Origin of the sequence: Sulfurisphaera javensis, assembly GCF_041154675.1 — an archaeon.
Lineage (GTDB): Archaea > Thermoproteota > Thermoprotei_A > Sulfolobales > Sulfolobaceae > Sulfurisphaera > Sulfurisphaera javensis.
The window spans coordinates 2,181,427-2,412,112 of sequence record NZ_AP031322.1; the positions used below are offsets into that span (position 1 = coordinate 2,181,427).

The 230,686-nt window shown below is 31.7% G+C and carries 239 protein-coding genes, 7 pseudogenes and 1 CRISPR repeat array (2 of these 247 running past the window's edge); of the genes and pseudogenes, 137 read left to right on the forward strand and 109 right to left on the reverse strand.

The genetic code is table 11. From position 1 onward, the window contains the following. A protein-coding gene (locus ACAM25_RS12090; RefSeq protein WP_369609957.1) for a DNA-directed DNA polymerase I crosses the window boundary here: on the forward strand, positions 1–1,770 show its 3' portion. 858 nt of this gene lie to the left of the window's left edge; 1,770 of the gene's 2,628 nt are visible here — the last part of the coding sequence; the start codon falls outside the window, past its left edge; its stop codon occupies positions 1,768–1,770. Here the strand turns inward: ACAM25_RS12090 and ACAM25_RS12095 are convergent, their stop codons facing one another. The 3 genes from ACAM25_RS12095 to ACAM25_RS12105 are packed head-to-tail and all read right to left on the reverse strand — an operon-like array spanning position 1,771 to position 3,017. After that, positions 1,771–2,196, reverse strand: coding sequence for a DUF2286 domain-containing protein (locus ACAM25_RS12095; RefSeq protein WP_369609958.1), 426 nt, complete (start codon positions 2,194–2,196; stop codon positions 1,771–1,773). It abuts the gene before it with no gap. Beyond that, positions 2,193–2,678 (reverse strand): protein-lysine N-methyltransferase, encoded by a 486-nt coding sequence (locus ACAM25_RS12100; RefSeq protein WP_369609959.1) that lies wholly within the window; start codon positions 2,676–2,678, stop codon positions 2,193–2,195. Before ACAM25_RS12100 ends, ACAM25_RS12095 begins: the two co-directional genes overlap by 4 nt. Before the next feature lie 18 nt (positions 2,679–2,696). Next, positions 2,697–3,017, reverse strand: a complete 321-nt coding sequence (locus tag ACAM25_RS12105) for a hypothetical protein (RefSeq protein ID WP_369609960.1) — start codon at positions 3,015–3,017, stop codon at positions 2,697–2,699. A gap of 35 nt (positions 3,018–3,052) precedes the next feature. Between ACAM25_RS12105 and pgsA the strand changes: the two genes are divergently transcribed. Beyond that, positions 3,053–3,637: an archaetidylinositol phosphate synthase gene (gene pgsA, locus ACAM25_RS12110; RefSeq protein WP_369609961.1), complete on the forward strand. Its 585-nt coding sequence runs from the start codon at positions 3,053–3,055 to the stop codon at positions 3,635–3,637. Here the strand turns inward: pgsA and priL are convergent. Beyond that, a complete protein-coding gene (gene priL, locus ACAM25_RS12115) occupies positions 3,619–4,545 on the reverse strand; it encodes a DNA primase regulatory subunit PriL (protein ID WP_369609962.1) in 927 nt (308 codons plus the stop codon). The genes pgsA and priL overlap by 19 nt on opposite strands. A gap of 60 nt (positions 4,546–4,605) precedes the next feature. On the opposite strand from priL, the gene metG (ACAM25_RS12120) reads away from it, so the two are divergent. Next, the gene (gene metG, locus ACAM25_RS12120; protein WP_369609963.1) at positions 4,606–6,321 is read left to right on the forward strand and encodes a methionine--tRNA ligase; all 1,716 of its coding nucleotides are present in this window, start codon (positions 4,606–4,608) and stop codon (positions 6,319–6,321) included. Here the strand turns inward: metG (ACAM25_RS12120) and ACAM25_RS12125 are convergent. Beyond that, positions 6,310–8,412, reverse strand: a complete 2,103-nt coding sequence (locus ACAM25_RS12125; protein ID WP_369609964.1) for a V-type ATP synthase subunit I — start codon at positions 8,410–8,412, stop codon at positions 6,310–6,312. The two genes, metG (ACAM25_RS12120) and ACAM25_RS12125, sit on opposite strands and share 12 nt — an antisense overlap. A 69-nt stretch (positions 8,413–8,481) precedes the next feature. Between ACAM25_RS12125 and ACAM25_RS12130 the strand changes: the two genes are divergently transcribed. From ACAM25_RS12130 to ACAM25_RS12185, 12 genes are all read left to right on the forward strand, one after another. Next, complete coding sequence (locus ACAM25_RS12130) at positions 8,482–8,784, forward strand: V-type ATP synthase subunit F (protein ID WP_369609965.1); 303 nt, start codon at positions 8,482–8,484, stop codon at positions 8,782–8,784. Then, entirely contained in the window at positions 8,781–9,365 is a 585-nt protein-coding gene (locus tag ACAM25_RS12135; RefSeq protein ID WP_369609966.1) for a V-type ATP synthase subunit E, read from the forward strand. The genes ACAM25_RS12130 and ACAM25_RS12135 overlap by 4 nt, the downstream gene beginning before the upstream one ends. A gap of 1 nt (position 9,366) precedes the next feature. Continuing rightward, a complete protein-coding gene (locus tag ACAM25_RS12140) occupies positions 9,367–11,145 on the forward strand; it encodes an ATP synthase subunit A (RefSeq protein WP_369609967.1) in 1,779 nt (592 codons plus the stop codon). A gap of 6 nt (positions 11,146–11,151) precedes the next feature. Then, positions 11,152–12,543: an ATP synthase subunit B gene (locus ACAM25_RS12145; protein ID WP_369611683.1), complete on the forward strand. Its 1,392-nt coding sequence runs from the start codon at positions 11,152–11,154 to the stop codon at positions 12,541–12,543. Then, on the forward strand, positions 12,540–13,190 hold the full coding sequence (locus ACAM25_RS12150; protein WP_369609968.1) for a V-type ATP synthase subunit D: 651 nt from the start codon (positions 12,540–12,542) through the stop codon (positions 13,188–13,190). Before ACAM25_RS12145 ends, ACAM25_RS12150 begins: the two co-directional genes overlap by 4 nt. Beyond that, the gene (locus ACAM25_RS12155; RefSeq protein ID WP_369609969.1) at positions 13,174–13,338 is read left to right on the forward strand and encodes an ATPase; all 165 of its coding nucleotides are present in this window, start codon (positions 13,174–13,176) and stop codon (positions 13,336–13,338) included. Before ACAM25_RS12150 ends, ACAM25_RS12155 begins: the two co-directional genes overlap by 17 nt. A gap of 17 nt (positions 13,339–13,355) precedes the next feature. Next, on the forward strand, positions 13,356–13,661 hold the full coding sequence (locus ACAM25_RS12160) for a V-type ATP synthase subunit K (protein WP_369609970.1): 306 nt from the start codon (positions 13,356–13,358) through the stop codon (positions 13,659–13,661). A 45-nt stretch (positions 13,662–13,706) separates the two neighbouring features. Next, positions 13,707–15,158, forward strand: coding sequence for a proline--tRNA ligase (proS, locus tag ACAM25_RS12165; protein WP_369609971.1), 1,452 nt, complete (start codon positions 13,707–13,709; stop codon positions 15,156–15,158). Positions 15,159–15,191: 33 nt separating this feature from the next. Next, complete coding sequence (locus ACAM25_RS12170) at positions 15,192–15,479, forward strand: 30S ribosomal protein S26e (protein ID WP_369609972.1); 288 nt, start codon at positions 15,192–15,194, stop codon at positions 15,477–15,479. A 145-nt stretch (positions 15,480–15,624) separates the two neighbouring features. Further along, positions 15,625–16,635, forward strand: a complete 1,011-nt coding sequence (pdxS, locus tag ACAM25_RS12175; protein WP_369609973.1) for a pyridoxal 5'-phosphate synthase lyase subunit PdxS — start codon at positions 15,625–15,627, stop codon at positions 16,633–16,635. Further along, entirely contained in the window at positions 16,632–17,234 is a 603-nt protein-coding gene (gene pdxT / locus ACAM25_RS12180; RefSeq protein WP_369609974.1) for a pyridoxal 5'-phosphate synthase glutaminase subunit PdxT, read from the forward strand. The genes pdxS and pdxT overlap by 4 nt, the downstream gene beginning before the upstream one ends. A 45-nt stretch (positions 17,235–17,279) precedes the next feature. Then, positions 17,280–18,812 carry a PINc/VapC family ATPase gene (locus ACAM25_RS12185; RefSeq protein ID WP_369609975.1) on the forward strand — a complete coding sequence of 511 codons (1,533 nt, stop codon included), beginning with the start codon at positions 17,280–17,282 and terminating at the stop codon, positions 18,810–18,812. Here the strand turns inward: ACAM25_RS12185 and hjc are convergent. The 6 genes from hjc to ACAM25_RS12215 form a co-directional block, all read right to left on the reverse strand. After that, positions 18,807–19,241 carry a Holliday junction resolvase Hjc gene (gene hjc / locus ACAM25_RS12190; RefSeq protein WP_369609976.1) on the reverse strand — a complete coding sequence of 145 codons (435 nt, stop codon included), beginning with the start codon at positions 19,239–19,241 and terminating at the stop codon, positions 18,807–18,809. The two genes, ACAM25_RS12185 and hjc, sit on opposite strands and share 6 nt — an antisense overlap. Before the next feature lie 17 nt (positions 19,242–19,258). Continuing rightward, the gene (gene ilvC / locus ACAM25_RS12195) at positions 19,259–20,257 is read right to left on the reverse strand and encodes a ketol-acid reductoisomerase (protein ID WP_369609977.1); all 999 of its coding nucleotides are present in this window, start codon (positions 20,255–20,257) and stop codon (positions 19,259–19,261) included. Continuing rightward, entirely contained in the window at positions 20,238–20,633 is a 396-nt protein-coding gene (locus tag ACAM25_RS12200) for a hypothetical protein (protein ID WP_369609978.1), read from the reverse strand. Before ACAM25_RS12200 ends, ilvC begins: the two co-directional genes overlap by 20 nt. Then, positions 20,611–22,329 (reverse strand): acetolactate synthase large subunit, encoded by a 1,719-nt coding sequence (locus ACAM25_RS12205; protein ID WP_369609979.1) that lies wholly within the window; start codon positions 22,327–22,329, stop codon positions 20,611–20,613. Before ACAM25_RS12205 ends, ACAM25_RS12200 begins: the two co-directional genes overlap by 23 nt. A 189-nt stretch (positions 22,330–22,518) precedes the next feature. Beyond that, positions 22,519–23,007 (reverse strand): magnesium-dependent phosphatase-1, encoded by a 489-nt coding sequence (locus ACAM25_RS12210; RefSeq protein ID WP_369609980.1) that lies wholly within the window; start codon positions 23,005–23,007, stop codon positions 22,519–22,521. Then, positions 22,985–23,782, reverse strand: a complete 798-nt coding sequence (locus tag ACAM25_RS12215; RefSeq protein WP_369609981.1) for a GTPase — start codon at positions 23,780–23,782, stop codon at positions 22,985–22,987. The genes ACAM25_RS12210 and ACAM25_RS12215 overlap by 23 nt, the downstream gene beginning before the upstream one ends. A 33-nt stretch (positions 23,783–23,815) precedes the next feature. Here ACAM25_RS12215 and ACAM25_RS12220 point away from each other — a divergent pair, with 33 nt between their 5' ends. Further along, the gene (locus tag ACAM25_RS12220; RefSeq protein WP_369609982.1) at positions 23,816–24,766 is read left to right on the forward strand and encodes a hypothetical protein; all 951 of its coding nucleotides are present in this window, start codon (positions 23,816–23,818) and stop codon (positions 24,764–24,766) included. On the opposite strand, the gene ACAM25_RS12225 is transcribed toward ACAM25_RS12220, so the two are convergent. After that, complete coding sequence (locus ACAM25_RS12225) at positions 24,755–25,591, reverse strand: UbiA family prenyltransferase (RefSeq protein ID WP_369609983.1); 837 nt, start codon at positions 25,589–25,591, stop codon at positions 24,755–24,757. The two genes, ACAM25_RS12220 and ACAM25_RS12225, sit on opposite strands and share 12 nt — an antisense overlap. A 41-nt stretch (positions 25,592–25,632) precedes the next feature. Between ACAM25_RS12225 and ACAM25_RS12230 the strand changes: the two genes are divergently transcribed. Beyond that, positions 25,633–25,830, forward strand: a complete 198-nt coding sequence (locus tag ACAM25_RS12230; RefSeq protein WP_369609984.1) for a hypothetical protein — start codon at positions 25,633–25,635, stop codon at positions 25,828–25,830. Here the strand turns inward: ACAM25_RS12230 and ACAM25_RS12235 are convergent. Together ACAM25_RS12235 and speD are read right to left on the reverse strand one after the other, a co-directional pair. Then, a complete protein-coding gene (locus ACAM25_RS12235; protein WP_369611684.1) occupies positions 25,800–26,720 on the reverse strand; it encodes an FAD-dependent oxidoreductase in 921 nt (306 codons plus the stop codon). The genes ACAM25_RS12230 and ACAM25_RS12235 overlap by 31 nt on opposite strands. Next, entirely contained in the window at positions 26,705–27,073 is a 369-nt protein-coding gene (gene speD, locus ACAM25_RS12240; protein ID WP_369609985.1) for an adenosylmethionine decarboxylase, read from the reverse strand. The genes ACAM25_RS12235 and speD overlap by 16 nt, the downstream gene beginning before the upstream one ends. A gap of 126 nt (positions 27,074–27,199) precedes the next feature. Between speD and ACAM25_RS12245 the strand changes: the two genes are divergently transcribed. Then, positions 27,200–27,481, forward strand: coding sequence for a DUF211 domain-containing protein (locus ACAM25_RS12245; RefSeq protein WP_369609986.1), 282 nt, complete (start codon positions 27,200–27,202; stop codon positions 27,479–27,481). Then, positions 27,478–28,446 carry a TIGR00269 family protein gene (locus tag ACAM25_RS12250; RefSeq protein WP_369609987.1) on the forward strand — a complete coding sequence of 323 codons (969 nt, stop codon included), beginning with the start codon at positions 27,478–27,480 and terminating at the stop codon, positions 28,444–28,446. The genes ACAM25_RS12245 and ACAM25_RS12250 overlap by 4 nt, the downstream gene beginning before the upstream one ends. Here ACAM25_RS12250 and ACAM25_RS12255 read toward each other — a convergent pair. Then, positions 28,422–28,955 (reverse strand): cob(I)yrinic acid a,c-diamide adenosyltransferase, encoded by a 534-nt coding sequence (locus ACAM25_RS12255; RefSeq protein WP_369609988.1) that lies wholly within the window; start codon positions 28,953–28,955, stop codon positions 28,422–28,424. The genes ACAM25_RS12250 and ACAM25_RS12255 overlap by 25 nt on opposite strands. A gap of 30 nt (positions 28,956–28,985) precedes the next feature. On the opposite strand from ACAM25_RS12255, the gene leuS reads away from it, so the two are divergent. Continuing rightward, positions 28,986–31,862 (forward strand): leucine--tRNA ligase, encoded by a 2,877-nt coding sequence (leuS, locus tag ACAM25_RS12260; RefSeq protein ID WP_369609989.1) that lies wholly within the window; start codon positions 28,986–28,988, stop codon positions 31,860–31,862. On the opposite strand, the gene ACAM25_RS12265 is transcribed toward leuS, so the two are convergent. After that, entirely contained in the window at positions 31,830–32,357 is a 528-nt protein-coding gene (locus tag ACAM25_RS12265) for a hypothetical protein (protein ID WP_369609990.1), read from the reverse strand. The genes leuS and ACAM25_RS12265 overlap by 33 nt on opposite strands. A gap of 129 nt (positions 32,358–32,486) precedes the next feature. On the opposite strand from ACAM25_RS12265, the gene hisC reads away from it, so the two are divergent. Genes hisC through serS form a run of 11 tightly spaced genes read left to right on the forward strand, consistent with a single transcriptional unit; the run spans position 32,487 to position 40,649 of the window. Then, positions 32,487–33,560: a histidinol-phosphate transaminase gene (gene hisC, locus ACAM25_RS12270; protein ID WP_369611685.1), complete on the forward strand. Its 1,074-nt coding sequence runs from the start codon at positions 32,487–32,489 to the stop codon at positions 33,558–33,560. Further along, the gene (gene hisG, locus ACAM25_RS12275; protein WP_369609991.1) at positions 33,538–34,395 is read left to right on the forward strand and encodes an ATP phosphoribosyltransferase; all 858 of its coding nucleotides are present in this window, start codon (positions 33,538–33,540) and stop codon (positions 34,393–34,395) included. Before hisC ends, hisG begins: the two co-directional genes overlap by 23 nt. Next, entirely contained in the window at positions 34,395–35,087 is a 693-nt protein-coding gene (gene hisA, locus ACAM25_RS12280; RefSeq protein ID WP_369609992.1) for a 1-(5-phosphoribosyl)-5-((5-phosphoribosylamino)methylideneamino)imidazole-4-carboxamide isomerase, read from the forward strand. Before hisG ends, hisA begins: the two co-directional genes overlap by 1 nt. After that, positions 35,077–35,661 (forward strand): imidazoleglycerol-phosphate dehydratase, encoded by a 585-nt coding sequence (gene hisBd, locus ACAM25_RS12285; protein WP_369609993.1) that lies wholly within the window; start codon positions 35,077–35,079, stop codon positions 35,659–35,661. Before hisA ends, hisBd begins: the two co-directional genes overlap by 11 nt. Beyond that, on the forward strand, positions 35,658–36,407 hold the full coding sequence (gene hisF, locus ACAM25_RS12290; protein WP_369609994.1) for an imidazole glycerol phosphate synthase subunit HisF: 750 nt from the start codon (positions 35,658–35,660) through the stop codon (positions 36,405–36,407). The genes hisBd and hisF overlap by 4 nt, the downstream gene beginning before the upstream one ends. Further along, positions 36,404–37,588 carry a histidinol dehydrogenase gene (gene hisD, locus ACAM25_RS12295; RefSeq protein WP_369609995.1) on the forward strand — a complete coding sequence of 395 codons (1,185 nt, stop codon included), beginning with the start codon at positions 36,404–36,406 and terminating at the stop codon, positions 37,586–37,588. The genes hisF and hisD overlap by 4 nt, the downstream gene beginning before the upstream one ends. Then, positions 37,581–37,865 (forward strand): phosphoribosyl-ATP diphosphatase, encoded by a 285-nt coding sequence (hisE, locus tag ACAM25_RS12300; RefSeq protein WP_369609996.1) that lies wholly within the window; start codon positions 37,581–37,583, stop codon positions 37,863–37,865. The genes hisD and hisE overlap by 8 nt, the downstream gene beginning before the upstream one ends. Beyond that, entirely contained in the window at positions 37,865–38,455 is a 591-nt protein-coding gene (hisH, locus tag ACAM25_RS12305) for an imidazole glycerol phosphate synthase subunit HisH (protein ID WP_369609997.1), read from the forward strand. Before hisE ends, hisH begins: the two co-directional genes overlap by 1 nt. Next, positions 38,452–38,814, forward strand: coding sequence for a phosphoribosyl-AMP cyclohydrolase (gene hisI, locus ACAM25_RS12310; protein ID WP_369609998.1), 363 nt, complete (start codon positions 38,452–38,454; stop codon positions 38,812–38,814). The genes hisH and hisI overlap by 4 nt, the downstream gene beginning before the upstream one ends. A gap of 41 nt (positions 38,815–38,855) precedes the next feature. Then, on the forward strand, positions 38,856–39,263 hold the full coding sequence (locus tag ACAM25_RS12315) for a metal-sulfur cluster assembly factor (RefSeq protein WP_369611686.1): 408 nt from the start codon (positions 38,856–38,858) through the stop codon (positions 39,261–39,263). Between the two features lie 24 nt (positions 39,264–39,287). After that, a complete protein-coding gene (gene serS, locus ACAM25_RS12320; protein WP_369609999.1) occupies positions 39,288–40,649 on the forward strand; it encodes a serine--tRNA ligase in 1,362 nt (453 codons plus the stop codon). A 3-nt stretch (positions 40,650–40,652) separates the two neighbouring features. On the opposite strand, the gene ACAM25_RS12325 is transcribed toward serS, so the two are convergent. After that, positions 40,653–42,122, reverse strand: coding sequence for a radical SAM protein (locus ACAM25_RS12325; RefSeq protein ID WP_369611687.1), 1,470 nt, complete (start codon positions 42,120–42,122; stop codon positions 40,653–40,655). Between the two features lie 91 nt (positions 42,123–42,213). Then, positions 42,214–42,456: a hypothetical protein gene (locus ACAM25_RS12330; protein ID WP_369610000.1), complete on the reverse strand. Its 243-nt coding sequence runs from the start codon at positions 42,454–42,456 to the stop codon at positions 42,214–42,216. Positions 42,457–42,509: 53 nt separating this feature from the next. Here ACAM25_RS12330 and ACAM25_RS12335 point away from each other — a divergent pair, with 53 nt between their 5' ends. Next, positions 42,510–42,935 carry an HIT family protein gene (locus ACAM25_RS12335; protein WP_369610001.1) on the forward strand — a complete coding sequence of 142 codons (426 nt, stop codon included), beginning with the start codon at positions 42,510–42,512 and terminating at the stop codon, positions 42,933–42,935. On the opposite strand, the gene ACAM25_RS12340 is transcribed toward ACAM25_RS12335, so the two are convergent. From ACAM25_RS12340 to pyrB, 10 genes are all read right to left on the reverse strand, one after another. Beyond that, a complete protein-coding gene (locus ACAM25_RS12340) occupies positions 42,921–43,226 on the reverse strand; it encodes a zf-TFIIB domain-containing protein (protein ID WP_369610002.1) in 306 nt (101 codons plus the stop codon). The two genes, ACAM25_RS12335 and ACAM25_RS12340, sit on opposite strands and share 15 nt — an antisense overlap. A gap of 71 nt (positions 43,227–43,297) precedes the next feature. Beyond that, a complete protein-coding gene (locus tag ACAM25_RS12345; RefSeq protein WP_369610003.1) occupies positions 43,298–43,765 on the reverse strand; it encodes an Lrp/AsnC family transcriptional regulator in 468 nt (155 codons plus the stop codon). Positions 43,766–43,824: 59 nt separating this feature from the next. Beyond that, positions 43,825–44,421, reverse strand: coding sequence for a MarC family protein (locus tag ACAM25_RS12350; protein WP_369610004.1), 597 nt, complete (start codon positions 44,419–44,421; stop codon positions 43,825–43,827). Continuing rightward, positions 44,418–44,729 carry a hypothetical protein gene (locus ACAM25_RS12355; RefSeq protein ID WP_369610005.1) on the reverse strand — a complete coding sequence of 104 codons (312 nt, stop codon included), beginning with the start codon at positions 44,727–44,729 and terminating at the stop codon, positions 44,418–44,420. The genes ACAM25_RS12350 and ACAM25_RS12355 overlap by 4 nt, the downstream gene beginning before the upstream one ends. Further along, positions 44,701–45,012: a hypothetical protein gene (locus ACAM25_RS12360; protein WP_369610006.1), complete on the reverse strand. Its 312-nt coding sequence runs from the start codon at positions 45,010–45,012 to the stop codon at positions 44,701–44,703. Before ACAM25_RS12360 ends, ACAM25_RS12355 begins: the two co-directional genes overlap by 29 nt. After that, a complete protein-coding gene (gene pyrD / locus ACAM25_RS12365; RefSeq protein ID WP_369610007.1) occupies positions 45,009–45,875 on the reverse strand; it encodes a dihydroorotate dehydrogenase PyrD in 867 nt (288 codons plus the stop codon). Before pyrD ends, ACAM25_RS12360 begins: the two co-directional genes overlap by 4 nt. After that, positions 45,853–47,016, reverse strand: a complete 1,164-nt coding sequence (gene pyrC / locus ACAM25_RS12370) for a dihydroorotase (RefSeq protein ID WP_369611688.1) — start codon at positions 47,014–47,016, stop codon at positions 45,853–45,855. Before pyrC ends, pyrD begins: the two co-directional genes overlap by 23 nt. Further along, complete coding sequence (locus ACAM25_RS12375) at positions 46,985–47,551, reverse strand: 2-polyprenylphenol hydroxylase (RefSeq protein WP_369610008.1); 567 nt, start codon at positions 47,549–47,551, stop codon at positions 46,985–46,987. The genes pyrC and ACAM25_RS12375 overlap by 32 nt, the downstream gene beginning before the upstream one ends. Before the next feature lie 41 nt (positions 47,552–47,592). Next, positions 47,593–48,075 carry an aspartate carbamoyltransferase regulatory subunit gene (gene pyrI / locus ACAM25_RS12380; RefSeq protein WP_369610009.1) on the reverse strand — a complete coding sequence of 161 codons (483 nt, stop codon included), beginning with the start codon at positions 48,073–48,075 and terminating at the stop codon, positions 47,593–47,595. 1 nt (position 48,076) lies between these two features. Further along, positions 48,077–48,970, reverse strand: coding sequence for an aspartate carbamoyltransferase (gene pyrB, locus ACAM25_RS12385; protein ID WP_369610010.1), 894 nt, complete (start codon positions 48,968–48,970; stop codon positions 48,077–48,079). A 62-nt stretch (positions 48,971–49,032) separates the two neighbouring features. Here pyrB and pyrE point away from each other — a divergent pair, with 62 nt between their 5' ends. The 3 genes from pyrE to ACAM25_RS12400 are packed head-to-tail and all read left to right on the forward strand — an operon-like array spanning position 49,033 to position 50,888. Then, positions 49,033–49,620: an orotate phosphoribosyltransferase gene (pyrE, locus tag ACAM25_RS12390; protein ID WP_369610011.1), complete on the forward strand. Its 588-nt coding sequence runs from the start codon at positions 49,033–49,035 to the stop codon at positions 49,618–49,620. Beyond that, positions 49,613–50,263 (forward strand): orotidine-5'-phosphate decarboxylase, encoded by a 651-nt coding sequence (gene pyrF, locus ACAM25_RS12395; protein WP_369610012.1) that lies wholly within the window; start codon positions 49,613–49,615, stop codon positions 50,261–50,263. The genes pyrE and pyrF overlap by 8 nt, the downstream gene beginning before the upstream one ends. After that, on the forward strand, positions 50,238–50,888 hold the full coding sequence (locus ACAM25_RS12400; protein WP_369610013.1) for a hypothetical protein: 651 nt from the start codon (positions 50,238–50,240) through the stop codon (positions 50,886–50,888). The genes pyrF and ACAM25_RS12400 overlap by 26 nt, the downstream gene beginning before the upstream one ends. On the opposite strand, the gene ACAM25_RS12405 is transcribed toward ACAM25_RS12400, so the two are convergent. The 5 genes from ACAM25_RS12405 to ACAM25_RS12425 are packed head-to-tail and all read right to left on the reverse strand — an operon-like array spanning position 50,845 to position 54,502. Continuing rightward, on the reverse strand, positions 50,845–51,882 hold the full coding sequence (locus ACAM25_RS12405) for a PhoU domain-containing protein (protein ID WP_369610014.1): 1,038 nt from the start codon (positions 51,880–51,882) through the stop codon (positions 50,845–50,847). The two genes, ACAM25_RS12400 and ACAM25_RS12405, sit on opposite strands and share 44 nt — an antisense overlap. A gap of 21 nt (positions 51,883–51,903) precedes the next feature. Further along, on the reverse strand, positions 51,904–52,401 hold the full coding sequence (cdvB3, locus tag ACAM25_RS12410; protein WP_369610015.1) for a cell division protein CdvB3: 498 nt from the start codon (positions 52,399–52,401) through the stop codon (positions 51,904–51,906). 24 nt (positions 52,402–52,425) lie between these two features. Beyond that, on the reverse strand, positions 52,426–52,734 hold the full coding sequence (locus ACAM25_RS12415) for a winged helix-turn-helix domain-containing protein (RefSeq protein WP_369610016.1): 309 nt from the start codon (positions 52,732–52,734) through the stop codon (positions 52,426–52,428). A gap of 26 nt (positions 52,735–52,760) precedes the next feature. Then, positions 52,761–54,119, reverse strand: coding sequence for a dihydrolipoyl dehydrogenase (lpdA, locus tag ACAM25_RS12420; RefSeq protein ID WP_369610017.1), 1,359 nt, complete (start codon positions 54,117–54,119; stop codon positions 52,761–52,763). A gap of 2 nt (positions 54,120–54,121) precedes the next feature. Continuing rightward, on the reverse strand, positions 54,122–54,502 hold the full coding sequence (locus ACAM25_RS12425; protein ID WP_369610018.1) for a hypothetical protein: 381 nt from the start codon (positions 54,500–54,502) through the stop codon (positions 54,122–54,124). Positions 54,503–54,537: 35 nt separating this feature from the next. Between ACAM25_RS12425 and ACAM25_RS12430 the strand changes: the two genes are divergently transcribed. Beyond that, a complete protein-coding gene (locus ACAM25_RS12430) occupies positions 54,538–55,173 on the forward strand; it encodes a hypothetical protein (RefSeq protein WP_369610019.1) in 636 nt (211 codons plus the stop codon). Here ACAM25_RS12430 and ACAM25_RS12435 read toward each other — a convergent pair. Genes ACAM25_RS12435 through metG (ACAM25_RS12445) form a run of 3 tightly spaced genes read right to left on the reverse strand, consistent with a single transcriptional unit; the run spans position 55,096 to position 57,027 of the window. Beyond that, positions 55,096–55,734 (reverse strand): 7-carboxy-7-deazaguanine synthase QueE, encoded by a 639-nt coding sequence (locus ACAM25_RS12435; RefSeq protein WP_369610020.1) that lies wholly within the window; start codon positions 55,732–55,734, stop codon positions 55,096–55,098. The genes ACAM25_RS12430 and ACAM25_RS12435 overlap by 78 nt on opposite strands. Then, entirely contained in the window at positions 55,712–56,692 is a 981-nt protein-coding gene (locus ACAM25_RS12440; protein ID WP_369610021.1) for an NOG1 family protein, read from the reverse strand. Before ACAM25_RS12440 ends, ACAM25_RS12435 begins: the two co-directional genes overlap by 23 nt. Further along, positions 56,686–57,027 carry a methionine--tRNA ligase subunit beta gene (gene metG / locus ACAM25_RS12445; protein ID WP_369610022.1) on the reverse strand — a complete coding sequence of 114 codons (342 nt, stop codon included), beginning with the start codon at positions 57,025–57,027 and terminating at the stop codon, positions 56,686–56,688. Before metG (ACAM25_RS12445) ends, ACAM25_RS12440 begins: the two co-directional genes overlap by 7 nt. 107 nt (positions 57,028–57,134) lie before the next feature. Here metG (ACAM25_RS12445) and purC point away from each other — a divergent pair, with 107 nt between their 5' ends. From purC to lysX, 15 genes are all read left to right on the forward strand, one after another. Beyond that, positions 57,135–57,839 carry a phosphoribosylaminoimidazolesuccinocarboxamide synthase gene (gene purC / locus ACAM25_RS12450; protein WP_369610023.1) on the forward strand — a complete coding sequence of 235 codons (705 nt, stop codon included), beginning with the start codon at positions 57,135–57,137 and terminating at the stop codon, positions 57,837–57,839. A gap of 1 nt (position 57,840) precedes the next feature. Then, positions 57,841–58,110, forward strand: coding sequence for a phosphoribosylformylglycinamidine synthase subunit PurS (gene purS / locus ACAM25_RS12455; protein WP_369610024.1), 270 nt, complete (start codon positions 57,841–57,843; stop codon positions 58,108–58,110). Further along, complete coding sequence (purQ, locus tag ACAM25_RS12460; protein ID WP_369610025.1) at positions 58,091–58,759, forward strand: phosphoribosylformylglycinamidine synthase I; 669 nt, start codon at positions 58,091–58,093, stop codon at positions 58,757–58,759. Before purS ends, purQ begins: the two co-directional genes overlap by 20 nt. Further along, a complete protein-coding gene (gene purL, locus ACAM25_RS12465) occupies positions 58,756–60,870 on the forward strand; it encodes a phosphoribosylformylglycinamidine synthase subunit PurL (protein ID WP_369610026.1) in 2,115 nt (704 codons plus the stop codon). The genes purQ and purL overlap by 4 nt, the downstream gene beginning before the upstream one ends. Next, complete coding sequence (gene purF, locus ACAM25_RS12470) at positions 60,867–62,198, forward strand: amidophosphoribosyltransferase (RefSeq protein WP_369610027.1); 1,332 nt, start codon at positions 60,867–60,869, stop codon at positions 62,196–62,198. Before purL ends, purF begins: the two co-directional genes overlap by 4 nt. Beyond that, a complete protein-coding gene (locus ACAM25_RS12475; protein ID WP_369610028.1) occupies positions 62,199–63,410 on the forward strand; it encodes an amidophosphoribosyltransferase in 1,212 nt (403 codons plus the stop codon). It abuts the gene before it with no gap. A 1-nt stretch (position 63,411) separates the two neighbouring features. Further along, positions 63,412–64,845: a phosphoribosylamine--glycine ligase gene (purD, locus tag ACAM25_RS12480; protein ID WP_369610029.1), complete on the forward strand. Its 1,434-nt coding sequence runs from the start codon at positions 63,412–63,414 to the stop codon at positions 64,843–64,845. Next, on the forward strand, positions 64,839–65,798 hold the full coding sequence (gene purM, locus ACAM25_RS12485; protein WP_369611689.1) for a phosphoribosylformylglycinamidine cyclo-ligase: 960 nt from the start codon (positions 64,839–64,841) through the stop codon (positions 65,796–65,798). The genes purD and purM overlap by 7 nt, the downstream gene beginning before the upstream one ends. A gap of 56 nt (positions 65,799–65,854) precedes the next feature. Continuing rightward, on the forward strand, positions 65,855–66,301 hold the full coding sequence (locus tag ACAM25_RS12490) for a hypothetical protein (RefSeq protein WP_369610030.1): 447 nt from the start codon (positions 65,855–65,857) through the stop codon (positions 66,299–66,301). Between the two features lie 98 nt (positions 66,302–66,399). Continuing rightward, positions 66,400–66,546 (forward strand): ribbon-helix-helix domain-containing protein, encoded by a 147-nt coding sequence (locus ACAM25_RS12495; RefSeq protein ID WP_369610031.1) that lies wholly within the window; start codon positions 66,400–66,402, stop codon positions 66,544–66,546. 90 nt (positions 66,547–66,636) lie between these two features. After that, positions 66,637–67,809 carry an argininosuccinate synthase gene (locus ACAM25_RS12500; protein WP_369610032.1) on the forward strand — a complete coding sequence of 391 codons (1,173 nt, stop codon included), beginning with the start codon at positions 66,637–66,639 and terminating at the stop codon, positions 67,807–67,809. Then, entirely contained in the window at positions 67,809–69,146 is a 1,338-nt protein-coding gene (gene argH / locus ACAM25_RS12505) for an argininosuccinate lyase (RefSeq protein WP_369610033.1), read from the forward strand. Before ACAM25_RS12500 ends, argH begins: the two co-directional genes overlap by 1 nt. Next, complete coding sequence (gene carA / locus ACAM25_RS12510) at positions 69,133–70,248, forward strand: glutamine-hydrolyzing carbamoyl-phosphate synthase small subunit (RefSeq protein ID WP_369610034.1); 1,116 nt, start codon at positions 69,133–69,135, stop codon at positions 70,246–70,248. The genes argH and carA overlap by 14 nt, the downstream gene beginning before the upstream one ends. Further along, positions 70,241–73,390 carry a carbamoyl-phosphate synthase (glutamine-hydrolyzing) large subunit gene (carB, locus tag ACAM25_RS12515; RefSeq protein WP_369610035.1) on the forward strand — a complete coding sequence of 1,050 codons (3,150 nt, stop codon included), beginning with the start codon at positions 70,241–70,243 and terminating at the stop codon, positions 73,388–73,390. Before carA ends, carB begins: the two co-directional genes overlap by 8 nt. Continuing rightward, a complete protein-coding gene (lysX, locus tag ACAM25_RS12520; RefSeq protein WP_369610036.1) occupies positions 73,387–74,235 on the forward strand; it encodes a lysine biosynthesis protein LysX in 849 nt (282 codons plus the stop codon). Before carB ends, lysX begins: the two co-directional genes overlap by 4 nt. On the opposite strand, the gene ACAM25_RS12525 is transcribed toward lysX, so the two are convergent. Continuing rightward, positions 74,223–74,810 carry a haloacid dehalogenase gene (locus ACAM25_RS12525; RefSeq protein WP_369610037.1) on the reverse strand — a complete coding sequence of 196 codons (588 nt, stop codon included), beginning with the start codon at positions 74,808–74,810 and terminating at the stop codon, positions 74,223–74,225. The two genes, lysX and ACAM25_RS12525, sit on opposite strands and share 13 nt — an antisense overlap. 89 nt (positions 74,811–74,899) lie before the next feature. Between ACAM25_RS12525 and ACAM25_RS12530 the strand changes: the two genes are divergently transcribed. Then, positions 74,900–75,856 (forward strand): 3-hydroxyacyl-CoA dehydrogenase family protein, encoded by a 957-nt coding sequence (locus ACAM25_RS12530; protein WP_369610038.1) that lies wholly within the window; start codon positions 74,900–74,902, stop codon positions 75,854–75,856. Positions 75,857–75,859: 3 nt separating this feature from the next. Here ACAM25_RS12530 and ACAM25_RS12535 read toward each other — a convergent pair whose 3' ends face one another. Further along, entirely contained in the window at positions 75,860–76,417 is a 558-nt protein-coding gene (locus ACAM25_RS12535; protein WP_369610039.1) for a cupin domain-containing protein, read from the reverse strand. Between the two features lie 33 nt (positions 76,418–76,450). On the opposite strand from ACAM25_RS12535, the gene ACAM25_RS12540 reads away from it, so the two are divergent. Further along, positions 76,451–76,645: a hypothetical protein gene (locus ACAM25_RS12540; RefSeq protein ID WP_369610040.1), complete on the forward strand. Its 195-nt coding sequence runs from the start codon at positions 76,451–76,453 to the stop codon at positions 76,643–76,645. On the opposite strand, the gene ACAM25_RS12545 is transcribed toward ACAM25_RS12540, so the two are convergent. Beyond that, entirely contained in the window at positions 76,626–77,180 is a 555-nt protein-coding gene (locus ACAM25_RS12545; protein WP_369610041.1) for a hypothetical protein, read from the reverse strand. The genes ACAM25_RS12540 and ACAM25_RS12545 overlap by 20 nt on opposite strands. Before the next feature lie 50 nt (positions 77,181–77,230). Between ACAM25_RS12545 and ACAM25_RS12550 the strand changes: the two genes are divergently transcribed. Together ACAM25_RS12550 and ACAM25_RS12555 are read left to right on the forward strand one after the other, a co-directional pair. Continuing rightward, positions 77,231–77,620: a hypothetical protein gene (locus ACAM25_RS12550; RefSeq protein ID WP_369610042.1), complete on the forward strand. Its 390-nt coding sequence runs from the start codon at positions 77,231–77,233 to the stop codon at positions 77,618–77,620. Positions 77,621–77,699: 79 nt separating this feature from the next. Continuing rightward, entirely contained in the window at positions 77,700–78,188 is a 489-nt protein-coding gene (locus ACAM25_RS12555) for an adenosine-specific kinase (protein ID WP_369610043.1), read from the forward strand. On the opposite strand, the gene ACAM25_RS12560 is transcribed toward ACAM25_RS12555, so the two are convergent. Further along, complete coding sequence (locus ACAM25_RS12560; RefSeq protein WP_369610044.1) at positions 78,117–78,557, reverse strand: DUF309 domain-containing protein; 441 nt, start codon at positions 78,555–78,557, stop codon at positions 78,117–78,119. The genes ACAM25_RS12555 and ACAM25_RS12560 overlap by 72 nt on opposite strands. Before the next feature lie 44 nt (positions 78,558–78,601). Here ACAM25_RS12560 and ACAM25_RS12565 point away from each other — a divergent pair, with 44 nt between their 5' ends. Next, positions 78,602–78,952, forward strand: coding sequence for a hypothetical protein (locus ACAM25_RS12565; protein ID WP_369610045.1), 351 nt, complete (start codon positions 78,602–78,604; stop codon positions 78,950–78,952). Between the two features lie 30 nt (positions 78,953–78,982). Next, positions 78,983–80,038, forward strand: a complete 1,056-nt coding sequence (gene amrS / locus ACAM25_RS12570) for an AmmeMemoRadiSam system radical SAM enzyme (RefSeq protein WP_369610046.1) — start codon at positions 78,983–78,985, stop codon at positions 80,036–80,038. 3 nt (positions 80,039–80,041) lie between these two features. Here amrS and ACAM25_RS12575 read toward each other — a convergent pair whose 3' ends face one another. After that, complete coding sequence (locus ACAM25_RS12575; RefSeq protein WP_369610047.1) at positions 80,042–80,815, reverse strand: enoyl-CoA hydratase/isomerase family protein; 774 nt, start codon at positions 80,813–80,815, stop codon at positions 80,042–80,044. Positions 80,816–80,907: 92 nt separating this feature from the next. On the opposite strand from ACAM25_RS12575, the gene ACAM25_RS12580 reads away from it, so the two are divergent. Next, positions 80,908–81,465, forward strand: a complete 558-nt coding sequence (locus tag ACAM25_RS12580) for a hypothetical protein (protein WP_369610048.1) — start codon at positions 80,908–80,910, stop codon at positions 81,463–81,465. Between the two features lie 230 nt (positions 81,466–81,695). Here ACAM25_RS12580 and cyoE read toward each other — a convergent pair whose 3' ends face one another. The 4 genes from cyoE to ACAM25_RS12600 all read right to left on the reverse strand — a co-directional run bounded on the left by cyoE (position 81,696) and on the right by ACAM25_RS12600 (position 84,615). After that, on the reverse strand, positions 81,696–82,571 hold the full coding sequence (gene cyoE / locus ACAM25_RS12585) for a heme o synthase (RefSeq protein ID WP_369611690.1): 876 nt from the start codon (positions 82,569–82,571) through the stop codon (positions 81,696–81,698). Positions 82,572–82,639: 68 nt separating this feature from the next. Then, positions 82,640–83,560 (reverse strand): homoserine dehydrogenase, encoded by a 921-nt coding sequence (locus ACAM25_RS12590; protein WP_369610049.1) that lies wholly within the window; start codon positions 83,558–83,560, stop codon positions 82,640–82,642. Beyond that, positions 83,557–84,228: a B3/4 domain-containing protein gene (locus ACAM25_RS12595; protein WP_369610050.1), complete on the reverse strand. Its 672-nt coding sequence runs from the start codon at positions 84,226–84,228 to the stop codon at positions 83,557–83,559. Before ACAM25_RS12595 ends, ACAM25_RS12590 begins: the two co-directional genes overlap by 4 nt. Before the next feature lie 3 nt (positions 84,229–84,231). Then, complete coding sequence (locus ACAM25_RS12600; RefSeq protein WP_369610051.1) at positions 84,232–84,615, reverse strand: CopG family ribbon-helix-helix protein; 384 nt, start codon at positions 84,613–84,615, stop codon at positions 84,232–84,234. A gap of 30 nt (positions 84,616–84,645) precedes the next feature. Between ACAM25_RS12600 and tldD the strand changes: the two genes are divergently transcribed. The 3 genes from tldD to ACAM25_RS12615 are packed head-to-tail and all read left to right on the forward strand — an operon-like array spanning position 84,646 to position 87,699. Continuing rightward, a complete protein-coding gene (gene tldD / locus ACAM25_RS12605) occupies positions 84,646–85,992 on the forward strand; it encodes a zinc metalloprotease TldD (RefSeq protein WP_369610052.1) in 1,347 nt (448 codons plus the stop codon). Continuing rightward, on the forward strand, positions 85,985–87,229 hold the full coding sequence (locus ACAM25_RS12610; protein ID WP_369610053.1) for a TldD/PmbA family protein: 1,245 nt from the start codon (positions 85,985–85,987) through the stop codon (positions 87,227–87,229). The genes tldD and ACAM25_RS12610 overlap by 8 nt, the downstream gene beginning before the upstream one ends. Positions 87,230–87,270: 41 nt before the next feature. After that, the gene (locus tag ACAM25_RS12615) at positions 87,271–87,699 is read left to right on the forward strand and encodes a universal stress protein (RefSeq protein WP_369610054.1); all 429 of its coding nucleotides are present in this window, start codon (positions 87,271–87,273) and stop codon (positions 87,697–87,699) included. A gap of 8 nt (positions 87,700–87,707) precedes the next feature. On the opposite strand, the gene ACAM25_RS12620 is transcribed toward ACAM25_RS12615, so the two are convergent. Both ACAM25_RS12620 and ACAM25_RS12625 read right to left on the reverse strand, forming a co-directional pair. After that, positions 87,708–88,394: a biotin--[acetyl-CoA-carboxylase] ligase gene (locus tag ACAM25_RS12620; protein WP_369610055.1), complete on the reverse strand. Its 687-nt coding sequence runs from the start codon at positions 88,392–88,394 to the stop codon at positions 87,708–87,710. Further along, positions 88,381–89,439 carry an L-threonylcarbamoyladenylate synthase gene (locus tag ACAM25_RS12625; RefSeq protein WP_369610056.1) on the reverse strand — a complete coding sequence of 353 codons (1,059 nt, stop codon included), beginning with the start codon at positions 89,437–89,439 and terminating at the stop codon, positions 88,381–88,383. Before ACAM25_RS12625 ends, ACAM25_RS12620 begins: the two co-directional genes overlap by 14 nt. A gap of 277 nt (positions 89,440–89,716) precedes the next feature. Between ACAM25_RS12625 and ACAM25_RS12630 the strand changes: the two genes are divergently transcribed. Continuing rightward, entirely contained in the window at positions 89,717–90,241 is a 525-nt protein-coding gene (locus ACAM25_RS12630) for an NADH-quinone oxidoreductase subunit B (protein ID WP_369610057.1), read from the forward strand. Here ACAM25_RS12630 and ACAM25_RS12635 read toward each other — a convergent pair. Continuing rightward, the gene (locus tag ACAM25_RS12635; RefSeq protein WP_369610058.1) at positions 90,214–90,741 is read right to left on the reverse strand and encodes a hypothetical protein; all 528 of its coding nucleotides are present in this window, start codon (positions 90,739–90,741) and stop codon (positions 90,214–90,216) included. The genes ACAM25_RS12630 and ACAM25_RS12635 overlap by 28 nt on opposite strands. Positions 90,742–91,032: 291 nt before the next feature. On the opposite strand from ACAM25_RS12635, the gene ACAM25_RS12640 reads away from it, so the two are divergent. Continuing rightward, positions 91,033–92,181 (forward strand): M20 family metallopeptidase, encoded by a 1,149-nt coding sequence (locus ACAM25_RS12640; protein WP_369610059.1) that lies wholly within the window; start codon positions 91,033–91,035, stop codon positions 92,179–92,181. On the opposite strand, the gene ACAM25_RS12645 is transcribed toward ACAM25_RS12640, so the two are convergent. After that, the gene (locus ACAM25_RS12645) at positions 92,167–93,417 is read right to left on the reverse strand and encodes an MFS transporter (protein WP_369610060.1); all 1,251 of its coding nucleotides are present in this window, start codon (positions 93,415–93,417) and stop codon (positions 92,167–92,169) included. The genes ACAM25_RS12640 and ACAM25_RS12645 overlap by 15 nt on opposite strands. Positions 93,418–93,570: 153 nt before the next feature. Here ACAM25_RS12645 and ACAM25_RS12650 point away from each other — a divergent pair, with 153 nt between their 5' ends. From ACAM25_RS12650 to ACAM25_RS12665, 4 genes are read left to right on the forward strand one after another with little or no spacing between them, the layout of a single operon-like run. Then, positions 93,571–94,116, forward strand: a complete 546-nt coding sequence (locus ACAM25_RS12650; protein ID WP_369610061.1) for a 2-oxoacid:acceptor oxidoreductase family protein — start codon at positions 93,571–93,573, stop codon at positions 94,114–94,116. After that, positions 94,109–94,375 carry a 4Fe-4S binding protein gene (locus ACAM25_RS12655; protein WP_369610062.1) on the forward strand — a complete coding sequence of 89 codons (267 nt, stop codon included), beginning with the start codon at positions 94,109–94,111 and terminating at the stop codon, positions 94,373–94,375. The genes ACAM25_RS12650 and ACAM25_RS12655 overlap by 8 nt, the downstream gene beginning before the upstream one ends. Position 94,376: 1 nt before the next feature. Next, a complete protein-coding gene (locus ACAM25_RS12660) occupies positions 94,377–95,537 on the forward strand; it encodes a transketolase C-terminal domain-containing protein (RefSeq protein WP_369610063.1) in 1,161 nt (386 codons plus the stop codon). After that, the gene (locus tag ACAM25_RS12665; protein ID WP_369610064.1) at positions 95,534–96,427 is read left to right on the forward strand and encodes a 3-methyl-2-oxobutanoate dehydrogenase subunit beta; all 894 of its coding nucleotides are present in this window, start codon (positions 95,534–95,536) and stop codon (positions 96,425–96,427) included. The genes ACAM25_RS12660 and ACAM25_RS12665 overlap by 4 nt, the downstream gene beginning before the upstream one ends. A gap of 9 nt (positions 96,428–96,436) precedes the next feature. Here the strand turns inward: ACAM25_RS12665 and ACAM25_RS12670 are convergent, their stop codons facing one another. Continuing rightward, positions 96,437–97,480: a VIT1/CCC1 transporter family protein gene (locus ACAM25_RS12670; RefSeq protein ID WP_369610065.1), complete on the reverse strand. Its 1,044-nt coding sequence runs from the start codon at positions 97,478–97,480 to the stop codon at positions 96,437–96,439. Positions 97,481–97,595: 115 nt separating this feature from the next. Here ACAM25_RS12670 and ACAM25_RS12675 point away from each other — a divergent pair, with 115 nt between their 5' ends. Continuing rightward, entirely contained in the window at positions 97,596–97,976 is a 381-nt protein-coding gene (locus tag ACAM25_RS12675; RefSeq protein ID WP_369610066.1) for an OsmC family protein, read from the forward strand. On the opposite strand, the gene ACAM25_RS12680 is transcribed toward ACAM25_RS12675, so the two are convergent. Next, positions 97,973–99,952, reverse strand: a complete 1,980-nt coding sequence (locus tag ACAM25_RS12680; RefSeq protein ID WP_369610067.1) for an acetate--CoA ligase family protein — start codon at positions 99,950–99,952, stop codon at positions 97,973–97,975. The two genes, ACAM25_RS12675 and ACAM25_RS12680, sit on opposite strands and share 4 nt — an antisense overlap. A gap of 307 nt (positions 99,953–100,259) precedes the next feature. On the opposite strand from ACAM25_RS12680, the gene ACAM25_RS12685 reads away from it, so the two are divergent. From ACAM25_RS12685 to ACAM25_RS12695, 3 genes are read left to right on the forward strand one after another with little or no spacing between them, the layout of a single operon-like run. After that, positions 100,260–101,687: an ABC transporter substrate-binding protein gene (locus tag ACAM25_RS12685; protein WP_369610068.1), complete on the forward strand. Its 1,428-nt coding sequence runs from the start codon at positions 100,260–100,262 to the stop codon at positions 101,685–101,687. Between the two features lie 5 nt (positions 101,688–101,692). After that, positions 101,693–102,640, forward strand: coding sequence for an ABC transporter ATP-binding protein (locus ACAM25_RS12690; RefSeq protein WP_369610069.1), 948 nt, complete (start codon positions 101,693–101,695; stop codon positions 102,638–102,640). A 1-nt stretch (position 102,641) separates the two neighbouring features. Beyond that, complete coding sequence (locus tag ACAM25_RS12695; protein WP_369610070.1) at positions 102,642–104,288, forward strand: ABC transporter permease subunit; 1,647 nt, start codon at positions 102,642–102,644, stop codon at positions 104,286–104,288. Between the two features lie 401 nt (positions 104,289–104,689). Here ACAM25_RS12695 and ACAM25_RS12700 read toward each other — a convergent pair. From ACAM25_RS12700 to sixA, 6 genes and pseudogenes are all read right to left on the reverse strand, one after another. Beyond that, positions 104,690–105,041: pseudogene (locus ACAM25_RS12700) on the reverse strand (PaREP1 family protein). 116 nt (positions 105,042–105,157) lie between these two features. After that, positions 105,158–105,781, reverse strand: a complete 624-nt coding sequence (locus ACAM25_RS12705; RefSeq protein WP_369610071.1) for a CHAD domain-containing protein — start codon at positions 105,779–105,781, stop codon at positions 105,158–105,160. Next, complete coding sequence (locus ACAM25_RS12710; protein ID WP_369610072.1) at positions 105,762–106,379, reverse strand: dTMP kinase; 618 nt, start codon at positions 106,377–106,379, stop codon at positions 105,762–105,764. Before ACAM25_RS12710 ends, ACAM25_RS12705 begins: the two co-directional genes overlap by 20 nt. Next, on the reverse strand, positions 106,363–107,004 hold the full coding sequence (gene tmk, locus ACAM25_RS12715) for a dTMP kinase (RefSeq protein WP_369610073.1): 642 nt from the start codon (positions 107,002–107,004) through the stop codon (positions 106,363–106,365). Before tmk ends, ACAM25_RS12710 begins: the two co-directional genes overlap by 17 nt. Continuing rightward, on the reverse strand, positions 107,001–108,257 hold the full coding sequence (locus tag ACAM25_RS12720; protein ID WP_369610074.1) for a Ppx/GppA family phosphatase: 1,257 nt from the start codon (positions 108,255–108,257) through the stop codon (positions 107,001–107,003). Before ACAM25_RS12720 ends, tmk begins: the two co-directional genes overlap by 4 nt. Continuing rightward, a complete protein-coding gene (sixA, locus tag ACAM25_RS12725) occupies positions 108,258–108,737 on the reverse strand; it encodes a phosphohistidine phosphatase SixA (RefSeq protein ID WP_369610075.1) in 480 nt (159 codons plus the stop codon). A gap of 103 nt (positions 108,738–108,840) precedes the next feature. Here sixA and ACAM25_RS12730 point away from each other — a divergent pair, with 103 nt between their 5' ends. Further along, on the forward strand, positions 108,841–109,887 hold the full coding sequence (locus ACAM25_RS12730; protein WP_369610076.1) for an MFS transporter: 1,047 nt from the start codon (positions 108,841–108,843) through the stop codon (positions 109,885–109,887). Between the two features lie 481 nt (positions 109,888–110,368). Here ACAM25_RS12730 and ACAM25_RS12735 read toward each other — a convergent pair whose 3' ends face one another. The 6 genes from ACAM25_RS12735 to ACAM25_RS12760 form a co-directional block, all read right to left on the reverse strand. Continuing rightward, positions 110,369–111,094, reverse strand: coding sequence for a hypothetical protein (locus ACAM25_RS12735; RefSeq protein WP_369610077.1), 726 nt, complete (start codon positions 111,092–111,094; stop codon positions 110,369–110,371). Further along, positions 111,091–112,137: a nitric oxide response protein gene (locus ACAM25_RS12740; RefSeq protein WP_369610078.1), complete on the reverse strand. Its 1,047-nt coding sequence runs from the start codon at positions 112,135–112,137 to the stop codon at positions 111,091–111,093. The genes ACAM25_RS12735 and ACAM25_RS12740 overlap by 4 nt, the downstream gene beginning before the upstream one ends. A gap of 158 nt (positions 112,138–112,295) precedes the next feature. Next, a complete protein-coding gene (locus ACAM25_RS12745) occupies positions 112,296–112,838 on the reverse strand; it encodes a methyltransferase domain-containing protein (protein ID WP_369610079.1) in 543 nt (180 codons plus the stop codon). 198 nt (positions 112,839–113,036) lie between these two features. Then, positions 113,037–115,127 (reverse strand): xanthine dehydrogenase family protein molybdopterin-binding subunit, encoded by a 2,091-nt coding sequence (locus ACAM25_RS12750; RefSeq protein ID WP_369610080.1) that lies wholly within the window; start codon positions 115,125–115,127, stop codon positions 113,037–113,039. 209 nt (positions 115,128–115,336) lie between these two features. After that, positions 115,337–117,556 carry a hypothetical protein gene (locus ACAM25_RS12755; RefSeq protein ID WP_369610081.1) on the reverse strand — a complete coding sequence of 740 codons (2,220 nt, stop codon included), beginning with the start codon at positions 117,554–117,556 and terminating at the stop codon, positions 115,337–115,339. A 1,027-nt stretch (positions 117,557–118,583) separates the two neighbouring features. Then, complete coding sequence (locus ACAM25_RS12760) at positions 118,584–119,171, reverse strand: hypothetical protein (RefSeq protein WP_369610082.1); 588 nt, start codon at positions 119,169–119,171, stop codon at positions 118,584–118,586. Positions 119,172–119,830: 659 nt separating this feature from the next. On the opposite strand from ACAM25_RS12760, the gene ACAM25_RS12765 reads away from it, so the two are divergent. The 8 genes from ACAM25_RS12765 (at position 119,831) to ACAM25_RS12800 (ending at position 127,369) form a co-directional block, all read left to right on the forward strand. Next, positions 119,831–119,971, forward strand: a complete 141-nt coding sequence (locus ACAM25_RS12765; protein WP_369610083.1) for a hypothetical protein — start codon at positions 119,831–119,833, stop codon at positions 119,969–119,971. 743 nt (positions 119,972–120,714) lie between these two features. After that, a complete protein-coding gene (locus tag ACAM25_RS12770) occupies positions 120,715–121,152 on the forward strand; it encodes a hypothetical protein (protein WP_369610084.1) in 438 nt (145 codons plus the stop codon). A 1-nt stretch (position 121,153) separates the two neighbouring features. After that, on the forward strand, positions 121,154–121,972 hold the full coding sequence (locus tag ACAM25_RS12775; protein ID WP_369610085.1) for a hypothetical protein: 819 nt from the start codon (positions 121,154–121,156) through the stop codon (positions 121,970–121,972). A gap of 25 nt (positions 121,973–121,997) precedes the next feature. Further along, positions 121,998–123,794: a protease pro-enzyme activation domain-containing protein gene (locus ACAM25_RS12780; protein ID WP_369610086.1), complete on the forward strand. Its 1,797-nt coding sequence runs from the start codon at positions 121,998–122,000 to the stop codon at positions 123,792–123,794. 34 nt (positions 123,795–123,828) lie between these two features. After that, entirely contained in the window at positions 123,829–124,749 is a 921-nt protein-coding gene (locus ACAM25_RS12785; protein WP_369610087.1) for an ABC transporter ATP-binding protein, read from the forward strand. Next, positions 124,742–125,545 (forward strand): ABC transporter permease subunit, encoded by an 804-nt coding sequence (locus tag ACAM25_RS12790; RefSeq protein ID WP_369610088.1) that lies wholly within the window; start codon positions 124,742–124,744, stop codon positions 125,543–125,545. The genes ACAM25_RS12785 and ACAM25_RS12790 overlap by 8 nt, the downstream gene beginning before the upstream one ends. Before the next feature lie 192 nt (positions 125,546–125,737). Beyond that, positions 125,738–126,199, forward strand: coding sequence for a hypothetical protein (locus tag ACAM25_RS12795; protein WP_369610089.1), 462 nt, complete (start codon positions 125,738–125,740; stop codon positions 126,197–126,199). Positions 126,200–126,922: 723 nt separating this feature from the next. Continuing rightward, entirely contained in the window at positions 126,923–127,369 is a 447-nt protein-coding gene (locus tag ACAM25_RS12800; RefSeq protein ID WP_369610090.1) for a hypothetical protein, read from the forward strand. A gap of 326 nt (positions 127,370–127,695) precedes the next feature. Here the strand turns inward: ACAM25_RS12800 and ACAM25_RS12805 are convergent, their stop codons facing one another. From ACAM25_RS12805 to ACAM25_RS12845, 9 genes are all read right to left on the reverse strand, one after another. Beyond that, positions 127,696–128,478: a M56 family metallopeptidase gene (locus tag ACAM25_RS12805; protein ID WP_369610091.1), complete on the reverse strand. Its 783-nt coding sequence runs from the start codon at positions 128,476–128,478 to the stop codon at positions 127,696–127,698. A 639-nt stretch (positions 128,479–129,117) separates the two neighbouring features. After that, positions 129,118–129,795 carry an MBL fold metallo-hydrolase gene (locus ACAM25_RS12810; protein WP_369610092.1) on the reverse strand — a complete coding sequence of 226 codons (678 nt, stop codon included), beginning with the start codon at positions 129,793–129,795 and terminating at the stop codon, positions 129,118–129,120. Further along, positions 129,776–130,909, reverse strand: coding sequence for a U32 family peptidase (locus ACAM25_RS12815; protein ID WP_369610093.1), 1,134 nt, complete (start codon positions 130,907–130,909; stop codon positions 129,776–129,778). The genes ACAM25_RS12810 and ACAM25_RS12815 overlap by 20 nt, the downstream gene beginning before the upstream one ends. Positions 130,910–131,116: 207 nt before the next feature. Beyond that, positions 131,117–131,746 (reverse strand): hypothetical protein, encoded by a 630-nt coding sequence (locus ACAM25_RS12820; RefSeq protein ID WP_369610094.1) that lies wholly within the window; start codon positions 131,744–131,746, stop codon positions 131,117–131,119. Then, on the reverse strand, positions 131,743–132,294 hold the full coding sequence (locus ACAM25_RS12825; RefSeq protein WP_369610095.1) for a molecular chaperone: 552 nt from the start codon (positions 132,292–132,294) through the stop codon (positions 131,743–131,745). The genes ACAM25_RS12820 and ACAM25_RS12825 overlap by 4 nt, the downstream gene beginning before the upstream one ends. After that, a complete protein-coding gene (locus ACAM25_RS12830; protein ID WP_369610096.1) occupies positions 132,295–133,677 on the reverse strand; it encodes a 4Fe-4S binding protein in 1,383 nt (460 codons plus the stop codon). Positions 133,678–133,682: 5 nt separating this feature from the next. Further along, the gene (gene nrfD, locus ACAM25_RS12835; RefSeq protein WP_369610097.1) at positions 133,683–135,053 is read right to left on the reverse strand and encodes an NrfD/PsrC family molybdoenzyme membrane anchor subunit; all 1,371 of its coding nucleotides are present in this window, start codon (positions 135,051–135,053) and stop codon (positions 133,683–133,685) included. Next, entirely contained in the window at positions 135,050–135,760 is a 711-nt protein-coding gene (locus ACAM25_RS12840; RefSeq protein WP_369610098.1) for a 4Fe-4S dicluster domain-containing protein, read from the reverse strand. Before ACAM25_RS12840 ends, nrfD (ACAM25_RS12835) begins: the two co-directional genes overlap by 4 nt. A 17-nt stretch (positions 135,761–135,777) precedes the next feature. Continuing rightward, entirely contained in the window at positions 135,778–138,903 is a 3,126-nt protein-coding gene (locus ACAM25_RS12845; protein WP_369610099.1) for a molybdopterin-dependent oxidoreductase, read from the reverse strand. 161 nt (positions 138,904–139,064) lie between these two features. Here ACAM25_RS12845 and ACAM25_RS12850 point away from each other — a divergent pair, with 161 nt between their 5' ends. Beyond that, positions 139,065–139,568, forward strand: a complete 504-nt coding sequence (locus tag ACAM25_RS12850) for a hypothetical protein (protein WP_369610100.1) — start codon at positions 139,065–139,067, stop codon at positions 139,566–139,568. Here ACAM25_RS12850 and ACAM25_RS12855 read toward each other — a convergent pair. Next, positions 139,557–139,874, reverse strand: a complete 318-nt coding sequence (locus ACAM25_RS12855) for a hypothetical protein (RefSeq protein WP_369610101.1) — start codon at positions 139,872–139,874, stop codon at positions 139,557–139,559. The genes ACAM25_RS12850 and ACAM25_RS12855 overlap by 12 nt on opposite strands. Next, complete coding sequence (locus ACAM25_RS12860) at positions 139,864–140,379, reverse strand: hypothetical protein (protein ID WP_369610102.1); 516 nt, start codon at positions 140,377–140,379, stop codon at positions 139,864–139,866. Before ACAM25_RS12860 ends, ACAM25_RS12855 begins: the two co-directional genes overlap by 11 nt. A gap of 184 nt (positions 140,380–140,563) precedes the next feature. Here ACAM25_RS12860 and ACAM25_RS12865 point away from each other — a divergent pair, with 184 nt between their 5' ends. From ACAM25_RS12865 to ACAM25_RS12880, 4 genes are all read left to right on the forward strand, one after another. Further along, a complete protein-coding gene (locus ACAM25_RS12865; protein ID WP_369610103.1) occupies positions 140,564–142,057 on the forward strand; it encodes a cytochrome ubiquinol oxidase subunit I in 1,494 nt (497 codons plus the stop codon). A 33-nt stretch (positions 142,058–142,090) separates the two neighbouring features. Further along, positions 142,091–143,176 (forward strand): hypothetical protein, encoded by a 1,086-nt coding sequence (locus ACAM25_RS12870; RefSeq protein WP_369610104.1) that lies wholly within the window; start codon positions 142,091–142,093, stop codon positions 143,174–143,176. 561 nt (positions 143,177–143,737) lie between these two features. Beyond that, a complete protein-coding gene (locus tag ACAM25_RS12875; protein ID WP_369610105.1) occupies positions 143,738–144,274 on the forward strand; it encodes a hypothetical protein in 537 nt (178 codons plus the stop codon). A gap of 118 nt (positions 144,275–144,392) precedes the next feature. Continuing rightward, positions 144,393–145,085 carry an SRPBCC family protein gene (locus tag ACAM25_RS12880; RefSeq protein WP_369610106.1) on the forward strand — a complete coding sequence of 231 codons (693 nt, stop codon included), beginning with the start codon at positions 144,393–144,395 and terminating at the stop codon, positions 145,083–145,085. A gap of 1 nt (position 145,086) precedes the next feature. Here ACAM25_RS12880 and ACAM25_RS12885 read toward each other — a convergent pair whose 3' ends face one another. The 4 genes from ACAM25_RS12885 to ACAM25_RS12900 form a co-directional block, all read right to left on the reverse strand. After that, positions 145,087–145,407, reverse strand: a complete 321-nt coding sequence (locus ACAM25_RS12885) for a hypothetical protein (protein WP_369610107.1) — start codon at positions 145,405–145,407, stop codon at positions 145,087–145,089. Then, a complete protein-coding gene (locus ACAM25_RS12890; RefSeq protein ID WP_369610108.1) occupies positions 145,404–145,766 on the reverse strand; it encodes a hypothetical protein in 363 nt (120 codons plus the stop codon). The genes ACAM25_RS12885 and ACAM25_RS12890 overlap by 4 nt, the downstream gene beginning before the upstream one ends. Beyond that, positions 145,767–146,468, reverse strand: a complete 702-nt coding sequence (locus ACAM25_RS12895) for a succinate dehydrogenase/fumarate reductase iron-sulfur subunit (RefSeq protein WP_369610109.1) — start codon at positions 146,466–146,468, stop codon at positions 145,767–145,769. A 92-nt stretch (positions 146,469–146,560) separates the two neighbouring features. Further along, a complete protein-coding gene (locus ACAM25_RS12900) occupies positions 146,561–147,241 on the reverse strand; it encodes a class I SAM-dependent methyltransferase (protein WP_369610110.1) in 681 nt (226 codons plus the stop codon). A 243-nt stretch (positions 147,242–147,484) separates the two neighbouring features. On the opposite strand from ACAM25_RS12900, the gene ACAM25_RS12905 reads away from it, so the two are divergent. Further along, positions 147,485–148,237 carry a DUF364 domain-containing protein gene (locus ACAM25_RS12905; protein WP_369610111.1) on the forward strand — a complete coding sequence of 251 codons (753 nt, stop codon included), beginning with the start codon at positions 147,485–147,487 and terminating at the stop codon, positions 148,235–148,237. On the opposite strand, the gene ACAM25_RS12910 is transcribed toward ACAM25_RS12905, so the two are convergent. Then, positions 148,230–149,168 (reverse strand): NAD-dependent epimerase/dehydratase family protein, encoded by a 939-nt coding sequence (locus ACAM25_RS12910; RefSeq protein WP_369610112.1) that lies wholly within the window; start codon positions 149,166–149,168, stop codon positions 148,230–148,232. The two genes, ACAM25_RS12905 and ACAM25_RS12910, sit on opposite strands and share 8 nt — an antisense overlap. A 146-nt stretch (positions 149,169–149,314) precedes the next feature. Here ACAM25_RS12910 and ACAM25_RS12915 point away from each other — a divergent pair, with 146 nt between their 5' ends. Beyond that, on the forward strand, positions 149,315–149,590 hold the full coding sequence (locus ACAM25_RS12915; RefSeq protein ID WP_369610113.1) for a hypothetical protein: 276 nt from the start codon (positions 149,315–149,317) through the stop codon (positions 149,588–149,590). Here ACAM25_RS12915 and ACAM25_RS12920 read toward each other — a convergent pair. Beyond that, the gene (locus ACAM25_RS12920; protein ID WP_369610114.1) at positions 149,581–150,543 is read right to left on the reverse strand and encodes a glycosyltransferase family 2 protein; all 963 of its coding nucleotides are present in this window, start codon (positions 150,541–150,543) and stop codon (positions 149,581–149,583) included. The two genes, ACAM25_RS12915 and ACAM25_RS12920, sit on opposite strands and share 10 nt — an antisense overlap. A 380-nt stretch (positions 150,544–150,923) precedes the next feature. Between ACAM25_RS12920 and ACAM25_RS12925 the strand changes: the two genes are divergently transcribed. From ACAM25_RS12925 to ACAM25_RS12955, 7 genes are all read left to right on the forward strand, one after another. Continuing rightward, entirely contained in the window at positions 150,924–151,391 is a 468-nt protein-coding gene (locus tag ACAM25_RS12925; RefSeq protein WP_369610115.1) for a hypothetical protein, read from the forward strand. After that, a complete protein-coding gene (locus tag ACAM25_RS12930; RefSeq protein ID WP_369610116.1) occupies positions 151,388–152,023 on the forward strand; it encodes an SAM-dependent methyltransferase in 636 nt (211 codons plus the stop codon). The genes ACAM25_RS12925 and ACAM25_RS12930 overlap by 4 nt, the downstream gene beginning before the upstream one ends. 350 nt (positions 152,024–152,373) lie before the next feature. Further along, a complete protein-coding gene (locus tag ACAM25_RS12935) occupies positions 152,374–153,384 on the forward strand; it encodes a molybdopterin-binding protein (protein ID WP_369610117.1) in 1,011 nt (336 codons plus the stop codon). 98 nt (positions 153,385–153,482) lie between these two features. After that, positions 153,483–154,397: a radical SAM protein gene (locus tag ACAM25_RS12940; protein WP_369610118.1), complete on the forward strand. Its 915-nt coding sequence runs from the start codon at positions 153,483–153,485 to the stop codon at positions 154,395–154,397. Further along, entirely contained in the window at positions 154,387–155,262 is an 876-nt protein-coding gene (locus tag ACAM25_RS12945) for an aminotransferase class I/II-fold pyridoxal phosphate-dependent enzyme (protein WP_369610119.1), read from the forward strand. The genes ACAM25_RS12940 and ACAM25_RS12945 overlap by 11 nt, the downstream gene beginning before the upstream one ends. 542 nt (positions 155,263–155,804) lie before the next feature. After that, positions 155,805–156,776: a hypothetical protein gene (locus tag ACAM25_RS12950; RefSeq protein WP_369610120.1), complete on the forward strand. Its 972-nt coding sequence runs from the start codon at positions 155,805–155,807 to the stop codon at positions 156,774–156,776. 578 nt (positions 156,777–157,354) lie between these two features. Further along, on the forward strand, positions 157,355–158,428 hold the full coding sequence (locus tag ACAM25_RS12955; RefSeq protein ID WP_369611691.1) for a HoxN/HupN/NixA family nickel/cobalt transporter: 1,074 nt from the start codon (positions 157,355–157,357) through the stop codon (positions 158,426–158,428). Positions 158,429–158,490: 62 nt separating this feature from the next. On the opposite strand, the gene ACAM25_RS12960 is transcribed toward ACAM25_RS12955, so the two are convergent. Then, positions 158,491–159,030 carry a tetratricopeptide repeat protein gene (locus tag ACAM25_RS12960; protein ID WP_369610121.1) on the reverse strand — a complete coding sequence of 180 codons (540 nt, stop codon included), beginning with the start codon at positions 159,028–159,030 and terminating at the stop codon, positions 158,491–158,493. A 123-nt stretch (positions 159,031–159,153) separates the two neighbouring features. Between ACAM25_RS12960 and ACAM25_RS12965 the strand changes: the two genes are divergently transcribed. From ACAM25_RS12965 to ACAM25_RS13020, 12 genes are all read left to right on the forward strand, one after another. After that, complete coding sequence (locus ACAM25_RS12965) at positions 159,154–160,416, forward strand: hyaluronate lyase (RefSeq protein ID WP_369610122.1); 1,263 nt, start codon at positions 159,154–159,156, stop codon at positions 160,414–160,416. A 5-nt stretch (positions 160,417–160,421) separates the two neighbouring features. Continuing rightward, a complete protein-coding gene (locus tag ACAM25_RS12970; protein ID WP_369610123.1) occupies positions 160,422–161,240 on the forward strand; it encodes a hypothetical protein in 819 nt (272 codons plus the stop codon). Between the two features lies 1 nt (position 161,241). Beyond that, positions 161,242–162,606 (forward strand): (Fe-S)-binding protein, encoded by a 1,365-nt coding sequence (locus ACAM25_RS12975; protein ID WP_369610124.1) that lies wholly within the window; start codon positions 161,242–161,244, stop codon positions 162,604–162,606. A gap of 82 nt (positions 162,607–162,688) precedes the next feature. Continuing rightward, positions 162,689–164,581, forward strand: a complete 1,893-nt coding sequence (locus ACAM25_RS12980) for a nickel-dependent hydrogenase large subunit (RefSeq protein ID WP_369610125.1) — start codon at positions 162,689–162,691, stop codon at positions 164,579–164,581. Further along, positions 164,578–164,898: a Rieske (2Fe-2S) protein gene (locus tag ACAM25_RS12985; protein WP_369610126.1), complete on the forward strand. Its 321-nt coding sequence runs from the start codon at positions 164,578–164,580 to the stop codon at positions 164,896–164,898. The genes ACAM25_RS12980 and ACAM25_RS12985 overlap by 4 nt, the downstream gene beginning before the upstream one ends. Beyond that, positions 164,891–165,508, forward strand: coding sequence for a hypothetical protein (locus ACAM25_RS12990; protein WP_369610127.1), 618 nt, complete (start codon positions 164,891–164,893; stop codon positions 165,506–165,508). Before ACAM25_RS12985 ends, ACAM25_RS12990 begins: the two co-directional genes overlap by 8 nt. A 6-nt stretch (positions 165,509–165,514) precedes the next feature. Continuing rightward, on the forward strand, positions 165,515–166,696 hold the full coding sequence (gene hypD / locus ACAM25_RS12995) for a hydrogenase formation protein HypD (RefSeq protein WP_369610128.1): 1,182 nt from the start codon (positions 165,515–165,517) through the stop codon (positions 166,694–166,696). Position 166,697: 1 nt separating this feature from the next. Beyond that, a complete protein-coding gene (locus ACAM25_RS13000) occupies positions 166,698–167,000 on the forward strand; it encodes a HypC/HybG/HupF family hydrogenase formation chaperone (protein ID WP_369610129.1) in 303 nt (100 codons plus the stop codon). Beyond that, positions 166,997–168,007, forward strand: a complete 1,011-nt coding sequence (hypE, locus tag ACAM25_RS13005) for a hydrogenase expression/formation protein HypE (protein WP_369610130.1) — start codon at positions 166,997–166,999, stop codon at positions 168,005–168,007. Before ACAM25_RS13000 ends, hypE begins: the two co-directional genes overlap by 4 nt. Before the next feature lie 12 nt (positions 168,008–168,019). Beyond that, on the forward strand, positions 168,020–168,253 hold the full coding sequence (locus ACAM25_RS13010) for a hypothetical protein (RefSeq protein ID WP_369610131.1): 234 nt from the start codon (positions 168,020–168,022) through the stop codon (positions 168,251–168,253). Continuing rightward, a complete protein-coding gene (locus ACAM25_RS13015) occupies positions 168,240–168,680 on the forward strand; it encodes a hypothetical protein (protein ID WP_369610132.1) in 441 nt (146 codons plus the stop codon). Before ACAM25_RS13010 ends, ACAM25_RS13015 begins: the two co-directional genes overlap by 14 nt. Beyond that, complete coding sequence (locus ACAM25_RS13020; RefSeq protein WP_369610133.1) at positions 168,662–169,141, forward strand: hydrogenase maturation protease; 480 nt, start codon at positions 168,662–168,664, stop codon at positions 169,139–169,141. Before ACAM25_RS13015 ends, ACAM25_RS13020 begins: the two co-directional genes overlap by 19 nt. Here ACAM25_RS13020 and ACAM25_RS13025 read toward each other — a convergent pair. The 4 genes and pseudogenes from ACAM25_RS13025 to ACAM25_RS13040 all read right to left on the reverse strand — a co-directional run bounded on the left by ACAM25_RS13025 (position 169,138) and on the right by ACAM25_RS13040 (position 170,358). Beyond that, the gene (locus ACAM25_RS13025) at positions 169,138–169,389 is read right to left on the reverse strand and encodes a hypothetical protein (protein ID WP_369610134.1); all 252 of its coding nucleotides are present in this window, start codon (positions 169,387–169,389) and stop codon (positions 169,138–169,140) included. The genes ACAM25_RS13020 and ACAM25_RS13025 overlap by 4 nt on opposite strands. Positions 169,390–169,398: 9 nt before the next feature. Beyond that, a pseudogene (locus ACAM25_RS13030) lies at positions 169,399–169,824 on the reverse strand (indolepyruvate ferredoxin oxidoreductase subunit alpha); the annotation flags it as partial. Positions 169,825–169,887: 63 nt separating this feature from the next. Then, positions 169,888–170,178, reverse strand: a complete 291-nt coding sequence (nrfD, locus tag ACAM25_RS13035) for an NrfD/PsrC family molybdoenzyme membrane anchor subunit (RefSeq protein WP_369611692.1) — start codon at positions 170,176–170,178, stop codon at positions 169,888–169,890. Then, positions 170,179–170,358 (reverse strand): hypothetical protein, encoded by a 180-nt coding sequence (locus ACAM25_RS13040; protein ID WP_369610135.1) that lies wholly within the window; start codon positions 170,356–170,358, stop codon positions 170,179–170,181. 243 nt (positions 170,359–170,601) lie between these two features. Between ACAM25_RS13040 and ACAM25_RS13045 the strand changes: the two genes are divergently transcribed. From ACAM25_RS13045 to ACAM25_RS13070, 6 genes and pseudogenes are all read left to right on the forward strand, one after another. Continuing rightward, positions 170,602–171,267, forward strand: a complete 666-nt coding sequence (locus tag ACAM25_RS13045) for a hypothetical protein (protein WP_369610136.1) — start codon at positions 170,602–170,604, stop codon at positions 171,265–171,267. Positions 171,268–171,322: 55 nt separating this feature from the next. After that, positions 171,323–171,845: pseudogene (locus ACAM25_RS13050) on the forward strand (TQO small subunit DoxD). Between the two features lie 6 nt (positions 171,846–171,851). Further along, positions 171,852–172,379, forward strand: a complete 528-nt coding sequence (locus tag ACAM25_RS13055; protein ID WP_369610137.1) for a TQO small subunit DoxA domain-containing protein — start codon at positions 171,852–171,854, stop codon at positions 172,377–172,379. A gap of 21 nt (positions 172,380–172,400) precedes the next feature. Beyond that, on the forward strand, positions 172,401–173,141 hold the full coding sequence (locus ACAM25_RS13060; RefSeq protein WP_369611693.1) for a class I SAM-dependent methyltransferase: 741 nt from the start codon (positions 172,401–172,403) through the stop codon (positions 173,139–173,141). Positions 173,142–173,623: 482 nt separating this feature from the next. Continuing rightward, on the forward strand, positions 173,624–173,944 hold the full coding sequence (locus ACAM25_RS13065; protein ID WP_369610138.1) for a winged helix-turn-helix domain-containing protein: 321 nt from the start codon (positions 173,624–173,626) through the stop codon (positions 173,942–173,944). 41 nt (positions 173,945–173,985) lie between these two features. Continuing rightward, complete coding sequence (locus ACAM25_RS13070) at positions 173,986–174,543, forward strand: hypothetical protein (protein WP_369610139.1); 558 nt, start codon at positions 173,986–173,988, stop codon at positions 174,541–174,543. Here the strand turns inward: ACAM25_RS13070 and ACAM25_RS13075 are convergent. After that, on the reverse strand, positions 174,540–175,814 hold the full coding sequence (locus ACAM25_RS13075) for a protein kinase (RefSeq protein ID WP_369610140.1): 1,275 nt from the start codon (positions 175,812–175,814) through the stop codon (positions 174,540–174,542). The two genes, ACAM25_RS13070 and ACAM25_RS13075, sit on opposite strands and share 4 nt — an antisense overlap. 11 nt (positions 175,815–175,825) lie before the next feature. Continuing rightward, the gene (locus ACAM25_RS13080) at positions 175,826–176,647 is read right to left on the reverse strand and encodes a DUF973 family protein (RefSeq protein ID WP_369610141.1); all 822 of its coding nucleotides are present in this window, start codon (positions 176,645–176,647) and stop codon (positions 175,826–175,828) included. A 464-nt stretch (positions 176,648–177,111) separates the two neighbouring features. Here ACAM25_RS13080 and ACAM25_RS13085 point away from each other — a divergent pair, with 464 nt between their 5' ends. The 10 genes from ACAM25_RS13085 to ACAM25_RS13130 all read left to right on the forward strand — a co-directional run bounded on the left by ACAM25_RS13085 (position 177,112) and on the right by ACAM25_RS13130 (position 186,039). Continuing rightward, on the forward strand, positions 177,112–178,434 hold the full coding sequence (locus ACAM25_RS13085) for a circularly permuted type 2 ATP-grasp protein (RefSeq protein WP_369610142.1): 1,323 nt from the start codon (positions 177,112–177,114) through the stop codon (positions 178,432–178,434). Beyond that, positions 178,419–179,219, forward strand: a complete 801-nt coding sequence (locus tag ACAM25_RS13090; RefSeq protein WP_369610143.1) for a transglutaminase domain-containing protein — start codon at positions 178,419–178,421, stop codon at positions 179,217–179,219. Before ACAM25_RS13085 ends, ACAM25_RS13090 begins: the two co-directional genes overlap by 16 nt. Then, positions 179,209–179,613, forward strand: coding sequence for a hypothetical protein (locus ACAM25_RS13095; protein ID WP_369610144.1), 405 nt, complete (start codon positions 179,209–179,211; stop codon positions 179,611–179,613). Before ACAM25_RS13090 ends, ACAM25_RS13095 begins: the two co-directional genes overlap by 11 nt. Positions 179,614–180,217: 604 nt before the next feature. Next, entirely contained in the window at positions 180,218–180,508 is a 291-nt protein-coding gene (locus tag ACAM25_RS13100) for a DUF4898 domain-containing protein (RefSeq protein WP_369610145.1), read from the forward strand. Positions 180,509–180,573: 65 nt separating this feature from the next. Beyond that, entirely contained in the window at positions 180,574–181,545 is a 972-nt protein-coding gene (locus tag ACAM25_RS13105; protein WP_369610146.1) for a hypothetical protein, read from the forward strand. Between the two features lie 249 nt (positions 181,546–181,794). Beyond that, entirely contained in the window at positions 181,795–182,457 is a 663-nt protein-coding gene (locus ACAM25_RS13110; RefSeq protein ID WP_369610147.1) for a hypothetical protein, read from the forward strand. A gap of 134 nt (positions 182,458–182,591) precedes the next feature. Then, a complete protein-coding gene (locus ACAM25_RS13115; protein WP_369610148.1) occupies positions 182,592–182,975 on the forward strand; it encodes a hypothetical protein in 384 nt (127 codons plus the stop codon). Between the two features lie 587 nt (positions 182,976–183,562). Beyond that, positions 183,563–184,774 (forward strand): ATP-binding protein, encoded by a 1,212-nt coding sequence (locus ACAM25_RS13120; RefSeq protein ID WP_369610149.1) that lies wholly within the window; start codon positions 183,563–183,565, stop codon positions 184,772–184,774. 349 nt (positions 184,775–185,123) lie between these two features. Continuing rightward, positions 185,124–185,597, forward strand: coding sequence for a nucleotidyltransferase domain-containing protein (locus ACAM25_RS13125; RefSeq protein ID WP_369610150.1), 474 nt, complete (start codon positions 185,124–185,126; stop codon positions 185,595–185,597). Further along, on the forward strand, positions 185,590–186,039 hold the full coding sequence (locus ACAM25_RS13130; RefSeq protein ID WP_369610151.1) for a HEPN domain-containing protein: 450 nt from the start codon (positions 185,590–185,592) through the stop codon (positions 186,037–186,039). The genes ACAM25_RS13125 and ACAM25_RS13130 overlap by 8 nt, the downstream gene beginning before the upstream one ends. Before the next feature lie 362 nt (positions 186,040–186,401). On the opposite strand, the gene ACAM25_RS13135 is transcribed toward ACAM25_RS13130, so the two are convergent. Then, positions 186,402–187,418, reverse strand: coding sequence for a pyridoxal-phosphate dependent enzyme (locus ACAM25_RS13135; protein ID WP_369611694.1), 1,017 nt, complete (start codon positions 187,416–187,418; stop codon positions 186,402–186,404). 369 nt (positions 187,419–187,787) lie between these two features. Here ACAM25_RS13135 and ACAM25_RS13140 point away from each other — a divergent pair, with 369 nt between their 5' ends. Then, a complete protein-coding gene (locus ACAM25_RS13140) occupies positions 187,788–188,858 on the forward strand; it encodes an ATP-binding protein (RefSeq protein ID WP_369610152.1) in 1,071 nt (356 codons plus the stop codon). A 162-nt stretch (positions 188,859–189,020) separates the two neighbouring features. Here the strand turns inward: ACAM25_RS13140 and ACAM25_RS13145 are convergent, their stop codons facing one another. The 5 genes and pseudogenes from ACAM25_RS13145 to ACAM25_RS13165 all read right to left on the reverse strand — a co-directional run bounded on the left by ACAM25_RS13145 (position 189,021) and on the right by ACAM25_RS13165 (position 195,113). Next, positions 189,021–189,173 carry a hypothetical protein gene (locus ACAM25_RS13145; RefSeq protein ID WP_369610153.1) on the reverse strand — a complete coding sequence of 51 codons (153 nt, stop codon included), beginning with the start codon at positions 189,171–189,173 and terminating at the stop codon, positions 189,021–189,023. Between the two features lie 170 nt (positions 189,174–189,343). Beyond that, positions 189,344–190,333, reverse strand: coding sequence for a DUF973 family protein (locus tag ACAM25_RS13150; protein WP_369610154.1), 990 nt, complete (start codon positions 190,331–190,333; stop codon positions 189,344–189,346). A gap of 571 nt (positions 190,334–190,904) precedes the next feature. After that, positions 190,905–192,006: pseudogene (locus tag ACAM25_RS13155) on the reverse strand (ATP-binding protein); the annotation flags it as partial. 283 nt (positions 192,007–192,289) lie between these two features. Beyond that, the gene (locus ACAM25_RS13160; RefSeq protein WP_369610155.1) at positions 192,290–192,430 is read right to left on the reverse strand and encodes an ATP-binding protein; all 141 of its coding nucleotides are present in this window, start codon (positions 192,428–192,430) and stop codon (positions 192,290–192,292) included. An 850-nt stretch (positions 192,431–193,280) separates the two neighbouring features. Then, positions 193,281–195,113 (reverse strand): annotated as a pseudogene (locus ACAM25_RS13165) (thermopsin family protease). Between the two features lie 458 nt (positions 195,114–195,571). On the opposite strand from ACAM25_RS13165, the gene ACAM25_RS13170 reads away from it, so the two are divergent. Further along, the gene (locus tag ACAM25_RS13170; protein WP_369610156.1) at positions 195,572–196,573 is read left to right on the forward strand and encodes a zinc ribbon domain-containing protein; all 1,002 of its coding nucleotides are present in this window, start codon (positions 195,572–195,574) and stop codon (positions 196,571–196,573) included. Positions 196,574–196,738: 165 nt separating this feature from the next. Continuing rightward, on the forward strand, positions 196,739–197,392 hold the full coding sequence (gene csa3 / locus ACAM25_RS13175; RefSeq protein WP_369610157.1) for a CRISPR-associated CARF protein Csa3: 654 nt from the start codon (positions 196,739–196,741) through the stop codon (positions 197,390–197,392). Positions 197,393–197,584: 192 nt separating this feature from the next. Here csa3 and ACAM25_RS13180 read toward each other — a convergent pair whose 3' ends face one another. Continuing rightward, positions 197,585–197,833 (reverse strand): VapB-type antitoxin, encoded by a 249-nt coding sequence (locus ACAM25_RS13180; RefSeq protein ID WP_369610158.1) that lies wholly within the window; start codon positions 197,831–197,833, stop codon positions 197,585–197,587. Between the two features lie 566 nt (positions 197,834–198,399). On the opposite strand from ACAM25_RS13180, the pseudogene ACAM25_RS13185 reads away from it, so the two are divergent. After that, positions 198,400–198,999: pseudogene (locus ACAM25_RS13185) on the forward strand (DEAD/DEAH box helicase); the annotation flags it as partial. A gap of 303 nt (positions 199,000–199,302) precedes the next feature. Continuing rightward, complete coding sequence (locus tag ACAM25_RS13190) at positions 199,303–201,051, forward strand: helicase-related protein (RefSeq protein ID WP_369610159.1); 1,749 nt, start codon at positions 199,303–199,305, stop codon at positions 201,049–201,051. Between the two features lie 135 nt (positions 201,052–201,186). On the opposite strand, the gene ACAM25_RS13195 is transcribed toward ACAM25_RS13190, so the two are convergent. Beyond that, the gene (locus tag ACAM25_RS13195) at positions 201,187–201,516 is read right to left on the reverse strand and encodes a hypothetical protein (RefSeq protein ID WP_369610160.1); all 330 of its coding nucleotides are present in this window, start codon (positions 201,514–201,516) and stop codon (positions 201,187–201,189) included. A gap of 2,002 nt (positions 201,517–203,518) precedes the next feature. Beyond that, a CRISPR array of direct repeats spans positions 203,519–204,774; the repeat unit is 24 nt; unit sequence CTTTCAATTCCATAGTGGATTAGC. Between the two features lie 641 nt (positions 204,775–205,415). After that, a complete protein-coding gene (locus ACAM25_RS13200) occupies positions 205,416–206,300 on the reverse strand; it encodes a hypothetical protein (RefSeq protein WP_369610161.1) in 885 nt (294 codons plus the stop codon). 37 nt (positions 206,301–206,337) lie between these two features. On the opposite strand from ACAM25_RS13200, the gene cmr1 (ACAM25_RS13205) reads away from it, so the two are divergent. Next, positions 206,338–207,585, forward strand: coding sequence for a type III-B CRISPR module RAMP protein Cmr1 (gene cmr1, locus ACAM25_RS13205; protein ID WP_369610162.1), 1,248 nt, complete (start codon positions 206,338–206,340; stop codon positions 207,583–207,585). On the opposite strand, the gene ACAM25_RS13210 is transcribed toward cmr1 (ACAM25_RS13205), so the two are convergent. The 7 genes from ACAM25_RS13210 to cmr1 (ACAM25_RS13240) form a co-directional block, all read right to left on the reverse strand. Continuing rightward, positions 207,566–208,501 carry a type III-B CRISPR module-associated Cmr3 family protein gene (locus ACAM25_RS13210; RefSeq protein WP_369610163.1) on the reverse strand — a complete coding sequence of 312 codons (936 nt, stop codon included), beginning with the start codon at positions 208,499–208,501 and terminating at the stop codon, positions 207,566–207,568. The two genes, cmr1 (ACAM25_RS13205) and ACAM25_RS13210, sit on opposite strands and share 20 nt — an antisense overlap. 2 nt (positions 208,502–208,503) lie before the next feature. Then, on the reverse strand, positions 208,504–211,551 hold the full coding sequence (gene cas10, locus ACAM25_RS13215; protein ID WP_369610164.1) for a type III-B CRISPR-associated protein Cas10/Cmr2: 3,048 nt from the start codon (positions 211,549–211,551) through the stop codon (positions 208,504–208,506). Then, entirely contained in the window at positions 211,544–212,329 is a 786-nt protein-coding gene (cmr6, locus tag ACAM25_RS13220) for a type III-B CRISPR module RAMP protein Cmr6 (protein WP_369610165.1), read from the reverse strand. Before cmr6 ends, cas10 begins: the two co-directional genes overlap by 8 nt. Before the next feature lies 1 nt (position 212,330). Further along, positions 212,331–212,837 carry a type III-B CRISPR module-associated protein Cmr5 gene (cmr5, locus tag ACAM25_RS13225; protein ID WP_369610166.1) on the reverse strand — a complete coding sequence of 169 codons (507 nt, stop codon included), beginning with the start codon at positions 212,835–212,837 and terminating at the stop codon, positions 212,331–212,333. Next, entirely contained in the window at positions 212,813–213,670 is an 858-nt protein-coding gene (gene cmr4, locus ACAM25_RS13230) for a type III-B CRISPR module RAMP protein Cmr4 (RefSeq protein WP_369610167.1), read from the reverse strand. Before cmr4 ends, cmr5 begins: the two co-directional genes overlap by 25 nt. Positions 213,671–213,681: 11 nt before the next feature. Next, positions 213,682–214,320, reverse strand: a complete 639-nt coding sequence (locus ACAM25_RS13235; protein WP_369610168.1) for a type III-B CRISPR system CMR subunit Cmr7 — start codon at positions 214,318–214,320, stop codon at positions 213,682–213,684. 294 nt (positions 214,321–214,614) lie between these two features. Next, positions 214,615–216,135, reverse strand: a complete 1,521-nt coding sequence (gene cmr1, locus ACAM25_RS13240) for a type III-B CRISPR module RAMP protein Cmr1 (RefSeq protein WP_369610169.1) — start codon at positions 216,133–216,135, stop codon at positions 214,615–214,617. Between the two features lie 747 nt (positions 216,136–216,882). On the opposite strand from cmr1 (ACAM25_RS13240), the pseudogene ACAM25_RS13245 reads away from it, so the two are divergent. Together ACAM25_RS13245 and cas6 are read left to right on the forward strand one after the other, a co-directional pair. Beyond that, a pseudogene (locus ACAM25_RS13245) lies at positions 216,883–217,167 on the forward strand (CRISPR-associated transcriptional regulator Csa3); the annotation flags it as partial. Between the two features lie 97 nt (positions 217,168–217,264). Continuing rightward, the gene (cas6, locus tag ACAM25_RS13250; protein ID WP_369610170.1) at positions 217,265–218,140 is read left to right on the forward strand and encodes a CRISPR system precrRNA processing endoribonuclease RAMP protein Cas6; all 876 of its coding nucleotides are present in this window, start codon (positions 217,265–217,267) and stop codon (positions 218,138–218,140) included. A 325-nt stretch (positions 218,141–218,465) separates the two neighbouring features. Here the strand turns inward: cas6 and ACAM25_RS13255 are convergent, their stop codons facing one another. From ACAM25_RS13255 to ACAM25_RS13275, 5 genes are all read right to left on the reverse strand, one after another. Beyond that, positions 218,466–220,358: a DEAD/DEAH box helicase gene (locus ACAM25_RS13255; RefSeq protein ID WP_369610171.1), complete on the reverse strand. Its 1,893-nt coding sequence runs from the start codon at positions 220,356–220,358 to the stop codon at positions 218,466–218,468. A 49-nt stretch (positions 220,359–220,407) separates the two neighbouring features. Then, positions 220,408–221,181 (reverse strand): type I-D CRISPR-associated protein Csc1, encoded by a 774-nt coding sequence (locus tag ACAM25_RS13260; RefSeq protein WP_369610172.1) that lies wholly within the window; start codon positions 221,179–221,181, stop codon positions 220,408–220,410. Between the two features lie 13 nt (positions 221,182–221,194). Beyond that, positions 221,195–222,226, reverse strand: a complete 1,032-nt coding sequence (gene cas7d, locus ACAM25_RS13265) for a type I-D CRISPR-associated protein Cas7/Csc2 (protein ID WP_369610173.1) — start codon at positions 222,224–222,226, stop codon at positions 221,195–221,197. Further along, positions 222,219–224,285, reverse strand: a complete 2,067-nt coding sequence (locus ACAM25_RS13270; protein ID WP_369610174.1) for a CRISPR-associated protein — start codon at positions 224,283–224,285, stop codon at positions 222,219–222,221. Before ACAM25_RS13270 ends, cas7d begins: the two co-directional genes overlap by 8 nt. Positions 224,286–224,427: 142 nt before the next feature. Beyond that, on the reverse strand, positions 224,428–224,727 hold the full coding sequence (locus ACAM25_RS13275) for a hypothetical protein (RefSeq protein WP_369610175.1): 300 nt from the start codon (positions 224,725–224,727) through the stop codon (positions 224,428–224,430). Between the two features lie 543 nt (positions 224,728–225,270). On the opposite strand from ACAM25_RS13275, the gene ACAM25_RS13280 reads away from it, so the two are divergent. After that, the gene (locus ACAM25_RS13280; RefSeq protein WP_369610176.1) at positions 225,271–225,828 is read left to right on the forward strand and encodes a hypothetical protein; all 558 of its coding nucleotides are present in this window, start codon (positions 225,271–225,273) and stop codon (positions 225,826–225,828) included. After that, positions 225,822–226,127, forward strand: a complete 306-nt coding sequence (locus ACAM25_RS13285; RefSeq protein ID WP_369610177.1) for a hypothetical protein — start codon at positions 225,822–225,824, stop codon at positions 226,125–226,127. The genes ACAM25_RS13280 and ACAM25_RS13285 overlap by 7 nt, the downstream gene beginning before the upstream one ends. A 42-nt stretch (positions 226,128–226,169) precedes the next feature. On the opposite strand, the gene ACAM25_RS13290 is transcribed toward ACAM25_RS13285, so the two are convergent. Beyond that, on the reverse strand, positions 226,170–226,307 hold the full coding sequence (locus tag ACAM25_RS13290; RefSeq protein WP_369610178.1) for a hypothetical protein: 138 nt from the start codon (positions 226,305–226,307) through the stop codon (positions 226,170–226,172). Between the two features lie 201 nt (positions 226,308–226,508). Here ACAM25_RS13290 and ACAM25_RS13295 point away from each other — a divergent pair, with 201 nt between their 5' ends. From ACAM25_RS13295 to ACAM25_RS13315, 5 genes are all read left to right on the forward strand, one after another. Beyond that, complete coding sequence (locus ACAM25_RS13295; RefSeq protein ID WP_369610179.1) at positions 226,509–226,901, forward strand: hypothetical protein; 393 nt, start codon at positions 226,509–226,511, stop codon at positions 226,899–226,901. A 12-nt stretch (positions 226,902–226,913) separates the two neighbouring features. Further along, positions 226,914–227,954 (forward strand): type I-A CRISPR-associated protein Cas7/Csa2, encoded by a 1,041-nt coding sequence (gene cas7a / locus ACAM25_RS13300; RefSeq protein ID WP_369610180.1) that lies wholly within the window; start codon positions 226,914–226,916, stop codon positions 227,952–227,954. Beyond that, complete coding sequence (cas5a, locus tag ACAM25_RS13305; RefSeq protein ID WP_369610181.1) at positions 227,929–228,654, forward strand: type I-A CRISPR-associated protein Cas5a; 726 nt, start codon at positions 227,929–227,931, stop codon at positions 228,652–228,654. Before cas7a ends, cas5a begins: the two co-directional genes overlap by 26 nt. Positions 228,655–228,764: 110 nt before the next feature. Then, positions 228,765–230,369, forward strand: a complete 1,605-nt coding sequence (gene cas3, locus ACAM25_RS13310) for a CRISPR-associated helicase Cas3' (RefSeq protein ID WP_369611695.1) — start codon at positions 228,765–228,767, stop codon at positions 230,367–230,369. Positions 230,370–230,371: 2 nt separating this feature from the next. Next, positions 230,372–230,686, forward strand: partial view of an HD domain-containing protein gene (locus ACAM25_RS13315; protein WP_369610182.1) — the 5' end (the start) only. It continues 441 nt past the right edge of the window; only the first 315 of its 756 coding nucleotides appear in the window; the start codon lies at positions 230,372–230,374; its stop codon lies beyond the right edge, outside the window.

The window sequence follows — 230,686 nt, forward strand, 5'->3', positions numbered from 1 at the left end:
GAAGTATTTAAGACAGAGAAAGAATTACTTCAGAGATTCTTTGAGATAATTGTTGATTATCCTTTAGTTCTTACATTTAATGGTGATGATTTTGATATTCCATATATATACTTTAGATCTTTGAAACTCAATTTTAAACCAGAAGATATTCCTTTTGATGTAGTAAACGATGAAGGTAAATACTTAGCCGGAATACATATAGATTTATATAAATTTTTCTTCAATAGAGCAGTAAGAAATTATGCATTTGAAGGTAAATATAGTGAATATAATCTAGATGCTGTAGCTACAGCTTTACTTGGAATGTCGAAAGTAAAACTTGATACTTTAATTAGTTTCTTAGATCTAGATAAATTAATCGAATATAATGCCAGAGACGCTGAAATTACATTAAAATTAACTACTTTTAATAATAACTTAGTATGGAAATTAATTATATTATTAGCTAGAATATCAAAGATGGGTTTGGAAGAGTTAACGAGAACTGAAGTTTCTACATGGATAAAGAATTTGTATTATTGGGAGCATAGGAGAAGAAACTGGTTGATCCCATTAAAGGAGGAAATTTTAGCTAGATCTAGTCAGATAAAGACTGCTGCTGTAATAAAAGGGAAAAGATATAAGGGTGCTGTAGTAATAGATCCTCCTGCTGGAATATTCTTTAATGTTGTTGTTCTAGATTTTGCTTCTCTGTATCCTTCAATTATAAGAAATTGGAACATAAGTTATGAGACAGTAGACGTTGAAAGCTGTAAAAATAAAGAGTATGTAAGGGATGAAACTGGCGAAGTTCTTCATTATATATGTAAAGATAAACCGGGAATAACAGCTGTGATTACTGGTTTACTAAGGGATTTCAGAGTAAAAGTGTATAAGAAAAAAGCAAAATCCCCTAATGTCTCTGAGGAGCAAAGATCAGTATACGATGTTGTTCAAAGAGCTATGAAAGTGTTTATAAATGCAACATATGGAGTATTTGGTGCTGAGAACTTCCCATTGTACGCTCCGGCTGTAGCTGAAAGTGTAACTGCACTAGGTAGATTTGTAATTACCACCACTGTTGGATATTGTAGATCCTTGGGATTACAAGTACTTTATGGAGATACTGACTCAATGTTTTTGTGGAATCCTTCTAAAGAAAAACTTGAAGATATAATAAAATTTGTAAAAAGCAAATTTGGGCTAGATCTAGAAGTAGACAAGGTATATAAATTCGTCGCATTTTCTGGTTTAAAGAAGAATTATTTAGGTGTCTATCCTGATGGTAAAACAGATATTAAAGGCATGCTAGCAAAGAAAAGAAATACACCAGAATTTATTAAGAAAGAATTTAATGAAATAAAGCAATTAGTTACTACAATAAATTCCCCAAATGATATTCCAAAAATTAAAGATGAATTAGAGGCTAAGATTAAGGATATCTATGAAAAATTAAGGCATAAGGGTTATAATCTTGACGAATTAGCATTTAGGGTCATGTTATCTAAACCTTTAGAAAGTTACACTAAAAACACTCCACAGCATGTGAAAGCTGCCTTACAGCTAAAGTCTTATGGAGTAATGGTTTTACCAAGAGATATCATAATGTTCGTCAAAGTAAAAAGTAAAGATGGAGTTAAACCAGTTCAGCTTGCAAAACTAAGTGAAATAGACGTAGACAAGTATGTAGAAGCTGTGAGAACAACTTTTGAACAGTTATTGAAAGCATTCGGAATAAATTGGAGTCAATTCAGTACTACATCTATTGACTCATTCTTTAATAAAAAGTAATTATTCTTCTTCTTCCTCTTCTTCAACTTCTTGAACTGGCGAAGTTACTTGTTTTGCATATTCTGTTATTTCTTTTTCGCTGTTTTCATCGATATAAGGAGAAACTACATATACTCTTTTATCTTTGAAATCTGACTCTACCCATTCATTATCGAAACTTATTACAAATACTGGAATTTCAGCAATAGCTTCTGTCTTAGTTCTTGATTTCAAAAAATTCTTTAAAGCTTCATAAGTTTGCGGTTTAAGTGGTAATGGAATGTGTACCTCATGCATGTCTTTCATGATTATAAAATCTGAAGCATTCTCATTCCACTCAGCTAGTGCTTCTGTAGCTGCTTTTCTTAAAACACTGCCCAAGTCTCCTTCAATAATGTCTTTCTTTGAAACGTTCCCATTCTCACTTTTTATAATTATTACCTTCACTTGTGTTCACCAATAACGTATAAATAGACTTGGTGAGTCATTCCTTTATCTTCAACTTTTATAACTTCTTTTGGAATCCATCCTCTCATTTCAAATTCATGAGACACTACTCTAGTTCCAGGCTTAAGTTCTTTCTCTAATTTTGGTTTAAGCATCTCATTAACATTAGTTAATAAGAACATTGTCACAATTGTAGCTTCTGAAAGGTCGACTTCGAAGAAGTTTCCTTTTATTACCAAAGCCTTATTTTCTACTCCATTATTCTTAATGTTCTCAAGTGCTTCTTTTATTCTTTCATCATTAATTTCTATTCCTACTGCTTTTTTAACGTTAAACTCTTTAGCAGCTGTTATTATTATTCTCCCATCACCACAACCTAAATCATAAACAATGTCCTCTGGTCCAGCCTTAGCAATTTCTAACATTTTTCTTACAACTTTTTCTGGTGTTGGTACATATGGTACATGAGGTATGTAGCTCACATTACTCACTAAACTAATTTATTGGGACAAGATATTTTTAATTTTTTCAAGTGCTTGTTTTTTGCCTTCCTCTGGATCTGGTTCTAATTTTTGTGGATTGAAAGGCATTTGAGTTAATATCGGCGTAATTTTTCCATCATCAGTCTCTAGGAACAGCTGAGGCAAAAAAGTTGTGCCAAATTCGTCTTTTTCTCCGTAATCAGCTAAAAACGCATAATCTTCCATTTTTATCTCTTTTTCTATATTAAGTTCTTTACTTAAATCTTCTATAACTTTCATAAATGGCTTATGAGATGGATGACTTTCGGATGTTACCAGAATCAGTTTTTTAGCCTTCATATTCCCATTAAAAGTAAAAGCAATGGTTTAAAACGGTGTTGGTTTTGCTTACAAGGATTAGAAAGCAATCTAAAAAGATATTAAAGCCAGTAGCTAAGGCATTTATAAAGCTTCATATATCCGCAAATGTTGCAACAATTATAGGCCTTATCTTGTCTTTCATATATTTAGCTATAATCATTTTATTGAAGGATGTCATTTTAGGGATTGTTTTGCTTGGATTATCTGCGTTTATGGATGCTGTTGACGGAGAAATAGCTAGGCTTAGTAATAAGGCAGGAGCTAAAGGCAGTTTTCTTGATAGTAGTCTTGATAGAATAGAAGATATAAATTATATTTCTAGTCTCTTTTCCTTAGGTTTTACGCCTATACTTGTAGGCTTTCTTATTGGTTCGTCTTTAGTTATTTCTTATTTAAGAGCAAAAGCAGAGTCTTTAGGCCTAAAAATGGAGGGAAGGGGAATAATAGAAAGGGGAGAGAGAATTATCTTCCTATTTGTGTTGCTAATACTTTATCTCTTTTCACAAACAATCTCCTTTTACTTTTTCTTAGTTTTTCTTATCCTCTCAATAGTTACCGTTATACAGAGGTTTATTGCAGTTTATTCCAATCTTCCATAATATAACTGTAACGGATTTATAACGTTACAGGAAGCCACACAATAACCGAGATCTTTCATTTTTTTACAAGAATAAACGATGTATTTCGTCTTCTTATCTCCCTTTAATCTTTTAATAGCATTTTCATCTTTAACTAGGTTTAATGCGCTTCTTTCATCTCCAATATCTATATAGTAAGTAGTAAGTATCTTTAGATCTTCCTCATTAAAGTTTCCTTTCTTTAAAAGTTCTGATATACATGGAGGAGTTTTCCGACCTCTCATTTCATCAGCGAATTTTTTAATTTGCTCTGGAAGTGTCACATCGGTAATGTTCATCATTTCATAAAGTCTGTCTTTAATTTGAAACACTAAAATTTTTACTATTTCTTCTTTGTTCAAGTACACTTTACCGCTTTTTAGTATATGGGTTGATAACGAGAAATTATTATCTTTTTTTCTAAGTTCTTTAGAATATTTTAGATAATTGAGGAAATCAACAGAAAAATTAAGATATTTAGTTAGTGTTTTTTTATTTTCTTTATATTTTAATTCTAATTTATCTTTTTCAATTTTAAGTCCAATTAACTTAGAAATTTCTAATAAAGTATCTTCGTCTTCGTCTAATAAATTTTTTTCTATTATTTCAGTCTCTTTATCTAAGAATTTTCTTTTTAAAATTTCACTATCTAAAGCAGCGACTAGAAATAATGTCGTGTAAAAAACTAATACGGAATCTTTTAGTTTATCATAAGGTTCTAGGTCTTGATCCTTTAAAATCTTATCGATTCTTTGTTTAGCTTGTTCTAGGTAATAATTTTCAGATGATAATAAATCATTAAGTGTAACTCCTCCAGCATATTTTTTTAATTCGTCTTCTAAAGGTTTCAAAAACGGATATTTTCTAAAGTCTAATATGGGCAATTCCATTAATAATTTGTAACAAAGTTTTTATAAGCTTATTACCTTTACGAAGGAATTAAGAGCAATATGAAGATATTTGTTGCTTCAGCTTGGCCTTATGTTAATGCAGTACCACACTTAGGAAATCTAATAGGCTCTATACTTTCTGCTGATGTATTTGCAAGATATGCTAGGTTAAAATATGGAAACGAAAACGTTGTTTTTGTAAGTGGTAGTGATGAACATGGTACTCCAATTGAGGTAGAAGCTAAAAAGAGAAAAGTTAATCCTAAAGAATTAACAGATCAGGCACACGAATATGATAGTAAGTTATTTTTAAAAACATGGGAGATCAGTTTTAATAATTACACAAGAACTGAATCTGAAATTCATAAAGAATTTGTTAGAGAATTTATGTTAAAACTTCAAAAGTATATTAAAGTTGAAGAGGATGAGATTCCTTATTGTGAGTATGATAAAATATACTTGCCAGATAGATTTATTAAAGGAACTTGCCCTTATTGTGGCTTTGAAGATGCTAGAGGCGATCAATGTGACAATTGTGGTAGATTGTTAACACCTAAAATGTTAATTAATCCTAAGTGTGTATTATGTGGAAGGCCACCTATATTTAAGAAAACTAAGCACTGGTTTTTCGATCTATCTGTCTTTAATGATAAAATAGAAGAATGGATTAAAAACTCGCCAACAATGCCAGATAATGTTAAAGCTGTTGCCTTAAGCTGGGTAAAAGAAGGATTAAAACCAAGGAGTATTACTAGAGATAATTCATGGGGTATTCCAGCTCCTTTTGAGGGGGCTGATGGTAAAACAATATATGTTTGGTTTGAAGCATTATTGGGTTATATTTCAGCTACAATAGAGTATTTTAAGAAAATAGGAAAAGAAGAAGAATGGAAAAAATTCTGGTTTGGTAATGAAGTAAAAAGTTATTACTTTATTGGGAAGGATAATATTCCGTTCCATGCAGTTATTCTTCCAGCAATGTTAATGGCATCTGGAGAAAATTATGTCTTACCTACAGTTATCGCTGCAACAGAATACTTACTTTACGAGGGCCAAAAATTCAGTAAAAGCAGAAAAATAGGTGTTTGGATTGATGAAGCACCAGAACTATTAGATGTAGAATACTGGAGATTTATCCTTATCAGATTAAGACCAGAAGAAAGAGATACTAATTTCACGTGGAGAGAAGCCCTAAGGATAGTAAACACAGAGTTAAACGATGATATTGGTAATTATGCTAACAGAGTATTAAGTATGGTAAAAAGGTACTTTAATACTGAAGTTCCTCCGTTAATTACGGAGAAAATTAAGGATGAAGATAAGAAAATGATAGAGGAAATTATGTCTTCTCCAAAAAGAATGGGTGAACTTTTTGAATTAGGAAAATTAAAAGCAGGGAGTGAGGAAATATTAAAACTAGCTAGAGAGGGGAATGCTTACTTGAATTCAAGAGCTCCATGGAATTTAATAAAAGTTGATAGAGAGGAAGCAGGGAATGTGCTTAATATTGCAGTAAATTCACTAAGAACAATTTCGATAATGCTCTATCCTATAATGCCTTTATATGCTGAAAAGTTGTATGAGATGTTAGGGTTATCCAATATAGAAAATGAAAGCTGGGATAGTGCTAGCGAAATGAAAATTAAAGGTGGTCATAAATTAGGAGAAATTAGTATATTGTTCAAAAAAGTAGAAATTACTCCAGAGGAAATAAATAAAAAACTTGATGAAATAAGAAAGAACTTAGAAAAAATAAGGCCTACCTTATTGCGTTAATTCTATGTAACTCATAACTGGTTCAAATTTTCTTCCTCTTCCTTCGTAGAATTTACTGAACATTTCGTAGAAGTGTAATCTCATATCTTGTATAAATACAATTAGTCCTTCTAATGCAATTGCTAGTAAGTTTCCTATAATAAGTATCACTATACCAGCAGGATTAATGAATACTGAAAGTAATGAAGTTGGATTTCCCGCTGCTAAATATGCCATGTAAGAAAATGCATAAAGGATATAGTAGTGAGCTATAGCAAATACTAATACACGTATGAATGATATTGTGTTTGAAAGTAATAATAATGCTGCTTCAAATCCTCCTTCTATAAACCCAAATACTATAGCTGAACCTATAGAGGCATGCTCATGTTTCTTTAATAAATATGCTTTAGCTGCCCAGTTATATATTAAACCAATTTCTACCCATACTACTAGGATATCAGCTAATATTTGCACATTTAGAGGTGCAGGTGAGCCAGAATGGAATAAGAAATAAGATATTCCTCCTAGTAATGTGGCTTCTTGTCCTTGATAGTTACTAATATTTGTAAAACCATATGTGAATACGATTAATGGAACTATGTAAATAATGAATAATGGTAATCTATCTAACAGCAGATATTCTTTATCCTTTTTCTTTATTGCGTTGATTACTCCTAGTAATGTACTAACAAATAACAATACTGAACCTAATAGTAACGACAAAAGTATAGTGTTAATTATTGCATTTGCACCAGTAGGAATTATGTCACTTATTTGTTGATAGACTGATTCAGGAATGGGCCAAATATAATATAAAGGTCCTACTGGAGCTGATGGATTGTTAAGCAGTTCTCGTAATCCTCCTACTGGTAAAGGACCGAAAAATTCCCTAGCTAAAAGACCAGTAACCATGGCTACAATACTAGAATAAACTAAGACTAGTGAAAGTTTTATAGTATTCTCACTACCTCTCTTCTTACCATAATTATAAAACCATATAGAGAAAAGTAGAAGTATTAATGCGTTCCCGAAATCAGGGAACATAAGACCAAAAAGGAATGGAAATGTTATTATTAAGAAAACTGTAGGAGAAATCTCCCAATATGATGGTGTTCCATAAAACTCAATAACTGATTCTAGTGGTGCAATTGATTTAGGGAGTTTCACATATGTCGGTGGTTCCTCTTCTTCACCATATCTCTTTGGATACTCGTATGTTAGAAAGGCAATATTATCTAAACTTTTTGACAGTTTTTTAAGGGATTTTTCTGGTACATATCCTTCAACTTGTACATAATAATCTGAGCTTCTAGCTTTAGATAGTATATTCATTGCATCTCTTATAGTTAGTAACTTTCCATAGATTTCCTTTATATTTTTCTCGTCTTCTTTAATTTTCTTAGATAGTTCTTCTCTTTTTTGCGTTAATATAACTAGAATCTCATCAATTCTCTGCTTTAAATTATTATAATAAATCTGTGGTGCAATTAGATCTGGCGTTTCAAATTTCCTTATTCCTAATTCTTTCATTAATTCATCTAATTTGCTGTTTTTCTTACCAATAAGTAGACAAGCATATTTATTATTTTCTAGAGGTTCAGAAACTACTAATATTTCTTTATTTTCAATTTCCTTTTTCTGATTTGAATCTAAAATAGCTAACGCTACTTCAAAAGTGGAAGAACTGTAAAGTATCTTCAAATCTATGCCAATATCTTTAAATGGTTCAACTTCCTTAATCTGTGAGTTTAAAGTATCGAGTTCCCCTCTTAATTTTCCTATCTCCTCTAAAAGATCCTTGTATTTATTTTCAATCGTAGAAGACTCTTCAAACACTAGATTTGATGCATCAAACCAGTCATTTATTTTCATTTTGCCTTGAGGTTCTATAATTAATCCTCCTAACTCCATAAGAATTTTCAGTTTATTAATATGTTCATTTACTTCTCCCAGATTTCTTCTTGCATCTTCAAACCTGATATTTGATATTGGCATTCTTGGCTCTTCTGGTTCAAACTCTTTAAATAATAAAATCTTTGTAATTAGTTCATTAATTTTTTGTTTAGGCGATAGTATCTCAACTCTTGCCATGGTCTCAGGAAGAATCACTGTGATTCATTATGTTAAATTACGCATAGGTTAAAAATATTTAATCTTAATTTAAAATGATAGTTCAAGATGGGGAAAGTATTAGTTATTGGAGATAAATACACAGTAGATCTTTTTAGATTAATAGGGGTAGAAAGTGTAATTCTTAATGATCCACTACAATTGGAAGATACAATACAAAAGCTAAAAAAGCGTGAAGATATAGATCTTATACTTATATCTAATGACTTGTACGCTCCAGTAAAAGAAAAAATAGATTCTTTATTACTTGAGCAGAAAAAACCACTTATAACAATTATTCCTTCACCATTTAGTGAATCTAAACCTATTGATGTAAAAGGTTTAATACTTAAAGCATTAGGATTTGGGTGATAAAGTTGGTTTCGTTTGAGGATTTATTGAATTATTCTTTAAATGAAGAAAAAAACAAAATATCGAATGAATTCAAGAAAATCTTAGATGAGATGAATCAAATAGTAGAGGAATCATATACAGAAGTTTTAAGAGAGTATACAGCTAAAATAGATAATTTAGTAAACAAAAGTAATGATAGGATTAGAGGCGAAATTGCGAAAATGGAGATAGAAAATAAAAGGATTATTAGCAGGGAAATGGATTATTGGATTGAGAATGTTAAAGAAAATGCTAAGAAAATGCTATATGAATTTGTGAAGACTGAACAGTATAGAAAAGGATTAGAATCAATAATATCTAGAGAAATATCAGAAGGTTCAGTTGTATATTGCTCTTCGGCTGACCAAAAAATTATCAGTGATATAACCAAAAAGAGAAAAATTAGTTGCAAAATTGTTATAGATGAAAAAATAGTGGGTGGTATTAAAATTTACTATCCAGATAAAAGTTTATTAAAAGATTTTACTCTTGAAACAATTTTAAACCAAGTTTTTGATGATATAAGGGATAAAGTAGCAGAAATTTTGTTTGGTGAGTAAAATGGTGTCAGAGGGTAGGGTTGTTAGAGTAAATGGTCCACTAGTTATAGCTGATGGAATGAGAGAAGCACAAATGTTTGAAGTTGTCTATGTTAGTGATTTAAGGTTAGTAGGAGAAATAACTAGAATTGAAGGTGATAGAGCATTTATTCAAGTTTATGAAAGCACTGATGGAGTCAAACCCGGAGATAAGGTATACAGATCTGGTGCACCACTATCAGTAGAATTAGGTCCGGGATTACTAGGAAGAATTTATGATGGTCTGCAAAGGCCTCTAGATGCTATTGCTAAAATAACTTCTTCTCCTTTTGTTGCCAGAGGCATTTCTGTGCCAGCATTAGATAGACAGAAGAAATGGCATTTTGTTCCTAAAGTTAAACCTGGAGATAAGGTAGGTCCTGGTGACGTTTTAGGTGTAGTTCAGGAAACAGATCTGATAGAGCATAGGATTTTAGTTCCACCTACGGTCCATGGAACTTTAAAGGAAATAGCAAGAGAAGGAGATTACACAGTTGAAGAGAATATTGCTACAGTTGATATGAATGGGGATGAAGTACCAGTAAAAATGTATCAAAAATGGCCTGTGAGAGTACCAAGACCCTATAAAGAAAAACTTGAACCAGTTGAACCATTACTAACTGGTATTAGGGTGTTAGATACTGTATTCCCTATAGCAAAAGGAGGAACAGCAGCTATTCCAGGTCCGTTTGGAAGTGGTAAAACAGTAACTTTGCAAAGCTTAGCAAAATGGTCAGCGGCTAGAGTAGTTATATATGTAGGTTGTGGAGAAAGAGGAAATGAAATGACAGACGAGTTACGAGCATTTCCAAAATTGAAAGATCCATGGACTGGAAAACCGTTACTATTAAGAACAATTTTAGTAGCAAATACAAGTAACATGCCAGTTGCTGCTAGGGAATCAAGCATTTATGTGGGTGTCACAATGGCTGAATATTTCAGAGATCAAGGGTATGATGTATTGCTAGTTGCCGACTCTACAAGCAGATGGGCTGAAGCCTTAAGAGACTTAGGAGGTAGAATGGAGGAAATGCCAGCTGAAGAAGGATTTCCGAGTTATCTTCCTTCAAGATTAGCTGAATATTATGAAAGGGCTGGAAGAGTTATAGCATTAGGTAATCCAGAGAGATATGGTTCAGTTACAATTGCTTCAGCTGTTTCTCCACCAGGTGGTGATTTTACAGAACCAGTTACTAGTAATACTTTAAGATTCGTGAGAGTTTTTTGGCCTTTAGATGTCTCTTTAGCTCAAGCTAGACATTACCCTGCAATAAATTGGATTCAAGGGTTCTCTGCTTACGTTGATCTAGTAGCTCAATGGTGGCATAAAAATGTTGATCCTAATTGGAAAGAAATGCGTGATACTATGATGAGAGTTCTCATTAGAGAGGATGAGTTAAGGCAAATAGTTAGATTAGTTGGTCCAGAGTCATTGGCAGAAAAGGATAAGTTGGTTTTAGAGACAGCTAAATTAATAAAAGATGCGTTCTTAAAACAAAACGCTTATGACGATATTGATGCATTCTCTTCCCCACAAAAACAAGTAAGAATTATGAGGTTGATTTATATATTCTATAATCAGTCTCAAGATCTAATAAGTAAAGGCTTACCACTGAAGAAAATTTTGGAAAAAGTGGGTCCAATAGAGCCAGAAATTATAAGGATTAAGTATACCATAAAAAATGATGAACTTAATAAGATTGACGAAATAGAGAATAAGTTAAAAGGAGCATTCGACTCATTATTAAAAGAGGTGAGTTAAATGAGCTTGCTCAATGTTAGGGAATATTCAAACATTTCAATGATTAAAGGTCCTTTAATTGCTGTACAAGGAGTTACTGATGCTTCCTATAACGAGTTAGTGGAAATAGAGATGCCAGATGGAAGTAAAAGAAGAGGTCTAGTTGTAGATTCTCAGCTTGGAGTTACATTTGTTCAAATATTTGAAGGAACAACTGGTATATCTCCTACTGGTTCAAAAGTTAGATTTCTAGGCAGAGGTCTAGAAGTAAAGATTTCTGAAGAAATGCTAGGAAGGATCTTTAATCCTTTAGGAGAACCGTTAGATAATGGACCACCAGTTATCAGTGGAGAAAAGAGAAACATCAATGGTGACCCAATAAATCCGGCTACTAGGGAATATCCTGAGGAATTTATACAAACTGGTATTTCTGCAATTGACGGGTTAAATTCTCTATTGAGAGGTCAAAAATTGCCAATATTTAGTGGAAGCGGACTTCCTGCAAATACTCTAGCAGCACAAATAGCTAAACAAGCTACAGTTAGAGGTGAAGAAAGTAACTTTGCTGTTGTTTTCGCTGCAATTGGTGTAAGATATGATGAAGCATTATTCTTTAGAAAATTCTTTGAGGAAACAGGAGCAATAAATAGAGTGGCTATGTTTGTAACATTAGCCAATGATCCTCCATCTTTAAAGATTTTAACACCTAGGACGGCTTTAACTTTAGCTGAGTATCTTGCTTTTGAAAAAGATATGCATGTATTGGCAATATTAATTGATATGACAAACTACTGTGAAGCTTTAAGAGAATTAAGTGCATCAAGAGAAGAAGTTCCAGGAAGAGGAGGATATCCAGGTTACATGTATACAGATTTGGCTACTATTTATGAAAGAGCTGGGAAAGTTATAGGTAAGAAAGGATCGATAACACAAATGCCAATTCTTACCATGCCTAATGATGATATGACTCATCCTATTCCAGATTTAACGGGATATATAACTGAAGGGCAAATAGTATTAGATAGATCACTATTCAATAAGGGTATTTATCCACCAATTAACGTTTTAATGAGCCTTTCAAGGCTTATGAAAGATGGTATTGGAGAGGGCAAAACTAGAGATGATCATAAAGACTTATCAAACCAATTGTTTGCCGCTTATGCTAGAGCACAAGATATAAGAGGTTTAGCTGCTATTATTGGTGAGGATAGTTTATCTGAGGTAGATAGAAAATATTTACTCTTTGCTGAAGCTTTTGAGAGAAGATTTGTTGCTCAAGGTGTTAATGAAAACAGAAGTATAGAAACAACTTTAGACATTGGTTGGGAGATTTTATCAATATTGCCTGAATCTGAACTTTCATTAATAAGGTCAGAATATATAAAGAAGTATCATCCTAACTATCGTGGTAAGAAATGAGCTCACGCAAAATTTTACCTACTAAACTCAATCTTATAAACTTAAGAAAGCAGATTAGGTTAACTAGAAATATTAAAAGACTATTAGAGAATAAAAGAGAAGTTCTCTTAATATATCTTAGAGAATATGCAGCAGAATATGAAAGATTATATGCTGAGGTTAGTCAAGTTCTAAAGGATACTTATACCACCTATTTAATGGGTGTAAGTGCTGAGGGAATTTCTACAATAGATACTTACGCTAATTCTATTCCTACATCTTTACAAGTTAAAAGTGATTTAAAAGTTCTTTTTGGTGTTAGAATACCTATAGTCAAATTGGATGAAAACTCTATTCAACCACAACCTTTTGGAGATGTTGAAGTTTCTCCATATATAATAAAATCCAGAGAACAAATAGCAGAAGCCTTTAAGAAAATTTTAGAGCTTGTTGAAATGGAGTCAGCAATAAGATCATTATCAGCTGAGTTAAGAAAGACTCAGAGATTAATTAACTCCATTGATTCTTATATTTTACCTTATTATACTTCTTCTGCTAAATATATTAAAGGAGTTTTAGATGATAGAACAAGAGAAGAGTTTGTTAGGCTTAAGATGATTAGAAAAGTACTACAAAGAAAGAGGGGAGAAGATGTCAGAGGCAGATAAATATAAAAATATTTTAAAAGCTAAACTTGATCAAAAGAAAAGTGAAATATTATCAAAAATAAATCAAGAATACGAAAAAACTCTTAAACAAAGGCTTGATGAGGTAGAGAAACTTAAAGGAAATATTTTAAAGGAAGTTCAGAAATAATATCACGGTGTCTTGATATGAAGAAAGTGTGGCTAGCACTTCTCTTATTGCCGGTTCTAGCTTCTACAGCTATTTTTTCGGCCCAAGCACCTGCTGATACAGCCCAAGGTTTTGAAGGACTTAATATAGGTGCCGGATTAGCAATAGGATTAGCAGCTATTGGTGCTGGTGTTGCCGTAGGTATGGCTGCTGCTGCTGGTATTGGTGTATTGACTGAAAGAAGAGATATGTTTGGTACTATATTAATTTTCGTAGCTATTGGTGAAGGAATAGCCGTATATGGTATATTATTTGCGGTATTAATGTTGTTCGGTAAGTTCTAAAAGGCAAAAATATTTTTTATCTTCTTCTTATTTTCCTTTTCCTAAATGAAGCTTTCAAGAGAAAAGTGGGAGAAGAACTTCAGTGAATGGTTAGATTGGGTACTAAAGGAAGCTGAAATTTATGATTATGGAAGATATCCGGTAAAGGGTATGGGAGTATGGATGCCATATGGATTTAAAATAAGGCAAAACATGCTAGAACTTATAAGAAAATTATTAGATTCTACTGGCCATGAGGAAGTTTTATTTCCTTTACTTATACCAGAAGATTTGCTAAAGAGAGAAAGTGAGCATATTAGAGGATTTGAAAATGAAGTATATTGGGTTACTAAGGGTGGCTCTGAAGATCTAGACGTAAAATTAGCTTTAAGACCTACTAGTGAAACCTCTATAACATTTATGGAAAGTTTATGGATAAAAAGTTATAAACAACTACCTAAAAAATACTATCAAGTTGTTAGTGTATTTAGATACGAAACTAAAGCCACAAGACCCTTAATTAGATTAAGAGAAGTCACTTCATTTAAGGAGGCTCATACTCTTCATGAAACCTATGAGGATGCTGCAAAACAAGTTGAAGAAGCAATAGGAATATATAAGAAATTCTTTGATGAATTAGGAATACCGTACATGTTATCTAAAAGGCCAGATTGGGACAAGTTCGCCGGTGCTGAATACACTATAGCGTTTGATACTATTATGCCAGATTCAAGAGTATTACAAATAGGTACTGTTCATCATCTAGGTCAGCATTTTACAAAAGCTTTTGATTTTAAAATACAACGGAAAGATGGAAGTTTAGACTATCCTCATCAAACTAGCTATGGTATCTCGGATAGGGTTGTTGCTGTTTTGATTGCAATTAATGGTGATGATCATGGTCCAATTATTCATCCTTCTATTGCTCCAATAAAAGTAGTAATTATACCTATTCCTGCAAAGGACGAGCAAATTGCACAAAAAGTTATTAATTATGCTAGAGAAATTGCTGAGTTATTAAAGAGCCATGATATTACAGTAATTATTGATGACGATATGGAGACAACTCCGGGTGAGAAGTTTTACATATGGGAATTGAAAGGGGTTCCATTAAGAATTGAAATAGGACCAAGGGAGATGAATAATAACACTGTATTTATAAAAAGAAGGGATACTTTAGAAGGAAAATCAGTACCTAAGGAAAAAGTAGTTGAAGAAGTTAGGAACTTATTAGACATCATGAAGAAGGATCTCAGAGAGAGAGCTTATCAATTTATGAGAGAGAGAATTAGGTATACTGAGGATCTGAATGAGGCAAAGAAGATATTAGATGAAAAAGCTGGTGTGGTTGAAGTTCCTTGGTGTGGAGAAAATAGTTGTGGGTTAAGACTCGAAGAAGTAACTAATGCTAGAGTGTTAGGTATACCATTAGATGAAAATAAAGATATTAGTAATAGCAAATGTATTGTATGTAAAAAACCAGCAATGTCAATGCTTAGGCTAGCAAAAACTTATTAATAATGTTAGAAAGGAATTTAATAGGGTGCTAATTTGCCAAAGAAAAGAGAAAACAGAGGAAGAAGAAAAGGAGATAAAGGTCATGTAGGTTACATTTATTGTGATCAATGCGGTGCGAGAGTACCTGAAGATAAGGCGATATGTGTAACTAAAATGTATAGTCCCGTTGATCCAGCTTTAGCTTCAGAGTTAGAAAAGAAAGGTGCAATAATTATGAGATATCCAGTTACTAAGTGTTATTGTATAAATTGTGCCGTATTCTTAGGTATAGTTAAGATCAGGCCAGAAGATGAAAGAAAACAAAAAGCAAAATTGTATTAGTTATCTTTTTTATAATATGATGTAATACTTCTTTGATTAGAATTTAACGCATTAAAGGCTAATATTTTATTCAAAGTTGATTTATATATAAATCATACAAAAAAGATAACAAACCTTTATATTTAGTTTGATCTATTCTTATCTGATGAGACTATACGAAATCTCGTTTTATGAGGTAGAACAATTCTTTTATAAGTTAGCTGAACTAAGAGACATAATCAAGGATCAAGGTTTACTGACATTTCTACCAGAAAAGCAAAGTTATGACATAATACAAGGTTCTGCTATGGTAAAGCATGCATTTCCAATATTTCAAAAGGGGGGTGTCGTTATGGATGTGACTAATGTAACTCAAGCTGAAATTGCTGAGGATGCTGGCGCTACTGCAGTGATGGTATTAGATAAACTACCTTATGATGTTAGGAAAAGTGGTGGAGTTGCAAGAATGGCAGACCCTAAGATTATTGAAGAAGTTATGAACTCAATAACAATTCCAGTAATGGCAAAGGTAAGAATAGGTCACTATTACGAAGCGAAAGTATTAGAAGCATTAGGAGTTGATATGATTGATGAAAGTGAAGTATTAACACCAGCGGATGAAGAACATCATATAAATAAATGGGAATTTAAAGTTCCTTTTGTTAATGGAGCCAGAAATTTGGGTGAAGCATTAAGAAGGATTACAGAAGGTGCATCTATGATAAGAACAAAGGGAGAAGCTGGTACTGGAAACGTAAGTGAAGCAGTAAAACACATGAAGATAATTAATAGTGAAATAAGATCTTTAATTTCAATGTCAGAAGAAGACAGAATGAAAAAAGCTAGAGAATATCAAGTTCCATATCAAATTGTGGAATTAACAGTCAAATTGGGCAGGCTTCCTGTAGTAAACTTTGCTGCTGGTGGAATTGCAACCCCAGCAGATGCTGCTTTGATGATGTGGTTAGGAGCTGACGGTATATTTGTTGGTTCTGGTATATTTAAGAGCCAAGACCCAGATGTAAGGGCTAAAGCAATAGTGTTAGCTACTGCAAATTGGGAAGACCCAGAAATAGTTTTAGAGGCTCAGAAAATGATAAGTGAAAGTAAAAGTATGATGGGAATTGATATAAAGTCCCTAAAACCAGAAGAATTATTACAAGTGAGAGGGCAATGAGAATAGGTATAATTGCTTATCAAGGAAGTTTTGAAGAACATGCACTACAAACCAAAAGAGCTCTTGATAATCTTAAGATTCAGGGTGAAATAGTAGCTGTGAAGAAGCCTAAAGATTTACAAGATGTCGATGGCATTATCATACCAGGCGGAGAAAGTACAACTATTGGAATTGTCGCACAAAAATTAGGGTTACTTGATGAACTTAAGGAGAAAATTAATTCTGGTTTGCCAACTTTAGGTACTTGTGCTGGAGCAATAATGTTAGCAAAAGATGTTTCGGACGCAAAAGTTGGTAAAAAATCTCAACCGTTAATAGGCTTAATGGATATCTCTGTTATAAGGAACTATTATGGTAGGCAAAGAGAAAGCTTTGAGGCAACTGTAGATTTGAGCGAAATAGGAGGAGGGAAAGCAAGAGTTGTTTTCATAAGAGCACCTGCAATTATAAAAACTTGGGGAGATACAAAAGCTATAACTAAACTTAATGATGTTATTACTATGGCAGTAGAGAATAACATGATTGCTACTACTTTTCATCCTGAATTATCATCTACTACGGCTGTCCATGAGTTCTTCCTTAAGATAGTAAAGAAATAGGTTTATTAGTTTTTATATTAGATTAATTTTTAAGGGTTCAAACTATTGCCTCCGAAAGATCTTTTGATAGATAAATCAGCCCTAATACATGGTGTATCTAAGTATTTAGAACGTAAGATTATATACGGAAATATTTTAATTCATAAACAGTTATTGAGTGAAATTGAAAAGGATGCAAGAGATGGTTTAGTTACAGCCGAAATAGCATTAGATGAGATTAAGAAGTTAAGAGACATTTCTGAAACCTTGCTGGTTAGTTTTGAGATCGTAGGAGAGCTAAGCAGTAAACAAGAAATAAATGATGAGTTGAGAGAATATTGTCTAAAAAGAGGATGCACGATAGTTACGGCTGATGAGATTCAGAAACAAATAGCAGAAAACTTAGGAATAGACGTATTTTATTTAAGTCCTTTAGAAAACCAACTTGAAATCGAAAAATACTTTGATGAAAACACGATGAGCGTGCATCTAAAAGAAGGAACAACTCCAAAAGCAAAGAAAGGTAAACCTGGTTATTGGCAATTTATTGAATTATCTCCAGAAGTGTCTTCAAGTTTTGAAATTAAAAAGATCGTTAGCGAGATATTAGCCTCGGTAAAATATGTAAAGGATTCATTTATAGAGATAGAAAGAAAAGGTTCTACTATTGTTCAACTAGGCAATTATAGAGTGGTAATAACTCATCCACCCTTAAGTGATGGTTGGGAAGTCACTATAACTAGGCCAGTTACTAGAAAGAAATTAGAAGATTACAATTTGCCAGATAAACTTATGAGCAGATTAAAGGAGCATGCTGAAGGGATATTAATTGCTGGTTCTCCAGGAATGGGGAAAACCACATTTGCTCAAGCTTTAGCAGAATTTTATAATAGGATGGGTAAGGTAGTGAAAACAATTGAGTCTCCTAGAGATATGCATTTACCTCCGGAAATAACACAATATTCAAAGAATTATGCTGAAGTGGGAGAACTTCATGATATATTGTTACTTAGTAGGCCAGATTATACAGTTTATGACGAAATGAGAAATGATGAAGACTTCAAATTGTATATTGATTTGCGTCTAGCTGGAATCGGAATGATTGGAGTTGTTCATGCTACTTCTCCTATAGATGCGATTCATAGGTTTATCAATAGAGTAGATATTGGTACAATTCCAAACATTTTAGATACTGTTATTTTTATTCATGCTGGCAACGTTGCGAAGGTTTATAGTCTAGATATGACCGTTAAAGTTCCTACTGGTTTAAGGGAAGCTGATTTAGCGAGGCCGGTTGTTGAAGTAAAAGATCTATTAGAAGATAAAGTTGAGTATGAAATCTATGTATTTGGAGAGCAAACAATGTTAGTCCCAGTAAGTAAAATAACCGGTGCAAAACAAAACTCGATGCAAAGCAGATTAGAAAGAGTTATATTAAATATTATACCTAATGCTTCTGTAACTTATGAGAACGGGGAATATGTAATAACTATACCTAAAGAAGAAATAGGGAAATTTAATAAGAAATTAGTTAGCAAATTAAAGAAATATGAAAAGAAGCACAATATAAGGATAAGAGTTAAGTTTGATACTTCATAAGAAAGAATCTAAAGTTTTGCTTATTTTACTTTCAACATAACGTACAAGATCATCTAAATCCATTCCTTTTTCTGCTATTTCTAAATCAATTGCATAATTTCCTCCTTCTGTCTGTCTTAGCATTTCAAACTTAACAAATCTGAGCATTTTTGATAATTTGATGCCAAGAAAAAGCTCTCCTCCACTTTTCTTTGCAAAATCCTTTATTCCTTCTGCTTGTTCTTTTTCAATATAAATTTTGGAACCATTTTTCCTACTTTTTACTTCTATTAGAATAATAACTCCAGCTTTTAATGCAACAATATCTGGTACGTGATCTTTTCTCTTTGAACCACTTGCTGGAGCTCTTATTACTGCAAAACCTTTATCTCTCAATCTAGAAACTATATATCTTTCAACTGATGAGCCTCTAGCTTTATTACTATTCACATGATATATATAAAAAATTAGGATTTAGGTTTTCCTCTAAGTGAAATCTCTCTAATTTGTCTACCAACTTGTTCCTCTAAACTATTTTCAACTTCTTTTAAGCCATTAACTAATGTAGGTGCACCTTTATTGTATTCTTCAATCCATTCTTCAGCAAACTTTCCGCTTCTTATCCTTTCCAAAACCTCTTTCATTCTCTTTTTAACATCCTCATTTATTACATATTTACCTGCAGTAAACCCACCATATTTTGCTGTTTCGGAAACAGCCTTTAGCATTCCAGTAAATCCTTTTTCATAAATTAAATCAACTATCATCTTCATTTCGTTTATAGTTTCATAATATGCTATTTCAGGTTGATAACCAGCTTCAACTAATACTTGGAATGCTGTTCTCATTAATTGTGTAATTCCTCCAACTAAATCAACTTGTTCTCCAAATAGATCTGTTTCAGTCTCTTCCTTAAATGTAGTCTCAATAACTCCAGCTCTAGTAGCTCCAAGAGCTTTAGCAATTGCTAGTGCTTTTTCAAAAGCTTTGCCAGAATAATTTTGATGTACTGCGACTAATGCAGGTACTCCTCCACCTTTTACAAAGTATTCTCTAACTATCGGTCCAGGACCTTTAGGAGCGATCATGTATACATCTACAGTTTTTGGTGGTTCAATTAGTCTATAATGTATATTAAATCCGTGAGCGAAAACGAGATCCATACTATCTCTTAAATATGGTTGGACCCTTTCCCTGTAAACGTACCTTTGTACCATATCTGGAACTAGAAAAATGACTATATCGGCATTTTTTACAGCATCTTCAGTATATAATGGCCTAAATCCGTCATTTTCTGCTACTTTCCATGAATTTCCTTCTCTTTCTAATCCTACTAAGACTTTAAGCCCAGAATCTCTTAGGTTTAATGCCCATGCCCTACCTTGACTTCCATAACCTAGTACAGCTATTGTTTTATCTTTTATTGGATCTAGACTTGCATCTTTATCAGTATACACTTTTGCCACTTATAACACCCCAACTAATTGTTGTTACTTTTGAAAAAACGGGTTTATAAACAACTATATCATACTCTTTAGCTTGCGAGGGTTCTCCTTCAATTATTGTTCCATTATTTCTTATAATATAAGTAACAATTTTGGCATCTTCTAGAATCTCTACTTTCTCTACATCTACTGTTTTACTTAAATTTTGTATAGCAATATCAAAATTATTTGTATAAGGAATCCCCATGTAAACTTCATATAATCCATCTTCAGATACTTTTCTAGCTTGGATCCAGTTTATATCCATCAGCAATTTTCTAAAAGCACCTACTATTCTTTCAAAGAATCCTGGATCTCTATAATATCCTACTACTCTAACTACCTTTTCTTGGGTCACGTACAATCACCTGTTTTAATCTTCCTCCTGGTGGTAAAGTTGGTAAAGCTAATTCTTCCTTGTCTACTGGTATTCTTATAACAGCTGGAATATTTTCCTTCATTGCAGTTTTTAGAGATTTTTCGATTTCTTCATAGGAAGTTGCATTAAAGCCTAATGCACCAAACGCTTCAGCTAGTTTAACGAAGTCTGGTGAAGGTCCGTAATCTACTCCAACTATTCTATTCCCGAAGAATAGGTCTTGTACTTGTCTAACTAGTCCTAACGTTCTATTATCAAATACTACTGAAATTATTGGGATATGTTCATCAACAGCTGTTGCCAGATTATTACCAGTCATAAGGAACGAACCATCACCATCTAAATCTACTACAACTTTATCTGGCTTAGCAAGTTTAGCTCCCATAGCAGCTGGCAAACCAAATCCCATAGTTCCCATTCCGGTTGAGGATAGGAATGTTCTAGGTTCTAATACTTCCCAGAAAACTTCAGCCCACATTTGATGTTGTCCTACACCAGTTGTTACAATAGCGTCTCTAGGAATAGTATTTCTTATAGTCTTTAATATCTTCCATGGCTTTAATTTATTTGGTTCATCATAGTAATAGAACTGAGAATAATATTCTTTATATTCTTTTACTCTCTTTATCCAAGCACTATGATCATTCTTTTTACCAACTTCGTATATTGCTTTCATTAATTCTCTTAATAGTATTTTAGCGTTACCAATTAGGTTAACATCAACTTTAATTGCTCTTTCTCCATCTGAGGGGTCTATATTAATCATTATGAATTTCTTTCTTGTTTCAATCATTTCATCATATGATGTAAATGTTCTGTCACTAAATCTTGCTCCTATTACTAACATCGCATCGGATTCTAAAGCTGCCATGGAGGCTTCTGCTCTACCATAGTATCCCATAGGTCCGAAATATAGTGGATGATCATGTGGTATTGCTGACTTACCTGGGAATGTTGATATAATTGGGACGTGTAGATATTCAGCTAATTCTAATACTTCTTGGGTTGCATTTGACCATACTACTCCTGTACCTACTAAAATTATTGGTCTTTCAGCGTTTACTAATATTTCAGCCGCTTTCTTTAGCTTTTGTCTATCAATTATTGTGGGAAGTTCTTTATAGCCTTTGACCATTGGTTTCTCGGGCCATTTAACTTCTTCTACTTTTTCATAGAATATATCTCTAGGAATATCAACTACTACTGGCCCAGGTCTTCCAGTTGTCGCTATATAGAACGCATTTTTTATCCATATAGGTATTTCTTCTAGTTTCTTTATCTCTACAACATATTTAGTTATATGTTCAAACACTCCCATTGCATCTGCTTCTTGGAATGCCATTTTTCCTATAGATCCTCTAGGCACTTGTCCAGTGATTGCAATAACTGGTGAGGAGTCCCAATATGCCGTAATTAATCCGGTTACTAAGTTAGTTGCTCCAGGCCCAGAGGTGGCTGTACATACTCCAGGCACACCAGATGCTCTAGCATAACCATCAGCTGCATGAGCTGCAGCTTGTTCATGTCTCATTAGTACATGTCTTAATTCTCCGTTTTGCAAATCTTCAAGGAACGCATCGTATAATTGCATATTCGATAATCTTGGTATACCAAAGATAACTTTTACTCCTTCTCTTTTTAGAGCATCAATAGTTATTCTAGCCCCAGTCGGCATTACGGCACCACCTCTTTAGAAGTAGTATTTGAATTTGTATTACCTTTTTCTTCAAAGTTATACTTATTTTTGGGAAAAGAATTAGACTTGGAGGGTACAGTCACCTATCATCTTTTTCACAGACTCTACATAAGAAGTTAAACTTTTTAAACATTACTATTTTTCTTTTCACAAAGTTAATTGAGGAATTTAAAAACTTTTTATTTTTTCAAGTATCTGTTTATGATGAAATATATCTGACCAGATCTCTACGCATTTCACGTTTCCTAAGTATAACCAAGTATTTCCAAAATGCACTCTTCTATCATCTATAAACATTATTTCATCTGGTTTTATTGATATTCCTTTTTCTCTTATTTTATTTATAATTTCTATTAGAAAAATAAACTTGAAAGGAAAATCTTTTGAAACGATTATATCAAAATACTCCTTTAATCCAAGTAACGAAAGGATCTCATCAGTTTTCTCTGGCAAATTCCATGTGGCTAAACCTAAGAGTAATCCCATGTCCTTAATGTTTTTTAATGTTTCTCTAACTTCCGGAAATAGAGTTAGTTTATTTCCTTCTGAATCTTCAATTGAATTTTCATTTATTAATTTATATGGTTTTTTAAAGATAGAAATATTATAGTGATCCCATAGAGTTTTATCAGCATCAAAGACTACTATTTTTATCATCAATCATAGATAAAGGAGGGACATAATAAATAATTTTGCCCTTATGGTAATCTCTTATAAACGCTTTTGCAGCCTCATCTATATTAGGCTCTTTAGTAGATTTATAAATCCATCCTCTTCTTAAGGCTAATTTTTCAAAGAACTCATAAGGTGTGTTGAATTCTATACCATATGTCTCCGAAATAGCATTAGGATTATATTTCCTTATCCTTTCAAAAAGCATTATTGCTGCTTTTACTGAATCTTCTAGTTTATCTACGTTTACTCCTCTAATGACTTTTTCAAGTTCATTTCCATCTGGTGGTATTATGCCAGGGGAATCCCAAGCATAAATTTTAGAATCAATTTTGAATTTCTGAATAGCTTTTGTATACCCATGTGCCATAGGTATTTTAGATGTTGAAGCTGAATGACTTCCTTTTAATGCGTTGATAATTGAAGATTTTCCAGTTTTTGGGTAGCCTACAAAAATTACTGTTCCTTCATTTCCTCTAAGTACTTCTTTTATCTTATCACGTAATATCTTAGTTCCTAAATGCATAGTTGCTGAAATGTAAACGGTTGGAAATCCTTCTCTTTCAAATATTTTTTTCCATCCTTCTAATATGTCTCTTGGAACTAAATCGGCTTTATTTAATACAATTAATACCTTTTTATTTCTGTTTAAAGCAAATTTTTCTATCATTTTTGATCTAGTTAAATCTGGTTCCCTTGCATCAATTACCTCAATTACTAAGTTCGATTTTATGATAAATCTGAGTACTTCCCTAATCATTCACTTTATTTTTTTAATAGCTGAATTATATATATGCCAATTGGAAGTATTGCGGTCTTTGACGAGGGTTCTTTCAAGGGTACGATTGAGTATGACACTATGGCAGAAGGAATAAAATTAACGTCAACAAGCAGAGAAATGGAATACAATTTTAGCATAGAACAACAACCTACAAAAGTATATGTAATTTTAAACATAGAGAGGAAAAAAGGATTGGAACCTAAATGGAGGTTATGGTTAAATGAATTTTCATTAACAAAAGAATTTAGACCAAATATAGAAGTTGACTCTGGAACGACTATAATATCGTCCATTATATATGATATAACCCCAATAGTAAGACAAGGAAAGAATATTTTTTCTATAATATACAAGGGATTAGAAAGTATTACTGTTGATAGTGTAGGTCACATAATATTTTACCCAGCAGAGGAATTTGAGACAAAATATGAATTATATGCGGGTGCTTTATTATTAAAACCTAAAGAAAAGTACGAATTCAGTTGTTCTGGCGAGTGTTATATTATAGCAAAAAATCCGAGTAAAGAGACAAAACTAGAAATAGGGAATAATGTAATAAATGGCGATAATGAAATAGTTGATTTAAAAATAGAAAAAGAAGGGAAGATTAATGTGTATTTTGATGCTATAGATAATTTTAAGAGTTTCGGTAGAATTTATTCCCTCTATTCTTTTAAGTATAAAGTTCCTAATATCAACATAGAAGTAGAAGGTTTACAAAGAGATGGTTACGTAGAGATAAAGTTAATTAACAAAAGTGAAGTTGGCCTTGATAAGATTTTAGCTAATTTGTTTCTTAACAGTTTATCTATTAATTTTAAGGTTTTTAATGATGTAAAAGTAGGACAAGTTATCGAGTATAAAGTACCAATCAGCAATCAAAAGGGGAACGTTTCGTTGAGAGTAGTAGGAGTAAAAGCCGGTTATAGGAAAATTTTCGATAAATCTTTTTCAAATGTGTAGAGAGCCAATTGCAAACAGTATTAGTGTGCCTAGAGCATATACCTTCATGTAAGCTCTAGCTTTTGATGCACTCTCTATTGTATGTTTTTGCAACAGAACTAAAATTATTATAATATCTAATATAAGAATTCCAATCAGATAAATTAAATTAAATCCAAAGAAATAAGGCAAAGGAGAGGTTATAAATAACGCTAATAAAATGGCCTTAGAAATATTCCAGGTTTTATCCACACCTATTCTTACAGCAAGAGTCTTTACACCATTAGCCATATCACCCTTCACATCTTCTATTCCTTTAATAAACTCTCTAGAAAGAGTAAAAAACAAAATATACAAAGTAGGAATTAAAGTTCTAACGAGCCAATTTCCTTCAAAATAAGCTAAACCTCCATAAAAAGCTGACAAAGCTGACGTTATTGCTACGATAAAGTTACCCAACAAGCCTTCCTTCTTTAAGTTTTTAGCATAATAGTAAAGAGCCATAATAGTTAGAAAAGCTACGATAACTGCATATATGTTAAGTAGGAGAGATAAGATTACGCCTAAAGCGAAAAACACGATAGTTAAACTCTTTGCTGTTGAAATTTTTACTCTTCCAGAAGGCAAGGGTCTATAAGGTTTATTTATTTTGTCAATGTTAACATCATAAACATCATTTATTACGTACCCGCCAGCTGCTATTATTGCAACAACTATCATTGCTATAAACATTTTTAATGGTAAAATTTTCCATTCAGATGCTACTACAAATCCCATAAATGCTGATATAGCAGAGCCTATAACGTTATGTATCCTAACAAGTTCAAAATAAGCTTTTACTGACATTCTCACATAATAATTTAAAAAGAAATTAAAAAGGTGATTTTATGGCATCACAAGAAGAGCTTGAAAAAGCAGAAAAGTACTTTAAGAATGTAATATCAGTAGGAGAGATTATAGCACTGAGAGAATTAAAGGCTTTAGGTATTAAAGATCCGGAAGAAGTTATAAGCAAGTTAATCGAGATGGGAATAATAGAGAAGGGAGAGGGATGTTATAACCTAGTACGAAAAAGAAGTGAATGAAAATCAAACTCTTCATTAATATTTATAGTTTTATCCTTTAATATTCTGAAAGCAATAGGTAAAATTATTCCCCACGATTTCTCTAATACAGTAGTTATAATATTTTGCTTATTAATTTCTCTTTTAAGTTTTTCAAATTTGATTTTATGTAAAGTTAAATCATTCTCATAAATTACTTTAGGTATCGTATCCAGCATTTCACCTATTGAAAATATTCCTCCTCCGGTAAACGTTTTAATTAACCCGAGAGAATCTCCAATACCAATTTTATAAACTGGTTTAGTTCTTGGTATAGCTCCACCATGAATCTCTAAAATTTTCTTGTCAATTTTAGGAATAAATGGCTTAGGATCAGTATAAGATAAAGCTCCTACTAGAGTTCCATAATCTAGTGGAACTATCCAACTAAATCCTGCTGGGTTTTTGATATCAAAAAATACATGAATTTTATCACAATTTATAGGTTCGGTTAAATACTCAATAGCCTTAACCCATTTAGCTTTTCCTTTCCATCCGGAAGCGTCTATCACTCTCCCTTCGTATTTTTCTACTCCTACTACCACTTTATTTTCTATAGCTTTTACATTAACACTCTTTTTTACATTAAGGTTTTCTCCAAGGTATTTTTCCAATTTAACTCTATTTAATCGTAATACATTAGTTTTAACTTCGAAAGAGAACTTAGAAAAATGAAAAACAATATACTTGAATTCGGAATCTACAAACTCCTTTGAAATTCCCAACTTTGAAAAAGTATTATGGCTTATTATGCCAGTGCATCTTTTCCCTAGTTCTCTTTTTCTATCAAAAACTAAAACACTCTCGTTTTTTAATTTCCATGCTGTTAATAATCCAGCTATTCCTCCTCCTATAATTAAAATTCTGATGATCTATCAGCCTCGTTTATAGTATACCTTTTAGCTTTTAATTCATTAACTATGTACATGAAGGCTTTATAAGGATCAGTATGAGCGCCACAAGAGTAAACATCAACAGTTGCAAAACTGTACTCTGGCCAAGTGTGAATCGTAATGTGGCTCTCTAACACTATAGCTACTACGCTGACTCCTTCTCCTATTTTCCATGATTTAATATCAAGCAAAGTCATATTGCCTATTTTTGCTGCCTCTCTTGCAATTTCTTCTAATTTTTCTCTGTCCTTTAAAATTTCGTTGTCGCATTCGTATAAGCTACCGTATACTTGCCTTCCGACAACCTTTGGTGTGCTCATAACCCCCATCATACCCCAACCCCCCACTCTATATGCGTGATATCTTCATTTTTAAATTTTAACCCCCTGTTTTCCCTTTCTATCTCAAGTAATTTTTTATTGATGTTTTGAAAATAGTATTGTAAACAGTGAGTTGCTTTGCCTATTAGAAGGCTTGTCTTAGATGTTTTAAAACCTATAAGAGGTACTTCAATAGTAGACTTAGCTGAGAAAATCTCAGCTCTAGAAGGGGTTGACGGAGTTAATATAAGTGTGACTGATATGGATGTAGAAACAATGGGGTTAATGATAGTTATTGAAGGAAGTAATTTAAACTTCGAGGAAATTAAGAAACTATTGGAAGAAGAGGGATGTGCAATTCACAGTATTGATGAGGTAGCAAGCGGAAACAAAATAGTGGAGGGTAGAAGAGAGTCATGATATGTGATGTTTGTAAAATTAGAGAAGCTGAAATTTATCAACCGCATTCTGGTAGAAAACTTTGCAGGAATTGCTTCATTGAAGATATTAGAAAAAGAGTTGAAAAAGAAGCAGATAAAATAGGTTTGAAAAATGCTAGCAAAATCCTCTTAGCAGTTTCTGGGGGGAAAGACAGTTTCGTGCTAGCAGATACTTTGGCTTCGTTTATTGATAGTAAAAGATTAGTAGCATATAACATTACTGAAGGAATTCATGGCTATAACAGAAAGGAACAGGTAGAACAGTTAAGGAAATTTTTAACAGAATTGGGAATTGATTTAATAGAAGATAGTTTCAAGGAAAGTGTAGGCTTTACATTAGATGAAATGGTTAAGTCGTCTAGGGAAAAAGGGCTAAATGTATCAGCCTGTACTTTTTGTGGTGGGTTTAGGAGAAAACTCATTAACAATGCTGGTAGATTAGTTAATGCAGATTATGTTGCTACTGGGCATAATCTCGACGACGAGGTACAAGCAATAGTTATAAATTTGATCAGAGGTGATTTACTAAGGCTAATTAGGTTTGGAGATAAACCACTAAAATTAAGCTCAAAATTTGTTCTTAGAGTAAAGCCATTAAGGAAAATATATGAATGGGAAACTACTATGTATGCTTATTACAAAGGGTATAACTTCCAAGAAGTTGAATGTCCTTACATTATTTCTAGGCCAACTTTAAGGGCTAAAGTTAGGGAACTACTCTACATACTTGAGGAAAATAAGCCTGGTGCATTGTTAAACATAATTGAGGAATTTGATAGAATTTCAGAAAATGTTAGAAAAGAATATTCTACTAAAGAGGAGTTGAAAGAACTACCGAGATGTAAAATATGTGGCGAGCCTACTAGTTATGGAAGAGAAATATGTAAAAATTGTGAACTTTTAATAAAGTCTGGTTTGCTTCACCAGAATTTATCAATATCATAAATTTTCTCATTAATGTTTTTTCTTTTATTTGCTACTAAAGCCATTGCAAACAAAAGTGAAGAAAGCCTATTAAGGTATACAATAATCATTCTGTTTATTTCTGGGAGTTCTTTAATGTATTTTACTGCATTTCTTTCAACTCTTCTAGCCACTGCTCTTGTTATATGTAATACTGAAGCTTCTTCAGAACCACCTGGTATTACAAAAAGTTTTACTGGCCCACTTTCTTTACGATAGGCAACAGTCCTTTCTTCTATCCATTTAACATAACTTTCATCAATCTTTCTTTTTGTTCCATTAGTTGAAAGATCTTCTCCTATTTGAAACAGTTCTATCTGAACTCTTTCCAAATCTTTTTTCATATCTTCCCACGGAATTTTAGATATAGCATATCCAATGAAAGAGTTTAATTCGTCAAGATCTCCAAGAAAATTAACTAATGGTGAATCTTTTCCGACTCTTTTATTTACTACATTAGTATTTCCATCATCTCCAGATTTTGTAAACACAACATAATTTAAATATTCGAGGATATAAAGGTGTTTTGGTGGTTAGGGATTTCAGCTAAGGAATTCGTTGACTTCTTAGTATCAATAGCTGAAAAATGGCAAAAAGAGTGGGAAAAAGCTAAAATCTTTGAAGCTAACCCAGATAAAAATAGAAAAAAATTCTTTACTACAGTAGCTTTTCCTTATCCTAATTCCCCTTTCCATTTAGGGCACGGAAGAACGTATGTGACATGTGATATTTATGCTAGATACATGAGAATGAAAGGGTATAATGTTCTTTTCCCTATGGGTTTTCATTATACTGGAACACCAATTATTGCTATGGCGGATGATGTTGCAAAAGGTGATAAAGAATTAATAGATATTTTCAAGAATATTTATGAAATACCAGATAATGTGATTTCTAAATTAGCTGATCCATTATTCATGGCAAACTACTTTAAGGATGAAATTAAAAAAGCAATGAAGGAGATAGGATTAAGTATTGATTGGAGAAGGGAATTTACCACAATAGACCCAGAATTTTCGTCATTTATTGTATGGCAATTCTCAAAATTACAAGAGAAAGGTTTCATAGTGAGAGACACTCATCCAGTTGGATGGTGTCCAGTTCATCATATTCCAGTAGGAATGCATGATACAAAAGGAGATATGGAACCAGAAATCGGAGAATTTGTTTTGATATACTTTACTACTGATCTTGGAATTTTACCAGCTGCCACATTAAGACCAGAAACCGTTTTTGGAGCTGTAGCTGTTTGGGTAAATCCAGATGTCACTTATTCCATTATTGAGATTGATGGAAAGAAAATGATAGTAAGTGAAAGATCAGCATTCAAATTAACATTTCAAATTGATAATATAAAAAATATTGGAAATATAAAGGGTTCGGAACTGACTAAATACAAAGCTATAAATCCAATAACTGGAAAAGAAATTCCTATATTACCGGCCGACTTCGTAGATCCTAATGTAGCTACTGGAGTTGTTATGAGTGTTCCAGCTCATGCCCCATTTGACTATTTCTATCTAAAGAAAATTAAGCAAGATATTCCTATAGTATCAGTTATTCAAGTTGAAGGCCAAGGTGACACTTTAGCTAGGGATTTCGTAGAGAAAAATAATCCAAAAAACAAGGATGATTTGCAAAAACTTACAGAACAAGTTTACAGAATAGAATATAATAGAGGAAAGATGAAAGATGTGAGTCAGCTAGTGAAACCGGATTATGTAGTGTTTTTTAAATCTTTCACAGGCTTATCTGTGCCAGAGGCTAGACAGAAAATTACAGAGTTCTTAATAAATAATGGCTTAGGAAGAAAAATATTTGAAATAATGAATAGGCCAGTTTATTGCAGATGTGGTAACGAGGTAGTTGTAAAAATTTTAAAAGATCAATGGTTCCTTGATTATGGAAACCCAGAGTGGAAAGCTTTAGCAAAGAAGTTAATTGCAAATATGAAGTTTATTCCACCGGAGGTAAGGAAAGATTTTGAGTTTGTAGCCGATTGGTTACAGAAAAGAGCTTGTGCAAGAACAAGAGGATTAGGTACTCCTTTACCATGGGATAAGAAGTGGATAATTGAGAGTTTAAGCGATTCCACAATTTACATGGCTTATTATACAATAGCTCATAAGATTAAACAATATCAACTAAGACCTTCTCAGTTAACCTATGATTTTTGGAACTATGTAATGCTTGGAATAGGTAACATTGACGAGATTTCTAGTAAAACTGGAATATCAAAAGAAATAATTAAAGAAATTAGAGACGAATTCCTATACTGGTATCCATTAGATATTAGACATAGCGGTAAAGATTTAATTCCTAATCATCTATCCTTCTTTATATTTAATCATGCTGCTATATTCCCAGAGGAGTTATGGCCAAAAGCTATTGCTGTTAATGGTTTCGTTCTTTACGAAGGAAAGAAAATGAGTAAATCGTTAAGAAACATAATACCTTTAAGAAAGGCTTTAAGAATTTATAGTCCAGACGTTGTCAGAATTACTTTAACTTCAACTGCTGATATGGGTTCTGATGTTAACTTTAGTGACTCTTATGCAAAATCTGTTGGTGAAATATTAAGGAAATATTATGAGTTCATTAAAGACTTACCAAAATATAATGGCGAAGGGACAGACTTTGCTGATAGATGGTTAAGAGCTCAAGTGAATAGAATGGTTTTAGAGTCAACTAAATATATGGACAATATTGATTTTAGAAGCACTGTAAATGACATACTATATAATTTCGATTCTTACTTAAAGGAATATATGGAAATGTGTAAAGCTGAAGGTAAAGAACCTAATGGTAAGTTGATGAGAGATATTATTGAAATTTGGATCAAACTATTAGCACCATTTGCTCCTCACTTTGCTGAAGAAATTTGGCATGAGCTTGGCCATAATACATATATTTCATTAGAAAAATGGCCTACTGCTGAGGAATCTTCAGAGGACTTATACTTTATTTTAATTCATGAATATCATAAAAGAATAATAGAAGATGCTAGTAAGATAATCAATTATTATTTTAAGAATACACCAAAAGTTGTTAAGATTTATGTTGCTGAAGAAGAGTTAATGAAAGTACTCAAAGATGCTGTACAAATTTTATCTTCTGGTGGTACCTTAAAACAACTTATGGAAAAAGAGAAACCCTCTGATAAGAGAATGGCTAATCTATATAAGAAAATCTATGAGCTAGCCGTAGAGTTAGACGATACAATGAAGAAGTTAATTTTAGGTTACGATGTAAATGAGTTAGAGGTCTTAAAACAAGGTGCTAAATACATTTCATACAAACTCAATGTACCAGTAGAGGTTCACAATATATCAGAATTAGATAGGAGTAAGTATAATAAAGAAGCATTACCTATGAAGCCTGCTATAATTGTTGAGTAACACTTTCCCTTCTTTTATTTGAATTATTCCTAAATCTTTTAGGAAATATATTTCTTTTCTTATATTATCTCTACTATTTCTTGTTTTATGAGATAATATATCAATTATTTCCTTTAGTGACAACTCTCCATACTCCTTAAGTAATTGTATTATTTCTTCGCTTAATCCTTTGATTTTTTCTTCTATTATTTTACCTTCTATTATTCTAAATAAATAAATTTTATCACTTATGTTCATCTTGTAAAGATTTTGATCTATTTTCTCGATCTCTATAACTGGTATTCCTAGGTTTAATCTTTTAATTGAAGTGACTATTAAGAAATTTGGAGGTATTTCTGATTCATCATCTGCTTCAAAAACAATATTTTCTGATTTTTCATTACATTTCATGGTAAAGTTAATGTCATAAGGATAAAATTCCCATTTAATTTTGTCAAAATTAAATATACATATATCTTTGCCTTTTTTAAAAAGGTAATCTGCAATGTTTAACACTAAGACCAACTTTGGAAGATAATAATAACTTTTTATTAATCGTTTCGCAGTTGTAAGCTCCTCAAACACTCATTATAATTTGACAGTAAAGTTTATTTACTTTTCCTCATCAAATAAGTAGGGTTTCTTATTGCACCAACCGCTGATGTCAAAAGCCTCATATATCCATGGTTAATTGAAGCAGAAGAGTATAGTTTTGATGATATAAATGAAGGTATAAGACTTCATTTAAATGAATCTCCTTATCCACCACCAGATTTTATAATTGAGGAAGTTAAGAAATATCTTCACTTAGGTAATAGATATCAACATCCTTCTTTAACTGAAAGACTAAGAGAATTAATGGCAGAATATAATAAAGTAGAGCCTAAGAACGTATATCCTACACCAGGTGGGGATGGGGCACTAAGGGCTATTTTTTATAATCTTGCACAAGTAGGAGATAAGGTTGTGTTGAATAATCCTTCGTATAGTATGTATAAAGTCTATACTTCAGTTAGAGGTTTAAAGGCTATAAAAGTGAATCTCAAAGAGGATGGAAACTGGTGGAAAATGGATTTTGATAAATTTTTGGAAGAAGCAAAAGATGCTAGGCTAGTAGTTATAGATGATCCTAACAACCCTACTGGATCACCAATGTTAAAAGCCGAAGAAGAAAAGATAAAGGCATTAGCTGAGACTGTTAAGGGGTTTGTCCTTATAGATGAAGCTTATTATGAATTTTCTGGTTATTCCGCAGTCAAACTTATTGAAAAATATCCTAACCTTATGATAGTTAGGACTTTAAGTAAGGCTTTCTCTTTAGCTTCCTTTAGAGTAGGATATTTAATTGCGAATGAAGAAATAGTAAAAAATCTTATGAAAGGTTCAACACCATTTGATATTTCTTTACCTGGATTAATTGCTGGAATAACTGCCTTAGAAAATCCCTCATATGTAAAGGATGTAGTAAAAGAAATTACTAAGAATCGTGAATATTTATTCAAAGGATTAACTAAACTAGGTCTTAAAGTTTATAATTCCCTTACGAATTTCCTATTTGTTAAAGATGAAAGGGAGTTATTGACTCCATTACTAAATAAAGGTATAGCAATTAGGAAGCCATTATCTGGATATTATAGAATAAGTGTTGGAACAAAGGAACAGATAGATACCCTATTAAACTATTTGGGTGAGATTATTGAAAATCGCAATTCCAAATAAAGGTAGACTAAAAGATCCAGTATTACAGTTTTTATACTCAGTTGGTGTAAAAGGCAACTTCTCAGATGATAGAGCACTAATCATTCCTACAAATTGGGAAGGAGTTCAATTAGTTATGGTGAGGACAGAAGATATCCCTAGCATTGTAGAATCTGGTGCTTCAGAAATCGGAATTACGGGACACGATTATGTTTTAGAATCAAATGCCGATGTTGAAGAATTAATCAAATTAGACTTTGGCAAATCTAAGATAGTTCTGGCAGTTCCAGTAAGCTGGAATATTGATAGAGTTGAAGAAATAAAACATGAAATTAGAATAGCTACAAAATATTATAACATTGCGAAACAATACCTAGAAAAGAAAAACCTCAAGGCTAAAATTGTGAAAATAAGCGGTGCTGCTGAAGTAATGCCATCGTTAGGTGCTGCCGATGCAATTATTGATGTGATGAGTACTGGAACAACGCTAAAGTTACATGGATTAAAACCTATTGATGTTATTCTCGAAAGCAGTGCAGTTGTAATAGCAAATAGAAACTGGGTTAAGAGTGAAGAGGCAGACAAAATTAATCTTCTGTTAACAATGATGAAAGGCGCACTAATGGCAAGAAACAAGAAAATGGTGTTTATGAACGTACCAGATGACAAACTAGATAAAGTGATTTCTTCCTTACCAGCTATGCTTTCTCCTACGCTTTCGAAATTAGCTAGAAGTGATGCATGGGAAGTTATAACTGTGGTAGATGAAGATTTATTACCAGAAGTTATTGCTAAAGTTAAGGCTAATGGAGCTATGGATATTGTTGTTGTTGATATTGAAAAAGTGGTGAAGTGATGATAAAAATTATTCCGAGTATAGATATTAGTGAAGGGAAGGCAGTAAAAAGAATTAAAGGAATAAGAGGAACTGGTTTGATATTGGGAAACCCTATCCAAATAGCTTACAAAATCTATGAAGAGGGATATAATTATTTACACGTTGTGGATTTAGATTCTGCTGAAGAATTAGGAAATAATGAGGAGATAATAAAAGAAATTTGTAATATAGGGTTTAGATGGGTCCAAGTTGGCGGTGGCATAAGAGACGTTAATAAAGCTGAAAGGCTAATTAGTTATGATTGCTCAGCTTTAGTAATTTCAACTCTTCCAGTTAAAAAACCAAAGGAATACAAAAATCTGGAGGAAAAGATTGGCAAAGATAAAATCTTACTTTCAGTTGATTACAATTCTTCTGGATATATTTTAATTAGAGGATGGAGAGAGAAATCTATTAGAGTAATTGATTTTATACTCTCTTTTGATGCATTAGGTTATATTTTCACTTACGTAGAGAATGAAGGTACTAGAAGAGGAATTGACCCTAATGTAAAAAATTATATTCTAAAAATCAATAATATCAAAGAGTATGCTGGGGGAATTGGTTCAATAGAGGATTTATATAAGTTAAAAGAGTATGGTTTTAACTATGCAATAATTGGTATGAGCTTTTATAAAGGTCCTCTAAGGGGAGTTAAATATGTCTACTAGAAGTGTGAGAAAAATAAGAGAAACCAAAGAAACTAAGGTTGAACTTCATCTTGATATAGATAAAAAAGGAGAGGTCAAAGTGTCAACTCCCGTTAATTTCTTTAATCACATGCTTTCAACACTTTTCTATTACATGAACTCCACTGCAATGCTATTGGCTGAGGACAAACAAGGATATGATGATCATCATATAGTAGAAGATGTTGCAATAACTTTGGGAGAGGCTTTTAAAGAAGTTTTAGGAGATAAGAAAGGGATTAGACGTTTCTCCCATCAAATAATTCCAATGGATGAAGCTTTAGTCTTAGTTGCTGTTGATATCTCCGGAAGAGGTGTAAGTAATATTGAATTAAACTTAAACAGAGAAGATATAGGAGGATTAGCTACTGAAAATATATTTCACTTCTTCCAGTCATTTTCATACAACTCTGGTGTAAATCTTCACATTCTTCAACTTAGAGGTTATAATACTCATCACATTATTGAAGCTTCTTTCAAAGGTTTAGGTTTTGCGTTATATGAGGCTACTAGAATAGTTTATGAAGAGACGTTTAGTTTGAAGGGATCTTTATGACTACAAAGAGAATTATAGCTTGTTTGGATGTAAAGAACGGAAGGGTAGTAAAGGGAGTCAATTTTCTTAATCTTAAGGATAAAGGAGATCCTGTAGAATTAGCCTCAAGATATGAAGACGAAGGGGCAGATGAAATAGTATTTTTAGATATCGCTGCAACAGTTGAGGGTAGAAGAACATTATTAGAAGTGATTAAAAATACAGCAAGCGTATTGTCAATACCCTTAACTGTTGGTGGTGGTATAAGGACAATAGATGATGTCTCAAGGATTTTAGGAAATGGTGCTGATAAAGTTAGCATAAATACTGCCGCGGTGGAAAACAAAAGAATAATTTCAGAAGCTTCAGAGCAGTTCGGTGCTCAAGCTGTAGTTGTTGCTATTGATGCTAAAAGAGTAAATAATGACTTCATTGTATTCACAAGATCTGGAACTTATAATACTGGACTAAATGCGATAAGTTGGGCTAAGGAAGTTGAACAGTTGGGTGCTGGAGAAATTCTATTAACTAGTATTGACAAAGATGGAACAAGGGAAGGATATGATATTGAATTAACAGAAAAAGTAAGCAAATCCGTTAATATACCAGTAATAGCAAGTGGCGGAGCTGGAAAGATGGAGCATTTTTATGAGGTTTTAAAAGTAGCAGATGCAGCTTTAGCTGCTGGAATTTTTCATGATGGTATAATTCGTATACCCGATTTAAAGAAATATTTGTTAAGTAAGGGTGTTGAGGTGAGAATATGATAAAGAGAGAATTACCCAAAGATAGACCTAATGATTTTTCAAAAATTATTCCAGACGTAGAAAAAATAATAAATTATGTTAAGACAAAAGGAGATGAAGCAATCTTTGAATTGGAAGAGAAATTTGACAAAGTTAAGCTTACTTCATTAAAATTAAACAATATAGAAGAATTAGCTTCTCAAGTTTCTGAAGATTTGAAAAAGTCCATAGATATAATTTATTCTCAAATTTATGAATTTAATAATACAATTAAACCTCCAAACATGATTGGAGGCAGTTTTAATGGTGTAGAATATGGGGTACTATGGAGAAGTATTGAAAAGGTTGGCATTTACGTACCTGGCGGAGATAAAGCTTATCCATCAACATTGTTAATGGCTGGTGTTCCAGCTATAGTTGCTGGAGTCAAAGAAATATACGTTTCATCTCCTCCTAATAAGATAAACCCAGTTATTGCTTATATTTCTCTTAAATTAAACGTAAAAGAGGTTTATACTATTGGTGGTGCACAAGCGATAGCTGCAATGGCGTATGGAACTCAAACAGTAAAAAAAGTTGATAAAATAGTTGGTCCAGGTAATATATACGTTCAAGCGGCAAAGTACTTAGTTAGTAGTGATGTTGGAATTGATGGAATTGAAGGTCCTACAGAACTAGTAATTATAGCAGATGAATCAGCAAATCCGAACAATATAATTCTAGATTTAAGAGCACAAGCAGAACATGGCAGATTAACATTCTTAGTTTTATTAACAACTTCAGATAAGTTAATTGAAATAGTAACAAGAGAACTTGATAAAGATGAAAATACTTACTTTGTATTGAAAGTTAATAGTATTGATGAAGCGATTGATATTGCTAATGAAGTTGCACCAGAGCATCTTTCACTTCAAGTTGAAAATGCTAATGAATATTTAATGAAAGTTAAAAATGCTGGTGCAATAACTTTAGGAAGTACTCCACCAGCATTAATTGATTATTCTGCTGGTCCAAATCATATTTTACCAACAAATTCATGGGCAAAAATAAGAGGTGGAGTATCTGTTTATGATTATTTAAAGATGATTATGTACGCTTCAGCTAAAACTCCAGATAAAAAAGTTATTGAAGCGTCTAAAATACTAGCTAAATATGAAGGTTTTAATTATCACGCAGATAGCATAGGTGTTAGGTATGAGTAGTGATGTTCTTGATACTTTATATTCAATAATTATGGATAGAATAAATACTAGAAAAGAAGGTAGTTATACTGTTAAATTATTAGAAAAAGGAAAACCGTATGTAGCTAGAAAAGTAGGGGAAGAAGCAACAGAAGTAATAGTAGCTTCCTTAAGTGAAGGGAGAGAAAGATTTATAAGCGAAGTTGCAGATTTGATTTATCATCTTTTTGTACTAATGGCTATAGAAGGAGTAAAACCAGAGGAAGTTTACGAAGAATTAAAGAGGAGGATGAAGTAATGAAAGCGACTGTCATAAATTATGGCGTGGGGAATTTATTTAGTATAAAAGCAGGATTAGAAAGAGAAGGATTCAATGTTATTATATCCTTCTTTCCTCAAGGAGATGAAGATGTAATAGTCTTACCTGGAGTAGGAGCATTCTCTGCAGTTGCTTCTTATTTAAACTCTTTGAAAGGCAAGTTTGAAGAGTTAAGAGAAAGAGGAACAAAGTTTCTTGGGGTATGTTTAGGTATGCAAGTCATGTTTGAGGAAGGCACAGAAGGAGGAATAAGTAAAGGATTAGGATGGTTTAAAGGAAAAGTTGATAGAATAAATGCAAATGTTAAACTACCTCATATAGGTTGGGATAAAATATATGTTAAAAATGACCCTTGTGGATTAACTGAAGGAATTGATGGAAAATATGTTTATTATGTTCATAGTTACGTTGCTTATACAGATAATTATATTGCCTACAGTGATTATGGCGTTAGATATCCAGCAATAGTTTGTAATGATTTCGCTGTAGGAACACAATTTCACCCAGAGAAAAGTAGTAATACTGGAAAAATATTTTTAAGGAATTTCTATCAGTGGGTTAAAAGATGAAAAAATTAAAAGAAGAAGAAGCGCAAAAAATCATAGAACAATTATGGTTTAGACATACTGATAATACTATTATAGCTGTACTTCAAGACTATATGACAAAAGATGTGTTAATGGTTGGACACATGAATAAAGAAGCTGTTTTTAGAACACTTACTTCTGGATATGTTCATTTTTGGTCTTTAAGTAGAAAAAAATTATGGTTAAAAGGAGAAACTAGTGGTCATTATCAGTTAGTTAAGGATTTTAAGATAGACTGTGACGGGGATGCAATGGTATTTTTAGTTGAATCTGTAGGACCAGTTTGTCACACTGGAAATAGAACATGTTTCTATAGGAGTTCTACTGATTTAATTAAATAGAGAGTTTAAAATGTATGAAGTAGTAATTAAATATGGTTAAAATGTCAACCCAGCAAAATATCAATAAGGAGGAATGGAAAAAGAAAATAATGGAAGCTCTAACTCAAGTTTATGATCCTGAGATTCCGGTAGATATAGTAAATTTGGGTTTAATTTATGAATTGAAAATTAGTGATGAAGGAGACGTATATGTTCGTATGGGGTTAACTGCACCTGGTTGCCCAGTTGTTGATGATTTAATTTATACTGTAGAACAAGTCATTAGAGAAACTGTGCCAGCCAAGTCTGTTGATGTGGATATTGATTTAGATACTCCGTGGAATCCGTTAAAAATGACACCAGAAGGAAGGGAAAAGTTCAAGCAACTTTATGGTTATGATATTGTGGAAATGTGGATTCAAACTTATGGGTTACCAGAAGAGCAGAGCCAACAAGATCAGAAGGCATAAATTCTTTTGCGTTTTTTGATTATTGTGTCTTGGAGTATATTAGACTTAATTAGAAATAATCCGGGAAAACTTAAAGAATATATGAAAAGAAGATATATTGATGTTTCTATAGTAGATAGAGCTGTTGAACTTGATAAAAAATGGAGACAAACTTTACAGGAAGTTGATAGAATAAGACATGAGCATAATGTTATCAGTTCTTCTATACCTAGAGCTAAACCAGAAGAGAGACAAGAATTAATAAAGAAGGCAAAAGAGTTATTAAAAATTCTCGAAGAAAAAGAGAAAGAACTTAATCAAATAGAAGAAGAAAGAGACAATTTATTGATGCAATTACCAAATATAGTTGATGATACTGCTCCTTTAGGGCCAGATGAAAATTATAGTGTTCCTATCAGATTTTGGGGGAAATTCAAAGTTTATGAAAAAGACGAACAAGAATTTCTTAATCAGCTTAAGGGCAATAAAGTAGATTATGAGATAATTCATTGGAAACCCGTTGGACACGCTGATATGTTAGAAAACGTTCTTAAATTAGGTGATACCAAAAAGGCTGCCGAAGTAGCTGGTGCAAGATTTTACTATTTATTTGATGACATAGTATGGCTAGATATTGCGTTACTTAATTATGCTATTGATGTAATGACGAGTAAAGGTTATACTTTAGTTTTGCCCCCTTACATGTTAAGAGGAGAGGTTATAAAGAGTGTAATTGATCTTGATACATTTAAAGACGCTATATATAAAATTGAAAATGAAGATTTATATTTAATCGCTACAGCAGAGCATCCTTTAGCTGCTATGTACTTTAAGGAAGAGATACCCAAAGAGAAACTTCCATTAAAATTTGTTGGAGTAAGTCCAGCATTTAGGAAAGAGGCTGGTGCAGCTAATAAGGATTTGAAAGGAATATTCAGAGTTCATCAATTTCATAAGGTAGAGCAATTTATATACTCTGCTCCGGAGGAAAGTTGGAAATTACATGAGGAACTTATTAAAAATGCAGAAGAAATATTTCAAGGTCTTGGTTTACCATATAGGGTTATAAACATAGCTACTGGTGATTTAGGAGCATGTGCTGCAAAGAAATACGATTTAGAAGTTTGGATGCCTGCTCAGGCTAAGTTTAGAGAAATGGTAAGTTGCAGTAATTGCTTAGATTGGCAAGCATATAGAATGAAAATACGTTATGTTGATAAGAATAATAAAAAAGGATATGTTCATACGCTAAATAGTACGGCAATAGCTAGCACAAGGACAATAACAGCTATATTAGAAAACAATCAAAAAGAAGATGGAGTGGTAGAAATACCTAAGATTTTAAGAAAATATTTAGAACCATTTAGCAAAGCTCCTAAAGATTATATTTATCCTAGAAAAATATGAAAATTATTTCTTTAAATATGACTCTAAATTAGCTTCTACTTTTTTCATCATTCTTTTAGCAACTCTAAGGAATATTTTTAAAGTCATTCTTACTGGATAGTATAACGGTCCTTTCATATAGAAATTATTTATGATATCTTCAGCCCAATATACGTCATGCCAAAATACTTTTCTATATAACTCAATGTGCGCCTCTGTTAATTTAATTCTAGTAAACCAATCTTTATTTTTGAAATATCCCATGGGAACGAAGAACATAGGAACTAAGATGCTTCTATAAGGTCTTAAATTATCAACCAACTCTATTGTTTTATAAACATCATCTTCTGTTTCTTCTGGTAAACCAACAATCATTGTACCAGCTGGTATTATTCTATTCTCATGCATTATTTTGAATGCTTGTTCAACAGTTTCTGGGTATTCATCCACTTTGTAAGGAGCTGATTTAGCTGGCATTATTTCTTTAGCTAATCTAACTGATCCAGTTTCAATACCAACTTCTACACCTAAATATCTTTGATTCTCATCTTCGTATACTATTTCCATTAGCTTTGAAATCAAACCATATTTCTCCTCCGAATACCTTATTGCAGCTAGACTTGCATGACTCCATGCTATAGTCTTATAGTATTTCTTTACCAATTTATGTAATTTTATTAAAGGTTCTGGTCTCGGGTAAATTCCAACTGCCCCATAAAATAGAACATCATCGCTATGAATCACTCCATGTCTAACTCCATTCTTAACATTAACCATTAACTCTTTTTCAATTTTCTCTAATGGATAGTATCTGGTTGGTCTAAGAGTTACTGAACAAAATCTACACGATCTAGCACATCCTCTCATTACTTCAATTAATCCGTTAACGCTAGCTCCTTTGATTTCTGGTATTTCGTCAACTGAAGGAGCTTCATCAGCTCCTATGTATACATATTTAGGCAATGGATCATTATCAATTATCATCTGAGCCAACTTAACTACAGCTTTTTCCCCTTCACCATCAATTAAAGCATCTACACCTACTTTTTCAATCATATCCTCTCTCCATAGCCATTGCCACACTGATGGTCCTCCAGCAATGATTTTCATTCCTCTTTCTTTTTCTTTCTTTATTTCTGGTCTATTTACTAACTGCATAAAACTCTTGTAATTCACAGGCTCTCTTCTAGTTATTCCCCACCAAGTAGATGATGGAGGACCAAAAGCAAAATAATCATGATGAGAGAACATTAAGGCTTTTGCATAAGGTAAATGTTTATTTAAATGGTCGGGATCTATGATTGCTGCTTTAAAACCAGCATCAATTAATGCTGCTTCTATTTTTCTCATTCCGTAAGGTGCTTGATGAGGTCTTCCTAATTCATCTGTTTTCATTTTAGGACAAGCTAACCATTTCCACACACTCTCTGGTATTCCAATAGCTGGTCCAGTACCTAAGAAGCCTAAAAACTCTTTTCCATGGTGATTAGTCATCAAACATCTGTCAGTTGTTAAAATAAAATCAAAATGTTCTTCCAAACAATCACCTCTCTTTATATGGTATATTTATATTTATAAAGACAATTTATAAACTCCTTAAAACATTTCTTAATAGCTTTCTAAGATTCTCGGGTAGATCCTCTCTTTTTTCAATAGTCTTAGCATTTGTTAAATCTTCATTCCATTCTTCTCCGTTTGGGAGCTTGGCGTTAGTTAAAATGTAAAAAGAGACTATCTTTTCACCTTTCTCATTCCTAGCCTCTTCTATAACTAATTTCTTGTTGTTTACGTTTACAACATACTTTGATTCAACGTTTGATATTTTCATCAGCTTATACTTAATGTAGTAAAACATTAAAGTTTTTACTCTATTTATATTCGATGCAAGTAGATAATTGTATATTTTGTAAAATTGTTAAAGGTGAAATAAAATCACAAAAAGTTTATGAAGATCAAGATATCGTAGCATTTTTAGACATAAATCCAGTTAATAAAGGTCATGTTTTAGTTATTCCTAAAGATCATTTCGAAAATATTTTTGATATTCCAAAGGATAAATTATCAAAAGTAATGGAGGTAGTTCAAAAAGTAGCGATTGCATTAAAAAAGATGGGTGCTGACGGAGTTAATATAGTATCTAACAATGGAAAAGCTGCTGAACAACATGTATTTCATTTACATATTCATGTTATACCAAGATATTATAATGATGGCAAAGAATTAGATTCTATGGAAAAGAGAACTAAATACGAAAATGATAAGGAGATGAATGAGTATGCAGAAAGGATCAGATTATTCCTCATCTGATTCTGATTCTTCACTCAACTCTTCTCTTAGTAATTCTAATCCTACTTCTTTGTAATATTCTTCTCTTTCTTGCTCTAGTTGTTCTTCTTCCAACTTTCTCTCTCCTTTATCACTTACCAATGAAGTAGTTAATACTCTACTATTCTTATCTTTTTGCTCTTTTACGCTATATTCTTTTTTAGCCTTAGCAGTAAGTTCCATCTCATAGCCACACTTTGTACACTTTAGGATCTCTTTACCATCCTTCTTTGTTGGTATCATTACGCCTCCACATTTTGGACAGAACTTCATAATTTCACCATATAAAAGAGTAAAGCCATAATACTATATTTAAGGCTTTTGGTAATGATTAACATTAAAAATCATATAACTCTGATTCTCGGATCCTCTTTGACTACGTTTAGCACTATGCTCGTATGAGTTCTTTCAACTTTAGGATTTTTCAAAAGATTTTTCAAAAAAGTATCTAAATCTTCAACACTTCTAAACTTAGCTACTATTGCAACATCATATTCTCCAACAATATCGTACACTGCAATTACATTATCATAATTTGATATTTCTTTTTCAAATTCAACTAAATGTTTTCCATCAACTTTTGCCATAATTATGCTAGTTAAAGAATAACCTAATTTAGTATAATCTAATAGTGTTATAAATCCTTTAATTACACCTTCTTGCATTAATCTTAAAAGTCTATTATGAAGTGTTGCAGGGGATACATTCATTTCTTCTGCTAATCTTCTCAAACTAACTCTAGAATCTCTTAAAAGTTCCATAAGTAGTCTCTTATCTACTGTATCTATCTCAACCCTTTTTTTATCAGACATAAACTTCATAATATGATTCTCAATCAGATTAAAAAATTTTCATCTTAAATAGGTATTTATCATGCAAACTTTAGTTGAGATATACCCTCTAGTATTAGTTGAACTCCAAAGGCCGCTATGATTATAGCTGTAAATCTTCCTGCTGCAACAGTACCAGTTTCTCCTAAGGCTTTAACAATTAAAGGACCACTTAATAGAGACAAGTATACTAAAAGGCTAACCACTAAACTACTAATTATTAAAATCAAAGGATTATAGGTTACTGATAAAGTGATAAGTGCTGTCATTGTTCCTGGACCTACTAAAAGTGGTGTGGCTATTGGTGTAATTATTGCTTCTTCAAGTTTTCTTACGAATCTTAATTGTTGAAATCCACCCATTGTATCTACTCCAAGATATACTAATAAAATGCCTCCAGCTATTTCAAGTGCTTGCGGCGAAATTCCTAGGAAATCGAGTAAAGGTCTTCCCAATATAGAAAAAATTATTAATAAAATAATTATTGCAATAGTTATTTTATTTACTATAAAGTTCCAACTTATTTTTTCTTCTTTTGCAGCTTCTTCATAAACAGCTAATAGGTATGGAAGTACTGAAAAAGGGTCAATTATAGCAAATAACTTTACTGTTATAACTAATATTGCTTCTAAGTTCATTCTAGTAGGCTTATAATCTCTTTAAGATTTTTAATTCTCTCATCTTTGTTTTCACTCATTGTTACAATAACTAGTTTACTTAATATCTTATATAATCTAGAGATTTCTTTCTTACAATCGTCATTACTCTTTTCCAGTTCTGTAACTCTTCCCTCTAGCCCTTGGAGTGACATATATAGTTCTGTAAGAATTTCTTCTTCATTATGTTCATGATGATGGTGATGTTCATGCTCTTCCTCTTCTACTTCTCTTTGAATTTCATTAAGATCTTCCTCATTTTTAGGTATCTTGTCTATCCTGAATTTCATTCTCATCTACCTCTGTATCCACATTTTTAACATTACTCATATCTGTATTCTGAATAATTAGTTTGTCTACACCCATTCTTAAATAATGCTTTACCACCACTGATATTTTACCAGCTGCCCTAGTTGCTATACATTCTGTTTCTACTGTGTCCCCATCAATAGTTTCTACTATAACTTTTGCCGTCTTTTTACTTTCATCGCAATATTCAACGTTAACTGATTTTATTTTTCCCATGAATAGAAGCGATTCTATATCTCTCCCTTTCATTACTATTCTTGTCATCTTTTCACTGCTAAACCTATTATATCTGAATATTTTAATCCTTTTTCATTTAAATATTCCTCTAATTCTTTTCTAATTCTTAATATACTATTATATCCTTCATCAATAATAACACTCCCTAAGCCAACAAGCTTAGCACCTACAGACATTAATTCTATTACATCTCTCCCATCAAAAACGCCACCCATTCCAATTATATCGACATTATATTCTCTATATATGTCATGAATTATTCTAACTGCTAAAGGATGTATACATTTTCCAGAAATTCCACCAGTACCATAATGTAATATCTTCTCGAAGTTTTCAGTGTCTATAATCATTCCTTTAATAGTATTAATTAGCGTTAATCCATCTGCTCCAGCTGATAACGCTTTTCCAGCTAGTTCTAATACGTTGTCCCAAGGACCTAATTTTACAAAGACTGGTTTATCAGTTACACCCTTTACATTTTTAACTATCTCGTGTACATAATTGGATAGACTTTCCCCGTAACCTTTTCTATTTGGACTACTTACGTTCAATTCTAAAATTATTCCTCTATCAACTTTCCTAGCAGATTCGACTATTTCATCTAGATTATTTCCACCTATACTAACAATTAATGGACAATTAATTTCTTCTAGTTTTTTTAATTCTTGAATTCCTGGATTACCTAGACCAATTGCGTTAAGATAGCATTTATCATGAAACTTCACAAGAGTTGGAGGATTATGTGGTGAAAGAGGATAAAGGGTTAATGTTTTTGTGGTTATTCCGGAAGGATTATATTTCTCGCATACTTCTTTAATTTTATTTAAAGGGACTATTCCAGATGCAATAATTAATGGATCTTTAAAATTAATATTTGCCAGTTTTATCAAAGGGATTCACACCTCTTATTGGTAATACGTTTTCTCCATCAAAAGCTGGTTTACCTTGTATAATAGTGAAATCAACTTTTACTTCAAGAGGATAATAATCAAGGGGAGTTTCAGTAACCTTAGAGAATTTAGTCTTATATTTCCATTGTTTTTTGCTTATAACAGTGAAATTAGCAACGTTACCAATTTTTATTTCACCGTAGGGTATATTAAGAATTTTTGCGGGATTTTTAGAAAGAAGATTTACGGCTCTTTCTAAGCTAATTAAATCTTTAAAAGCTAAAGAATAAATGAAAGGAGTTGTAAATGAAACTGCTGCTATACCGGGTGGGCATAATTCATATTCAAGGTTTTTCTCTTCTCTCGTGTGAGGGGCGTGGTCACTAACTATCGTATCCGCTTCATATAAAGCTCTCAATAGTTGTAATCTTATAATGTATTCCCTAATAGGCGGATTTACTTTACTCAAGCAATCTCTTTCGCCATTGACTAAAAGATGATGAGGTGTAATATCGGTTGTAAAACCTAATTCTTTAGCTAATTTTAAGGTTTCATAATTTGTTATATGTGTAATATGAACATTACCATAAACTAAATATAATGAAGCTACTTCCATCCAAAGTTCTCTTAATTTTCTAGGTACTCTTAAGGCTAAAGGTATTTCAGGGTGAAGGACCTTTAGTTTCTTACTTTTCATGAGCACTTCTTTAGTTTCTTCTTTCTCTAAATCTTCGGGGTAAATCTTGTATCCTGCTATAGGCAAAGAATCAACTTTTTCTATTTCTTTTGATACACCAGAATATATTCCGAAATCAGACCTAGAATAATTTTCAAATTCTCTAATTCTTTCTATCACTCTCTGATAAGTGTTAACTGGTGGAACCGTATTAGGCATATCTACTATAAGTCCTACGCCTCCATACACAGCTTCGCTAGTAGCTGTAGCAACAGTTTCTTTATATGAAAGTTGTGCACCCCTAACGTGAACATGCATATCTATTGAAGCCGGGAAAATTATCTGGTGGCTTTCAAACTGGATATCTGGCTTACATTCCTTCTTTATATTTTTAATAAATCTATCAATTTGTATGCAAACTTCTTCTATATTATTATTTACCCAAGCTTTGCCTCTGATCCACAAGATCACTCACCTTAATTAAGGGTCCATCTATACATACAAGTTTGCTTCCTATTTCGCAAACTCCACAAACTCCTAACATACAATTCATTTTAATCCATCTTACATAAACGTAAGCATCTTTAGGTAATGAATTAATAAAATTCTGAGGAACAGAGGCTATAATTAAATCGAATTTCTCAGTCTCATTCCCTATTTGAAATTCATTAGTTTCGCATTCAATGCACTTTACCTTAACTTTTATACCATTCCTTTTAGCTTCCCTAAGGATATAAAGAATATCAAAGAAGAGATCTTGATAAGCTATGCCTAGGACAGAAGAGACAGATAAATCAACGGGCCTTCCAATTGGTCCTTTTAAAAGAATCCTTTCTTTACCTTTTAGTGTATCATATATTTTTTCTGACAAGTGCAAGAATAATATTCCATTATAATAATCTGATATGCTGAGTGGGATTTCTCTCTTTCCAGAGTCTATTAGACTAACAAATTGCCCTGGTTTAGGTTTAATTGGAAAAAGTACGGCTACTTCATACATATTTTCTTTTAATTTTTTCTCATATAGAATTTTAGAGTAAATCAACTTTTACTACCTAAGATCTGCTTTAGAATTTCATTTTCATCTATTACAGTATCACAATAGACACATTTCATTTTTAATGGTTTTTCACTGATTTTTCTAAATTCAGAAACAGCTTCAATGTCATTATTAGTTATGCATGTTAAATTAGTGCATTTAAGCAATCCTTTTACTACTTCTGGTACTTTAAGCTTTTTCTTTTCTACTACTTCATAGTCTCTTATAATATTGATTGTTGCTGTTGGTGCTATTAAAGTAATTAGATTAGCTTCTTTTTCATCAACTTCTTTATTTTCAATTTTCACTATATCCTTCTTTCCCATTTTCTTACTTTCGACATTCATCACAAGGGCTATTCTATATCCTTCAGTGATCTTTAAAATCCTCAACACTGCTAACGCTCTACCAGCTGGAATATGATCTATTACTGTTCCATTTTTTATTTTACTTACTATTAATTCTCTTTTATTAACGGCCTCCATTTTACTCACCTATAACCTTATGAAAGATTGCCATTCTTATTGGAACAGCATAAGAAGCTTGTTCAAAATATTTAGCTTGAGGAGTTTTATCAACTTCTCTACTTATCTCATTCACTCTTGGTAACGCATGTAAAACTATTGAATCCTTTTTCATTTTCGATACCAAAGTAGAGTCAACAATGTAGCTTTCTTTCACTTTTTCATATTCACTTTCATCTGGAAATCTTTCTTTTTGAATTCTAGTTACATAAAGTACATCTACTTCTTCTATGACTTCATTATAGTCATTGACCTCTTTATATGGGTAGTTTAACTCCTCGAGTATTTCTTTTCTTGCTGAAAGTTGAGGAGGAGAGATTAAGTACACTAATTTAGGTTTAAATCTTGTTAATCCTCTTAAAAGGCTGTTAACTACTCTTGCATATCTTAAGTCCCCCATAATGCCAAAAGTTAAGTTGTCTATATCACCAAAGTTCTTATAAACTGTATATAAATCAATTACAGTTTGTGTTGGATGTTCATGTTTTCCATCTCCTGCATTTATTATTGGTTTTTCAGATACTTCTGAGGCAAATTTAGCTGCTCCATCAAACTTATGCCTTATAACTATAATATCCGCATAATTATTTAACATTCTTATTGTATCGGCTAAGTTTTCTCCTTTAGCGACTGAAATTCCTTCTTCTCCGGAAAATCCAATAACTGATGCTCCTAAGTTTATAGAAGCTTTATTGAAACTTAAGTATGTCCTTGTGCTAGGTTCAAAAAATGCTAACGCTACTGTCTTTTCTTTTAATATTTTAGGGGGCGAAATATTTCTAAACTTATCTGCTAGTTCAAAAATTTCTTCAAAATCACTCTTTGAAAAATCATATGAGGAAATTATATCTCTCACAAATGCCCTTCATTTATCTTCGTTCAATGATTATTTAAACTCTTTCTTTCATAAACTAATTAATGGATTTCGTTAAAGCTCTAATCGACAATAAGCTTCTATTAACTGGAAGCTTTGTACTGACATCAGGCAAAATAAGTCCTTATTATCTTGACTTAAGAAGACTTTCTAATTATTATGATGTTTTTTCAGACACAGTTAATAAAGCAATAGATAAGATAAAAAAGATAGAATTTGATATGGTAATAGGTATTGCAACTGGTGGAGTTCCTTTTGCTTCCTTTATTGCTTGCCGAATAGGAAAGCCCTTAGGATATATAAGGATGGAAAGGAAAGGATATGGGACCGATAAAATATTAGAAGCTGATGTAAAAGGTAAAAGGATAGTTTTAGTTGATGATGTAGCGACTACTGGAGGATCATTAAGTAAAGCAGTTGAAGCAATTACATCCGAAGGTGGAAGAGTAGTAGCAAGTTTAGTTATTGTAGATAGAGAAGAGGGGGCTGAAAAGAAATTAGCTGAACAAGGAGTTCAATTAATCTCTGTTTATAAAATTAGAGAAATTCTAGAGTATTTATTAAATTCCAACTTAATATCTGAAAATGATAAAAATAATATCAGAGAGTACTTGGTGAAAAATATTGGGTAACTTAATTTTAGCCTTAGATAAACAATTATCTCTATCAACTTTATCTGAGTTAAGCAAATACATATCTAAAATAAAGATAGGTTATCCGTTAATCCTTGAAAATCCCTCATATTTAGATAATATAACTAAGATTCAATGGGATGAAGTTATTTTTGATTTAAAATTAGCTGACATTGATAACACGATGATGCTTATTGCATCTAAATTGCTAAATTATGCTGACTCATTTATTGCTCATTCCTTTATAGGGGTAGAAGGAGCCTTAGACAATCTTTCCTCCTATCTTAAAAAGCATGAAAAATCATTATATTTAGTTTTATCTATGTCTCATAAAGGATGGAATGACGGTTTTTACTCATATCTAAAAGAGGTAGCGATAAAGGTTAATCCAGACGGATTTGTAGTAGGGGCTACTAAGCCAAACATGATAAGAACTGTTAGGAATGACTTTAAAGATAAAGTAATTATTTCACCTGGTGTTGGGGTACAAGGGGCTAACATTGGTGATGCTATCTGTAATGGTGCCGATTACGAGATAGTTGGCAGAAGTATATATGAAGCTAAAGATCCCGTAACTGAAGCAAAAAGAATCTTAGAAATCCAAGAGGGAAGAATACGTGAGTGTAAAGGATCAGAAAATTGATAAAAGCAAAGAGAGTGAGAAATTAGCTGAAATTGCTAAATTAATTTTTAAGGCTGAGGAAATACATGAAGAGTATGATGAAATAGCAACTACTGATTTAGAGAAATTATATACTGTCAATGGTATAAATGATACAGAAAAAGGTAAGGCAAAATACACGTACTTTCAATTGTATGATTATTTTGCTGAGTTGTATTCAAGATTTATTTTGTCTACAATGGCTAATTATTCAACGAGAACACAAGAATCAGAAATAGAATATATTAATATTTTATTAGAAGACGGTTCCTTTATTATCTTAGAGGGAGAAGAAGATAGAGTAGTCATCCCTCATCCGAAAGCTTTAGCATCAACTCACACTCATCCTAACATTTGCTTGTTTTCTCATAAAGATTTAGAGACAGCTGATCAACTATTTATAAAAGACTACATAGCTGTAGGCGTTTTAACTACTAAATGTTTACTTTTATTATATAGGAGAGGTGTCTATACTTTGGAAGATAGAGAAATCTTACTGAAGCTTGTTAAAAATATCAAAAAGAGTAAGACTGCAGAAGAAGTTATAAAATCTTATAACGAGACTAAATTTGCTCAGTTGAGTTTTCGTCTTGTTCAGTTTGCTTAGCTAAAAGATCTATTGTTGCTTCGGCTATATCAATTGAGTATCTTATCACTCTCCTTACCGAGTCTAAAACTATTAACATTGAACTAATTTTCTTGGAATCGTAATTAAAATTAATAACTTTTTCAGCTAAAGATCTATTTTTATATAATAACTCAAACTCTTTGTTAATAATCTGATGAGAGATATCCTTATCTTTTGCATTAAAAGCATTCATCGAACTTTTATAGAACTCAGCCACTTCGTATCCATGATCATGTAACTCTTTTTCATTAAGTTTTTCTATTATGGGTAATTGATCCACTATTCTTATACTATGGTCAGATACTCTCTCAATAGATTTTGCAACTGAATAAAGATTTACTAATTGTGTTAAATTGTATTTTTCATCTTCTATGATTTCAGGATATTCTACTGATAAGGATAATTGCCTAACTATATAGAAATAGAATCTATCTACATCATCATCTCTGCTCATTATTTCTTTTGATAAATCTAAGTTTCCATCATAAAGAGCCTTAAATGAATCTTTTAGCATATTATAAGAAATATTTGCCGCTCTCATTATCGATTTAGTGAGAGAAAGTTCTTTTTCACTTACAAGAAATTGAATAGTCAATGAGTTTGAATCTTCATCTATTATTTCTGCACCCAAAAGTCTATTTCTTATTGTCTCCTTTATCCTTTCTCTATCATCTGATGAAAATTTACTACATGATACTGTTAGAAGAGTGTAGCCAGCCATATAATATGCAATTATTTCTCTAATTACGAAGCTGATATCCGGTTTATCACAGTTTAATGCTATTCTTTTCTCTTTTCTTTCACTATCTTCACTTTTCTTAGGAACTAGTATTAGTCTAGCTTGTTTATCTTGGATTATTTCTACTTCGTCGCCAGGCCTAAGAAAATGTTCTTTTACCCATGTCTTTGGCAAAGATATAATGTATGTTGACCCTCCCGTAAGTTGTATTTTTCTCACTATAGGTTTTGACATAACTATATTCGCTATATATTTCTAAGTGGGAACTTTATATTTTTCTCTTAACTCCTCAGTGGCTACCTTTTCAGCTTCTTCAATTATTTTTCTTACTTCTTCACTCTCGTTTAATATAGGCTTTGCATCGGAAGTTACTATGGGTTTTAAATTAAGTAGAATGTCATCAATAAGTGGTCCAAACTCTATAGAGTTACCTAAATTCCCCTTTATACTCTCTAAAGCTTTAACAACTGGGTAAATATATTCTCTCAACGAATTTAACATCATAAGAGTTTCAAGTCTAATTTCTAAGATCTCTAGAATAATTTTGACCCTAAGTAGATTAATCATTAAATTTTTATTAATTTCTATTTCTTTGTAATATGCTTTTGATAAATAATTGAATCTACCAATATTATAAAGAGATAAATCTTCAAGGGTTTTAATTCTATTATCAATTCTAGCTAAGAACATATCTATACGATAAATAGTAAGCTTGATATCAGCAATAATCTCTGGTAATCCTTTCTTTTTCACATAAAAGCTCTTATTTTATAACATTTAAGAGTTTTTAGACTCTTCTAACATTAAACTATCTAACGCACTTTTATACATTTTAAAAAAGGTTGTTAATTTATAAGGCGCGCCATATCCTTCTCCATCCCTATATACAATTTGATTTTCCATTAAAACTTCTAAGTGATGTGTCACAGTTTTATAATCTAATCCTAATAAATTAGCTATTTGGTTTGCATTAAGTGGTTTCTCCTCTAAAAGTCTAATTATCTTAAGCCTCGTGGCTCCACCTCTAGAAGTTAAAAAGAGAAATTTGAAAAGTTTCTTAATTTGTCGTAATTCTTTGTCATTCACTATGTGTTTAAATTAAAGCCACACTTTTAATAAATTTCTCCAACTATAGCTCTTTGTACTGCTTCTATTATTATTTCAGATATTGTTGGATGCGAGAATTGGACCTTGTAAAGATCTTGGACTTTTAGTGATAACTCCATTGCTAAAGCAATAGTGTTTATCACTTCCGTAGCTCCTTCACCAACCATATTAGCTCCTAAGATTTTTCCATCTTCTCCTATTATAACTTTTAAGAATCCTTCAATTTCATTAACAGTCCATGCTCTAGGTATATCTTTCATATTTACTTTAATTTCTCTAGCATTTATATTAGCTTTCTTTAGTTCTTCTAAAGTACTTCCTACAACTCCAATTTCTAGATCAGCAAATATAGAGGATGGTATATATTTAGGCATCTCTGAGGTTTTTCCACCTATGTTGTCTCCAGCTACAATACCTTGTCTCCATGCCTTTGTTGCAGAAAGAGGGACTCCAGCTACATCTCCTACAGCATAAATTTTTGGATTACTTGTCCTAGCTCTATTATCTACTTTAATATAACCTCTTTGATCTGTTTCAACTTTAATGTTTTTTAAATCAATTCCATCTGTAACTGGCTTTCTTCCTATAGTTATTACCGCTAGATCACCAGAAATTTCTTCCGTTGAAGAAGGTGTTTGAGCCGTAAAAACTACTTTATCATCTGTCTTCACAATTTTAGACTTTGTATTTACATAAATTTTTACTCCTTTTTCTTCTAGTCTTTTCTTTACTTCATTAGCAATTTCTATATCTATACCTGGAACTGGAAGTAATCTAGGCATAAGTTCGATTATAGTAATATTCTTGTTTAATGCTCGAAATAAAGTAGCTAATTCTACTCCAGCTACTCCTCCACCAACTATTATTATGTTATCTGGTAAATTTGGCATATTCATTGCAGTCCATGGATCTACTACGTTTTTCCCATTTAATGGGAAATCGGGTAAAGATAAAGGTTCAGAACCAGTAGCAATGACTATGTTATCAGTAGTATAAGTCTTTCCACTAACTATTACTTCTCCTTCATTCTTTATTTCACCTTTACCTCTAATAATATCAACGTTATATTTCTTTAGAACTTGCAATAAATTATCTTTAATTCCATTAATTATTTGGTTCTTGAATTTATTCATCTCAGCATAATCAATTTTTGCTGTACTTGCTATCCATGATGATTTCATAATCTTATTTACTATTTTTGCCGAATCAATTAGTGTCTTTGAGGGGATACAAGCTCTATTTATACATTCTCCTCCTATCTCACTTTTTTCTATTATTGCTACTTTTTTTCCTAGTTCTGCACTTCTTATGGCTGTTGCTAAACCTCCTACTCCTCCACCTACAACAATCACATTATAATCCATTATTATCTCTTGTTTTTACTTATTAGATAAGATTTAAGCTTATTTAAAGTGTAAAGTAAATCCTTATGCAGATTATTCTTTTCTTTACTTTCACATAAGGACAAAAATTCTAATTCAGTGTACACTCTATACTTAAAATAAATATCCTCTAATGATATAGAAAGATTAATATAATCTTTAGCAAATTCTTTTCCTTTTTCACAATACTTATATATAAAGCTTAAAATTCCTAGATCAATTAATCTTTTTCTATCTTTTCCTACTAGTATAATTCTAACCCCTATAGGTATATTATTATCTAAATATTCTATGTTTATCTCATTTTCATTAATTTTTATTACAGCTTCCTCTTCTTTTAAGAACCTTTGTACAATATCATCCACAATATTTTAAAGTTTTGATGAACTAAAAAAGTAAGATGAATGAGTGGTACACTTATAAGCAAAAAGCTTGGGAAAGGATATTGAGAGACAAAGAGATTGGTTATCTTGATCCAGATATCTTTGATACTCTAGAAGTATTCTTTAAGAGAAAAGACACATTTACTCAGAGCAGTTGTAGTGGAAGAATAACTATTGTAGATGCAGAGATGCCATGGGAAAGGAAAAATTCTACTATAGTTTTCAAAAATCATTTAGGCATAAATGTAAACGATCTTCTAGAGACTATAATTAAGGGTAAAGTTCACAACTTATGGTTAATTGTTCAAGGACCTATATTTCATGTTTATACAAGAACAAATGAGGAGGCATGGGAAATATTAAAAATAGCGAGGCAAGTAGGATATAAACACAGTGGAATTTTAACTACTAACGAAAAGGGAATTTTAGTAGAACTCAGAACCGGAGTGAAAATGGTTCATTTGCTTAAAGAAAAATATGATGATAATGAGGCATACGAATTAGTCAATATTGCAAATAAGGTTTTACAAAAAGGTAAAGAGAAGCTTAGAAAGCTAAAAGAAAGCTTAGAAGATTCATTGAACCCCAATAATTCTATGCAATTGAGGCAAGACTCTGAAAGGAAGTCCGAGTTGCAATACAATATCAGTTAAGTCTCTTAAAGATTTAATATATTCTCTATTTCTACCGTCAGGTTGTAAAATCACCTTTCTAGGATTTATGTTATTCTCTTCAACAAATTTAACAACCTCCCCTAGATCTTTTATAGGATTGACAATAACAAACTTATAATATGTAGCCCAATCATCGTCCTTGAAGTTATACTTAAATTTATATCCAGAATTTGATAATTTTGGTGAAACTGAGAAAATGTCTACTAATTCTCTTAATTTTGCTGGTGGTTTTATCGTTCCACTAGTTTCAATTAATACCGTGTGGTTATAAGACTTTAAAGTCTCAACTAGAGGTAAAATATCTTGAAGTAAAGGTTCTCCTCCAGTAATTGTTGTGAAATGGATGTTTACGTTTATTTTACTTAAGATTTCCTCGATAGTTAATAATTTTCCCTCGTATTTATGCCAAGAGTATTTAGTATCACACCAAATGCATCTTAAATGGCATCCAGCAAGCCTAATGAAATTAGAAGGAGTACCTATTACCTCTCCTTCACCTTGTATTGATGTAAAAATTTCACTTATCCAATATTTGTTCATTTTGTATTAGGGTAATAACATAATTTAAAAGTGTATCTAAACCAATACCTTTCTCAGCACTTATTTCAAAGGCTTTTTCCTTTATTTGCCCTTTGATTTCTTCATATAATTTTTCATTTTTGTCATCTATTTTATTAAGTACAGGAATTACTTCTTTATTCAGTTGCTTTATTTCATTATATAAATCTAGTTGTTCTTTTGACGAATACAAAGAAGAATTAGAAACATCGAAAAGGAAAATGATTATTCCATTTAAGTTCTTTATAGCATTAATAGCCTTAAGTTCAATCTTATTTCTCTCACTCATTGGTCTGTCAAGTATACCGGGGGTATCAATAACTTGAATTTTTAGTAATCCAGTATCTATATGTCCGACGTGAATTTCTTTAGTAGTAAATGGGTATGAAGCCACTTCTGGCTTTGCTGATGATATCTTACTAACTATCGTGCTTTTCCCAACGTTAGGTGGTCCAGCAACTATAATAGTTGGAAGCGTAGGGTCTATAGATTTTAATTTCTTTAATTGTGTCGCTAAATCTATTACCCAATCAATGCATTGTTTTCTAGCCCTTAGAATTGAACTAACCCTTCCAATGCATTGTCTCATTAATCTGTTTGCTTCCTTTTCATCTGACGTTTTAATTAACTTCTTATATCTTTCAATTACTCTTAATGATAACATAACTCCCCTATTCATTGCCCCTAAGCATATTTTTACCTTATTAATATCTGCTAAAATTTCAATACTCTCTCTATAAAAAGGATGTAAATTTTCTATTCTAGGAAATTGTGAAATAAACTCTTGATATTTCTTGAGTTGTTCAGCATAAAATGAGATTCTTTTTATTTCCCTTTCTTTTACAGTACTCTCACCTATTTTAGGTATTCTATCTATAACTATCTTTATTAAGTTCTCTGTTTTCGGTGGTATTTTTATGTTTTCAAATGGATTTAACATACCTTAGTTCCTGCGGGTACTTCCCCATCTACTGTTAGAATTCTGGGCTTTATTCCTTTCTCTTCATCTTCTTTACATCCAGCAGCTAAAATCATTCCTTGGCTATCAAAGCCTCTTATTTTTCTAGGTTTTAGATTAGCTATAACTATTACTCTTTTTCCTATTAATTCCTCTGGTGTGTAATATTCTGCTATTCCAGAAATAATTTGTTTAGTCTCACTCCCAAGATCTATCATTAATTTTAGTAGCCTAGTTCCTTCAATTCTTTCAGCTGATTTTACAATTCCTACTCTTAAATCAAGTTTTGCGAAATCATCTATTGTAATTTCACTCATAGGGGTAAAGTTAAACAGCTAAATAATGAGTGTTCGTTTACTTAGTTAAGTAAAAATACTATGAAATAATGCACAAGTTTTTTATACCGCCTATGTAAAGTTGACATATGGAATTTTCAAAGCTTTCTGAAGGAAAGACAAAAGAGGTTTATGATTACGATAGTTCTCACGTCCTTCTAAGGTTTAAGGATTCTATTACGGCTGGCGATGGTGCAAAGAAAGATGAGCTTCCAACGAAAGGTATTCTTAATGCCCAGACATCTGCGCTTTTATTCAGACTTTTAGAGTCAAAAGGAATAGAAACTCATTACGTAGGAATGTTTGATGAAAGAACAATGATTGCTAAAAAACTAAAAATGATACCAGTTGAAGTGGTACTAAGAAACATAGCTACTGGAAGCATAGTGAAAAGATTACCTATCAAAGAAGGGGAAGTATTTGAACCACCGATAATTGAGTTCTTTCTAAAGGATGATGAGAGACATGATCCCATGTTAAATTATTACCACATGGAGCACTTGAAATTAATGAATAGAAAAGAGGCGCAACAAATAGAAGAAATTATGATGAAAGTAAATGACATACTTTATCCCTTCTTTAAGAGTAAGAGACTTATCCTTTATGACTTTAAATTAGAGTTTGGTAGGCTAAGTGATAAGCTAATAGTTGGAGATGAGATAACCTTAGATTCTATGAGAATTAGAGAAGAAGGAACAGGAAGAATTCTAGATAAAGACCTATATAGAAAAGGAGCTGACTTAGAAACAGTTAGGAAAGCTTACGAAGAATTCTTTAAAAGGATAAGTGAGTAACATGATATATTACGTTGAGCTTATAATAACTAATAAAGAAGGAGTAAGAGATCCAGAAGGAGAGACAATTCAGCGTTATGTAGTAAGTAGATTTAGTGACAAGATTACAGAGACAAGATCCGGAAAATATCTTCTCTTCAAAGTAGTTTCAAACAACAAAGATGAGGCCATAGAATTAGTAAAAAAATTGGCCGACGAATTGAGATTATATAATCCAATAGTACATAAAATAGAAGTAAAGGTGAATAGAATTGAAGACGGCAGTAATTAAATACCCTGGTACTACTTGTGAGATTGATGTGTATAAAGCGTTATTAGAAGCTGGAGTTAATGCTGAAATAGTTAGATATAAAGATTTTGATCCAGATAAATTTGACGCTGTAATCTTGCCAGGAGGTTTTAGTTTTGGGGATTATTTGAGGGCTGGAAGTATAGCTGCTAGTACTGAAACTATGAAAAAGGTTAAAGAAATGGCATTGGAAGGAAAAACTGTTATTGGAATATGTAATGGTTTCCAAATATTAGTAGAAAGCGGACTGTTAAAAGGGGCATTATTACCTAACTTAAGCTTACGTTTTATTAGTAAGTGGGTTTACTTAAAAGTTGTAAGGTTTGATACTCCATTAACTCGTGGTTTGAATAAAAATGTTATTAGAATGCCAATTGCTCATGCCGAAGGTAGGTTCTATATGGATGACATTGAAGAAGCAAAAAGACTAGCAGTATTATTATATTCAGATGAAAATGGAAATGTTGATGAGAAAGTTAATCCTAATGGTTCTATCCTTAACGTTGCATCAATTGCAAATGAGGAAGGAAATGTAATAGGCATGATGCCTCATCCAGAAAGAGCCTCATTTAAGTTAACTTCACCTTTTGGAGATACTGATGGACTTCTTCTTTTCAGGGGGTTAAAATGAAAATAACTCTTTCACCTTATGAGATGGAGCTTGTTAGAAAACAATTAGGTAGAGAACCAAATGAAGCTGAATGGCTTACCATAGATGCCTTATGGAGTGAACATTGCTCATATAAATCATCAAAAGTGTTTCTAAAGAGTTTTCCAAGTGAGGGAGAAAGGGTAGTAATGGGGATTGAAGATTGGCAAGATGCTGGAGCACTAGATATAGGTGATGGATGGGCAATAGTTCTAAAACTTGAAAGTCATAATCATCCTTCAGCTATTGATCCTTTTAATGGAGCAGCTACGGGTGTAGGAGGAATTATAAGGGATATTATAAGTAAAGGAGCTAGGCCTATTGCTTTACTTGACATGATAAGAGTAGGCCCTCTTAACAATTCAAGAAATAGGTGGCTCTTAAAGAACATAATAGCCGGAATAGGGTTTTACGGCAATAGTATTGGAGTACCAGTCGTTGGTGGCGAATTAGATTTTGATGAGTCCTATACAGATAATCCTTTAGTAGATGTTGCCGGTGTCGGAGTGGTTAGAAAAGATAAAATAATTCCTAGCGTCATTAAGGAACCTGGATTAAAGATTATAATAGTGGGTTTAACTGGTTTAGATGGACTTGGGGGAGCTTCTTTTGCCTCCAGAAAGCTTAGTGGGGAAGATGAAATAGGTGCTGTTCAAATAGCTGATCCATTTGCTGGTAAAATTGTGCTTGATGTTACTCTCGAGGTTGCTGATAAAGTTGAGGCAATTAAGGATTTAGGTGGTGGGGGATTAGTTGTTGGAATAACTGAGATGGCGAACGGTTTTGGCGCAATAGTAAATCTAGATAAGGTTCCATTAAGAGTTAAGGATTTAAGACCAGAGGAAATATTAGTATCTGAAACACAAGAAAGAATGCTCTTTGCGGTAAAAGATGAAAATGTTGAAAAGGTATGTAAAGCATTTGAGTATTATGAATATCCTTGTGCTGTAATAGGAGAGTTTACTAAAGAACCTTATATTAAGTTCCTCTATAACGGGAGAGAAGTAGTTTCACTACCCTCTGATTTACTATTGTCACCCCCAAGGTTTGTATGGGGGGCAAAGAAGGTCAGGGAAAAGAGATTGAATGAGACTAAACCAGAAGTTGGTTTAGAGGAAAGTGTTAAAGCTGTTGTGTCAAGAATTCTAAGTAAGGAGTGGGCGTATTCTCAGTTTGATTATGAAGTTGGAACTTCAACAGTTTTAAAGCCCGGAGAAGCTGATTCAGCATTAATTTCTCTTCCAAATGGTAAACTTCTTGCTATAAAAGGAGATGCTAACCCAGATTTATGTGCTGAAGATCCTTATGAGTGTGGAAAATCTATCGTTGCAGAAGCTTATCGTAATTTAGCATCAGTAGGGGCTATAGGAATAGGAGTTGTTGATCACTTACAATTTGGTGACCCGAGAAAACCTGATGTGTATTATTCATTTGTCGAAGCAATAAGGGGTATTGCTGAAGCTTCAAAGTTTTTCCAAACACCAATCGTAGGAGGAAAAGTTTCATTTTATAATGAAAATAAAGAGGGAAAACCAATAAAGCCAACCCCTCTTATAGTAATGGCTGGTTTAGTTAAAGATAAGTTTCTAAGAAATAGTGTGGTTGAGGATAGTTACATAGTTCAAGTAGGCTTTACTAGAGATGAAATGAGAGGTTCTCTCTTTACAAAGTTATTTGGAGTTTATGGTGATGTTCCAAAGACCAGGCTAAATGAAGATTATTTAGCCAGTCAATTGATTGTGGATGCTATTAATGATGAAAAAGTAATTTTTGCTAAGGATATTAATAAAGGTGGATTAATAGGGGCTATATTTTCCATCCTAGTTAAAGGAAAGGGAGTAGAGTTAACACTATCTTCTATTCCGTCTGACACGGATGATTGGGTTCCTAAGCTTTTCTCAGAAAATAGTGGAAGGTTTATTGTTTTAACAAATGACCCGGATTACTTAATGAGAAAAGCTAAGGGAATATACATTTCTGTAGTGGGAAAAGTTACAAAGAATTATGGAATTCTAGAGATCGATGATAAGAAGATAAATCTAGATAAAGAGATTGAGAATTACTATAATTACCTTAATGAGGTGATGTCATGAAAATAAAAGAACATTGCGGTATTGTAGGTGTTTATGCTGATAATTCAACTTTTATAACTTATGAGAGTTTAAAATTATTACAACATAGAGGGCAGGAATCAGCTGGTATTACTTATTTAAAAGACAATAGACTTGTTACAGTTAAAGGTTTAGGATTAGTAGAAGAGGCACTAGATTCAAGGCTTTTAGTTAATGCTAAATTATCGATTGGTCATGTAAGATACTCTACCACTGGTAAAGGTTCATTAGATGAGGCTCAGCCCTTAAGTAATGGTGATATAGCAATAGCGTTCAATGGTACAATAACAAACTATTACAAATTTGGTACAAACACAGATACGGAGTTTATTATGAAAGTGATTTCAGAGGCAAGCAATATTAAGGAAGGAATAAGGAGACTAGTTGATTTAGCGGACGGGGCTTATTCATTAGTTATAATGACTAAAAAAGGAGAGTTGGTCGGGTTTAGAGATCCTAAAGGTTTTAGACCTTTAGTTTTAGGCAAGATAAATGATGGATATATAATTGCTTCTGAGGATTCTGCAATAAGACAATTAGGAGGTAAGCCTTTAAGAGACGTAAAGCCTGGAGAGATGATTTACATTAAGGATGGTGTAATAGAAAGTGAAATAATCTCCAGAGATAAAGTAAGCTTTTGCTCTTTTGAGTATATCTATTTTGCTAGATCAGATTCTATAATAGATAATGTTCCAGTCTACAATGCTAGAGTTAGATTGGGAGAAATATTAGCTGAGAATCATGGGGTAGATGCTGATGTAGTTATTCCAGTTCCAGAGTCCTCAATTCCCATAGCTATAGGTTTTTCAAGGAAATCAAAGATTCCCCTAGAGTACGGTTTAGTAAGGACTTTAGTAGCTAAAAGATCATTTATAATGCCTACTCAAGATAAAAGGAATGCAATAATAGAAGAGAAGTTTGGAGTTGTAAGAAGCGTGATTGAAGGGAAAAGGGTTGTTATAATTGATGATTCAATAGTAAGGGGAAACACCATGAAAAAGATTGTTAAAATGGTTAAAGATAATGGAGCTAAAGAGGTTCACGTAAGAGTTGGTTCACCAAAGGTAAAGTACCCTTGTTATATGGGTATTGATTTCCCACTAACGAAGGAGCTAATTGCAAATGACAAAGATGAAAAACAAATTGCTGAATATATTGGTGCAGATTCAGTAGAATACTTAACAGTAGAAGAAATGGTTAAAGCTATAGGAAGGGAGGATTTATGTCATGCCTGTTTTTCTGGTATATATCCTCTTAAATTTTCATATGATTTTCGTCACCTAGAATCTGTGTTTAAAAAGGTGAGTTAAATGGCGGGAATAATTGGTGTTTATGCATTCGATAAGATTTGGAATGTAAGTAAATTTTTATATTATGGTCTAATAGGTTTACAAAATAGAGGCTATAGCTATTCTGGATTAGTTGTTTTGAAAGATAATTTTAAAGCTATTACGAATGAGGGGGCACCAGAAGATATCACTTTGCCTTCAGATATTGATGGATGGGCTGGAGTTGGGTATACTGGTAGTAAGATTAGTTATCCGATTATTACTGATTATGGTACGTTAGTTGTTGACGGCATAATTAAGGGAGACATACAAGAGATAGCAAAAGGATTATATAAAGAACCAGAAAAAACCTTAAGAGATATACAAGGAGTTTTTTCTTTAATATTTTTAAGTAAAGATGGTAGACTGATAGGTTACAGAGATTCATACGGGATTAAACCTCTAGAAATAGGAGGCTTTGGATTTGACTTAGCAATATTGTCCTCAGAAACTTCTGGGATAACAGTAATAGGTGGAGAATTCAGAAGGGAGATAAAGCCTGGTGAGGCGGTATTTATTGATACTTATCAAATTTCTTATACTCAAGTTGAGGAAAGTAAGCATAATTATTGTGCTATAGACTTAATATATCAATCGAGGATTGATGGGTTTGTATTCAACAGATACATATATGAAACTAGAGTTAAGATAGGAGAACAACTAGCTGAGGAGAAAAGAATTGATGCAGATGTCGTAATAGGAGTACCAGACACTGCCTTACCTTTTGCAATAGGCTATTCAAAAAGGACTGGAATTCCCTATGATTTAGGATTTACAAGAACAGGAAGTCCAATAAGAACTATGTTAGCCTCAGACGATTTCTTAAAAGTAATTGGAGTTCAGCTTAAGTTAAATCCAATTAAATCCGTGGTTAAAGGGAAAAGGGTAATATTAATTGATGACTCCATGGTTACCGGAAGAACATTAAAGAATACAGTATTTAGCCTTAGAAGCCTTGGGGCAAAAGAAGTTCATGTACTTATAGGAAGTCCAAAATTGATCTCAAGATGTCCTTATGGTATGGAAGTCCCAGAAGAAAAGGATTTAATAGCAGCTAACTTAACTGATGAAGAGATAGCAAAAGTAATTGGTGCTGATTCTATTTACTGGTTAAGTCTTGAAGGGTTGTATAAAGTTCTTGGTAAGAGTTTATGTGTAGGTTGTATGACTAAAAAGTATCCTAGGGTGATTTAAAATGAAAGTTCTATTAGTTGGGGATGGGGCAAGAGAAAACGCGTTAGCTGATGCGTTAGCTAGCTCTCCAAAAGGATATAAGGTCTATGCGATCTCTTCTTACATAAATCCGGGTATAAAAGAGGCAGTAGATAAAACTGGTGGAAAATATTTCAAAGGAGATATAAATTCTCCAATTTTTGTGAAAGAAATAATAAAGGAAGTTAATCCAGACTTTGGAGTAATTGGGCCAGAGGATCCTTTATTCCATGGAGTTGCTAATGCCTTTAGAGAAGAAGGTATTCCAGTTGTTGGACCAGATAAAGAGTGTGCAATGATAGAGAAATCGAAGGTTTGGATGAGGGAATTAATGTGGAAATATAATATCCCGGGTAGATTAAGGTTTAAAGCATTTGAAGATATACGAGATGCAATAAATTTTATCCTAGAGTATGGTGGATCAATTGCTGTTAAACCTTCTGAACAAATAGGAGGAAAGGGAGTAAAAGTAGTTGCAGATCTACAAGCTTACTTATCAAACGAAAAAAGGAATGCTATTACAAAAGGAATTGATGGAATTGCGAGTTATGTTAATGATAAAGTAAAGGTAATAATAGAGGAAAAGGTAGACGGTCCGGAATATACTCTTCATGTTCTAACTGACGGATATACTCAATTACCATTACCATTAGCTCAAGATTATAAGCACGCCTATGAGGATGGAATTGGTCCAGAGACCGGGGGTATGGGTTCTATATCTGGTCCAAATAATGGTCTTCCATTTATAAATGAGGAAGAGTATGAGAAATCCTTTGAAATTGTAAAGCTAACAGCTGAGGCAATAAAGAAAGAGGTGGAAAAGGATTATATAGGAATTTTATCTGGACAAATGATGCTTACCGGAGTGTGGGGTCCTACAATAATTGAGTATTATTCCAGATTAGGAGATCCAGAGGCTTCTGCTATAATTCCGAGGATACAAAGTGATTTCGGGGAAGTTTTAGAACTTTTAGCTACGAGAAGATTAAGTAAGGCTAAAATAGAAGTTAATCCAACGCCTTCAGTAGTAAGAGCCGTTGCACCATTAGGCTATCCACTAAATAAAACGATGGCTTCGAATCATGTTATTAACGTTGACATGCAAAAACTTAAAGAATTAGGTTGTAAAGTTTATTTTGGTTCAGTTTCTTTAGAAGGTATGCAATTAATTACTAAAGGTTCAAGAGCTCTAGAATTAGTTGTAATTGATAATTTTGATAAGGCTTCTGAGATTCTCGATAAATGTTTTAATTATGTTAGCTCGAATACTAAATTAATATTTAGACATGATATAGGAAGAACTATTCAAGATCAAGTCGAGAAAGCAGAGATTGTAAGATATACTTACAAATCGAGAGAGAGAAAAGGCATTCTAGGAGCCTCCGCGGATTGGTCACCAAATGGTGGTCTATGGTGAGTGAGTATAAAAAGGCTGGAATTGATTTAAATAAACTAAAGGATTATCATAATCTTGCTTCAAACATTTTTTCTAACTCTGGTGTTTTAAAAATTGGACATTATGCTGGGGCAATAAAAATTGGCGACAAGTATTTAGCCATACATGTTGATGGAGTAGGCACAAAGACTATTTTAGCGTTAAAAACGGGAATAATTGAACCTACTGGGATTGATTGTATTGCTATGAACGTTAATGATCTAGTTTGTGTTGGTGCAAAACCATTAGCTGGTGTTGATTATTTAGCATTAGAAAAGCCAATGGATGATGTAGTAGAAAAAGTGATGAAGGGTCTAAAGTTTGGAGCCGATGAAGCTCAAATAGAGATAGTTGGTGGTGAAACTGCCATAATGCCTGGAGTAATAACTGGATATGATCTTTCTTGCTCAGTTATAGGCATAGCTGAAAAATTGAAAACTGGTGAAGATGTGGAGCCTGGGGATGTTGTTTTAGGATTGAAAAGCAATGGCGTTCACTCTAACGGATATTCTCTAATACGGAAATTGATAGATGAAGGGAAGCTTTCGCTTAAAGATTGGGGAGAAGAACTAATGAAACCTACTAGAATATATTCGTCTTCTGTAATACCGATCTTAGATAAAATAAAAGCTTTAGCTCATATTACTGGTGGTTCATTTTCTAAGCTAAAAAGAATAACAAACTATAGGATTAATCTAAAAATGCCAGATCCACCCGAAATTTTTAAAGCAATTGAGAATTCTGGTGTACCTCATTTTGAAATGTATAAAGTTTTCAATATGGGTATAGGCATGATTATATTTGTTTCAAAGGATCTTAAAGATGATATAATTGAATTTTTGAGTAAAAAAGAGACTGTGTATGAACTAGGTTATGTGGAAAAAGGCGAAGGGATTAAAATAACGACGTATAAGAACGAAATTCTCTATATATAGCATTTAATGAAGTCCTTTTAAACTCTGGCGATAATATAGCCTTCTAGTGATTAAATATGAAACAAATGGATACAAAATCTTTGGTAAATTATATAGCATTAAAGATACTAGGTGGTAGCGACTATATATTAGATGCACTAGAAGAATATCTAGTCAAGGGAGAAGGGCCGGCCTCAGTTGCATATAAGTATCAGATATCAAAACATCAGCTTAGGGGTTATGCTCAAAGGATTATTGAGAAGAGTGGTAGCGAGGGCAGAGCAAGAAAAATTATTCCAATTATTAAACAAATTGCTAGTGATATTAAACCAATAATTAAGAAAAACGAAAAAGATCTTTATGTTTGTGAAATATGTAAAGTTACAGTTCCGAAAGAAGATACAGAAGAACATGTGAGAAAATACCATAAAGACATACTTACAGCTACTATGAAGACAATGCTTGAAAGACTAGAACAGTATAAGAAGGATAAACAAACCGTAATACTTACTTCAGTAAGTTAATGGATTTTTATTTTATCCTCGCATTTTTTAAAGTTGTTTAGTTTTCCTACATCAATTTTATACTTTTAAACAACATTTGGTATTACTATATTGAGAATATGAAAAAGGTTGTTAGTGTTAGGCTTAGGGAAGAAATTGTTGCAACTATTGATGAATATAGTAAAAAAATGAGTTTTCAAAATAGAACTGATTTTCTTAAAAAAGCTCTAGAATTTTATATGAAGAAAAGAATGAGCGAGGGCTAAAGGACTCCTTTAACATTCTATTTTTAGAGAAGACGTTTTTTTCATTATCCTCATAGTTTTTAAGTTATTCCATATATCAACAAAGCCGATATGAAAATAGTTCTTGCATACTCTGGTGGGTTAGACACAACGGTAGCAATAAGATGGCTAAAGGAAACCTTTAACGCTAACGTTATCACAGTTACTGTAGATGTAGGGCAAAAAGATAATTTTGAAGATATAGAAAAAAGAGCATATATTGCTGGTGCATTAAAACATTATACAATTGATGCAAAAAAGGAATTTGCTGAGAATTTCATTTCGTATGCAATTAAAATGAATGCATTATATGAAGATGTATATCCGTTGTCAACAGCATTAGCAAGACCATTAATAGCCCAAAAAGTAGTAGAAATAGCAAAGAAGGAGAACGCTGAGTACATAGCTCATGGTTCAACATCTAAGGGAAATGATCAAGTAAGATTTGACTTAGCTGTTAAAGCTCTATATCCAGAAGCAAAAATAATTGCGCCAGCAAGAATATGGAATATGACTAGAGAAAAAGAGATAGAATTTGCTAAAGAAAGAGGTATTCCGATAAAAACAGAAAGCAGTAAATATAGTATAGATGAAAACTTATGGGGAAGAAGCATTGAAGGAGACGATATATCAGATCCTTCAAAAGAAGTTCCTGAAGATGCTTTTGAGTGGACTAAAAAGAGAAATTCCGGTAAATTAACATTAAGCATAGAATTTAATCAAGGAATTCCTGTTTCAGTAAATAATGAAAAAGTAGACTTAGTTAAACTTATTCAATTATTGAATGATTTAGTTGGTTCGTATGGTTTTGGTAGGGTAGAACATTTAGAAAATAGAGTTGTTGGATTTAAATCGAGAGAAGTATATGAAGTTCCTGCAGCTTTAGTCTTGATAAATTCACATAAAGACTTAGAGAAGACTGTGTATTCCCCGTTAGAATTAAGGTTTAAGAAAATGATTGATGCGCAATGGTCAGATTTGGTTTATCAAGGCTTATGGTTTGAGCCATTGAGAGAGACGTTGCAATTAGCTGGAGATAATTTAAACAAATGGGTAAGTGGCGAAGTTAAAGTTGAGATTGAAGGAAATGGAATGAGAATACTAGGAAGAAGTTCAAAGTACTCTCCATTCTCAGAAAAAGTAGCAAGTTATAATAAGGGTTGGTATCCTACAGACGAAATGGCAAGAGGATTTATTGAAATTTATGGTATGCATTCATTGCTTACAAGACAGGTGAGAGAGTAGTGGTTCTTTACAGAAAATGGGGTTCAGAAAAAGATTACGTTTCAACTTATACTTCTTCTATTGAAAGTGACAAGGAAATACTAGAGGAAGTAAAACTTGTCATGAAAGCTCATGTTATTGAATTGTATCTTTCTGGTTATTTAAATAAAGAAATAGCAGGAAAAATAATTAGTGCAATTAATTCTTTTCATGAAATTAAAGAGGGATATGAGGATGTTCATGAAGCTTTAGAAGATTATATCATAAAAACTGTTGGAGAAGAAGGAGGGTGGGTAGGATTTGGAAGAAGTAGAAATGATCACGTTGCTACGGCATTAAGACTTAGAGTGAGAAAGTATTTGATTGATATTCTTTATAGTTTATTAGATTTAAGAAAAACTTGCATTGAAAAAAGCAAAGTAAGTAAGGAAATTCTTTTCCCAACTTATACTCATTTTCAGCCAGCACAACCTTCAACTTTAGCTCATTACTTACTTTATATAGAGGATGAATTGTATTCTATTTGGAATTATCTTTTCTCTTCTCTTTTAATGGTAAATAGATCTCCCTTAGGTAGTGGTGCTATTGTAGGTACAAATGCAAAGTTAGATAGAAAAAGAGAAGCAGAATTGCTAGGTTTTGATGACATTATATATAATACTATTTCTGCGACTTCCTCTAGACTTGATTTAATTCAATCGATTTCTAATTTATCCTTACTTATGCTGTTTTTAAGTAGAATTTCTGAAGATTTAATTTTACTCTCCTCCATGTTCATTAATTTAGTAAAAATTCCAGATTCACATGTTAGTACCAGTAGTTTAATGCCACAAAAGAGAAATGCCGTAACTTTAGAGGTTTTAAGAAGTAAGGCTGGGGAATGCTTTGGAGATCTATCTTCCCTTTACGTTATTTACAAAGGTTTACCGTCTGGTTATAATTTAGATTTACAAGAAATGAATAAGCATTATTGGAATTGCATAAAAATGGTAATTCCTTCACTAGAAGTAATAAATTCAATAATAAATGGTATTGAAGTCCAAGAGTTTAAAGTTGATGAAAAAATAACTGCTACAGATGTTGCTGAAGACTTGGCTATTACTGGAATACCGTACAGAAAAGCTTATATGGAAGTGGCTAACAAGATTAGAGCGGGCACTTTTATATCTGAAATTTCACCAAAAATTTCTATATATAAAAAAGCAGTTATAGGCTCACCTAATCCAGAATTATTAGCAGAAGAAATTAAAAATAAAGAAAACAGGCTAATAGAGGATGAGAATAAGCTTAAAAGTTATGAAGAAAAAATCTTGGGAAAATTAAATGAACTTAAGGTGATAGAAGATGATATATTGTAAGAGAGGTTACAAAGGTTACTTATACCTTGAGGACGGTACACTAATTGAAGGTTGTGGTTTTGGTGCTAGGACAATTAGGGCTGGAGAAGTGGTATTCACAACGTCAATGAATGGTTATCCAGAGAGCTTAACTGATCCTTCATATAGAGGGCAAATTTTAGTAATAACCCATCCATTAGTAGGAAACTATGGAGTACCAGAGAAACAAAGAGTAGAAGGAATATTAACTAACTTTGAATCTGAAGAAATTCAAGTGGAGGGACTAGTTGTTGCTGAAGAAACTGATCCATTTAAATGGAACTCATCTAAGAGCCTGCATGAATGGTTAGCTAGTGAAGGAATTCCTGGAATTTCTGATGTAGATACAAGAAGTATTGTAAAAAAAGTAAGAAGCCATGGAGTTATGATGGGAGTTATTGCTTCCGGATATGAGTTAGAAGATCCTAGAAAATATCTAGAGAAGAAATATGACGAAATAGATTTTACACAATTTACCTCACCTAAAGCTCCGATTGTACATTTAGGAAATAGCGGAGAAACGATAGTTTTAGTAGATTGTGGTATAAAGCATGGTATACTTTACCAGCTACACTTAAGAGGATTTACAATAGTTAGAGTACCTTGTAAGTTTACTGCTGACAAGATTATGGATTATTATCCAAAGGGGATCGTATTTGGTAATGGTCCAGGCAATCCTAATTTATTACAAGATGTCATAAAGAATTTCAAGGACTTAACTGAATATAAAATCCCTATACTTGGTATTTGTTTAGGTCATCAAGTTGCAACGTTAGCTTTAGGAGGTAAAGTAAAGAAGATGAAATTCGGGCATAGAGCTATAAACAAACCAGTGATAGATGTAACAACAAACAAGTGTTACATTACAACACATAATCACGGTTATGGAATACTTTCTAAGGAAGATTTACCTCAAAATACAAAGCTTTGGTTTTATAATCCAGATGATAGCACAATAGAGGGCTGGATGCACGAGAAATTACCTATAATTACCACTCAATTCCATCCAGAAGCAAGACCTGGACCTTGGGATGTTACTTGGGTATTCGATAAATTTAAGAAAATGGTGAGTCGAAATGCGTGAATCTGTAAAGAAAGTACTAGTTGTAGGTTCTGGTCCAATAAAAATAGCTGAGGCAGCTGAGTTTGACTATTCTGGAAGTCAGGCATTAAAGGCATTAAAAGAGGAAGGAATAGAAACAGTATTAGTAAACTCTAATGTAGCTACTGTACAAACTAGTAAAAAATTTGCTGATAGGTTATATATGATCCCCGTAACGTGGTGGGCCGTTGAAAAGGTTATAGAAAAAGAAAGACCGGATGGGATAATGGTAGGATTTGGAGGCCAGACAGCATTAAACGTTGGTGTAGACTTGTATAAGAGAGGTGTTCTTCAGAAGTATGGTGTAAAAGTCTTAGGAACTCCTATTGAAGGTATTGAAAGAGCTTTAAGTAGAGAAAAATTCAGGGAGACAATGATTAAAGTTGGTTTACCAGTTCCACCAAGTCTTTCTGCCAGAAGTGAAGAGGAAGCATTACAAAAAGCCAGACAAATAGGATATCCAGTAATGGTAAGAGTCAGCTTTAATTTAGGTGGTAGAGGTTCTATAGTTGCGTGGAATGAAGAAGAATTAAAAAGAGATATAGGTAGAGCTTTGAGCCAAAGTTATATTCATGAGGTTCTTATTGAAAAATATCTCCATCACTGGATCGAATTAGAATATGAGGTAATGAGGGATAGATACGGGAATTCTGCTGTAATTGCATGTATTGAAAACTTAGATCCAATGGGTGTTCATACTGGCGAATCTACAGTTATTTCACCTTGTCAGACTTTAGACAATAAGGAATTTCAGGATATGAGATTTATGTCAATGGATGTAGCGAAGTCAATAGATTTAATCGGTGAATGTAATGTACAATTTGCACTAGATCCTAAAGGTTACAATTACTACGTGATTGAAACAAATCCGAGAATGTCAAGATCTAGTGCCTTAGCAAGTAAGGCAACTGGTTATCCTTTAGCTTATGTCTCAGCAAAGTTGGCTTTAGGCTATAGTCTATATGAAGTATTAAATAAGGTGTCTGGATCAACTTGCGCTTGCTTTGAGCCTAGCTTAGATTATGTAGTAATAAAAATACCAAGGTGGGATTTAGCAAAGTTCGAAAACGTCGAAATAAGTCTAGCTTCAGAAATGAAGAGTGTAGGAGAAGTTATGAGCATTGGAAGATCATTCGAAGAAGCTATACAAAAGGCTATAAGAATGCTTGATATTGGTGAGCCTGGAATAGTTGGAGGAAAAATATACTTCTCTAGGATGACTAAAGAGGAAGCATTAAAACATCTTAAAGAGAGAAGACCATACTGGTTTCTCTATGCTGCTAAAGCGTTTAAAGAAGGTGCAAGTATAGATGAAGTTTACAATGTTACTGGAGTAAATAAGTTCTTCCTTAACAAGATAAAGAATTTAGTTGAGTTCTATGAAGGTTTGATTAAACAAAAAGAGATAGATAAAGATACATTACTAAAGGCTAAAAGACTTGGGTTTAGTGATTTACAAATAGCTAAAGCAGTTGGTAAGAAAGAAAATGAAATTAGGGAAATGAGAGAACAATTTGGAATAGAACCAAGAGTAAAACAAATAGACACTCTAGCTGGAGAATGGCCTGCAGTCACTAACTATCTTTATGTAACTTATAACGGGAGCGAAGATGATATAGAGTTTTCTAGTACTGGAAATAAATTACTTATAATAGGTGCTGGTGGATTTAGAATCGGAGTATCTGTTGAATTTGATTGGGGTGTCGTATCTTTACTTGACAGTTCCTTAAAGTACTTTAATGACGTTGCTATTCTTAACTATAATCCAGAAACTGTATCTACAGATTGGGATGTTGCCAGAAAATTATATTTTGATGAAATTTCTGTAGAGAGAGTATTAGATCTAATTAAAAAGGAAAAGTTTACTTATGTTGCGACATTTACTGGAGGTCAAATAGGTAACAATATATCTAAAAAACTAGAGGAAGAAGGAGTAAGATTATTAGGTACTTCTGGAAAAAGTGTTGATACAGCAGAAGATAGAGAGAAATTCTCTAAGTTACTCGATAAATTAGGTATAAAACAACCAGAGTGGATATCAGCTAGATCATTAGAGGAAGTAAAGGAGTTTGTTAATAGGGTCGGATATCCTGTTCTCATTAGACCAAGTTACGTATTGAGTGGAGCCGCAATGAAGATCGTGAATAATGACCTTGAGTTAATGGAATATCTAAAGAGAGCTACTGAGGTATCCCCAGAACATCCTGTAGTGATTTCAAAATATTTAAATGATGCAATAGAGGCTGAAATAGATGCGGCTGCGGATGGTAAAGGAGTTTATGGTGTAATATTAGAACATGTGGAAGAGGCTGGTGTACATAGTGGAGACGCTACTATGTCTATACCTTATAGAAAAATGTCAGTAGCTACAGTGGAAAAAATGAAAGAAAATGTTCACTCAATAGTTAGAGAATTAGAAATAAAAGGGCCATTTAACGTTCAATTCGTAGTTAAAAACAATGAGCCTTATATTATAGAACTAAATCTAAGAGCAAGCAGATCTATGCCATTTAGTAGCAAAGTAGTTGGTAAAAACATAATCTCGTTAGCCCTTGATGGAATATTAAACGGATTTAATACAGATGAATTTGTTGAGTTAAAATCTAAGGTATGGGGTGTAAAATCACCTCAATTCTCATGGGCACAATTAAAGGGGGCATACCCATTCCTAGGACCAGAGATGAGAAGTACTGGAGAAGCTGCATCATTAGGTATAGATTTTTATGATGCTTTGTTAAAGAGTTGGTTATCATCTAGTCCAAATAGATTACCAAACAAAGGCGGAATTGCCTTAGTTTATGGGAAAACAAACATAGACTATCTTAAAATAGCTGCAAAGAACTTAATGGAATATGGTTTAACAGTATATACTTTATCAGATGCAAGTATAGGAATTGAAGAGAAGAGTGTTAAAGAAACAATAGATCTAATCAGAGACAGAAAAGTTGAAATTCTAGTAACCGATGGTTATCTTAAACATATAGATTATGAGGTGAGGCGTATTGCCGTGGATTATAATATACCAATCATCTTAAACGGTAGATTAGGAGCTGAAGTTACAAGAGCTTTTTCTTATCCAAACATTACGTACTATGAAATAAGTGAGTATGGTGCTGGAATATGAGAGTAGCATTAATTGTTGATATTGTAAGGCAAGAGGAGAAATTAATAGCAAAAGCATTAGAAGAGAGCAAAATACAATACGATATAATAAACGTAGCCCAAGAACCATTACCATTTAACAAGGCATTAGGAAGATACGATGTAGCTATAATAAGACCAGTAAGTATGTATAGGGCTTTATATGCCTCAGCAGTGTTAGAAGCTGCTGGCGTTCATACAATAAACTCAAGTGATGTTATCAATGTATGTGGGGATAAGATCCTTACGTATTCTAAATTATATAGAGAAGGAATACCAATCCCAGACTCAATAATAGCGCTTTCTGCTGAAGCTGCTTTAAAAGCTTATGAGCAGAAAGGATTCCCACTTATTGACAAACCACCAATAGGAAGTTGGGGAAGATTAGTTTCTTTAGTTAGAGACATTTTTGAAGGAAAGACTATAATTGAGCACAGAGAACTAATGGGCAATTCAGCGTTAAAGGCACATATAGTACAAGAGTATATACAATATAAAGGGAGAGACATAAGATGTATAGCAATAGGTGAAGAATTAGTTGGATGCTACGCAAGGAATATACCACCAAATGAATGGAGAGCAAATGTGGCTTTAGGAGGAACTCCATCAAAAATAGAAATTGAAGATAAGTTAAGGGAGACTGTAGTAAAAGCTGTCAGTATCGTTCACGGAGAGTTCGTATCCATAGATATCCTAGAACACCCTACTAAAGGATATGTAGTAAATGAGCTGAATGATGTACCAGAATTTAAAGGATTTATGGTTGCTACTAATATAAACGTTGCTCAGAGGTTAGTGGATTATATAAAGGAAACTTATTCTAAATGAGCTAAGAATAGATCGTGATTTGTTTCCTCTAATAATCTTCTAAGATTGTCTATTTTTTGTCTCAAACCAGGTACCACGGCTTTTGGATATTCTAACGTCCATAGAAGTTCATATAGTTCCTCCATCATCTTATAAGTCTCTTCAGCTTCTCTTTTTTGGTCTTTTCTTAATAATTCTAACACTCTTCTTCTCATTTCACCTATTGCATCAGCTATGCCTAAAATGTAATAAATTTCTGGTATTCCTAAATCTTCAGCCGTCTTAAGTTTCTCATTAAAATACATTGAAAGAACTATTGTAGCTTCAGAAATCTCTTGAAATGCTGTTCCAACGTCACCGTAAAGCAACTCTGGGTATTCATCAATTATTTTTCTCAACTCATCAAGCCTTTGTAAAGCTAAATTGTATTTCTTTAATGCCTCTTCCTTGTTTAATCTATGTGAAAGAGATATTGTTTCACCAGAGTATCTTATAACTTCTCTAGCTATAAGCAATACTTTTTCCCTTTTATCAAATCTTTCTTGTAGCTTGGGAGATATTTTATCGATATAACTTTTTAATTCATCTGTGAGCATAAGTTAGAATTCGGTTTAAGTAATTAAAATTATGAGCCATAATTAGTAGGAAAGAAAAATACTTATACTGCTTATACTTTTTAAAAACTATGAGAGAGATAAAGACGGTTTCCGTAATAGGAGCTGGAGTTATAGGTGCTGGATGGAGTACACTATTAGCTTTAAAAGGGTACGAAAACTGGTTTTATACTGAAAAAAAAGAAACGTTAGATAAAGGATTAGCTAAAATTAAAGGCTATTTACAAGTTTTATATGATTATAAATTAGTAGATAAAGAGCCAGATTATTATTTACAAAAAGTTCATCCTACGACTAACCTCAATGAGGCTATAAACAATACGGACTTTGTACTTGAGGCCATAATTGAAGAATACGGCCCCAAAAAAGCATTATTTAGGCAGTTAGATGAAAAATTAGATAAAGACGTGGTACTAGCAAGTAGCACATCTGGATTATTAATGACTGAAATTCAAAAAGCTATGACTAGATATCCAGAAAGAGGTGTTATTGCTCACCCATGGAATCCTCCACATTTATTACCTTTAGTTGAGATAGTACCGGGAGAAAAAACTTCGCAAGAAACAATAAATGCTACAAAGGACTTTATGGAGAACAAACTTGAAAGAGTAGTTGTAGTACTAAAGAAAGAAATTCCAGGATTTATAGGAAATAGATTAGCCTTTGCATTATTTAGAGAAGCTGTTTATCTAGTTGATGAAGGAGTTGCAACAGTAGAAGATATAGATAAAGTAATGACTGCTGCAATTGGATTAAGATGGGCTTTCATGGGGCCATTCTTAACTTACCACTTAGGAGGAGGAGAAGGAGGACTTGAATATTTCTTTAGCAGAGGGTTTGGTTATGGTGCGAACGAATGGATGTATACTTTAGCAAAATATGATAAATTCCCATATACTGGAGTAGTAAAATCTGTACAACAAATGAAAGAGTATGAATTCTTAAAGAACAAGAGCTTCCAAGAATTATCTAGATGGAGAGACGAAAAATTGATTTCACTTATTAAGCTATTAAGAGGAAAGATTTGATTTTTATTCTTCTTCTTTAAATTCTAGTATTCCTAAATTCTCTAATAAACCAGAGTCTGTAACGTCAAATAGTATTGCTTCTTCTGTTTCAGAAGTGTTTACATGATAGTGTACTATGTTAGCCGGTACCACGAATACATCACCTTCTTCCCATTCTAGCTTTTTTCCCCCAACTACAGAGTAACCTTTTCCTTTTACTACTAAGTAAATAGATGCCATATTATGAGAATGAGGTTTTGTTGTGGCTTTAGGTGATAAATATTGGAAGCCAGGCATCATGGTTGGTGTAAGACCTCTAGATCTACCAGTGCTTGGGGAGTAGAGCATTACTTTAGCTACTCCCTTTTCTATTGGATTATCTTGAGCTAAAAGTTTGAGTAATTCCAAAATTTTATTAAACTTTATAACTTTAGGACTTATTTGAGGCGGTGGATTAGTATGTTCCATAAAGGCTACTATTTTAAGATCTTCAGTTTCATTTTCTATTTCAGAAATTATTTCTTTAGCTTTTTCCCTTATAATTTCAGATTGTTTATCGATTCGTTGGAGAGTTTTAGACATAAGTATAAATTGTATAAGTAGTTTAAAAAGATGATGGATATGATTAAATGTTACGTTATTATGGAAGGAAAGAAATGTGTTGAAATATGTGGAAGAGTCATTTGTGATGAAGAAACTGTAAAAAGTTATGGAGAAATGTGTGAAAAATGTGCAAGGGGAGATAAGAAATCGTGTGTGGAGCTTTATGAAAGATATGGTTGTTGGAGTATTACAGGCTGGTGGTTATGAGTATTGATAATAATGCGGACACGAGTCCAGCCATTACCATAAGTACAATTGTGAATATTTTCTCTCTTAACTCTCCTTCATAAAATATTCCTAAAACTGAAAGTGAACCAGCAGATAGTAAAATAGTTAAAGTAATATTTCTAAATAGAATGTAAATTAGAAGTGGAACTAAACCTATAAATGGAGAAAGCGTATGTGCAATTGTAGATAATATTACTCCTATCTTCATACTATAGTCATAAACTGTTCCTCTTAAAGATCTCATCATTTGTCTTTCTAGTTCCTTTAAATCTTCTTCTCTCTCTTTTAATTCTACGACTATTGTGTTCCACATCGACGAAAGAGAGACGCCAACTATTCCAGACAATGTTAGAGGAATTAGTTTAGGAATAGGAGTTTTTGCTATTGCAGATGAGACAATTATACTTAATGCTACTAATAATCCGTCAAAAGCTCCTAGAACTATATACCTTCGGAAAGAGGACTTATCGTCTCGTAAAATCATCTTAAAAGCTGTTAAAAGTTTTTGCGACACAGTAATACTTTAGATTGAACTTATATATTAGGTTTATGTAAAAAAAGCCAATGAATAAAACCATTTACTTGGGTTTGGCAATAATAGTCTTAATATTAACTGCAATTGGAGTTTATTCATTTAATTCATATAAAACTACAATAACAGTTAGTAATCTAGGAGGTTCAAGCATTAATGGGAAATATGAACTTATTGTGAAAATCTATGTAAATTATGGACCGTTTGGTGGTACTCATCCATTATCTTCTGCAGATGTTTGGCTCTACTTAAACGGTAAATATTATAATCAATCCTTGACTAATTCCCAAGGTGAAGTTATATTTTATGTTCCTCCAGGGAATTACACAGTATTTTTTACTGTGTTTCACATAACTAAAAATATAGTAGTGAACTCCAATACGGAGGTTGTCTTAAACTACGCATATCTAAAATCCTCGTGATGTAAACGGGAGTACAACTGATGAGTGATGAAGTGGTCCTCGACTGAAAAGTTTTTACTTTGTTTTCTAAGTATATAGTATGAGTGTAAAGATTGATGTAGTAAGGGTTGAGATACCAGAAGGTACTAATGTAATAATAGGTCAATCCCATTTCATAAAAACAGTTGAAGATTTATATGAAACTCTCGCTTCATCAAGCCCTCATTTAAAGTTTGGAATTGCTTTTTGTGAAGCTAGTGGAAAAAGGTTAATAAGATGGGACGGAAATGATGAGGAATTAATAAAAATAGCACAACAAACAGCCTTAAGAATAGGTGCTGGACATACTTTTGTAATTTATATAAAGAACGGATTTCCAATTAACGTTTTAAACAGAATAAAGAATGTGGAAGAAGTAGTAAGAATATTTGCAGCAACTGCAAATCCTCTTCAAGTTCTTGTAGCTGAGACTGATCAAGGTAGAGGAGTAATCGGAGTAGTTGATGGTTATACTCCTTTAGGGATTGAGACAGAAAGTGATATAAAAGAGAGGAAGGAGCTCCTCAGGAAGTTCGGATATAAAAGATAAAGCTTTCTCAAGCAATAAATCTGAAACTTCTTTTTCTCCTTTACAGTACTTTACCATTGAAGCTGAAAGTAAAATGAGAGCTTGAAGGTATTTTCTCTTTTTCTCATCTTTTTCTATTTTCCATTTTTCCTCTAACGTTTCATGAGACTCCCAAAATCTTGCGTTAAAAAACAAATTCTCAAATGAATCTTTTCCTCCTATAAATAATGGGTTTCCTAAAATCTCTGTGATTCTATCATTTTCGTAAGCATCAATTTCAACATATTTACAGATTCTAACATCAATTACGTTTATTTCTTCCTTCCTAAGTTTTTCCTTAATAGACACATCACAACAACCTTTAGGGTAAAAATAAATTACTCGTTTCACCCGTTAATTTTTAAAGGAATAAATAAAAGTCTTATCGAACGAAGTTGGCGTTTAAGAAATTTTATGAAGAAGGAAAAGAGGTAGATTATGAAATTGACAATCCAGTAAGCCTTGATGAAATATGGGAACCTCTGGATGAAATATTCAACTCATTAAAAGATGTTAATGTGGTAGATGTATATTATAAAGAGGTTGAAATTAATGAAAACACATCTTATCCTACCGTGATTGTTGATATTTATAATAATGATGGTTCAAATCCAGTATACTTAATTTATGTTAAAGAACTAGATGAATTCTCTTGGAAAGAATTAAAAAGCAAAATTGTCCAGAAATATAAAGATAAATTAAATGTTTGTGATGAAGATGAGATGTATGTTTCATTTTGTTCATAGTTTTTATTTTTGGAAAGTTAAAAGATACATATGGGAAAGGAGGCTGTCCTATATAAGATAGAAGGAAACAAAATTAGATGCGTAGCCTGTGCGAGGAGATGTTTAATTGGAGAAGGGCAAATTGGATTTTGTGGTGTTAGATCTGTTCGTAACGGAAAATTATACTTAGATGTTTATGGAAAAGTTGCCGCTGCACATGTCGATCCTATTGAGAAAAAACCATTAGTTCACTTTTATCCTGGGTCAAAAGTGTTTTCCTTCTCTACTTTTGGCTGTAATTGGATGTGTATGTATTGTCAAAACTTTGATATTAGTCAAAGAAGAAGAGCCGAGGGTACTAATGTAACACCAGAAGAGTTAGTTGAAATGGCTTTAGCTTATGATGCAGAGGGTATGACATATACTTATAATGAACCGGCAATAATTGCTGAATTTGCACACGATACTGGAGTCATAGCAAGAAAGAAGGGATTATTTAACACAATGGTTACTAATGGTTATTGGACCCCAGAATTAGTAGATTACGTAAAAGACTTCCTTGATGCAGCAACAGTTGATTTTAAGGGAAACGGAGAACCTAAATTTATGAAAAGATATACTGGAGCTTCTGGACCAGAACCAATAATAGAAACTATAAAGGGACTTAAAGAAAAGGGAATACATGTTGAAATCACAGATCTTATTGTACCTCAAATTGGTGACAACTTAGAGGCAGCAAAATCACTTTTAAGCAAAATCATGGATATTTTAGGTCCAGATGTACCAGTTCATTTCCTTAGGTTTCACCCTGATTATAAGCTTGATTATCTTCCATGGACACCTGTTGAAACCCTTGAAGCACATTATAAATTGGCTAAAGAAATGGGTTTCAGATATGTTTATATTGGTAATGTCCCAGGACATCCTTATGAAAACACTTATTGCCCTAATTGTGGAAGAATGGTAATTAGGAGAGAAGGTTTTAGAATTTTAGAGTGGCATTTAACTGAAGATATGAGATGTAAATATTGTGGATATAAGTTACCGATTGTAGGAAAACTATCAAAGCATGCATTTGAAGATAGGTTTGAAGAAGTATATTTATAAAAATCATTTACCTTTAAATTGGGCTTTTCTCTTTTCTAAGAAGGCATTAACTCCCTCTTTTTCATCTTCCGTACTGAACACAACTCCCCATCCTAGGCTTTCCATATTTAATCCAGCCAATATTGGTAAATCTATTCCTTGATTTACTAAAAGCTTAATTAAAGCTACGGAAACTGGTGGCTTTTCAGCAAGTTTCATTGCAAAGTTTCTGGTTTCTTGTTCTAAGTTAGCTAAAGGCACAACCTTATTAACTAACCCTATTCTTTCAGCCTCTTTTGCTGGAATCCTATCCCCAGTAAGCATCATTTCTAAAGCTTTTCCTTTCCCTACAAGCCTTACTAACCTTTGTGTTCCACCAAATCCCGGATAAATACCAAGATTTATTTCTGGTAAACCTAATTGAGCTTCTTCAGCAGCAATCCTTATATCGCATGCCATAGCTAACTCTAAACCTCCACCTAAAGCATAACCGTTTATCATAGCTATTGTAGGCTTATTTACGTTTTCAATATAGTCCATAAGTTCTCTTCCACTTTTAGCAAACTGCCATGCTGTATAGCCATTTAATTCTTTAAACTGAGATATGTCAGCACCAGCTGAAAATGCCTTGCCGTTTCCAGTTATAATTATTACTTTTACTTCTTGATCAGCTAAAAATTCATCAATACCTTGCCTAAGTTCCTTAATCATTTGCTGATTTATTGCGTTTAATCTATCTGGTCTATTTAAATAAATCCACCCTAGGGGGGCTTCTTTTTTAACAACAATTGTTTCCATAAGATCTACATAGAGATCAAGCTTAAAAATAATGAAGTTTAACTAAAACTCTTTGAAAAATGCTTTTAAGATCTTACTCAATAAAAATAATTATGAAAAAAGACTTAAGACCATTGTTATTCTCTTCTATTGCGATTGTTCCAATTGGAGGAAGTACAATTTCTTCTTATATTTTATCTGATTATTTAAGGGATTTCTTCGAGACTTTAAGATATCTTCCACTAATATGGGGACTGTCAACCTTATCATCCTTCTTAGTCGCTTATTATTATTTTAGACAATGGATGTTTGAAATTCTAGCCGTTGTAATAGTAGCCCCTATTTTAGTTTCTTTTATAAATAGTAAAAGATTTGAGAATATTAAAATAGATGTAAATGAATATTACATTGAAATAAAATTTGAAGTTCCTATGAAAAGATTATCCTTTGATAATCCATCAACCTTATTTGAATACGTTTTTGACAAAGCTCTTAAGAAGATCAAACCCCCATATTTATTTAAATTAAGGAGCTTAGATAATTGTGGGAATTTGAAAGTAGTTCCAAGGGAGAATTCAATTATATTAAGAAAACGATGTGGTGATACTGTTGTTGAAATAATTATATCAAATAATGATAAGGCTGATCTAAAAGTAACAATGACTTATTAAATTCATGTGTAACTGAAGATCAAATCTGTAGACAAAGCGCTTGAAACTCTCTGAAACAAAGAAAGGAAGTCTGAACCATTAAAATTATTTGGGCAATTTGGGTTTTTATTACGAATTGTATTTCATTAGCTTTATCAGTTTTATTTAAACATATGGTCAAATCTTATATGCTAAAAATTACTTATATGATAGAATTTTAAAAATTATTTAAACTTGAAGAAATATTTAACTTAGATTAGTTTTATTACAATTAATGTAATTAATATTATAGCTAAATAAGGAGAAGATAACTTAAACGATTCCCAAGCTTCCTCTGCAGTTGGATTTCTATATAGTTTAAACGAGGTATATAATAGCATTACAGATGCTAATAGAGCAACAATAGTGTAGATTAAACCAACATATAATCCAATTAATAGTGCAAATGGTATCATTAAAGCATTAGATACTGCAATAGCTTTAGCTGAAGTTTTTTCATCTTTTAGAACTGGTAACATTGGTATTTCAGCGTTTTTATAATCATCTCTAAATCTTAACGCTAAGGACCAGAAGTGACCCGGAGTCCACATGAATATTAAGAAACCTAATAGGAAAGATAAGAGTGTAAAAGTGTCACTACTTGCTGCAAAACCAGCCCACGCTGACGCGCTACCAGCAAAACCACCTATTACTATATTCCACCAAGTTCTAGGTTTTAGCCATATAGAATAGATGACCACATAGATAAATGAACCTAATGCTATAAATAATGCAGTTAATGGATTAGCTAAAAATCCTAATAAGGTCCCAGCAACGATAAATATTGCACCCACCATATAAGCTTCTCTTTTTCCAACTTCACCCTTAACAGTAGGCCTCCATGAGGTTCTCTTCATTTTACTATCTCTTTCAATCTCCAGTCCTCCGTTAATTATCATTCCTCCTCCAGCAGCTAAACTCCCACCAATTAGTACAGCTAGAAAGCTAATTATAATGCTTGTAATATTAACTACCTTAGGTAATCCTAATACAAACCCAGCAATAGCAGCTAAATCCAACAAACTAATAACTCTGGGTTTTGAAAGCTTAATGTAATCAACTAGTTTCCTTGAAATATTTATTGACATGAGTCTCACGTATATTTTTGTATTTTACGTACTTAAATATTTTCTTAAATAATTACTAGTAAAGAAAATTACAAGCAATTTCTCTTTAAAAGAATCAGATCAGATAAAGCTGCATATGCTGCATTTAAAGGTCCAGCTCCAGGTCCTCTAATCAGAATAGTCTGAATATCAGTAGTTATCTCTAAGGCATTTTCTACTCCGTCGACTGAGTACAAAGGATCCTCTGGATCAAGTATTTTAGGCTTAACCCAAACGTCGTTTTCGTCTCCATAAGCTATTAACTTTACTTTTCCTTGCTTAGGCAAATCCTTATTGATTCCCTCAAACTTTACATTATGAATGGTAACGTTCTTGTTTAACATGTAATTTGCTAAAATTGTAACTTTCGCTGCTGCATCAAAGCCATTAATATCTAAAGTTGGGTCTTCTTCTGCATAACCTCTTCTTTGAGCTTCTTTTAATGCTTCCTCAAAACTACTCCCTTTGCTCATAAGGGTTAATATAAAGTTCGTTGTCCCATTAAGTATTCCTCTAATTCTTTTAACCTCACTAGCTGGAAGTACTCTATAAAGATTTATTGATGGAGTACCACTCATTACTGTACCTTGAAAACCAATTTTTACACCTTTTGATTTAGCTAGGCTAAAGATTTCGTTATATGCCAAAGCTAATGGGGCTTTGTTAGTAGTTATTATGCTAACTCTGTCTTTGATTGCATCCTTATACAGAGAAAGAGAGGGTTCCCCATCTTTATAATTTGCTGAAGAAACATCTATTATAACGTCAGGCTTTACAATTTCATAAGCTTTAAACACGTCTCCCTGCATGTCGGCTGTAAATTCCTCCTTATCTTTTAGCATTATTCCTTTCCTTGTTACTATCCCAGCAATTTCTACGTCGTTTAGCTCAGTGACTTTGTTTTTCTTTTCGTGGAGTAATTTCCTAAATGATTTTCCCACATTTCCAAATCCAAAGAGTAATAGTTTCATGCTATATTCACCACACCATCCCATTTTCCATTTGCGTATTTTACGAGTAGCTCAGCAGTTAATTTAGCAGCTCTTATTACTAAATCTTTCTCTACTCCTGGAACACCAGCTGAAACTATGAGCACATTTTTCGTCTCTAACATAATGTTAGTTAATGTGGAGTCTCTATGTGGGTAAATGTGCATCACTTTTCCACTGTCATCAACCATAATAGGAATATTAGGATTAATTTTCTCTGGTTCCTTTTTCCCTATACCATAAAAAAATTCATTTCCTTTACTTAGAATAATCTTAGGATTTCCTATTATTTTATCCATGTCATATAAGCCAATCGGGACTAAAGTTTCTGTACTAACAATATTTCCAGCATCAACCACGTTATTTATTCTAGGTAATTTTCCATTTCTTGCTACTCTTCTTCTCAATGCCTCACCACTAGGTCTAGTTTTAGTTGGATCTATGCCAATTTTCCAATAAAAGTCTCTATATGCTCTTACTACTGGATTATCCTTAAGGGAGTCTGGATTTTCACTTCTATATTTTTCTTCTATCTTTTGTAATTCTTTTTCTATTTCGTTATTTTCTTTTTCTACTTTAACATTATGAACTTCGGTAAAACCAACAAATATTCCTAATTTCTTTGCATCTTCATATACTTTAACAATCATAGTTTATGTTTCTGGTGTGGAGACAATAAACCTTACTTTTTTAACCCCTTTGATTTGTGATAGCTTGCTAGTTAGTTCAACTAAATCCTTCTTTTTTCCTTTTACAGCGATAGCCTCAATGCATTGTTGACCAACATGAATATGTAAAACTGAAATTATTTTATCCTCATGTTCATGCTGAAACTTAGTTACTTCAGTTGCATCTTCATCATAAACCAGGTTAATTATACCATAAACGAAGCTATCACTATCTTCATTTTCATCGAGATAATTTCTTAGTGAAACTTGAAACACTTTACTTCTATCTACTACTTGTTTTTCTCTCAAATACCTCTCTAGTCTCTCATATAATTCTCTAGGTATAGAAATGCTAATCTTTTCGCTCATTTATATAAACTACTCATCAGAGTAAAATATATGGATTTATTAAAAAAGGCTGAAGAACTAGGAGCCACTTTTGCTGACCTTAGAGTAATGAAAATTAAAGAATTATCTCTAACCGTAACAGAAGATAGAGAAATTATTAACACTAATGGAGTTGATGAAGGTTTTTCTCTTAGAGTTCTTTATAGAAATAATTGGGGATATAAGTCTGGTACTAGAGAAATAAATGAAGAAGATTTACAGGATGCAATTAACGTAAGTTATGGAGATGAAAAGGTCAACATAGTTTATGTTCCTCCAAAAAAGGATAAAGTAGATATCAAGGTTAAATACGAATTTAATAAGTCTATCTCTGAAAAACTTAACGATTTAAAAAAACTCAGAGAAAGCGTTTTCTCGCTTTCAGATAGGATAAAAAGCGTTAATATTCGATATTATGAAACGCATTATGATAAAGAGTATTATAGCACGGAAGACAGAGACATTAAACAAAAATATGTTGTTAGTGGTTTTTCAATAGTTGTTGTTGCAAGAGAAAATGACATAACTGCATCCGCTTATGTATCTAAATCCACATTTCAAGGTTATCCATTAGAAGTTTTTGATATAAATGAAGTTTTGGAAACTTTAAAAAGAAGAATTGAAGGACAACTTAAAGGTAAAACACCGAAAGCTGATAAGTATACCGTAATTTTAGCCCCAGAAGTTGTAGGAGTTTTTGCTCACGAGGCTGTAGGTCATTTAGCTGAGGCTGATTTGGCAGTTAACGGAATACTTTATGAGTTAAGGGGAAAGAAGATAGCAAATGATTACGTAAATATTGTTGATTCCCCTTACTTAGACTTTCCTATGGCAATTGGACTTACAGTTTATGACGACGAGGGAATTGAAGGTAGGGAAGTTTACATTATTAAAGATGGAGTTGTAAATGAGTTTCTCACTGACAGGTTTTATTCGGCTTATTTAGGACAAAAGCCTACTGGTAATGCGAGAGCTGAAGACTTCAGAAACCCAGTAATAATAAGAATGAGAAACACTTACATAATGCCCGGTAACTTCTCTTATGAGGAAATGATAAATGATATTAAGCAAGGCATATTACTTGTCTCTCCTAGAGGAGGTCAAACAAGTCCAGATGGTACTTTTCAATTTGGAATACAAGAGGCATATACAATAGAAAACGGGGAAATAAAAGAGCCTCTGAGAAATGTAGGAATAGCTGGGTATACAATAGAAACATTAAGGGATATTTCAGCAGTATCAAAAGAGTTTAATGTCTCACCGGGTTATTGTGGTAAGGATGGGCAAAGTGTGCCAGTAGGCGTTGGGGGACCTTATGTGAAAGTAAATAATATGAAGGTAGGTGGTGTAGTTGACTGATATATATATGATTATTCAACGAGCTAAGAATCAAGGCTTTTCAGCTGAAATTTTCATGGCTGAATTAAAGGAAGTTCAGATTAAACGAGAAAAACAGTATACTAACATGTATATTTTTGATAAAGGTTATGGAATAAGAGTTATAAAAGACGGTAAACTTGGTTTTGCTTATGGTAATAAGCTTGATAATCTTTTAGATTTAGCAATAGAAAGCTTAAATGCGTCAAAAGAGGATAAGTTTAACGTAATTCCGTCTCCAGAGAAAGTAAGCATAAATAATCTTAGATTCTTCAGCATTAATGAAGGAGAAGAAAAAATCAAAGAGCTTCTAAGTTTTGGGTCCGAAATTAGAGAACATGTAAATGTTGTGACTGAGTACTATGAAGCTATGAACATTAAAGTAAAAGTAGTAAATACAGAAGGGATAGACGTAGAAGAAGAAAGAAGCTTGTTAAGCCTTAGTATTAGCTTTAATGTAAAGTCTGATAAAGGTATTAGCCCAGAAATTTATGAGTATTCTAGCAGTAGGACATTAAACTTAGAACTTGAAAAGTTAAGAAATAAAATCCTACAAACTAAAGAAATATATGAAAGGGATAGATTACAACTAGGCCAACCTTTAACTGAGGGGATTTTCACTCCAAAGGCCTTATCCGAGCTATTTGCCCCTCTATTCTCTCACGCGATTTCTCTGGAAAACTACATAAGAGGGAAAACTTCATTAAATGAAGGAGAAATATTAAATGAAAATCTAGAAATAATTGATAACCCTCTAATCACAACGGCTCCATATAGTAGGTCATTTGATGCTGAAGGATTACCGTCAAAAGTTAATTATCTAATAAAGGAAGGAAAAGTAATCCAGTTTTTATCAAATACTTATTGGAGCCTTAAAGGTAATAGGGAGAATACACATTCAGCTACGAGATCTTATGCTACTATTCCATATATTGCTCCTACCATCTTGGATATAAACGTTAAGACCAAATGTGAAAGTGATGGAATTATTATTGACCAAGTTCAAGGAGTTCATACAAGTAATTTTGATACCGGAGAGTTTTCAGTAGTTATCCCGGTAGCGTGGAATGAAAAAGAAGGCAAAGCTTATAGGGAATTGAACTTATCTGGAAATTTAAAGGAATTTATAAAAGGAATTGAAGGAAGTTGTGGAGAAAAGGAAATTTATGGTAATTTAAGGGTTTCACCAATAAAGGTAAAGGGCGTAAATATCTTATAAAAGATTTAAATTCTATCTATCAGTTAAGAAAAGTGATAAATATGTTTAAAAAAATCCTCGTAGCATATGATGGTTCTGATCACGCTGCAAGAGCGTTAGATATCGGAATAGACTTAGCAAAAAGATATGAGGCAAAGCTTGACATAGTAGAGGTTGTTGATACTGCAGCATTATTAGGTATGGGAGTTGCCCCTATACCCGGAGAAGTAATACAGCAAGTTTACAATAAGGCAAAGAGTGATATTGATAATGCAAAGTCAAAGGCTCAGACTCAGGGAGTGAAAGAAGTGGAAGGAGTTGTTCTTGAAGGAGATCCCGCTACAGCAATTCTTGAATATGCTGGTAAAAATGGTATAGATTTGATTGTCACTGGAAGCAGAGGTCTCTCAACATTTAAGAGATTAATCTTAGGAAGTGTATCAACTAAGTTAGTTCAAGAAGCAAAAGTCCCTGTTTTAGTAGTTAAGTAAATTTTTTCTTATTCTTCAATTACTCTTAATACATCTTCAATTTCAAATATTCCGCAGTCTGTTACTAGTCTTCCATAATAATCTATAAACATAGCTACGCATTCTTTCTCATAATCTTTCCCAATTAGTTTTACTTTTTTATCCTTAATCGAAAGATATCTGTTTGTCTCATCAATAACTTCTTTTTCGCTTTTCTTCTCATAGTTTTTAATTTCTTCTATTATTTTTTCTAACAGAACATCATTGTTTACTTCCCTTTTTAATTCTATAAAGAGGGAAGTTGCTTTAATCTCTGCCGGTAAATCCTTTACGTTCGTGTCTACGCCTATTCCAATAAAAACTGTTGTATTGTTTCCTTCGGTCATTCCTTCGATAAGAATCCCGGATATCTTTCTATCTTTATAAACTATATCATTTGGCCATCTTATTTGTACATCTAAAAATTCTGAGAGGACTTTTCTTACAGCTAATGCACTCTTAAGAGTTAAAAATGGTATTCTTTCTGCTTCATAATTTTTTATAACATAGGTGAACCATAATCCTCCTTTAGGTGAGTACCATTCTCTTCTATATCTTCCTCTAGCCTTAGTTTGTTCCTCAGCTAATATAATAAATTCCTTTTCATTGATCATAGAGTATATAGCTTCAGCTAGGTCTTGAGTTGATGTTACACTAGGAAACTTAAAGACTAACATACTTATACACGTCATTAATATCTTTAACAATTGAAAAGCCTGACGCTTTTCTTGCCCTGTTCATTATAGCAAATCCTATTCCTCTTTCTGGGAATCCAATCATAAGACCTAGGTCTACATTTAACTTATCTAACTCTCTAAAGGAGTCAAATAAATTCCTAGCAACCTCATATAAGTTCTCATCACTTCCTAATATTAAATGAGGCAATGAGTCATATTCCTTACTCATCTCTTTAGTTATCAATACCGCAACCTTATACTTTTTAGCAACTAAATTAACAACATTTTTAAATATACTTCTATTTTCAACTAATAACATCTTAGTATTAGGCGCATAATGCTTATACTTCATTCCAGGGGCTAAGGCTATTTCGGCTTCTCCTTTGCCTTGTGCATATTCTGGGACTATTATATCTCCAAATAATTTTTTTAGTTCTTCAAATGTAAAAGGCCCTGGTCTTAGTAAGACTGGCGGATCTACAGTAACATTAACTATTGTTGATTCAACTCCAAAAAATGTATGCCCACCATCAATAATAATATCTACTCTACCGTTAATATCGGCTATAACATCTTCTGCTTTTGTTGGACTTGGTCTTGTAGCAAGATTTGCACTGGGTGCAGCTATTGGAACACCGCTTTCTCTTATCAATTGTAAAGCTATAGGATGTGCAGGCATTCTAACTGCAACTGTGTCGAGACCGGCTGTTACTTCTTTAGGAACTTTATCAGTCTTTTTAAGAACAAATGTTAATGGCCCGGGCCAAACTGTTTGAGCTATTTCTAAGACTTTATCTGGGATATCTCTGGCTATATCATAAAGTTGTTCAAAATCTGCTATATGTACTATTAGTGGATTATCAACTGGTCTATTTTTTGCTTGAAAAATCTTTAAGCATGCATTTCCGTCATAAGCATTAGCTCCTAAACCATACACAGTTTCAGTTGGAAATGCAACAGTTCCTCCTTTCCTTATTACTTCTGCAGCTATTCTAATTTTGTCTATTTCTGGATTCAAAGGATCTATCTTTATTATCTGAGTCATAAAAAATGTTAATAACGTATTGACTTTTAAATTTAATATAGTGATGAGGAACTTCCGAGAAGTAGACTTATGATGCCTGAGGCGCTCTATACTGATTGAGACTGATTGGTGATTGGTGAGGTGATCTCTGAGTAATGATGAAGGGCTTAAAAGCCCTTCCTAAAATTTAAATCTCTATTGAAGTGTATTTACATTTTTTACCATCGTTACTCAATTTGTACAACTCTTATTAACAAAAGGATTTTAAGCAAGAGGAGAATTGTAATTAGGGATTGTAATGGGTAATGAGCTACTCTTGACTGGAAACTTACAAGAGGTCTCTAAAAAAGCTATTGAATGGTTAATTAATAGAAGACCAATAAAGAACCTAATAGATTGGGGCATTTCGTTCTCTTTGTGGCCTCCTCATTTGACGACAAGTTGTTGTGGAACAGAGTTTGGAGCTTTTGCAGCAGCTAGATTCGATTCAGAGAGGTTTGGAGTTCTGCCTTTCTCTTCAGCTAGACAAACTAACTTATTAGTGATTGAAGGTACTCTGACAAGGAAAATGGCTAGAGCAGCAAAAATAGTTTATGACCAAATGCCAGAACCAAAGTGGGTTATAGCAATGGGTGCTTGTTCTTTAGAGGGAGGGATCTTCTGGAATTCTTACAACACAGTGCTTCCTTCAGAAATAGGTATTCCAGTAGATATTTATGCACCTGGATGCCCAACAAGACCAGAAGCATTAGCTAGGGCAATAATAACATTACAAAAAAGAATAAGAGGAAATGGTCAAATGGTAAAGGCTAAGTCTGCATAATCTATATCTATTACTTTTCCTTTTACAGCTTTCTTATATTCTGGTTCTATTTTTGCTGGTAAGTCCTCTACATCAATTCCGTTCCATAACCTTAGAAATTCTTTTATACCTTCAACCAATTCTTTTCTATTTGTTCCTATCACTGGCACATCATGTAAAATTAAAATTTTATCAGGTTTTCCTTTTTTGAAACCAAGAAAACGAAGCTCAGTAGTAAGAAACTTTTCTAGTTTTTTAGCTCGTAATGATACTACTACTTCATCCTCATCAATAAGTGAAGTTAGTCCTCCATCGTCTTTAAACGAAACAGTGTACTTATATCCAGTGTAAATTTTTTTGCCATTTAATAGAAATAATTCTCTAAGTTTAATTCCATCTTCATTATAAGATATAAAAACTGGATAATCATCAGCTAGTGAAGATACAAATTTCTTAGTCAATATAACATATTTTACTTCTGGTTTTAGTATTGAAGATATATCAATTCCCTGGAGTTTCATGATTAAAAATATGTAATCAAACCTTATCTTTTTTTCATTTAATCAAACTTTAATTTGCTTAAAAGTCATGTGAACAATTTTTAATATAGAAAAAATAGCTGAATTTAATCCTTATTTTATGATTGTACTCGTAATTAGTATTTCTTTCTAATGAACATTTATGTAAAATATAATTATAAATATCTACGACAAATTAAAAAGTTTTCAACATACTAATTTTTATATAATACTAGAACTATAACACTTAAATTCTATTTCTAATATTTATAATCTAAATACGAAACATATATTATGGAGCTTGAGGAATTAACTTCAAAACTAATCCAATTTCCTACGGTAAATCCACCTGGAGAGAAATTATCTGAATGTGCTTCTTTCATAAAGGATTATTTCCTGTCATACGGCTATTCTGCAAATATAATAGAGTTTGAAAAAGGATGGCCTATCGTTATTGTAGAGAACAAAAAGAAGAGCGGAAATACAGTTATGTTAAATGGGCATTACGATGTCGTTCCTACTGGCGATAAAAACAAATGGAAATATGATCCTTTTTCAGGAAAAATACTTGAGGATAAAGTTTATGGTAGAGGAAGTACTGATATGAAAGGAGGATTAGCAGTATTTATGAAAGTTTTCGTTGATGTTGCAGATAAAATAGATTATGATTTAATTTTTGTGGCTGTTCCAGATGAAGAGAGTGGAGGGGAAAAAGGATCTAAATACTTAGCTGAAAGATACTCTCCTAACCTTGTATTAATCTCAGAACCATCTGGTTCAGATTCTATAAATATAGGCGAAAAAGGATTGCTTCAAGTAAAATTAGTAGCTAACGGTAAAGTGGCTCATGGCAGTCTTCCCTCTTTGGGAGATAATGCAATAATGAAAATTGTCAGAGATCTTATTCAACTTGAGAAAATAAAAGACATTGAGATAAAAATTCCGGAAAACTTACTTGAACCAATGATTTCAAGGATTCCCTCTGAAATAGTAAAGGATGATGTGTTAAGAATCTCATTTAACCCGGGTGTAATTAAAGGCGGTGTAAAAGTTAATGTGGTACCAGACTACGCTGAAGTTGAAGTAGACATGAGAATTCCACCGGGAATAACTTCAAGTGAAGCATTAAAGCTAGTGAAAAGTTTAATTAAGTACAGTTCTGTTATACCTATAGATATTTCAGAACCTAACTATACTTCACCAGATAATGAGTTTATTATTAAATTAGAGAATATTATAAAAGAAGAACTTAAAATATCTCCTAAAAAATATATAATTACTGGAGCAACTGATGGAAGATACTTTAGATATAAAGGAATACCAACTATTATTTATGGTCCAGGGGAATTAGGATTAGCGCATTCATATGATGAATTTATAACCTTTAAGGAACTGAGAAACTCTTACGCCGTAATAAAAAGATATCTTTTAACCCTCTTCTAGATATCTAAATATTAAAGAAGAAACATAAAGCAAAATCCCAGCTATAATAAAGTCTATACCATAACTTAAATAATGTGTAATATAGCCAGAAAGTAAGCTGCCTATAAATAGAGAGATACCCACTACTGTACTATAAACTCCTAGGTTTTTGCCTTGAGATCTTTCTCCAACTATTTTAAATATCAAAGTATTAGAAGCTGAGTAAAATATTGCAAATGCAATTCCTGCAGCTAAAGGGTAAAATATAATTCCAAGTAATAGAATACCGAAACCGTTAAACAGTAATGCGCCTATCCCAAGAACAATGTAGGATGTTCCTCTTAGTAATAGAGACTTATGAGCTAAATCAGTTTCATTCTTTTCACTTATTATCCTTTCAACAACTCTAAAACCAACTATTTGAAACACCATACCAATAGTTATAACTAAAAGTGCTTCAGATTTGTCTAATCCTTTAACATAAAGGCTTGCTGGATAAACTGTATTGAATATACCACTACTTATGTAAAAAATTATAATTGCTATGTAAAGTAAAGGAATATAATTTATAGGTTTTCTTAATAATCTACTTAATCTAAATAATTTGAAATTATGAGGATTTGGCAAATGTAAAAACATTAAAGGTAAATGTAATAGTCTTGTAAAGAATGACTCTCTATGATGAAGAATTGCTGTTCTTTCAAATGTTATTATCGGATTTGGTAATATTTTTACTGAGATAGCTGTAGTTATTCCCATTATTAAAGCTAGTATGAAGATTATTTGAAAAATCCTTAAATATATTACTAGAAATGTAGATAGTAATAATCCTATTAGAGTTCCTATTGAGGAAAATAAAGAAAACCTAGAAAATAAAGATCCCCATTCTTTCTTCTCAGCAGATTCCATCACTAAAAGGTTGAATGGGGTTGTTGAAGCTGTGCTAGTGAATATTAACAATGAATAACCTAATGCTATTAAAGATAAATTCCTAGAATAAGATAAGAGTAATAAAGATACTGTAGTTCCAGAAAAGCTAATTAGAATTTGTTTTTTTCTGCTCATTTTATCAGCTCTAAATCCCCAAAAAATAGAAGATGGTATAAGAATTAAATTTCCTAAGGAAATTACATAGGCTACATCTATAGCATTACCTCCTAAAGAAATTATTTGTAATGTTATTAATGTGGAGATTGGTCCTATAGTAGCGTTATATGGTAATGTTAAGTAAAGCCATTTAGTGTCTCTCTTTATCAATCTGAGTTTAAACAGTACCAGTTGCTTTTAAAATTTCTCTTAGTATTTTAATTAAGCTTCTAATGTTTATGTTTAACAATGTTAATTTGATTAAGGGCTATCTTTAGTAAGTTAAGGTTTTTTTATAAAACGAGAAAATACTTATGTGATAAGATGCTTATAGAACTAGCATTAAGAGGTAGAGGAGGCCAAGGAGTAGTTACTGCTGGGGAGTTAATGGTAAAGGCCATGGTTATTGAAGATAAATATGCCCAATCAATTCCATTTTATGGTGGTGAGAGAAGAGGAGCACCAGTTGTCTCCTTCTTAAGACTTTCAGATCAACCAATTCTCTTACATAGAGAAGTTTATAATTCAGATGGCGTAGCAGTATTTGACCCTTCTCTTATTCAAATTATGAATATAACTGAAGGAATAAAAGAGAATGGATTTCTTTTAATAAATACTCCAGAAGCTAAAAAATGGTGGAAAAACGAATATATTATTGATGCAACTTCAATTGCAAAAGAACTAGGTTTAGTAGTTGCTGGATGGGCTGTTGTTAACACTACAATGATAGGCGCATTAGCAAAAGTCTTAGGTCAACCCTCACTTTCATCTTTAGAGGAGGCAGTAAAGGAAGAGTTTCCAGGTAAATTAGGTGAATTGAATGCAGAAGCTGTTGAAAGGGGGTATAAGGAGGTGAAAAAGGTTGATTAAAGTACCAGAAGGAATTCCAATAGCTAGACCAAAAATAGGCTCAGCTGGAAAAACTGGTTTATGGAGAGTAGAAAGACCAGAAATACATTATGACAAATGTACGAAATGTAGGCTTTGTGTGCTATATTGCCCAGAAAATACTATTGATTTGCTTGAGAACCTTTATCCTCAAATAGATTATGATTATTGCAAGGGTTGTGGTGTTTGTGCTCAAGTTTGTCCTACAAAAGCAATTGAAATGGTAAAGGAGGTGAAATAAAATGGTTCAAGTTTTAAAAAGGAAATCATTAGCGTTAGTAGGAAATCATGCTGTAGCTTATGCAGTAAAGCAAGCTAAACCACAAGTTCTTGCAGTATTTCCAATAACTCCTCAAACTACTATGTTAGAGAAATTAGCAGAGTATATTCAAAAGGGTGAGTTGAAAGCTGAAATGATAAAAATAGAAAGTGAACATTCGGCAATGGCTTCTATTTATGGCGCTGCACTGGCTGGTGCAAGAGTATTTACAGCTACGGCATCTCAAGGGTTACTTTATATGGGCGAAATGATCTATTGGGCTGGAGGTCAAAGAGTACCAATAGTAGCAGCTGTAGCGACGAGAGCAATAGCAGAACCTTGGAGCATTTGGGATGATCACCAAGATTTTCTTAGCAAAAGAGATGCAATTTGGATACAAATGATGGCTGAAAATGTTCAAGAAGCATATGATCTTACTATTCAAGCCTTTAGAATTTCAGAAGATGAAAGAGTAATATTGCCAGTAATGATGGGTTTCGATGGTTTTATTTTGACTCATACCATGGAAAGAGTGGAAGTACTAGAAGATTATGAGGTAGATTCTTTCTTACCGCCTAGGCAATTTAATTTAATAGATTTCTCTGACCCAATAGGAATTGGCCCAATAGCTCAGCCAGATGAATACATGAGAATAAGATATGAAGCAATGAAATCCATGGAAAGAGCAAAAAGTGTAATTGAAGAAATAATGAGAGAATATGAGAGAATATCAGGTAAAAAGCAATATGGTCTAGTTGAATGTTATAGATGTGAAAATGCGAAATATGCTTTTGTAACAATGGGCGCATGGAGTGGAGACGCAAAAGTCGCTGTTGATAGGTTAAGAGATCAAGGAATTGAAGCTGGATTATTAAAGGTTAGAGTCTTTAGACCATTCCCGAAGGAGAAAATAGCTGAATATTTGAATTCAATGAAAGGTGTAATAGTGTTTGATAGGGCTGCATCGTTTGGTTCTGGTGGAATATTAGCTACTGAAGTAAAATCTGCACTTTATGGTTCTCAAACTCCAGTTTATAGTGTAATAGCCGGTTTAGGTGGAAAAGATGTTAGACCTTTACACTTCCAAAAGGTAATGGAAGATTTAGTTAATGGAAAATTGGAAGAAGAGAGGTGGATATTATGAGTTTAATCACTCAACCTAAGAGGATTCCTAAATTCTTTAGAGGAAATGCAGCGTGTCCAGGATGTCCTATACCTAGAGAATTAGACATATTGCTTGAAGAATTAGGAGAGAAGACAGTCCTAGTGGTTCCAGCATCATGCTCTACTGTAATATTGGGAGATACTAGTGGGATGCCAGCCACTGTTCCAGTAGTTCATAGTGCTTTTGCTGCACCAGCAGCTATAGCTTCTGGAATTGTCAGAGCTTTAAGAATGAGAGGAGAGAAAGATGCTATAGTTACAGTATGGGCTGGAGACGGTTCTACTGGAGATATAGGTTTTGCTGCATTAAGTGGTGCAGCCGAGAGAAATGAAGATATCTTTTACGTATGTTATGATAACGAAGCCTACATGAACACTGGAATTCAACGCTCAAGTCTAACTCCTAAGGGAGCTTGGACTACAACAACACCAGAAGGTAAGAGGGAATTTAAGAAACCATTACCATTCATTATGGCTGAACATAAAATACCTTATGTTGCAACAGCATCTATAGCTTATCCATTTGATTATCAAGCTAAGGTTAAAAAAGCTAAACAAATTCATGGATTCAGATATATTCATTTGCTGTCACCATGTCCTCCTGGATGGCGCTTTGATTCAAGCTTAACAGTAGAGATAGCTAAACTTGCTGTAGAGACTGGTGTTTGGCCATTATTTGAAATAGAAAACGGAGAGTTTAGACTAACTAGTGTAAGTAAAACACTAATTGATAAGAATAATAGAAAACCAGTAATTGAGTACTTGAAACTTCAAGGAAGATTTAGTAAACTAACTGAGGAAGAGATAAAGGAAATACAAGAGTCTATTGATGAAATGTGGGAAGAAATAAAAGCTATGGTTAAAAAATGAATTTCTTTTTTATACGTGCAGATAATAAGATGCTAATAAACCTAGCAAATGAGTTCCTATTGCAGCTGAAATTCCTAAAGTTAGCATTTCTAATCCTTTTTTAGTGGGATTAACTGAACTTAGTAATCCTATTAATGACCCTACGATAAATATTGCAATTCCAGAGACTAAATAGGAGGAAATTACTCCAAGTAATCCTCCAATACCTATTAAGTAGGGAATAACTGGAACTATTGCTCCAGTAATATAAGATAATGCTGTTACTCCAGCACTCTTTTTGGGACTTTCCTCTACTTTAGGTGCAATAATGTCTTCAGCAACGTCAACTAATTGCGGAGAAATATCTAACGCAATATTTTCTTTTATTCCTAATTCAGTGAGGATTCCAGCTAATCTTTTAGACACTTCTTTTCTATCAACTAATTTTTGAATTTCTATCTTTCTCCTTTTGTTTTCATTTATTTCTTTTTCAGACTTAGTAGACAAGTAAGCTCCAATAGCCATAGATAAAGTTCCAGAAGCTCCTATTATCAAACCGGAAATTGCAACTAAGAAAGGAACATTAAATGCACCAGAAAGTCCAGAAGTTGCAGCTAATACTTCAACTAAACCATCACTTATACCGTAAACGAAGTCACTTACGTCTTTAGATTTCACACTAGATATAATTTCCTCATGAACAGCTTCATCAACACTTAGTTCCCTCATTTTCTCCCTTTCTTCTTCACTTAATTCTGGACTCTTCGATAACTCATAGTATTTCTTTATATCACTTTCTTCTCCGCTCTCTAACAATTTTGTTGTTAATTCTAAACCAAAAAGTTTTCTAAAGAATACATAGAAGTTAATTTTAAGCTTATGATACCACTTTAGTTTTTCTAATTTCAGTCCTCTTTTTTCAGCAATTTCTTTCCAAACCTCAGAATGTTTTTTCTCCATATCAGAAAGCTTATAAAGATAAATTCTAGTTAATCTATCCTTTTCAGCATCAGCCAATTTCTTGTAAACTTCACTATCAAATAATTCTTCAAGATAGTTTTTGTTATAGTCCATATGTAATTTATATTCATTCTTATTTAAAAATCTTTCTAATATACCTTTCTTTAACCTATTTTTTGCAATCAATGGTAGAAAAATTTTTATTGTTTTAACCAAAATCTTTTATAAAATGGAATTTAATATCAGTGTTTTGGGGGACTTAGAGAATCCAATTGTTGAATTACCTGGAAGGAGAGCTAGAGCAGAAGAAATATATAAAGAAAGTCCATTATTTGCATTTTTAGTCTCAATACCCCACTGTGTTGCTGTTGCTTTCGAAAGTGTGGCAAAAAAGGAGGGAATAAAAGTAAAAAATTGTAAAGTAAGAGCTAGTTATGAATTGGATGAAAAACAGTTTATGTTAGGTTATCCAGTTATAAAAAAGATAAAAATTTACATTCATAATGAAGGTTGCACTGAAGAGGAATTAAATGAAATTATAACAAAAGTAAAGAGAGAATGTCCAATTTACTTGAGTTTTAGTGAAAAAATTGACATAATACCAAGCTAATCAAACACTATTCTAACATCTACAGCAAAGGCTCCTTTTTCATTCACAAATAACGGATTTATATCCATTTCTTTCACATTTAAGTCCACAATCATTCTTGAAACACTTATCAAAGTTCTTATTAATGAATTCTCATCATACCCTCTTTTTCTAGCAGTTAGCATATCATGTATCTTACTTTCTATTAGTAACTCTTGAGCTTCATCTTCATAAATCGGTGATAAACCATATGCAACATTTTTCAATACTTCTACATAAATTCCTCCACTTCCTACTAATACTACATGACCAAACACTGGATCTCTTAATCCACCAACATAAACTTCTAATCCATTAAGCTGTTCTTGTATCATCACTCTTTTAGTTATTTTTGATAGTTGATTGTATACGTCTTTTACTTGATCCTTCTCTACATTAACTATTACTCCTTTCATCTCTGTTTTGTGTACTGGTTCATCTGGTGAGATTTTCATTACAACTGGATAACCAATAGAGTCTGCCACTCTTTGAGCTTCTTCAACACTTTCAGCAATTCCCCATTTAGGAGTCCTTATGCCATAAATCTCCATTAGTTTCATTGCTTCATAGTCCTTAAGTGTTTTCTTTCCTTTAACTAATTCTACCGCACTTTCTATTGGTTGGATAGTTCTAATTTTCTTTCTCGGAATTGGTTTAGTAACTAAATAACGTATAGCTTTTACGGCATCTTCTGGGAAAGTATAAGCCGGTATTCCCGTTGTTTCAAGTATCTTTAATGCGTTGTCTTCATCAAGTCCCATTGTTACACCAATCATTCCTTTTCCCTTAAAGTTAGAAATAACTCTAGCAACATCAGTACAGCTTACCATGGGTAATGCTTGTACAATAACTAACTTAGTAGAATTTAATTCAGAAACGATTTTCAAAGCCGAGTAATATCTTTCCCTATTTGCGTCTCCAGTCAAGTCTAAGGGATTTCTAGGAACAGAAGTTGGAGGAAGAACTTTTCTTAATTCTTCTTTCATCCAGTCTGGTATTTCAACTAATTTAAGTTTATTCTTTTCTATTTCATCTGAGGTTAAAACGCCGTGTCCACCAGAATTAGTTACTACTAAAATTTCCTCAGTTACGGGTTCAGAATACATTAAAAGTTTAGCCAAGTTTAACAAATCATGCAAATTCTCTACTAATATTCCACCTACAGTTTTTACAGCAGCTTTGAAGACTTCAAAAGAACCAGCTAAACTTCCAGTATGGGTCTTAGCAGCTGCTGCACCATTACTTGTAGTTCCTCCTTTAAGAAAGACTACTGGCTTTCTTTTAGTAGCTTCTGGTAAAGTTTCTAGGAAAGCACTACCATCAGCTACTCCTTCAAGATAAACAAATATTGCTCTAGTTTCTGGGTCTTTCGAAAGATAATCAATGACCTCGTATTCCTTTATATCAGCTTGATTACCTAGACTAACCATGTAACTAATTCCAACTCTGTATTTTTGAGCCCAATTCAACATGTAAACTCCTAAACCACCACTTTGAACGACTAGTGCAATATTTCCTCTTTTAACATCAGTATAAGCGAAAGTTGCATTTAACTCTGGAGTAATTATTCCAAATGTGTTAGGTCCTAAAACCCTTATTCCTCCTTTTCTAGCAATACTTATTACTTCATCCTCTAGCTTAGCCTCTCCTACTTCTCTGAATCCAGCCGTGATAACTATAGATGCCTTAACTCCTTTTTCAACTGATTCTTCCATAACTTGAGGAACAGCTTCCCTTGGCACAGTAATTACTACTAAATCAACGGGATCTGGTATTTCTTTAACACTTTTATATGCTTTTATTCCTTCAACATCTTCTGCTTTAGTATTTACTGGAAATAGTTTTCCATGATAGGTGTAAAGTAAATTACGAAATACAACATTACCTACTTTCTCTTTATATCGCGAAGCACCAATTACTGCTATGCTCTTTGGTTTAAATAACGCATCAAGTTCCATAGTTTAAATTAGAGAAATTAAAATAAATTTTTTATGACAAGTGTTAAGATCAGAAATTAACGTTAGAAAAAAGTGTAAAATTATTTAAATCTAGTCGTAAATTGTAATACTCTAGTATTTCAAGTATATTTTAGACTCTCTTAGGTTTTGAATACACAGAGAATAGGCTTAAAACTTATAGGATTTAGTATCGTTTAGTGATCTTTAATTTAACTCAAAACATAAATATTGTTTGTAGAATTTAAAAATATATTATTCAGTATGCATCACTAATTAAAAATAAATTCTGGTAGTCATAAAGTATTCCATGCATAGTAAAAAAGGGTTATCTACAACTGTAATTGCAATAATTGTAGTTGTAATTATAATAATTGCGGCAGTAGCAGCATATTTAGTTACCTCTCATCACCCAACTCCAGTAACACCAAGTACGACAACAGCTCCAGTTACATTAACAGTTGTAACGTTCTCTGGGGAATCAGCAGAATTTATACAATATGAAGGTAAACTTTTCTCAGAATCTCATCCAGGCGTTACAGTTCAAGTTATTCAATATCCTTTCAGTGAATATATTGATAAGGAACTTTCAGCATTAGAATCTCGTTCTACTCAATATGATATTATAGGATTTACTTCTACCTCGGCACAAGAAGTTGCTCCCTATTTAGTTCCTCTTAATTTATCTGATTTTAATATTTCTGATTTAATAATGCCACAAGAAGATTTTGGCGGAATAATATACAATACTACTACTCACCAGAATGAGACTATAGGTATTGCATATGAAACAGCAATTTACCTTATTGCATATAAGACTTCAATATTCGATAATACGACATTGCAAGAGGAGTTTTACCAAGAATATCATATGAACTTTACTCCTACCACTTGGCAAAACTGGACTGTAGTGATTAATGTTGACCAATTTTTAACTTCTCACAATATAACAAAATATGGATTCTTAATTGACGATCATGAAGAGCACGGAATTATTGATGCCTTTCCAGCAATATTTGGATATTATTACTCTAGAGACAGTAGCTTAAATTATGGGCTTATTGGAGGTATACCGGGCTTTAACATAATGTTTGAGGGTAAAGTGTTACCTGGTTATAATTTCCCACTACCTTCATTCAATTCTACAGCTGGAGTAGAAGCTTTAGAAACATATAAAGAATTAGTTTCATATGAAATTCCTCCATCACAAGTTCAAGTATGCTATGGTAACATAGCAGATTATTACCCAGAGGCACCAGGTGCTTTCTTGTTTACCTCTCAATTATCTTCATTAAATTCAACTGAAGCACAAGATACAGCATTGGCTCCATTACCTTCTGGATATGCTGAAACTGGCACTGATTTCTTAGGGATAAGCAAGTATTCCTTACACAAACAATTAGCTTTAGAGTTTCTTGAATTCTTAGTTTCTCCACAAGCACAAGTTAATGCTTTCATATTATTTAGCAAATTCCCTATATCAAAGATGGCATATCAAATGCTTTTATCTAATACATCGATACCCTCATATGAAAGGCAATGGCTAACAGAAGTGTATAAAGCTGCCTTAAATGCGTGGGCGAATCCACCAAATATTCCACCAACATATGAGGAGTTAATACCTTCATTTAATACTCAAGTGTTTAGCTATTTAGAAGGTTCTACAAATAATCCTCAACAAGTACTAAGTACTGCAGCATCAAAATGGATGCAATACTTAGAATCATATTATGGGTAGATAAAATGAGTGTCGAATTAAAAAATGTGACTAAGAAGTATGGGAAAATTTATGCAATAAGAAACGTAAATCTTAAAATAAATAAGGGAGAGTTTTTTGTTCTTTTAGGCCCTTCTGGTTCTGGGAAAACAACCATTTTACGATCAATTGCTGGATTGGAAAAAATTGATGAAGGGAGAATTTTCATTGATAATGAAGATGTAACCCCTTTACCCCCTGGAAAAAGAAACGTAGCTATGGTTTTTCAAAATTTTGCTCTATATCCTAATAAGACAGTTTATGAAAACTTATCTCTTCCAATAGAGAACCTAAATAAAAGTGAAAGAGAGGAGAGAATAACTGAGGTTGCTAAAAGGTTAGGGATTAGTGATTTACTTAATAGATACCCTTCAGAGCTCTCTGGTGGACAACAGCAAAGAGTTGCGTTAGCTAGGGCTTTAGTTAAAAGGGCCAAAATATTCTTAATGGATGAACCTCTTTCAAATTTAGATGCTCCACAAAGAATTTCAGCTAGGAAACTAATTAAAGATATTCAAATTGAAGAGAGAATTACAACTATTTATGTGACTCATGATCAAACCGAGGCTATGGCAATTGCTGATAGAATAGGAATTATATTTAACGGAAGTTTGATTCAAGTTGGTACTCCAGAAGAAATATATGAAAATCCTGCAAATATTGATGTTGCTATGTTCTTTGGCAACCCACCGATGAGCATTATAGATGGAAAAGTTGTTGATGAAAAAGGTAAGATAGGAGTAAGAGCTGAAGATGTTTCCATTGGTGAAGGGAAATTAAAAGGAGTAGTAAGGGAAGTTGAATTCTGGGGTGATAGGTACTTAGTTTATATTTCAATTAATGGTCAAGAAATAAGAGCATTTTCTAAAATAAAATACAAAATTGGAGAAGAAGTAAATTTCTCATTTTCGAAATATAAGTTATTAGGGGAATAACATGAAATATTCAATTCCTTATTTGGCTTATATAATAGGATTTGGCTTAATTCCATTCTTTTACACTTTTATCTTTTTTGGAGTTCATATTTCTTCCGCATTCAAAAGCTTAACTTTAATTCCTCTTGATCAAGTTATTTATAATACCTTTTTCTTCTCCTTTTTTACAGCCCTTTTCTCGTCAATAATCGGATTAATCCTAGCTATAGCCGTTGATATCTTACCTAAGGGTAAAAGAATCATTTCGCTCTTGATCATGTTACCTTACACAATTCCTTTTACTTCTTCGGCCTTAATTTGGACTATAAGTCTTTATGGAAAGTATGGTTGGTTCACTTACTTTTTAGGTTTAAATTATGATCCTCTCTATTTTTCCTCAACGGCATTATATGCTGTAACTATGGTAAGTGTATGGACTTCAATTCCTTTGTCTTTCCTAATCATACTTTCCTCTTTAAGATCGGTACCTAATTATGTAAAAGAGTCTGCTCAGATTGACAATCTTACACTTTCACAGTATTATAGTAAGATAGCAATTCCCATGGTAGGAAAGGCTTTTTGGCTATCATTTCTTCTAGAGTTTATATTTGCATTAGGTAACTTTGATTTACCATATGTAATGACTCAAGGAGGACCAGGATTTTCCACTACCACACTTCCTTTATTAGTTTATTACGAGATTTTTCAATTAGGTAGTTTTTCAGGAGGCTCTATTATAGCTGCCTTATTGAGCGTTTTTGCCACTATACCGGCTATCTTAGTTCTACTTCTTATAAGAAGTAAAAGAAGTGGACTTAAAGCATTTAACTTGAAGATTCCAGATAAGATTTTCAAAACAATAATGTATTTAATTCTAGCTTTATTCCTTATTTTCTTAGATTTTCCAGTATATTGGATGTTTTTAGTAGCGTTTAGAAGTTCAGTTCTTAACTTTAAATATCCTCCAATATTGCTTCCAGAGTTTTTAACTGATAAATATTTCGTTCAAGCGTTCTATTCTGCAATTCCTTACTTAATATCAAGTGTAATAGTAGCTATATTAGCCTCAATTATAACGATATTTATTTCCTTACCAGCAGGTTATGAAGTATCTAGAGGAAAATTAAGATGGGTATTACCATTATCTATTTACCTTTATTCTTTACCTTCAACGTCTTTTATAATTCCTTTATTCCTTTTCTTCTCCTACACAAATTTGACAAACACTTGGTGGTCTTTAATCCTCTCTACTCCGATATTTACAGCAACGTTTGCTGTTTGGGTATTTTTTAACTACTTTTTAAGTTTCCCTAAAGCTTATGATGATGCAGCAGAGGTTTTTCAAATAAAAAGGAAATTAACTAGAATTATAATGCCACTCTCAAGAACCTCATTGTTTTCAATATTTCTCCTTTCATTTATATTTAATTGGCATTTACTCTTTTATCCATTAATACTTACAGAAACACCTTATAATTTCTCATTTCCCCCGCAAGGTGCAGAGACAGTGACAATCTTTGCCTTATTAGCTATAGGAGATGAATCAATAAATTGGGGTCTTTTAGCATCTTCAGCTTTAGTAGCAGCCTTACCAGTTATGATAGTAACGATTATTTCGTTAGACAGAGTGTTAAAAGGGGAGTATGGAGGTGGATTAAAGTTTATTTAATAATCACAATTAGCTAAAAAAGAACAAATATAAAAAAGATAAGTAAAAGAGAAGATATTGACGAAATACTTTATTAATGAAGTTTTTCCTAACTTAGGTATTATCCTTGTGTTACACCTTTCTGACGATATATGTTAGAATGTTTTTATATGCTAAATGAAGATGAATTTTTACCAAAACCGATTAAAACTATGTATGACTTTTTATTTACTTTGTTTTATTATCAAAAGGATGATTTTTTGGAGTACCATTTAGGGTGAGGAGAAAGACAGATCACTTCCTAAGTTTATTATACTCTTTAAAATAATAGTATAGGACTATACTAGGATTATCTAATTTCTTTAGGTTAAATTCTGATTATAAATTGGTTTGTAATATGTGAAAAGGAAGATAAAGTAAAACTACAAAAGATTAATTAAATTCCTAATTAACTCTTTATACTTTCTTATGATGGATTGATCTAAATTAGCTTCATGAAATCCTTCAACGTGTAGGATCCATGCAATTTTCCACCAGTCTTTAATTTTAACGTAAAAGAAGACAACTCTTCCACAGCGATAAATAAATACTCTGATTTCCAGTGATTCATTTGCTTAACTTTTCTGAGAATATTCAGATTATGTTTCATGGATAAAAGCTTTATTGCTTCTTCTGCTGCTTTGTAGTATTTTTGCTTGCTTGTATTAAGTCTCCTTTTTCAAGTAACTCATCAGCCTCTTTCAAGTATACGTCTGCAGAAGTTTCAATAAGCACATTTATTATTAAATTTTGTAGGTAAAAATATTTTCCTTAATGTTTAGGAAGGAATCAATCTCGTAATTAACTAGTTATTGTACTTATTAAATTAAGATTTTTATTTATTATAATATCTACTCGAAAGTATAATAGTGAAACTCATTTTGCGTCTTCAAAAACTTCATAATAATTGAGATAGCCTCTTCTTTGTATATTTCCAAATTAATACTTGGTGGTATCCAACCATTACATTCCATTTTAAGTATTTCATCTCTTATATCTCCCATCTTTTTTGCTAAATTCTTAATATCTTTATTTTCATATCCTAAAGATTCAATTAGATTTCTAGTAGTTCTTACCATCTTTCTTAGTTCATGAAAGTCGTTTATTCCATCAATTTTAGAGTATATTCTAAGAATTCTGTTAAATATTAGAAGTCTACTTCCAAATATTTTCGGGGGTAAATAGCATAAAGAGATTCTCTGAATTTTTTTAATTGCTTTTTTTGCTAAAATGTCTCTGTTCTCTTTTCTATTACAAATATCCATATCCCTAACTTTTCCTAAAATTGAAATAACTTCTTTAGCTAGAAACAAACACTCACTATTTTCATAAACCGGATATAATGATGAAAGTACATCATAATATTTCCTTAAACTTACTCTAGCATCATGTATACTATCTGGGTCAATATCTTTTATTTTTAGAGACTGTTTAAGTTGGGTATTTGCATATACTTCAGGGCGTAATAGCTTCAATTCTGCTCACTATTTCTTTATGAACCTCATTAAATTCTCTATCTGTATAAATTATATTATTTTTCTCAGATAGAGAAACTAATGCGCTCTGAAACTTGTCTATGTAATCTGCGTATGCCATAAATACGTCATCTTTTATACAAATATCTATTCCAGCACTCAAAGGATCTAAATAACCTCTTTTCTTAATTATTCTCTTCATTATCTCCTCTGGCCTTGATATTAGAGAGAAATACACAGTTGACTTAGGAAATATTGAAAGCACATCGTTCATCCATTCTCTTTCTAAACCTCTAGCCAAACCCCATGACATTAAAGTTAAAACATAACCATCAGCTAAGGCAATAAATCCGGCCTCCAATGATGGTTTAACATAATTTTCTATTTGGTCAGCTAAATCTGTAACGTAAGCTAAGAATAATGTTCTTCTCTCAAACACAATGTTTCTCTTTACTTGTGCAATTCTTTCTCCAATTAATTTTGACATTTGTAATCCAAATACAATTACACCATACCCTTCTTTTTCTAAGTACTTTTTGACAGCTTCTAAATGCATTGTCCTTCCAGATCCTTCTATTCCTTCAAATGCTATTATCAATTAATTCACCTACAATTTTTCTAATTTCCATTTGAACTTCTTTTGGTGACTTTACACCATCTATAATAATAAAGTTAGGTTCATCTTTTGCTATTTTGTCATAAACTTCCGTAATTAAACCTTGGTATCTAAGAAATCCTTCCTCTAGAGACAAATTTGGAAATATATCGGAACCAGCTTCTTGGGGTTTTATCTTCCTTTTCGATTTCTTTATCCTTTCTAATGCTACTTCAGGTGGAACTCTTATATAAAAAGTCACGTCCGGTTTAACTGCAAAAGAATAAAGCTTTTTTACCCAATTTATATCAACACCCCTAACACTATCCCTAGCATAAGCAGTATAAATATATCTATCTGAAATTACAACGAAGCCAGTTTTTAGCATGGGTAAAATGTATCTCTCATATCTATCTGTAAAGTCGGTAGCATGAATAAGGCTAAAAGTCAAAGGAGTGAGTAAGTCTTTCTTCTTAGCTTCCTTTATTATATCATGAATCCAATCTGATGAATTCCATTCTGTAAGATATACATCCCTTTTCATTTCAACCCAGTCTTTTAATAAGCTAGCTTGGCTAGACTTTCCTGAACCGTCTATACCTTCAAAGGCAATTAATACACCTTTCATATCTTTACACCATCAACATATTTGTCTACTAAATTTTTCACAATATTTCCTAAACTATTTATTTCCTTTTTATGAACATCTATTTGTTTTAAAAACTTTAACTGTTTCTTTTTAACTTTTCTATGAGCAGATTTACAAATTAAACTAATGAGATAAGCCTCTTCTAGTGTGAATCCCGGTAAGACAGCATTCTTCATAAACCTATAACAAGCCTCAAAAGGATTAAGATAACCGGCCTGTTTGAAAACTAGAGAAAGATAAGAGGCTGAGGCAACAAAATATGAAAGTTTTCCATCAAAGAAATTCATTGCATCTATCATTATTTCTTTTGGAGGTTCTAAAGCGTGATAATAAGCAATTGCATCTAACCAATCATCTCTGGTTAATGTAAAACCTTCAGTCGCCACTCCTTCTCTCATACCATAAGCTGAAACTATCAAAGTGTTAGCATTAAAGTATTTCATTAATTCGTTAACAATAATACTAGCTGTATGAATTGTTAAAGCTCTATCCTTACTTATCCCGGGTATGGAGGCTCTAGCGTCTATATCTAATGAAGGAAGTAATGATGAGTACTTTTCAATGCTTGATAAAGAGATTGAATAACCATGAATAGACTTTAAGGGATAAGAAGAAAGTTTAGAATCCATTTTTGCTAAAGCCCTTATATTTCCACCAGAACCAATGAGTGTTGAAAACTTCTTTACATTTACTGTGGATAAAGCATCATTAACAATTTTTCTAATCTCCTTAACGTCATTATGCAAAAGCTTTAAAGCCCCTATAGGTAATTGAAAGACTTTATTCACTTTCCTATTTTCAACTTCAATTAATTCTAAGGAACCACCACCTAATTCGAAAAGTATTGCGTCATTTATTGGTAAAGTATTTAACATACCAGTAGCTGAATATCTTCCTTCTTCTTCTCCAGAAATAATTTCAATCTTGTTATTTATAGCCTTTTCAAGCCTTTCAGCAACCTCTTTACCATTTGAAGCATAACGAAATGCACTAGTTGCAACTATTTTAACATCTTCAATTTTCTTATTCTCAAGAATCTTTCTATAAATCGAAAAGGCTCTTTCAGCCTCTTTAACCCTATCCTCCCTTATTTTTCCTCCTTCAGTTATTCCTTCGCCAATCCTTACAAAAAATTTTAAAGAAGAATGAATTCTAAAGGTGTGGTTAGGAAAAATTTGATAGATAACTAGTCTGAATGAATTATAACCAGCATCTATTACAGCCTTAAACATTTAAATCAACTTCAACACCTTTTGGGTTAAAAGCATTTTTAAAGTTCCTTTTCCTTCCTTCAAATCGTAATCTATAATAGCTAATCCTCCCTTTTTTAACTCTACACTTGCTCCAGTTAAGAGCTTAATTAAATTTGATAAATAAGGCTCATGACCAACTAGAAGAATAATTGTATCATCTTGGAATTCTTTAATTTTTTCAGCAAAAGATGACGGATCTTTATCTGGGATTAGATCATCGTAAGTCTCTATTTTAATGTCATCAACTTTTAATTTGTCTAAAATTGCTTCAGCAGATTGATAAGCCCTTACATAAGGACTTGAGATTACGTTATTTATTTTATAACCCATTTCGTCTAAAAAATTTGCAATTCTTTTCATTTGTTTGACTCCTTTCTTAACAAGTTTCCTATCTTTATCATCAATTCCTTCAATCTTAGGCTCAGCTTCCCCATGTCTAACTATTAAAAACGTTATCATAGGAGTAATTATATTTCTCTGGCTAAAAAGAATTTCTAAATAATCTATATAGAGATATATAGTATGTTTATTTAAAGGCTAATTATTAATCTAAAAAGAGTTGATGAGGAATATAATTGGTAGTTTTTTATCAACTTTGGCTGAGTGGTATTCATTTTTCCTCTTTTCACAGCTATCATTTGTAATTTTTCCCTTCTACATTTTTATTTTAGGATTTATCTTTAGATTTCTGGGAGGAATTATATTTGGATATTTAGGTGATAGAATAAATAGAAAAATCGCTTTAATTATTATAAATCTACTGATAAGTATTTTCTCGCTTCTCTTATTTTTCTTCTTAAATACTTTTACTCTTATCTCGTACAGAGTAATTCAAGGATTAACATTAGGTGGAGAATGGGGAGGAGCTTCAACAATTTTGTTAGAGGCTTATGCAAAAAGTAAAATGAGAGGTTTTATCCTTAGCTTAATTCAGTTAACTGTTCCTTTGGCAATTATCCTATCTTCAATCTCTATTTTAGTAGATTGGAAAATCTCACTGCTCGTAATTTCTGCAATTTCACTGATTTCAATACCGCTAATTAGTGAAAGTATGACAGTAAGTGAGAAAACTAACTTTCCCTTACTCGACGCAATAAAAGAGGATTGGGATGGGATACTGAAGGCTATAGGAATAAAGGTTAGTGAAAGTGCAATTTTTTATCTTTTTACATCTTATGTTTTTTACTTAGGCTATAAAGTAACTGGAATTGTAATAATAGCTACATCACTTCAACTCTTTCTCATTCCATTCTTTGGCTATTTAAGTGACATAATAGGAAGAAAGAGAGTAGAGTATATTGGTCTTTCCTTCCTCATTTTCTCTCTACCATTTTTCCCTAATTTTTTAGGAGAAGTATTTATGAGTATTTCAGATTCAGCACTTTATGCTCCTCAATCGTCAATATTTACTGAAATATTTAAGAAGAAATATAGGTATACGGCCTCAAGCATTTCATATCAATTAGCAAGTTTAATTGGTGGAACTATTCCCTCGATCCTTCTTTATTCTTTAAAAGCTAATCTCTTTCTTGTAATTTTACCTTTCCTTCTTGTAAGCTTTATTTCCCTTCTCATAATTTCAGAAACTAAAAGCATATATCCTCGTTAATACGCATACTAACCTAAACATTTAAGTTTTTTAGATATTAAATGAGCAAATACTGTTCTTCCACTAGTTGAAATTGGCTCTTTTATAGCGTTAAAAATACAATATTCTAGGAAAATTGGCCTTATAACTAAGGTATTCTATGGATATATTTCTTATCATCTATTATATTTGTGATATTATTTCAATCTTATATTATAAGGAAAAACTGCATAATGTCGTCAAATAGGTAAAAATTTAAGGTATCTATGATCTCTATCTAAAGATTGAAAGATAAAGATTTGTATACGAATAGTGTTAAAATGTCCAAAGAAGTTGTAGAAATAAGTTATATCTTAACTACGACTATATGCACGCTCTCAAGGTTTTAAACTGAAGTTTTTAGTTTTACTAAAAGTGACGAGAAATTTAGGCTTTATATTGATTCTTTTTTATCTTCCATGACTAGAGCATTTTATAGATAAATAAATTAACTATCTTTTTGTTATATATGCAAATACATTACTGAAATAGTGTAAGTTATTGTAAGAACTCCTAGAAATATTAGATCTTTTTTAGATCCATTCTTTCCTAAATCTTTAATTTCTTTCACTGATTTTAGCTTATCTCCAGGGTTAAAGAATCGGAAGCTTGGTTCTATTAATGATACTAAAGTTAAAGGGAATTTTATACTTAAAAAGAATAGAAGCAATAGTGAGATAAACCAACTTATCTGAGGCGCTTTTTTACTTAATTTTCTGAACGGTATTTTATATTCCACATAAAGTGCTCCGGTAAAGATATAAAGAAGCCAATATATTGATGGTAGTAGAAATAACAAATTATTGACAAATGTTGCCCAAACGATTGACAACGAAGCCTCAAATGCTGTACCAACCACCGTTCCCCACATTGTTGCTTTTAAGTAATAAAGAAGGAAAGTAAGAATTAATAACGATATAGGTATTAGCAAATAAATATTTAAGTTCATAAAAAGATAAGGCACAACTGCTGGAATAATTAATAATATGTCCTTATCTCTTATCTTTAAACTCATTGCTCTTGGTTGTAAATACTCCATTATAGGAAGCGTATAAGCTATAATAGGAATTAATATTATTGCTCTTAGCCAATTTATTTCAAATGGTACTAAAGAAACTATATAGGATAATACTCCTAAAAAATAGAGGGCATGATTTCTTATTTTACCTTTTGTATCTGACTTATTCATCTTACTCTCACCTTAATAATTTGCCTTAAAGTTAAGACAAAAAACGAAATTATACCAATCCCTTGAAGAGGGGCTGATAAAATAAAAAATGAAAGGGAAATTCCAAAATCATAAAGGATCCTCATAATTAAACCAAAGTTTAAGATGGCGAAAGGGATGTAGGAGGGTTTTGCTACAAGTCTTTTACCGAAAGCATTGATAAACATATCCATCAATACCACATCCACTCCAAATACTGTATTAAAGAGAAAACCAACTGCAATAGCATGAATACACACATCATAATTTCCTACAAAAATTGAAGCTAATAGTAAGTAAAGCCAAGCTGTGAAGAGGTGAATAATAGGATATTTTCTTCCTTTAAATTTGTAAAGACCCGAAGCATGAAATGATAAAATCCATGAAAGAATTAAGAATTCCCAGCCATGAGGGTAAAAGCTCATTCCCAAAATTAACAAGATAAAAGCTAGCACATTTTCCCAACTTCTTGAAACTCTCACTCCAGTTACTAAAGCAATATCTCTATTCATTACTGCAATAATCAAACTAGCTGGGTAAACTAAGTTTAAATAAGGTATTACATAACCTAATCCAATTTGAATTGCCAAAATTGCAGTAGAAATCATTATAGAGAAGAATAGTAGATAATTGTAAGTCATTGGTTTAAGTCCTATCTTAGAATACCCTAGGTATTCCTTTGAATACATAAGTAAAATAAACATAGAAATTAAGGCAAATAACAATCCTATACTTCTATTAAATATAAAGGATACTGAGCCAAGAATGGTAGTTACCAGAAATGCTAATATAATCCTATCGTCAGCTTGTTCACCTCTCCACTCAACGCTTAAAGCAACTAATATTTCATTTCCTATCAAAGCGCCAAAGAAACCGTAAATCATTATAAACCAATGCGCTGGGAATAAATTATAAGTAGGATTTAATGGAAATCCTTGCATACTCATAAATTCAAGAACTCCCGGAATACCCCCAAGGAAAAGTAAAACTATGCCAGAAAGCATTAACACAAATGGCAATTTCATATGCGATGTTTAGTTTGATAAAAATAAATTAGTAATACCTAAATTATTAGGGTTGGTTAAATTAAAGATATTCTTTGATATATGATTAGTCCCTTTAAAGTAAAATTTATTCAGTAGCATAAGAATAAATAATGAAGTAATTCTTAGCAAGTTTATAGTCATTTTTCATCGCCTCTTTTTCTCATAATAGATATAAAGATTCCCTGATCTTGATGGAAGTACTCTTCTTTAAAAGGAAAGTCCTTTCTCATATTCCTTACAATATCTAAATCAACTAGAATGAGATAGTGATCATCTTTTAGGACTCTGTTGATTTCTTCTATCTTCTCTTTTCTCTCCTTCTTAGGAACGTTATAAAAATAAAGTACTGTGTATATTAAGTCGATAGAGGAAGAACGGAAAGGTAATGGAAACAAGTTTTGCACTATATCAACCTTACCTTTGACCGGTTTTGTCCACTTCTCAATTTCTCCTTCTTTCCAATCATCTATTCCAATAATATCACCTTTCTTTAAATTTTCTTTAATTATTTTCGTAATTAAACAATTTCCACATCCTAACTCAACAACCTTCTTAGGAGAAAGAGAAAGAACAAATTTACTTACAAATTTACCATAGTAAAGTTCCTCATCTACTGTAATTCCCATCCTCTTGAAAGGTCTTATATTATATGCATTTATACTATCAAAAAGTGAAGACATACGTAAAAATAAATAAAATTAGATAATTTATTTTTATCACCTAAAACATTAGCAATGTCTTTTTAAATTAACTTATTATATTTCTTTCTCCTTTCATGATCCTTTAATAATTGTTCTAGAACAAAATATCTTTCTCTTTCACACCGTTTTTGGAAGGTCCCTTAGATTCGGATCAACTTTCTCTCCGCTTCTGAATATTTAATAATAATCTAATTCATCCAATCTTATAGGCACTTTGGTTATTTTTCTTTTTAGAACATCTTCTACTGCACTAGTTACTGCAGCCACAGCAACTCCAACTGGGATTTCTCCAATTCCCTTAACACCACCTGGAGTAATGGGGGAAGGAGTAGGTACTATATTAACTTCAATCTCTGGTAAATCAGCTGCTGTGGGTAAGCCGTAATCAGCTAAACTTGTAGTTAATAAGTTTGCATTATCGTCGTATACGTACGCTTCATATAACGCAATCGAAATTCCTATGGCAGTCCCTCCAATTATTTGCTCTTTAACTAGATCTTCATCTATCGGATTTCCCGGATCAATATAAACTACGTGCTTTATTGGTTTAATTCTTCCATCTTCAATTCTAACTACAGCTAAATCACATGCAAAAGGATAAGCATTATACCTATACTTCCCTTGTAATGTAAAAGTATAATCTACTTCCTCGCCTTCGAATTGAGTTATACTAAGTTTGCCATGTTCTCCTTCAAAATAGCCATTCTTATACTCGACTTTTCCTAGCAAGTTTTCCGCTTTTCTCTTAAGCTTAGCTTTAAGCTCCTCTACTGCCCCTGAAATTGCGCCATATGTAAATGCAGCCATTCTACTCCCTCCAGGTCCAAAGGAAGATGGTAAAATTGTATTGTCAACTATTTCATAAGTAACGTTTTCAATAGGAACTTCAAGTAGTTTTGACACTAATAACATAGCAGTATGTTCATTACCTTGTCCTTCAGGTCCAAAACCTAACGAAACGACAATTTTTCCATTCCTTATTGATAATTTAACCCTTTCACTACCTGAAGGCGTACTTGGGTCTGTCGATAACGCTAAACCTACACCAGTCCTTTCATCTCTCATAGAGAATATATCCTTTCTTGAGAGAGCAAGTTCTAGCAAACCTCTAGGGTTTCCGGAATCATAATAGGCGAAACCGGAATCATAAGGAAAAGAGTCTATAGCATTAATTCTCCTTATCTCAGCTCTATCAATCCCTAATTCATCAGCTACAGCATCCATAACTCTTTCTAATGCCCATGTATGAGGTGGTGTTCCTGCTCCTCTAAACGCTCCCGGCGGGTTCTTATTTGTTGCAACTAATGTAGCTGTATATCTTATTCCGGGTATTTTATATGGCCCAGTTAAATGCCCTAAAGGCTTAAAAGGTTGTCCATTTTCCTTTGAAGCACCAACGTCTTCCCAAATGTGGAAGTCAAGAAAGTTAACTTTTCCAGAAGTCTCATAATAAACATGAATCTTGAACTTCCTTTCTGGACCACTTGCATTAGATGCTTGTAAGTGTTCAGTCCTCGTCTCTATCCACTTTATTGGTACTTTGAATTTTAAAGACGCAAATCCTAAAACAGCTAAATATTTGCCTAAAGAGAATTTGGAACCAAAACTTCCTCCTTGTCTTGCATTCTTATGTATTACCCTTACACCTAAAGCTCTTTCAATTTCTGCAGAAACAGCATTTCCTGCTTGTAAATTTGAAATTATTTCTATAGCGTTTTCCTTAGGATAAATAATAGCACCAAAGGGTTCTATTGGATTTCCACTACTTTTTGACCAATATAAATCCAGCTCTAGATGCTTTCCTTGAGAAGAAATCTTACCAAATTCAAATGTTTGTTCTTTAACTATATTGGTTTTAAGCTCATCAAATACATAAACTTCGCCTTTAAGCGCTTTTTCTATGTTTGGAATAGGTTCTAATGGTTCATAATCTACTTGAACTAATTCCGCTAAGTCTGTTGCTTCGTATGGATCATTAGCTAAGACTAGTGCTACTGGTTGGCCTACATATAATGCCTTCTTTGTTGCAATTACTAAAGTTGATAAGCTGGCTCCTTCTCTATCTCCAGATTCAACTGCTTTAGCCATTATATCTTTTCCAGTTAATACTTGTGCTCCATGTTTAATAGCATCAGAAGCGTCAATATTTCTTATTAATGCATGTGGATAAGGACTTCTAACAAAAATCGCATATTTACCTTTAAAGGGATAGTCATCTATATAATTGCCTTTTCCTATAAGTAATTGTTCGACATCAAACCTTTTCATAGGTTATAATAAGAGGACAAGTATTAAACGTTATCATTAGCAGTTACAAATAGTTTTTAAAGTATAATGGTTTACGTAGTAAATACAACGTAATCTACAATTAGCTTTAAGAATGAATCCGTTACATTTTGATGACATGATTAACGATGTGGAGATGATATCAGATTTGCAAGATATATCTTAAAGAGAGAAAGTTTTCTGCTTATTATTCATAAATTTCGTGTTAAGTTAAAATTCATAAAAGTAGCTTCTGCGTAACCACTTAATGTAGTACCTACTATAAATATAAAATTTACATTAGATGTATAGTAGTTATTCTCCTCAGCAATTTTATATATTTCACTAAAGTTTATACTAATTTTTGTTGTATTTTCTAGGATAACATAAAGATTATTGTTGGGATGATAGCAAGCTGAGACATTGGAATAGCCTATCCATATCTGGTCTTTACCATTATTTATTTCAATACCATAAAAAACAACTGGATAACCATTCGAGACTATAGAGAAATTACTTATATTTGATGAAATTCTACTGATTTGAAATGTGTAAGTATAGTTATGTAAACCTAAATAAGTCAAATTTACACAAGGATTAATTAATTGAGATGCTGCCCATCCTTCTCTTGTTAAATTCTTCACTGCATACAAAGTTAAAATTCCCGGAGAATAAGTTGTATTGTTCAATTCTCGATAAATATACCAAGCATAACCTGCTTGATCGTTAGGCCCAAAATACCATCCATAAGGATAAGATTTTAAGTTAACAGTGTAACTTGCTAAAGCTAAATATGGATTCTGAAATGGATAGTAAGTGTCGTTATTAAAAATGGACTCATAATAAGCACGAATATTACCATAATAACCAACGATTACAAAAGGATTATTATAATTTAGTAAATCAACAAACGTCCTTGGATAGATACTTATAATGTTTAATCCAGGATGTAAAGATGCATTAGCTATCCATAATAGACCATTAGTCTGTATAGTATTTGTCGGTGGAGTAGGATAATAGGGTAGAATTCTAAAGCTTAGTGGCAAAGACCTAGGATCACCAGGTTGGGGATTATAATATATTTCAAGGGTTATTTCGGTAACGATATTGTTGAGCATTAAGGGGTCTGAAGCCTTTGCTGATACAATAACAACTGAGGAAGAATAAGGTCTAGTAAATAAAAAACCTGCAACGACCATACTTATTAAGATAACTGGAAGGAGTTTCTTAAGATCGAGTCTAACTTTATTCTCAGTTTCAACTTTTGAGGATTCCGGTAACATGATTAAAGCCAAATAAGGCCAGTAGATTAGATAACTCAATAATAGTCTATCGTAGAAAAAGAAAACTAAGACAGGATAGGCTGGAAAAGTATATTTTAGCCTATCATAGTATAAGATGTAAATGTAAATAAATGTAAGATAAACTATAGCTGGTAAAACGTAAAATGTTATTCTTCCTACATGGATAGCTCCGGTGAAATTTAATGCTGAGATTCCCAGACCTACACCTAATATAGGCTGTGTTGCTATACCAGATACACTATCAATCCATGTGATAGGAGAAGAGACAATAAATGGTAAGTTAATAAAAACAAAAGTTAGGCTTGCTATAAGCAAGTATCTAATCATTTGAAAGGAGGATTTATAAATATCCTTATAGAGAAAATAAAGATAAAAAGGTAAAATAATTAATGCAGTTTGCTTATAAGAAATAGCTAAACCCAAGAGTATTGAGGAAATGATAGGTTTCTCTTTATAAACATAGGACAAAGCAACTAAATCAGTCCAAACTATATCAGTGACTCCACCAATAGAATAGAACATCCAGTTAATGTTAATTAAGAGAGAAACAAGGGCTAAAATAATTGCTAGAATTGATGTATTTATTTTTTTAAAATAAAAGAAGATAATGATATATGACAACAAATTAAATACAATAAGGAGAAGATCTGGAGGTGCATTTAGAAGGGCAAACGGTACTTGAAGAAGGAAAGATAATGCGGGATATTGTAAGGTATCTACATAGCCGCCATATACAGTAGGAGTTATAAAGAAGGGCAAAACCTCATTTGGGAGAAGTTCGAATTTATAAGTATATGGATTAATACCGTGAATTACCAATTTAGCTGCAGAATAGTCTATGAATATTTCATCTGTCCCATATCTTGGGAAAGAATGATAATATCCAATAATAAAAGTAATAACAGAGGCTAGAGTTAAGGAAAATAAAACATATTCGTACTTTTCAGAGTATTTTCTAATAAAAAGAGAAATAAATAGTGATATAAATCCAAAGACTATAAGAAGCCAGGTCGAAATTTCTGTTGAAGGATTTATATATCCCCCAGACGACCAGACTTGATTAGCAAATATGAAGACTAATATTGAAAGTAAAAATCCTGACATCTTAAGCTGTAAAGATTTTTCCATATTTTGAAAGAATTTACAATATATATAAAAAACTAATCGTAAGTTTAGTCTTGTGGAGCTTCAAACATTTATTTGAGGTGATATGGTAATTTCATAAAGACTTTACCTCTTTTCAATATGATACAAGATATGTGAGTAAACTATATGAGTTTTAGCTCGTTCTTATGTTATTAAATAAAATAATCCAAAGCTTTCCGGAATACCTATATTCATCAATTTATCATTATATTACTCATTAATCTAACGCTATCCATTATGAAGGGTTTGGTCTCAACTAATTTAATTTAGTATTCAACCCGGGAATTTCATCAAAGTCTTAATTATTTTTCTCTTGCTAAATATGAATGAGTTATAGTATTAGAGACGAGAACACGTAATGTCTCCATATTCTTCATGGAAAACTCCATCTTGTATTTAGAAAAACTTAAATGTTTTAATTTTTCATCACTATTCTAGCATTTACCATACACATTTAGGATGAGATCTAGAAATATGTCGCACAAAGAGGATTTAAATATAACACTTTTATAGAAACTGTTTTAATGGTATATAAGTAACTAAACTATTTCTTACTTTTAGTGTTTTCGATAAAAATAATTAATCATATGATTTCATACAACATAATAACGTTACTAGAAGTAAAAATTCAGTGATTTTTATCATTAGTAGTTTATGGTTTGTTTTTGCTTAACTATTCATAATCTTATTATTAATTATTTTGGGAAGAGCAGTAGTAGTTTATGTATTTAGTGCAAGTCTACTTACGAGAAGTTTTGATGGGATCATGTAAAGTTACTCAAGGCTTTTCTCATTATGCTTAGAACTATAAAGTACGTATTTTGTGTTATTAATAGTCAAATTTGATAACGAAAAATTTGATAACTAATACATTATTATGTGCTTAATCGAAATACTAAAGATGATATATCATGGTTATAAATATGCATTTTTATGCGTTATATTAAAACAATTTATTAGTTATATTTTGATAAAGATGAGCAAATAGATACGTTAATAGGAGTTTATATTAACGTATATTAGAGTACGAGATCTTCGATAATTGATTATCAATATTTAGCTTTATAAGCATTAATTTTCCCTTTTCTAAAAGTCTTACGAGTACTCCACTTTCAACGTCGAAGAACATATTTACTTCCAAGTTTATAAAATCTTTTTTTCCTACAATAGAGAATTTATAACTTTTTATTGACCCAGCATCGCATACGGCATCAGTTATTCCAACGTCAAATCGTGTGACATTTAATGGAAAATTTTTGAATAAATTGTCAACATTAACTTGAGACATTCCCTTACTATTTATCACATCAATATATTTTTTCGGAATTATTGGAAAATTTGAACCAAAATTTTGCGATAGGTCATGCTCATAAACACCAGGTTCAATCTTCATTAATACAATTTTTTCTATATCTATTTCTGATACATCTCTTGCTAGCAATAAATTTTCATCTGTTGACACTTTATATGTTAGTTTGCTATTGTCAACATTAAGAATAGTATATAATACTTTTCCAGCATATTTTTTATGTAGGAATGATGCTAAAAATTCTATATTTATTTTATACTCTAGTACCAAACCAGGTCTTAGTTGCATCACCTAAATAATATATAATGTATATAATAAATCTTAATGAACAGTATCTTATTATTATAAATTGTTATTATGTTAAAATAATTTATATAAAAATGAATTATAGAAAAAAAATAAAAAACTTACTTTTTATCTTTATCCAGCTAGGGACTGAAGGAGGCTAACTAATAGGCTTAATACTGCTTGTAGTAGTTGTTCTAATAGCTGGAGTACTACTTGTAGAATACTTGATAAGGCGGATGTTGCGGCCATTTTTGGTCTGTATATTCTTTATGAATAATACGTATAAATATTTTATTGATAAGTAACTTGTTTACTAATTCAAAAAAGGAAAATATGAAGCTATAATACTTTATTCAGCAGATCGGCTTGACCGTTTAAAATCTATTTGACTAAAATACTCTATATAAATTTAACCTTGTAAACCCTTTATTTGGAACGATATTAGAATCTATTAATTTCTATTTAAAGCCTTAAGTTATATTTTTATTTTATATAAAAAAATTCTTATCTCCATAGATTATATCTTATTTTAATATATATAAAGTTTTACGTATTCATATATGTTTTATGATAGAGTTAAATAGATTTTCAATAAGTAAACAGACATTACAATCAAAAATATTTTTATACTTAAATATCTATATTAAAATAGACCAAATATGTTATTTGTAGAAAGTCTATTAGGACTAGATTCAGCATTAAATGGTCTAGTAAGTGCTCTAGTATCTCTTTTGCAGAATCTATTAGCTTTAGTAGTACAACTGCTACAAACCTTGTTAGGTGCCTTAGCTAGTCTCTAAAAAAAGATAATTTTTTTTATTTTATTTATTATTAAATTATATAGCAATATTTAGTTTTATTTTATATAATTTTAGTTATATAAAACCTTTTTTACCAAATATTTTAGGATAGATAATTGGAATCTAAGGAGTTTTCGATTATAGATGTTATATCAGTCAGAATGTAATACATTAAAATTAAAGATATAAGAAGTTCTATTTCTTTTAGTGTAACATTTATTTTCATTGTTTTCTACTTAATATAATTACATCTGTTAGAGATAATTGAAATATAGTCTTAACATGAAAATTACTTTATTTTACGATTTATTTTTTCGATATTGTTCAGTTGCAGTCATGAAAATCAACAAATAATAGATATAAATTGTAATCAACATTATTTTCTATGTATTATGCGATCCTCACAAATGAGTTTTTGTATATTTACGAGAACTGACTTTGCGTATATATAATTTCTTTATGTTTTTAATTATTTTTACATATTACATACTAATTTACATGACTGTATTCAAAGAGTCCTTTTTCTTTTCGTAATACTAGTTCCTTATAATATTCTAGATAAACATGATATTACAATACTTAATCCTTATTTATAAAGTAATGATTATCGAGATAAGAAATGCTCTCTATAAGCTTTTTTATTCATAGTTGCAATAAATTTTGTATCTCCATAGCGATACTACTTACATACTCTATTCATAAGAGGATAAATTTTATAAATGGCATTTGCAATTTTATATTTAATGAATAGAAGAACTACAAAAGAGAATAATGGCAATCTAAAAACTTATCACATAGTCTTCCCATATTATGTCTTTGAAAATTGGTTTGAACTCCTTTCTGAGGAGAACAAAGAACGTAAAAAGATATTAAAAGCTCCATTAGAGTTTGATTTCTTTCTTAAGTCATTAGCTGAATATTTTCCATATAGGCAAATTGAAGAAATTTTAAGAATTTTGGCTGAGTATAAAATAATTCCTTATGTTTTAGACTATACTACTATATGGAAAAGGTTACAAAATGTCAACAATAAGCAAGCAATGAATATGCCTAGAAAAAAATCTAATAAGTTACTTAAATTAACTTTAGTTTTAGATAAAGGTAAAAATAAGATTGTGTCTGTTCAAATAAATATAGAAGATAAAAATAATGTTGTATCTTTTACATATAGTGGTGCATAATATGAGAGAGAAAAATTATTTACAGAATATTATTATATTAGCCTTTCTTGGTTTTCTTGTAACTTCTACCTTTAGTATAGCTAACGTTTATTTTATACCCAATTATGTTGTTAAAGATTCTAATTATACATATAAAGTAATTATGTCTATAAGCGGTTTTGGGGGATTAATAAGTGAAACAAAAAGTGGTTTTGTAATATATAAAATAGACAATTATTCTTCAGATAATTTCACATTTACTGTAACATCATTTGGTAATCTGTTTACCTATCTAAAGGATGAGAACATAAATCCACAAAAAATTCTATTAGTTTATGTAAATAACGGAACATATACAATAAACTATAATGAATCATTAAAATTCCCTTCTATTAGTTTTTATTTGTTACAAAAAATAAGAGAAAACGAAACTATAATGGTTATTACTACTAATGCTGGATCCTTTTATGTTTATAAAATAAACCAAAGTTTATCCAAAAATGGTGAGCAAGGAATTGTTAATCTTTATGTGGATAATAGTTCTGGTTTATTAATAGAATTAAATGAGTATGCGTCAGACACATTAGGATCAGTAAATATTACTTTTGAGTTATATAACTTTACTCAAGTTTTAAATTCTTCTAATAAGAATAATACTTTATCTTCCACTTCTTTTAGCAAATCAAATTTTGCCAATAGCTCGCAATTAAATTTAAATAATTCTTTAACTTATGATAGTACTTCAAAAAATGATAATTATCTTATAGCAGTTGCAATAGTTGGTGTAATTATATTCAGCGTATTGCTTTTTCGTAATAGGTTTATTAAACGAAAGTTTTAAATAATTCTTAAATATAATTATATATATGAATAGGAATACTAGTTTAATAGTAATATTTTTGATTTTGTTAATAGCAGAAGTGAGTAGTCAATCTATAGTAAGTCTATCGTATTCACAACCATATTACTTAGTATATAACTCCCCGTTCTATTCACTAATTTATCAGTCCGAATATGTTGGACCACTGAACGGATCTCAAGTAATATACTTTGCAGTAGTACTTAATTTTACGAACTTTTCCAGTCTGATGCAAACTACAAATGAAATTTTAAATCATGTAATGGGATTTATGTCACCACAACAATTCAGAGAATATTATTATCCATCTACCTCATATATAAACTCAGTAATCTCGTATATGAAATCTTACGGAATTTCATTCATAGGACAGTACGGATTATTATTAATTTTTAAAGGTACAGTGAATGAAGTGGAGAATGCGTTTAATACTTATATTAATCTTTACTTCTATCCTACTGGAGAAATTTTTTGGTTTGGAGAACCAGGATTGCTGACATTCGTGCCATTTTATTTTTACGCAAATAATGTAACGCCATCATTGCCTTATAATATAGGTAAGCATATTATTGGAATAATTGGACTAAATAGTATAGACCCTACTATTTATCCCTCTCTTTACAATTCTAACTTTCAATTAGCTTCTAATCCATTAATATCAAATGTTACTGTAACTCCCTCTATAATAGCCCAATATTTTAATTTTACTAAAGTCTATGAAGAAAATAAGCTAGGTCAAGGTATGAGTATAGGAATTATAGGTGAACCCGAAAGTTATGTGAATTCTTCCGATATTTATCATTTTTGGAATAAATTTAGCATAGTACCTCGAGAAGGTAAGTTAAACGTTATAGTTTTTGGGAGTAACACTAGTGAAGGAGAAAGCGCTGAAAATGAAATGGATGCTGAATGGGCTGGAGTTTTAGCGCCTGATGCTAACATATATATTGTATTTAGCGACGGTTATGTAGGTGGGAATAAAATGATAGGGAATTTACTTAACTATTACTATGAATTCTATTATATGATTAATTACATTAATCCAGATGTTTTATCAGTTTCTGTTGAATTACCTGAATCATTTCTCGCTGCATATGATCCTGTAATGTTGTATGCCATTAATAATCTTCTTATTCAAGCAGCAGATCAAGGAATATCAGTTATTGCTGCAGCAGGTGATTGGGGTTACGAAAGTAATTTCCCTCCCATAGATTTTATGATTAATGTTCAAAACACTATATGGTTCCCTGCAAGCGACCCATTAGTAACCTCTGCTGGTGGTATATTTGTTAATGTTTCTTCTACTGGTAAGGTTCTAAATATAAGCGGATGGGATTATAGTACTGGTGGTTTTAGCGTAGTTTTTTATGGGCAGTCATACGAGATGAATTCCTTAATTCCTGGAACATTAACGCTTTTCAGAAAATACCCAGATATAGCGTTTGTTGCTGATGGAGGATATAATATCACAGAATATGGTTCTGGTTTACCAATGATTTATAATGGAAGTACTTATTACTGGTTCGGTACAAGTGGAGCGGCTCCTATGACAGCTGCAATGGTTGTATTATCGGGTCATAGACTTGGATCCTTAAACTATATCTTTTATTATATTTCGTACAGTGGTGAAATTGATATAAACGGTTATGAGATGCAAGGCTTACCACCATGGATACCAATTACTTCTGGTTACAATCCAATGCCTGCTACATACGGTTGGAACTATGTGACTGGAATAGGTACATATAATGCGTATGCTATGGTCTATGATCTAGATTTGATCTATAGTGTTGTGTATGGATAAAAGTTTTAATATATCCATTTTTTATATATACTTAATGTCAATTGAAGTTTCTAATCTCGTTAAGACTTTCGGAAAAGTTGTTGCGCTTGAAGATATATCTTTTAAGATTTCTTCTCCGGGTTGTTATGGAATTTTAGGTCCTAACGGGGCAGGTAAAACAACCCTTTTTAAGATTATGTCTACTTTAATTAAACCAACAAATGGTTCTGTGAGAATTAATGATTATGACGTATTTAAAGATAGGGAAAAAGCTTTAAAGAACACAGCATTTTTAGTAGGAACTCCAGAACCTTATGACTATCTTACAGTAAAAGAATTTATTGAATTTGCTGCTAAACTTAGAGGAAAAAAAGTTGATGTTAAGAGTTTAAAAGAAGAGTTAGATTTACCGGATTTAAGATCAAGATGTGGCGTTCTATCAAAGGGGCAAAAAAGAAGAGTGTATTTAGCTGCTCTTTTAGCACAAGATCCTCAAATTCTAGTTTTAGACGAGCCCACAGATGGGCTTGACCCAATAGAGATTTATGTTATAAAAAACATAATAAAAAAACTGAAGAAAGAGAAAATAGTAGTCTTTTCTTCGCATATTTTGTCTGAAGTCCAAGAATTATGTGACTATATAATAATTATAAAAAGAAGATTGCTATGGCAGGGCAGTAAAGAGAAACTTATGAGGATGTTTTCACCAAAAAGTTTGAGAATAGAATTTCTTTATCCAATATTTATAGAAGAAATTAAAAATTTAATAGGTGATATTTCTACTAATATAGAACAAGTAGAAGATAGTAATAGAACATTTATTGTTCATTATTCAGGTAATGATAATGATCGGCAAAAAATTCTAGAAAGATTAATAAAATTAGGAATACGAAGTTTCACAGATAACACATCTACATTAGAAGAAAGTTATATTAGATTATTAGAAAGATTTGATAAGGTGATAAATTATGATTAGTAAGTCAAGTAACTTATGGCTTATTATATCTTCAAATTTCAAATTTTATTATAGATCAAAAAGGTTTCAAATTCTATTACCATTATCATTAGCAATATCTTACATAAATGTAATTCTGGTGTTCTTACATATTGTTACTAAGCCATCTAGTCCTTATACTTTCATGGATGCTACATTATCTTATTATTTACCATTATTTATTGTAATAGCGGGATTATTTGGAGGAGATTTAATAAGTAAGGACTTTAGCAGAGAAGGTCTTTTTACGTTGTCACAACCTTTAAAAAGAGAGACAATATTTGTAGCTAGATTTATATCAGCACTAATAGCTTCAATTATAGCTGTTTTAATATTCTTAGCGGGGGTTATGTCATCTACACTTCTGTTATATTCACATCTAGTTGGCAATTGGCCTCTAATAATTGCCTTTTCAATATTTGGTATGGCATCATTACTAGCTTTTACTTCGTTATTTAGTACTTTAAGTAAGAATCCCTCAATATCAATAACTATATCTATATTTGTTCTTCTAATAATCTTTCCTCTAATAGAAGCTATTCTTACTGATATCCAGTATGAACCATGGTTCCTTATAATCTATGGTTTAACCGTAATATCCAACGTTGCAGAACCTACTTATCCTCCTCATATACTCAAGGAAGTAACAACAAATGGAATTCAACGTATCTATAACGTTACAATTCCGGAAAGTATAGAAATACTTCTCTCTTATTTTATTATAAGCATCTTACTTTCAATTATAGTTTATAGATCACGTCAACTATCTGAAATCTAATATTCTTTTATCTATATAAAGCTTATGTTGATACTGGTATATATTTATTAGAACTTTGGTTATAATATACCTAAAAATTGGTACCAATTTATTTGATTACTTTTTCTAAAATGAAATTATATCAAGATAGTACTAATAATCATATGAAATAGTCAACAAAATTTTTTATATTTATAAGTAGTAATAAATAGTATGGGAGTTATAATTAAATCTGGGTCTAGTTTAAAGAAAATAAGTATTTATACGCTTGTTGATGTAGCAGTATTTTTTATTACAGCTTATTTAGCTCCTTTAGTTAAATATAATTTAGCAGATATAGTAGTATTTGACATTTCATTCTTTCTTTTGATACTATTTGTAATACTACTTGTTCTCTCTATTAGAAAAGGAAGCATAATTGTTACAGATGAAGGGATTTATTTAAGATGGCTAAGGAAATATTACATACCATGGAGTGAAGTTAACAACATAGATCTTAAAAATACAAGGCTTTTTATATCACCTTTTACCAGAAAACTTGTAAAGGAATATGCGATACAAATTTATACAAATAATAAATTATTTGAGATAGAAGTTCCAAAAGCGAAAGAAGTATATGAGAAAATGACAGAGAAAATACAAAAAATACGTAAGAATAATATGAATGAAAATTGAAAAATTTCTTAATTCAAAATTTAATTCATTAACTCCTAAGTATTCATCTATTAATAATTTAGAGTATTAAGATTTCTATATTATAACGATGTATACTATTCAATTATAATAATAAAAATTATGCATCTAGTATAAATTTCATTAATTAAAAATAAATACTGTTAGTTATAAAGCATCTTATAAATAATAAAGAAATTTATATAATTATAAACTATACTGATTGCATTAAGGTATGATATCTATACAAAAGCATAGTAATGTCGAAAAGCATTAAAAATGATTTAGGTCACATAAGAATTAATTACTCTGGGACTAAGAACGACTAATTTGATAATCCTGCTTAATATGAGTGTTTTTATAAAAAATATCTATTATCTGTACTTCTGCCTTTAAATAAGTGATGCAATATCTAATCGATGACTCAAGTCTTAGGTTTTTATAGTGTGGGGAAGTAAGACTATTGCCTAGTAGAGAATGAGCAATCAACTGGTAATTTATGGTATCTATAGTTTTAATGATAGCTTCTTAATTTCAATGTGAGAATACAAATTATTTCTATGATTTTCCTATCTACTCTGACCTTTATCATATACAAATCTTCTCTTAAATTTTCGCATAGAGACGATTGAGATTTTTACTATATATGATACCATGACTAGCTTTATTATTTCATTTAATTAAACGAAGAGAGACTTTTTAAACGTTTATTATTAACAATATTATATGAAGTTTATTTATTTAGGAATTATCCTTATAATAATTGGAATTAGTCTTTTATCCTTAGTACTCTTAGCTAATTCAAAGTATGTTAAAATAAACAGTAAGGTTGAACTATATCCAAATTCTACTTATGAAGTTCCTTATATAGGTAATGCTGAAGTACTATTTAGTTATAATTTTACTTCTCCGGTAGAAGTTTTCGGTTACCCTTCTTCTGCAGTAAAAATTAATGATAGCTTAGATTATGTAATTTGCTTCTTTTCATCTTCGCCAGGAAATATAACAATAAAGAATAACAATGTTTTCCCTTCTATAGTTAATTACACTCTTTATGAGACTAGTGGTATAGGATTATATTCAGATTATTTAATCTCATTAGGCCCTATTATTATCACGTCTGGTATTGTTTTAATCATATATGAAAAAATAATAAGGAAAAGACCAAGATGAAGATTATATTAAGCTAGTTAGGTTTCTGTACAAGTTGGGTCTCATTGGATTTCGTTTACTATATATTATTCTTCTCATCCACCTTGTGGAAACCGTATATTTTAGTTTCTTTTATCACTACTATTTACTAATTTTCTATACACATGTAGTTTGATCTAAGAGCATTTCACGCTTTTATGGAAATTGTTTTCAACAGCCGATTTTGTTTTTATAAATTCTCTATATAAAGGATTAATTTTCCGTAAGAATGAGGATACAAAGCATTTCAAAACTTTTAGCTTATTTCATTTTTTGTTTTATGTAAATCTTTTTTAGTAAAAGATAAATCAAGATTCATATTTGCTAAGGTATCTAAGTCTATCAGATAATGAAGGATGAGTTCTGAAAAAGCTCTTATCCTCTATTGTATTTATTAATTGTTGTTTTATAAAATATAATTGGAAATCAGGAATATCTCTGAGTAAATAACTAGGGATTGTTCTGCCTAAATAACCTATTTTTATTAAAGCGTTTTCTAAATACACTGTTAGCCATCTGTTATTTTTAACTGCTGTAATGTCAGCCCTTTTTTCTAACCATCTGTGAAATAAAATAAAAATAGGGAAGACAAGAAAGAAAAGAACCATGCCTAAAATGAAGTTTATATTAAAGGCAAAGAGATATATAATATCGTATAGAATTAAGCCAATTACTTGAATTTCCATGTCATGATTTCTTATGTGAGATAATTCATGTGCTGTAACAGCTATTAATTCATTATCTTGTAAGGAAGTTAAAATAGATGAAGTATAGCCTATACCCTTGAAAAATATATTTCCAAACGCAAAAGCGTTAGTGTAATCAGTATACGTAATAAACACTTTAGGTTTTCTCATTCTGAATAGATTAGAAGTGTAGGAAACAATAGAATCTAATCTCAAATCGTAACTTCTTTTTAACTTAAAAGAAATAATCATAATATAAGGAGAAAGAAGATACCATATAAAGAAGACTAAGCTTATTTCTCCAATCTCTAAATAAAAATTTGAAGGAAAGAATGAAGAGACAACGAAAGAGAGAAGTAATAAAACAGCAAAAGAAAGAAAATAATATCTCCACCAATACTTCATAGGAAAATATTTGAGTAAAAGATAATATATATTATGAAACTAAAAATATGTTCTAATCCTCGCATCTTAATTGTCTCATGAATTTTATCTTCTATTTCAGACAAAATTAATAATTTTACTTTTCCATCATAATTAAGTAACTTGTTAAAGCATTTATTCTAGTATTCCAGTAGATCTCTTTTCACCAATTATTAATATTCTCTATCTCACCATTAATTACAGTATAAATTCCTTCAATCTCCATAAATATAAACATCCATACTTTAGTAGAATATATAACGTTTAGCTTCTTTCATATCATTAATTTGAGTTCCTCAATTCTGAGGTGAAAACATTAATTTTGAAGATAGGGTATAATGTTCTGAGGTAGGGTGTATAAACACTCTCTTTTTATAAGGAAGGATTTAATTTCTTCCTCGTCTACATGTTTCGCCATCTGGATTAACAGTAAAAATTACATTTGCAGTTGTTTTACTTTCTGGTCTTCAATATGTAAGTAACTTCATTTTTAAGGAAAGTTTAGTTAATTATATTTATAATCTTTAGAAAATAATAGCAAAAACGAAAAGTAGAAACCAAGATAAATAATTTATCTTGATATCTTTCGTTCTTCTTAACTTAGAAGAAAGCAAATATTTATTATCTGAAATACAATTCTCCATGATATGGGATTAAGATCTTATATGGTAGTGCCATTAAATTATTAAATGCCTCTAGTGCTTTCTCATAATCCCAACAGAAGAACTTAAGAGGAGGTTTTACTCCGTTTATATTTCTAATAGCATCCCCTGCAATTAAAATACCATCTCCAAATAATGCTATATGACCCTTTGTATGTCCGGGAACATGAATTACTTTGAATCCAGCTAATTCTTCTCCCCCTTTTAATTTGACATCAATAGTAGGTAATTCAATTTTCATATTTTCTATTCTATTAATTGTTTTTCTTATTTCTTCCTCTGGTATATTAAACTCTTTTTTTACTTCTTCTACGGGAATTTTTCCTCCAAGATTAAACTCCTCTAACTCATGAGCATATATTTTTGCTTTAGCTTCTCTCCTTATCTTTTCTGCATTACCGAAATGATCCGGATGAGCATGAGTAATTACAATATCTGAAATATCTGAAATTGAATATCCCCAAGATTTTAAGTATTTCTCTAAATTCTCAAAATTTTCCGGTAAGCTAGTGTCAACTAACATTAATCCTCCGCTAGGTCCATTTTCGATTAGCACAACATTATGATTTAAAATAGTGCCGAAAAAGTCTGGTTCAAGCAATTCTATTATTCTTATTTTATTGTTTATTTTTACCATCTTCTCTAAACCTCGGAATAAGTTCTATAGGTGGTCTTATCTTATCTCTAGGCAATTCTCCCTCAACTCTTATGGTTTTTTCTGCTATAATATCACAATATTTACAATCTTCACAACTTCTTTCCTCACATCTATTATATTTAAAATAACTTAACCAGTTAGGAGGAAATGCATTATTATCAACATATATTTTCATCAAAATTTCATATTGGGATGAGGAATTTATTTTCCTTAATGCGGAAGTAGTAGCTCTACCTTGAACATAACTTAAAATATCTAATAAGTTTCCCTCGTATTTTCTTTCTGAATAAGCTTTTACTACATTAACTAACCAGTCTGTCTTTTTATTTCTACCAGCTATCTTAAATCTGTCTATTCCTATTTCCTCGTAATAATGAAGATCTTCTGGTCTTATCCATCTCATTCTAATTATGTTAGCAAAATCATTTCTAACTTCTGTAGCGCAGAAAAGGACTGGAAATTCATACCAAATTCCTTTTATTCCATCTTTTGCTGAGGCATAAGAAGTCACTTGATCATGGGTTAACTTATATGGGCAACCCCATAAACAAGTGTTATTTGTGATTACTTCTATGTCAGCATTATATTTCTTAGCCAACTTTGCAGATTGTTCCAAAAGAGAGAAATTACGGTTAGTATCCTCATCCATAATAACAGTATTAACTCCCATCTTTAGGTATTCCTCAACTTTTCTTATGTGAGTAATTCTTGCAAATGAAGAAACTGAAACTTCAATATCAGGGTACTCTCTTTTTATGAAATATATTAAAAAAGGTAAGGCAACTATAAAGCCATCAACTCCGAAATTAACTAACTTATCTACTTCTTTTTTCAAATCTTCATGAAATTTTTCACTATACTCTTTTCCATATAAATTAGCTGTATTCATAGTGTAAAGAAATTTTATCTTATAAGAATGGAGTAGTTCAATATGGGACTTTAATCTTTCGTCATCAACTTTAGGTAAAATAAATGATGCTCTTCCATGTCCTGTCAAAGTTTCTGTCTGGCTTCCATACATATATTTTACTGGATATTGATGAATTTTCTCTACTAACTCATCGTCAAAATTTGTTGCAACTACGAGACGCATAAACTATACTCTCATGGTATAAATTTAAAACTTGTGTATTTATTTTGTTTACATTATTTTTGAAAGTTTATGTTGAACTAATTATCATAAGATAGTCATTAGTCCAATGATAATACTTGGAGAAATGAATAAATAGAATTCAAAAATAAAGTTTGAAAATAAAACTAGCATTTATGATAAATTGAGGTTTCTATTAATGTAATGCATTTAAATTATTCCATAAAGAAATAACGACATTCCTATAAATTCCGAAATATAAAGTACTTGCCAAAAACCTGAAGCTACCAGCATTCCACCAAATCCTAAAACTACAACACCTAAAATTACACTGGTTAGTTTTGTTTTGTTACCCTTAAATAATAGTGCCCTAGCTGCTAAAAATAAGATTAATCCAGTTGCTGGTATCGTTATAACAGATGAAGTTGCTGGAACTAAAGGGGGAAAATTCATTGGTATTCCATTTGATGAGATTCCAAATGGGGAAGATAAGATAATTCCTAAAATGAGAATTACTGTAGCAATAATAGAGTAATAGTAATAATATTTTAACCATCTCTCTGATAACTGTTGAGCTGAACCTAAAGATAAGAACAATACTAATTCAGCAACTAAGAAGGAGTATAACGCACTTGATACAGGATCATTATCTCCTATAGCAAATAAGACTTGAAGCAAAGAAGCAATGAGAAAAGATAAAAATCCTAAAAAATAGAATAACCACATCTTATTTTTCTTATAATTATAATTTCTCCAAGAGACGTAAATTAACATTAGAGCAATAACTAAAGTTATAATTGACCACGCTAAAGGCTGATAATATATAGTCATGTTACTCAAGATTCTTTCATTTCTGCAGTGGCTAAAATTCTTTTCTTTTCGCTTTCCGTAAAAATTTTAATGGTTTCACCAATAAGTCTAGTGTATTCTCCTTTCGAGTATCTTATTATATCATCGGCTAATCTAGGAACCCAGTTCAATATGTGTTTTAAGATAAAAGTATTAGCATTTTTCTCATCATGAATATATAATAGGAATGATACAAACTCCATTTCAGTTGATATATGATCTGGCATTTGTTTTTTAGGATTTATCCCATATTTCAAATACTCTTCTAGGACTCTTTGGGCTGATAATCCAAATACAGTCTTTTCAACATACCATGACTCGTAAGGAGGACATTTCACATGTTTAAAATCATTAATAAAGCATGAGGTAAACTCTGTAGCTATTTTATCGTAATTTTCTTTCTCTATCACTTCAAATATTTTTTGTAAATAAGGATAATAATCTCTATCTTCCAGACCTCCAACTAAAGCCTTAATTCTATCCATATATCTAGGTCCTAAAAACAAATATGTAAAGACTTTATAATCAACCCAACTCATTTATCCCACACCCTTTTTAGGCTTAAATTTTGCTTGAAAACCAAATCTCATCTGAAAAGCATATTCTGCTCTGTGTTTAGGACATCTTTCTAACCATTCATCATCAACAATAGCTCCTCTTTCTTCCATAATTTTTTTAACGTGATTTAAACTTCTTCTTGAACCTATCGGAGTTCCACAGACTCTACATCTAACTAGCTCATCTTTAAATATTATTTTCTCTTCATTAATAGCTTCCTTACTCTTGGAAACTTTAATCACCTTTTCTCCTTTTCCACAAGACTCTGGACAGACATTCATACAAATATTACATCCAATACAACTTGTAGGGTTAAACGTAATCCTTTCCTCCTCATTATCTCTTACAAGCTTAATTGCTGATGTAGGACACCATTTTACACAACTTTCACATAAGGTACAAGAATTATTATGTATACTAACGTCAAATTGAATATAAGGTAAGTTTTCTTTTTCCATAATTTTCTTTCTTGCTTCTGCTCTATTAAAATAATTTTCTGAAGAAATTTTCAGTTCTTTAACTTCTTTTTCTTCAATTTTCAAATTGGGTGAGATAAAATTTATTCCACCAATTTTATTATTATAATCTGTGATTAATTGAATAAAATTATTTAAATTACTTTGTAATTCACAACCTGGGCATTCAAACTGAACTTTTCCATTACTTCTTAGTAGAAGTATATCAACTTCAGAAAGCATAGCTAGGCAAGGTAACTTTACACCATTACTTTTCTCATTTCTATAACAAGTTATTTTTTTATCACCTTTAATCTTTGCCAATTCAAATATTGATTGTTGAGATATTGATGGAAATTGCAAAGCACTTACGGGACAAGAAGCAACACATAGTCCACAAGCTTTGCATTTATCATAATTTATGATTACTCCAGATTTCTTATCTACAGTTATTGCATTATAAGGACATGACTGCTCACATACATTACATGCTCTATAAAGCCATTTACAATAATCATTTATATAAATCGGTTTATCAACTTTCTTTTTTATTATTTTCACTTTTCCTAAAATTAAATCCCTTCTTGATACGCTTTCGCTTTTTTCTTCTTCTATTGCTAAATCGGCTGTCCAAGAGTTAGTTAAAATTACTTTATTATACTCAATTTCTTTTTCTCCCCAACTAGGATCTACAATCCTAACTAATAATGGATTTATTCCGGCCTCCTCTATAGCCTTCTTATAAGTCTCAATGTGATTTTCATCTACTTTACCAACTAAAATAACTGCTTTGGAGCCTTTAATTTTTTCTGCAATTTCGTGAGAAGACTCATTTTCAGAGATAAAAAAAATGTTAACTTGAAGCCTAACTAATGGATTAGGTTTAGTTAGATCAATTTCTTCAGTCATTTTTCTCACTTAAATATCCATACATGTTTCGGTTCTTCCTCTTCTTCTAATGGTAGCAATAGAACACCTAAAGTGTAAACTCCAAGTAATAACAGTACAGATCCTACAAACCACACTTCATCATAGAAGGGAATATGGAATGGTAATAAATTCCATAGGGGTCCGTGGTTAAAGATACTACGAAGTTCATATACCCAATTTGAATTAGCTGGTGATATTGGCGAAATTGTATAATACCAAGTTATTGATTGTGGAAGAATGTCAGCTAATGTTACTATAGAGAACATTCCTATAAGCGAAAATACTGCTGATGCTATGAGTGCTTTAGCACTACTTTTTGCATAGGCTATTCCGTAAAGTATTATTGGAATTACTATTCCAACAATTACTATTCCTACCCAGAACGGTATGCTATATACTCCATATAACAATATGTTAGCCCAAGGAGCAGTTTCCTGATTTGTTGCAGTTAACCACATCCACCATAACATTAGAAAGCCAATTGCTATAGTAGATAGTATCCCATCTCTTCCTAATATTTTATATATGTTTACTCCGTTGCTAGATGGATCTTGTACCTTAACTTCCCCTTTTACTTCAATTGGTTTATTAGATTTTAACTTTCCATAAATTGTACTTACGAGTGCTATCATTGCTATTCCTCCATAAAATGATAGAATAACAGTCAATATTGACATGAAAGGACCAAATTCATCTACCCAAGTTGATAGATATCCAAATACCGAACCTAAGTTAGCGTCTAGTACAACTTCAGCTACGATAGCGTAACCAATAATTAACGCATCAATTCCTAGGACAATTCTTAACATGCCCGGTATTTCTATTTTTAACTCACTTGATAACCAGCCTAAGAATCTACTAATAGGATCCCTCTTGTTTTGTTTCTTTATTTTTTCTCCTATTAATAGTAAAATTTCAGCTATAATTCCAATGCCTACCAATAGATATAATACACCGTTCCACGCAATTCTTGAAGTATCTCTAAAGCTTAAGTAAATATACATTGCTTCAGCCGGTTTATATGTTGAGGCAAAAACCATTATCCAACCCGGAATTAGTACAGCTAAGGCTAGCCACTCATTTCTCAATGAGAATTTATTAAATGGATTCTTATCTTTGTGATTCTTATTAAATAACTCATATAATGAGTTGTATGTACTAACACCAGTCCCTATTATTCCAAAGAAGATATAGCCAATAACTAATAATCCCCAAGGTATCGGCTCATCATTAGGTTCTGTGAATGTTACTTCACCATTAAACCATGCTGATGGATTAAAACTCATACCATAAAATAATATGCCTCCTCCTAGTAATATGAAAATTATAGTCCAAGCTAATAAGATCTTATTCATGAATTATCACCCGAATTACTTACATATCTTTCTAATTGCCTATTAAAGACATAAAATACCTTAGGTTGGACATTTAATTGCGGATTTAATACTACTGCTTGTCCAGTATTGACTAATATACTGACTTCACTATTAGGATCATCAAGACATCCAAACACTCTTGCTCCACCTGGACAAGTTCTAACACATGCTGGCGTATTTGTTCCATCTGGTGCTGTTCCATAGCAGAATGTACATTTATCTACGTGAGGAACCACATGAATTAAATTCTCTCCATAATACTGTTTAGCTTTTTGAATGTCTTCGTACGTATAGAAATATCTTGCTCCATACGGGCAAGCTTCAACACAGTATAAACAACCCATGCATTTATATTCATCAACTACTACAATTCCACCTTGTACAATCTGTGTAGCCCCAGTAGGACAAACATAATAGCATGGAGGGTTTTCACATTGCATACATAGTCTTGGGACAAATATCCTTTGAACATTAGGGTATTCTCCTATTTCTAGGTCTTCTACATGTGTTCTAAACAGTCCTTCCCAGAATGGTGTTTGATTCTCTAATGTGCATGCAGCAACACATGCATCACAACCTAAGCATTGATCTACTCTTACTACGAATCCCCAATGTTCACATTGTCTTGTATTACCAAATTTTTCATATGGATTTATAAGCTGATTTTTATTTAAAATTGTGGACATACTTTCACCCCCCAAAATTATAAAGAAGAAACATTACCTTGTGAAGCAAATGTGCTCCACTCATTTTGGGAAGCTGAATTATTTGGTTGTATATTAGCCATGTTTGAGGGTAAGGTATTTTCTGTATTAACTGATGCTAATTGCGTTGCTTGCTCTATTTCATCGGGTGTTGCTTTTCTTACATATACTGTGAATTGTTCTGATTGCCTAGATCCACTAAGTGGACTATAACTTGATGGCCATAATACAGATACTGGTTTATTTCCAAATTCTTGGATAGCTTTAATTGCTGTAGTAAGTGCAGGATTTCTTTGTCCAAATGCCTCTGGGACACCTATAGTATCTGGTCTTATCCAATTAGTTATATGGGCTTTTATTATAAGTTTAGGTATAGTTCCATCTGGATTTGGTAATTTCCATCTTTCTATAGCTATCCAATCTCCTTCTTGGATACCTAATTGCTGAGCCGTTTGTGGATGTATCCATGCCCTCATAAGTATGTCTTTATGGTAACTATCAGAGGCTATAGCCATTAAGAGAGGATTATCTGTACTTGATGTATAAGCGAATTGTGGTACCTTGTATTCAATATAGAACATTTCCGGTGGTGTAGGTTTAAATGCCGGATCATTATATGGTGGTGGAGGTTCTACATATACACCGGGTTGAACAGCATATCCGCCATTCCAATTTGGTGGAACTTCAGCTATTATAGGATCGAAAATTGGATCATAACCATAATTTTGAATTACATAATAGTATAGTACGGTTGAATAAATTTCTATTCTTCCAGTAGGTGTAGCCGCTGGTAAATCATATGGAATACGCTCATGATTTTGGAAGTATTCATCAACAGTTTTTATAATAAATACACCATTATTTCTTAGTATGCTGAATATTTGGTCTTTTGGTATATTATATTGTTTAGATAGATATGATACTAATGCTTCTCTCCAAGCATTAGCTGTGAAACTTCCCCAGGGCGGATATCCATTATTTTGTATAAGATATTGTTGATACTTTGGCATTTCTTCTTGAATAATTTGTTTAAATACTTCTCTATCTATATTATGTACGCTGGCCATCCAATTTACATAAGCATCTCCAGCTTCTTTGCCAAACATATAAGCAAACATGACAAACAAATCTAGTCCATTAGCAGTATTAGGCCATAATACCGGGATAGCTTGCCATCTTCCTCTATATGCAAGATCCATTGCCGGTCCATCAGTCCTAAATAGCTCATCTCTTTCTAAATATGAGACATCTGGTAAGATGACATCAGCATATAAACTGGCTTCAGTAGGTATAATATCTATCATTATATAGAATGTATTTTCTAATACTTGTTTATATTGATCCCACTTGAAATTGAACGGAGAACCCGCATAGCTCATGACCACCTTAGGTTTATAGGGCTGGTTATTCCACATTACTTGCCCCTGAACGGCTTCATAAGCTCCAGCATCAACAAAAAATGCAAAAGCCGCAGCAGGTTTCTTTCCTTGCTGTTTTAAAGTTTGATTGTATGCATACCATAATGATGGATATCCGTGTTGCCAAAAACTCGGATTATCATATGCACCTAATACTGCAAATATTGCTAACAAAGCTCCAGGCAAATCAAGTAAGGGTACTTTAGCTAAAATATCGAGCCTTTGCAGTAAAATTCCCGGTTTTGATTCACCAGATTGAATAGATTGGTTGTACGCATCGAGAACTTCTTTAATTCCTTCTCTGTATACAGCAGAATATACCCATCCTCCTCTTACATCAATGTTTCCTGTTAAAGCCATTATTATTGCTATAGCTTTTCTAAATTGAGGAGCCTGATCATTGAAGAATCCCTTTAATCCAGTAACTATTGTCATTGGTTTCATTGTGGCTATTCTGTATGCTAATTCTTGAAGTTGACTTAAAGGTACATCTGCTACTTGAGAAGCATATTCAAGAGTATAATTGCTAACTTTTTGAGCTAAAAACTGAAACACTGTTTGAACTTGAATCCCATTTACGCTTAATCCTTGTGGAGCATTTAAAGCTGGTCTTATTACATTTCCATTAATATCATACTTGTTTGAATTTGTAAATGGAGGTACTTTAACCACTTGTCCACTAATTTCATCATATACATAATAAGCCTTTACTGTTCCATCTTCGTAGTCTTCTTCCAATAATTTTACAACCCCATTTTCTTCGTAGGCTAAGAATGGAGCGTTAGTATAGTACCTTACAAATTCATCGTCATAATAACCGTTTTGAATAAGATAATTAATTATTGCCATAGCTACATAAATGTCTGAACCAGGTTTTATGGGTATCCACAAATTAGCCTTAGATGATGCCTCTCCCATTCTTGGGTCTACTGATATCACATAAGCGCCATTAGCAATACCTTCTCCAAATCTAATAGCTCTATTTACAAATATTCCTGCCGGAAATCCACTGGTTCCCCATGCAACAATTAATGAAGAATATGTCATGTCATCCATTAGATCTGTAGCATGTAGATCAAACCCACCTATAACAAATCCTATTGGTTGCTGTAGCGGAAATAGACAAGTCTGCATTGGTGTTCCATTAATTGTTGGCATTTGAAGACCTAGAGTAAATGGAATAAACATTGATTTGTAATTAGCACATGGAACACCTCCCCCAATTAGAATAAATTCATATGGCTGAACGTTTAACTCTTTGATTTTTTGCATAATATAATTAATAGCTTCCTCCCATGTAGCTTCTCTGAAGGACCAAGTTCCTTTAGGTCCAGTTCTTATTAGTGGTACTTTTAATCTATCAATATTATAAGTTCTAAAAATACCTGAACGCCCTCTAGCACATATTTTTCCTTTATTTAAAGGTGATAAAGGATTTCCATCGATTTCTATTGCTCTTATATAACCATTCTTATACTCTGTAGTAACTAATGTGTCACAAGTTGATGAACAGAAAGCACAGACATTTGGAATGTAAGAGTACTGCCACCCTGGTTGAAGCTCTTCATCATCTACTGGATCTGTCTGAGAAAACAATGCAAAATTATATTTTGATGCTAGATATGAAACTCCTGCGATTGCTGTCACTGCTGCTGAAGCTTTAAGAAAACCTCTTCTACTTAACTTCAAGTCATCCCTAAATTTCATTCTTATTCAAACTTTTAATAGAAACCGATAATATAAATTCTGATATTGAAAGTATATCGAAAACATAATTAACAGAGTTAAACTTTCATTGGACTTAAAATAATAGAGTCCAATGTATTTATTTCAGAAATCTTAAATTGTTCCAATGTTTAAAAAATCACATGGAAGGAATAAGAATTATAAAGATAGAGAGAACTATTCTTGATGATAACAAATTATTACTTATGTCAAAAGAGAATTTTGATAAAATTCTGAATGAAAAATACTTAAAAATATTAGTATCTGAGGATAAGAGAGGCTATAGTAAAAGCTATTATTATTTTATTTTAGATTTTTTGAAATCTTTAGGATTAATTAAGGATAACGCAATAGATTTCAATATTATAGTGCCCTTATTAATAACAGAAAAAGGACTATTCTTTCTGGATGAGTTAATGTATGTAGACAAAAAGAATAAGATATTAATTATAAAATCTAAATCAACTTTTGCTTGTTCTTATTGTCCACTGAAAGCTGAATGTGAATATGCCATAAGAAAAATTAGTAATCAGTTAGATATTACACCTAAAGGAGAAAACCAGTGTGAAAAATGGAATAGTATATTAAACCAAATAGTAAAGAGTAACTTGAAAAAAATAATCAAAAATCCTATTTTAGTCACTTAACCATCCATGTACGTATCCAAATAATTGATATAAAGGATTTATTCCTAATGGTAATGCTATAATAACCCAAATAGCAAACCCAATAAGTAATCCTAAAGATATTCTAACTAATCTTACATTACTTTTTCTAGTTAATAAATACACAAGTAATGCTCCAATAGGTCCTATGAAAAACATTATACCTAACCATCTTTCATTTCCTTTTTCCTTAATTAAGATATAAAATATAGCTATTATATAACCTATTCCAGCTAAGGCTCCTGAAGCAATCCAAAAGGGTGATAAATATTTTTTGTTAAATTTCATCAACAATAATTTCTTTGCACGAATTTAAAATTTTTTCGCTTAATTGATTTGTAATTTCTTTCAACTTTTCTCTTTGATTATGAGATTTATTCTTTAATTTAAAATCTTCTTTTACAAGATTTAAAAATCTTTCACATTCTACTCTATATGGACAGATAGAACATTTATTGAATATCATTCTATAGTCTACAATAAATAAAGTTTCGTTTTTACAATAGATAAAAGCAGGCTTAACAATAAGTTTACCATTATCTATGCTAAATGGTGAGATTAATTTAAATTTTATATAGTCACTTTCTATTATTCTTAATCCTTCCAAGAAATTTAATATATGATAATAATAACTTTTACTAATTCCAAATTTTTTATAATCTGAACTAAGTATAACATATATTATATTCTCAGTTATTAATTTATCAAATAAGTCTTCTTTTACCATTAGAAGTGAAGAATCTTCATCGTTTTTTCTTTCGCAATGAAACGATTTTACTAGGTGAGTTAACATATTCTCTTATTTTATACTTTGTACTTTAAAGTTTAAAACTTATTTTATACTTTCACCTTCTATTTAAATTGTGAGAACGTAAATTTAATATGATAAATATGATACTTTTGGTTGAAAAGTCTCACGTAACCTTATCTAAATCTTTTTATATTTACTAAATTATAATGGCAAATAGTGAAAGTATATGACTCTCGAAATATTTGATAGAACTTTAGCAGCATATACTATGGGAGTTCATGTGCTTTTCACATATTGGGCAATAGGTCTACCGTTATTTATAGTAGCGGCTGAGTATTTAGGTTATAGAAAAAATGATCCATACTACTTAGCAATAGCAAGAAGATGGAGTGTTGTAATGGCTGTCTTATTTGCTATAGGTTCAGCTGCAGGTGCTGCAATAGCTGTGGAATTCATTACAGTATGGTATAAGTGGATGTATATGGTTAATCAAATAGACATACTACCATTTGATATTGAAGTTCTTGCGTTCTTTAGTGAAGTAATATTCTTAGCTTTATACTTATATGGCTGGGATAAGATGAGTAGAGGAGCACATATGATAATGGGACTTCTAGTCTCCTTAGGTTCTACAGCTTCTGCAATACTTATAATTTTGGTTAACTCATGGATGAACACTCCAACTGGATTTAATATTCAAGCTTATGTTCAGTCTGGACAATTGACTAATGTAGACCCATTAGCTGCATCAGCACCACCTGCAGCAGTAGCAGAAGTTCCTATGGGAGTTGCCGGTGCATGGTTTGTTGCATTTGGTTCAATTTTAGGTTATTTTGCTTTCAGAAAATTAACATTAAAGAATATGACCAAAGATCAAATTGAATACTATAATAGAGGTTTCAAATTAGCCTCTTACTTATGGGCTGGTGATGCAATATTTTTAGCATGGGCTGGTGATAACGCTGGTAAAATATTGTATCATTATCAACCGCTAAAGCTAGCAACATTAGAAGGATTAATGCACACTTATACCTCTGGAGCTCCAATGGGAGTTGGACCAATCAAAATCCCTGGATTATTAAGCTTATTAGTCTCTTGGCCACCTAATCCTAATACTCCTGTTTTAGGATATTCAAGTTTCGTTCAATCAGTTTGGGATCCTATATGGTGGTTATCTCATGCAGCTTACGATGTTCACGCAACATTAGGAATTTTGGGTGCTATAGCAGCTTGGATATTAGCTTATAGTGTATGGAGACAACCAAAATGGCTAAGCTTCATAGGTTTAGATAAACCTTTAGAGACTAAATGGGTACAAGCAGCATCTTTCTTACTTGGTTGGTTACAATTAATAGCTTGGGAAAGTGGTTGGGTTGCTGCTGAAACAGGAAGACAACCATTTGTTATATGGGGACCTATGGTACAAACTTCTAGTGGACTATATACTATAGAAGCTGTAATGACAACAGCTTCAGCATACAATAATAGCCCCGATGTTCTACCAATAGGAATAGCAATAATGGCAATATTAGCAATAGCTGTTGGTGGTGCAATTTATATGTTAAAGAGACTATTTAGTGGTAGGGAAATTTCTGTAGATGTTGCTTCATCTCATACATTCCTAAGTTCTGGGACTTTCAGCATGGCAACATCTGATGTTTCATCTAGTGGCAAAATCACTCACCAAGATTCTAGTCAAGACAAAAAGGTGATTAAATGATTTTTTTATATATTTAAAAAAGAGGTGAGTTAAATGGATATGTATACCTTATTCTTCTTCATACCTTTAGTCTGGTTTACAACTATGTTTATGATAGAAGCAGGATCAGTAGTAATGATTCCCTTATGCCGTTATGAAAACTATAGGCAAGAGATGTTGTCAGTTACTGGAGCAATGTGGGCTATAATTGCTACTTCGTTAGTTTATCTTGTAGTCTCATTAGATACTATCTATGCACCAATCATGGTAGCTACTGGACAAGCCCTATATGGTTTATTGCTTTCGTTAATAATATTGTTAGCTTTACATCATTTCTTAATAGGAACTGCAGAAGGTGCTGGAAGTTTAGGAGAACATGATAGGGAGAAATTATATTTAACAATTGCAGTACCAATAGTATTACTTGTTGCACTATTTGGAGTTACATTATTTACTTCAGTATTTAGCGGGTATGGAATAGGGTTAAGTATACCTCTAACTACACTAGCCACAGTATTAGAGAAGAATGAACTAACAGCAGTTTTACATCAAAACCCATGGATTGGAGTATTCTATCCAAACTATGTTCAAATGTTCTTTAATCCCTTCAACTGGGTATTCTTTATAGGAGTAGTGTTTTACGTAGTTTATTTCACAGTAGCATTCTATGGAATCAGAGAGAGATTTTTAGTTGGCGCTTTAGCATTAACTTTAGCTCATGCATTATTCCTAGCATCAACCTACGTATGGTTGCCTACTGTATTTAACAGTGCAATAGGTAATGCTGGTTTCTGGTTATTCTTTATATTAACTTATGTTTGGCTATATTTAGCTACATTCAAAAACATACCATTTAGACAAATGTGGACTGTTTTACTAACATTTACTGGTGGGATGATGTTCGGTGCCTTTACAGGAGGATACATTCTTGTTGACACAACTGGCCCTACTTTAAAGGCTTTAGGTTTACCTGGTGTACCAGCTGTATTATTAGAGACAAATCCTGTTACTCTGGCTGCTGGTGCTGTAGTTTTAGGCATGGCTGGGATTTTAGTAATGGGTGGAGTTACTGCTGTATCTTATAAAATACTTTATAAAAGAGCTGTTTCTGCTCAAAAGCAAAAAGTAGTAGCCAAATAATCGGTTAAGACAGCTATAAAAGTAAATTTATTTTTTTAACTGAATCTTTAATGATAATTATAAATTCATTACAAATGAATTAAGGTTGAAGTCCGTAGATTTATTCACAAAATTTGATATATAATAAAAAATAAATTCCAAAAGATGATAAAGGTAAATTTTCCTGCTTTTTGAAGTATTTTAAAACTAAATTTAATGTTTCTAGTTTAGCATAAAGAGTAGTATAAGCTTTTCATAATAATTGCAATATCAGTTACATTTACTTAGTAATTTAGGAAATCATGATTTAACGTACTCGTTGTATTTTCACTGAAAAACACTATATCAATTTACTAAATCCAGAGGACTTATTTTCTTTGTACTTCACTTTAAAAAATTTATAAATAATAGTAATTGAAGAGAAATTTTATAGATTATAGTTAATTGCCTTTTCGTAGTAATTTATACTTAAGGAAAAAAATTAGGATTAAAATGCGTGAAACTGAGAATAATTATGTACTTCCAGTGCTTGTAGGGGCATTAGTATATAATGCTTTAATTTCTGAATAGAAATATTTATATTTGGATATATTAATAGTATATGTCATGAAAAATATTACTAGGATAGTTTTAAGGACATTGATTTCGATAACTGGTTTACTTTTAATATATTCTGGTTTTTCTTTAATATTTTCTAGTAGTATGGAAATAAAAGAGATGATGATGATAGCTAAAGTTAAACCTTTAATTCCGTTACCCTTTGTATTTATGGAACTAGCTTTTTTATATAATGGAATTTTAGAATTCTTAATAGGACTCTATCCTTTTATTGCTGAATATTTAAAGAAGAAAAATGTAATTACTATTATATTAAGGCTTTTATCGATTTTTTTCGCAATAGTTATGATAAATCCTATGATTCTTGAAATTCATTTTATCGTAGTAGGAAAAGTAAATTTCATGGCCCTAGCAACTGCACCCGGTTTGTTCTTCCCTGGTGGGTTATTTGTTCACGTTTTTATCGAACACTGGTTTGGCGGAATTTTAGGGTTTTCAATAGGAGTATATCCTAAGGTATTCTCTTCATTAAGCAAAGTAGTGAGAAAACTAAAAACTTGATAAGTCCATTATAAAATTAGTGTTTTATTATTTTTTACAAGTAAAAAAGTAATTTTTCAATGTGTTATGAAATGTGATAGTTAAGTTTATAACAGAAAAAGTAAATAATATATTTGTAATGATAGAAGTAGAATCGAAATTCAAAATTAATAAACCTATAGATGTTGTTGTCAAATATTTTTCAGAGCCCAAGAATATACTAAAGTTTGTCCCTTATTTTGATGAACTCTACCAAATCGATGAATCTACTTATAGATTTAAATTAAAGTGGTTAATGACTCTAAATTTAATTGCGAAAAAAGTATGTCGTAAAATGGAAAAAGGCTACGAGATTATTTATGAAATTAATAAAGAGAGTAAACCCCGCTTTCATTCTCAGTTGTATAATTTCATTGCACCTATAAATGAAGGAAGCGAGATTTTAATTAAATATATTTATGAAGGGCCATTTGAATCTTATGTAAAGCGTGAGGCTTCTATATTTATGAAGAAATTCGAAGAAAGGGCATTTGAAGAAATAAGCAGTTTTGAGAGAACCTTAACTAATATTCCTATAGAGATAACGGTTAATAAACCAACACTTAATGGTTATATCATCCTAAAAGAAGGTGTTATAAGTAAAAATGAAGAAATAAATATTCTTTTAGATTTTGCTGAAGTTGAGAGTATAAATGGAATTACTGAATTAATTCTAAGTGATAGTAAAAATATTGTAAAAATTAAATTCGAAAACGGAACAGTAAAAGAAACTTATGGTGATATAGATAAGCTAACAGGTAATATAAACTACATGATAAAAAAGAAGAAATAGCTTATGATAATAAAGCAAAATATACAAGTGGAACTAAAGTTAGCCATAGCAGTATAATTACAGCCTTTCCTATTTTCTTTTTATAGAAATTATAAAAAGTTCTTCTTATTCCTAGTGTACCGTGTGAATAGGCAAAGAATAATAATAGTAGTAGGCTGATCTTATAGTATATATTCTTTAATTCTAATGATATTGTTGACGAAGAAGTCCTAGTAACAAAAGACATTGTATTAGCAAATAGCATAAATAAATGAACTGATAGAAATACAGCTGCCAGTATGCCAAATACATAGAAAATTAATCTTATTTTACTCTCTTTCATTTATAAATCACCACGAATGAGACTATTGCTGATATCAATAGAAGTATCATTAAAATTATTTTATACACCTTGTGAGGCTTATAGTTTAACCATGTATTTTCTTGATGATTTTTAGGTATTAGGAATCCTGTTTCAATCAGTAAGATCCTAATTCCATTGACGATATGAAACGTTAGAATTATTCCAAAAATAGCAAGTAAGGGCATAAGAAAAGAATCATTAATTTCTAGCCCTTTTGATAGTTCATACACATATATTACATGAAATATTAAATAACCAAATATAATCCATCCAGTAATCATTTGTAATAATGCTAAATATCTCTCTATATTCCAATTAAATTCTAACCACTCTTTCACTTATATCACCATCGATTTTAATCTTTGTATAGCTAAGGAAGGATCAATATTTCTTGGACATACAACAGAACAACTGCCAGCAACTCTGCAGCTCCATATTCCGTCTAAATTATCTACTATTTCTAATCTTTTTTTAGTTTGAGTATCTCTAGGATCAGCTATAAATCTATAAGCTTTTGCTAATGCTGCTGGGCCTAAGAAGTTTCTATTCTCTTTAGTTACTGGACAAGCTGAGTAACATAGTCCGCACCATATGCATTGTGCAAAAGCCCAAAGCTCTTTCTGATCTTCTGGCTTCAATCTATGCTCAAAATTTCCTTTTAATACTTCTTCATGTGGTCTTAGTCTAGGATCAATTTTTTCCATTTTATCGTAAAAATCATCCATACTGACTACTAGATCTTTAAGTACCTTCATATCAAGTGGTTCTATTATTATTTCTCCGTCTTTATTTACTGTGTTCCATATATTAGTTTTGCAAGCTAAGCTAGGTTTCCCCTGAATTTTCATACCACAACTTCCGCAAACTCCCATATGGCAAGAAGCCCTAAAAGTGAGAGTTGGATCTAACTTTTGCTTAATATAAACTAATGCTTGGACCACAGTAGTATATTTATCAACTTCTATTTCATATTCTTGCCACCAACTCTTTCCATTAAGATATCTTTTTATACGAAACCTTACCTTTTTCAAATTGCTCATAATATTCTTATACTCAATATCTATCTTAAAAACATTATTGTAATAAATATGGTTAAAATGATTTTTGGAAAAATATGTTGAAATCTTAGAAATTAGTTACTCTTTTTAATACCTACAAATAAATATATCGAACCTAGGGCTTTTTCTTTAAAGATTTTTATATCAGTATAAGTTCCAAATATCCGTTTTAGTTCTTTATTAGATGGAACCTTTGTATATATATAATAAATATATTTGTAATGATTAGGATCACCATGAGCTAATATAACTAAGTATTGGAGTAAGCATTTTAGGTATATTTTCACTAAGTTGCTAAATAATATATTATTAGATCTTCCAATTGCTGTAATTCCAAGAGCTTTTTTTGTAACTCTGTAAATTTCTTTAATAGTTTGATTCATATCATCTGATGCATGTATCGCATAACTACTAATAACAGCATCAAAGGCATTTTCTCTAAAAGGTAAATTATTAAAAGATGCAATTATCTTATCTCCTTCTACAATGGAATTAGATAACATATTTTCAGCGTAGTCAAGTAATACAAAATTAGCATTCTTATAGAATATTTTTGCAATCTTTGATAATTCGCCTTTTCCACTTCCTATATCTAGTATAAATTTTGGTTCCTTGCAGTATTTTGATAGTTCTTTTATAAGTTGATAGCGCCATTTAGTATCTTGTGAAAAAGTTATTACTGAATTAACCTTATCATATGAGGTAACTAACTTATTATAAACATCTCTGAGTTCTTCATTAGTCCCTTTTTTCATACTTGCTTATATATTAAATTGCTATCTTTATGATTTATGCTGTAAATAATTTTTCACAGATTGTGATATATGCAAATTATATTTTAAATAGTACTATCTGTTTTGCAATGAAGACAATTCAATATGTTAATAGAGCAAAGGTCTTACTGAAGAGCTAAGAACATTAGTGCCGACTAAGTAGTCTTATATATTACTATATCGATATATTTTTTAGGAGTCATATTTTAGTTAGGTGAAGAATGTATGATCCCAGAATATTTGGTTTCATATGCTAAGGATCACGATGAAAAAATAAAAGACGTATATATAGGTACTACATGGACATGTGTACTTTCTAAGTACTGTGGTACTGCCTCTACGGATCCAGGTTCAAACCACGTCAGCGTGAGAGGATTCGGGCATTTACATGAGAAATACGTTTCAGAGTTGAGCGAATATTTACTTTCCTTTAATTTATTAGAATCTAGTGTGGGATTAGCAGCGATAAATTCAGTAATAACTCCAAGTTATAACAGTAATTATAATGGGTTAGACTTAGCTTTAGAGTTAGGAAAAAACAAAAGAATTGTAATGGTAGGATATTATGGGAATTATCCTAATTTAGAAGGTTTTAAGAAGATTGCAAAGGAGTTTATAATTTTAGAATTAAATCCATTTTTGATAGACGTGTCTAGAGGAATATTCCCTTCAACAGCAGCAGAACATTATATACCAAAGGCTGATATAGTAATAATAACTGGGATGACGATAATAAATAAATCAATTGATAGATTAATTGAATTAGCAAAAAAAGAAGGAGACGCAATTACGTTTATTGTAGGTCCTAGTACTCCAATGTTGAAAGATCTATTAGATTTTGGTATTGATGTGTTGGCTGGTTTAATGGTCGTTAATGAAAAAGGATTTATAAAAAAGATAACTCAAGGATGCGGAATAATTAGCCCAGAAAAACTAGAGCATGATGTGAAATATATTACGTTAAGTAGATTTATGTAGATAGTAGCATACCTTTTTTTCTAAGATTATCTAGAAATAAAGCATTTTCAATAACTTCTGTCTCATCAAAATCAATATCTTTAATTAACTCTTTTATTTTTGAGCAATCGTATTGCGTTCCTACGTACTTTAGTGCACATTTTAGGCTTGAAGGAATAAATTCAGTAGGGAGCTTCAGTTTTATAGTTTTTTCTCTTCCTAATCCCTTAGCCATTAATTCAAATAGCTTCTCTAATTCAATAAGTTTACATTCATGGGCGTACATATATAACCCTTTAGGTTTAGCCTCAGCTAGAGTTTTAACCAGAATAGCAATATGTTTAGCACTAATAGTAGAAAAAGAGATATTAAATGAAGGAATAATACCAAGTCTAGCTAACCAATACATTAATACAAAATGTACATGGGCTCCATATTTTCCATAAATAAAAGTTGGTCTTATAATTGCTAGAGGAAAATCATTTTCTTTTGCTTTTGCATAAACAATTTTCTCTCCTTCACATTTTGTTTCCTCGTATGGTAAATTAGGAGATACTCCTTCACAATGTTTTTCTTCTTCTTTAACATATCCTGTTAATCCAGTTGCAGAGGCTGCGCTAATATGTATTAACATAGGTTTAGCTTGCAATTCAGATATTATTTCTGATATTTTCTTTGGGATTTCCACGTGAGCAATCTTTAGTTCCCTTTCATTTTCTCCTATTACACCTATAGTATTAACTATTATATCAGAAGAGGCAATTAAATTCCTTAATTCGTCTATGTTATTTAAAGGATCTAGTCTAACTAATCTAGCCTTCAAAATTTCAGCGTAAATACTTTTAACCCTTTCAAGGTTTCTATATGTAACGGTAACTTCTTCACCTTGATTTGTTAAATACTCAGCAATATGAGTAGCCAGAAATCCCAAACCTAAAATTAAATATCTCATAATAGTTATTCTCACATTATATATTTATAATTATTATTATAGTAAACTCTCTGCAATCTATATCAAAAAGTACAAGGGTTTTATTATTTCAAATACGGAACGAAAAGTTTAAATAGTATCGATATCAAAATAGATATTGAGAAAAGATGTTTGGAAAATTAATGTGGATTGGCGGATACCAAATACTAGAAAGTCTTAAAAACGGTCCACTAAGAATATCAGAGCTTAAAAATAAAGTTCCCTTATATGGTAGTGCATTCGATATAGTGCTAAGTCAACTAATGATAATAGGATTAGTAAAGAAATATGAGAGAGACGGAGAAGAATATGTAGAATTAACTGACTTAGGAAAAAGCTATCCTTACGCTTATTATGGTCCAGCTTACCACCACGGTCCATGGCATCACCATGGTTATTGGTAATTAAGTAATTTATTTCTTTTTTTAAATTCTTTTTTAATATATAATTTTTTTATGAAGCTTGGAGCTAATGAAATAAAATAATACCATGCTAATTCTCTTTTGAATTTAATATTTTGATTATATTTTTTATTAAAGGAAAATATATTATAAAGCAAAATGTATCTTGATATTTCTTCCTCAATAATGTTCTCAAGATTTCCATTTAACATATCTTTTATAACTCTCATATCATCTAATACTTTTAAAAGCAAACGGGAAAAAGATTCTCTATATTCTTTTATATCGGATAGTTTACCAGAGCTTGTCTGTGAAGTATGAATCCTATAGTAGGTTAATCTTTCTGGATCTAAAATAATTTTTCCATTATAAGTAAAAGAAGAATAAAACAAAAATGAATCTATTAATACTTTAATCTTACTTAAATAACTTAGATTTCGCTCTAGGATTTTTCTATTTACACATATCGAACTAGAATTAAAATTTGCATTTAATTTTAAAACTTTTTTAACGTTTATTTTCGCCGAATCCTCAATTATTAGGGGATAGTTTATCTTACGCAATGTTGCATAAGGTGGAATTTTGAGATAATCTGCTTTTATTTCAATCTCTTTTCCTTTCTCATTTATAGGGAGCAAATTGTTATGATAATATGAGCATTCTGGGCTGCAAAGAGATAAAACTCTCTCTAGTTTATTTTCCTCGAATATATCATCATCATCTAAAAAGCAAACAATATTTCCTTTAGCTTCCTGGAATCCTGCGTAAATTTTTTCTCCAATTTCTTCTTTATCATTATAAATATTTATTACATCAGAAGAGTCTAGTTTGAAATTTGAAATTAGAATAATTTCAAATTTTTCTTTGTTTAGTGTCTGTCTGAACAAAGAATTTAATGCGTCATTAATAAATTTTTTTCTATTATGCGCTGTTACAATGACTGATATAAAACCCATGATTAAAATATTACAAATTATCTTATATCTCTTGCAGAGTCTTTTTCGTTAAGAATACAACGGGTTTATTATATTTACTTTTATTCGTCATTAAGCAAATATTTATGCTGAAATTATGATGAAAGACGCTATACAATTTTCCCTTTAAACGACTGTGTCTAACAATTTTATTATTACAATAAAAAGTTGAAAACTTGTATTCTCTATGTAAAACGTTAAACAGTAAAAATTAGATTATAAAAATAGAAAAAATTTAGCAATAATAGTTTATCTTAGCTTGTTTATTTAATAATTTTTAAAAAACAAAATTATAAGACACACTCTCTGAAATATGACTAAATTTATATATTTCTTAACATACATATTTTACTAGTGAGAGATTGAAAAAGTGGATAAGAATATTTTTATTCGCAGAAGGTACATTATTATTATATTCCTTTTTTGTAGGATATATGTTTCACTTCCCGTTTTTGATAAAGCTAAAAGCTCCACTAATGGGTATTACATTATTTGGAATAATGGGTCTTTTTATGTATATTATTGCATTCAAACCCGATCTAGTATACAATAAAATCATAAGAATAATTGGGTTCTTAGGTGCAATTCTTCTTTTAGTTCAAATTATTTATGCTAATATAGTTTTTAATCATACACTATTTAGTATATCAGACTTGTGGGGAGCTTCATTACTTTCTGGAGCTGGAATACCTGGTTTAGCATTTACTGGAGGACTTTTTATACATATTTACTTTGAACATTATGTTGCAAGCTTAATAGGATTTATTGTTGCAATAAAGCCTAAACTTATACATAAAATCAAACAGTTAGTGGGAGTTGAAAGTAAATGAGGAAAATTTACGTTCTAGGTCTTTCACCCTCACCAAATTTGTTAACTAAGGAAGCATTAGAGGTCTTGCAAAAAGCCCCCGTTGTTTTTACATATGCTAACGATTTTCCGTTCAATTTAGATGAATTACTAAAAGGTAAAAAAGTCGTAAAACTTACTCCAGCTTTTACTGATTCATCAAATAGAGACGAAATTATCCAAAGAAATATTGATCTCATAAACTCTTGTAAGGAAGAATGGGGTGTCTTCTTAGAAATAGGTGATTCAGCCGTCAGAAATCCCTTGTTCTATCACATTCTTGGTAACAAAAAAATTGTTGAAATAGAACTTATCCCTGGTGTATCTTCAGTTACTGCTGTTTTAGCCAGATTAGGGTTGAACGTAAGACATTTCTGTGTAGTTGGATCAGAAGAATTTGATTTAATTCAAAAATTAGTAAATATTTGTGACACTTTCGTAATACTTAATATTCAACCAAAGAACACTAAGGTTTTTGAGTTTCTTAAATCAAATGGATATGATATAACTTTTGTTAAAAACTGTTGTAACCCTGATGAAGAGATATCAAAGGAATATAAAGGCGACACATATTGGATAATCGCCGTGGCTATTTTAAGGAAGGAAAAATTATAATGTCCTTGATATCTTTTTAAGTAAGTTTTGAATTTTAATTCTATGTAAACAAGTCTATTCCCAGAAAACTTTATGTAATATAAACGTTCTAATTCATTTCCTAAAAGGTACAAAATTAGTAAAAAAAGACCGATAAAATATGATGAATTAAAAATTAAACTTAGCATAATATGATGAAATTTTTACATAGAAATTATCTTTGGAATAAGACAGTCTTCTTAATGATACTATATAAATATGGTCTATTTTATTCCTAAATTATGAAAAATTTTCTAGAAAAAATTTATTATATATCACGTATATTACTTTAGCTGTCAATCTTTATATATTGCTTCTTCAATATATTTCTTATGCGATATATTTCAACAAAAGAAGCTGTTGGCAAAAAATTGGGTTATGACACAACTTTAGTAACGCCCGATGGTGCAACTACTCTTTTACCTAGGGGACATATAATAACTCAAGAAGATATCCCTAAGTTATTGAATTCAGGAGTATATTACGTTTGGATAGACGAGGGTGAAAAGGAAGAGGACTTAATGTATGAATGGGAAATAACTCCTTATATAGCTTCTAAGATATGTGGCGATAATATTGAGATCGTTCAAGGTAAGCAAGGAATTACTATGTTATACTCTAAGCTTCCTGGAGTCCTTTCGCTTGATGTTGAAAGCATTATTAATTTTAATTTAAATCAAAAGGTTTATCTTATTACTAAGAACAAATTTGACGCTTTTGGAAGGAATGAACTAGTGGGTAGTGTAGAAGTAATTCCGTTTTCAATGCATAAGAATGATGTTGAAAGTATTATTCCCAGTAAAAAGTTAATAGATATAATTCCATTTAAATATAGAAAAGTTGGAGTTGTAATTACTGGGACTGAGATTTATGAGGGAAGGAAGAAGGATGCTTATTTACCAGTAATTCAAGATAAGGCTAAAAAATACGAGTGGGAGGTTATTAATAGTGAGATAGTTCCAGACGATGAGGAAATGATAAGCAAAGCAATATTGAGAGCAAGAGATAATGGGGCTGAAGGAATTATTGTTACAGGTGGTACATCAGTTGATCCCACTGATAGAACTTTCCTAGCAATAAAGAAAGTTGCAAAGATTATTGCATATGGAATACCAATGAAACCAACTACAATGAGTATTATTGCTTTAATGGGAAATATACCAGTTTTTGGCGTCTCTGCTGGGGGGATTTATTATAAGGATTATAATTCTATAGATAAGGTTTTCACAAGACTAATGGCTGGCATAATTCCTTCTCCTAGGGATATAGCTGAAATCGGGATTGGAGGAATTTCATGGAATTTCAACCCTAAAATGAAACTTCAAACAGTAGAAAATGAATAGACTATTAACATTTTATAATAAAAAGAATGTTATTTTATTTTATTTTTACTCGATATTTAGAAAATACTTTTTAATTTGTGATTTAATAAATTACATTTATGTTTAAGTATGTTTTTGGACCAGTTCCCTCCAGAAGATTAGGCAGATCATTAGGAGTAAATGTAGTACCCTTAAAGTATTGTAATTGGAATTGTGTTTATTGTCAACTTGGAAGAACAAATCATTTTATAAATACTGAAATAGATTTCTTTGATTATCAAGAAATAGAAGAAGAAATTAAACAAGCTGTAAAAACTTTCGACTATGATTATTTAACATTTATTGGAGATGGAGAACCAACTTTATATAAAAATTTAGATAAATTGTTGGAATTCAGCAAAGAAATTCAATCAAAAAAGATTTCTGTATTTACTAATGGTGGAAGACTAAAACTTCAACATGTAAGGAATTATATGAAATTAGCTGACGTAGTAAAGGTTAGCATAGATGCTGGTGATGAAAAAACATTTAGAATAGTTGATAGACCTCACTACACTATCACATTTAAAGATTTAATAGATGGAATTAAAAAGTTTAGAGAAGAATATACTGGAGAAATATGGGCCGAAGTAATGCTAGTCAAAAATATTAATGATAGTGATAATGAACTTAATAATATTGGCAAGGCATTAGAGTATATTTCTCCAGATAAGGTACATATAATGGTTCCGACAAGACCACCAGCAGAAAAATGGGTAATGTCTCCTAGTTCTGAAAGAATAATGAAGGCTGCAGAGATTATTTCAAATTATATTGATAAAAATAAAGTCTATATCATAGACTATATCGAAAGAGGAGAATTTTATGTTGATAAAGATGCACCATTAGAAGGAATAATAAATGTTTTAAAAATACAACCTTTAACAGAAGAGGAAGTTATTGAAATTAGCAAGAAGTACAATATCGATATTAACGTAATAAAAGAACATGCTAAGGAAGTAACCTTTAATGGGGTAAAATATTATGTGTATTGATTTAAGGAGAGGCTTTCCAGATCCTAAGATATTTCCCAGTGAAGAAATTAAAGAAATACTAAAGGAAATCGATTATAACATAATAAATACAGAAGGTAAAATAGATGGAATTGATGAAGCTATACATTATATGCTTAAGATAAGAGGAGTAGATTTTGAGTTTTACTTAGCTACTTCCGCTATGGAGGTTATAAATAATATCATAACTCATGCTAAATCTGTAGGTTGCGAAGAGCCTACTCATGACTCAATAATTCAAAATCAGAAAGTAATACCGCATGAAGGATTAGTTGCTGAAGGAAAAATAGAGTTAAATGAGGAGTATTTTTATTTTTCAATAGTAAATAATCCTACTGGTAAAGTAGCTAAGAGAAAAGAAATAGAAAAATTAATTGAAGAAGCGAAAGATAAGGGAACAAAAATTATACTTGACGATGTATATGGTTATTTTTCTGATTCTAACGCATTCATTGATGATAACGTAATTTACGTTAGTAGTTTCAGCAGAATATTAGGTAGTGGAATAAGAATAGCTTTTACAAATATGAAAACTAACTCAAAACCTTCTTCGCTTTCCCAATATCTAGTTAAAAGACTTTATGAAATGGGTACTCTTAAAAAAGTTATAGATATGGAGAAAGAAATATATTCGTCTAGGCTTAATGGAATATCTAAATATTTCGAAAAATATCTTTATAAAAAGCCAGAAGGAGGAGTATCCATCCTACTATCTTTACCTCCAGAGAAGTTTAATGCAAAGGTAATTGATGGATCTATATATTTTAGAAGAAAAATAAAAGGACTTACTAGATTAACAATAAGTAGATATGATATAAAGGACATCATTAAAATTGTAAAGGTATAAAATGGAAATACAATCTTAATATAAAATTTTTGGTTTATATTAATATTTGTGATATAACTTCTATGAAATATTGATTTTTATAAACTTATTATGAGTATGCCTATATTATCGTCATTAAGGTATAAGTTATTTCTAAACTTCTTTAAAGATTTTAATATTATTCGATATAAATCTTTAGAAAGAGATTATAGATACCTTTATTTTGTCTATTTGACGACATTATACAGTCTTGTGACGCTAAATAATTTTAGGTGAAAAATTCTAGTACGCTTCAAAAAAATTATAATAATATATGAAAAGAAAAGTTGAATGAAGGCTTTGAGGCTATTATTTAATTTCTACTTTGATATAACAAAATCTAGTTTTTCGAGTGAATATATGAAGTACTTTGTTTTTATTTCAATATTTAATAATATCTTATATAAATCTTGGTTTTTACGAATTATTCTAATTCATTTACTTATTGGAATTTTATTGTATTTATTTTTTATTAAACTTTGATAGGAAAAAGTTTAAATATTAGGGTTTCCCAAATTATACTTATGACTTTTTTATTTAATTGGTTAATTATTAATCTTTGGAATCCACAAGACGTGGATGTAATTAGTGCTTTAGTTATAGCATATTTACTGGGAATTTTGCATGGAGTTACACCAGATGAACATACATGGCCAATAACTTTCTCTTATTCTGTAGGTACTTTTAGTGCTAAAGGTGGTGCTAAAACTGGGCTAATTTTCTCGTCTGGTTTTACTCTACAAAGATCAATACTTTCTGAATTAGCATATTTAGCCTTAGCTGGAATTTTTATGACTACTACAGCATTTGGAGTAACGTATATTTTTGTTGGGTTAGCAATGACTTTGGCTGGAATTTACATAGCTAAAAAAGGAGGATATTTCCATTGGCATTATTTAGAGAAGAAATTAGGAGAAATTAGTGGTATACATGAGAAAGGTAGTGAATTACAAAAACTTGAGTTAGAACATAAGATAAACCCAGCTTATGTTAATGAGAAAGATATAACAAAACCAGTCCCAGTTAAGTTAGCTTTCATTCACGGTTTTATTGCAGGATTCGGATTTGGAGCATTTGCATTAATAGTTTATACTGTCCTAGCACCAGTTATGCCTAATGCTTATTTAGGCTGGTTACCCGGGGCATTATTTGGTTTAGGAACTTTAACTGCACAAGTAATGTTTGGTACATTATTCGGAACTTGGTTAAGTAGGATGAAAAACTTAACAATGGAAGGAATAGCTATTGTAGGTAAAACTATAACTAAGACTGTTCTTGAATATGGAGGGTTAGCATTTATAATTGGTGGTATTGCAATCCTATTGTACCCGCCATTATTAACTTATAACATTGTAACTCCAATATATGTGCATAATCTTCACACACTTGGTATTGGATTCTTTTTAGTCATATTGACTGTAGTAATTTTTGGAATATATGGTTATAAACAAGGTGTAAAATTAGCTATAAAGTTAGGATATACAACTAAACGTTAAAGCAAATTACGAACTCATTTTCTTTTAAGTTTTCACTTATGAATACAAATAAAGATTCCATAGGATCTTTATTCTTAAAGATTATATCAATATAATCCTTATTTTTAGAAGATAATATGAATACAAGGACTTTCGTATTTAGATACGACATTAATCTTATTGGGTTTACAGTTTCAAAATTTAGTTGAAGACACTTGTTGCAATCAAGCTTTTTTATAATATCATTAAGCCCTTGTTCACTAATGGTTGTAATCATGATCTCACTATATATAATTATTGCTTTTGTATAATATAAACATTAATCTTGAGTTTTCCATATGATTATGGATAAATTATTCTTAATGAATTTAAATAATTATAACTAGTTTTCCTTATATTTAATATAAGCTCCTAGTTTATGTCATTGTTCAGCTTTGATTAGTTTTTATATAGCTTAATGAAGGCAATTAGCACTATTTTATATCTCTTAATTTATAATAAATCAGTCTTGTAAAAATATAACTATAATTGGTAAGAATAGTATACCTTGTTAGTAGTAAAGTTTTTAAATTATAATGATAAAAGTATTAATGATGAGTATGAATAAGATTAATATTCCGTTAAGAGTGTTAGTTTTATTTTACGTTTTTGAAGGAGTGATAACTTCACTTCTTTTTCTATGGTTAATAAATACCTCAAATATTGTTGGCAATATTAATGTTAAGGCTAGTCATGTTACTGGTACTTTTTTTACTCTGGGTATTTTGGCTTATTTATTTGGATTGCGCCATGCCCTAGATGCTGATCACTTAGCTGCTATAGATAACTCTACTAGAAAATTGGTTCAAGAGAGCAAACCATCATATTTTACTGGACTATTCTTCTCTTTAGGTCATTCTACTGTTGTTATTTTGCTTTCTGTAGCTTTAATTATAGCTACTAGATATGTTGCATCTAATATCCCTACTCTAGAGAATTTGGGTAGTATTATTGGTACTCTCGTTAGCGGTGGTTTTCTTTATATTATAGGTTTATTAAATCTTTTAGTTCTTTTCGAAATTTACGATATATATAAGATGGCATCGAGGGAGAAAAACATTGATGAAAATAAACTTAATGATGTTTTATTAAAGAGGGGTTTTATGAATAGATACTTTAGAGGTTTGTTTAAAATTGTTAATAATCAATATTATATGTATCCTATTGGTTTTCTCTTTGGCTTAGGATTTGATACTGCATCAGAGACGGCATTGTTAGCCATTTCTGCGGCTGCTGCTGGAATATTTCTTAAAATTCCGATTTATAGTCTTTTAGTATTTCCATTTTTATTCACGGCTGGTATGAGTTTAATTGATACAACTGATGGTTTCTTTATGAATGGTGCTTATGGTTGGGCATTCTTAGGACATCCGATAAGGAAAGTTTGGTATAACTTAACTATGACATCAATATCAATAATTGTTGCATATGTGGTTGGCACATTTGAATTACTTGGCTTAGTCCAATCAGAGTTTAATCTATCCGGACCTTTCTGGGATTGGATAGCATTAATCAACGGTGATACATGGTGGGGGAATATAGGAATAATAATAGTAATAACGTTTGCAATAACTTGGATAATTTCATATACATTATATAAAATCAAAGTAGAGAAACAAATTATAAATAAGTGATATGCTACCGGTTATCAAAAATTTTTAAAATCATTGTAATAAATAAGTTTTTCAATATATATTTAAGTTTTCCTTTTGTCTATTTCTTTAATTATATTTTTTCGTAGTATATATAGTCTACTAGACTGATAAATTGTTAGTATTTTGTCTATTTCTTTTATTGCTTCCTCATATTTCCCTAATTCTAATAAATCAAGTATTTTAGCCTCAAAAATCCATTCATTAAATCTCTTTGAAAGCGCATCATTATAGACTTTTATTGCTTCCTCATATTTCCCTAACTCCTCTAATATGTTCCCCTCTAGGAAATAATAGGTTTCTGCATTTTGATAATCAATAATTCTTGCTTTTTGCAATGTTTTTATTGCTTCCTCTTCCCTTCTAAGTTTTACTAAACTTAACGCTTTCTTATAGTAAAAATCTGGTACATGAGGGTCTAATTTTATTGCTATTTCATATTCCTCTAACGCTTTTTCATACATTTCGTTATTAAAATAAATCTCTCCAAGCATGAAATGGGGCCAAGGATCCTTAGGATCCTTTGCCATTAACTCTTTCAGTTCTTTTATCCTTACCTCTCCTAGTGCTGAATCTATCCTCATAGATAAAATTACTACATTGGACTATTTAACCTTATTATTAACCGAGTTTAACATAATTCTCATAATATGTTTAATCTCAGACTTATAAACAAATCAATACAATATTAACTTAGTGGATTTGTTATGTCATTTAAGATATCTAGGAGAGACTTTCTAAAACTAGCAATGACAGCAACAATGCTATCCGCTCCAGAATGGGATAAAGCGATTTCCAAAGCAATGGACCTAGTAAAAAATGGTGATGTTAATATTGTATGGTTTGAAGCTCAGGCATGCGAAGGAAACACAACTGCTATAATACAAGCTACTGATCCTACAGTTACACAAGTTCTGTTCGGTGCAAGTCCATTAGTAGGTCCAGGAAGTGTAAAAGTATCTTTCTGGCCAGCTCTAATGCCTCAGCAAGGTGAACAAGCGGTCGATGTGCTTAATGATATAATTGCCGGAAAATATAATCCATATGTTTTAGTATTAGAGGGAAGTTTCCCAGATGAAAATACAGCACAACAATATAATCCTAACAACCCAGGGTATTGGGGCATGTTAGGTCCTAAAACGTTAAATGAATGGGTTGCAGAGCTATTACCTAATGCTGTAGCTGTACTGGCTGTAGGTAATTGTGCTTCTTATGGTGGCTTAATAGCAGATAAAGTATATCAACCTCCGCCTAAGTTTATAACTCCTAACTGGTCCCCGTCACCCACTGGAGCTATAGGATTTTTTGATGATCCATTAAGAGGCTATAAGGGGTTATTAAGTAGGTTCTATGAGGATAATTATCTTAATGCTAGGGAAGGAGCAGCTCCATTCTATACATTTGTGAAAAATCCAAATTCGTATTTGGATATAACACCTTCGCCCAGTGCCTCAGTAAAACCAGCTATAGCTGTTCCAGGTTGTCCAGCAAATGGAAACGGAATTATGAGGACATTAGCTAATTTAGTTTTATGGGCAGAAGGATTAGCACCTTTACCAGAATTAGATCAATATTGGAGACCTTTATACTTCTTCCAAAATACAGTTCATGAGCAATGTCCTAGAGCAGCTTGGTATGCTGCAGGTGAGTTTAGAACTCAACCTGGAGAACCCACTGCCGCATGCTTATTTGAAGTAGGCTGTAAAGGTCCAGTTTCTAATTGTCCATGGAATAAATATGGATGGGTAGGAGGTATAGGTGGTCCTACAAGGACTGGAGCTGTATGCATTGGCTGTACTATGCCAGGCTTCTCAGATCTGTATGAGCCATTTTATAAACCTTTGCAAGTTCCTATACCTTCTTCAACTTTAACTACAGCTGGATTAATTGGTGCTGGTATAGTAATTGGTGCTGCTGCAGCTTATGCTGAAAAGAGACTTGTAAAACCAAAAACTGAAGTTAAAAAGTGATACTTATGGTAGCATTTCCATATTATCCTATTGGTAATTCATTATACAATGTAGCATTAAGTCTCTTCATACCCACAATATTCTTTTTCTTTGCAGGTGCTACATATAGAATAGGAAGATATTTGATAACATATCATTCGCCATTAGATGTAAATCCTTCTATGCCGTTAAGAGGTAAGGTAAGTGGAGGAGAAAAAATAAAAGATTTAGTAAATACAGTAGCTAATTCAAGCAAAGTAGGCGCTAAAAGAAAGCCTATTACAACTATAGTAGGTTTATTAATGCATTTAACTTTAATATTAATTATTTTTCTATTAGCGCAACATATGATATTTTGGGCATACTATATTCCTCCTTATAGTGCTTTATTTCCACTTGCTATACCAGAGAGTGCTGAAGACGGATTATTAGCATTAACCATGCCAGGTCATCCAACAACTACAATGGCTTACACATTTGTTAATGATATATGGGGTCCTTTAACAGTAATTCTGAACGGTCAAATTCTCACTTATTTATTAATGGTGTTCTTAGCAATTTATTTAGCCCATAAATTCTATGCTTTAGCTGAAAGGTTAGTTATTAGAGCTGGTGATTGGTGGTTCTTCTTACTTTTGTTTATCGATGTAGTCCTAGGATTTTTAGCATCCTCTCATATACCCAATAATGTAACTTGGTATGATAACTTACTTGGTGCACATATATTAGTAGCTGAGATAATCATAGCAACATTACCATTTACAAGAGGTTTTCATATGTTTGAATTCTGGTTTGGAAAAGTAAGAGAATGGTACTTTATGACATTTAGGAGGGGGGCAAAGTAAAATGTCAACCACAATAACTCAACAAATAGATTTGGAAAAATTAAAACAAGCAATAGATGAAGTAGTATATACACAAATAGATTCTACGATACTTTATTATGTTCAATCCTGCGTAAACTGTAAAGCTTGTGAAGCTGGATGTCCATTTAGTGCAGATGGATTAGAATACTCTCCAGTAAATAAGGCTGAAATAACAAGGCAATTAGTTAGAGCAAGATTTACTGTTTGGGGAATGACTATAGGAAGAGTTATTGGTGGAGCTAAAAAGTACCTTAAATTGGATGAGGCACAAACATTAGCAGATTATGTATGGCACTGTACTGATTGTGGATCATGTATGTTTGTATGTCCAATGGCTATTGATAGTGGAGCTTTAATCGAACTAATGAAGCAGATATCATTTAAAGCTGGTATAATTCCAAAAGTTTATAAAGAATTAGAGGATTTAGAAGTGAGTGAAAAGTATTGGGATATAAAAGAAATTCAGGATATTTGGAATGGCTTAATAAACAAAATAGGAGAAACTATAGGTAAATCGGTTCAGTTAGATAAAAAGAATTCGGAAATATTACTCTATTCCAGTCTTTATGAAGCTTTAGTATATCCAGATGTTATCATAAAAACCGCTAAAATTCTAGATATGCTAGGAAAAGACTGGACTTTTATGTCAAAACCATTAGGGATTAGACCACCTATTGGGATAGTAATAGGAGATAGCGAGGGTAGTGTGGAAGTAATGAAAAGAATTTACGAATATTTTAAAGAAATAAATCCAAAATATGTAATAATGACCTCAGGAGGATATGATTATCCTACATTAAGATATAGAATGCATGAAATACTTAAAGTTAAGCCAAATTATGAGGTAGCTCATATAACTGAAGCATTAGCTAAGTGGTATGAGGAAGGAGAGTTTGAGATAGAACAGTTAGATGAAGTCATAACATGGCATGATCCTTGTCAGCTAAGTAAAAGAGGTGGAGTTATTGAGCCACCAAGAGTTTTACTAAAAGCTTTATCTAAGAAATTCAAAGAATTACCTAATCATGGAGTTAACACATTATGCTGTAGTGGTGGTGGCGGAAGTTGTAGTCTACCATCAACTATTGAAAATTTAGCAAAAATGATTGGTTACACATTAGATGAATCTGACAAGAAGTTTCTTGAAGATAGAGTAAAATCCCTGAAAAACGCTGGAAAGAAAAAAATAGAAGAAATAAACAAAATCAAGCCACAAAAAGTACTAACTGGATGTCCAGTTTGCAAAGAAAGTATTGGATTCTCAATAGATTATTATAAAGCAGATTCTAAGGTATACCATATTGTAGAAATATTAGCTGACAGAATAAAGGTGAAAGGTAAATGAATAATTTTTTAAATTCTTATTTCGCAAATAATATATGTATGAGATATAATTTTTATATGGTTAAAAAATGGGGTGAAATATTATGAGTAGTTCTCCTATAAAAATGGTTATAGATCCTATTACAAGAGTTGCAGGGCATCTAGGTTTAACAGCAACAGTGGATCCAAATACTAGACAAGTAATTAACAATGAAGCCTATACGTACGTTACAATGTTTAGAGGTTTCGAAGTATTTTTAAGAGGAAGACAACCACCAGATGCAATACATATAACATCGAGAAGCTGTGGGGTTTGTGGTGCTGCTCATGCAAATGGTTCAACAAGAGCTAACGATATGGCATTAGGTGCAGTACCTTATCCTCTTGGTGTGGTTTTAAGAAATATGGCATATGCTATGACTGATATAATTTATGATCACTCTATTATATTAAACGTATTAGAAGGCCCAGATTTTTCAGCACAAGTTTTTCAAAACTATTATCCATCATGCTGGCAAGCAGCACAACAAACTAAAGCTGAATACACTGATATTCATGGTTTCAATACAATAGCAGACATTATGACAGCTTTAAACCCATTTGCTGGTTCCTTATGGGTAGATGCGGTAAAAGCGCAAATATTAGCAAGAGAAGCTGGAGTATTAATTTATGGAAGACATTCCCATCCACCAATGCTAATACCGGGAGGAATTGGAACTGATTTATCGGTTGGAGAATCTCTATTTGTTCAGTACATGTATAGGTTAACTACACTAACTGCTTGGGTAAAAATGCTTATAGCTTCATGGATGGACTTAGCCAACTTCCTAATTGATAATTGTGACTATGAAAATCAAGGATTAACTTATGCTCAACCCACTTATATATCTGGATTTGGATGGGAAAGCCCAGAGTTATATAGTTCATTAGGAGAGAGTTACGAAGAAATATATGGTAATATTGACTCCTTGTCTAATACTGCAAGTGAAGGACCACAAACAGTATTCAGACCAACTATAGTAAGAAACGGGGAACTATTAAGCAAAAGCTTCATAGATTTAAATGTTGCCCAGTTAGAGTTTGTTAATTCCTCATTCTATCATAACTGGGCTAAAATTACATCCCCGTTTACTGAAACAGATCCAGCGGGTAATAAGTTAGCTTGGGGACTAACTGCTTCAGATGGCACACCCTTATATATGTACCATCCTTGGAATAAGACAACAATACCAAATCCCATGGCTCCTAACTTTTTAGAAAAATACAGCTGGGATGCTGAACCAAGATTAGTATGGAAAGATGGAACTATGTGGGCTTATGAGACAGGTCCTTGGGCTAGATTGCATGCTGTTGCTCATTTCCATCCAAATAGCCCAATTGTGAAAAATGGTAAGATATCAATAACATTACCAGCTATAAACGATATTCCCTCATGGCTACCTAGTGGAACAATGCAAGAATGGACTGTAGAATGGGAACCACCAGACAAGTCTACAACGCTAAGCAGAATTTTAGGAAGAGCAGTAGATTCTGCTGTGGCAATATTCGTAGCATGGGAGAACCTAGAATATGGTTTAGAATTATTTATGAAAAACCAAACTTCACCCAAGACATCAAGACCTTGGAAACAGCCCTCATTTAGCCTAGGTGTTGGACAATTCGAAGTACCAAGAGGTACAGTAAGACATTGGATGGTAGTTAGCAATTATACTATAGCTAATTACCAATATCATGCTCCTACAACAGCTAATGTATCGCCAAGAGATAATAATTGTAATGGTCCATGGTGTATAAACGGACAAGCAATAGGTCCATTTGAAATGTCAGTAATTAACACTAAGATTATGGAAGAAGTGCCACCCTCACAATGGGTTGGATATGATTTTGGAAGAGCTATAAGAAGTTTCGATCCATGTCTAGTATGTGCTGCACACTTTGAAATTAAAGGATTAAATAAGAAGATTGAACAACTAATAACACCGGTGTGCAATACATGATATTAAAGATAAAAAAGAACGATATACCCCCAAACTCTATGGTTGAAATGTATTTTCAGAATGGAAAACCATGGGAAAGGAAGCCAGTTTTGGTTGTAAACTATAAGGGAAAATTTTTTGCTTTAGAACCTTTTTGTACACATGACGGATTATCTTTAGAAGACGGGTTCATAACTGATGATGGTAAAATTGTTTGTCCTTGGCACGGCTCCGTATTTGATATTCAAACTGGAAAGGTAGTTGATGGTCCAGCGAAGAGGGATTTAAAAGTGTATAAAGTTATTGAAAAAGAAAAAGAGGTGGAAATTTATGAGTGAAATTTCAGCTTCTGGCTTCACTGGTGTATTTACATTAAAAGTTTACAATGATCCAGATCTATATGCATTTGCCGGGAGATTGGCAGGATTAGGATATTCTGTTGCCCAAATAAAATTAAGTGGAGGTACTGGTTATTTATATATTCCTTTAGATGGAAATGGATCTTTTGCTAAGAAAAATCTGATTGATGTTTATTATCAGCCTAAAACTTTTACAGTTGTAAGTGAAGATGTTTCAAATTTTGTTTTGGGAAGCGGTGAGCTAATTCGAGCTTTAAGGGAGAGTGGAGTCTCTAATATTGATTATGCTGAAATTAATATTACAGCCGTAAGAGTTATAAATGGTTTGTCTTTCTCTTTTAATACTTGGAATGTGAGGGGAATCACTTTATCTAGAGGTAGTGTTGATGATAAAAGATATGAACAAATAAGTGTAACAAGAATTAATGATCAACTTTCTCGTTATCTTATTTCATATTATCTAAGAAGTGACTATGAAGACATCTCTCCAGTATTTCATAATATTCCTCAAAAAATAAGTGAGATAGTAGATGAAATAGTAAATTTTTATAAAAAAACATTTATAGTCGAAAAAGAATTAGAGAAGTGATAAAGTATGGATTTGCCTAAAGAAATTGAATTATTGTTTAGAGAGAATTTACCTTTAGCTAAGAAAATTGCTAAAGAGATAGAAAGATTAACACCACTTGTTCTAAGAAAGACTGGTCTAGAGAAGATAAAAATAATGAACTTTTGTGGCTCTCATGAATGGACTACTACTCATTACGGTATAAGAGCAGTTCTACCCCCAGAAATTGAACTTATTCCTGGACCTGGATGTCCAGTATGTGTAACCCCAAGTAGTGATATAGAGAATTTAATAAATTTAGCAATGGAAGGGTATAGAATTTACGTTTTTGGAGACGGTTTTAAATTACCAACAGTTAATCATTATAAAACTGGACAGATAAGTTCTTTGTCTCATGCAAGAGCTTTAGGTGCAGATGTAAGAATAGTATATAGTTTTGCCGATGCAATAGAAGATGTGAAGAAAGATGGAAAGAAATCTATCTTTTTTGGAATGGGCTTCGAAACTACAGCACCAAGCTATGCAGTATTATTTGCTACTCAGAAAATACCTAAAAACTTAATGTTTTATTCTTCAATAAAGTTAACTGCACCGGCTGCTGAGTATGCTGTGCAAGTACACAAGGAGAAAAAAAGAGTTCCAGTATCTGGAGTAATTGGTCCTGGCCATGTTTCAACAATTATTGGGGCTATGAGTTGGGATTTCTTCCCAGAGAAATATGGTATTCCGGCAGTTGTGAGTGGTTTCGAACCTATTGACGTTTTAACGGGAGTTATGATTATTCTAAAGAATTTGTATACTGGTAACATTACCTTTACTGACCTAGAATACATAAGAGTAGCTAAAAGGGAAGGAAACTTATTTGCAAAAGCGAAAATAAATGATGTATTTGATGTAGTAGATGCAATATGGAGAGGTATTGGAACTATTCCGAAAAGTGGCCTTGATTTAAATGACAAGTTCAAAGAATATAATGCAAGGCTTTTAGTTAATGAAAAACCATGGGACTACGATTTACCACCTGGTTGTAGATGCAACGAAGTAACTTTAGGTTTAGCATATCCAACTGATTGTCCACTATTTATGAAAGCATGTACCCCGGCTAGACCCTGGGGACCATGTATGGTTAGCATGGAAGGTGCGTGTGCAGTTTGGGCAAGATTTGGTTCTAGCGAAAGAGTTTTGAGCATAGTCAAAGAGGTGAGATAAGATGTGTTGGGCTGTTCCTGCTAAGGTTGTTTCAATAGATTCTGATGTAATAGCAACAGTAGATTTAGGTCAGAATACCCTAAAGAAAGTAGCAATTGGTGTAGATAATCTAAAAGTTGGAGATTATGTAATGGTTCATGCTGGCGTTATTATAGCGAAATTGTCAAAAGAAGAAGTTATGGAGAATGTAAAATTTATTGAGGAGCAAATAAGGGAAGTCGCAGAGATGATAGGTGAAGATCCAAATGAGGCAATAAAAGATTTTGAGAAATCTGTGTATTCTATTTTAAGTGATGAAAAATGAGTCAGACAATATTAATTTCTCATGGAAATGGAGGAAAAGAGACTCAACAATTGCTTCAAAGGTTAATATTCTCAAAGTTACCTTCATCCTTAAAGAAAACAATTGATGGCGTTGGACTAGATTTTCCAGATGATGGGGCTGTAATAGGCAAATTAGTAATAGCTACTGATTCTCATACAGTATATCCATATTTCTTTCCAGGAGGAAGTATAGGGAAATTAGCAGTCAATGGTACAATAAACGATGTAGTCATGATGAATGCGAAGCCCATTGCAATGTTAGATTCAATAGTTGTTGCTGAAGGATTTCCTTTGAATGACTTAGAGAAAATAATAGATGATATGTTGTCAGTATTGAAAGAAAATAACATACCACTTGTTGGTGGGGATTTTAAAGTAGTTCCTTCTTCATCAATGAAAGACATAGTAATAAACACTGTAGGAATAGGAATTACTGAAAATCCACTTGTAGATAAAATCAGACCAGAAGACGAAATAATAGTTACTGGACCTATAGGCGTTCATGGTAGCTTAATTGCTGCACTACAATATGGAATACAAACAAATTTGCAAAGTGATACAAAACCTTTAATTAAACTCCTTGATGTATTTGATAAGTTTAAAGGTTATATTCATGCTGCTAGAGATCCTACAAGAGGTGGATTAGCTGCTACACTAAACGAATGGGTAGCTAACACTGAATATATGATAGTGATAGATGAAAATAAACTAAATATTCCAGAAGAGGTAAAGGCTATATCTGATGTTACTGGTTTAGATCCTTTAGTACTTGCAAATGAAGGAATAGCCGTACTTAGTGTCTCGCCACAAGTTAGTAAAGATGTCTTAAAAGAGCTAGATAGCTTAGGATTTACGCCAAGTATTATAGGGAAAGTAATATCTCCAGAAAATCCAAATAACAAAGCTTTAGTTGTTGTTAAAACAGTAATTGGAGGAGCAAAAATATTAGAAATGCCTACCGGAGATATAGTACCAAGAATTTGTTGATGATGATGAGAAATGAGTTCATTACTAGACATAGTCCTAGAAATATTAGCTTTACAGAAAGTTATTAAAGAAGAGATACAAAAGCCAATGAGAAGAGAATTGCTTTCAATCATTTATGAGATAAAGCCTATTCAAAACGAAATAAAACTAGATGACCTATTAAAGGAATATAATGCCAAAGATCTCGTTGATTTAGTTCAAAAAATAACCTTATCTATGAAGAGTGATAAAAATGGCAAAACATAAAGTTGTAATAGGTTTCATTCCTTTTTTTGCAACACCGGATGGGCAAGTAGTAGAGGCAGTTTATAATTTATGGAAAGACAAGGAATATGTCCTTGATTTAGAAACGGATCCTATTGATGCAGCCTACCAAGTGAAGAATTTAGAGCCAGAACACGTATTATTAGTAGGTAGCAGTAGATATGCTCCAGATGGTATATCAGAGAAGGAATTTGTGTTAGAAACTAACGACCCTTGGGAAATGTTAGAACTTATAAGACCTGGATTAGATGGGAGATATTACGTTGAAGATGTCGCTTACGGGATTTTAATATTTGGAGGATATAAGAAAGTCTATGCAATATATTATAAAGGAGACTATACACAAGAAATGATTGACAAATTGAACAAAAAGGTTGAGGAGAAAGTACAATGGCTATCAAAATTATAGGCATGGGAAATAGGCTTTATGGGGATGATGCAATAGGTTCGTTAGTTGCATCATGTATAGGAGGATTAGATGCTGAGGCTAACGGTTTTCAGGCCTTAGCATTTATTGAGAAAGGTGACATTGTGTTTTTTATTGACGCAATGATTATGGATGAAGAATTTAATTTGTTTAAAATTAATGTAGAAAAAGCCGAAGAAACTGAAATCTCAGATCCCCATAGATTGTCTCCTATTCAAGTTGTATCATTAGCAAAAAAAGCCGGTAATGTACCGAAAGAGGCATATATATTAGCAATAAAACCTGAAAGGATAGACTGGCCTGGTGTAAGTAATGAAGCAATAGAAAGAGTTAAGAAATTATTTCAGAAATATAATGATTTTTTAGCTAGTTATGGTATCATAATAAACATAGACGAATTATTGAAATGTGTTAAAGAAAAAAGTAATACTCCATGGATTTAAATTTTAGATCTCCTTATTTCACCAAACCTTTCTTTCCAGTTTTTCAAGATCTTTTCTGCAGTAATAGTTTGCTTACACTCATTACAATACTCTAATTCCTCAGTTGGAATATTTAACAATGAGGAAACTCTCATTATTTTCTTTTTATTATCAAACGGTTTGCCACATCTTCTACATCTTACCACTTCATCTTCCGCCACTACGTAAGAATAGTTCTCTTTTAAGCTTTTATATTCTTTATCTTTCATAACGAATATTGCTCCTTCTTCGCATAAATTTACGCATAAGTTGCATCCAATACATTTGGAAGGACTAAAATTAATAAAGATCTTTTCATCTTTCAGAGTGAAGCTAAAAGCTTTTGTTGGACATTTTCTTACACATACCCCACATAAAGTACATTCATCTGTTATTATTACTTTGTATCCATGGATATCGTAAGAACTTTCTCCTTCAATTTTTAAGGAAGATATTATCCTAGTGTAATCTATTCTTTTAACTCCAGATAAGTATGTATTGGGCTTATCTTTAATTTTTTCTTTAATTTCATTAAATAAAGATAGCGTATTTTCGGCAACTTTTCTATTTATACATTTTTCATTAGGGCAATATAATTCTACATCGAAAAACGATTCTAAAGCGTATAATTCCTCTGGTCCTAAAGCACCAATACATGGTACTATAAGGTCTGAATCATCACTACAGCAATATTTGTTTGGCTAAATAATACACCTCCGTAAGAGGCACTAAGAATTCCAAAAATTACTATTAATTAGTAAGTATCTAACTGAAAACATCTTTGACTTTACAACATACCATGAACCAATTTTGCTAAATATTTTTGAAATTCCACCTAACCATATATAAATTAGTATTAGAAGAACTAAAACTGATAAGAAGATAGTACCTAAGAACATCCAACTCTCCCATCTGCCATATTCTAAGCCATAAGTGATAATTTCCCAAGCTGTAGCTGGTTTACCAGCATCAAGTACAAGAAATACTAAGCCTAAAATTAAGGCTAATAGAGACGCTATTCAAATACCAACTTTAAATCTTGCAGTATCTTTTACACTTTCCATTCTTCCACCAGTTGCTGGTACAGCAATTCTTACATCATTCACAGCAGAAACAACCATTAGCATACTTCCAAGACCTATAAGAAAATACGCTAAAGCCACTTTTACTGCCCACACTGCTTGATGGTCTGGTGGCATATCTGGACCCCATGAAAACTGGATATTGGAAAGGTGGTGGAGGAGGTGTTAGACTCATACTTACACTCTCAAATAATATTCTTATTTTATATTAAAATAAGAATGTCTTTCCAAAAATATGAAAATACAAGGGTGTTATTTTAATTCTGTTAATTATTTTTACTTGTTTTTTATAATGGGTAATTTATAATTATAAAAACGTAAAAGAGTCTGTGTCAACAATAAATCTAAATAAATATTTCTGTGAGGAAATATTTTTCCGAAGAAGAATTATGTATACTTGATAAATTGGCATACTCCTCTTTATCTTTATATAAATTAAAGGATTGCGTAAAATTGCCTTTAACAACCTTATGGAGATACATCAACTTATTCATTGATAAAGGTTATATAATTCATGCAAAAAGAGGCTCTTATGTGTTAACTCCTTTAGGAGCATTAGTGTTGTATTTATCTGAGAATGATAAGTACACGAAATCAGCTCTATCATACTTTTCATCAATTTTTGGTGAGAATGCAAAGGATTTCATTGATACTCTAATAAAAATATCTCAGAAATACAAGATATGTATCTTAGAGGTGATTAGGGAGGATTTAACTAACTTTATGCCATATTTAGTTTACGAACTATTAACTGGTGAGAAATTACCAGCTATAGTTACTGAATTTATTATTAATAAGGCTAAAAACTTACCATTCATAAGTAGTGAAGGATGTAAAGTTCTAGTTATACAAACTGCTAACGGTAAAAGAATTCTTGTAGGAAGATGTAAAATTAAAGGAAGTGTAAGTAACGATTATTGCGAGCATATAGAGAAAATGTATAAGAAAATTAAATTGCCCCTATTACTTTTATATTTTTTTTTTAAAATTAAAATATTTTACTCAAACACTTACTTTTTGGCTTAATTTTCATAATGATAAACTTTATTTACTCGATGTGAGAGTTTTTATATTGATAAATATGGCTCAAACTACAGTAGAAGAGACTCAAAAATTCCTGCCAATACTAAGAATAACATTAGGATGGATGTTCTTCTCAGCTTTTGTAAGGAGAACAATAAAATGTGCCAGCAAAATTAAATCCTCATAGTTCAGCCTATGTTGGAGGAAAATTAATAACATTCTTACCTCACGCATGGGGACCAGTTAAAGGAGTATTAATAAGTGTATTGCAAAATCCCTCAATGCTATATGACTTTTTAGTAACTTTCACTGCTTTAGAAGCAATATTTGGGTTATTCATGATGTTAGGATTTTTAACTAGATTATCTGGTCTTGTATTAACTGGCTTAGCCTGGGGTATTGGAGCTGCTGGAGGTTGGCTAGGTTCTACATGTGTTGATGAATGGCAAATTGCTGCAGTTGAAGGGGCTGCAGCGTTTATGTTCTTATTTACTGGTAGTAGATACTTATCAATAGATCAATTCTTAGCTAAAAAGTGGAAAGGAATCAAGATTGGTAAATGGTATATTCCTCTATGGTGATGTAAAATGAATGGGAAATATGTTACTTTAATAGCTATATTAATGATGTTAGTTGCGACTGGTGTAACGTTTGGACTCTATCAAATAAACTATCAAGGATTTACTCACTTAACAAACTATTCTAAAACCCCAGCCTACTCATTAGCTGGAACAAGATTATATTCAAATGGGACATTATTCCTTCAAATTTCAAGGATTGCTGGACCAGATACTTATGGCGGATTTATTGTTTTAGTTCAAGTTTTATATCCAAACGGTACAGTATATTATCAATGGACTGGTCAACAATTAGCTAATATACCAACAAGTGATATAAAGAATGAATTCGATCTACCCGGGCATTTAGCTAGGCCAATTAAAATTGGAAATTACGGTGTAGGATTACTAATCCCATTAGGGCAAAATGCTACTGTAATATTACAAATTCCTCATCCAGTCCCTGCTGGAACCTATATAATTAGAGTTTGGGATGCTGATGGACAAGATTCTGCATATGGAATGAAATTCCAAATTCAAGTTCAAGTTATCTCATAATTTTTTAACTTTTAAATTATTATTTTATTTGTGTCAGTAAGAGCAACGGATGAGGAGTTAAGGCAAGTTTACGAGAATATACCAAAGTCATATGATAGAGCAAATAGGTTTATGTCTTTTAATCAAGACGTAAAGTGGAGAGCCGATTTAGTTAAGACCATCCTACATTATTGTGAAAAACCTAAGTTAGTTTTAGATGTAGCAGGAGGTAAAGGAGAGTTAACTTATGTATTTAAAAAGATATACAAGGGTAATTTCTTCCCAGTAATAAGCGATTATGCTATTAACATGTTAAAGTTAGCAATAGTTAAAGATGACAAAGTTTTAGCTTCTTTTGAGTTCTTGCCTTTTAGAGATAACGCATTTGATGTAGTAATGAGTAGTTTTGCTCTTCATGCCTCAGATAATATTGAATCTGTAATTAAAGAAATGAATAGGGTATCTAAAAGAGTTATAGGATTTATAGCAATGGGAAAGCCAGACAATAAACTAAAGAGAATTTATCTGAGTATTTATTTAAGATTTATAATGCCTTACATAGCAATATTTGCAAAAGGAAGACCAAAAGACTATAAATACATATATTATATTTATAAAAGACTGAATACAAATTCCTATTATAAAAACATATTCTTTAAACATTTAGATGTTAAAGTCTATGAAGAAAAAGCCTTAAACTTATTTTATTTTGTTGTTGGGTATAAAAAATGTGCAAGGAAAAACCAAAGAAACTATTTCGGAGAAAGATTATTAGAAAAGTAACAATAGGTACAAAATTATAACCTTTTATGCAGGCTAATCTCCATTATTAAATTATGACATATTCGACCTATGACATTAGTAAAGTATAATTAGAGTATGAGAAATCAACTAGTATCAATTAGAAAAATATAGGTATAAAGCCTATCATATTACTAGTTTTACATAAGATAGTGAAATACTCGAAATTGAAATATATATAGATTATTCTTTAGTTAGAGTGTACGAAATAGCGTGAATGTTTTAATAAAATTAATCTCTATTATTTTTATATATAAATAATAAATTCTAATCTTCTCTATTCTTGTATATAAATTAATATATTCTAAAAAATAAATATAGATTTTATTCTTTATAGCGATTTTGGTATTTTTCTTTTATGTCTTTTATTATTATTCGTTTTCATCGTTTTACGATCTATCAATATAGTTGAACTGTCAAAGTTAAGAGTAAAATATTTAAAGTTATGACATAGATTAACATATATGAAAGTTAAATTCAATAAGAAAAAAAGAAGTGATTATGAGATTATTTACGATATTCTTAATGCACTAAAAGACGGCCCTATACCAAAGACAAGATTAATTTATAGAGCTGGCCTGACATATTTAACAGCAACTAGATACATTCCTTACCTAGAAAAACAAAATTTAATTAAAAAAGAGGGAGATTTATATCATTTAACGGAAAAAGGTAAGGAAGTCAGATCACTTCTTGAAGTCTATAAAGCTAAGGCAAGTGAGATTAAAGAAATAGTTCAGAAATTGGAACAAGAATTAGGGCCAATGGATGAAGAAGAAAAATAGGTATAAAAAAGTATTTATTTTTCTTCGTTCTAAATCTCTATATGAATTTGTTTCCTTGGCTGATATTAATTATCTCCTCTAGTTATGCTTCTTCTCTTTGTGTAGTATCAAATAAAATGAAGAAAAGAGCTAAAACTTTAAGTACAAAGGTAAAAAAATTAATTGCTTTACAATTTATTGAAAAAAGTGTTGATCTATTATCTGAAAGTGAATTTGCCGAATTAATGGACGAAGTATCTATGCTTACAAACGTTGAGATACACGATAGTAATGGCCTGTTCTATGAGCTATATCAGAAGTTTCCTAAAATTGAAAAGGAACTGAAAGAATTAATGATTAGAATAAGTGTTGTAAACAAAATTGATTCTTTGACTAAAGAGCTAGAGAGAAAGTCTACTACTCTTAGAATTTCTAGTGGGATTTTGTTTTTCACAATTTTAGGTTTTACACTTTACATTACTTATTGCCCTTATCTTCAAATATTATCGTTAATGCAGTACTTAACTACTGGCTTTATGATAACTTTACCATTAATAATAGCTGACTCATTAAGAGCTTATTATGAAAGTGATAAAATCTTCAGATTGATTTACAATTAACAAGAGAACCTTTTTAATCCTTCTATTACTTGTATTATGCTTGGTCTCTTCCTGTAATCAGGATAAACTAAAGAAAGTAAATATCTCTGGAATTTTGTCAAGGAAGAATAATAAAGTTTTGTGTAAAAATTCACATATCTTTGATAAACTGTGTTAGAGTCATTTGAAAAGACAATCTCATCTGGATTAAATCCACTTCTTCCCCAAGTTAAAGCAAATAGAGAAGCACCTAATGAAAAGACATCCATAGCAGGCATAGCTGGATAAGCCATATATAATTCGGGAGGAGCGTATTCAGCAGTAAAGTGTGTTGGAGTTTGTCTAATTCTCTTAACTGATCCTAAATCACTTAACTTAACTTTTATATTACATATTTCTTCGGGCGAGTTAACATTCCTAGATAAAAGAAAGTTACTCGGTTTAATATCTAAGTGAACATAACCAGAGATATGTAAAGTCTTTAGTGCATAAGCAATATCTAATCCAATTTTTGCAACTATTCTTTCCCAGTTAGAGGAAAAATTAAATCCTTTAGAAAGTAATGACAATACACTTCCTCCTTCAACATATTCCATAACCAACGTTGGTGGTTTTGTTAAATAAACTAAAAGATCCCCTCTCATTATTTCTTTTATATCATAAAAGTCAACATTTATCCCATAAACTTTAACTAAATAATCAGATTTAGAGGAAATTTCTATGATATTCCAAGCTTCATTAAAAAATTCTTTAAAAAGATTAAAACTTGAAATAGTTGCTGTAAGCTGATTACTTATTTTAGGTACCTTTATTGCAAAAAGTTTACTATCTTTAATACCTTTAAGAACGTAAGAATTACCACCCTCTCCTATTATATCAATTATCTTATAGCCATTAATTTCTCTTCCAATCCAATCTGAAGGAAAAGATGGAATTATTATATCCTTATACTTTTCATAAACCCTCTGTAAATCCTTAGAAGAAAAAAGCTCTTTTAAGTAGTCACAAATTTTCATCCAATCAGATACGCACTCTGGTATTGGTAATAAAGAAGGGAAATTTATTGCCACATATGATGCTTCGGCAGGAGAATGTAATGTAATAATGTAAGAATCTTGGGTTTGAGAAATTGAATAAGTTTTGTTGGAAGTTGAGGTTGAAGGAAATAAAACTGTTGAAAGTATTGGAATGAGTTTTTGATTAAAGAAAATTACTTTTATAGGCGAAACTGTAATAGGAATTTTCCTATCAATTTTTACTTCAGACTTTTGTAACTTACTAAATATAATCATAACTTACCCTTTTAAGGGTTAAATATAGCCTGGGCATTTACTGTTAAGCTTGTCATTCCATTTGAAATTATTAGAGTTATTGGGTAAGTTGTAGATGGAATTAAAGAGATTACAGTATTCATATTAATTTTAACATTATTAACTCCCATATTAATAGGTATTGAAACGTTAGCAAAATAAGGAGTATTTTCAATTCTAACGCTAATAATATTTCCAGATATTTTAGAATCTAATGTTAACATTATTTCTCCATTACTTTTTATAACTCCTAAACCAATCTGATTAACCAAACTTGGATAAAATGTTGGTTGAGCAAAAACTGGATTAGGTTGTTGAATTGCAACAGGTTTATTTTCAGCTTTATTTAATCCAACAGCAATTATTATACAACCTATTATAGAGACTACCGGAATAAGGCTAAGTAAAGCACCTTGTCTTATAGTACTTTCTGAATAATAATCACTAATTTTATCTAAACCCCCTTTCATTAATGCAAATCCAACAATCCCAATAATTAATCCTACAAGCAAGCTTAGAGGGGATAAAATAAATGCGACAATAGAAACTATTGCACCTCCATCAGCATTTCCTTTAATTAAAGGAAAAGATTTGAAACCTTGATAGGCAAATATTCCCCCTATTATTCCTAAAACTAATCCTAAAATATCAGATAAGACTAAGTATATAATAGAGGTAAAAGAAGATACTCCTGCTAAAAACGATAAAGCAAAATTAACTGCAGAAATAAAGCTAACAAAGAATGCTATCTCTGCCATAGCGTAAAGAATGAAAGCATTTCTAAGCTTTCTTACTCCTTCTGCAGGTGATATCATAATCTAAACTCTAATTTGTGAAATATATATTTTTTCGAATAATATACTCTCTCTCATAATGTTATCATAAAGCTAAAAATTCTAGTTAATCGTTAAATAGGTGAGAAAAATCCTTTTTAAGGGCATTTTTCCATTTAATACGTTAATAACGATGTACTTTAAGTGATACTTTAATCAATTTTTTCTACTTAGAGTTGCAAAGAAGTCAGTTGCTAAATTAATTCATAATTTAGTTGTATTTATTTTTAATAAAACTTTAATATATATATTCTCATATTACCTTTCTTAAAGCTAAATATATTGTTTATTTACTCTTCCTTAAAATTACCTATTTTTCATTCTTGTCGTTATTTATGAGTACTAGTATCTAAAATCTTTTCATAAAATATGATTAAACAATTGAAAAATTAATATGAAAATACCTTGTCAAAAGCTTAAATTTTAGTTATCATAGTATATGATAAATGAAAATAAGAAAAGTCAATAAGGACGTTACTTATAACGAGTTTTTACACGATCCAATTTATACTAAACTTATCGATAATGTCGAACGACTAGGTAAAGATATTTTCGATATAAGTAAAAGAGTGAATTTACAAGCTTATTTTGAGGGTTTTACATTTTATACTTACTTAAAATATAGGGGAACACCAATAGATATTATTCCTAGACTCTTGTCCTTATCCTTTTTTAATAAAATCTCGGACTATCTTATTGCAAGAAATTATGTCTTAAATCGATTCATAAAAGAGGTTTATGAAGAGAAAAATTCCCCAATTCCGGATTGGATTATTAAAACTAATCCTTATTATAGACCAGAAATGATTGGTTTCACCCCTCCTAAAGGTATTTATACTCACGTTTATGGTGCAGATATTGTAAGGGTAAGTGGCAATCCCTACATATTAGAAGATAACTTAAGAATCCCTTCTGGAATATCTTACGCATATAAAGCCTTTGAGTACACTCAAAGATTTCTTTCAATCCTTTCTGAAGGTTATAAGATTCTTGATATTTACGGTCTTGAGTACTTGAATGAGATTTTACGTTACGTAAGTGGAACCAAGGATCCAGTAATAGTATTACTAACAGAAGGTACTTACAATTCAGCATATTTTGAACATAAATTCATTTCTGATAAGTTAGGGATAATTTTAGCTGAACCTAATGATATAAAAGTAAAAGATGGAGAAGTAGTTGTAGATACAGTTGATCAAGGAGAAGTACATGTAGATGTTATATATAGAAGGATTGAAGACTTAGATTATTTAACCCCTGGTTTAATGAAAGCTTATTTAAGAGGATGGGTCACTTTAGTCAATGCCCCTGGTACGGGAATAGCAGATGATAAGGCTAGTTTCGTTTGGGTTCCTTATTTAGCTGAAAGATATGGGATAAAAATGGAAGGAGTAATACAGCCACTTACTCTTTGTCTTTATGAGAAAGAGAATTTAGAAAAAGTGCTTAACTATCCAACTCGTTATGTTATAAAGAAGAGAGAAGGATATGGTGGAATAGGTTTAGCTATAGTTAAAGACGATAATATCAACGTCATAAAAGAAGTATTAAAAGAGTATGAAAATTTTATTGCTCAAGAAGTCTTAGACTTTGATACTGTAATATCAGTTATAGGGGATTCATTTTACGAAACTTATGCCGATTTACGTTTCTTTGTTTATTATGATAAAGTAGCTACAGCTATTCTAAGTAGAGTTGGAATTTTAGGAAGTAGAGTTACTAACAATTCTTCTGGAGGGATGGTGAAACCAGTATGGATTATAGAGTGAGTTACGTTAGCGTTTATGAATATGAAGCTGATGTAATACTAAATGAGAATACATTAAAGATAGTTCCATATGATGGTGACAATCAAATATTATTAAAGCATGAAGTTGGTACAATACCAAAAGGTTATATGACGTTTTATAGAGATATTTTTCATAATATAGTTTATAAAGTAAAAGTAACTGAACCGCATAGAAGATTAGAAATATTCTCTTATAGTGAAGTTAAAGTTGATAATAAAGTGATAAAGACTGATTATGAATTTCCTTATAACTATGGCTTTAATGAGTTCTTACTCCCAACAAAGTTAGTTGATCCAGAACCCTTTAATCAGATTGCTAAAGAAGTTACGAAAGGATTACGAACTTTAGGAGAAGTTATAGAGGCAATTGTAAAATTTGTAAGAGGTAAAATAAGTTATAAGCCTGGTGTTACAAACATAAATACTACAGCTTATGAAGCATTTAAGTTTGGTTACGGAGTTTGCCAAGACTATACTCACGTAACTTTAGCAATGTTAAGGGCTTTAGGAATACCTGCAAGATATGTAATGGGAGTAGTTAATGACAACCCAAGGGCTACACATGCATGGGTTGAAGTATTAACTCCAGATGGTACATTTCTCGATGTAGATCCTACTAGGAATAAGTTTTACAACTTAGGTTATATAAAGTTTGCAATAGGTAGGGATTTTTCAGATGTGAGCCCAGTAGTTGGTTCGTTCGTAAGTTCTGGGAGAGGTTGGTTAAAAGAGGTTAAAATTGAGGTGAAAATACGTGATTCCTAAAAGTATTGGATATAAAATATATTGGGCCGGTAGATATTTGGAAAGAATAGAAAACGTATGTAGGGCATCACTATTTGCCTTACATAATGGCAAATCATTAGACAGTTTAGCAAAGGAATATGGATTAGAAAATGAGAAAGACTTGATGAAATATATAAAAACTTCCTTTGAATATCTGAGAGAAGACATACGAGGTTTTGCAGATGAAAGAATATTAATTGAGGTTAACAGTTTAGGACTACAGATAAATTCAAATACCTCTGACCTAGAATCTTACTTTTCTAGGCTTCTTATAGTGATAAATTCAATAGGTTCAATGCTCGAAAACTACTTTATAAAAACTAAGGAAGAAATGAGGATAAGATCACAAGAGGAGAACGCACCAGAATTTTAAGGTTTGTCAAAAATAAGATGTTAAACTTAAGGTAAAAGGAAATTACATAATAGATGACTATTACTTTTATTATGGTATATTAGTTAGAAGTCCTTACATATGTAAGAATTAAACATTGATCTTACTAAAGCAATAGAAAGAGGTATATTAGTCTACACTGGGGAAGATATTTTAGCTAAGACAATTTTGTTATCGATAGAGAAGGAAAAATCTTACGACTATACAAAATCGTGTAGTTCCACAGTGGAAAAATAATGATAGACGAAAATCACAATTTCTTAGTTTCTTAAAAATAGGATGTTAATATTTCTGGAAATTCTTTTGAAGTTTTGATTTTACATAACGCAATTACTAGTAATAATGTTCACTTAAAAGATTGAATATAATTAGAAGCATAATTCTTCTAAATTATCTTTCAAATAGAAATAAATGACATAACTATCTATTACCGTCATCGTAATAAGAAATAATAAATTGCATTTTGTTGAGAAAAAATCAAACGACAAATAATAGATTACATTAAAATTACGAAAAATTTTACCTTAACCTCTTCGAAGTTTTCGAATTAAAATTTATATATAAGAGTAAAGAGACAACCAATAGTATGGTTGAGGTTTCACACATTTATGAATACAATGTTGAGGAAGATATTAGATCATTAGTCAACATTCTTGGGTTTGATAAAAGTATGGTTATTCCTTTAAAAATTATAAAAGATCCTAAGAAATTCTTTAATTTTATCCTCCCAAAAGATAAGCCTTTTGCATTAATCGTTCCAACAAATTATGAAATAGTTAAAATAGTTAATGAAATTAGATTTAACCTCACAAAATATATTCTAATATCTGAAAACTTAAAGGACATTGCAATTCTTCTAATAAAGAACTCAAAATAAGACAACTTTCATGAAAACTATCTACAGAAAAATTTTTTTATACTACTAGTTTACTAAAAAGAATTATGGACGATTGCAAAACATTACTCTTTGATAACCCACAAGAATTAATAAAAAGGCCAGACTGTTTCCTTTCTGAAGATCATTATTATAGGGCTAAGAGTTTTCTAACTCAAAATCATACTATAGTAATGGATTATGTATTAGTTCAACCATCTAAAGGTATGGTTTACATCTTTGGAATAGATGACACATCTGGCAAAATCTTCTCTAGGAGGGCAGAATTTGATATTTCAGTAATCTTTGCTTTAAATGAGAAACTTTGGTTAGAAGTTTTAAAAAAGGCAATGGGCTTTACTCATCACAGATGGGAAGTGAGAGAATTATCAGAAGATCAAGTGATAAGACTACAAGGAGATTTAGTAATGAAGGTAGAGAAAGTTTATGATTCATTAGAAGACTTAACAAATAGTATTATTTCTGAGTATCTTTCTGGAACTGAATACAGATCAAGGTTCAGAACTTTTGCAGACCCAGAAATTGAGGAGATGTTAGTTGAAGAATTCATTAGGGAGTATATTTCGCAAGATGAAGAATTAAAGAAAGTTATTAGATTAATTAACGTATATGAGGAGTTACAAGAATATAGGAACAATGAAATACTTTCTGAGATCAGAGATAAAATAAGAGAAATTTTAGGGTTAGCTACAAATAGAGTACCTAATGTAGATACAATATACAGGCAAAAGGTAAGGGAGAAGAAAGACAAATTCCTAGATTTCCTAGCAAAGAAAGAAGAAAAACTTAAGTTAAAGTATGGTCATGCGACTTCTCCTCATTTAGTTGAACTCTTAGGAATACTTCTGGATAGGTATGTAGTTATTTTAAGAGAACAAGATATAATAATAAGCCATGAAGAGCATGGACTAACTAGCTTTCATGTAAATAAACCAGCAATAGTTAGATTTGGTACATTAGATGATAGGTTTGCTAGAAGAGAAATAAGAATTAGCGATTCAGCGTATTTAGAGTTTTAACATGAAGTGTGGGCAAAAAGCCTTTAGGCAGAGATGAATGCTCACAAAACTTACAGATCAAAAACAGGCAAGATTGGAGGGTTCTTTGATTCTCTCTACTGTCCCTCAGATGTAACCACGAATCAATGAGGGAAACTCCACCCTAAAGCGGAGGAAGTCAGTACTATTTAACGATTAAGAAAAAAATAAGAACATTAAAACTTACTAGAGGAAGAACCCCTTTTTATCCTCAGCCTAATATAGTATTATATGATTTGGGTCTATTACGATTATGATATTGAATCCACACAAATGGAATTTCTTCATCTTAGTAAAGATGTGATCAAAAGTTTTATCCAAAAGAAGAATTTTCAAGTCTTAGATTATAATACCGTTACTAAAGCAATAGAAAAACCTGGTATATTGATTATGCTTCAAGATGTTATGCCTTACTCTTTATTTAATGTAGAATATGATACTTTGAGTTCACTGAATAATAATTTAGCTAGATTCATAAAGGAAGGAGGAATATTCGTGTGGTTAGGAGATGTACCTTTCTTTTATAGAGTAAGATGTTACGAAAGCGATGAAGAACCTATTGAGCTTGAAAATCTATTTAAAGAGAAAAACAGATGGTTACCACACTTTGATTTCTTTTCTACTCACTTAAAACCATCAAGAAAAGGCAAATTAATATGTTATAGGGACATTATATCAACTATTTATATAGAGAAAAATATGGAAGTAAAATATTTGCCTTACAGTGTAAATTATCTGAAGTTCTTCAACATTGGTAATATATGTTATCTTAATGAGAAGAAAGAGTCAGAACTAACTCTTCTTGGCAAAGCATTGAACTATAATGACACTAAAACTCATAGACCTTTAAAAGCAACTACTTCAGTAAATTCCTCTAACAGAAATAAAGCTTGATTATACTTTATGTAAAGGCCTCTATTACCCAGCATGGATTAAGAAAATAGGAAAAGGGTATTTTGTTAGACTTTTAGATCATCATATTGAAAATGAGGAAACTTTAGAAAACGTAATTGAAACAGTGATGAAAATTGGAAAGTACGAGGGACTTACTTGAAAAATACTCGTTAAAGAGGGAAGAAATAATAGAAAAAATAATGAGTTCACCAGAAGTGGAAAAGGAAATAAAAGAGATTGTACATATGATAAATGAGATTCTTTCAAGTAGTTTTCCTTCACTAGAGGAAAAGTTTTATTTCCTAAAAATAGGTTCGTTCTTTAGAAAATTATATGAAAACGAGACAGAAATAAATAAGTACTACACGATAAGATTAAAAGAAAAATGTATCGAGATTATTTGCAAAAATCTTCATGAGTGCGAAAAGAAGTGTAGCAAATTCTCAAAGAGTGTTAATGAATATAGAAGAAAGGTATGGGAGGATAGAACCATTGAGATATGTAAGAATTTCTTCTAAAAGAAAATTAAGGGACTAGACTGTGATGAGCTTTATAAACTACTTAGAGATTTGTATGATATTTTTTCTAAGATATTCCATACCTTCGAGAAATTTGAGATTAATAAACAACTAGAGACTGAAATATTAGATAATATCTTGTTCTTTATATATCTCGTTACTAACGCTTAAGATCATGTTCTTTAAGGAATTTCATTTCTTGTTGACATAGATAGGAAGTTTTAGATCATTTTACGTATTTAAGCATATTTAGTAACATATTCAAGGAAGTTTTATATCGTAAAAAATGTGCTTGTTTATTTAATAAATTTAGAAAAACAAAATTGCTAATGCATTAGGTAGTTTGAATTTTTATATGAAATGATATCTTTTAGTTGAAAAAACCAGTGATAAAAACTCTTTCTCCATTAAAGATCAGCAGTATTTTCACTTTTTATATAGATAACAAATCTCCTTTGTCTTATAGTATTTTAATGAAATCACAAGGTAAACAGTCATCTTTTCCGAAGATTGAATTACCTCATCTTTATCAGTATACTGATAAAGTTTTACGAAAGACTTTTTTAGTATACTGATAAAGTTTAGCTGTGAACTCATTAAAACAAATAATACTCGATCAAAAGGTTAGATTAGAGAAAAAATTTGAAAGAGAACGTATTATAGAGAGGGAAACACCAGACTTAAGGAAGTATGTATCTTCACCAAACGTTTTAGCAATATTAGGTGTTAGGAGAAGTGGGAAATCAACCCTTTCTCAACTTTTAGTTAGGGGTTCAAATTACGGTTATGTCAACTTTGATGATGAAAGGCTTTACAGCTTAAAGGCTGAAGATCTCAGCAAGGTTGAAAAGGCAATATATGAACTTTTTGGCGATGTAGACTATTTTCTCTTTGATGAAATACATAATATCCCGGGCTGGGAGTTATTTGTAAATAGACTAAGGGAAGAAGGGAAGAAAATTATTATTACCGGTAGTAATTCAAAAATGCTCTCTGGTGAATTATCAACTCATCTTACCGGGAGACATATTGATTACACTCTATTCCCTTTCTCTTTTTCAGAATATCTAAAATTCAAAGGAATAAAAATTGAAAGAGTAAATGATACCTTCACTTCTTTATCTGAAAGTGTTATAAAGAGAGAATTAGAGAACTACTTAAAGCTTGGTGGGTTTCCAGAAGTTCATAAGGTTTCTGAAGATATCATTCATTCAATTGTATCTGACATAATAACAAAGGACATAATCTTTAGGCTCAAAATTAAAAGGATAAGAACCTTTCACGATTTTGCCTTTTCATTACTTTCATATTACTCTAACGAAGTTTCTTTAAATAGATTTTCTAAAATGTTAAAACTAAGCATAAACACTGTTGAAGAATGGTTTAACGCAATGATTGAGGCTTATTTAATATTACCATGCGAAAGGTACTCTGAAAGTCCTAAAGCTAGGTTGGTCTCACCAAAGAAGATTTACCTTGTTGATCCTGGGATTGCATCTTTAGTTTTACTTGACAACTCAATAGGAAGAATAATGGAGAACACAGTAGCAATACATTTAGCTAGAAAGGGAGAAAAACTTCAATATTATAAAAGTGAAAAAGGGGAAATTGACTTTGTGACAAGGAATGAATTTATTCAAGTAACTTTTGCTGAAGGGAAAGATGATATTAATAAAAGAGAAGTTGAAGTCTTGAAAGATGTTAAGGGGAAGAAGAAAATCGTTGTAACATGGGATTATGAGGATAAAGTTGAAGATATACAATTTATCCCTCTTTGGAAATATTTACTTTCTGAATAAGGGATAAGCTTTAGCATAGAGAATGTTAGCATTGTGTTAGTTCTCTAATTTATGGTATTTGATCGACAGTTTAGAATAACCTAGCAATTAACTTATGAATTGGAATTTTATCTTTTAGATCAAACTATTTCCATTAATTACATCAGTGGTAATAGAATACGTTATTTCTCATCTTGTACATTTGGATTCGCACAGTTTTTATGAGCTGGATAATTTTCATTTTATATTAGATTCAGTAGTTAATTATGCGAGTTACTTTCGGATATTATGTAAACATAGGATGAAGGAACTATCAATGACCTCATGCTCATATACTGCAACTTAAAAAGCATAAAAAAGATATTATAATATGAATTGGGATTCATTAGTAAACGCGTTCTTAAAGGTTTACGGTGATAATTTAGTCTCTATTGTTCTCTTCGGATCTTACTCTAGAGGTGACCAAAGAAAAGATAGTGATATTGATTTGCTTGTTGTACTAAATAAAATAGAGAACAGGTACAACATAGTTACTAAGATCGTTGAAGTTGATAAAATACTTGAGGAAGGTTTTTATAAAGAATTAAGGGAAAAAGGTTACGAAGGGGTAGTAATGCCTATTTTTCTTGATGTTAAAGGAGCAACGAGATTTAGGCCATTATACCTAGATATTGTATTTGACGCAATAATATTATACGACAAGGACAATATAATGAAAGAAACATTCGAAAGAATAAGAAAAAGGTTGGAGGAATTGGGTGCAGTTAGGATTAAGGATGGAAGGAAAAGACATGTCGTTATATTGACTAAGATTAAGCCTGGGGAGGTTTTTGAACTTGAATAATATTAATTTAGCTGAAGGTTACTTGAGAGAAGCTAAGATTAGGTTAAAGTATGCTGAAGAAGCATTAAAAGTTGACAAGGACTATGCTTATTGCGTTAGATCTTCTCAAGAAGTTGTAGAGTTAAGTGTAAAAGCAATTCTTAGATTGTATGGTTTAGAAGTACCTAAGACTCATGACCCTGGCAGAGAACTTGTTAAAAATAAGGAGAAGTTTCCGGAATGGCTAAAAAATAACATCGGCGAGATTGAGTTCATCTCAAGATGGTTAAGTTTAGAGAGAATTCCATCATTTTACGGTGATGAAGAGACTGGAACACCGCCAAATGAGATTTATGATGAGGAATATTGTAAAAAAGCATTAGAATCAGCTAATTATGTTTATCAGATTGCTGAAAAAGCTTTAAATGAAACGAAAGAGAGATTTCATTCCTACCTAAAGTAAATTAAATTTGAGAGGAATTCTAGTGTGTTTTGTTTCATGAAGAAGTCTCTTAGGGTAATTCAGGTTTCCATTGCGAATTGAATTTGTCTCAATCAATTACAAATTAAGAAATAAGTGAAAAGTCTCTTAAAAATAAGAAAGATGTTTATATGTATTTCTACAGTATTGTCGCGTCAAACTTGAACCTTATTTAGATTACTTGTAAATACAGTTTAATTAGAATTTTTTTCAATTATGAAATTATCACAATTCGCAGTGGAGCCTTAAATTACCCAACAGCTAATACATGAGTAACTAAGAATTAAATTCGAAAGATCAAGAACTAACAGAGGAATTAAGACAAATTACTAAGAACAAAAACTTTACTTTACATTAACTGAAAGAGATTTTAATCCATTTCCAGTTAAGACTAAAACAGCATTATTCACCTTGTATTTTTGATATGCACTCCAAACAGTTGCTGAACTTGGCTCAACTAAAATACCATGTTTAGCTAAGTATTTCCAAGCTTCCTTTATTTCATCCTCACTTACAACTACGCAATCCCCAGTTTCTTTTAATACTGTAAGCATTTCTGGTAGAAGGAATGGTTTTGTTGAGACTAATGCATCCGCTATTGAAGTAACTTTTTCTGGTGGATTATATTTTAATCCCTTGAGAGAAGCACATACTGGCATAACTTGTTCTGTTTGTACAGATATAAGTTTTGGCATTCTTTCTATTTTCCCAGACTCTAATAAGTGTTTAAATCCTTCATAAACACCAAGAAGCAAAGTTCCTGCAGAAGTTGGTAAAAATACATACTCAACTTGCTTAAAATCTCTGTATATTTCATAAGCTAAGCTTCTAATACCATCACGGAATTGTGGTTGGAGAATGTGAGAGGCAAAATAATAACCAGAATTTTCAGCTTGCCTAGTTACATCTTCTCTACTTCCTTTTACCTTAACAACTTTCGCATTATAAGCTTCTATTTGCTTAAGCTTAGATGGGTTAGCATTTTCTGGGACAAAAACAGCAACTTCCATTCCAGCTAAAGCACCATAAGCTGCTATTGAAGCACCAGCATTGCCAGAAGAATCTTCAGCTATCCTTTTTATCCCTTGTTGATGTAAATAAGAAATTAAAGTTACTGAACCTCTATCCTTGTAAGAACCAGTAGGGTTTAAGAAATCAAGTTTAAGATACACATTTTGAAACTTAATTAATGGTGTATTTCCTTCACCAAGTGAAATCCATTCCTTAACATAAGGGAAATTTTCCCTAATTTTATCCTTATAATCAAAATCAATTACGTATTTAAATGGACCACCACATCTTTTGCATTTTATTTCAAATATGCTTTCTCTAGGTTTTCCACATCTTGTACAAATTTCCATGTTTTCCACGGAATTTTAAGATCTCGTTCCATATATATTGTTTAGGAAATTTACATGACCTTTTTCCACGTAATAGATTTCTATCAAAGCCTAGAAATTGTAGGACAAATTCATAATGTCGTCTTTTAGGTATAAATTCAAAGCGTAGGAATCTCTACATAAAGACAAGACTAAAATGTTTATATACACTAAACATTAAAAGTATGCAGAAAATAGAAATAATTTATACCTTTACGATTACACTATGGACATACTCCATGTAATGAAGAAAATGAACCAAATAAGTGAGGTTTAAACGCCAATATCGATGTTCTATGAAAAGTTAACTATTTTACTTCTATGGGTAGAAGTAACTTCTGGGGGTAGAAGTTGCTATTTGACCCAACACCAAAAGTAGATAGAAAAGATTTCTTTGATAGAGAGAAAGAAATTGAGAAATTAAAAAGATTAGAAACCCCCATAGTTCTAGTTCTTGGATTAAGAAGAACTGGTAAATCCTCACTCATTAAAATCGTTTTGAACGAATTAAAGGATTATCTTTCAATTTACGTTGACTTAAGAAAATATGAAGAGAAGAATACAATTACTTACAGGGATTTTCTCCTTGATCTACAAAATGAAATAAATAGACTTGGAAAGAAATACAACAAGTTAATAGACGCGTTAAAGAACATAAAAGGTGTTAAAATCCTGGGAAATGAAGTAAAGTTTAGTTGGAGTAAAGAAGAAAGGTTCTCCTTCTCCTCTTTACTTGACTCTCTTGAACAAACCGGAAAGAGTGTTATAGTTCTTGATGAAGCACAAGAGCTTGTAAAGATGAGAGGAGTTAATCTTTTACCATCTTTAGCTTATGCCTTTGATAATTTAAAAAACGTTAAAATAATTATAAGTGGTTCTGAAATGGGAATGGTATATGATTTTCTAAAAGTTGAAGATTCATCAAGCCCCTTGTATGGCAGAGCATTTTCAACTATTGAATTAAAACCCTTTGATAAAGAAACTGCTATTAAGTTCTTAAAAAAGGGATTTGAAGAACTTAACATAAGTTTTAACAAGGAAGAAGAGGTTTACGAAACAATTGGAGGAATTCCAGGTTGGTTAACATATTTCGGTTTTACTTACTATCAAACTAGGAATTATGAGGAAAGTGTGAGAAAAACACTTGAATATGCTAAAAAACTTATCTACAGAGAATTTGAGAATTTCCTTAAACCACGTTACATTGCTAAAGAAAGGTATTACACTGCTATGAGAACAATTAGTAACTGTGCTAGTTGGAGTGAAATAAAAAGATCATTAGAGGCTAAAGAAGGGATTGAGATTAGTGATTCTGAAATTTATAACTATCTAATTCAGTTACTTAAACATTCGTGGATAGTAAAAGAAGACGATAAATACTGTCCTTCAGAACCGTTAATAGGAAAAACTTTCAAAACGTGATTTACTAAATAAGAACTTCATTCAGTGGTATAAACACGGATAAGAAGTTGATATTGAAGTTATTCTTTTATGAAATTCTTATTTGCAACTCTAATCAAAATTTGTAATTTGATTACAATCTTTTTCATTGAAATGCGACGAGATTATAAGAACTAATTCTTCTTAAGAAAAATATTGTGAGACATTAAATGTTATTGCCTCTAACAGCTTACTGTGAATTTGTATAGTATAAATTCTAATATCATAGTTTTGCAAACTTATTAAGAGTTTCCTCAGCATCTCAACACCTATTCTTGGTAATAATACCCTTACCACTATTAATACTCGTCTAGAGCATGACAAGGTAAAGACAAGAAATTAAAAGGTTAGAATTTGCAATAATTGACGATTTGAATCCTATTTTCATGAAAGCTTTCTCTTTTTAGTCATACTGAGAATAGAAATAATAAATGGAAAATAAATGAACTTCCTAATTAAATAAAAAATTAACCCTGATATACTACTGTTGCATTAACTGGTATCATATTACCTCCAGCATTTATTGTTATGGTTATAACATATTGATTTCCTATTTGTAATTGACTAACATTACCAAAATATATTGTAATTTCATTATTACCTGGATTAATTGTAATTGGATTAATATAGCTAGATGTTAACTGAGGATTTTGCATAACAGCAGAAACTATAACACCAGATGTTGTTGTATACAAATATACTTTGGCGTAACCATCACTTTTAATAACGCCTTGACCAACCTGATAAAACTGTGGTTGTTGATATGTTGGTTGTGGATATTGAGTTTGTTGATATGTAGGCTGATACTGAGGCTGTTGAGGATAACCATAAGGTGCCATTGGGCTTACACCAGACGAAACCATATTTATTATTTTTCCTAAACCAATATATACTAATATATAACCAACGAAACTAATTAAACCCATTGGTATTGCAGCTAAAATTCCACCAATTTTCGTTAACCCTTCATTGTAAACATCACCAACCTTGTATAGTCCTACGCCTAAGAGGATCTCACCAATAAGTGTTAAAATTGCCGCAATTACTAAAATAAATATTCCTATAATTGCCAATGTTAAAATAGCTCCTATTAATGTTAGAATTAGGCCTACTAAATATAGTGTACCACCAGTACTTCCAATACCTACATCTCTTCCTAAACTTTGCAAAATAGAAAATCCACTTCTTAACCTTAAAACACCTAATATTCCTAGAACTGCACCTATAACAATCATTGCTATAAAAATTATTGTAACTCCAATTGCAGCACCAAGAGCACCAGCAACACCTCCAGCAGCACCACCAGACGCAGTACCAGCAGCACCTCCAGCAAATACACCTCCAATTAAGCTAGGTAAAAACAGAATAAACGCTATAGTTTCTAATAAAGGAGATATGATTATGAAAAATGCTCCACCTCTTAATTTTTTTAATCCATCTAGTTCTGCGTTTTGCATATTTATCTAGTTATCTTCACTTATTGTATTTAAAAATTTTTCTATTATTTTTCAAGATAATATTAGACGTAGTATATCAGTAGAAGGAAAAAAAGGATATCCAAATTTAAAATCATATAATTTTAGGTAAAAACATGAAATGCTTGTAAATCAAAATCAATTCCATCAAACTATAAAATTATATTAACAAAAATGTAAGATTCACGTATTATAAGGACTATCAATTGTATAGTTATTCTATATCAACAAAAATCCTTTTATAATACTTGTACAATATCATTATGGGATAATTTTGGCGAAAGAATTTTACATTAAAGTCTTCATTTAGAGATTAAGAAGATAGTATGAGTGCTTAGTTTTCAATTCATCTACTCTTATAAGGTCTATCACTTCTAAAATTTCGAAATAACATCTAAACACTTTCTTTTAATTAATCCAAGAAATATCTTAATAATTGACTAAAAATTATGGTTAAACGTTTACCAAATTATGGCATCTAATTTTATCTCTACCTTTAGAAGGTTGGGCAATTCGTCCATACTTCTAGAGCAAAAAGTGACTCATTTGCCTATCAAACCCCTATAAACCAACTTCTCATTTTCTCTAAGTCAACTAACTCAACATCCTCAATTTTTTTTTAGAGAAACTCTTTGTTATTAGGACATATTTTTTAGCTGGAATGTTAAGTCTCTTAACCTTTCCTTCTAACTCACTAAGCAATTTAGAAGGATCAACGTTATCACTCCACTTTACCTCTCCAGCAATTTTATCACCCACAATGTCAATCTCAACATCCTTATACCACACCCTTCTTGCTTTTTCTTTATACACGTCTTTCACATACTCTCTTCCAATTTCTTCAAATACAAATGGTAAATACTCCTTTTCGTACTTTTCAATCTCAAATTCATATATCCCCTCTTCGATAAAAGATAGGTTAGGGTAAATGAACTTGAACCAGAAATTTACAAACTTATCCTTGATAATGTATCTTCCTCTCTTCTTTTCGTTGTAGTCTGTCAATTAGTCTTATTCTTTTTAACTTCTTTAAATAAGAGCTTATATCTCCTTTAATCTTCACAAAATCCTTAATCTCACCAAGTGTATTCTTTCCCATAGAAATTGCTAGAAGTATTTCCTTATAAGTTCCAATCTCTGTAAATTCGTATCTTAAGAGAAACTCAACCTCATCTTTGATGAAAGTGTCTGGCCTCTTTAACTCCTCATTTATCCATGAATAAAATGGTGGTTTAACTTTGAGTAAGTAAAAAGGAACTCCTCCTGCAAAACCATAAATTCTAATTGCCTCCTCAAGATTAAGGTAAAGTCCCCTTAAGTGCTTAAATTTTAACTCTTTTAGTTCTAAAGAAGCAGTTCTTCTACCGTACAGGGGACTTTTATAAGATATAGCGTCTTCCATTAGTGAAATTGACGATCCAATTAGAATAATCTTAGTCTTAGTGTATTTCATTTCATCTGCAATTTTTTGAAAAGTTGAAAGAACAGTCTCATCTTCTTTAATCATGTAAGGGAATTCATCAATTATGATTACTTTATCCTTAAGGAAGTGAAATATTGACTCCCAATCTTCTTTAACGTAACTCTGGAAATTTCTTCTCTGCAACCTCCTTAAATTTTTGCAAATTATTCTTCTCCGTTGCTAAATAATGCACACTATCTTTTTCAAAATCCTTTATTGCCGTTGAAAACTGTTTTCGTTAAAGCGTGAAGTTTAAATACTTTGCATTCTATATATCTTCTAGATCCCCATCACAGATGTGGATGGTAAATTCCCGAATAGTGGTGGGGAGAAGGAAAAAACTTAAGATGTGCGGGTTTCCCTCGCTATAATGCGGGGTGGGGGGTTTCCCGCGAAAGGGACGGAGAAGAATGATTGAGCAACCATGACTTCGATGAAATCCAGGGGCCGAGAATTGAATACAAAATAAATGAAATTCAATGAGACCCAAACCCCTCTAAAACTAAAGCAGTTTTACCAATCCTTCTCCTACCGTATATTACGATTAGCTCAAAGGAAGGAGATAATAATCTCTCCCTTAAGCTTTTCAACTCTCTTTTCCTATCTATGAATATCATATTTCAGAATATGAATTTTATGGTAACAGTTGATCAAGTGACTTTATCCCTCGCCCTAAACGGTACTCCCTAAAATCACACCTTAAAAATAAATCGGGATAGATAAAAAGTCATACATAGTTTTAATCAATTAGATAAAGATCATCTTGTTGTATCTCGCCTAGTTAAAACAAAAAGAGAAGAAACCTGAAATTCCTTTTATTAACCTTGAAGAACAAAGAGTATAAAAAAGGTAAAACAAAGATAAACAAGTGTAAAACCAGCTCCTAGCAATGTGTCCTATAATTTCTATGCTTTGATATAAATTTATTGTTACGTGGAAAAAAGTCATGTAAATTTCCTATACAAAATCTTATTTAGATAGTATAAGTTAAAATGTATTTATTTCTAGGTAATATAAAGATGTTTTTAGGAAAAGTAGAGGATTTAATTATTTTGATAAAAACAAAATGGCTAGACATGCTCGAACCTAGGAGAAAAAGGCTTAAGAAAATAACCTGAGACAAGAGGGGAAGGCTTAGTTGATACCATAACTATTCATGCCTCCCCAAGCAATATCCCTTAATAAAGTATTGCTAAACTAATTTAAATTAGATTAAAAATATTGTTGAATACTCACGAATATTCTAGTGAAGGACTATCTAATTATTTATTATATAGAAATAAATTTGGACTCTAGTAATAACTCTTTTGCTCAAAAATCTTACATACTTCTAGCCACTGTAAGCGTGTTTTAAAGTATAAATGAGAAAATTAATTCTTATTCATATGTTAAATTATCATAAAATAATAGTTCAAAAATCTGATTTTAATCTTCTTAATGCAAATATTATGCTTAGCTTTTAGTATGTTATCTCAAGTAATATTGCCCAACGACCCTAACTTTAACCTTAACTAGTTTACCTTTAGCATAAATAATTAAGTACCCTTCGTAAACCATATTTGGATAATAGAAGACATATGGAAATAAAAATGAAATATTGTTTACACCAACTCTTATTGGGTACATTAATGGTACTAAAAGTCCAAATAGCCGAAATCCTATTACCATTCCATCAGTTTTACTATTAATAAGTAATTGAACTAAGCCATTATTTATAACGCCTAATTGAACTTGTTCAAACATTTTTTGAATTTCTTTGTATTTTCTCCAACTCCTATATGTCAATACTCCTACACTAGAAAATATACCTAATATTGCTAAGACAGAAATTAGAAATACGTTAATAGAAGTGACAAGAGTTTCATATAAAGGCTCTGTTACTGTTAAATGTTGTCCTATGTTTATCATGCATGTACCATTCAAATAGCCTGTTAGATAAAATGGCAATGAGACATCAATCTTAACTGTTGAAAAATCATTAACCCATGCAGAATTTGTAATAATACCATTAATTTTAACAAGGTAGGGAGACTTAACAACAACTAAATATTGCTTTATCGTTTCTGGATTAAATACATATGAAGAATTAACAATTATCACACTGTTTAAATTAGACACTACTTCATATCTAGTCTCATTATTTAAATAATAGTATTTGTTAAGGTCTATTGAGATAATAGTTCCATTCTTATACCAACCAGAATGAAAAACACTTTCATGGCCATTGATACTAGCATTTATTGCAAAGGGAAAAACTACGTTAATATAATAATGATAATTAATTTTACTTCCATTAATTACTATTCCTATTGGTCTGTCATTAGGAGTTACTGTTATAGTTTTTCCATTAACCTTTATTATTAAAGGATAGGAGATATAAGATACAAAAGATTTCGTTAATGTGTTATTTACGTAAATCGGATAAGTAGAAGTTATATTTACGAAAGTCAGAGCTGGTGAAGGAGGATTTATTGTAACTGTTTTAGGCGAAATTGAACCTATAGTAACTAATGCATACTTATTTACACTTTTGGTAACAAGATCACAAGCACTTTCACCAGTGTCATTACCGTAAGTATAAAGCTTGTGAAATGCTATCCAATTTCCATCATTATAATAGTACATTGCTAAATAAGAAGTCATAGAAGTAAAGTTAGCACATGCTCCGTTAGCAAATCCACCCCAAACTAGCTCACTATCCATTAATAAACCATTTTGAGGTGTTCGTGAATCATTAATTACTATATAAGCTGATTTGACTTAACTAATAGGAATGAAAACCTTATCAAAAGTTACAATACTTGATGGAGTTAAGTTACTTCCATTTTGAACTATGATATAATTGAAATAAACAGTTACACCAGAAGAATTATAACTTTCATTTATCATCATATAAAAAGCTAAAGGTAATGAATAATGCATGTGATAAAATGTATAAACATAGATACCATTAATTATTCCACCTTTTCCATAAACTTGAGTCATGTTAGCTGCAGGTAAGGTTGAATTCCAAACATTATCTGCAAAGAACAATTCACTACCGTTAAAAGATGCTACATTCTGCAACCAGAAATAATAAGTGTTTGTAGGTGTATTAGCTTCTAAAATTACGTTAAGTTGAAGAGAAGATCCGTTTGGTAAACAAGTAGAATAATTAACAGACAAAGCAGTTATATTTGCAAATCCTAAAACTGAAGAAGTGTATATAGGCCCTTGATGAGCAGAAATTCCTGCTGGTAATTGAGAAAATGTTATAATCGGTGATAAGAGAAGTATAAAAGATAATATTAACCATCGCATGATAAATGTTAATAGTCCAATAGCTTTAAAATTAATCTTTAGAGATTGTATTAAACAATTGTAATAAAATGAAAAATTCTCTCAATATAACATAATAGGAAAATATAAGAAATTGAGAAAAAGTCCTTTATTTTGTATTGTTACACACGCTCAGATTGAAAATCCAGTTAAGTAGAAAAATTAAGGTATTGGCAATCTCTTTGTAAAGATTGAAAGAGAATATTTAAGAAAGAACATAGAAAAATAAGTCTTAATATGAGCTAGAATACTCTTGATAACAAAAAACTAGCAATAAAGTTATGAAGATAGTAAATTTCAGCGAAGTTAATATTAGTAAAATCATAAGTAACTTTATGTTATATCGATTATGTTTAAGAATCAAATACCTAATCTTAAGTTAAATAAGGAGAGAAATTGATAAAGAAAAAGTTTTTAAATGGGAAAAAAGATTGTATCATATGGTTAAGTATTGTCCTAGATGTGGATATCCAAATCCCGATGAAGCTAATTTCTGCGGTAGATGTGGATATCAGTTTCCACCAATGAATCAACCTCCTACTATGCCCCAGGAACAGCCTTATCAACCACCTTATCCTCAACAGCCTTATTCATCACAGCCAACATATCCTCAGCAGCCTTTTCCGTATCAACCACCTTATCCTCAACAACCTTCAAAGAAAAAGTTTTCAACCAAAGCTATAATAGGCGTAGCTTTAGCAGTTGCTGTAGTTTTAGTAGTTTTCCTAGTAGTATTACCTATGCTTCAACCAAAATACACTTTAGCTGATGCTGCATCTGTCGCACATTCCTATTATGGAGGAAATTGGAATACTGATAGTTCTATGTCATATTCTGCCTCTTACGTAGGTCATGGTGAATATAAGGTAACTTTCGCAAACGGTACTACAACAACAATGAACATTTATCAACTTAATAACTGTTTCTCTACAGAGCTTTCAATACTCACGGGTGTTGCCCCCATTCAGTATACTGGAGGATTCTTCTATCCAGAATATTCAAATAGTCTCATACCATATCCTCCAACCAAAGTAGTTCTCGAGGTTATAAATGAGACCGGTACTAATGTGTCTATTATCCTATTTGGACTCTATTGGAATTACACTCCAAACTATGCATCTTTAGCATATAACATAACGACTGCATTCTTGACAAATTCAACATATCAAGAACAAATAAGTAGTATGTCTCAGTTATTCTCAAAATACGGAATATACTTCAATATGTATAACTCTGGTGGATATGATTATTTAGTGATGACAATTAATAACGTTACATTCATGCAACAAAATATTGATGCCTACACTGGATTAAATTGGACTGCCATGGGAGGTATGGCTGGTCTTTCACAAAATGATATTGCAGTAGTTATAACAATCAATCTAGCACCTACTCAATCTCAGCTTCACACTTTCCTATCGATGGTAATTAATAGTTTATAATTTTTTATATTTCTTGACTTGAATAGAAAACTTTAACTCATGTTTAGTTCTTAAAAATTGAAAATCATGAGTAGTTTATTAAACCATATTATTAATCCTTTAGGCTGAGGAAGCAGATACATAAATAGCCTAACATTTTTAAAACTCAATTGCTTATCTAACATGATGAGTGTAAATTTAGTTTTCGGATTAGGGTTCACATCAGAGTACATAATTAGGATAATAGCAAATAGAGGTATTAGCGATGTAAAAGAAGTATATCTTTTCTCTGTATGGAATGTTGATGAGTTTAGAAAAAGACAATCGGAAGAGACTATAAATACTGTAATGAAAGTCCTTTCAGCTGCGGGAGTAAAAGAAATTCGACCAAAGTATCTAAATATTGATACTACTTTCGACGATATAGTATTACAAATAGCTGAAGTAGTTAGAGGAGAAAACCTTGAATTCTATTTAATTGGAGGGATGAGAGTCCTTAACCTTGCATTATATTATTATGCGATGTTAGCCCAACAAGTTGGTAAAAAAGTAAAAATATTATCCTTCACAGAGGATATGGAAAAAAGATATGAATTACCAGCTAAAATTCCAAGGAAAATAGGAGAAAACCACGTGGAAATTTTAAGATTAATGAGTGATGAGAAAGATTGGGAAATTGAGAATATTTCAAAACAATTAGGAAAATCTTTGTCAACAATTTCTAAGCAAATAAGCGACTTAGAAGAAGAAAATTATATAGAATGTAAATTGAAAAAACCGAAAATATGCAGAATAACAAACTTAGGTAAAATAATAGTTGAATTAGCAAACTCGAGTTGATGGTTAGTCTAACGTTTTTAATCTAACCTTCTCACTAACTTTCGTCAAGGTCGGTACTTTCATAGAGTGAACAACTGTTTCCTCATTTAAACGACGCTAAAACTGAGTAAAATTAAGCACAATCATTTGACTTCTAACCTTATCAGAAGAATTTCTTGTCAAGAAGGGTCATTATCAACAACACTTGTATCCTCATTCTCTTTCACTAACTACTTCTTCTGAAGTAGGTAAGTTAAGATCCTTTGGTAATCCTTCTTTAAGCCACTTTTCTACTATTTCGCCTACTTTTTTCTTCATTTCTAACTTCTTTTTAGCCTCATTTAATCCAATCTCAATTATTATGTTAAAAGCTTCATTTATCGATGAGGTAATTCCTTCTTTTACCATTTCCTCAGCAATCTCAAATACCTCATCCTTTACTTTAATTCTAACAGTTTTCATGTAATACAATTGATTATCCTGTTATATAAGTATTATTTTCGTGACACTGTTGAATATCTTAAGATATGCTAGAAAAAATCACGTGAATAAAGTCAATCATCAAACAGAATAACTAATGAGGATAAGGGAGTGAATATAATGCTATCATAAACTTTGATCATTCAGGCTCTGTGAGTCAGTGTGTGTCCCCTAAGCAGAAATTAATATATTTACGCTCTATAGAGAGATTATAAGGAAGGAAGGATTTATTATAATTACTAGTTAGTTTTAAAAATATTCTAGAACTAGAAATAATTTATACCTTGATGACGTTACGAAATTAAACAACAATAGTTCATCTTTCAAATTGTTAAACCCCTCTATCTCTCAAAAAGTAATCTTTTTTAAAGTCTTTTTCCTACTTCTTTCTGTGTGTGATAGTTTCACACTACTTAAAGACTATGCTTACTTAGTCTACGTAGAAGGCAAAAAAAGATGCTACTAAAACTAACGTTAAGTTCAGAGACTTAGTTGATTGTAAAAATTATACTTCCACCGAACCATATGACTACTATCTTTACCCTCATCAAATACAAACATTAGAAGCTTTAGAAAAAGGAAAGAGTGTAATTCTCACAGCATCAACTGGGAGTGGAAAAACTGAAGTCTGGTTACTTTACTTTTTGAGGAACTCAACCAACAAGGTATTAGTAATTTACCCAACAAAAGCTTTAGCAAATGATCAGAGCCATAGGCTATACAAAATCCTTAACTGCTTAGGTTATGACGTTCACGCTAAGGAGGATAAAGGGATATATTACGGTGATCTCGTAAGATATGATGGTGATACAAGTAGTTATGATGAAGTTAAGAGAAGTCTTCCTAGAAGTAAAATAATTACTACAAATCCAGACATGTTAATCCTCCACCTTGATTACCTCACAACTCTACAACCAAAATTAATTGTAGTTGATGAACTAGACTTTTACGACATAGCTAAGGCAAATGCATTAATTGAAATACTACTAAACTCATTCCCTCACTCACAGTTCGTAATTATAAGCGGTACTTTATCAAACCCAGATGACTTAGCAAAAAGACTAAATAATGCTGAAATAGTCAAAGGAGAAGCATTTAAGCCAGAACACAGATACTTCATAATTGTAGGAAAGAAAGACGAAGTGTAAAAAGTTTATAAAAAACGAGAGTAAACTTCTAAAATATCAAATATACAGTTTTGACGACTTCATTGAGAAAATCTTTGACTTATATTATACTGCATCACTCAATATGGACAAAGAGCTAAGGACAGATATTTATGATGCCTTTCTAAAAGATGATGCATAAATTGAAGATTTACTTTCACTTTACAGAAAATGTGATAATGAGTTAACTATTACCTTCTTCCCGTCTATACTAGAGTGCGAAAAGTTTGGGAAAAATATGGGAATACCAACACACCACTCAAAAGTTGAAAAAAGACTAGAATTTTGTTAGAAAAGAGGCTAAGAGAAAGGATCGAAAATAACGTTTTCACTGTAAAGACCTTACTTCAAGGAATAGACATAGGTCATGCTAAAAGAATAATTCATGTAGACTTACCTTTCTTAGTTAAAGACTTTATTCAAAGGGAAGGGAGAGCTGGAAGAAGAGAAAACCTTGACTTTGTTGAAAGCATAATTATTCCAAGAGGTTTTGACCCCAGGCTAAGAAATGGTTTTGAAACATTAAAAGTTTGGTTAAGCATAGGTCCAGAAGTAATCATTTATAATCCCGATAGTCTTTACGTAAAGTTATGGGATGCAGTATTGAAATTGAGGGAAGGGAGAAATTTAGATAACGTAGAGAAAAACTTAGCTGTTTTAGTAAACCTTATTGACGAAAAAGGGGGAGTGAACTACCACAAACTAAATCACTTCAAGTTTTATGAGATAAACACGGAAAAGAACAGATTAGTAATAGAAAGAGGAGGAAAAATGGAAGAAGTTGATAGAATTAGCATGAAAGACTTAATTGAGTTTTATCAGCCCGGGTATATTGATTTGTCAAATAAGACAATCGTTAATAAAGTGGAATACAACCCAGAGAACAAATACTTCACAGTTATCGAAAAGCCAGTAGACGAAATAGAAAATGAGTGTATTAAAGATGGCATTGAGGAATATGAAAGCGTTCTAATGAGGTGGAGTAAAGAGACTGGAGAATATATCCCTCCAAACTTTGAACTTGATTTAGAGCTAGGAAGAGTTCTGTCAAAAGTCCTTGTTGATATTCAATTTAAAGGTGAAGGGTTTGTAAAATATAAAGAAGTCCCAAGAGAAGTACGTTGGTATATACTTTCAAGGAAAAGATTGCCAAGCGTAAAAGATGGTAAGCTTGAGTATGTTTATTATTTTAATAAGATAGACTTAAACTGCAAACCAACTCCTAAAAAAGGAGGTTATGAGGACATAACTTACGCTTATGAAGTTAAGAATGTTGACGCTGAGGCTGGGATGTCTTTTTTACTCACAGCTTTAAGGCTATTTTACGGAATTAGACCAGATCTAATAAACTACAGCTATTTTGGAGATATACTAAAAATATGGGAGACTTCGCCAGTTGGTTTATTAGAGAAGATTAGGGAAGGAGGGTTGGTAATTAACGGTAAAAAATTAGATTATGATACTTTTTCAGCATATCTAAACAACGTTAAAGTAGATGAAGCATTTAAAGTCATTTTCTACTCCTTATATCCCGTAGAAGATATTGACTTTGATAAGGCAAGACAAGATGCCTTAACATTAGCCTTTAAATTATTCAAAAGGGTTAAGATATTTAACAAGGTTTTACCATCTGCAGTTAGGAATATTGTATTGGATAAGTTAAGGATTAAGGATAAGGAATTTGTTGGAATAGTTTATCCATTCCTTGGTGGTGTTAATGTAATCACATTAACTAATCCCAAGGAGAAAGAGGTTTTAATGAAGGTATTGGAAGCTTCAGAATTCTCAGATGTTATCCTTACAACCTCATATTTCCCAGAACTAGCAAAACTAAGAATTAACGTAGTAAATGTAAAGGAAGAATTTAAGAAAAAGTTTAATGCTGAAGTTGATCCGTCTGACTTTTCAGAAGAAATTGTGAATCTTGAGCTGGAAATTTCATCGGAAGAAGAAGATGATGAAGAGAAAATAAAACAACTTTTCAAGTTAAGGGCTGAGATTATACAAGGCATGGCAAATTATCTCTATAGCTAATGTTAAAAAGAGAGTAAGGCAAGAAGTCTAAGATTCTGTTTCTCAGTCTGTTTAAAGTAATTCCAGGTAGCCTAGGACTGATTTTTATAAAGAAAGATAAGAGGATTTTCAAAAAAGAGGATAGACATATCTCAGTCACATGAATTTTATATTCTTATAATATTTTTCTTCTTCTAATCTCCTCATCTTCTCAAGTCTTTCAGTTATAATTTCAGCTAACAACTTATGTCCTTTAGAACTAATAACTTTAGCTCTCTCCTTCTCCTTCTTCTCAATAACCCTAATCATTATAATTACACCATATAAAGGTATAACCATAGTCTTAGATTTCTTATCCAATGAAGGTTTGTAAGTAGTGACGTATACATATATATCATTTATCTGAAAGATTAAGGCTGGAAAATCTTGATAAAGTTTTTCAGAGAGCGTAAGGTAGACCTTCTTCACGGGAACAATTAACTTCATACATTATCACCATAAAAAGAGAGGAGGGTTTTAATCTATTTCCCTCCTTTCAATTGTAGTTAGATCTACAACCCTTTCTCTAAGGGTTTCCTCTGAAGGTAGGAGGAACTGTTTCTTCTTATGAGTTAAAAATTGATATTGCATACTGTACAGTAACAATTTCTGGTATATAAATATTTTGTCTCGTATAAATAGCAAATGATGAAGTAGAATTTGGGGAAATTAAGTATTTTGAGTGTCAGTAATGTTATCATTAAGTTATTTCCATTCTTCCTCAGCTCAATTCTTTCAATCTCTATAAGAGACCATGAATACATTAATTTTATACCTAGTGACGAAACTGTAAGTGAGTCCGACTATCTACTGTTGCCTTTTTCTCGTTATTTTAAAAGATTTTTAACTTTTACCGCATGTTAGATAAAATCGCTATTTTCAAAAATTGACTATGAGAGTATGTTCATTACGTTGTCATTTTGCACTTTTTACATTGTATAAATCTTTTCCTTTATGAATTACCTAAAATGGATATACTTCCAATTATCCGAACAAAAAATTATAATCCATGATGAACATGCAGAATCTTTCATGATAAGTCTACAATTGTCGAATTTTTACACGCTCTGAAACTTTTTTACGCTATGTGAAAATTCTTTCGGAATGTGTAGGCTTAAGCGAAAAAATGGTATTTTCTAACTTACTCCAACCGTCTTAACAGGATTTTAAAACTTTATATTGAAGAAAAGTTTACATAAAGAATAAAGAAAGGGAATAGAATCTCTTCTTTATTTTTATGTAATACCCCATTATATTATTATAATATGCGGAAAAACTCCTCAAGAATAAAAACTGCTCTTAAAAGTTAGAAAAATGCGTCATCAAGAGAGTGAATGAGAAAGTCTTTAATTGAAACGCAAAAGTATTAAGAGAGTTTCGATTGTGGTCTGAAAAATAACATCAACATGGCATTAAATCAATTTCTTTCTAATCCTAGATTGTCTAACCACGTTTAATTAACTTGAAATAAATCGACCCCTTGTAACCACAAGTAGGTTCAAGCTATAATCAACCATGCAATGCTCCTTGTAAAAGCTTAGTATTAAAACATTAAGACAACTTCTCACTATAGGGGTAAGTATACTCTTTGCTAACAACATATGATCCTGACTTCATAATCATCAGTATAATTAACACCACCTCCAGGGAGTTAACTCAGCGAGTGCCTCTAACTCCAATCTAAGGAACACTAACATAACAATTCCAAACAAAGCGCGAATATAAGTACATTGTCCATCAAAACCTAACCTTGAAATTCTTCATAACGAAGATTAAATAGTGTTGAAAACCTTTTCTTCTCTTTTGATTAAATAATAGACTAGCCTAGGAAGTATACTTGAAATACTCCTCTGTTCATATGCATGCAAATCCTTATGATTGTTCGCTAAGCTTGCAAGTTTTAATCTCACAAAATGTTACAAGTTTTTCATTTGTATTTCTTTTTCCTCTGAGGATCCGTTTTGGATAAGTTATGTTTGAGATTTTCGTTTTTCTCTTCTCTTTTTATTCTTAACTTGTTATGGTTGGTAAGTTTAGTTTGTTAATTTGTACTCCTAAATTGTGATATGGTGTTTTTGGGCTTAATGTTTTTATATTGAATTGGGGTATCGTAAGCATTAACTTTGCAAGGTATTACATTCATGTTGTAACCCTAACACAAGTTTTTTATTAGGGTTTTAAATTTGAATGCACGTAAGAAACTGTTTTTAACGTTTTGAATTTTTAGCATATTACATGTTGATTTTCATGAGTGTAATTAAACACTCTCATGAAATGGATCCTAAGAATATTAAGGACAACAGCTCTAAGTCTATTTCTAAAACCACAATTTTTTGTTTCATTATTAACTAAAAAGTTTATGTATAAAAGAAAATTATCCTACACAAGTCGCATAAAATTGTATTGTTAAATTTCACTTCAGAACTAATGTTACTACACATCATTAGTTCTTTCAATTCCATAGTGGATTGGCCTCTTGTTCAGGTTCATGCTCTGGAACTGCGTATACTCACTTTCAATTCCATAGTGAATTAGCGCAATAGGTTCTTGGAGCAGTAACAACTTTACCGTACACTCTTTCAATTCCATAGTGGATTAGCCTCATATAACGCCTGTAAACGGGCTTGCTTTAAACAAAGACTTTCAATTCCATAGTGGATTAGCGGAATATTAAGTTATTTTCAGAATTTATAAAATAAAACACTTTCAATTCCATAGTGGATTAGCAATTGATGATTGATAATGTGTTATTCAATGAGGTTAGCAGCTTTCAATTCCATAGTGGATTAGCATATAGTATGCCTTAAGTCCAGCGACCATTGACGCTAAGGCCTTTCAATTCCATAGTGGATTAGCATAATTTTCCTGTTCGCTAGCTCTGGCAACGCCTTTAATATTATCTTTCAATTCCATAGTGGATTAGCTCTTTTGTTGTCGCAAGAGCTAGCTCTTACACTGAAAAAACCCTTTCAATTCCATAGTGGATTAGCCTGTCTTCATAAAGAGAAGTTTCGATGCATATACATTATTTTCTTTCAATTCCATAGTGGATTAGCTCTTAGCTTTAAGAGATCCTTCTCGACAAAATGTGAGAACTTTCAATTCCATAGTGGATTAGCAGTTAGCAATTACAGCACTGGAAGCTTATCATGCCCAGGCTTTCAATTCCATAGTGGATTAGCAGCGTAGAGGACGCAATAATTAGGCATGAGGAAGGACATTTGCTTTCAATTCCATAGTGGATTAGCAGAAGAAGGAAGAAGAACAGTCTTATACTATTATCATAAAGCTTTCAATTCCATAGTGGATTAGCCCCTTTATAAAGGTTCGGAAAACCTCGCCAGGGCGGGGAGCTTTCAATTCCATAGTGGATTAGCACGTACCAGGAATTTGCAAACTATAAGCCGATATTAAGACTCTTTCAATTCCATAGTGGATTAGCCGCTTTGTGACGTCCGTCATAAGAAACCCAATTAAAGATTACTTTCAATTCCATAGTGGATTAGCACAAACTAAAAGAGCTAGCATCGTTGCTAAGTATGTCTGAACACTTTCAATTCCATAGTGGATTAGCATGGTAGTTGAAACTTCTCTTTGAGAATGTCATATACTCCGCTTTCAATTCCATAGTGGATTAGCAATTTATCTTCATCAATTTGCTTGATTATCTTTCTGTTTATACTTTCAATTCCATAGTGGATTAGCTGAAGGTTTTTATACCTCATATCTATTCTAATTTTCTCTTTTCTTGTATTTAAGTCTTGTTGTTTACTATTCTCTTTTCTCTTTCTATTTTACTGAGAGATTAATTCTTTTTCCCGGGAAAAGCCGGGAAAATAACGAATTCTCTATAGAGGTAATTAATTTAGGTTAACATCCTACCTCCCAACCTAACAAGGAGAAAGGGAAACAATGATAAAACCCGGGAGAAAATTATCTATATTTTTCTTTAATTAAACGTACAAGTTGTTTTATTAATTTATGAAATAGCTAAAGAGGAAAAAGCGATCTTATAATCCTTATTATTTTTAATATATAATCATATACCTCTTTTTTACAGAGAAAATAAGTTTATTATGAGATTGCCTATCTCACAAATGCGTTTAACGATTTTTCTCCATATAAATGCAGGTTTGAGGAATTTACAGAGTTAATTGAAAATCAGTTATGCAATCAGCTAGTAACTTATAATTTCATGGGAATATCACTATCTCGTCTCATGTAATAAAATTCACCCTAACATTTCATGTAAGACACAAAAAAGTCTCACTTACTATTACTCTTCTTTTTTCAAATATTAAGAGACAAATTTCTCAAAATAAATATCATGCCATAATTTTTACAACTTAATTAAACTTAAAGTTTAGATTAACAACAGCCATTTTCTTATTTCTCTTTCTAATTACTTTACCTCTTAATTCAAATGGAGGTTGATCATCTGGAAATAAATATGTAACGAATACTGTTATGCCTGTAGGCAAAACTAAGGCTCTCTTAAATTCCCATAATACTTCCTTGAGAGTAATTTTGTCTCCTTCCTTTTCAAAATACATCTTATTATGTATTTTTAAGATAAGCCTCTTTGAGGCTTTATAACCAAATTTTAATAACATTAAGTAATCCCTATTCAACTCTATCCACCATAAAGTTGATAAAACAATTTCATTAGCAAAAACTGCTATTAAGTAAAGGAAGATAAAAAGACCGATAGAAATTATCCTAAATCTAGTCTCATAATCAGCTATAAGCATAGAGATGAAAAGGAAAAGATTATAATACCAAACTGCTTTAGCTACGATCAATATAATTAATAAGAACTTTGAAGATAAACTATAACGATATTTTAACATTTCAATCTCTTTCTTCGAAAGTTTACTATACAAAACATAAGGTAATTCAAAGGATATTTTTCCTCCCTCTATTTTCACTGTTTTAACTCTTTTCATCATTTTCCTTAGTTTATCTCCAAAAAGTGCTAGCAACATTGGAGTTAAGGCAAATAAAATTAGGAAAGGTATTCTGTATTCTACATTTTTAACCTCAAATAATAATACGTATGCAAGAAAGTATATGAAAAGGAAGAATAAAAAGAAAAGATAAAGAAGGGTGATTAGGAGGAAAAATATCTTGATAGAATCTTTTTCGATATATCTAATATTCAGCCAGAATAATATTGGTATTACAACGACAACTCCTAAAACTTCAAAGTATGACGAGAGAGGTATAACCATAAATTAATATAAGAGTAAACATTCATAAGATTATTTAATGGATAAAGTTGCAGAATTTCAATTAGAGGTTTACTCTCCTCACATGGGTGGTTTTAGTGGTAGTCCTTATAATGTAGATTTAGGAATAATTGAAAAGCCAAGACCAACAGAAATAAAAGCATTATGGAGATGGTGGTACAGAGTTTTACTAAGTGATTGTAAAAAAGATTACATAAAACTTGATGAGGAAGTTGGGAAAAGTTTAGGCAGTAATGACACTGCCTCATTATACATAGTGAGGACTAGTGATTTCGCAGAAAATATAGGGGAACTGTGTAATTCTGAATGCATTGATAATCTTGTTAATGCAATAATCAATACCGCAAACTCCTATCAGGGAGTAAAGAAGAAAAGGCTTAGCGACTTGTTAGAAATAAATGATTTCACTAAACTTGTTTTAGGCAATGTTAGTGAAAATTATAAGACAAAAATAAAAACTTTGATAGATAAAATCACCAAGGCTAAAAAGACTAGGATGTTTTTAGCATTGTTTCCAAAGAGAAATGAGGGGGAAAGTGATAGGATATATGAGGATCAAGGCAAATTAGATAATAAAGAAAAACTAAAGAACTATTTGAAAAGGCTTGTAAACGATTTAATCTTTTTTGACGAAAAGCTTACTTTTCGCCTTGAAATATATACTAGGAAGCATGTTGATAGTGAGCAAATAAAAAGAGACTTGTACCCATTACTTTTAGGTCTTGTCTTTGATAATCTTGGTGCTGGCAGTACAAGAGGTTTTGGGAGTGTACGAATAAAGGAAATAATATCTGATTATGTGGACAATGAAGTAAAAGAGAAGATAAAGTGTATCTTTTCTCCCAATTGTAATTCTCGTGAAGAAAATATTAAGAATTTGGTAGAAAGTAGGACAAACTATGGTTTCCCTTGTTACGATACTACCGATAAATGTTCAGTTCCCTCAATCTGCAAATTTGGTTTTAAACTTGTTCAGTGTAATGGAAATTGTTTAGGAAAGATTTGGAAAGCAGTTGTTGTAAATAATTGGGATAATTACGAGAAATGTAAAGATTTAAATCTGTGCAATAAAGTATTAGGATTACCAAGAGGTAGAAACAAAAAAAGGAGAAAATCGCTCATATCATTCAAGATAATCGATGATAGTAATGTTTTAATTCATTGGTTTTACACTAAGGATGCTTATGAGTGTTACAAAGTCAAATTCTGTATTGACACTCTAGTGAATGACTGTATCCCTTCAATTCTCACAAGCACAAGCATGTAACAGCGTTATATCCAATTACACTGTATCTTCCGTTTACTTCACATCTGTCCAGCAATTCCTTTTCTATCACACTTCCCTCAAGAATTGCCGTAACTAACTCTTTTCTTCTCTTAAAACGGATATCAAAGCCCATAGTTATCTTATCAATCTTCCCTATAACCATATGATCCTTTGATTCTTCCACACAATCCTCATTTATTACTAAAGGAGTTAGGACTGAATAATAACTTGCTTCTTTGTTTACACAATCAATGAGGTTTACATTTTCCCCCTCTTCAGCTACTGATATTTTCAAACTATCGTCTTTAAGAATACTAACCACTCTACCTTCTCCACCAAGTTGGGCTACTAACTTTTCCTCATCTATCCAATTCTTTATAATAACCCCAATCTTATACTTTGGAAAAACATATCTAGCTAAGTAAATGTAATGCTCTTTAGTCACTTTTTTCTCTCTATCCAAAGCAATTCCAAGCCTCTCTGATATACTTATATATTTTATAATGTTATTCGCCTTTATTGCTGAGAAAAGCTTTGCTTCCCATTTATCGTGTTCTCCTTTCTTTATTACGTCGATTAAATCGCATATCTCCTTCTTAGATTTAAATAGGGCAATATCTTCATCATACCTTAGTGGGTAAAGGAGTTGATATTTGTTTTCCTCTTTAATAACTGGTATTAATCCGTAAATCTTGTCTATCTTTCCTTGAAAGAGATCTATCAGAATATCTAACCAATTATTTCTCTGATTTGACTCATCATAGAAAAATGTCCCTAACATCCCTGCAACAGTAGATGGTCTTGGAATAAGTAAGGAAATAGCATAATTCCTTGTTCCAATGACAGTTGGGGAAAACTCACCTTTACCCCTTAACATTAAAGCCTCTACTGGATCAATGAGTAAAACAAAAACCAAATTTACCACCTCTTTAATATAATTAAGGCCTTTATTAACTCATCAATAACATAACTTGTTCTTCCATCGTCCCATACAACATTTGAAATGAGATAATTAAGATTTACTGTATCGAGAGGATTCTTAGCGTTTGAATGTCTTGAGAAGAGATAAGATAAATACTTTCTTATACTCTCTTCGTTACCATGGGAATATAAAGAATGAAGCAACTCTCTTCTCTCAATATAATCGTATAAGAACCTAGTGCTTAGCTCTCCCTCGTCAAGTAGTTTCTTCAATTTCTCAAGAACATCTATAATCTCACCAACTTCTTCAATTGGTCTTTGGAAAGAGTTAGGAATAACAGCTAAATCACCGTTAAAGTAAAAGAATGTTAGGTCCTTCAACCTTTTCTCGTTATTATAATTTATGTAAACTCTCTCTTTCAATTTTTCTACTAAATCATAAGAGAGTTGAATGACATATTGTAAAGGATCATCATAGCGAGAGAAGACAACTGAGTAAGTTCTACCAACAACAGCCATAGCTGGATAGTAAGCTTCTTTAATTTTGTAAAATCCGTTTCCAGCAACATGTATTCCACTATCATTCTCTGAATCAATGTCTTTCTTACGTCCAGCAAATGCTAACCTACTGTCTTTAAGAAAATCTATCACTTTATCAGCTGGAAACATCGCTAAAAGATCATCACCACCAGCATAAATTACAAAACCACCGAGCTCATTCACTAACTTTATTTCATAAAGCAAAGCCCTATTTAATGCGGATGAGATAGATATATGAAAAGCTGGAGTAAGTATAATTCTTTGTTTTTCTAATGATTCTTTGAAATACTTGATAGCTTCTATTGAGTCTTTAATCTTAAATGATCTGGATTTACCTATTAGGTTTCTTTTTGAGCGGAAGCGTAAGTTTCTAGCTAAATATTCTAAATCGCATTTTCCTACTTTTTCCACTAAAAATATTGCAGCTTCTACTAATCTCTCATTGTCAGCAGAAACTTGACTCACATAATAATCCTTTAAAAAGTCTATGACTTCTTTATTATCCATATTTCCTCCATAATAATCAGAGTCAATAATCCCGGCTAAGTAAGGTGTGAGTTTTCCCTCTAGAAGATCTCCTAAATAATCACTATCTGCCCTAACAAGTGCATAATAAGGTGATTTTGGAGTAAGCCCTAGCCTGGCAAATTCCTCTCTTCTCTCCTCACTGAACCATAACTCTTCTGGGTCTTGATCAAGATAGGCACAACCTTTATATTCATTGAATTTCCTCCACATTGATATTCTTTTTACTCTTTCAGATTCATCTAGATTCTTATCTTTAACGCAGTGTTTCTCATATAAATCAACTGATGCAATATGACTAGTTGAAGGAATAAAGACTGATATGTTGTGCTCTTTAATGAATTCGACAACTTCTTCTGGATCTTCATCAAGTAACAGTGTTCTTAGTACTCTTGGTTCAACACCTATTGCTCTTTTCACCAAACATACGGGACATAATCTTTCGCCTGGTGAAATAATTTTTTCTAAGTTTTCCAATTTATTTTTATTTTCAGTTAATCCCCATTCATGCATGAAGTTGCTTTTCTCTTGATCAGAACGCGGTACACTAATAACAGCTGGTAAAACACCACAAGATGTGCATGTTTCGTAATTAGAAGAATTTAACCTTAATTGTGACTCTGGAGTCACTTTGACTAGTTTAGATTTTTTAAATTCGTTTACCAGCTCACGATACATTTCGTCATAATAATTCCACCACTTTATCACATTTTTGCTATTAGTCTTTTTTTCTACAATCTTAACTCTTAATCTTAGGGGAGGAGTTGTAAGCATATCCTTGTGATTTTTGATGACATTACAGACTATATTCCAAAAAGGTTCATCTAATTTACATTCAGCCAATTTTTCTATCGTATCGACTAACTTTTTCCATCCTTCATTGAATCGAGCGTTAACTTCATTTTCAAACTTTTTCCTCTTCCTTATTCTTATAATTCTCTCATTCTCTATCTCGAAACTAGGCAAAACTAATGTAGCTCTACCAGGTACTATGGGATAAGGAGGAATACCTAATTTATCTTCAAGAAAGAGATCATCGTTGTTAAACACGTACTTTGTTATTAAATCCTTCACCCTGTTTATTACATTTTTCATTCCCTCATCTGTTGAATATGTCTTTCTAAGCTTTTCATAGACATAAAAAGCATAAAATTGGTTAAATCTTAGTGAAGGGAATATTACTGTATCGGGACCATAAGTATTAATAAAGTGAAGTAGAATATACCAAATTAAGGCAGAGACTAAATAACTAGATACCCATAAGTCCCTAACTTTTCTACCCTTTCCTATAAAATCTGCTACTCCAACAATGTCTAATCCCATCATAAACAATCTTCGTTTACTTCTTGGTTTACTTTTAGGTAACCAATTAATCATGGAAGCAGACGAGTATAGATGATCAAATATTTGATGAGTAGGCACTCTAGTATCAGATGGTCCAGTTGAATAATTAAGATCAATCCATAATAATTCATAAATTAAATATAAGACTTGATAAAATAGCATAAGGTTTTCGTAATCTTTGTTTATAATATACTTAAATAATAATGATAAAAAAGGCTGCTTTAGTTCATAAATAAAAGTGCATGCCTCATCCATTATATCTTTTTTCTTATCTCCTTTCTTTAGTTCTACGATAAATTTAGGATATATGATATTACGTAGCTTAACTTCCTTAACTGTATAGCTGGACTCATGAGCGATTGCTCCAAACATGTATCTATCAATGGACGATGATAGCCAATCAGCGTATTTAACTCCATAGGAACCAAAATTAATAGATAGATCAGAAAGAAATCTATTAAAAATAAATTCAGCTACTTCTTCATGGCTTATATAATCGCCTTTTACTCTGGAGTTATAGTTCAAGTCTTTTAAACTGAAGTTATAGCTTAAGATTTCAGCCTTATTTGGTGGATCATGGAATAAAGCTAAGATTTTACGAAGGACAAATTCATGTGGATCGTTATTATTAGGCATTATACACCATCTCCTTTAATTTAAAATATGAATATCCAACAGAAGTCTTAGCTCCTAAACCAGAGGCAATTATTAAGGGAATTCTCCTACAAACCATTGACCCCAAGTCATCTTCTCTATGATACATTAAAAACTTAAAAGTCACATTAGGTGGTACTGTTAAAAAGAATATTGGCCTAGGTTTAACCTCTAATTCATTTTTTGCTCCTTGATAATGTGGAGTCATTACATCTGGAATTAGTGTATAACTACCTACTGGATCAATTGGATAAGCATCAGTAAAACCTACCTTACTTATCCCTTTCTCTTCCCCACCAAATATCATTTCCTCTAATTCTGGATCATTAATCCCAGCTCTAACGACTCCCTTAATTTCTGACCCGGGAATAAAAGGTAAGTTCAAAACCCAGTCAAAGTAAATTCCAACCTCAGTTAACTCATAAAGGAACGAAGATGAAACCCCTGCTATAGTTCTACTTTTCGTGGTAATTTCTATTTCAGCAACCTTATAACCACTCTTCTTTAACGCTCCTTTAATCTCTCTAAACATATTTTCAATTTCCTTCCTCTTTTGCTCTGAAAGAGTAGAAAGTTTAGCTATACGAGTAAGAGTCAATTTCCTAATCTCATTTGCTGAAAGATCACTTCTTAGACAACCAGAGCTAATACAATTATAAGTAATACTGGAAAGTGTTGCAAATGAGTATAAGTTCATGACTACATTTTCATCTTTTTTCAAATTACCCAAAACGTAATCAACAACTTGAATAACGTCCAATTCAGTCACCACCAAATAATCCACTAGCTAACATCTTTATGCTTAATAAGTATTTTTTCATCATGAAAAATATTTTTTCCTCATTTTGTGCAATTATATCTAATAACTGCATGTTCCTACAACCATTAGCAGGATGTGGTCTGAAGAAAAGCAAAACGCTCTTTTCATCAACTAAGTTATTCTTAACAAGGAAATAGATAATGCCAAGTAAATAAATCATATATGAAGCTTTTTCCTTACCTATACTATTACTATTAACTTTAGAATTAATCTCACTTAGAATATCACGGAAATCAAGAGTATTTGAGAAGATCTCATTCTCTTCATCATAACTAAAGTCACTCTTTGAAATTATATACAGAAATACTGTTAAAAACCCAGATGAGAAAATCTCTTCTAATAAATTTCTAGCCCTACTCCTAAACCTCTCTTTTACATCGTTATCCTTAATACACTCATTTACTATTTCCACATATTCAATAGCTAACATATTTGGGTCGAGAGCCATATTAATTTCACCACCCCTTTCCCTATTGTTTCTTTTCCACCAACAATTAAATAATCAGCCTTAGTAAGGTATTTATTTGAAAAATCACAAGCTACCTTATCATTTTTCAAAAGTATTGCTGAAAAGAGTACAGTATTTATTGGAACATACTCCTCAGACCATAGACCTCCAGTAACTACAGTTTTAGTCTCTCTGTTAATCTTTATTCTTCTAACCCTCAATAAAGATCGCGAGATAACATTCATTGCAGTCAAATCATCTAACACAATTAATGGAGTAATTTGATTATCAGATAAGATTTGATAGAAAAAAGAATTTGGCTGTTCCGCTCTAAGATTATCAACCTCAATCTCATTAAGGAGAAGATGTGTTGGACAATTATTACCATAACAAGTATTTTCATTCACATCAAAATTGAGATCCACATCACTACAAATACTTCCAATTAAATCAAGGTAGCTCTTTATCTTTTTCATTGTGGAATAAGAGGTAACATAATACCAGATATTAGGAGAAGGGGTAGAGTCGAGAGATATTCCTCTTGCTGGAATTCCTAATAGAAGGGCATCTAAAATTGAAATCTTTGATGCTTCATCTCCACTTTCGTCATCACCAAATACTTTGTAGATCAAAAGTTTGTCATCCTCAAATTCTTTTAAAAAATAAGATTTCATAGCACCTTTCAGACTTGAGGCATAAATTGTGGGGAAACCTATTTCATCTTTTTGAAAGGGAAGATCTACCTCACTTTCTATATTGCCACCTGAACCTACATGAAGATTAGTTACAGCCTTAATAAAAAATGGATAAACTCTATTATATATCTTGTTCATTCAGATCACGTTTACGTTTGTTGATCTTGTAAAACAGTATACTTGAAGTTATCTTTGATTGCTTCTGCTATTACATCGTTACTGACATCATTAGTAATTCCGTAATAATTCTTAATAAAATTCACTAAAGCATTATCACGATTAATATTCGCTTTCTCCACCTTAGAGTAAGGTTTTAATTTAGTGTTAAACCTAGCGAAGATGTTCAAATTATTATCATTTATATTTATATTGTGTAAATCTAGATTAAGCAAGTATAATTTCTTTTTGATAGTATCTACATTATTAAGGTTAAGTGTCACTCGCGTTAAGGAGTTATGGTAAGTAGTAGGTTTCGCATATATTATAATTCCTTTCACAAAGTCACATGGGTCTGCAGTAAATACCAAGGTATTATCATTTATTGCATATCCCACCAAAACAAGTATATTTTTTATAACTACCTTTTTTCTACCTCCTTCATTATCTGAATAAATTTTTGTAATAGCTTTATCTGATAATTTTTCATTCTCGTTTTCATTCTCTAATTTTATTTCAAGTTTATAATTGTTATCTTCAATTTTAAGTTCAAGAGTAGTAGCATTAAAAGTATAATTAAAATTTGCTATTGGTATGAATATGTGCGTGTTTTGTGGATTGTTTTCTGCCATAGATTAATACTATCTTTATAAGGTTATAAAGATTTCTCTTATTATATAATCGCTCTAGCTGTCTTCTTTTAATGAATATTCAACTATTTCCAATCATCAAATTTTGATTTAACAGTTTTCATAAGTTAAGTAACTGAATAATCGTTTTTGCATAAAGCTAAAAAGTTCGAGTTTATTCCTATTGTCTATAATTTGAAAATAAAGATAAATAATTTTTAAGAAACTATAGATCATTGTGGGATTTCAGCGTATATGTTGCCAAACTATCTTATAATGTGAAAAACTTTTATCCAATTATCCACTAACTTTGTAAAATTCTTCTAATGCATTATTTACTCCATTTTTAATATATTCGGCCTCGTTCATTGACATTCTTTCTTCACAAATGTGGTGACAGTATGAAACTTGTCCAGGCTCCAACATAGCTAGATTTTTAACTAGTCTTTTATCATATTCGCCAAGCCATTGAAGATCTAACGGAAAGTCTAATGAGTAAAACCAATGGATAAGAACTATATTGCCAATGAGTTTAAATCCTATGTAAGATCTTCTACGATAATTCGGTAAATAACCTAGATTTCTTTGGGATCTAGGTAAACCTAAAACTTCAGTATGAAGATTTCCTCCCCAACATCTAATTTTTTCCTTATTGTCATAACAATTCGTGTCTGAGTACCGTATAAGTTTCTTCCATTCAGATTTTAAAACAGCTTTCCAAATCTTTTCAAGGCAATTTATACCTCTTCCTCTGCATTGAATAGCTTCATAACCAAAGCTTTGAAAAGAAGGGACTTTAGTTGGTTCAACAGTTTGCATATCTGGTAATGCAAAGTATTGTGAATATTTTTTGGAAATACACGATAGCAAGACGTTTATTCCCTTTTCTAAGTTTGCTTTTGAAGTAGCTGTAAATATGGTCTCAACAATATCTATTAACTCTTGGCTAATACAATTACTTTCAATCTCCTCAATTACTATGCTTCCAAATCCCCTTGACGAGTTAGCCCCTATTCCGTCAAATACCATGCCAACTATTAAAGGAATTAAGTCCTTTTCTTCGCACTTGTTTCTAGCGTAAACCTTTAGCTTAATCCTTATATTGTTATTATTCTCGTCAATATAAAATAACTGAGAAAGTAACCTTTTTACGTATCTCCTAAAGGCTTCTCTATTCTCTTCATTAAGAAGAGGGAAACAAAGTTTGCCATTATTAATTGTAATTATCTCGTCTGCTTCGTCCTCTCTGGTAAGGAGAATTAGACGCAATCTCGTATTTTCTGCTAATTTAATTTTACGGGAAAGATTTTCAACACTCTCCCAAAGAGGTTTAACATCTTCTCTCCTCATAAATTCATTTATCCGGTTTATAATTCTCCTATGTGAGATGATCCTACGATAGTCACCCTCTAGGAATGAAATCAGATTTATACTCCCACGTCTTGATCTAATTCTGAGTCTTTTAGCAGGTTGGTAAAGTTCTTCAGAAAACTTAACAAAGAAATTGACAACGTTGTTAACTTCTTGCATCAGAGAGTTCACGTTATTCGGTACTTCGAATTCCTCAACTCTTATAACGTAGTTAGATGCTTTTCCTTCATTGCCTAAAATTTCTCCAACTTCCTTATTTAGCTGAGTGTAATCTGCATTATTAGCAGAATCTTTTAACATTACTCTATACCACCATCTCCATAAATACTTAAACTCTGTAGGCCGAGGTGGTTCAGCAACTCCTAAGTCTAAGTTAATAGGGGTACCATCAAAACCACCATAAACTGGAAAGTAAATCCTCAGCGTAAATGTAGCAACTTCATCCATAGTTTAAGAATTGTCTATATAGTTAATAAATTTTTAACCTCATTTATAACAGAGGCTGAGAAAACATCTGTTATTATCATGGTTAGTATTTTAAAAATTCTTTTAAGTTTGAGGTTATAATGAAAGAGATTTGCTAATGTATATTATTTATGAAGGCAGAAGAGTAATCTAAGTCTGGTTAATAAAAAAGAGATTGATATAGCTTTAAAATATATTGAATTTTCGTAGTCTCTGTTTAACAAGATGATACTCGGCTATAGATTTTATAATTTTTCTAGAACATACGGAGATATAAAGGATGTTAATATGCTTTCAATTCCATAGTGGATTAGCAAACGTTAACACTCCATATCCATGGAGTAAAATTGGGTATATCTTTCAATTCCACAATGGATTAGCAAGTGAGGTGGTCTGAATGAGTACAACCTATAATTTCAACTTTAGCTTTCAATTCCACAATGGATTAACTGAAGGTTTTTATACCTCATATCTATTCTAATTTTCTCTTTTCTTGTATTTAAGTCTTGTTGTTTACTATTTCCTTTCCTTTTCTTTTTTAAACAAAATAGTTCTTTTTTCGGGAAAAGTCGGGAAATTTACGCTTTCTCTATAGAGGTAATTAATTTAGGTTAACACCCTACCTCCCCACCTAACAAGGAGAAAGGGAAACAATGACAAATCCAGGAAGAAGATTAAGATTGTACTTCTTTAATTAGACGAAAAAATAAATAATACCGATATATAGCTATGAAATCTTATTTCGTTACTCTGGGTTTTAACGAAACTTACTTTTTACGTTTACTTAATCAAACTTCTGCACAAAAAGAAGATAAGCTAATTATTGTTGTTCCTTCGCCAATTGCTGGAGGAACTAGAGATGCATTAGATAACTTAAGGGTGGAAGCTTTAAAGTTACATTATCCAGAGCCTACTATTTATGAAATTACTTTGTCTGATTTTTTCAACTTTCTCCCAGATCATTTACCAGAACCAATAATCACTGATTTGTCAATAGGGATGAGGATGACTAATTCTCCTTTTTAATAGATCTGAAGCTAAACTTTCTTTAGTAATTTAGAGCAATTAGTTTGAACAATGCTTATTATCCCTATTACGATATTATTATGTAATGCTTTTAGTTAAAGCTACGTTCAAGATAATACCAACTCATGATACAATCTCTCCAGTTCCTTCATCAAAGATAATGAAGTATCTTATTCTTTCTAACTTTATTTTTCCATCATTAGCCTCTTTAGTTAACTCACGTGATAAAAATAAGCCATTGTTTATTTCTTTTTTAGAGCTTAGTTCTAGAAAGATATTCAATAGTAACGATGATAAATCTTTAATTTTAAAATCTAAAACTCCTCTTTTAACTTCTGTTTCATTTAAGTTCTACGAGAAATTTCATGAAGAGATAAAGGAAGGGGAATATAAGACTCCATATGGAGACTTTTGGGTCTTTTTAGATAAGGTAGAGATGATTGATATAAGTAAAATTACTGAAATAGTTGAAAGGAACATTAATAAAAACATAAGGGTAACTATGTTGACTCCAACTTTACTCTCATCAAAAGTTTTGTTACCTCCTTCCTTAAGGGAAAAATACAAAATTAACGTTGGCTATAGTGTTCTACCGTCTGTAGGATTATTAGCTTCCTATGCTTATAGAACATATTATTCTTTACTAGGTAAAAGTAATTCCATAGAGAATGAATCAAAGGCATTTAAGTTAGGAGTATTAACTAATGCTCTTTCAAGAGTTGTAGGATATAATTTAAAGCCAATAACTGTTTTGGTGGGAAAGGATAATAAAGATAGATTAAGAAAAACCAGAGGGTCTATAGGCTGGATTGAGTTTGATATATTAGATGAGAAGTTGAAGAAAGCAGTTGCAAAATACTTATATGTATCATCATATTTAGGTATAGGCAAAAGTAGAGGAGTAGGTTTTGGAGAGATAAAAGTAGAATTTGTAGAAAGAGATAAAGTAAAGAAAAACTAACAGTTACTACGTGTGAAATAGAGGGAAAAAAATCGAATTTTCTATTTCTCCGTGTTCTGTCTCACTATTCGTATTTACAATATTTCCTAGATTAGAGAGTATTAACCTTTTTTTATCATGTTTATAACAATACTCCTCCTATCTGTAACGAAATTAAGAAATACTTTTTGTGTTAGTGTCAATTCTTTAGTGACGAGATTACTAAATTAATGTGTTCTAAATTGGTAGTATAGCCTTTTTCCAATGAAAATACAATGGAATGATTTCAATTATACGACCTAAATTCAAGGTTTATTATCTTTGTAGATAAGAAGTAAAGATTTGTTTAAATGAATAGTAGTAAAGCATCAGCCTTATCACATGTAAATTTGTTATCTCCCTCACATGCTACTAAGGCTGAAGCATAAGTTGCTACAAGTCTAGCCATCTCCGTGTTAAATTTACTCCACCTCCCACTGTTTAATGGAATTACAAAGGCATCACTAAGCTCTTTCATTTCACTCATTTCTATTTTCACATTTTTATTTATTACAATTTTAGCCTCAGTGTGATGGAAAAATTCAGAAGCCCTAACTATTTTTCCAAGATATTTCTTTAACGTTCCAGAAGCAAGTATTACCTCTGGGTTTTGTTTTAATGGAGTATCTTTAAAGCAGTGCTTCTCATAATCATACTCAAAGTTCCTTATCATTGTGAAGAAATCATCTTTTCCACCATTACACCATTTTCCTTCTATTCCCCCTGGTCTAAAGGCAAAGAGTTTGAAGTAATCTTCAGCTTGAATAAGTTGAGGCAAATTAACATTCATTTTTCCTAATGTCACATTTTCACTGTTTGCAATCTTCTTTAACGTTTCGTAAGATTTAATCATTACTTCTTCTCTAACATTAGCAAACTCTATGCTATCAAGTCCATCATCAATTCTTTTCTTATAAAGGTTGTTTATCAAATTAAGATACTTCTCTAAGTCTAGTTCATTCTCTTTTAACAATTTTCCAATGTTTCCAGCCTTAAGATAAATGTGGATTTCAGCTATTCCATTTCCATGTCTTCCAAATCTTCCAATCCTTTGTATTGCTGTTTCAGCATCATGTGCGTGAATAATTCCATAATCAAGGTCTGGTATATCTACACCAAAAGAGATTGCGTGATTTCCAACTAACACTTTTTCCTTTCTTATGTCTTCACTTTTCTTACACTTACCATAAGTTTTATCAAGTCCCCAAACTACTGAGGCCTCAATTTTCTCACATATTTCTGCTATGTAATAAACTCTATCAACAATTATTGATGTCTTTCTATCACTGTCTATCAAACTTTCAACGTTATTAACAATCTCCTCTTGTGGGTTTGTAGTTGTAAAGTGGAAAACAAGTTTTGTCTCTTTTCTAATTAAGTCTCCCTCATTGCTTGTAGTTGCAGTAATTGTCTTTTCACAAGGAAGATTTACTGGAGTGGCTGATGAGAAGACATACTTTGCCGGAAGATTATTTGCATTATAATCATCAATCATTTTAATTAAGAGTTTGAGGGAAGATCTGCTTAGCCCAGTGTATAAGTGATATTCGTCTATGAAAAAGTATCCGTTAAAGAACTTTGCAAATTGAGTAAATAAATCCCTTACCACATCTTTTGGAATCTCCGGTTTTACCCCTTTTATAACTGCTTCAATTACCGTGCTCATGCTGGGCATTTTTCCTAGATGAGAAATGTACATGTAAGGATATTCTGGTACTGTTAACATTATTAAATATTGTGTTGGATTGTAATTCGATAGAATTTCATATGCGTCATTTTTACTTTCGCTTGTAAGTATTACAACGTAAATATCACCTTCCTCTTCCCTAATTACTTGTCCATTAGATTTAGCTATAATTTTTCCGTTAAAAATCGTATAAGCGTTTTCTTTTTCTTCTTTAACGTTTAATCCCATCCTTTTCAAAGTTGAAATTATGGACTTTGCTTGATCCTTAACTAATTCTCTAGAAGGATAAATTCCAACAACTGGCCTTCTTAACTCCATTGCGTGTAAAAATAAAGCAAAGATTGAGAAAGTTTTTCCAGAGCCAGTTGGAGCTTGTAAGCATATCTTGTTGTTTTTTTCCAATGCTAAGTACAATTCTTCTTGGAATTTTCTTAACCTTATCCCGTTAATTTCCATATCTCCAAGAGGTAAATAAATTGGATTAATGTGATATTCTTGAGTTATGGTTGTCACGACTACTTACCTTGTTGTGTACATGCAAGTTTAACCATAGCTAATCCAGTTATTCAATAAAGTTTTCATTTGGTATTGGCAATTCAAGGTTTACAGTTTCTCCAGCAACTTTTCCTTTAACATTGTAACATTCCTTCAGTGTAGCCCAACCAATTATACCCTCCTCCATAGAGGAAGTTTCAAGTATTTTAGAGAAGTTTTCCACAGTGTAACCAAATTGCTGTGCATCTTTAACATTTACTGGTATTGAAGTTACGCATTCTTCTTTTTTCTCCCATCCAGTAACCTTTACTGGCTCAGCTTTAACTTTCATAATTCCCCATCTTTTCTTTCCAATTCTTATCCACTCTGGAATTTCAAAACCTTTTTCACTAACCATATAAGTAATAAATTCGCTTTCTGGCATAAATGCAGTATAACTTGTAATTCTAGGGAATACATTCTTTGTTGGCATTCTCGTTAAGAGACCATAGCTCCAGGATTCGGCTGATAGTAAGAAAGATGATGTTACAATCTTAGTTGGGAATGCTGGGTAAATGTAAAATCCTTTTCCTTGCTTTGCTTTTTCTAATACCTCACTTACAGAAGTATATTTTAACGGTAACTTACCTTTTCTATCAAGGTAATCAGCTTGATGAAGTGAGGGAAAAATAAAGTAAGCTTCAGCAGATTTTCCAAGAATTCCATAAATTAAGGGGTAATTGTGAATGTAAGGTAAAGGGGTAATGTAAGATCCCATAGCTGTACCTCCAGCTACCATAGGCCTAACTTCTGATGAAAAAATTAAAACACCTTCAATGGTTAACTTTACCTTGTATATCATTTCTCTCACTCATTTAATGTATGAATTCCTCTATTGATTTCTTGAAGTTTAATCCTTCTTTCCAAGCATTTTCAACTACGTTGTGCTTTACTTCCCCATTTTGATCAAATAATGCATCCCTAATTTTGTCAGCAAAGTTACTATTAGTTACTAATACTCCTTTCTTTATCTTATCAAGGTAAGAATTAATTTCGCTTATTACTTCATCAACGTTTTCTTTTCCTTTCACTTTTGTGAACATATCATAACTTGAGGATATTTCAAACGTTGTAAACATTATTGCTGGTATGTGTATTTTAATATTCCCTAAATGCGTAACCTTTCCACCGATTTTTGTAACAGCAATTAATGATGCTAGTTTTAGTAGAAAATCATTCACACCAACATCTTTCATAACAACTTTTCCTACAAATATTGTTCCTTCCTTTACTAAGGATAGTCTAAATAATGCTCCAGTTCTACCACCCTCTTCTCCTTCAATTAATGTAGTTTTAGTTATATCATCTACAGCGTTGAAAGTTCTAACTACAACGCTTCTTGACTCAGGTAATGTAGCAATTAACAAGTCACCCTCAATTCTGCTTTTTACATTATATTTTCCTCCTTCCCTTACAGCATAGCCAAATGTCATACAATCTGGGCATTCTCCACACTGTCCACCCATTCTTTCTTCTTCTTTCTTAACAGCTGCCGTTGGTCTTAATGTACAAGACCATTCATCGTCTTTTCCTCTTACTTTGTTTATTTCAGCCTTATGATGATCATAGTCATGGCGTAATAACTCAAGTTCTTTCCTCCTCCACGCTGATTGTAACTTATCATAAAGTATAATTGGATATTTCTCTTTTCCTATTGTAGCTAATGTTACGTCTTCTCCACCTTCATGTCTAATTAGCAGTTCGTTCTCAGCTCTTACAACTAAATACACATTTATTACTCTTCCTCTTGGGACTACGTTTGTTTTATCTACTTTTGATAGATCTGAAAAAAATTCTTTTACCTTTTCATATTCTATTCCGAAAATTTGTTTTATATATTCACTCATTTTCCTCACCTAGAGAGTTGAATAATAGATATAACCAATTTACTAAGGCTGTGGAGATTGATATAGCTAAAGACCTATCACTTCTTTCTTCTATATCATAAAGTAAAGAAAAAACATCCCTTAAATTGGAAAACATTATCCCAGCGTGCTTATCATCTAAAGTATACTTATTTTGTAAGGAGTTTAATGCTGTATTTGCAGCTATTGCTACCCTATCATCTTTATCTAATACTACAGAAGATGTCTTAAAGAACATGTCTATGCCATCTCTGAAGAAACCTACAATATCGTGTTTACTTACATCTTTCTTATCTTTTATTATTTCATCTAATGTTTTTGCCATTGAATAAAGGGATTTGGAAAAGGTTTCACCCATTTTACTCACCTTACCAAACACTTTGTTTAAAAAATATGAATAGGGGAGAAGTGAATTAAAAAAACTTGATTCCTCATTTATTGCAATACCAAGTGCAATAACTGATAAAGATGGATCAACCATTGTGAACTCGTCCATTTCATTAACCATCGACATTAAGTAGTTCTCTCTCTTGTTAACATCTTTAACTGCCTTCTTCAAGGCAAAATACTTAGCTCTAAAAGCTAAAGCTAATAATAACACTTTCTCATTTTCAAGTCCTTTTAACCAAGTGTAATTATATTCGGATGAAATCTCAATATGCCTTGAGGAAAGTGGGAAATCGTAAATGTTAGATGTTATGAAGACTGGAGAGGCTAAGAAAGAAATTGATATTGAAGGAACTGATGGTAAAATGTCGTTGAGTACTTCCTTTGTAAGCCTAGTATATCTTCCTGAAATTCCTAAATTATTAGCAGAAATTACTATTTTAGAACCTAAATAATCTGGGAGAACTGTTCTATCTCTCTCATTTAAACCTCCTCCAGCCTCTTCATAAATCTTTTTGAACACTTCATCCTTAATTACATCAGCAAACACAATCTTATCTTGACTTACTCTATACGTTAAAATTTTTAAAAGGTCAACTGCAATACCGGGATAGAAGGAAACTATAAGGTAAGGAGAGACAAAAGTTTCTTTCATCATACTAGCCTCATAATTGCAAACTGGACAAATTGTCCACAGTTTAGAAACTTTATCTATTTCCTCAAGCCCAGTCTCTCTTGGTATCCATATCTCTGTCTTACCTTTTAACTGAGTACTGTACTGCTTAAAACTTGTTACCTCTCCGTAAATTGGCATTCCACAAACTATACAATAATTCTTTGGTTTATCCTTTATCTCTGGTAAATCGTTAACAACGTCACCGTTAAATGACTTCTTGACGAAGGCCATTAAAGTCAAATCTCCTTTTGACTCTCCAGAGTACTTCTTTTCCAAAGCCTTAATTATTCCCTCTAGTACTTTTTCGGTATCCATGTCCTTCAAGTAATGCGGGAACTTCTCTTTTATTCCTAATTCGTCCTTAATGTAATCCTTGTTATCTGGGTTTTTACTAAATTTCTCTAAAAAGTATGTTATTACAGCATGAGGTAAATCATCCTTATACCTTTCAACTATTGTTTTGGCTACTTTCAATTTTCCTTCATTATCAAGTAAGGATACTACGTCTTCAAAATAATTACAACTCTTTGTTGGAAGAAAGGCATTTAATTGTTTAGGCTTTCCTTCCTTGTAAAGTATATCAAATTTACTTAGATTTAACTCTCTCCAGTCCTTTTCCTTTGTCTTTATACACTTTTCAATAGTATTTACAAATGGTTCTACATCTTCACTCCCGCCAATTAGCCTCTTTGAAAGAATCTTGTAAATTTCGCTAAGCTTAATTTTGTCACTTTCCTTCCTTGTTAGGTAAACTATTCCGTCGTGGTAAGAAATTAATGGTCTACCATTTAATTGATTTATTATATCTTCAGAAGCTAAAAGGGTGAAAAGTCTTGGTGAGGATTGTAAGTAAGAAAGTTTTAGACCATAAGAGTTTAACCCTTTTATAGCCTCCTTATAGTTCATTTTCTCTGCAAAATACATTACGTCATTTACACCATGAATTGTACTTATCATTAGCATGTCAGCAATTTTCACTGAAATCCACAAAGGGTAATCTTCATTAGCAGTTAAAGGTCCTTCAGCAAAGTTTGCTATAACATCAATAAATTTATCTGAGTTTGGTAATCCAGTCTTCTTTGCAATTTCCTTTGCCTTATTTTTAGCCTCTTCCGGTATTTTATATTCTCCTTACTTCTTTTTGGCTATATAATTTCATCCAGTCGTGGAAAAACCCTCCAAAGTATGCAAGGCTTTTGTAATTTATCCCATATTTTTTCTCAAGTATTTGAATTCCCTTATTGTCAACCTTGCTAATTTCATCAAGTATTGTCAAGGAAAGTGTGCCTACTGAAACTGAGTGGAAGATGAAGGATTGAGGAGATTTTTCCTTAGCCTCTTTTATTGCCTCTGAAAATCTAAGCAATTCAAAGGATTTTTTGACTAGCTGAATTAGCTCATCGTAATAATTTTCAGCCATTAATTCTCTATTCATATACAAAATTATAAACTTTATTCAGTCATTTACAGTATTAACACATAAATTTAAGGTCGTAATTCTTTCTCATAATTTGTTTTCTTACTTAGCTATTTTTACGTAAACGTGAAAAAATGAAAAGGGAAAATTTTGGTGTAAAAGTTTTTGTAGATTTTCTATTTTTCTTACTCTTCTTTTACATAATTTAAGAGGAATTTTTATTTTATTCTTGAGGAGTTTTTCTGCGTATTATAATAATATAATGATGTATTACATGAAAATAAAGTAGGATTTCAGCTTTCTTTCTTTATTCTTTATGTTAACTTTTCCTAAAAAGAAATTCAAAAAATACAATCGAGACGGTTTAAGTTAACTAGAAAATAACAATTTTTAATTGAACCCCTTACACATTAAATAAATTTCACTTAATGTGTGAAAACAGATATTCTACTTGAAGACATGCATAGAGAAATTAATATGCTCTCTCAAGGTTTTAGTGTGAAAAAAGAGTAAACTTATAATATTCCTCTGCATTTTTCTTTTTTTGTGTACACACTTCACAAGGTAAAGATTAAGGTTTCTGATTTTGTTACTGCCGATTATACTGGGAAATTTGTTAAAGCCTTGTTAATTAACGCTAACCCATCATTTCAAGAAGTCTTTGAAAACCCCTCTTACCCTACTCCAAAACCAATTAGAATAACACCACTTTTAAGGGGTGATGACACTTTTCCAACAGAAGCAATATATCCAAAATCATTCAAAAAACCTGAAGGGAAAATAAACATTGATATTCGTGGAGAATATTATTTCCTTGTTGGAATAAGGAGTGATTTAAACCAACAATTTATGTTAGCACTTTCTAAGCTTTTCACTGGCTTAACTTTCAAGTATGGAGAATTTGAGGTTAATGTTTCAGCAACTGGTTATGAGCAATTTCCAGTTGACTTTCCCAAATACTATGACTATCTAGTTGTCAAGTTCATTTCTCCCTCAGTATTCAATGATCCTTTCTCAAGAATAGCTGGATTAAAACGGAAAAGGTCAAAAGGTTTACTCCAATTCCACCCTTCATTTTCTCAGTTAACGTTTATGAGTTGTTAAGAGAGAAGTATAGGAAGACTATTGTAAAGCTTGGTTATGCATTTTATGAGTCCCACGATAATTTAGTAAACGTAAAGAGGATTTGGTATTATTATAACGGCAAATGGTTACCCGGAGTAATAGGTTATGCAAAGTTTATTAGGAAGAAGAAAGTGAGGGAAGAAGCTTTAGAGGATTTTGTAAAGATCTTTACACACGCGCAGATTATGGGTGTTGGTACTGGAAGAGCTGCTGGATTTGGCTATGCGATAATAGAGGTGAAAAAAGAGGATTCGACAAGAAAGGAAAAAAGTAATTAAATTTACGTTACACGAAAGTTAATAGAATGAAGTGTTAAATTTTTAGTTCAGCTTTGCAATTTTATCATTTAAGTATGTAGCTAAGGTTAAGATATCAATAATCATTAAATAAAGTTCTAGCTTAATTAATCTTTTCTTTTTAACAAGTAGTTTTATATTATTAGTTATTGCTAAAGCCACAATAACATCACAAAATCTAAGTAAAAAACAAGAAATGACATGAACTTGATAAAAACATATAACTTAATCTTCACGAGTAATTGAAGTCTTATCTCTTGTAAAGTGTTATTACAGTAAGTTTCTCGAAAAGTGACAAGATTAATAGACAGATACTATTTATTGAAGGAAAAATTTATATTTGCAATTCAATACTTATTTTATGTGTCTAAAGAAGATGTATGCTTAAAATATGCACAAGTACTAGCGCTAGCTAGTACTATTGTAGTTCAGCTAGAGCAATCTTATGATATTATTGATGAAATGAGTAGAGCTACTGATATAAATAAAGTCTTGGATGGTTTCAATAAGCTATCTCGTTTAGTAACTAAAGTTTATAATGATATAGCTGATATAGCTAGTAATGAGAACTTACAAAAAGATGATAAAATAAATAAAGCATTACATAGATTATTAGAATGGAATTCTAACTTATCATCATTCTATGAAAATTGTAGTAAAAATAAGGATTTTTTAACTTATGTGAAAATTTTCACTTCTTTATCCATAGCTCCAGATTACATATCAGATTATATTAAGGAAATATTAAATAGGTGAGAGGTGGTTTTCATGTACATAAGGATATCTGGTAGGTTTACATCACAAATAAGTGTTTTAACTGGATCTGAAAACTTAGGAAATTACAATACAGTGGCTTCTGCAAGAGTTGTCGTTAATATAGGGGGTGGTTATAAGCAATATGAGGTTCCAGTTCTTACAGGTAATGCTTTAAAACACTGGCATGCAGTTTACTTAGCTCAAGCATATGTATCATTAAATGGAAAGCTATTAAATGAAATTTGTGAAAGAGGAATTGGATTAAGAGGGTATAAGGTTGATACTAAATTATCAGATAACCTAAAGAATAAAGAAGCAGAAAACGAAGCTGAAGCTATTTTGGACGTATGTAATGATATCCACGGTTTCCTATTGACAACTAAGCAAATTAAAAGAGATAGCTTAGTAAAAGTTTCTTTTGCATCTCCTGTGTTTAATCCAGATATTTTAGAATATACAAGTCGTTTTGCTATCACTCATAATAGAGTTGACCCTCTGACTAGAGGTTCTAACCAAACCCAAATGATGGTATTTAAGCAAGAAGAGTCTTCAGGACCAGAGTTTGGATTTAATATTTCGATGAATATGAATTATGTTATGAAACCAATGTATACTGATGATGTTGAAGCTATTAAAGAATATTTAAAGAAAGAAAAGATAGATGAAGAAGAAGAGAGAAAGAGGAGAATTAAAGCTTCAATAATGGCTGTTTCTTATCTATTAACTGGTGTTGGATCAAAACAAGCTAGAAGTTTAGGTATATTGAAACCTTTAGAACTGATTGCAGCTATATCTACAAAGCCTCTTCCTAACTTAATTCATGGTAGCTATGAAGACTATGTAACTTCATCTATCAGCTTACTAAACTTATATGCTAAGACTTACAATGAAACTGTTTATATTCTATGTTATAATTCGAATTGCCAAGAACAAAAAAGTAAAGAAGAAGGAAAACAAGGAACATCAGGGAAATTAGTTATAACTAATGAAACTTCCATAGATAAATTCTTCGAAGAGTTGATAAATTATGCCATCGGTAGCAATAATAAGTAAAATAAAATTTCCGTTTTTCTCCTTAAAACATATTGAATCTTATCAAGTGGCTGTCTCATATCCTGTCATTTTTCCCTCAACGTTAGTCGGAGCTTTTGGATACGCTTTATCTTTACTAGGAGAATGTAAAGGAGATGAATGTAGTAAAGCTTATTCTAACTATATTCTTAAAGCAAGGGAGTTTGTAAACGAGAGTAGAAGAACAATAATCTCATCAAAGTTTCCTGTCATTTTGAAAAGATTTAGAACTTTAGAGCGGGAAGGCAATAATTATAACTTACCAGAAAAAATTGATGAGATTAGTAAATCCACTGATGCAATGGTAAGAGAGTACGTATTTACTCCAGAAAGAGATTTTGTATTCACAGTAAAGAATGACAAGGAAATAGATGTTGTAAAGAAAGCGTTAAGGCTTATCGATAGACTCGGCGACTCCGAGTCTTTAGTTTCTGTTATCGATGTAAGAGAAGAAGAATTAACTGAATGTACCTATAATAATGTAAACGTTATGGTAAAAGGAGAATTTAATTTTACTGAAAATACGTTGTTATTAGGGCTTGATGAGAATGGAAATAAAAGTCTCTTTGCAATTCCTTATAAAATAGTTGATTACTCTTTAGTTTACTCTCCTATTCAAGTTAAGAAAGGTAATGTCTTGTGTGGAAAAAGTGTGAGAATTCCTAAAGGAGGTGACTGGTAATTTCCATTACTAGTATAAAAGATGTAATAAGAACGTTTGTCACTGCATGGGCAAATTATAAAAATAAAAATATTAATATTGATGACTGTAGATTAAACAACCAAGCTTCAATAGCAGAAAAAATTTTTAGTAACAATGAGCCGAAACTTTTTATCCTTAAGGCTCCTACTGGATATGGAAAAAGTGAAATATTCTTTTCTATCTATTTCTATCAATTTATAAAAAACGATTATTTTGCTGGCAGAATGTATGTTGCTGAGCCTGTTCATGCATTACTAAATAACATGCTAGAAAGAGCAAAAGTATATAGAGATTCTCTAAAACTAGATGTAACAGTCGGTGAAGATCACGGTGAGGTAATTCGTCCCACGTTTTTATATACGGCTAACATAACTTTAACCACGATTGATGCACTAGCTTATGGTTTTTTGGCTAAAAGAGTGATGACTTGGACTAGCCGTAACGTAACTACTGGAAGATATACAATACCAGCTGGTTTATTGATGAATTCATTTCTTGTTATTGACGAGGCTCATCTAATCCAAGACCAAGTATTTTTAGGACCTAGAATCTTGTCTAAAATCATTTGTAGTTTAATTGAATCCGGTGGGATTGTTTTATTATCTTCTGCTACAATACCAACATCTTATTTGAATTTCTTTAATTGTGAGAAAGAGGAAATAAAGGTACCTAAAATAGATAAAAAAGTGATCATAGAAGGAAATATTAATATTTCAGAATTACCTAATAAAATTCAAGGAGGGTCCATAGTATTTTTAAACACAATTGAAAGAGCAAGAGAAGTCTATAAAAATCTAAAGAAAAGCCTAAACCATAACTATAAAGTTCTATTATTACATTCATTACTTAGATTAGAGGAAAAAAATAAAATTATAGATGAGCTTGATGAAGCTCAAAAGAACAAACAACTTGATAAATATATATTAGTTTCAACTCAATCCGCAGAAGTTGGAATAGACTATAGTTTTAATCAAATTTATACTGAAATCTCTCCATTAGATTCCCTTATTCAACGTTTTGGTAGAGTGAGAGAAGATAAAATTACTGCTTATTTATTAGACACTCCATCAGCTTATCCTTACCCAGAAATCCTAATTACAAAGACTAAAGATATATTACAGAAGGCTGGAAGTGATCTTGATATTGGTGATGTGGACAACATTGTGTCACTTCTTGATAATGTTTATGAGAATGAAGTTATAAATAATTTAGCACGTCAAGGAGACAGTCACTACATTTCTGCAGTTGAATATTTAAACAATTTACATCTTTTCTCTTATCCGCCAGATAACGATGTATATTTAAGACCTTCATTCTATGTAACTCTTTACGTTATAACTGATAAAAATGAGTTTGAGAAAATATTAAATGCAATCAAAGCTAAAGACTATCAGAAATTAAGTGATTTATTAGCAAACAAGTCGTTAAAAGTATCGATCTCACTCATTAATGATTATAATAGTAAAAGGTTAGATGAATTAATTAATCGGATTAAGGAATCTTGTCAAAAAACTGAAAGTAATATAACAGATGATATTTTAAAATGTGATAATGCTATAATAAAAAGAGGAGGTGAAATGATATTGTTTACTGCTAATGAACTTTATGATTCAGAATTAGGGTTACTTCCAGAACTAAAAGAAGAAAATAAAACTAAAAAAGGAGAAAAAAGAAGAAAGAAAAAACAGGGATAAAAATGACATGCTGTGCTTATTATGATAAAAATAATAATTGTGTTGAAACTTACTTACAGCACATTTACTGTATGAACTTAGTTTGGGATAAAATAAAGAAATATTACATGAAAAATTTAGCTAGAGTATTAGGGAAAAATGTCGATGTTGATAGGCTTATGAGAATAGCCTTTCTTGCTCATGATGCTGGTAAATTATTACAAGCTTATTTGAATAAAAGAGGAAGCTTTCAATATAGACATGAAATAGTTGGAGCATATGTAAATAAAGAATTAACAAAGGCAATTAACAATGATTATGTTTCTAATGTTATTGCA

Excerpts from the sequence above, each read along its gene's own strand:
- metG (WP_369609963.1), top strand. The coding sequence starts at position 4,606 with ATGAAGATATTTGTTGCTTCAGCTTGGCCTTATGTTAATGCAGTACCA.
- csa3 (WP_369610157.1), top strand. The coding sequence starts at position 196,739 with ATGAGTGTAAATTTAGTTTTCGGATTAGGGTTCACATCAGAGTACATA.
- ACAM25_RS12915 (WP_369610113.1), top strand. The coding sequence starts at position 149,315 with ATGTTTGGAAAATTAATGTGGATTGGCGGATACCAAATACTAGAAAGT.
- ACAM25_RS12580 (WP_369610048.1), top strand. The coding sequence starts at position 80,908 with ATGAAAAAAGACTTAAGACCATTGTTATTCTCTTCTATTGCGATTGTT.
- ACAM25_RS12540 (WP_369610040.1), top strand. The coding sequence starts at position 76,451 with ATGGATATGATTAAATGTTACGTTATTATGGAAGGAAAGAAATGTGTT.
- ACAM25_RS12905 (WP_369610111.1), top strand. The coding sequence starts at position 147,485 with ATGATCCCAGAATATTTGGTTTCATATGCTAAGGATCACGATGAAAAA.
- ACAM25_RS12735 (WP_369610077.1), bottom strand. The coding sequence starts at position 111,094 with ATGAATAAGTCAGATACAAAAGGTAAAATAAGAAATCATGCCCTCTAT.
- ACAM25_RS12150 (WP_369609968.1), top strand. The coding sequence starts at position 12,540 with ATGAGCTCACGCAAAATTTTACCTACTAAACTCAATCTTATAAACTTA.
- metG (WP_369610022.1), bottom strand. The coding sequence starts at position 57,027 with ATGAGTGAAATTACAATAGATGATTTCGCAAAACTTGATTTAAGAGTA.
- ACAM25_RS13090 (WP_369610143.1), top strand. The coding sequence starts at position 178,419 with ATGGATTATAGAGTGAGTTACGTTAGCGTTTATGAATATGAAGCTGAT.
- ACAM25_RS12225 (WP_369609983.1), bottom strand. The coding sequence starts at position 25,591 with ATGTCAGTAAAAGCTTATTTTGAACTTGTTAGGATACATAACGTTATA.
- ACAM25_RS12500 (WP_369610032.1), top strand. The coding sequence starts at position 66,637 with ATGAAAATAGTTCTTGCATACTCTGGTGGGTTAGACACAACGGTAGCA.
- ACAM25_RS12220 (WP_369609982.1), top strand. The coding sequence starts at position 23,816 with ATGCCAATTGGAAGTATTGCGGTCTTTGACGAGGGTTCTTTCAAGGGT.
- ACAM25_RS12720 (WP_369610074.1), bottom strand. The coding sequence starts at position 108,257 with ATGTTTAAGGCTGTAATAGATGCTGGTTATAATTCATTCAGACTAGTT.
- ACAM25_RS12475 (WP_369610028.1), top strand. The coding sequence starts at position 62,199 with ATGGCGGGAATAATTGGTGTTTATGCATTCGATAAGATTTGGAATGTA.
- hisI (WP_369609998.1), top strand. The coding sequence starts at position 38,452 with ATGAAAAAATTAAAAGAAGAAGAAGCGCAAAAAATCATAGAACAATTA.
- ACAM25_RS12745 (WP_369610079.1), bottom strand. The coding sequence starts at position 112,838 with ATGTCTTCACTTTTTGATAGTATAAATGCATATAATATAAGACCTTTC.
- ACAM25_RS13105 (WP_369610146.1), top strand. The coding sequence starts at position 180,574 with ATGGACGATTGCAAAACATTACTCTTTGATAACCCACAAGAATTAATA.
- ACAM25_RS12335 (WP_369610001.1), top strand. The coding sequence starts at position 42,510 with ATGCAAGTAGATAATTGTATATTTTGTAAAATTGTTAAAGGTGAAATA.
- ACAM25_RS12945 (WP_369610119.1), top strand. The coding sequence starts at position 154,387 with ATGTGTATTGATTTAAGGAGAGGCTTTCCAGATCCTAAGATATTTCCC.
- ACAM25_RS12430 (WP_369610019.1), top strand. The coding sequence starts at position 54,538 with ATGAATGAGTGGTACACTTATAAGCAAAAAGCTTGGGAAAGGATATTG.
- ACAM25_RS13040 (WP_369610135.1), bottom strand. The coding sequence starts at position 170,358 with ATGCCACCAGACCATCAAGCAGTGTGGGCAGTAAAAGTGGCTTTAGCG.
- ACAM25_RS12140 (WP_369609967.1), top strand. The coding sequence starts at position 9,367 with ATGGTGTCAGAGGGTAGGGTTGTTAGAGTAAATGGTCCACTAGTTATA.
- ACAM25_RS13015 (WP_369610132.1), top strand. The coding sequence starts at position 168,240 with ATGGCAAAACATAAAGTTGTAATAGGTTTCATTCCTTTTTTTGCAACA.
- ACAM25_RS12615 (WP_369610054.1), top strand. The coding sequence starts at position 87,271 with ATGTTTAAAAAAATCCTCGTAGCATATGATGGTTCTGATCACGCTGCA.
- ACAM25_RS13085 (WP_369610142.1), top strand. The coding sequence starts at position 177,112 with ATGAAAATAAGAAAAGTCAATAAGGACGTTACTTATAACGAGTTTTTA.
- ACAM25_RS13180 (WP_369610158.1), bottom strand. The coding sequence starts at position 197,833 with ATGAAAACTGTTAGAATTAAAGTAAAGGATGAGGTATTTGAGATTGCT.
- ACAM25_RS12780 (WP_369610086.1), top strand. The coding sequence starts at position 121,998 with ATGAATAGGAATACTAGTTTAATAGTAATATTTTTGATTTTGTTAATA.
- ACAM25_RS12525 (WP_369610037.1), bottom strand. The coding sequence starts at position 74,810 with ATGCTCACAGATGAATTAAAAAGTTATATCGATAAAATATCTCCCAAG.
- ACAM25_RS13135 (WP_369611694.1), bottom strand. The coding sequence starts at position 187,418 with ATGGAAATTTGTACAAGATGTGGAAAACCTAGAGAAAGCATATTTGAA.
- ACAM25_RS12330 (WP_369610000.1), bottom strand. The coding sequence starts at position 42,456 with ATGAAAATATCAAACGTTGAATCAAAGTATGTTGTAAACGTAAACAAC.
- ACAM25_RS13160 (WP_369610155.1), bottom strand. The coding sequence starts at position 192,430 with ATGATATTCATAGATAGGAAAAGAGAGTTGAAAAGCTTAAGGGAGAGA.
- cmr4 (WP_369610167.1), bottom strand. The coding sequence starts at position 213,670 with ATGAACAAGATATATAATAGAGTTTATCCATTTTTTATTAAGGCTGTA.
- cas7d (WP_369610173.1), bottom strand. The coding sequence starts at position 222,226 with ATGAGTGAATATATAAAACAAATTTTCGGAATAGAATATGAAAAGGTA.
- purM (WP_369611689.1), top strand. The coding sequence starts at position 64,839 with ATGGTGAGTGAGTATAAAAAGGCTGGAATTGATTTAAATAAACTAAAG.
- ACAM25_RS12885 (WP_369610107.1), bottom strand. The coding sequence starts at position 145,407 with ATGAAAGAGAGTAAAATAAGATTAATTTTCTATGTATTTGGCATACTG.
- ACAM25_RS12555 (WP_369610043.1), top strand. The coding sequence starts at position 77,700 with ATGAGTGTAAAGATTGATGTAGTAAGGGTTGAGATACCAGAAGGTACT.
- ACAM25_RS12215 (WP_369609981.1), bottom strand. The coding sequence starts at position 23,782 with ATGATTAGGGAAGTACTCAGATTTATCATAAAATCGAACTTAGTAATT.
- pyrE (WP_369610011.1), top strand. The coding sequence starts at position 49,033 with ATGGATTTCGTTAAAGCTCTAATCGACAATAAGCTTCTATTAACTGGA.
- carA (WP_369610034.1), top strand. The coding sequence starts at position 69,133 with ATGATATATTGTAAGAGAGGTTACAAAGGTTACTTATACCTTGAGGAC.
- purS (WP_369610024.1), top strand. The coding sequence starts at position 57,841 with ATGATATATTACGTTGAGCTTATAATAACTAATAAAGAAGGAGTAAGA.
- ACAM25_RS12695 (WP_369610070.1), top strand. The coding sequence starts at position 102,642 with ATGAAATATTCAATTCCTTATTTGGCTTATATAATAGGATTTGGCTTA.
- ACAM25_RS12680 (WP_369610067.1), bottom strand. The coding sequence starts at position 99,952 with ATGGAACTTGATGCGTTATTTAAACCAAAGAGCATAGCAGTAATTGGT.
- ACAM25_RS12970 (WP_369610123.1), top strand. The coding sequence starts at position 160,422 with ATGGTAGCATTTCCATATTATCCTATTGGTAATTCATTATACAATGTA.
- ACAM25_RS13065 (WP_369610138.1), top strand. The coding sequence starts at position 173,624 with ATGAAAGTTAAATTCAATAAGAAAAAAAGAAGTGATTATGAGATTATT.
- ACAM25_RS13150 (WP_369610154.1), bottom strand. The coding sequence starts at position 190,333 with ATGCAAAACGCAGAACTAGATGGATTAAAAAAATTAAGAGGTGGAGCA.
- ACAM25_RS12435 (WP_369610020.1), bottom strand. The coding sequence starts at position 55,734 with ATGAACAAATATTGGATAAGTGAAATTTTTACATCAATACAAGGTGAA.
- ACAM25_RS12640 (WP_369610059.1), top strand. The coding sequence starts at position 91,033 with ATGGAGCTTGAGGAATTAACTTCAAAACTAATCCAATTTCCTACGGTA.
- ACAM25_RS12670 (WP_369610065.1), bottom strand. The coding sequence starts at position 97,480 with ATGGACTATAACAAAAACTATCTTGAAGAATTATTTGATAGTGAAGTT.
- purL (WP_369610026.1), top strand. The coding sequence starts at position 58,756 with ATGAAAATAACTCTTTCACCTTATGAGATGGAGCTTGTTAGAAAACAA.
- ACAM25_RS13055 (WP_369610137.1), top strand. The coding sequence starts at position 171,852 with ATGAATGGGAAATATGTTACTTTAATAGCTATATTAATGATGTTAGTT.
- ACAM25_RS12850 (WP_369610100.1), top strand. The coding sequence starts at position 139,065 with ATGGAAGGAATAAGAATTATAAAGATAGAGAGAACTATTCTTGATGAT.
- ACAM25_RS12960 (WP_369610121.1), bottom strand. The coding sequence starts at position 159,030 with ATGAGGATAGATTCAGCACTAGGAGAGGTAAGGATAAAAGAACTGAAA.
- ACAM25_RS12590 (WP_369610049.1), bottom strand. The coding sequence starts at position 83,560 with ATGAAACTATTACTCTTTGGATTTGGAAATGTGGGAAAATCATTTAGG.
- nrfD (WP_369610097.1), bottom strand. The coding sequence starts at position 135,053 with ATGAATAAGATCTTATTAGCTTGGACTATAATTTTCATATTACTAGGA.
- ACAM25_RS12765 (WP_369610083.1), top strand. The coding sequence starts at position 119,831 with ATGTTATTTGTAGAAAGTCTATTAGGACTAGATTCAGCATTAAATGGT.
- hisH (WP_369609997.1), top strand. The coding sequence starts at position 37,865 with ATGAAAGCGACTGTCATAAATTATGGCGTGGGGAATTTATTTAGTATA.
- ACAM25_RS13110 (WP_369610147.1), top strand. The coding sequence starts at position 181,795 with ATGATTTGGGTCTATTACGATTATGATATTGAATCCACACAAATGGAA.
- purD (WP_369610029.1), top strand. The coding sequence starts at position 63,412 with ATGAAAGTTCTATTAGTTGGGGATGGGGCAAGAGAAAACGCGTTAGCT.
- ACAM25_RS12790 (WP_369610088.1), top strand. The coding sequence starts at position 124,742 with ATGATTAGTAAGTCAAGTAACTTATGGCTTATTATATCTTCAAATTTC.
- ACAM25_RS12935 (WP_369610117.1), top strand. The coding sequence starts at position 152,374 with ATGCGATATATTTCAACAAAAGAAGCTGTTGGCAAAAAATTGGGTTAT.
- ACAM25_RS12810 (WP_369610092.1), bottom strand. The coding sequence starts at position 129,795 with ATGGTAAAAATAAACAATAAAATAAGAATAATAGAATTGCTTGAACCA.
- ACAM25_RS12985 (WP_369610126.1), top strand. The coding sequence starts at position 164,578 with ATGATATTAAAGATAAAAAAGAACGATATACCCCCAAACTCTATGGTT.
- ACAM25_RS12205 (WP_369609979.1), bottom strand. The coding sequence starts at position 22,329 with ATGCCGACTGGGGCTAGAATAACTATTGATGCTCTAAAAAGAGAAGGA.
- hisBd (WP_369609993.1), top strand. The coding sequence starts at position 35,077 with ATGTCTACTAGAAGTGTGAGAAAAATAAGAGAAACCAAAGAAACTAAG.
- cas7a (WP_369610180.1), top strand. The coding sequence starts at position 226,914 with ATGTACATAAGGATATCTGGTAGGTTTACATCACAAATAAGTGTTTTA.
- ACAM25_RS12355 (WP_369610005.1), bottom strand. The coding sequence starts at position 44,729 with ATGAAATTCAGGATAGACAAGATACCTAAAAATGAGGAAGATCTTAAT.
- ACAM25_RS12750 (WP_369610080.1), bottom strand. The coding sequence starts at position 115,127 with ATGAAAAGGTTTGATGTCGAACAATTACTTATAGGAAAAGGCAATTAT.
- ACAM25_RS12950 (WP_369610120.1), top strand. The coding sequence starts at position 155,805 with ATGACTTTTTTATTTAATTGGTTAATTATTAATCTTTGGAATCCACAA.
- ACAM25_RS12775 (WP_369610085.1), top strand. The coding sequence starts at position 121,154 with ATGAGAGAGAAAAATTATTTACAGAATATTATTATATTAGCCTTTCTT.
- ACAM25_RS12785 (WP_369610087.1), top strand. The coding sequence starts at position 123,829 with ATGTCAATTGAAGTTTCTAATCTCGTTAAGACTTTCGGAAAAGTTGTT.
- ACAM25_RS12650 (WP_369610061.1), top strand. The coding sequence starts at position 93,571 with ATGCTTATAGAACTAGCATTAAGAGGTAGAGGAGGCCAAGGAGTAGTT.
- ACAM25_RS12575 (WP_369610047.1), bottom strand. The coding sequence starts at position 80,815 with ATGGAAACAATTGTTGTTAAAAAAGAAGCCCCCCTAGGGTGGATTTAT.
- pdxT (WP_369609974.1), top strand. The coding sequence starts at position 16,632 with ATGAGAATAGGTATAATTGCTTATCAAGGAAGTTTTGAAGAACATGCA.
- ACAM25_RS12340 (WP_369610002.1), bottom strand. The coding sequence starts at position 43,226 with ATGAAGTTCTGTCCAAAATGTGGAGGCGTAATGATACCAACAAAGAAG.
- ACAM25_RS12315 (WP_369611686.1), top strand. The coding sequence starts at position 38,856 with ATGTCAACCCAGCAAAATATCAATAAGGAGGAATGGAAAAAGAAAATA.
- ACAM25_RS13235 (WP_369610168.1), bottom strand. The coding sequence starts at position 214,320 with ATGGCAGAAAACAATCCACAAAACACGCACATATTCATACCAATAGCA.
- hisF (WP_369609994.1), top strand. The coding sequence starts at position 35,658 with ATGACTACAAAGAGAATTATAGCTTGTTTGGATGTAAAGAACGGAAGG.
- cas5a (WP_369610181.1), top strand. The coding sequence starts at position 227,929 with ATGCCATCGGTAGCAATAATAAGTAAAATAAAATTTCCGTTTTTCTCC.
- hisA (WP_369609992.1), top strand. The coding sequence starts at position 34,395 with ATGATAAAAATTATTCCGAGTATAGATATTAGTGAAGGGAAGGCAGTA.
- carB (WP_369610035.1), top strand. The coding sequence starts at position 70,241 with ATGCGTGAATCTGTAAAGAAAGTACTAGTTGTAGGTTCTGGTCCAATA.
- ACAM25_RS13125 (WP_369610150.1), top strand. The coding sequence starts at position 185,124 with ATGAATTGGGATTCATTAGTAAACGCGTTCTTAAAGGTTTACGGTGAT.
- ACAM25_RS12490 (WP_369610030.1), top strand. The coding sequence starts at position 65,855 with ATGAAACAAATGGATACAAAATCTTTGGTAAATTATATAGCATTAAAG.
- ACAM25_RS12665 (WP_369610064.1), top strand. The coding sequence starts at position 95,534 with ATGAGTTTAATCACTCAACCTAAGAGGATTCCTAAATTCTTTAGAGGA.
- ACAM25_RS12920 (WP_369610114.1), bottom strand. The coding sequence starts at position 150,543 with ATGGGTTTTATATCAGTCATTGTAACAGCGCATAATAGAAAAAAATTT.
- ACAM25_RS12375 (WP_369610008.1), bottom strand. The coding sequence starts at position 47,551 with ATGTATGAAGTAGCCGTACTTTTTCCAATTAAACCTAAACCAGGGCAA.
- ACAM25_RS13075 (WP_369610140.1), bottom strand. The coding sequence starts at position 175,814 with ATGATTATATTTAGTAAGTTACAAAAGTCTGAAGTAAAAATTGATAGG.
- ACAM25_RS12815 (WP_369610093.1), bottom strand. The coding sequence starts at position 130,909 with ATGCGTCTCGTAGTTGCAACAAATTTTGACGATGAGTTAGTAGAGAAA.
- ACAM25_RS12690 (WP_369610069.1), top strand. The coding sequence starts at position 101,693 with ATGAGTGTCGAATTAAAAAATGTGACTAAGAAGTATGGGAAAATTTAT.
- cmr1 (WP_369610169.1), bottom strand. The coding sequence starts at position 216,135 with ATGGATGAAGTTGCTACATTTACGCTGAGGATTTACTTTCCAGTTTAT.
- cmr5 (WP_369610166.1), bottom strand. The coding sequence starts at position 212,837 with ATGGCTCTCGACCCAAATATGTTAGCTATTGAATATGTGGAAATAGTA.
- ACAM25_RS13260 (WP_369610172.1), bottom strand. The coding sequence starts at position 221,181 with ATGATATACAAGGTAAAGTTAACCATTGAAGGTGTTTTAATTTTTTCA.
- ACAM25_RS13020 (WP_369610133.1), top strand. The coding sequence starts at position 168,662 with ATGGCTATCAAAATTATAGGCATGGGAAATAGGCTTTATGGGGATGAT.
- ACAM25_RS12990 (WP_369610127.1), top strand. The coding sequence starts at position 164,891 with ATGAGTGAAATTTCAGCTTCTGGCTTCACTGGTGTATTTACATTAAAA.
- ACAM25_RS12980 (WP_369610125.1), top strand. The coding sequence starts at position 162,689 with ATGAGTAGTTCTCCTATAAAAATGGTTATAGATCCTATTACAAGAGTT.
- pdxS (WP_369609973.1), top strand. The coding sequence starts at position 15,625 with ATGAGACTATACGAAATCTCGTTTTATGAGGTAGAACAATTCTTTTAT.
- ACAM25_RS12870 (WP_369610104.1), top strand. The coding sequence starts at position 142,091 with ATGGATATGTATACCTTATTCTTCTTCATACCTTTAGTCTGGTTTACA.
- hisD (WP_369609995.1), top strand. The coding sequence starts at position 36,404 with ATGATAAAGAGAGAATTACCCAAAGATAGACCTAATGATTTTTCAAAA.
- ACAM25_RS12625 (WP_369610056.1), bottom strand. The coding sequence starts at position 89,439 with ATGACTCAGATAATAAAGATAGATCCTTTGAATCCAGAAATAGACAAA.
- ACAM25_RS12740 (WP_369610078.1), bottom strand. The coding sequence starts at position 112,137 with ATGAAATTGCCATTTGTGTTAATGCTTTCTGGCATAGTTTTACTTTTC.
- proS (WP_369609971.1), top strand. The coding sequence starts at position 13,707 with ATGAAGCTTTCAAGAGAAAAGTGGGAGAAGAACTTCAGTGAATGGTTA.
- tmk (WP_369610073.1), bottom strand. The coding sequence starts at position 107,004 with ATGAAAGGTGTATTAATTGCCTTTGAAGGTATAGACGGTTCAGGAAAG.
- ACAM25_RS12805 (WP_369610091.1), bottom strand. The coding sequence starts at position 128,478 with ATGAAGTATTGGTGGAGATATTATTTTCTTTCTTTTGCTGTTTTATTA.
- ACAM25_RS12825 (WP_369610095.1), bottom strand. The coding sequence starts at position 132,294 with ATGAGTTGGGTTGATTATAAAGTCTTTACATATTTGTTTTTAGGACCT.
- lpdA (WP_369610017.1), bottom strand. The coding sequence starts at position 54,119 with ATGGATTATAATGTGATTGTTGTAGGTGGAGGAGTAGGAGGTTTAGCA.
- ACAM25_RS12325 (WP_369611687.1), bottom strand. The coding sequence starts at position 42,122 with ATGACTAATCACCATGGAAAAGAGTTTTTAGGCTTCTTAGGTACTGGA.
- ACAM25_RS12845 (WP_369610099.1), bottom strand. The coding sequence starts at position 138,903 with ATGAAATTTAGGGATGACTTGAAGTTAAGTAGAAGAGGTTTTCTTAAA.
- ACAM25_RS12800 (WP_369610090.1), top strand. The coding sequence starts at position 126,923 with ATGAAGTTTATTTATTTAGGAATTATCCTTATAATAATTGGAATTAGT.
- ACAM25_RS12965 (WP_369610122.1), top strand. The coding sequence starts at position 159,154 with ATGTCATTTAAGATATCTAGGAGAGACTTTCTAAAACTAGCAATGACA.
- ACAM25_RS13025 (WP_369610134.1), bottom strand. The coding sequence starts at position 169,389 with ATGAAAGATAAAGAATATAAAAGCTTAAAAGAGAACTATTCTTACGTA.
- sixA (WP_369610075.1), bottom strand. The coding sequence starts at position 108,737 with ATGATAACGTTTTTAATAGTTAGACATGGGGAAGCTGAGCCTAAGATT.
- ACAM25_RS12630 (WP_369610057.1), top strand. The coding sequence starts at position 89,717 with ATGGGTAATGAGCTACTCTTGACTGGAAACTTACAAGAGGTCTCTAAA.
- ACAM25_RS12250 (WP_369609987.1), top strand. The coding sequence starts at position 27,478 with ATGATATGTGATGTTTGTAAAATTAGAGAAGCTGAAATTTATCAACCG.
- hypD (WP_369610128.1), top strand. The coding sequence starts at position 165,515 with ATGGATTTGCCTAAAGAAATTGAATTATTGTTTAGAGAGAATTTACCT.
- ACAM25_RS12795 (WP_369610089.1), top strand. The coding sequence starts at position 125,738 with ATGGGAGTTATAATTAAATCTGGGTCTAGTTTAAAGAAAATAAGTATT.
- priL (WP_369609962.1), bottom strand. The coding sequence starts at position 4,545 with ATGGAATTGCCCATATTAGACTTTAGAAAATATCCGTTTTTGAAACCT.
- ACAM25_RS12755 (WP_369610081.1), bottom strand. The coding sequence starts at position 117,556 with ATGGAAAAATCTTTACAGCTTAAGATGTCAGGATTTTTACTTTCAATA.
- purF (WP_369610027.1), top strand. The coding sequence starts at position 60,867 with ATGAAAATAAAAGAACATTGCGGTATTGTAGGTGTTTATGCTGATAAT.
- ACAM25_RS12730 (WP_369610076.1), top strand. The coding sequence starts at position 108,841 with ATGAGGAATATAATTGGTAGTTTTTTATCAACTTTGGCTGAGTGGTAT.
- ACAM25_RS12865 (WP_369610103.1), top strand. The coding sequence starts at position 140,564 with ATGACTCTCGAAATATTTGATAGAACTTTAGCAGCATATACTATGGGA.
- ACAM25_RS12860 (WP_369610102.1), bottom strand. The coding sequence starts at position 140,379 with ATGTTAACTCACCTAGTAAAATCGTTTCATTGCGAAAGAAAAAACGAT.
- ACAM25_RS13100 (WP_369610145.1), top strand. The coding sequence starts at position 180,218 with ATGGTTGAGGTTTCACACATTTATGAATACAATGTTGAGGAAGATATT.
- ACAM25_RS12770 (WP_369610084.1), top strand. The coding sequence starts at position 120,715 with ATGAATAGAAGAACTACAAAAGAGAATAATGGCAATCTAAAAACTTAT.
- ACAM25_RS12405 (WP_369610014.1), bottom strand. The coding sequence starts at position 51,882 with ATGTCAAAACCTATAGTGAGAAAAATACAACTTACGGGAGGGTCAACA.
- ACAM25_RS12530 (WP_369610038.1), top strand. The coding sequence starts at position 74,900 with ATGAGAGAGATAAAGACGGTTTCCGTAATAGGAGCTGGAGTTATAGGT.
- ACAM25_RS12130 (WP_369609965.1), top strand. The coding sequence starts at position 8,482 with ATGGGGAAAGTATTAGTTATTGGAGATAAATACACAGTAGATCTTTTT.
- ACAM25_RS12955 (WP_369611691.1), top strand. The coding sequence starts at position 157,355 with ATGAATAAGATTAATATTCCGTTAAGAGTGTTAGTTTTATTTTACGTT.
- lysX (WP_369610036.1), top strand. The coding sequence starts at position 73,387 with ATGAGAGTAGCATTAATTGTTGATATTGTAAGGCAAGAGGAGAAATTA.
- ACAM25_RS12620 (WP_369610055.1), bottom strand. The coding sequence starts at position 88,394 with ATGTTAGTCTTTAAGTTTCCTAGTGTAACATCAACTCAAGACCTAGCT.
- purC (WP_369610023.1), top strand. The coding sequence starts at position 57,135 with ATGGAATTTTCAAAGCTTTCTGAAGGAAAGACAAAAGAGGTTTATGAT.
- cyoE (WP_369611690.1), bottom strand. The coding sequence starts at position 82,571 with ATGTCAATAAATATTTCAAGGAAACTAGTTGATTACATTAAGCTTTCA.
- cas6 (WP_369610170.1), top strand. The coding sequence starts at position 217,265 with ATGCTTTTAGTTAAAGCTACGTTCAAGATAATACCAACTCATGATACA.
- ACAM25_RS12155 (WP_369609969.1), top strand. The coding sequence starts at position 13,174 with ATGTCAGAGGCAGATAAATATAAAAATATTTTAAAAGCTAAACTTGAT.
- ACAM25_RS12830 (WP_369610096.1), bottom strand. The coding sequence starts at position 133,677 with ATGACTGAAGAAATTGATCTAACTAAACCTAATCCATTAGTTAGGCTT.
- ACAM25_RS12940 (WP_369610118.1), top strand. The coding sequence starts at position 153,483 with ATGTTTAAGTATGTTTTTGGACCAGTTCCCTCCAGAAGATTAGGCAGA.
- ACAM25_RS12210 (WP_369609980.1), bottom strand. The coding sequence starts at position 23,007 with ATGATAAAAATAGTAGTCTTTGATGCTGATAAAACTCTATGGGATCAC.
- ACAM25_RS12440 (WP_369610021.1), bottom strand. The coding sequence starts at position 56,692 with ATGTTAAATCCATTTGAAAACATAAAAATACCACCGAAAACAGAGAAC.
- ACAM25_RS13170 (WP_369610156.1), top strand. The coding sequence starts at position 195,572 with ATGGTTAAGTATTGTCCTAGATGTGGATATCCAAATCCCGATGAAGCT.
- ACAM25_RS12595 (WP_369610050.1), bottom strand. The coding sequence starts at position 84,228 with ATGATTGTTAAAGTATATGAAGATGCAAAGAAATTAGGAATATTTGTT.
- pyrI (WP_369610009.1), bottom strand. The coding sequence starts at position 48,075 with ATGGAGGCCGTTAATAAAAGAGAATTAATAGTAAGTAAAATAAAAAAT.
- ACAM25_RS12880 (WP_369610106.1), top strand. The coding sequence starts at position 144,393 with ATGATAGAAGTAGAATCGAAATTCAAAATTAATAAACCTATAGATGTT.
- ACAM25_RS12760 (WP_369610082.1), bottom strand. The coding sequence starts at position 119,171 with ATGCAACTAAGACCTGGTTTGGTACTAGAGTATAAAATAAATATAGAA.
- cmr1 (WP_369610162.1), top strand. The coding sequence starts at position 206,338 with ATGGATAAAGTTGCAGAATTTCAATTAGAGGTTTACTCTCCTCACATG.
- ACAM25_RS13080 (WP_369610141.1), bottom strand. The coding sequence starts at position 176,647 with ATGATATCACCTGCAGAAGGAGTAAGAAAGCTTAGAAATGCTTTCATT.
- speD (WP_369609985.1), bottom strand. The coding sequence starts at position 27,073 with ATGATGGGGGTTATGAGCACACCAAAGGTTGTCGGAAGGCAAGTATAC.
- ACAM25_RS12675 (WP_369610066.1), top strand. The coding sequence starts at position 97,596 with ATGGAATTTAATATCAGTGTTTTGGGGGACTTAGAGAATCCAATTGTT.
- ACAM25_RS12160 (WP_369609970.1), top strand. The coding sequence starts at position 13,356 with ATGAAGAAAGTGTGGCTAGCACTTCTCTTATTGCCGGTTCTAGCTTCT.
- ACAM25_RS12600 (WP_369610051.1), bottom strand. The coding sequence starts at position 84,615 with ATGAGCGAAAAGATTAGCATTTCTATACCTAGAGAATTATATGAGAGA.
- ACAM25_RS12975 (WP_369610124.1), top strand. The coding sequence starts at position 161,242 with ATGTCAACCACAATAACTCAACAAATAGATTTGGAAAAATTAAAACAA.
- ACAM25_RS12635 (WP_369610058.1), bottom strand. The coding sequence starts at position 90,741 with ATGAAACTCCAGGGAATTGATATATCTTCAATACTAAAACCAGAAGTA.
- ACAM25_RS12105 (WP_369609960.1), bottom strand. The coding sequence starts at position 3,017 with ATGAAGGCTAAAAAACTGATTCTGGTAACATCCGAAAGTCATCCATCT.
- ACAM25_RS12855 (WP_369610101.1), bottom strand. The coding sequence starts at position 139,874 with ATGAAATTTAACAAAAAATATTTATCACCCTTTTGGATTGCTTCAGGA.
- ACAM25_RS13070 (WP_369610139.1), top strand. The coding sequence starts at position 173,986 with ATGAATTTGTTTCCTTGGCTGATATTAATTATCTCCTCTAGTTATGCT.
- amrS (WP_369610046.1), top strand. The coding sequence starts at position 78,983 with ATGGGAAAGGAGGCTGTCCTATATAAGATAGAAGGAAACAAAATTAGA.
- ACAM25_RS12495 (WP_369610031.1), top strand. The coding sequence starts at position 66,400 with ATGAAAAAGGTTGTTAGTGTTAGGCTTAGGGAAGAAATTGTTGCAACT.
- ACAM25_RS13200 (WP_369610161.1), bottom strand. The coding sequence starts at position 206,300 with ATGGTTATACCTCTCTCGTCATACTTTGAAGTTTTAGGAGTTGTCGTT.
- ACAM25_RS13195 (WP_369610160.1), bottom strand. The coding sequence starts at position 201,516 with ATGAAGTTAATTGTTCCCGTGAAGAAGGTCTACCTTACGCTCTCTGAA.
- ACAM25_RS12345 (WP_369610003.1), bottom strand. The coding sequence starts at position 43,765 with ATGTCTGATAAAAAAAGGGTTGAGATAGATACAGTAGATAAGAGACTA.
- ACAM25_RS12685 (WP_369610068.1), top strand. The coding sequence starts at position 100,260 with ATGCATAGTAAAAAAGGGTTATCTACAACTGTAATTGCAATAATTGTA.
- ACAM25_RS12230 (WP_369609984.1), top strand. The coding sequence starts at position 25,633 with ATGGCATCACAAGAAGAGCTTGAAAAAGCAGAAAAGTACTTTAAGAAT.
- ACAM25_RS13010 (WP_369610131.1), top strand. The coding sequence starts at position 168,020 with ATGAGTTCATTACTAGACATAGTCCTAGAAATATTAGCTTTACAGAAA.
- ACAM25_RS12930 (WP_369610116.1), top strand. The coding sequence starts at position 151,388 with ATGAGGAAAATTTACGTTCTAGGTCTTTCACCCTCACCAAATTTGTTA.
- ACAM25_RS12350 (WP_369610004.1), bottom strand. The coding sequence starts at position 44,421 with ATGAACTTAGAAGCAATATTAGTTATAACAGTAAAGTTATTTGCTATA.
- tldD (WP_369610052.1), top strand. The coding sequence starts at position 84,646 with ATGGATTTATTAAAAAAGGCTGAAGAACTAGGAGCCACTTTTGCTGAC.
- ACAM25_RS12900 (WP_369610110.1), bottom strand. The coding sequence starts at position 147,241 with ATGAAAAAAGGGACTAATGAAGAACTCAGAGATGTTTATAATAAGTTA.
- ACAM25_RS13000 (WP_369610129.1), top strand. The coding sequence starts at position 166,698 with ATGTGTTGGGCTGTTCCTGCTAAGGTTGTTTCAATAGATTCTGATGTA.
- ACAM25_RS12895 (WP_369610109.1), bottom strand. The coding sequence starts at position 146,468 with ATGAGCAATTTGAAAAAGGTAAGGTTTCGTATAAAAAGATATCTTAAT.
- ACAM25_RS12660 (WP_369610063.1), top strand. The coding sequence starts at position 94,377 with ATGGTTCAAGTTTTAAAAAGGAAATCATTAGCGTTAGTAGGAAATCAT.
- ACAM25_RS12550 (WP_369610042.1), top strand. The coding sequence starts at position 77,231 with ATGAATAAAACCATTTACTTGGGTTTGGCAATAATAGTCTTAATATTA.
- ACAM25_RS12535 (WP_369610039.1), bottom strand. The coding sequence starts at position 76,417 with ATGTCTAAAACTCTCCAACGAATCGATAAACAATCTGAAATTATAAGG.
- ACAM25_RS12910 (WP_369610112.1), bottom strand. The coding sequence starts at position 149,168 with ATGAGATATTTAATTTTAGGTTTGGGATTTCTGGCTACTCATATTGCT.
- hypE (WP_369610130.1), top strand. The coding sequence starts at position 166,997 with ATGAGTCAGACAATATTAATTTCTCATGGAAATGGAGGAAAAGAGACT.
- ACAM25_RS12840 (WP_369610098.1), bottom strand. The coding sequence starts at position 135,760 with ATGTCCACAATTTTAAATAAAAATCAGCTTATAAATCCATATGAAAAA.
- ACAM25_RS13275 (WP_369610175.1), bottom strand. The coding sequence starts at position 224,727 with ATGGCTGAAAATTATTACGATGAGCTAATTCAGCTAGTCAAAAAATCC.
- cas10 (WP_369610164.1), bottom strand. The coding sequence starts at position 211,551 with ATGCCTAATAATAACGATCCACATGAATTTGTCCTTCGTAAAATCTTA.
- ACAM25_RS12360 (WP_369610006.1), bottom strand. The coding sequence starts at position 45,012 with ATGACAAGAATAGTAATGAAAGGGAGAGATATAGAATCGCTTCTATTC.
- hisE (WP_369609996.1), top strand. The coding sequence starts at position 37,581 with ATGAGTAGTGATGTTCTTGATACTTTATATTCAATAATTATGGATAGA.